177 protein-coding genes and 1 pseudogene (2 of these 178 only partly in view) are annotated in these 230,686 nt (G+C 70.8%); 92 read left to right on the top strand and 86 right to left on the bottom strand.

What is annotated here, in order from left to right; all coding sequences use genetic code 11:
• The 7 genes in view from ND450_RS14195 to ND450_RS14165 are tightly spaced (each overlapping or abutting the next) and all read left to right on the top strand, a layout consistent with a single transcriptional unit that may run on beyond the window.
• On the top strand, positions 1-2,959 hold the 3' end of the coding sequence (locus ND450_RS14195; protein ID WP_253326596.1) for a type I polyketide synthase. Its footprint begins 3,551 nt before the window's first position; the window shows 2,959 of its 6,510 coding nt (coding positions 3,552-6,510); its start codon lies beyond the left edge, outside the window; it ends in the stop codon at positions 2,957-2,959.
• Positions 2,947-6,612, top strand: a complete 3,666-nt coding sequence (locus ND450_RS14190) for a beta-ketoacyl synthase N-terminal-like domain-containing protein (RefSeq protein WP_253326595.1) — start codon at positions 2,947-2,949, stop codon at positions 6,610-6,612. Before ND450_RS14195 ends, ND450_RS14190 begins: the two co-directional genes overlap by 13 nt.
• Complete coding sequence (locus ND450_RS14185) at positions 6,612-6,872, top strand: acyl carrier protein (RefSeq protein ID WP_089910843.1); 261 nt, start codon at positions 6,612-6,614, stop codon at positions 6,870-6,872. Before ND450_RS14190 ends, ND450_RS14185 begins: the two co-directional genes overlap by 1 nt.
• Positions 6,865-7,632 carry an alpha/beta fold hydrolase gene (locus ND450_RS14180; RefSeq protein WP_253326594.1) on the top strand — a complete coding sequence of 256 codons (768 nt, stop codon included), beginning with the start codon at positions 6,865-6,867 and terminating at the stop codon, positions 7,630-7,632. Before ND450_RS14185 ends, ND450_RS14180 begins: the two co-directional genes overlap by 8 nt.
• On the top strand, positions 7,629-8,762 hold the full coding sequence (locus tag ND450_RS14175) for a glycosyltransferase (protein ID WP_253326593.1): 1,134 nt from the start codon (positions 7,629-7,631) through the stop codon (positions 8,760-8,762). Before ND450_RS14180 ends, ND450_RS14175 begins: the two co-directional genes overlap by 4 nt.
• A complete protein-coding gene (locus ND450_RS14170; protein WP_253326592.1) occupies positions 8,759-10,507 on the top strand; it encodes a class I SAM-dependent methyltransferase in 1,749 nt (582 codons plus the stop codon). Before ND450_RS14175 ends, ND450_RS14170 begins: the two co-directional genes overlap by 4 nt.
• Positions 10,504-11,265 (top strand): hypothetical protein, encoded by a 762-nt coding sequence (locus ND450_RS14165; protein ID WP_253326591.1) that lies wholly within the window; start codon positions 10,504-10,506, stop codon positions 11,263-11,265. Before ND450_RS14170 ends, ND450_RS14165 begins: the two co-directional genes overlap by 4 nt.
• Here the strand turns inward: ND450_RS14165 and ND450_RS14160 are convergent.
• The 5 genes from ND450_RS14160 to ND450_RS14140 all read right to left on the bottom strand — a co-directional run bounded on the left by ND450_RS14160 (position 11,243) and on the right by ND450_RS14140 (position 16,063).
• Positions 11,243-13,483, bottom strand: coding sequence for a glycoside hydrolase family 3 N-terminal domain-containing protein (locus ND450_RS14160; protein WP_253326590.1), 2,241 nt, complete (start codon positions 13,481-13,483; stop codon positions 11,243-11,245). The two genes, ND450_RS14165 and ND450_RS14160, sit on opposite strands and share 23 nt — an antisense overlap.
• 213 nt (positions 13,484-13,696) lie before the next feature.
• Positions 13,697-14,194, bottom strand: coding sequence for a hypothetical protein (locus tag ND450_RS14155; RefSeq protein WP_253326589.1), 498 nt, complete (start codon positions 14,192-14,194; stop codon positions 13,697-13,699).
• Positions 14,195-14,227: 33 nt separating this feature from the next.
• A complete protein-coding gene (locus tag ND450_RS14150) occupies positions 14,228-14,710 on the bottom strand; it encodes a hypothetical protein (protein WP_253326588.1) in 483 nt (160 codons plus the stop codon).
• 57 nt (positions 14,711-14,767) lie between these two features.
• Positions 14,768-15,385: a TetR/AcrR family transcriptional regulator gene (locus tag ND450_RS14145; RefSeq protein WP_253326587.1), complete on the bottom strand. Its 618-nt coding sequence runs from the start codon at positions 15,383-15,385 to the stop codon at positions 14,768-14,770.
• A gap of 90 nt (positions 15,386-15,475) precedes the next feature.
• Positions 15,476-16,063 (bottom strand): D-alanyl-D-alanine carboxypeptidase family protein, encoded by a 588-nt coding sequence (locus ND450_RS14140; RefSeq protein ID WP_253326586.1) that lies wholly within the window; start codon positions 16,061-16,063, stop codon positions 15,476-15,478.
• A gap of 279 nt (positions 16,064-16,342) precedes the next feature.
• Between ND450_RS14140 and ND450_RS14135 the strand changes: the two genes are divergently transcribed.
• From ND450_RS14135 to ND450_RS14115, 5 genes are all read left to right on the top strand, one after another.
• Positions 16,343-16,699 (top strand): SSI family serine proteinase inhibitor, encoded by a 357-nt coding sequence (locus ND450_RS14135; RefSeq protein ID WP_253326585.1) that lies wholly within the window; start codon positions 16,343-16,345, stop codon positions 16,697-16,699.
• Between the two features lie 132 nt (positions 16,700-16,831).
• Positions 16,832-17,929, top strand: coding sequence for a calcium:proton antiporter (locus ND450_RS14130; RefSeq protein ID WP_253326584.1), 1,098 nt, complete (start codon positions 16,832-16,834; stop codon positions 17,927-17,929).
• Between the two features lie 63 nt (positions 17,930-17,992).
• Complete coding sequence (locus ND450_RS14125) at positions 17,993-19,399, top strand: FAD-binding oxidoreductase (RefSeq protein ID WP_253326583.1); 1,407 nt, start codon at positions 17,993-17,995, stop codon at positions 19,397-19,399.
• 86 nt (positions 19,400-19,485) lie between these two features.
• Entirely contained in the window at positions 19,486-20,616 is a 1,131-nt protein-coding gene (locus ND450_RS14120) for a lipase family protein (RefSeq protein WP_253326582.1), read from the top strand.
• Between the two features lie 77 nt (positions 20,617-20,693).
• The gene (locus ND450_RS14115) at positions 20,694-21,395 is read left to right on the top strand and encodes a TetR/AcrR family transcriptional regulator (protein WP_253326581.1); all 702 of its coding nucleotides are present in this window, start codon (positions 20,694-20,696) and stop codon (positions 21,393-21,395) included.
• Here ND450_RS14115 and ND450_RS14110 read toward each other — a convergent pair.
• Positions 21,349-21,807: a DUF3291 domain-containing protein gene (locus ND450_RS14110; RefSeq protein ID WP_253326580.1), complete on the bottom strand. Its 459-nt coding sequence runs from the start codon at positions 21,805-21,807 to the stop codon at positions 21,349-21,351. The two genes, ND450_RS14115 and ND450_RS14110, sit on opposite strands and share 47 nt — an antisense overlap.
• Positions 21,808-21,832: 25 nt before the next feature.
• Here ND450_RS14110 and ND450_RS14105 point away from each other — a divergent pair, with 25 nt between their 5' ends.
• From ND450_RS14105 to ND450_RS14060, 10 genes are all read left to right on the top strand, one after another.
• On the top strand, positions 21,833-22,783 hold the full coding sequence (locus ND450_RS14105) for a D-2-hydroxyacid dehydrogenase family protein (RefSeq protein WP_253326579.1): 951 nt from the start codon (positions 21,833-21,835) through the stop codon (positions 22,781-22,783).
• 12 nt (positions 22,784-22,795) lie between these two features.
• A complete protein-coding gene (locus tag ND450_RS14100; RefSeq protein WP_253326578.1) occupies positions 22,796-23,251 on the top strand; it encodes an SRPBCC family protein in 456 nt (151 codons plus the stop codon).
• A gap of 252 nt (positions 23,252-23,503) precedes the next feature.
• Positions 23,504-24,592: a mandelate racemase/muconate lactonizing enzyme family protein gene (locus ND450_RS14095; protein WP_253326577.1), complete on the top strand. Its 1,089-nt coding sequence runs from the start codon at positions 23,504-23,506 to the stop codon at positions 24,590-24,592.
• 20 nt (positions 24,593-24,612) lie between these two features.
• On the top strand, positions 24,613-26,580 hold the full coding sequence (locus ND450_RS14090; protein WP_253326576.1) for a fibronectin type III domain-containing protein: 1,968 nt from the start codon (positions 24,613-24,615) through the stop codon (positions 26,578-26,580).
• A gap of 14 nt (positions 26,581-26,594) precedes the next feature.
• Positions 26,595-27,554 carry a carbohydrate ABC transporter permease gene (locus ND450_RS14085; RefSeq protein WP_253326575.1) on the top strand — a complete coding sequence of 320 codons (960 nt, stop codon included), beginning with the start codon at positions 26,595-26,597 and terminating at the stop codon, positions 27,552-27,554.
• Positions 27,555-27,563: 9 nt separating this feature from the next.
• Positions 27,564-28,445, top strand: a complete 882-nt coding sequence (locus tag ND450_RS14080) for a carbohydrate ABC transporter permease (RefSeq protein WP_253326574.1) — start codon at positions 27,564-27,566, stop codon at positions 28,443-28,445.
• The gene (locus ND450_RS14075) at positions 28,442-30,601 is read left to right on the top strand and encodes a glycoside hydrolase N-terminal domain-containing protein (protein WP_253326573.1); all 2,160 of its coding nucleotides are present in this window, start codon (positions 28,442-28,444) and stop codon (positions 30,599-30,601) included. Before ND450_RS14080 ends, ND450_RS14075 begins: the two co-directional genes overlap by 4 nt.
• The gene (locus tag ND450_RS14070) at positions 30,595-31,500 is read left to right on the top strand and encodes an acetylxylan esterase (RefSeq protein WP_253326572.1); all 906 of its coding nucleotides are present in this window, start codon (positions 30,595-30,597) and stop codon (positions 31,498-31,500) included. The genes ND450_RS14075 and ND450_RS14070 overlap by 7 nt, the downstream gene beginning before the upstream one ends.
• Positions 31,497-32,840 carry a sugar ABC transporter substrate-binding protein gene (locus ND450_RS14065; protein ID WP_253326571.1) on the top strand — a complete coding sequence of 448 codons (1,344 nt, stop codon included), beginning with the start codon at positions 31,497-31,499 and terminating at the stop codon, positions 32,838-32,840. The genes ND450_RS14070 and ND450_RS14065 overlap by 4 nt, the downstream gene beginning before the upstream one ends.
• Before the next feature lie 18 nt (positions 32,841-32,858).
• Positions 32,859-33,512: a GntR family transcriptional regulator gene (locus ND450_RS14060; RefSeq protein ID WP_253326570.1), complete on the top strand. Its 654-nt coding sequence runs from the start codon at positions 32,859-32,861 to the stop codon at positions 33,510-33,512.
• 161 nt (positions 33,513-33,673) lie between these two features.
• On the opposite strand, the gene ND450_RS14055 is transcribed toward ND450_RS14060, so the two are convergent.
• The gene (locus ND450_RS14055; protein ID WP_253326569.1) at positions 33,674-34,399 is read right to left on the bottom strand and encodes a spermidine synthase; all 726 of its coding nucleotides are present in this window, start codon (positions 34,397-34,399) and stop codon (positions 33,674-33,676) included.
• Positions 34,400-34,511: 112 nt separating this feature from the next.
• Between ND450_RS14055 and ND450_RS14050 the strand changes: the two genes are divergently transcribed.
• The 3 genes from ND450_RS14050 to ND450_RS14040 all read left to right on the top strand — a co-directional run bounded on the left by ND450_RS14050 (position 34,512) and on the right by ND450_RS14040 (position 36,723).
• Entirely contained in the window at positions 34,512-35,882 is a 1,371-nt protein-coding gene (locus tag ND450_RS14050) for a M14 family zinc carboxypeptidase (protein WP_253326568.1), read from the top strand.
• 72 nt (positions 35,883-35,954) lie between these two features.
• The gene (locus ND450_RS14045; RefSeq protein WP_253326567.1) at positions 35,955-36,359 is read left to right on the top strand and encodes a DUF6292 family protein; all 405 of its coding nucleotides are present in this window, start codon (positions 35,955-35,957) and stop codon (positions 36,357-36,359) included.
• An 88-nt stretch (positions 36,360-36,447) separates the two neighbouring features.
• Positions 36,448-36,723, top strand: coding sequence for a hypothetical protein (locus ND450_RS14040; protein ID WP_253326566.1), 276 nt, complete (start codon positions 36,448-36,450; stop codon positions 36,721-36,723).
• A gap of 71 nt (positions 36,724-36,794) precedes the next feature.
• On the opposite strand, the gene ND450_RS45725 is transcribed toward ND450_RS14040, so the two are convergent.
• Genes ND450_RS45725 through ND450_RS14030 form a run of 3 tightly spaced genes read right to left on the bottom strand, consistent with a single transcriptional unit; the run spans position 36,795 to position 40,680 of the window.
• Positions 36,795-36,929, bottom strand: coding sequence for a hypothetical protein (locus ND450_RS45725; protein WP_256557513.1), 135 nt, complete (start codon positions 36,927-36,929; stop codon positions 36,795-36,797).
• A 36-nt stretch (positions 36,930-36,965) separates the two neighbouring features.
• Positions 36,966-38,783 carry a ricin-type beta-trefoil lectin domain protein gene (locus ND450_RS14035; RefSeq protein ID WP_253326565.1) on the bottom strand — a complete coding sequence of 606 codons (1,818 nt, stop codon included), beginning with the start codon at positions 38,781-38,783 and terminating at the stop codon, positions 36,966-36,968.
• Positions 38,784-38,823: 40 nt separating this feature from the next.
• Positions 38,824-40,680, bottom strand: coding sequence for a discoidin domain-containing protein (locus tag ND450_RS14030; protein WP_253326564.1), 1,857 nt, complete (start codon positions 40,678-40,680; stop codon positions 38,824-38,826).
• Positions 40,681-40,779: 99 nt separating this feature from the next.
• Here ND450_RS14030 and ND450_RS14025 point away from each other — a divergent pair, with 99 nt between their 5' ends.
• Complete coding sequence (locus tag ND450_RS14025; protein WP_253326563.1) at positions 40,780-41,787, top strand: LacI family DNA-binding transcriptional regulator; 1,008 nt, start codon at positions 40,780-40,782, stop codon at positions 41,785-41,787.
• Here the strand turns inward: ND450_RS14025 and ND450_RS14020 are convergent.
• The 5 genes from ND450_RS14020 to ND450_RS14000 form a co-directional block, all read right to left on the bottom strand.
• Positions 41,781-42,236, bottom strand: a complete 456-nt coding sequence (locus tag ND450_RS14020) for a hypothetical protein (protein WP_253326562.1) — start codon at positions 42,234-42,236, stop codon at positions 41,781-41,783. The two genes, ND450_RS14025 and ND450_RS14020, sit on opposite strands and share 7 nt — an antisense overlap.
• A gap of 40 nt (positions 42,237-42,276) precedes the next feature.
• A complete protein-coding gene (locus tag ND450_RS14015) occupies positions 42,277-44,580 on the bottom strand; it encodes a glycoside hydrolase N-terminal domain-containing protein (RefSeq protein WP_253326561.1) in 2,304 nt (767 codons plus the stop codon).
• 19 nt (positions 44,581-44,599) lie between these two features.
• Positions 44,600-46,723 carry a glycoside hydrolase family 27 protein gene (locus ND450_RS14010; RefSeq protein ID WP_253326560.1) on the bottom strand — a complete coding sequence of 708 codons (2,124 nt, stop codon included), beginning with the start codon at positions 46,721-46,723 and terminating at the stop codon, positions 44,600-44,602.
• A 302-nt stretch (positions 46,724-47,025) separates the two neighbouring features.
• The gene (locus ND450_RS14005) at positions 47,026-47,511 is read right to left on the bottom strand and encodes a universal stress protein (protein ID WP_253326559.1); all 486 of its coding nucleotides are present in this window, start codon (positions 47,509-47,511) and stop codon (positions 47,026-47,028) included.
• A 14-nt stretch (positions 47,512-47,525) separates the two neighbouring features.
• Positions 47,526-49,049 (bottom strand): MFS transporter, encoded by a 1,524-nt coding sequence (locus tag ND450_RS14000; RefSeq protein WP_253327920.1) that lies wholly within the window; start codon positions 49,047-49,049, stop codon positions 47,526-47,528.
• 105 nt (positions 49,050-49,154) lie between these two features.
• Between ND450_RS14000 and ND450_RS13995 the strand changes: the two genes are divergently transcribed.
• On the top strand, positions 49,155-49,736 hold the full coding sequence (locus ND450_RS13995) for a TetR/AcrR family transcriptional regulator (protein WP_089910743.1): 582 nt from the start codon (positions 49,155-49,157) through the stop codon (positions 49,734-49,736).
• Here ND450_RS13995 and ND450_RS13990 read toward each other — a convergent pair.
• Entirely contained in the window at positions 49,724-50,314 is a 591-nt protein-coding gene (locus tag ND450_RS13990; protein WP_253326558.1) for a short chain dehydrogenase, read from the bottom strand. The two genes, ND450_RS13995 and ND450_RS13990, sit on opposite strands and share 13 nt — an antisense overlap.
• A gap of 69 nt (positions 50,315-50,383) precedes the next feature.
• On the opposite strand from ND450_RS13990, the gene ND450_RS13985 reads away from it, so the two are divergent.
• On the top strand, positions 50,384-51,250 hold the full coding sequence (locus ND450_RS13985) for a LysR family transcriptional regulator (RefSeq protein ID WP_253326557.1): 867 nt from the start codon (positions 50,384-50,386) through the stop codon (positions 51,248-51,250).
• Here the strand turns inward: ND450_RS13985 and ND450_RS13980 are convergent.
• Both ND450_RS13980 and ND450_RS13975 read right to left on the bottom strand, forming a co-directional pair.
• Positions 51,198-52,805, bottom strand: coding sequence for a CdaR family transcriptional regulator (locus ND450_RS13980; RefSeq protein ID WP_253326556.1), 1,608 nt, complete (start codon positions 52,803-52,805; stop codon positions 51,198-51,200). The genes ND450_RS13985 and ND450_RS13980 overlap by 53 nt on opposite strands.
• A 1,143-nt stretch (positions 52,806-53,948) precedes the next feature.
• On the bottom strand, positions 53,949-54,827 hold the full coding sequence (locus ND450_RS13975) for a LysR family transcriptional regulator (RefSeq protein WP_253326555.1): 879 nt from the start codon (positions 54,825-54,827) through the stop codon (positions 53,949-53,951).
• A gap of 293 nt (positions 54,828-55,120) precedes the next feature.
• Between ND450_RS13975 and ND450_RS13970 the strand changes: the two genes are divergently transcribed.
• Positions 55,121-55,675: a hypothetical protein gene (locus ND450_RS13970; RefSeq protein WP_253326554.1), complete on the top strand. Its 555-nt coding sequence runs from the start codon at positions 55,121-55,123 to the stop codon at positions 55,673-55,675.
• 601 nt (positions 55,676-56,276) lie between these two features.
• On the opposite strand, the gene ND450_RS13965 is transcribed toward ND450_RS13970, so the two are convergent.
• Positions 56,277-57,152: a helix-turn-helix domain-containing protein gene (locus ND450_RS13965; protein WP_253326553.1), complete on the bottom strand. Its 876-nt coding sequence runs from the start codon at positions 57,150-57,152 to the stop codon at positions 56,277-56,279.
• Between the two features lie 105 nt (positions 57,153-57,257).
• On the opposite strand from ND450_RS13965, the gene ND450_RS13960 reads away from it, so the two are divergent.
• The 3 genes from ND450_RS13960 (at position 57,258) to ND450_RS13950 (ending at position 61,253) form a co-directional block, all read left to right on the top strand.
• Positions 57,258-57,956: an SDR family NAD(P)-dependent oxidoreductase gene (locus tag ND450_RS13960; RefSeq protein ID WP_253326552.1), complete on the top strand. Its 699-nt coding sequence runs from the start codon at positions 57,258-57,260 to the stop codon at positions 57,954-57,956.
• 241 nt (positions 57,957-58,197) lie between these two features.
• Entirely contained in the window at positions 58,198-59,013 is an 816-nt protein-coding gene (locus ND450_RS13955) for an ANTAR domain-containing protein (protein WP_253326551.1), read from the top strand.
• Between the two features lie 155 nt (positions 59,014-59,168).
• Positions 59,169-61,253, top strand: coding sequence for a prolyl oligopeptidase family serine peptidase (locus ND450_RS13950; RefSeq protein ID WP_253326550.1), 2,085 nt, complete (start codon positions 59,169-59,171; stop codon positions 61,251-61,253).
• A 24-nt stretch (positions 61,254-61,277) separates the two neighbouring features.
• Here ND450_RS13950 and ND450_RS13945 read toward each other — a convergent pair whose 3' ends face one another.
• Entirely contained in the window at positions 61,278-61,880 is a 603-nt protein-coding gene (locus ND450_RS13945) for a TetR/AcrR family transcriptional regulator (RefSeq protein WP_253326549.1), read from the bottom strand.
• Positions 61,881-62,004: 124 nt separating this feature from the next.
• Here ND450_RS13945 and ND450_RS13940 point away from each other — a divergent pair, with 124 nt between their 5' ends.
• Positions 62,005-63,243 (top strand): glycosyltransferase, encoded by a 1,239-nt coding sequence (locus ND450_RS13940; RefSeq protein ID WP_253326548.1) that lies wholly within the window; start codon positions 62,005-62,007, stop codon positions 63,241-63,243.
• 35 nt (positions 63,244-63,278) lie between these two features.
• On the opposite strand, the gene ND450_RS13935 is transcribed toward ND450_RS13940, so the two are convergent.
• Positions 63,279-64,454: an epoxide hydrolase family protein gene (locus ND450_RS13935; protein ID WP_253326547.1), complete on the bottom strand. Its 1,176-nt coding sequence runs from the start codon at positions 64,452-64,454 to the stop codon at positions 63,279-63,281.
• A 103-nt stretch (positions 64,455-64,557) separates the two neighbouring features.
• Between ND450_RS13935 and ND450_RS13930 the strand changes: the two genes are divergently transcribed.
• Positions 64,558-65,190 (top strand): TetR/AcrR family transcriptional regulator, encoded by a 633-nt coding sequence (locus ND450_RS13930; RefSeq protein ID WP_253326546.1) that lies wholly within the window; start codon positions 64,558-64,560, stop codon positions 65,188-65,190.
• A gap of 10 nt (positions 65,191-65,200) precedes the next feature.
• Positions 65,201-65,593, top strand: a complete 393-nt coding sequence (locus ND450_RS13925) for a PPOX class F420-dependent oxidoreductase (protein ID WP_253326545.1) — start codon at positions 65,201-65,203, stop codon at positions 65,591-65,593.
• A 50-nt stretch (positions 65,594-65,643) separates the two neighbouring features.
• On the opposite strand, the gene menC is transcribed toward ND450_RS13925, so the two are convergent.
• The 12 genes and pseudogenes from menC to ND450_RS13865 all read right to left on the bottom strand — a co-directional run bounded on the left by menC (position 65,644) and on the right by ND450_RS13865 (position 80,274).
• Positions 65,644-66,747: an o-succinylbenzoate synthase gene (gene menC, locus ND450_RS13920; protein ID WP_253326544.1), complete on the bottom strand. Its 1,104-nt coding sequence runs from the start codon at positions 66,745-66,747 to the stop codon at positions 65,644-65,646.
• Positions 66,744-67,547 carry a GNAT family N-acetyltransferase gene (locus ND450_RS13915; RefSeq protein ID WP_089910707.1) on the bottom strand — a complete coding sequence of 268 codons (804 nt, stop codon included), beginning with the start codon at positions 67,545-67,547 and terminating at the stop codon, positions 66,744-66,746. Before ND450_RS13915 ends, menC begins: the two co-directional genes overlap by 4 nt.
• The gene (locus tag ND450_RS13910; RefSeq protein WP_253326543.1) at positions 67,544-68,608 is read right to left on the bottom strand and encodes a M20 family metallopeptidase; all 1,065 of its coding nucleotides are present in this window, start codon (positions 68,606-68,608) and stop codon (positions 67,544-67,546) included. Before ND450_RS13910 ends, ND450_RS13915 begins: the two co-directional genes overlap by 4 nt.
• Position 68,609: 1 nt before the next feature.
• Positions 68,610-71,831, bottom strand: coding sequence for a serine hydrolase (locus tag ND450_RS13905; RefSeq protein ID WP_253326542.1), 3,222 nt, complete (start codon positions 71,829-71,831; stop codon positions 68,610-68,612).
• Positions 71,828-72,859 carry a dipeptidase gene (locus ND450_RS13900; RefSeq protein WP_253326541.1) on the bottom strand — a complete coding sequence of 344 codons (1,032 nt, stop codon included), beginning with the start codon at positions 72,857-72,859 and terminating at the stop codon, positions 71,828-71,830. The genes ND450_RS13905 and ND450_RS13900 overlap by 4 nt, the downstream gene beginning before the upstream one ends.
• A gap of 8 nt (positions 72,860-72,867) precedes the next feature.
• A pseudogene (locus ND450_RS13895) lies at positions 72,868-73,563 on the bottom strand (ABC transporter ATP-binding protein); the annotation flags it as partial.
• Positions 73,560-75,386 (bottom strand): dipeptide/oligopeptide/nickel ABC transporter permease/ATP-binding protein, encoded by a 1,827-nt coding sequence (locus ND450_RS13890; RefSeq protein ID WP_253326540.1) that lies wholly within the window; start codon positions 75,384-75,386, stop codon positions 73,560-73,562. The gene ND450_RS13890 and the pseudogene ND450_RS13895, both read right to left, overlap by 4 nt.
• Positions 75,374-75,514, bottom strand: a complete 141-nt coding sequence (locus tag ND450_RS13885; RefSeq protein WP_253326539.1) for a hypothetical protein — start codon at positions 75,512-75,514, stop codon at positions 75,374-75,376. The genes ND450_RS13890 and ND450_RS13885 overlap by 13 nt, the downstream gene beginning before the upstream one ends.
• Entirely contained in the window at positions 75,511-76,482 is a 972-nt protein-coding gene (locus ND450_RS13880) for an ABC transporter permease (RefSeq protein ID WP_253326538.1), read from the bottom strand. The genes ND450_RS13885 and ND450_RS13880 overlap by 4 nt, the downstream gene beginning before the upstream one ends.
• The gene (locus tag ND450_RS13875; RefSeq protein ID WP_253326537.1) at positions 76,479-78,047 is read right to left on the bottom strand and encodes an ABC transporter substrate-binding protein; all 1,569 of its coding nucleotides are present in this window, start codon (positions 78,045-78,047) and stop codon (positions 76,479-76,481) included. The genes ND450_RS13880 and ND450_RS13875 overlap by 4 nt, the downstream gene beginning before the upstream one ends.
• Positions 78,044-78,901, bottom strand: coding sequence for a serine hydrolase (locus ND450_RS13870; protein WP_253326536.1), 858 nt, complete (start codon positions 78,899-78,901; stop codon positions 78,044-78,046). Before ND450_RS13870 ends, ND450_RS13875 begins: the two co-directional genes overlap by 4 nt.
• Positions 78,898-80,274, bottom strand: a complete 1,377-nt coding sequence (locus ND450_RS13865; RefSeq protein WP_253326535.1) for a serine hydrolase — start codon at positions 80,272-80,274, stop codon at positions 78,898-78,900. Before ND450_RS13865 ends, ND450_RS13870 begins: the two co-directional genes overlap by 4 nt.
• A gap of 232 nt (positions 80,275-80,506) precedes the next feature.
• On the opposite strand from ND450_RS13865, the gene ND450_RS13860 reads away from it, so the two are divergent.
• Entirely contained in the window at positions 80,507-81,238 is a 732-nt protein-coding gene (locus tag ND450_RS13860) for an ABC transporter ATP-binding protein (protein WP_253326534.1), read from the top strand.
• Between the two features lie 3 nt (positions 81,239-81,241).
• Positions 81,242-83,701: an FtsX-like permease family protein gene (locus ND450_RS13855; RefSeq protein ID WP_253326533.1), complete on the top strand. Its 2,460-nt coding sequence runs from the start codon at positions 81,242-81,244 to the stop codon at positions 83,699-83,701.
• A 40-nt stretch (positions 83,702-83,741) separates the two neighbouring features.
• On the opposite strand, the gene ND450_RS13850 is transcribed toward ND450_RS13855, so the two are convergent.
• Positions 83,742-85,058 carry a cytochrome P450 gene (locus ND450_RS13850; protein ID WP_253326532.1) on the bottom strand — a complete coding sequence of 439 codons (1,317 nt, stop codon included), beginning with the start codon at positions 85,056-85,058 and terminating at the stop codon, positions 83,742-83,744.
• Positions 85,059-85,257: 199 nt separating this feature from the next.
• Here ND450_RS13850 and ND450_RS13845 point away from each other — a divergent pair, with 199 nt between their 5' ends.
• A complete protein-coding gene (locus ND450_RS13845; RefSeq protein WP_253326531.1) occupies positions 85,258-85,989 on the top strand; it encodes a class I SAM-dependent methyltransferase in 732 nt (243 codons plus the stop codon).
• A 50-nt stretch (positions 85,990-86,039) separates the two neighbouring features.
• On the opposite strand, the gene ND450_RS13840 is transcribed toward ND450_RS13845, so the two are convergent.
• The 4 genes from ND450_RS13840 to ND450_RS13825 are packed head-to-tail and all read right to left on the bottom strand — an operon-like array spanning position 86,040 to position 90,901.
• Positions 86,040-86,789 (bottom strand): DUF899 family protein, encoded by a 750-nt coding sequence (locus ND450_RS13840; RefSeq protein ID WP_253326530.1) that lies wholly within the window; start codon positions 86,787-86,789, stop codon positions 86,040-86,042.
• A gap of 49 nt (positions 86,790-86,838) precedes the next feature.
• On the bottom strand, positions 86,839-87,693 hold the full coding sequence (locus tag ND450_RS13835) for a hypothetical protein (protein ID WP_253326529.1): 855 nt from the start codon (positions 87,691-87,693) through the stop codon (positions 86,839-86,841).
• A 33-nt stretch (positions 87,694-87,726) separates the two neighbouring features.
• A complete protein-coding gene (locus tag ND450_RS13830) occupies positions 87,727-89,298 on the bottom strand; it encodes an ABC-F family ATP-binding cassette domain-containing protein (protein WP_253326528.1) in 1,572 nt (523 codons plus the stop codon).
• Complete coding sequence (locus ND450_RS13825) at positions 89,291-90,901, bottom strand: ABC-F family ATP-binding cassette domain-containing protein (protein WP_253326527.1); 1,611 nt, start codon at positions 90,899-90,901, stop codon at positions 89,291-89,293. Before ND450_RS13825 ends, ND450_RS13830 begins: the two co-directional genes overlap by 8 nt.
• Before the next feature lie 221 nt (positions 90,902-91,122).
• Here ND450_RS13825 and ND450_RS13820 point away from each other — a divergent pair, with 221 nt between their 5' ends.
• The 5 genes from ND450_RS13820 (at position 91,123) to ND450_RS13800 (ending at position 96,654) form a co-directional block, all read left to right on the top strand.
• Complete coding sequence (locus ND450_RS13820; RefSeq protein ID WP_253326526.1) at positions 91,123-92,055, top strand: patatin family protein; 933 nt, start codon at positions 91,123-91,125, stop codon at positions 92,053-92,055.
• Between the two features lie 137 nt (positions 92,056-92,192).
• Positions 92,193-92,768: a TetR/AcrR family transcriptional regulator gene (locus ND450_RS13815; protein WP_253326525.1), complete on the top strand. Its 576-nt coding sequence runs from the start codon at positions 92,193-92,195 to the stop codon at positions 92,766-92,768.
• The gene (locus tag ND450_RS13810; RefSeq protein ID WP_253326524.1) at positions 92,765-94,156 is read left to right on the top strand and encodes an amidase; all 1,392 of its coding nucleotides are present in this window, start codon (positions 92,765-92,767) and stop codon (positions 94,154-94,156) included. Before ND450_RS13815 ends, ND450_RS13810 begins: the two co-directional genes overlap by 4 nt.
• Positions 94,157-94,167: 11 nt before the next feature.
• Positions 94,168-95,019: an alpha/beta fold hydrolase gene (locus ND450_RS13805; protein WP_253326523.1), complete on the top strand. Its 852-nt coding sequence runs from the start codon at positions 94,168-94,170 to the stop codon at positions 95,017-95,019.
• 162 nt (positions 95,020-95,181) lie between these two features.
• Positions 95,182-96,654 (top strand): amidase, encoded by a 1,473-nt coding sequence (locus ND450_RS13800; RefSeq protein WP_253326522.1) that lies wholly within the window; start codon positions 95,182-95,184, stop codon positions 96,652-96,654.
• Here the strand turns inward: ND450_RS13800 and ND450_RS13795 are convergent.
• The gene (locus tag ND450_RS13795; RefSeq protein WP_253326521.1) at positions 96,644-97,597 is read right to left on the bottom strand and encodes an alpha/beta fold hydrolase; all 954 of its coding nucleotides are present in this window, start codon (positions 97,595-97,597) and stop codon (positions 96,644-96,646) included. The two genes, ND450_RS13800 and ND450_RS13795, sit on opposite strands and share 11 nt — an antisense overlap.
• Positions 97,598-97,665: 68 nt before the next feature.
• Between ND450_RS13795 and ND450_RS13790 the strand changes: the two genes are divergently transcribed.
• Complete coding sequence (locus ND450_RS13790) at positions 97,666-98,253, top strand: helix-turn-helix transcriptional regulator (RefSeq protein WP_089910641.1); 588 nt, start codon at positions 97,666-97,668, stop codon at positions 98,251-98,253.
• On the opposite strand, the gene ND450_RS13785 is transcribed toward ND450_RS13790, so the two are convergent.
• Positions 98,240-99,457, bottom strand: coding sequence for an MFS transporter (locus ND450_RS13785; protein WP_253326520.1), 1,218 nt, complete (start codon positions 99,455-99,457; stop codon positions 98,240-98,242). The genes ND450_RS13790 and ND450_RS13785 overlap by 14 nt on opposite strands.
• A gap of 124 nt (positions 99,458-99,581) precedes the next feature.
• Between ND450_RS13785 and ND450_RS13780 the strand changes: the two genes are divergently transcribed.
• Complete coding sequence (locus ND450_RS13780) at positions 99,582-100,235, top strand: helix-turn-helix domain-containing protein (RefSeq protein ID WP_253326519.1); 654 nt, start codon at positions 99,582-99,584, stop codon at positions 100,233-100,235.
• Here ND450_RS13780 and ND450_RS13775 read toward each other — a convergent pair.
• Complete coding sequence (locus ND450_RS13775) at positions 100,213-100,368, bottom strand: hypothetical protein (protein ID WP_253326518.1); 156 nt, start codon at positions 100,366-100,368, stop codon at positions 100,213-100,215. The genes ND450_RS13780 and ND450_RS13775 overlap by 23 nt on opposite strands.
• A 206-nt stretch (positions 100,369-100,574) precedes the next feature.
• Complete coding sequence (locus tag ND450_RS13770; protein ID WP_253326517.1) at positions 100,575-101,555, bottom strand: NADP-dependent oxidoreductase; 981 nt, start codon at positions 101,553-101,555, stop codon at positions 100,575-100,577.
• A gap of 85 nt (positions 101,556-101,640) precedes the next feature.
• On the opposite strand from ND450_RS13770, the gene ND450_RS13765 reads away from it, so the two are divergent.
• The 7 genes from ND450_RS13765 to ND450_RS13735 all read left to right on the top strand — a co-directional run bounded on the left by ND450_RS13765 (position 101,641) and on the right by ND450_RS13735 (position 106,530).
• Positions 101,641-102,582 (top strand): AraC family transcriptional regulator, encoded by a 942-nt coding sequence (locus ND450_RS13765; protein WP_253326516.1) that lies wholly within the window; start codon positions 101,641-101,643, stop codon positions 102,580-102,582.
• Positions 102,583-102,756: 174 nt separating this feature from the next.
• The gene (locus ND450_RS13760) at positions 102,757-103,743 is read left to right on the top strand and encodes a HAMP domain-containing sensor histidine kinase (protein WP_253326515.1); all 987 of its coding nucleotides are present in this window, start codon (positions 102,757-102,759) and stop codon (positions 103,741-103,743) included.
• Complete coding sequence (locus ND450_RS13755) at positions 103,740-104,387, top strand: response regulator transcription factor (RefSeq protein WP_253326514.1); 648 nt, start codon at positions 103,740-103,742, stop codon at positions 104,385-104,387. The genes ND450_RS13760 and ND450_RS13755 overlap by 4 nt, the downstream gene beginning before the upstream one ends.
• Positions 104,388-104,396: 9 nt before the next feature.
• On the top strand, positions 104,397-104,870 hold the full coding sequence (locus ND450_RS13750) for a cation:proton antiporter regulatory subunit (protein ID WP_253326513.1): 474 nt from the start codon (positions 104,397-104,399) through the stop codon (positions 104,868-104,870).
• Between the two features lie 4 nt (positions 104,871-104,874).
• Positions 104,875-106,050, top strand: coding sequence for a cation:proton antiporter (locus ND450_RS13745; RefSeq protein WP_253326512.1), 1,176 nt, complete (start codon positions 104,875-104,877; stop codon positions 106,048-106,050).
• Positions 106,047-106,349 carry a hypothetical protein gene (locus tag ND450_RS13740; RefSeq protein WP_253326511.1) on the top strand — a complete coding sequence of 101 codons (303 nt, stop codon included), beginning with the start codon at positions 106,047-106,049 and terminating at the stop codon, positions 106,347-106,349. Before ND450_RS13745 ends, ND450_RS13740 begins: the two co-directional genes overlap by 4 nt.
• 16 nt (positions 106,350-106,365) lie before the next feature.
• Complete coding sequence (locus tag ND450_RS13735) at positions 106,366-106,530, top strand: hypothetical protein (RefSeq protein WP_253326510.1); 165 nt, start codon at positions 106,366-106,368, stop codon at positions 106,528-106,530.
• On the opposite strand, the gene ND450_RS13730 is transcribed toward ND450_RS13735, so the two are convergent.
• The 3 genes from ND450_RS13730 to ND450_RS13720 are packed head-to-tail and all read right to left on the bottom strand — an operon-like array spanning position 106,512 to position 110,650.
• Positions 106,512-107,966, bottom strand: a complete 1,455-nt coding sequence (locus tag ND450_RS13730) for a carboxyl transferase domain-containing protein (RefSeq protein ID WP_253326509.1) — start codon at positions 107,964-107,966, stop codon at positions 106,512-106,514. The genes ND450_RS13735 and ND450_RS13730 overlap by 19 nt on opposite strands.
• Positions 107,950-109,356 (bottom strand): acyl-CoA synthetase, encoded by a 1,407-nt coding sequence (locus tag ND450_RS13725; protein ID WP_253326508.1) that lies wholly within the window; start codon positions 109,354-109,356, stop codon positions 107,950-107,952. The genes ND450_RS13730 and ND450_RS13725 overlap by 17 nt, the downstream gene beginning before the upstream one ends.
• Positions 109,357-109,360: 4 nt before the next feature.
• Complete coding sequence (locus ND450_RS13720) at positions 109,361-110,650, bottom strand: SLC13 family permease (RefSeq protein ID WP_253326507.1); 1,290 nt, start codon at positions 110,648-110,650, stop codon at positions 109,361-109,363.
• Between the two features lie 124 nt (positions 110,651-110,774).
• Between ND450_RS13720 and ND450_RS13715 the strand changes: the two genes are divergently transcribed.
• Positions 110,775-111,476, top strand: a complete 702-nt coding sequence (locus ND450_RS13715; protein WP_253326506.1) for a FadR/GntR family transcriptional regulator — start codon at positions 110,775-110,777, stop codon at positions 111,474-111,476.
• Here ND450_RS13715 and ND450_RS13710 read toward each other — a convergent pair.
• Positions 111,454-114,441: a TIM-barrel domain-containing protein gene (locus ND450_RS13710; RefSeq protein ID WP_253326505.1), complete on the bottom strand. Its 2,988-nt coding sequence runs from the start codon at positions 114,439-114,441 to the stop codon at positions 111,454-111,456. The two genes, ND450_RS13715 and ND450_RS13710, sit on opposite strands and share 23 nt — an antisense overlap.
• Positions 114,442-114,622: 181 nt before the next feature.
• On the opposite strand from ND450_RS13710, the gene ND450_RS13705 reads away from it, so the two are divergent.
• Positions 114,623-115,711 (top strand): amidohydrolase family protein, encoded by a 1,089-nt coding sequence (locus tag ND450_RS13705; protein WP_253326504.1) that lies wholly within the window; start codon positions 114,623-114,625, stop codon positions 115,709-115,711.
• Positions 115,712-115,795: 84 nt separating this feature from the next.
• On the opposite strand, the gene ND450_RS13700 is transcribed toward ND450_RS13705, so the two are convergent.
• Positions 115,796-117,721, bottom strand: coding sequence for an FAD-dependent oxidoreductase (locus ND450_RS13700; protein ID WP_253326503.1), 1,926 nt, complete (start codon positions 117,719-117,721; stop codon positions 115,796-115,798).
• Positions 117,722-118,011: 290 nt separating this feature from the next.
• Between ND450_RS13700 and ND450_RS13695 the strand changes: the two genes are divergently transcribed.
• Positions 118,012-119,559, top strand: coding sequence for a GMC oxidoreductase (locus ND450_RS13695; RefSeq protein WP_253327919.1), 1,548 nt, complete (start codon positions 118,012-118,014; stop codon positions 119,557-119,559).
• Positions 119,560-119,577: 18 nt separating this feature from the next.
• Here ND450_RS13695 and ND450_RS13690 read toward each other — a convergent pair whose 3' ends face one another.
• The 5 genes from ND450_RS13690 to ND450_RS13670 all read right to left on the bottom strand — a co-directional run bounded on the left by ND450_RS13690 (position 119,578) and on the right by ND450_RS13670 (position 124,710).
• Entirely contained in the window at positions 119,578-120,057 is a 480-nt protein-coding gene (locus tag ND450_RS13690; protein WP_253326502.1) for a carboxymuconolactone decarboxylase family protein, read from the bottom strand.
• A complete protein-coding gene (locus tag ND450_RS13685) occupies positions 120,054-121,133 on the bottom strand; it encodes a dihydrodipicolinate reductase (protein ID WP_253326501.1) in 1,080 nt (359 codons plus the stop codon). The genes ND450_RS13690 and ND450_RS13685 overlap by 4 nt, the downstream gene beginning before the upstream one ends.
• A gap of 73 nt (positions 121,134-121,206) precedes the next feature.
• The gene (gene dinB / locus ND450_RS13680) at positions 121,207-122,397 is read right to left on the bottom strand and encodes a DNA polymerase IV (RefSeq protein ID WP_253326500.1); all 1,191 of its coding nucleotides are present in this window, start codon (positions 122,395-122,397) and stop codon (positions 121,207-121,209) included.
• A gap of 21 nt (positions 122,398-122,418) precedes the next feature.
• Positions 122,419-123,378 (bottom strand): serine hydrolase, encoded by a 960-nt coding sequence (locus ND450_RS13675; RefSeq protein WP_253326499.1) that lies wholly within the window; start codon positions 123,376-123,378, stop codon positions 122,419-122,421.
• 9 nt (positions 123,379-123,387) lie between these two features.
• Positions 123,388-124,710 carry an MFS transporter gene (locus ND450_RS13670; protein ID WP_253327918.1) on the bottom strand — a complete coding sequence of 441 codons (1,323 nt, stop codon included), beginning with the start codon at positions 124,708-124,710 and terminating at the stop codon, positions 123,388-123,390.
• 177 nt (positions 124,711-124,887) lie between these two features.
• Between ND450_RS13670 and ND450_RS13665 the strand changes: the two genes are divergently transcribed.
• On the top strand, positions 124,888-126,408 hold the full coding sequence (locus tag ND450_RS13665; protein ID WP_253326498.1) for a glycosyltransferase family 39 protein: 1,521 nt from the start codon (positions 124,888-124,890) through the stop codon (positions 126,406-126,408).
• 236 nt (positions 126,409-126,644) lie between these two features.
• Positions 126,645-128,447 carry a trypsin-like serine protease gene (locus ND450_RS13660; protein ID WP_253326497.1) on the top strand — a complete coding sequence of 601 codons (1,803 nt, stop codon included), beginning with the start codon at positions 126,645-126,647 and terminating at the stop codon, positions 128,445-128,447.
• 69 nt (positions 128,448-128,516) lie between these two features.
• On the opposite strand, the gene ND450_RS13655 is transcribed toward ND450_RS13660, so the two are convergent.
• Positions 128,517-130,052 carry a S8 family serine peptidase gene (locus ND450_RS13655; RefSeq protein WP_253326496.1) on the bottom strand — a complete coding sequence of 512 codons (1,536 nt, stop codon included), beginning with the start codon at positions 130,050-130,052 and terminating at the stop codon, positions 128,517-128,519.
• Positions 130,053-130,073: 21 nt separating this feature from the next.
• Complete coding sequence (locus tag ND450_RS13650) at positions 130,074-131,636, bottom strand: S8 family peptidase (protein ID WP_253326495.1); 1,563 nt, start codon at positions 131,634-131,636, stop codon at positions 130,074-130,076.
• Between the two features lie 297 nt (positions 131,637-131,933).
• Between ND450_RS13650 and ND450_RS13645 the strand changes: the two genes are divergently transcribed.
• Positions 131,934-134,831, top strand: a complete 2,898-nt coding sequence (locus ND450_RS13645) for an AAA family ATPase (RefSeq protein WP_253326494.1) — start codon at positions 131,934-131,936, stop codon at positions 134,829-134,831.
• 19 nt (positions 134,832-134,850) lie between these two features.
• On the opposite strand, the gene ND450_RS13640 is transcribed toward ND450_RS13645, so the two are convergent.
• From ND450_RS13640 to ND450_RS13630, 3 genes are all read right to left on the bottom strand, one after another.
• A complete protein-coding gene (locus ND450_RS13640; protein WP_256557508.1) occupies positions 134,851-135,510 on the bottom strand; it encodes a response regulator transcription factor in 660 nt (219 codons plus the stop codon).
• Positions 135,511-135,514: 4 nt separating this feature from the next.
• Positions 135,515-136,720, bottom strand: coding sequence for a sensor histidine kinase (locus ND450_RS13635; protein ID WP_253326493.1), 1,206 nt, complete (start codon positions 136,718-136,720; stop codon positions 135,515-135,517).
• A 126-nt stretch (positions 136,721-136,846) separates the two neighbouring features.
• The gene (locus ND450_RS13630) at positions 136,847-137,284 is read right to left on the bottom strand and encodes an Lrp/AsnC family transcriptional regulator (protein ID WP_089921476.1); all 438 of its coding nucleotides are present in this window, start codon (positions 137,282-137,284) and stop codon (positions 136,847-136,849) included.
• 81 nt (positions 137,285-137,365) lie between these two features.
• On the opposite strand from ND450_RS13630, the gene ND450_RS13625 reads away from it, so the two are divergent.
• The gene (locus ND450_RS13625) at positions 137,366-138,847 is read left to right on the top strand and encodes a pyridoxal-dependent decarboxylase (RefSeq protein WP_253326492.1); all 1,482 of its coding nucleotides are present in this window, start codon (positions 137,366-137,368) and stop codon (positions 138,845-138,847) included.
• A gap of 71 nt (positions 138,848-138,918) precedes the next feature.
• Here ND450_RS13625 and ND450_RS13620 read toward each other — a convergent pair whose 3' ends face one another.
• Together ND450_RS13620 and ND450_RS13615 are read right to left on the bottom strand one after the other, a co-directional pair.
• On the bottom strand, positions 138,919-139,527 hold the full coding sequence (locus tag ND450_RS13620) for a TetR/AcrR family transcriptional regulator (protein WP_253326491.1): 609 nt from the start codon (positions 139,525-139,527) through the stop codon (positions 138,919-138,921).
• A gap of 5 nt (positions 139,528-139,532) precedes the next feature.
• Positions 139,533-140,825 carry an MFS transporter gene (locus tag ND450_RS13615; protein WP_253326490.1) on the bottom strand — a complete coding sequence of 431 codons (1,293 nt, stop codon included), beginning with the start codon at positions 140,823-140,825 and terminating at the stop codon, positions 139,533-139,535.
• A 63-nt stretch (positions 140,826-140,888) separates the two neighbouring features.
• Between ND450_RS13615 and ND450_RS13610 the strand changes: the two genes are divergently transcribed.
• Positions 140,889-141,668 carry an SDR family oxidoreductase gene (locus tag ND450_RS13610; RefSeq protein WP_253326489.1) on the top strand — a complete coding sequence of 260 codons (780 nt, stop codon included), beginning with the start codon at positions 140,889-140,891 and terminating at the stop codon, positions 141,666-141,668.
• Here ND450_RS13610 and ND450_RS13605 read toward each other — a convergent pair.
• Both ND450_RS13605 and ND450_RS13600 read right to left on the bottom strand, forming a co-directional pair.
• Positions 141,663-142,811 carry an NAD(P)/FAD-dependent oxidoreductase gene (locus tag ND450_RS13605; protein ID WP_253326488.1) on the bottom strand — a complete coding sequence of 383 codons (1,149 nt, stop codon included), beginning with the start codon at positions 142,809-142,811 and terminating at the stop codon, positions 141,663-141,665. The two genes, ND450_RS13610 and ND450_RS13605, sit on opposite strands and share 6 nt — an antisense overlap.
• Positions 142,808-143,125, bottom strand: coding sequence for a bifunctional 3-phenylpropionate/cinnamic acid dioxygenase ferredoxin subunit (locus ND450_RS13600; protein ID WP_089921471.1), 318 nt, complete (start codon positions 143,123-143,125; stop codon positions 142,808-142,810). Before ND450_RS13600 ends, ND450_RS13605 begins: the two co-directional genes overlap by 4 nt.
• 122 nt (positions 143,126-143,247) lie before the next feature.
• Between ND450_RS13600 and ND450_RS13595 the strand changes: the two genes are divergently transcribed.
• The 7 genes from ND450_RS13595 to ND450_RS13565 all read left to right on the top strand — a co-directional run bounded on the left by ND450_RS13595 (position 143,248) and on the right by ND450_RS13565 (position 152,174).
• Positions 143,248-144,030, top strand: a complete 783-nt coding sequence (locus tag ND450_RS13595) for an IclR family transcriptional regulator (RefSeq protein ID WP_253326487.1) — start codon at positions 143,248-143,250, stop codon at positions 144,028-144,030.
• A 176-nt stretch (positions 144,031-144,206) separates the two neighbouring features.
• Entirely contained in the window at positions 144,207-145,487 is a 1,281-nt protein-coding gene (glyA, locus tag ND450_RS13590; protein WP_305885220.1) for a serine hydroxymethyltransferase, read from the top strand.
• A gap of 14 nt (positions 145,488-145,501) precedes the next feature.
• Positions 145,502-146,587, top strand: a complete 1,086-nt coding sequence (locus ND450_RS13585; protein WP_253326486.1) for an S-(hydroxymethyl)mycothiol dehydrogenase — start codon at positions 145,502-145,504, stop codon at positions 146,585-146,587.
• The gene (locus ND450_RS13580; protein ID WP_253326485.1) at positions 146,584-149,031 is read left to right on the top strand and encodes an FAD-dependent oxidoreductase; all 2,448 of its coding nucleotides are present in this window, start codon (positions 146,584-146,586) and stop codon (positions 149,029-149,031) included. Before ND450_RS13585 ends, ND450_RS13580 begins: the two co-directional genes overlap by 4 nt.
• Positions 149,028-149,321 carry a hypothetical protein gene (locus ND450_RS13575; protein WP_253326484.1) on the top strand — a complete coding sequence of 98 codons (294 nt, stop codon included), beginning with the start codon at positions 149,028-149,030 and terminating at the stop codon, positions 149,319-149,321. Before ND450_RS13580 ends, ND450_RS13575 begins: the two co-directional genes overlap by 4 nt.
• 18 nt (positions 149,322-149,339) lie before the next feature.
• Positions 149,340-150,470 (top strand): aromatic ring-hydroxylating dioxygenase subunit alpha, encoded by a 1,131-nt coding sequence (locus ND450_RS13570; protein ID WP_253326483.1) that lies wholly within the window; start codon positions 149,340-149,342, stop codon positions 150,468-150,470.
• A gap of 6 nt (positions 150,471-150,476) precedes the next feature.
• Positions 150,477-152,174 carry a BCCT family transporter gene (locus tag ND450_RS13565; protein WP_253326482.1) on the top strand — a complete coding sequence of 566 codons (1,698 nt, stop codon included), beginning with the start codon at positions 150,477-150,479 and terminating at the stop codon, positions 152,172-152,174.
• Here ND450_RS13565 and ND450_RS13560 read toward each other — a convergent pair.
• The gene (locus tag ND450_RS13560; RefSeq protein ID WP_253326481.1) at positions 152,137-152,796 is read right to left on the bottom strand and encodes a GntR family transcriptional regulator; all 660 of its coding nucleotides are present in this window, start codon (positions 152,794-152,796) and stop codon (positions 152,137-152,139) included. The two genes, ND450_RS13565 and ND450_RS13560, sit on opposite strands and share 38 nt — an antisense overlap.
• A 68-nt stretch (positions 152,797-152,864) precedes the next feature.
• Between ND450_RS13560 and ND450_RS13555 the strand changes: the two genes are divergently transcribed.
• From ND450_RS13555 to purU, 5 genes are read left to right on the top strand one after another with little or no spacing between them, the layout of a single operon-like run.
• Positions 152,865-154,094: a sarcosine oxidase subunit beta family protein gene (locus ND450_RS13555; protein WP_253326480.1), complete on the top strand. Its 1,230-nt coding sequence runs from the start codon at positions 152,865-152,867 to the stop codon at positions 154,092-154,094.
• Between the two features lie 11 nt (positions 154,095-154,105).
• Positions 154,106-154,387, top strand: coding sequence for a sarcosine oxidase subunit delta (locus tag ND450_RS13550; protein WP_089921464.1), 282 nt, complete (start codon positions 154,106-154,108; stop codon positions 154,385-154,387).
• Complete coding sequence (locus tag ND450_RS13545; protein WP_253326479.1) at positions 154,384-157,200, top strand: 2Fe-2S iron-sulfur cluster-binding protein; 2,817 nt, start codon at positions 154,384-154,386, stop codon at positions 157,198-157,200. Before ND450_RS13550 ends, ND450_RS13545 begins: the two co-directional genes overlap by 4 nt.
• Complete coding sequence (locus ND450_RS13540; RefSeq protein ID WP_253326478.1) at positions 157,190-157,768, top strand: sarcosine oxidase subunit gamma; 579 nt, start codon at positions 157,190-157,192, stop codon at positions 157,766-157,768. Before ND450_RS13545 ends, ND450_RS13540 begins: the two co-directional genes overlap by 11 nt.
• Positions 157,768-158,610: a formyltetrahydrofolate deformylase gene (gene purU, locus ND450_RS13535; RefSeq protein WP_253326477.1), complete on the top strand. Its 843-nt coding sequence runs from the start codon at positions 157,768-157,770 to the stop codon at positions 158,608-158,610. Before ND450_RS13540 ends, purU begins: the two co-directional genes overlap by 1 nt.
• A gap of 13 nt (positions 158,611-158,623) precedes the next feature.
• On the opposite strand, the gene ND450_RS13530 is transcribed toward purU, so the two are convergent.
• The gene (locus ND450_RS13530; RefSeq protein ID WP_253327915.1) at positions 158,624-159,175 is read right to left on the bottom strand and encodes a class I SAM-dependent methyltransferase; all 552 of its coding nucleotides are present in this window, start codon (positions 159,173-159,175) and stop codon (positions 158,624-158,626) included.
• A 411-nt stretch (positions 159,176-159,586) separates the two neighbouring features.
• Between ND450_RS13530 and ND450_RS13525 the strand changes: the two genes are divergently transcribed.
• The 3 genes from ND450_RS13525 to ND450_RS13515 all read left to right on the top strand — a co-directional run bounded on the left by ND450_RS13525 (position 159,587) and on the right by ND450_RS13515 (position 163,464).
• The gene (locus ND450_RS13525) at positions 159,587-160,177 is read left to right on the top strand and encodes a hypothetical protein (protein ID WP_253326476.1); all 591 of its coding nucleotides are present in this window, start codon (positions 159,587-159,589) and stop codon (positions 160,175-160,177) included.
• Positions 160,178-160,328: 151 nt separating this feature from the next.
• Positions 160,329-161,624, top strand: coding sequence for an MFS transporter (locus ND450_RS13520; RefSeq protein ID WP_253326475.1), 1,296 nt, complete (start codon positions 160,329-160,331; stop codon positions 161,622-161,624).
• Between the two features lie 79 nt (positions 161,625-161,703).
• A complete protein-coding gene (locus ND450_RS13515) occupies positions 161,704-163,464 on the top strand; it encodes a proprotein convertase P-domain-containing protein (RefSeq protein WP_253326474.1) in 1,761 nt (586 codons plus the stop codon).
• 190 nt (positions 163,465-163,654) lie between these two features.
• On the opposite strand, the gene ND450_RS13510 is transcribed toward ND450_RS13515, so the two are convergent.
• Complete coding sequence (locus tag ND450_RS13510; protein WP_253328171.1) at positions 163,655-164,524, bottom strand: helix-turn-helix domain-containing protein; 870 nt, start codon at positions 164,522-164,524, stop codon at positions 163,655-163,657.
• Positions 164,525-164,716: 192 nt separating this feature from the next.
• On the opposite strand from ND450_RS13510, the gene ND450_RS13505 reads away from it, so the two are divergent.
• Both ND450_RS13505 and ND450_RS13500 read left to right on the top strand, forming a co-directional pair.
• A complete protein-coding gene (locus ND450_RS13505) occupies positions 164,717-166,981 on the top strand; it encodes a M28 family peptidase (protein ID WP_253326473.1) in 2,265 nt (754 codons plus the stop codon).
• 76 nt (positions 166,982-167,057) lie between these two features.
• Entirely contained in the window at positions 167,058-167,498 is a 441-nt protein-coding gene (locus ND450_RS13500) for a GNAT family N-acetyltransferase (RefSeq protein ID WP_253326472.1), read from the top strand.
• Here the strand turns inward: ND450_RS13500 and ND450_RS13495 are convergent.
• The gene (locus tag ND450_RS13495; protein WP_089921459.1) at positions 167,444-168,715 is read right to left on the bottom strand and encodes a sodium:proton antiporter; all 1,272 of its coding nucleotides are present in this window, start codon (positions 168,713-168,715) and stop codon (positions 167,444-167,446) included. The two genes, ND450_RS13500 and ND450_RS13495, sit on opposite strands and share 55 nt — an antisense overlap.
• 149 nt (positions 168,716-168,864) lie before the next feature.
• Between ND450_RS13495 and ND450_RS13490 the strand changes: the two genes are divergently transcribed.
• Both ND450_RS13490 and sigC read left to right on the top strand, forming a co-directional pair.
• The gene (locus ND450_RS13490) at positions 168,865-169,767 is read left to right on the top strand and encodes a S1 family peptidase (protein ID WP_253326471.1); all 903 of its coding nucleotides are present in this window, start codon (positions 168,865-168,867) and stop codon (positions 169,765-169,767) included.
• A 119-nt stretch (positions 169,768-169,886) separates the two neighbouring features.
• Positions 169,887-170,462 (top strand): RNA polymerase sigma factor SigC, encoded by a 576-nt coding sequence (gene sigC, locus ND450_RS13485; protein ID WP_253326470.1) that lies wholly within the window; start codon positions 169,887-169,889, stop codon positions 170,460-170,462.
• A 9-nt stretch (positions 170,463-170,471) separates the two neighbouring features.
• Here sigC and ND450_RS13480 read toward each other — a convergent pair whose 3' ends face one another.
• The 8 genes from ND450_RS13480 to ND450_RS13445 form a co-directional block, all read right to left on the bottom strand.
• A complete protein-coding gene (locus tag ND450_RS13480) occupies positions 170,472-171,902 on the bottom strand; it encodes an FAD-binding oxidoreductase (RefSeq protein ID WP_253326469.1) in 1,431 nt (476 codons plus the stop codon).
• A gap of 24 nt (positions 171,903-171,926) precedes the next feature.
• Complete coding sequence (locus ND450_RS13475; protein WP_253326468.1) at positions 171,927-172,838, bottom strand: zinc-binding dehydrogenase; 912 nt, start codon at positions 172,836-172,838, stop codon at positions 171,927-171,929.
• Complete coding sequence (locus ND450_RS13470) at positions 172,823-173,689, bottom strand: dioxygenase (RefSeq protein WP_253326467.1); 867 nt, start codon at positions 173,687-173,689, stop codon at positions 172,823-172,825. The genes ND450_RS13475 and ND450_RS13470 overlap by 16 nt, the downstream gene beginning before the upstream one ends.
• Positions 173,690-173,692: 3 nt before the next feature.
• Entirely contained in the window at positions 173,693-174,472 is a 780-nt protein-coding gene (locus tag ND450_RS13465; protein WP_253326466.1) for a citryl-CoA lyase, read from the bottom strand.
• Positions 174,469-175,602 (bottom strand): CaiB/BaiF CoA-transferase family protein, encoded by a 1,134-nt coding sequence (locus ND450_RS13460; RefSeq protein WP_253326465.1) that lies wholly within the window; start codon positions 175,600-175,602, stop codon positions 174,469-174,471. The genes ND450_RS13465 and ND450_RS13460 overlap by 4 nt, the downstream gene beginning before the upstream one ends.
• Positions 175,602-177,020 carry an amidohydrolase family protein gene (locus tag ND450_RS13455; protein ID WP_253326464.1) on the bottom strand — a complete coding sequence of 473 codons (1,419 nt, stop codon included), beginning with the start codon at positions 177,018-177,020 and terminating at the stop codon, positions 175,602-175,604. The genes ND450_RS13460 and ND450_RS13455 overlap by 1 nt, the downstream gene beginning before the upstream one ends.
• A gap of 73 nt (positions 177,021-177,093) precedes the next feature.
• A complete protein-coding gene (locus ND450_RS13450; protein ID WP_253326463.1) occupies positions 177,094-177,900 on the bottom strand; it encodes an IclR family transcriptional regulator C-terminal domain-containing protein in 807 nt (268 codons plus the stop codon).
• Positions 177,901-178,051: 151 nt separating this feature from the next.
• Complete coding sequence (locus tag ND450_RS13445; RefSeq protein WP_371927703.1) at positions 178,052-179,023, bottom strand: TerC/Alx family metal homeostasis membrane protein; 972 nt, start codon at positions 179,021-179,023, stop codon at positions 178,052-178,054.
• A 208-nt stretch (positions 179,024-179,231) separates the two neighbouring features.
• Here ND450_RS13445 and ND450_RS13440 point away from each other — a divergent pair, with 208 nt between their 5' ends.
• From ND450_RS13440 to ND450_RS13420, 5 genes are all read left to right on the top strand, one after another.
• Positions 179,232-180,272 (top strand): MerR family transcriptional regulator, encoded by a 1,041-nt coding sequence (locus tag ND450_RS13440; RefSeq protein ID WP_253326461.1) that lies wholly within the window; start codon positions 179,232-179,234, stop codon positions 180,270-180,272.
• A gap of 10 nt (positions 180,273-180,282) precedes the next feature.
• Positions 180,283-181,110 carry a CPBP family intramembrane glutamic endopeptidase gene (locus tag ND450_RS13435; RefSeq protein WP_253326460.1) on the top strand — a complete coding sequence of 276 codons (828 nt, stop codon included), beginning with the start codon at positions 180,283-180,285 and terminating at the stop codon, positions 181,108-181,110.
• Positions 181,107-182,231, top strand: a complete 1,125-nt coding sequence (locus ND450_RS13430; RefSeq protein WP_253326459.1) for a sensor histidine kinase — start codon at positions 181,107-181,109, stop codon at positions 182,229-182,231. The genes ND450_RS13435 and ND450_RS13430 overlap by 4 nt, the downstream gene beginning before the upstream one ends.
• Positions 182,228-182,878, top strand: a complete 651-nt coding sequence (locus ND450_RS13425; RefSeq protein ID WP_253326458.1) for a response regulator transcription factor — start codon at positions 182,228-182,230, stop codon at positions 182,876-182,878. Before ND450_RS13430 ends, ND450_RS13425 begins: the two co-directional genes overlap by 4 nt.
• 61 nt (positions 182,879-182,939) lie before the next feature.
• Positions 182,940-184,148, top strand: coding sequence for a GDSL-type esterase/lipase family protein (locus tag ND450_RS13420; protein WP_253326457.1), 1,209 nt, complete (start codon positions 182,940-182,942; stop codon positions 184,146-184,148).
• A 1-nt stretch (position 184,149) separates the two neighbouring features.
• On the opposite strand, the gene ND450_RS13415 is transcribed toward ND450_RS13420, so the two are convergent.
• The 7 genes from ND450_RS13415 to ND450_RS13385 form a co-directional block, all read right to left on the bottom strand.
• Positions 184,150-184,713: a hypothetical protein gene (locus ND450_RS13415; RefSeq protein WP_253326456.1), complete on the bottom strand. Its 564-nt coding sequence runs from the start codon at positions 184,711-184,713 to the stop codon at positions 184,150-184,152.
• Positions 184,713-186,065 (bottom strand): hypothetical protein, encoded by a 1,353-nt coding sequence (locus ND450_RS13410; protein ID WP_253326455.1) that lies wholly within the window; start codon positions 186,063-186,065, stop codon positions 184,713-184,715. The genes ND450_RS13415 and ND450_RS13410 overlap by 1 nt, the downstream gene beginning before the upstream one ends.
• Entirely contained in the window at positions 186,062-186,811 is a 750-nt protein-coding gene (locus ND450_RS13405; protein WP_253326454.1) for an ABC transporter ATP-binding protein, read from the bottom strand. The genes ND450_RS13410 and ND450_RS13405 overlap by 4 nt, the downstream gene beginning before the upstream one ends.
• A 91-nt stretch (positions 186,812-186,902) precedes the next feature.
• A complete protein-coding gene (locus tag ND450_RS13400; protein WP_253326453.1) occupies positions 186,903-187,661 on the bottom strand; it encodes an ABC transporter ATP-binding protein in 759 nt (252 codons plus the stop codon).
• Positions 187,658-188,464, bottom strand: coding sequence for a zf-HC2 domain-containing protein (locus ND450_RS13395; RefSeq protein ID WP_253326452.1), 807 nt, complete (start codon positions 188,462-188,464; stop codon positions 187,658-187,660). Before ND450_RS13395 ends, ND450_RS13400 begins: the two co-directional genes overlap by 4 nt.
• Positions 188,461-189,009, bottom strand: coding sequence for an RNA polymerase sigma factor (locus ND450_RS13390; RefSeq protein ID WP_253327914.1), 549 nt, complete (start codon positions 189,007-189,009; stop codon positions 188,461-188,463). Before ND450_RS13390 ends, ND450_RS13395 begins: the two co-directional genes overlap by 4 nt.
• A gap of 337 nt (positions 189,010-189,346) precedes the next feature.
• Entirely contained in the window at positions 189,347-190,492 is a 1,146-nt protein-coding gene (locus ND450_RS13385) for a CdaR family transcriptional regulator (RefSeq protein WP_253326451.1), read from the bottom strand.
• An 86-nt stretch (positions 190,493-190,578) separates the two neighbouring features.
• Here ND450_RS13385 and ND450_RS13380 point away from each other — a divergent pair, with 86 nt between their 5' ends.
• The 4 genes from ND450_RS13380 to lgt all read left to right on the top strand — a co-directional run bounded on the left by ND450_RS13380 (position 190,579) and on the right by lgt (position 195,718).
• Complete coding sequence (locus ND450_RS13380; RefSeq protein ID WP_253326450.1) at positions 190,579-191,646, top strand: ferredoxin reductase; 1,068 nt, start codon at positions 190,579-190,581, stop codon at positions 191,644-191,646.
• Positions 191,647-191,718: 72 nt separating this feature from the next.
• On the top strand, positions 191,719-192,840 hold the full coding sequence (locus tag ND450_RS13375; protein ID WP_253326449.1) for an acyl-CoA desaturase: 1,122 nt from the start codon (positions 191,719-191,721) through the stop codon (positions 192,838-192,840).
• 120 nt (positions 192,841-192,960) lie between these two features.
• Positions 192,961-194,745, top strand: a complete 1,785-nt coding sequence (locus ND450_RS13370; RefSeq protein ID WP_253326448.1) for a CocE/NonD family hydrolase — start codon at positions 192,961-192,963, stop codon at positions 194,743-194,745.
• Positions 194,746-194,803: 58 nt separating this feature from the next.
• Positions 194,804-195,718 (top strand): prolipoprotein diacylglyceryl transferase, encoded by a 915-nt coding sequence (gene lgt / locus ND450_RS13365; protein WP_253326447.1) that lies wholly within the window; start codon positions 194,804-194,806, stop codon positions 195,716-195,718.
• Here the strand turns inward: lgt and ND450_RS13360 are convergent.
• Complete coding sequence (locus ND450_RS13360; protein WP_253326446.1) at positions 195,639-199,226, bottom strand: discoidin domain-containing protein; 3,588 nt, start codon at positions 199,224-199,226, stop codon at positions 195,639-195,641. The genes lgt and ND450_RS13360 overlap by 80 nt on opposite strands.
• 345 nt (positions 199,227-199,571) lie before the next feature.
• Between ND450_RS13360 and ND450_RS13355 the strand changes: the two genes are divergently transcribed.
• Complete coding sequence (locus ND450_RS13355) at positions 199,572-200,234, top strand: hypothetical protein (protein WP_253326445.1); 663 nt, start codon at positions 199,572-199,574, stop codon at positions 200,232-200,234.
• Between the two features lie 6 nt (positions 200,235-200,240).
• On the opposite strand, the gene ND450_RS13350 is transcribed toward ND450_RS13355, so the two are convergent.
• The 3 genes from ND450_RS13350 to ND450_RS13340 all read right to left on the bottom strand — a co-directional run bounded on the left by ND450_RS13350 (position 200,241) and on the right by ND450_RS13340 (position 202,187).
• Entirely contained in the window at positions 200,241-200,747 is a 507-nt protein-coding gene (locus ND450_RS13350; RefSeq protein ID WP_253326444.1) for a YceI family protein, read from the bottom strand.
• Positions 200,744-201,064, bottom strand: coding sequence for a hypothetical protein (locus tag ND450_RS13345; RefSeq protein ID WP_253326443.1), 321 nt, complete (start codon positions 201,062-201,064; stop codon positions 200,744-200,746). The genes ND450_RS13350 and ND450_RS13345 overlap by 4 nt, the downstream gene beginning before the upstream one ends.
• Before the next feature lie 220 nt (positions 201,065-201,284).
• Positions 201,285-202,187, bottom strand: coding sequence for a LysR family transcriptional regulator (locus tag ND450_RS13340; protein WP_253326442.1), 903 nt, complete (start codon positions 202,185-202,187; stop codon positions 201,285-201,287).
• Between the two features lie 109 nt (positions 202,188-202,296).
• Here ND450_RS13340 and ND450_RS13335 point away from each other — a divergent pair, with 109 nt between their 5' ends.
• The 3 genes from ND450_RS13335 (at position 202,297) to ND450_RS13325 (ending at position 205,728) form a co-directional block, all read left to right on the top strand.
• The gene (locus ND450_RS13335; RefSeq protein WP_253326441.1) at positions 202,297-203,280 is read left to right on the top strand and encodes a TDT family transporter; all 984 of its coding nucleotides are present in this window, start codon (positions 202,297-202,299) and stop codon (positions 203,278-203,280) included.
• Positions 203,281-203,503: 223 nt separating this feature from the next.
• Positions 203,504-204,367 (top strand): hypothetical protein, encoded by an 864-nt coding sequence (locus ND450_RS13330; RefSeq protein WP_177229957.1) that lies wholly within the window; start codon positions 203,504-203,506, stop codon positions 204,365-204,367.
• 152 nt (positions 204,368-204,519) lie between these two features.
• Positions 204,520-205,728, top strand: a complete 1,209-nt coding sequence (locus ND450_RS13325; protein WP_253326440.1) for an MFS transporter — start codon at positions 204,520-204,522, stop codon at positions 205,726-205,728.
• Here ND450_RS13325 and ND450_RS13320 read toward each other — a convergent pair.
• Both ND450_RS13320 and ND450_RS13315 read right to left on the bottom strand, forming a co-directional pair.
• Positions 205,712-206,557 (bottom strand): XRE family transcriptional regulator, encoded by an 846-nt coding sequence (locus tag ND450_RS13320; RefSeq protein WP_253326439.1) that lies wholly within the window; start codon positions 206,555-206,557, stop codon positions 205,712-205,714. The genes ND450_RS13325 and ND450_RS13320 overlap by 17 nt on opposite strands.
• 10 nt (positions 206,558-206,567) lie before the next feature.
• Positions 206,568-230,686, bottom strand: partial view of a hypothetical protein gene (locus tag ND450_RS13315; protein WP_253328170.1) — the 3' portion only. 6,799 nt of this gene lie beyond the right edge of the window; 24,119 of the gene's 30,918 nt are visible here — the last part of the coding sequence; its start codon lies off the right edge, out of view; the stop codon is at positions 206,568-206,570.

Here is a 230,686-nt window from a genome sequence, read left to right as displayed (position 1 = left end):
ACGCCAGCGCGCGGAGATCACCGACACCCGCAACGCCCAGCCGGCGCTCGGCATCGCGGGCCTGATGGTGACCTCGCTGCTGGAGTCCGTCGGCGTGCGGCCGGATCTGGCCGGTGGCCACAGCTACGGCGAGCTGGTCGCGCTGTCGGCGGCCGGTGCGTTCGGTTCCACCGAGCTGCTGGAACTCAGCGCGGCGCGTGCCGAGGCGATGCTGGAGGCCGTCGGCGAGGACCCCGGCACGATGGCGGCGGTGTCCGCGCCGGTGGCCGAGGTCGAGGCGCTGCTGCCGTCCGATGTCGTGGTGGCCAACCACAACGCGCCCGACCAGGTCGTGATCTCCGGACCGACCGGGGCCGTCCGCGGTGCCGTGGAGGCGTTGAGGAGCGCCGGGCTGACCGTGAAGGACATCCCGGTCGCCGCCGCGTTCCACAGTCCGCTGATGGCCGGCGCGCGGTCGCGGTTCGCCGCTCGGCTGGCGGACGTTCCGGTGGGGGAGCTGCGGTTCCCCGTGTGGTCGAACGTGTCCGCCGAGCCGCACCACGACATCGCGGACGGGCTTTCCGCGCAACTCGCGGGCCGGGTGAGGTTCGTGGAGCAGGTCGAGTCGATGTACGCGGCGGGAGCGCGGATCTTCGTCGAGGCGGGCCCCGGCGGCGTGCTGACGTCGCTCGTGGGCAAGACCCTCGGCGACCGCCCGCACCAGGCGTTGCGCTGCGACGACCACATGACGTTCCTGCGCACGCTGGCAGCACTCGCGGTCGCCGGAGTCGAGGTGGACACCGCACCGCTGTTCGAGGACAGGGCCGAACCCGCCACGGCGGTGCCGCCACGGCCGGGCTGGTACGTGGATGGAGGACTCGTGCGCGACGCGAACGGCGACGCACTGCCCGGCGGGCTGCGACCCGCGACGGAGTTCCCGACGCTGCGGGTGAGCTCGGGGCTCGGCCGGGACGAGATCGTCGAGAAGTTCCTGGACGGCATGCGGGACGCGGTGAGCGCGCAGCGCGACGTGCTGCTGAGCTACCTCGGCACCGCGCCCGCCGCAGCGCCCCCGCAGGTGATCGACCAGCCGGTGGCCGTGGCGGAACCGGTGGTGGTGGTCAAGCCGCAGGAGGACGTGGGTGCGGTCGTGCTGCGCACGATCAGCACGCGCACCGGCTACCCGGTCGAGATGTTGCAGCCGGGGCTGGACCTGGAAGCGGACCTGTCGATCGACTCGATCAAGCGCACCGAGATCGTCGGCGAGCTGGTGGCCGAACTGGGGGCCGCCGGGTCGGTGGACGAGCTGGCGCAGCTCAAGACCATCGAGGGCATCGTCGGGTGGTTCGGCTCGGCACCCGTGGCCGCGCCCGCGGCCACGGACGTGCGGGCCGTCGTGATCCAGACGATCAGCACGCGCACCGGCTACCCGGTCGAGATGCTGTTGCCGGGGCTGGACCTGGAAGCCGATCTGTCGATCGACTCGATCAAGCGCACGGAGATCGTGGGCGAGCTGGCGGCGGAGCTGGGTGCGGCGGGGTCGGTGGACGACCTGGCGCAGCTCAAGACGATCGACGCCATCGTGGGCTGGTTCGGGGAGGCTCCGGCTCTCGCCGAACCCCCGAAGTCGAAGGCGATCGAGGCGGGGACGGGCAGGTTGGTCAGGCTCGTGCCGCAGGTGGTCGCCACCGGGCCCGCCACCCCTCCCGACCTCACCGGCAAGACCGTCCTCGTCGTCGACGACAACGGCATCGGGCTCGAACTCGCCGACCTCCTCGAACGCCACACCGCCCGCCCGCGCGTCGAACCGGCGTTCCCGGCGGACCTGACCGGCATCGACGTCGTCGTCAGGCTCGGCGCCCGGCTGCCGGAGGCGTTCAGCGAGGTCAAGGCGTGCGTGACGAACGGTGTGGCGCTCGTCGTGGTCACCACGGGCGGCGGCACGTTCGGCTTCGACCACCAGCCCGACGAACTGCCCGCGGACATCGGCCTGCACGGGTTGATCCGCACGGCCGCGCTCGAGTACCCGGACCTCGTCGTGCGGTCGGTCGACGTCAACCCCAAGGAGAGTCACCGAGACATCGCCACAGCGCTGCTCGCCGAGATCGGGCCCGGCCCGGCCGTCGTCGGGTACCAGGCCGGCAAGCGTCAGCTCATCGAGGCGGTTCCCGAGGACCTCGAGGAGACCGCTTCACTCGACCTCGACGCCGACAGCGTCGTGCTGCTGACCGGTGGCGCACGCGGCATCACCGCCCTGGCGGCGCAGGAGCTCGCCGACCGGACCGGGTGTCACATCGAGCTGATCGGCCGCACGCCGATCGCGCCGGAGGACCACCGGCTCGCCCACGCCACGACCGAGCCCGCGCTCGTGAAGGCGTTGTTCGAGCTGGGGGAGACCGACGCCGTTCCGGCCAAGGCGCGCAAGGTCCTGGCGGAGCGCGAGGTGCGGGCCACGCTGGAACGGTTGCGGGCGCGGGCTTCCAGCGTGCGGTACCACCAGTGCGACGTCACCGACGCCGAGGCCGTGGGCAGGGTCGTCGACGACATCTTGGCCCGGTTCGGCCGGCTCGACGGTGTCGTCCACGGTGCGGGGGTGCTGGACGACAAGCTGATCGACGCCAAGACGCAGGAGTCGTTCGACCGGGTCTGGGCGACGAAGGTCAACGGGGCCAAGGCGTTCGGTGACGGCTTCCTCGTGCTGTTCGGCAGCGTCAGCGGCGTGTTCGGCAACCGCGGGCAGGCCGACTACTCGGCGGCCAACGACGCGCTCGACCGGATGGCGCGGTTCTGGGGCGCGCAACGCCGGGTCGTCGCCGTCGACTGGGGCCCCTGGGCGGGCGCGGGCATGGCGGTCGGGCTCGCGGACGAGTACGCGCGGCGCGGCATCCCGCTGATCGAGCCGCGCCAGGGCGTGTCGGCGCTGCTCGACGAGATCGCGAACGGCCGCGACGTGCAGGTGGTCTACCGATGGGAGGCATAGCGATCGTCGGGATCGGCGCCGTCTTCCCCGGTGCCCCCGACGCGGCGGCGTTCTGGCGCAACATCGCCGCCGGTGTCGACGCGATCGGGGAGATCCCGCCCGGCCGCTGGGACCCGGCCACCTACTACGACCAGGACAGCAGGACCGGCGACCGGTTCTACTGCCGCCGCGGCGGGTTCGTCGACGACCTCGCCGAGTTCGACCCGACCCGCTTCGGCATCATGCCGTCCACTGTGGACGGCGCGGAGCCCGACCAGCTGCTCGCCCTCGCCACGGCCGCGGAAGCGCTTGCGGACGCCGGGGGAGAGGCCGTGCTGCCGTCGCGGGACCGCGTCGGTGTCGTCGTCGGACGCGGCGGTTACCTGACACCGGGATGCGCGCGACTCGACCAGAAGGTCAGGCTCGCGGACGAGGTCGTGTCGGTGGTGAAGGACCTGTTCCCGAGCCTCGCCGGAACCGAGCTGGACACCGTTCGCCAGGCGATTCGCGAGCGCCTCGGACCCGATCAGCCCGAGGCGTCGATCGGGCTCGTGCCGAACCTCGCGGCCTCGCGCATCGCGAACCGGTTCGACCTCAAGGGCACCGCGTACACGGTCGACGCGGCCTGCGCGTCCGGGCTGGTCGCCGTCGAGCACGCCGTCCGCGAACTCCAGGAGGGCCGCGCGGACGCCATGATCGCCGGCGCCGTCCACGTCTGCCACCACCCGACGTTGTGGAGCGTGTTCACGCAGCTCAGGGCGTTGAGCGTGCAGCAGCGGATCCGGCCGTTCGACGCGGCGGCCGACGGCACCCTGCTGTCCGAGGGTGTCGGCATGGTCGTGCTGAAGCGGGTGGAGGACGTCCGGGACGAACGCGTCTACGCGGTGATCCGCGGTGTCGGCACCGCGAGCGACGGCCGCGCCACCAGCATGATGACGCCCAACCCCGAAGGCCAGCTCCTCGCCGTGCACCGGGCCTGGGCCAACGCCGGCCTCGATCCCCGGACGCAGTCGCCGGGGCTCATCGAGGCGCACGGCACCGCCACCCCCGCCGGTGACGCCGCCGAACTCCAGACGATGATCAACGCCTTCGGCGCGGACGGCGACGAGATCGGCATCGGCACGGTCAAGTCGATGATCGGCCACGCGATGCCCGCCGCCGGCATGGCCGGGCTGATCAAGGCCGCGCTCGCCCTGCACCACAACACGCTTCCGCCGACCCTGCACGTCGAGAACCCGCACGGCAGCTTGACCGGCACCAGGTTCACGCCCGTGACGAGTGCTCGCGAGTGGACCGGACGGCATCGCGCGGTCGTCAACGCGTTCGGGTTCGGCGGGATCAACGCCCACGCGGTGCTCGACGGCCACACCATCGCGCGGCCGCGCAAGCCGGTGATGACGTTCGCCGCCGACACCGCCGAGGAACTGGTCACGGCACTGAAGAACCGCCGGACGTCCACCGCGGACAGGGCGTTCCGGCTGGCCATCGGCGACCCGGACGACCGCAAGCTCAAGCTCGCCGAACGCGTGCTGGCGCAGGGCAAGGCCTGGCCCGGCCGCCACGACATCTGGTTCAGCCCGCAGCCGTTGCTGACCGGCACCGACCAGGTCGCGTTCGTGTTCCCCGGCTTCGAGCGCGAGTTCGGCGGTGAGGTCGTCGACCACGCCGTCGGACTGCTGCAGGACGGCCGGGCACGGGCCCGCGAACTGATGGCGCTCGGCATCACGCCGGGAGCGCTGGCGGGGCACAGCATGGGCGAGTGGACCGCGATGGTCGTCGGCGGCATCTACCCGACGATCGACGAGTTCGTCGGAGCGCTCGGTCCCGGCGCGGTCGCGGTGGTCGACGTCGCCTACGCCGCACTGGGGTGCTCGGCCGGCACCGCCGAGCGGTACCTGGTCGAGGGCGTGACGATCAGCCACGACAACTGCCCGCATCAGTCGGTGATCTGCGGTCCGGTCGACCGCCTCGAAGAGGTGCTGGGCACCCTGAAGGCCGACGGCGTGATGGCGCAGCTGATGCCGTTCCGCACGGGCTTCCACACCCCGGCGCTCGCTCCCCACCTGGGGCGGGCCAGGGAGATGCTGGACGCACTGCCGGTCCGCACGTCGGACATCCCCGTCTGGTCGGCCAACTCCCTCGAACCGATGGCCGCCGACGACGTCCGCGACCTGGTCCTGCGCCACCTGGTCGAGCCCGTCCGGTTCCGGCCGCTGCTCGAACGCCTGCACGGCGCGGGCTTCCGCGCGTTCGTCCAGATCGGACAGGGCAGCCTGCCGGGTTTCATCGGTGACACGCTGTCCGGCAAGCCCCACATCGCCGTCAACGCCGGCATCGCGCCCGAAGCGCTGTGGGCGTTCGGGCTCAAGCGCGGCACCGCCCACGGGGTCAAGCTCCGGCTCGGCACGCCCCGGATCGAGGTGCAGCCGCTCGGCGCCGAACCCGTGCCGGTGTCGGACGACGGCCCGATGTCCGCCGCGGTCAACAAACTCCTGGCGCACACCAACGCCGTCGCGCGCGAGGTCGTCAGCGCGCTGCGGCCGAACGAGGCCGGGTTCACCCGCGAGTTCTCCCTGCGGACCATGCCGGAACTGGCCGATCACTCGGTGTTCCCGCAGGCGCCCGGCTGGCCCGACCTCGAGGACGGGTTCCCGATCGTGCCCGCGACCGGTCTGCTGGAGGTGTTCGCGGACGCCGCGCGCCGGCTCACCGGCGGCACCGTGCACGGGTTCGCACAGGTCAGGGCCAAGCGCTGGCTCACGGCGCTGCCCGCGACGACGGTGAAGATCTCCGCCCGTGCCGAAGCAGCGGACCGCGTGGCCGTCCGGGTCGGCGACTACGCCGAGGGCGTCGTGCTGATGTCCCCGCAGGCACCGCGGCGCGTCGGCGAGGAGCTGGAAGGCGTCCGCGAGGCACCTGTGAGCGCCGCCGAGCTGTACAGCGACAACTGGATGTTCCACGGACCGGCGTTCGCGGGCGTCACGAAGATCGACTGCTTGGCGGACAACGGGATCGCGGGCGTGCTGACCCCGTTGCCCGCGCCCGGAGCGCTGCTCGACAGCGCGGGACAGCTGATCGGGCACTGGATGCAGGTCTGCCGCACGGAGGACCAGACCGTGCTGCCGACCGGGATCGAGCAGGTGACGTTCCACGGGCCGGTGCCGACCGGCGACGTCCACTGCACCGCGTGGATCCGCGAGGTCACCGGCCAGACCATGGTCGCGGACGCCGAGCTGACCGCGGACGGCGCGCTGTGGTGCCGGATCACCGGCTGGACCACCCGCCGCTTCACCACCGACGACCGGATCTGGCAGGTGAAGCTCAGGCCCGGCACCGAGATGCTGTCCGTCGTGGACGGTGAGTGGCTGCGGGTCACCGAGAACTGGTCCGACAGCGCCACCCGCGACCTGATCATGCGCCGCTACCTGAACTCGGCCGAACGCCTGCACTACGGCGGCCTGGCCGTGCCCGCCCAGCGCGACTGGCTGCTGCGCGTGATCGCGACCAAGGACGCCGTCCGGTCGTGGCTGTGGGGACGTGGCGCCGGGCCGGTCTACCCGGCCGAACTGACCGTGTCCGCCGACGGACGGGTGCGCGGGGCCTTCGCCGTCCCGCGCACCGAAGTGACCAGCGAACAAGGGCGAGCCGCGGCCCGCGTGCGAACGGAGATCTGATGGACGAGGTGCTGCAGCAGGTCGGCAAGCTGATCACCGAGGTGGTCGGGCCCGACTTCCTGCTGGGCGTGGAGATCACCCGCGACACCACGTTCAGCGACGACCTGGGCCTGGAGTCGATCGAGTTCGTCGCGCTGGCCGACAAGCTCAACGCCCACTACGGCGTCGACCTCGTGGCCTTCCTGGCGGACATGGACATCGACGAGATCATGGCGATGTCCGTCGGCCGGCTCGTCGACCACATCACGGCCCGTGTCTGAGGTCCACGCCCGAGGGCTGCGCTTCCACGTGCAGCGGCTCGGGCCGGGAGACGGGCCGACCGTGGTGTTCGTGCACGGCCTGGTGATGGACAACCTGTCGAGCTTCTACTACACGCTCGCCGCGCCGCTGGCCCAGGCCGGGTTCGGCACGGTGCTCTTCGACCTGCGCGGCCACGGCCTGTCCGAACGGCCACCCTCCGGCTACACGCCGGAGGAGAGCGCCCTCGACCTCGTCGCCGTGCTGGACGAGATCGGCGTGACCGAGCCGGTCTACCTGCTGGGCAACAGCTACGGCGGGGTCGTCGCGATGCACGCGGCCGTCCAGGCACCCGACCGCGTCGGCGGTGTCGTGCTGGTCGAGTCGGCGGTCGGCGGTGTGGTCGGCGACGCGTGGTTCGAGGACATCACCAACACGCTGACGGTCGCGGCGCTGGGGCTGGAGTTCGACCGCACGCAGGACCAGCTGATGGCGCTGGGGCAGCGCAAGATCGCGAAGCTCGCGGTGAACGCCAACGCGTTGCTCAACGGCACGACGTTGATCGACGACCTCGGCTCCGGCGCGAAGCTCGACCTGAGCGAGGTGCGGTGCCCGGTGCTCGGGGTCTACGGCGCCGAGTCCGAACTGATCGGCGCCGCCGCCGAGCTGCGCGAACGCATCCCGTCGTGCCGGCTGCACGTCGTGTCCGGCCTGGGGCACACGGTCCTGCGCGAGGCCACGGCCGAACTGCTGGACGTGCTCTTCGACTGGCTGCCGTCATGAGCCGGTTCCTGTTCGTGGTGCCGCCGCTGACCGGCCACGTCAACCCGACCGCCTCGGTGGGCGGTGAGCTGCTGGCGCGCGGGCACGACGTGGCGTGGGTCGGGCACCCCGCGACCCTGGCGCCGTTGTTGCCGGACAACGCGAGGATCCTCCCGGCGATCGACGACGACCTGGAAGCCGAGATCCGCGCGAAGCGGGAGCGTTGGCTCGCGTTGCGCGGGATGGCGGTGCTGAAGTTCTTCTGGGAGGAGTTCCTGATCCCGCTGGGGCACGCGATGGTGCCCGGGGTGGCGGACGCGGTGCGCGCCTTCCAGCCGGACGTGGTCGTCGCGGACCAGCAGGCGCTCGCGGGACCGGTGGTGGCGCGGGAGGCCGGGCTGCCGTGGGTGACGTCGGCGTCGACGTCGGCGGAGCTGGTCAATCCACTGAGGACGATGCCGAAGGTCGACGCCTGGGTGCGGGACCTGCTGCACGACTTCGCCGGTGGGGACATCAGGTTCTCGGACCGGCTGGTGCTGGTGTACAGCTCGAAGGCGTTGGTGGCGGGGGAGTTCGGCGACGAGGTGGCGTTCGTCGGGCCGGCGCTGGAGCACCGGGTGGAGCGGGGCGGGTTCCCGTGGGAGTGGCTGGTCGAGGACGAGGAACGGGGCGTCCTGGTCTCGCTCGGCACCCTCAACGGCCCCGCTGGAGAGCGCTTCCTCACGCAGGCCCTCGAAGCCGTGACCGACCTGCCCGTCCGCGCCGTCGTGGTCGGTGAGCCGCGCCCCGCGCCTCCCAACGTCCTGATCCTCCCGTCCGTGCCCCAACTCGCCCTCATGCCGCACCTGGACGCGGTCGTCACGCACGGCGGCCACAACACGGTCTGCGAGGCCCTCGCCCACGGGCTGCCGCTCGTCGTGGCACCGATCCGGGACGACCAGCCGACCGTCGCCGCCCAGGTCGTCGAGGCGGGCGCGGGCGTGCGGCTGACGTACTCGCGGGCAAGGGCGGCAGACATCCGCAGCGCACTGGAATCCGTGCTGGACGAGCCGGAGTACGCGGCCGCCGCGGAACGGGTGCGCGCATCGTTCTCCGCGGCGGGTGGCGCAGCCGCCGCGGCCGACCGACTGGAAAAGGTGGTGGCAGGGTGATCCTCACCGTGCTGGTGGTGCTCGTCGTCGTCCTCGACGTCCTGCGCCTGCGGTCCCGCGCGTCCAAGCTGCGAGTGCTCCCTTCGGGAGTGGGTGAGCACTCGCTCCTCACCGCCACCGGGGTCCATCCGGAAGGCTCGTGGGAGACCGACGCGGACCTCGTCGACCTGGTGCCGCGCGACCTGCCGACCGTGGCCGCGCTCGACCTGCTCGGCGCGGTCGACCCCGGCAGGTACCGCGACGACCAGTGGGCGCGCGGGATCAGCGCGTCGCAGGCCGTGCTGGTGCGCGAGCGGTACCGCGAGGACGTCGACCCCGACGACCCGACCGAGTTCGTCGCGTACGTGCGGCGGGTCAAGGACCACGTGCACGCGAAGGTCGACATCGCGGTCGCGCCGGGGCTGAAGGCCGGGCCGTACGACCTCGGGTACCGCGCGGCGACGTTGCGGCAGCTGGGAAAGCGGCCGTCGCTGTGGATCGCGGGCTCGGTCATCGGGTACGCGGCCGTCGCCGGCGCCCTGGTCACGGACTGGCGGTGGGGTCTCGTCGCGCTCGCCGCCTACTGGGCGCATCCGGTCCTGGTGTTCGCCGGAACGCCGCTGAAGCCGCGTGACCTCTGGGTGCCGCGCGTGCTGCGGACGCCCTACCTGTGGTTCAAGACGTCCGGGGGCAAGAAGTCCACGGCCGAGAAGCGGCAGGCCGAGCACCTGAAGCAGGCCGGACCCTGGTACGAGCAGAACCGCGACAAGAACTTCCACGAGGCACCGCGCGACACCTGCCCGTCGTGCGGGGGCACGGAACTCCGTCGCTGGGTCACCGCGACGGACCTGGTGCAGCGCAAGCCCGGCACGTTCACGATGGACCGCTGCGTCCAGTGTGGACACGTCTGGCAGAACCCGCGCCTGACCGAGGAAGGCCTCGGCTTCTACTACCGCGACTTCTACGACGGCCTCGGCGAGACGTCGGCCGAGGCGGTGTTCTCCGGCAAGACCGACCCCTACTACGGCCGGGCGCGCATGGTCGAGCCGTTCACCAGGCCCGAGCGCTGGCTGGACGTCGGCTCCGGGCACGCCCACTTCTGCCTGGGCGCCAAGGAGGTCCTGCCGCAGACGACGTTCGACGGGCTCGACCAGGGCGCGGCGATCGAGGACGCGGCCCGGCTCGGGCGGATCCAGAACGCCTACCGGGGCAGCTTCAAGGACTTCGCGGGCGAGCTCAAGGGCCAGTACGACGTGATCAGCATGCACCACTACCTGGAACACGTGCGCGACCCGTGGGAGGAACTCGACATCGCGGCGGACGTGCTGCCGCCGGGCGGGTACCTGCTGATCGAGCTGCCCGACCCGGAGTGGCGGCTCGGCCGGATGTTCGGCCGGTACTGGATGCCGTGGTTCCAGCCGCAGCACCAGCACATGATGCCGATCGGCAACCTGGAGCAGGCGCTCGCCGAACGCGGGCTGACCACGGTGGCCACCGAACGCAAGGAAGCCCACCTCTGCAACGACTTCACGCTCGCCCTCCTGCTGTGGCTCGGCGACAAGGCACCCAGGACGCCCGCGCCGTGGCGTCCGGAGGAGGTCAGGCTGCGCAGGACGAGGAGCTTCCTCGTGTGGTCGCTGGGCATCCCGGCGTTCTTCGTCGCGCTGGCGCTGGACCAGACGGTGAACAGGATCGCGGCCGCCCGCACCGGCAACGGCAACGCCTACCGGTTGCTGGCCCAGAAGGTTCCGGCGGAGCACGCATGACGGTCGACATCGCGGACCGGCCCGAACTCGCGCCCGAGCTCAGGCTGGTGCCCCACGCGTTCCGGCGCACGTTCGGACGGCCGGCCGAGGGCGTCTGGTACGCGCCGGGCGTGCTGAACCTGCTGGGCGGTGCCGTCAAGGTGCACGCCAAGTGGGGTGCGATCGTGGCGGGAGACCTGCGCGACGACGGCGTCCTCGAACTCGTGTCGGTGAACCGCCCCGCCGAACGCGCCGTGCTGCCGTCGGAGGACGTTCCGGCCTGGGCACGAGGTGTGCGGGCGCGGGGCGGTGCCACGCTGATGTGCAGCGTGGACCTGCCGCACGGCAGCGGGCTGTCCGCGAGCGAGGCCCTCGACGCGGCCGTCGGACTCGCGCTCGGCGAGATCGACCGGACCGACCCCGAACCGCTCGACCTGCCCGGTCAGCGGTTGCTGGTGGTCGACACGAGGATCAGGCGCGAGGAACCGCAGGAGCACCGCCCGCACACCCCGGGCACGAACGACCTCGGGGCGGAACTGACGGCCTACCACCGCGCCCAGAACCCGGATCCCGAGCAGGACGCGGTGGTCGAGGCCGCCCTGGAAGCCGGCGCGCGCGGCGCCAGCCTGTTGATCGACCCGCCGGGCAGGCCCGCTGTCGCACTGGTCGACGCGGACCTCGTCCCGGCGGTCAAGAAGGCGATCACGAAGGCGGTGGAGGTCCCTCCCCGCTACCTCACGATCGTGCCCGGTCCCTTCAAGGCAGCGGCTTTACGGTGAACTCCGCGCGGCGCAGGTCCTTCGAGTTCGGGCCCACCAGGAGCACGAACTCGCCGGGCTCCACCACGCGCACCCCGGCCGCGTCGACGATCGTGCAGTCCGACACCGGCAGTTCCAGGTCGACCTTGACGGTCTCGCCGGGCTCCACGTCGACCTGCTGGAACGCCTTGAGCTCCTTGTCCGCCCAGCTCACCGACGTGACGGCGTCGCTGACGTAGACCTGCACGGTCTCGCGGGAGGGCCGCGAGCCGGTGTTGGACAGGGTGATCGACGCCTTGACGGTCTCGTCCGGGCGCAGCACCGCCGTCTCCACGTGCAGGTCGCCGTACTCGACCGTCGTGTACGACAGGCCCTCGCCGAACGCGAACGCCGGCTCCTGCGTCAGGTCGGCGTAACGCGTGCCGTGCTGACCGCGGATCTGGTTGTAGTACGTCGGCTGCTGGCCGGCGTGCGCGGCGAACGAGATCGGCAGGCGTCCGCTCGGCTCGACGAGTCCGTGCAGCACCTCGGCGATCGCGCGGCCGCCCTGCATGCCGGGGTTCGCCACCCACAGCAGCGCGGCGGCGTTGCGGGCGGAGGCGGGCAGCACCAGCGGCTTCGACGCGAGCAGCACCACGACCAGCGGCTTGCCGGTCTCGGCCAGCGCGTCCAGCAGGGCGATCTGGCCGCCGATCAGGTCGAGCGTGGCGGTGGACCGGCCCTCGCCGACCAGCTCGATCTGGTCACCGACGACGGCGACGACGTAGTCGGCGTCCTGCGCCGCCGCGACGGCCTCGGCGATCAGGTCCGCGTCCGGTGCGCACGGCTTGACCACCGGCGGGCGCGGCTGGCCGTCGGGGAACGTGTCGCCCTCGGGGTCCGGCTCCAGCGTCAGGATGTCGGCGCCGCGGGCGTAGGTGACCTCACCCGCCGACAGCTCGCGCAGGCCGTCCAGGACGGTCGTGATCATCTCGCGCGGGTGGCCGTTGGGCAGCCAGTCGGCCTGGCCGGACGAACCGGCCCAGTCGCCGAGCTGCGTCTGCGCGTCGTCCGCGAGCGGGCCGACGACCGCGATCCTGCCCCTGGGCTTCCCGAACGGCAGCACGCCGTCGTTGCGCAGCAGCACCAGCGACCGGCGCGCGACCTGTAGGTTCAGCGCCACGTGGTCGTCGTGGTTGATCATCGTGCGCTGGCGCTCGGCGTCGGGCCTGCGCGGGTTCTCGAAGAGCCCGAGGTCGAACTTCAGCGTGAGGATGCGGGTGACCGCGCGGTCGAGGTCGGACTCGGCCAGCAACCCCTCCTCGACGGCCTGCAGCGCGCCGTCGAAGAACTGCGGGGTCGTCATGATCATGTCGTTGCCGGCCTTCACGGCGGCCGCGGCGGCGTGCATGTAGTCGGGCTGCAGCTTCTGCTCCCAGACCATGCGGCCGACGTTGTCCCAGTCGGTGATGAGCGTGCCCTTGTAGCCCCACTCACCGCGCAGCACCTCGTCGAGCAGCCACGAGTTGACCGTGATCGGCACACCGTCGGTGGACTGGTAGCCGAGCATGAACGTCGCGCAGCCCTCGCGGGCGACCCGCTCGAACGGCGGCAGGAACCACGAACGCAGCTTGCGGCGCGACAGGTCCGCCTCGCTCGCGTCGCGGCCGCCCTGGGTCTCCGAGTAGCCGGCGAAGTGCTTCGCGGTCGCGAGGATCGCCGTCTCGTCGGTCAGGCCGTCGCCCTGGTAACCGCGGACCATCGCGGCCGCGAGCTCACCGATCAGCACCGGGTCCTCGCCGAACGTCTCGTCCACGCGGCCCCAGCGCAGGTCGCGCGAGATGCACAGGACCGGCGAGAACGTCCAGTGCACACCGGTCGCGGCGGCCTCGACGGCGGTCACGCGGGCGACCTGCTCGACGAGCCGCGGGTCCCACGACGCCGCCATGCCGAGCTGCGTCGGGAAGATCGTGGCGCCCTCGTAGAACGAGTGGCCGTGGATGCAGTCCTCGGCGATCAGCAGCGGCACGCGCAGCCGTGTCCGCGTGGTGAGGTCTTGCGCGCGCAGCACTCGTTCGGGCGAAGTGTGCAGGATCGAGCCGACGTGCTTGCGCAGCACGTGGTCGTCCAGGTCCTCCCTCGAGTCCAGCTGCATCATCTGGCCGACCTTCTCGGCCAGCGTCATGCGGCCGAGGAGGTCGGCGACCCGCTCTGCGGTGGGCAGCGTGGCGTCGAGGTAGGGCACGTCGTCGCGATCCATGTGGTCTCCGAGAGGGCTCGTGCGGCGGCAGCGTCTATGGGAGCGCTCTCACAGTTGATACCTGAAACCGGTTCCGCGCGGAACCGGTTTCAGGATTTCCGGTACAAACGAATCGTTCGAGTAACCCGAACGCGACAAACCGGCAACCCCTCGGGGCCGCCGGTTCCAGTGGGTGGTTCGGGCGTCACGCCGTGCGGTCGCGCGCCCGGTGCCTCAGCGCGTCGCCTTGGCACCGGCCGGTGAGATGGCGAACCACCTGTCGTCCACGCCGTGCCCGGTCGTGTCGCCCGCCTGCTCGTCGTCGACGTACCGGTGGACCGGCTTGCCGGCGATCGTCACCTGCTCCAGGCCGTCCGGGCGCTTCGTGGTGCCGAGCAGGACCGGATCGAGGCCCGGTGCCTCGATCTTGCCGCCTTTGGCGAGCAACGGCGGCCACACGAGCGTGCACTCCGGTTCGAGGCACGTGGGCTTGGACGGGCCGTCCTGCGTGGTGAAGTAGAGCGTGTAGGCCTCGCGGTCGGCGACGACGGCGCCGACCGCGGGCGACTCCACGACCTGCAGTTTCGCGATGTCTCCCGGCAGGATCCGGGTGGGCCCCGCGACCGGACCGGCAGCGGCCTCCAGTTCGGCGAGCGTGGCCGTCTCCTCGTCCGGAGGGGAGGAGCAGGCACCCAGGCACACGAGCAGCGCGAGAACGGCGAATCGGCTCACAACGGGTGATACGGGCGGCGGTGTCCGGTCGGTTCACCGGGCCCCGGTCCGGCGCACGCGCGACCGCATGATCGTCGCCGCCTTCTGGAAGTCCTCGTAGGTGCTGTCGAGCGTCACGGACAGGACCCGGTTCTTGAGCTCCACGTGGTAGTCGTTGGACTCCGTCACGGGCACCTGGAACGCCGTCACGACCATGCCCTCGCGGCGGATCTCCTCGACCTCGTCCCACGTCACGACCTGCGGCACCGTCCACCCGCGCACCACGACGAACCCGCCGGTGAACAGGTAGAGGCCACCGCCGCGGCGGCGCTGGACCAGTAGCCAGGCGATCCAGATCGGCAGCGCCAGCACCACGACCGGGGCCGCGCTGAGCATCAGCAGCAGGAGCACCACCCCGGCTGCGGCGAACACGCCTAGCACGGAGAAGATCGTCACGCGCCGTCGGAACCTGTGGTCGCACGGCCCGAGGCCGCGTTCGGCCGCGAGCTGTTCGAGCGCCGCGGGGATTTCGACCATCGCAGCACCGTACGAGTGGCGCGGGGCGCGTGCGGCCGCTTTCGGTCCCGAACACCCTTACGGGCGAGTGATGGCCGCCAGCACGAGCGCGCGGATCTCGGCGGCGATCTCGTCGACGGCGAGCGCCGGCTCGTGCGCCTGCCACTCCCGCAGCAAGCCCGTGATGGCTCCCACCAGCGCGATCGCCGTCAGTCGGTACGACCGCCGCGGCGCCGCGCCCGCGTCCGCCGCTCGCAGCGCCTCGGACTCGATGAACTCCGCCCACGTGCGCACCCAGCGGACGTGCTGCTGCTCGATCTCCGCGTTCACACCCACGGCCTCGACGTAGGTGAGGCGCGGCGCACGGGGATCGGCCGTGACGCTGCCGATGAACACGTCCAGCAGCGTCGTGATCCGCGTACCGACGTCGTCGGTCGCCAGCCCGGCCAGCGCCGAGCGGACCCGGTCGAACGCCGTCGCGTTGATCAGGTCGTGCAGCTCCCGCAGCAGGTCCTCCTTCGACGCGAACTCCTCGTAGAAGTTGCGCGTGGAGACGCCGGCCTCGGTGCACAGCCCGGAGATCTTCGTCGCCGCGAAACCGGTGCTCGTGAACAGCCGCAGGCCCGCCTGGAGCAGCTTCGCGCGGCGTTCGGCCCTGCGCTGCTCGGGTGAGATGCCGCCGTAGGCACGGGCCACCGGTGTCCCCCGATCTGGTAACTGAGCTTGTCAGATTATGTCCGTGCAACCTCGCGCGCATGTCATGCGTCTAGACCTTTGCGCGGGGGTTCAGCTGCCCGTCGCGCTGGGGATCAGGGCGGGGCACCCTCCGGTGAGATAGCCGGAGCTGTACTCGAAATGCCACTGCTCGTTTTCGTAACGGCGGCACCAGCCGAGGGTGCTGCCGTTTTTCTCGACCCATTTCGCGGATTCGATCGGCTGGACGTCGACGGCGAATCCGATCACGTGCATCGAACGGTCCGGCGGATTCAGCACGTACTTCGACGCGAGTTCTTCGGTCCCGAACTTCTCGACCGCCTCGTCGAACTCCGCCCGCTGTTGCTGACGGCTGCGCTTGCCGTCGTTCAGGCAGAGCGTGATGCCCTGCTCAGAGGCCTTCTGACGCAGCTTCAGCCACGTCTGCAGCACCTCGGGCCGCAGACCTCTCGGCTCCTCGTCGAAGTAGCGGGCGTCGATCGCGCACTGCGGTCCGTCCGGCGGTCCGGGCACTTCCTCGATTATCGCGAGCTGCTTTCCCGGGTGGCGGTCGAACACGAGCGTCAATCTGCCCAGGTAACCCAGCGCGCCGCCGGTGGAAACCACGAGTGTGACGATCAGGAGCACGCCGAACACGACGCGTCTGGAGGTCTTGGACATGATTCGAATAATACGTCCACGCGCAACCTCGTCGGTCAGCAACCCGCAACAGTCCGTCGACGGCTGTGTCTCGGCGAACGTGTCGCGCGACACATCCGTTCGGCCCAACCGCGTTTTAAGGGAGGGCGAAGATGTGATCAGTGAACGAATGCTGGCCCCTTTCGCTCGCCTGATTCCGGGTGGCAACATCTGCGGCGGCCGAGAACCGGCCCGTTTTTGTGAGGTCTCAGGAGGACCGCTTTCATGTCCGGCCGCATTTGTGTGTTCGTTGCTCTGTTCGTGTCACTTTTCGCCTTTGTCGGTACCGCGCAGGCCGCTCCCGCCGCACATCGGACCACCGCGCTCGTGCTGACCGCCCAGTACTCGGAGTTCGACGGCGGCGCCTTCAGGGCGACCGTCCTGACCTGCGAACGAGGTGACCAGCACCCGCGCAGGGCCCTCGCCTGCGCGGCGCTCGCCTCCGCGGGCACGGACCTGCAGGCCCTGCGGGCCGACGACAGGGCGTGCACGTTCCACTACGCCCCGGTCGAGGTCGCGATGTTCGGCTTCTGGCGGGGTGAGCCCGTGAACGAGGTGCACACCTACCCGAACTCGTGCGTCATGCTGGCGCACACGGGTGCCCTCTTCGATTTCTAGGAATCGAACACGGCACCATCCAGGAAATGTGGAGCGGGGCGCGGCAGGGGCGCTCCGCTCCACATTTCTCGCACCCGGATTCAGTGCTGCGCCGAATGGCGGAGAACCCGCCGGGTATGCGAGGGTTGGATCATGGCCGCCGCCCCTCGCTTCCCGCTGCTCCACTGGACGACCATCACCCCCGTGCTCGGCGTGGTCCTGCTCGCCCTCTTCTGGGGCCGCGACCTCGGGGGCGTGTTCGTCGCGATCGTCGCCGTGGTCCTCGCCGCGACCGTCCTCGCCGCCGTGCACCACGCCGAGGTCGTCGCGCTCAGGGTGGGGGAGCCGTTCGGGTCGCTGGTCCTCGCGGTCGCGGTGACGGTCATCGAGGTCGCCCTGATCGTGACGCTGATCGTGTCGGGCGGTCCGGAGGCCTCGTCACTCGCGCGTGACACGGTGTTCGCCGCGGTCATGATCACGACGAACGGCATCATCGGCATCGCGTTGCTGCTCGGCGCCATCAAGCACAACACGATCCTGTTCAACGCCGAGGGCAGCGGCGGCGCGCTCGCGACGGTCATGACGCTCGCGACCTTGACCCTGGTGCTGCCGACGTTCACCACGTCCACGCCCGGCCCCGAGTTCTCCGGCCCGCAGCTCGCGTTCGCCGCGTTCGCGTCCCTCGGCCTGTACGCGATGTTCGTCTTCACCCAGACCGTCCGACACCGCGACTTCTTCCTCCCGGTCGACGAGGACGGCGTGATCGAGGCGGACGAGCACGCCGACGCGCCGTCGGGCAAGGCCGCGCTCACCTCGCTCGGGCTGCTGCTCGTCGCGCTGGTCGCCGTCGTCGGCCTCGCGAAGATCGAGTCGCCCGCGATCGAGGCGGGCGTGAAGGCCGCCGGCTTCCCGCAGTCGTTCGTCGGTGTCGTCATCGCGCTGCTCGTGCTGCTGCCCGAGACGATCGCCGCCGCCCGCGCCGCGTTGCGCGACAGGATCCAGACCAGCATCAACCTCGGCTACGGCTCGGCGATCGCGAGCATCGGCCTGACGATCCCGACCATCGCGCTGGCGACCATCTGGCTCGACGGGCCGCTGATGCTGGGCCTCGGGTCGACGCAGATGATCCTGCTGCTGCTCACGGTCCTGGTCAGCGTGCTGACCGTGGTGCCGGGACGGGCGACGCGCCTGCAGGGTGGCGTGCACCTGGTCCTGCTGGCGGCCTTCCTGTTCCTGGCTGTGAACCCGTAACGGGTTCCGGACCGGTACCCGGATCCGTTGTGCCCCGTTCCGCCCGACTCCTACGTTCGGAGCATGGTGCGACGCAGGGCACTTCTCCAATCGGCCGCGCTCGGCGCCGTGTCGGCGCTGGTCGGCCGGTCCACAGTGGACGTGCGGCTGATCAGGCCGGGTGACGCCGCCTACGGCGATGCCAAGCTCGGCTACTTCACGCAGTACGACGCCCAGCGTCCCAGCGCGATCGCGAAAGTCCTGACACCGGCGGACGTCCAGCGGTGCGTCGAGATCGCGCGTCAGGAGCGCACCCGGATCACCGCTCGCTGTGGTGGCCACAGCTATCCCGGGTACTCCACGGCGGACGGTGCGCTGGTCGTGGACGTGCGCGGGCTCGACCGGATCGACGTGCGGCCCGACGGCACGGCCGAGGTCGGCGCGGGCGTGTTGCTGATGGACCTCTACATCGCACTCGCCAACGCCGGACGCATGATGCCCGCCGGCACGTGCGCGACGGTCGGGATCTCCGGGCTGACGCTGGGCGGCGGCATCGGCATGACCGCCCGGCAGTTCGGTCTCACCTGCGACCGGCTGGTCAGCGCCCGGATCGTCACGCCAGACGGCGTGCACCGCACGGTGTCGGAGACCGAGCACGCGGACCTGTTCTGGGCGCTGCGCGGCGGCGGTGGCGGCAACTTCGGCATCGTCACGTCGTTCGTGTTCCGCACCGAACCCGCGCGCGACCTCACGACGTTCGCCCTCGCGTTCCCGTCGGCGGCACTGGCCTCGCTGCTCAGCGCGTGGCCGGACTGGCAGGGCAGGGCGCCGGACGCGCTCACGTCCACGCTCGGCGTCGGCAGCGGCGCGACCCCGCACGTCGAGGTGAGCGGCTGTTTCGCGGGCACGCAGGTGAATCTCAAGCCGGTGCTGGACGACCTCGTCCGCCGCGCCGGTGCGCAGCCGACCTCGCGCCGGGAGACCGAACAGAGCTTCCTCGCCGCGATGGAGCGGTTCGCGTGGTGCAGGGCCGGCGACGGCTCGTGCAGGCCTTCGTGGAACGGGGGCGGTGGCAGCCAGCCGCGCGGCAGCTACGTCGCCACGTCGCGGATGCTGACGAAGCCGATCACCGACCCGCAGGAGCTCGCGGACATCTTCAGGAACACCCCGAACTCCTACAACATGATCGACGGGCTGGGCGGCGCCGTCGGCCGCGGCCCGGAGACGGCGTTCCCGCACCGCGGCGCGCTGGCGAGCATCCAGGTCGAGCTGTCGTTGCAGGCGGGAGAGGCGAACGCCCGTCGCGCGATGGGCGTGGCGCGCGACGAGCTCGGGAAGATGTTCGGCGCCAACGGGTACGTCAACTACATCGACCCGCAGATGCCGGACTGGGCGCAGGCCTACTACGGCTCGTCCCTCACCCGGTTGCGCGAGGTCGCGCGCAAGTACGACCCGGACAGGGTATTCACGTTCGCCCAGGGGCTTGCTTGAATCCATCAAGCCGTACGGGCTATTGCTCCGTTGCGACGTTCGGCCCTACATTGCGGTAACGCCGGTTACCACAAAGGGGTCCAACGATGCAGCTCCGTGCCGTGCTCACCGCCGTCCTACTGTTGTTCGCCCTGGTCACACCCGCTTCGGCGGCCGCGCCGGGCGAACTGGTCAGCAGCAGGGAGGTGGCGTGGCACCCGGAGCCGCTGAGGCTGCTCCCGGCGCCCGTGAAGGCGTACGACATCCGCTACAGCTCGACCTCCGCGACGGGCACGAGCACCGTCGTGTCGGGCATGGTGCTCGTGTCGCCGCTGCCGTGGAACGACGGCCCGCGCCCGATCGTCGCGTACGCGATGGGCACGCAGGGCCTGGGCGACCAGTGCGCGCCGTCGCGGCAGCTCCAGGCCGGCACCGAGGTCGAGATCGCGTTCCTCGCGCAGGCCATGTTCAACGGCTGGGCGGTCGCCGTGACCGACTACGAAGGCCTTGGCACGCCAGGGGACCACACGTACGCGGTGGCCCGTTCGGAGGGGCGTGCGCTGCTGGACGTGGCACGGGCGGCGAGCGGGATCCCCGGTCTGTCCGCGGACGCGCCGGTCGGCGTTTTCGGCTACTCGCAAGGAGGTCAGGCCGCTTCGTCGGCCGCCGAGCAGTGGAAGTCCTACGCGCCTTCGCTGAACGTCGTCGGCGTGGCGGCCGGTGGTGTGCCGGCCGACCTCAACGCGGTCGCGAAGTTCAACGACGGCAACGCGGGATCGGGCCTGGTGTTCGCGGCGGCCGCCGGATATGCCGCCGCCTACCCGGAACTGCCGCTGTCGTCCGTTCTCAACGACCGCGGCCGGCAGGTCGTCGACCGGATTCGGGAGGCGTGCGTCGCCGAGATCGCTCTGGTGGCCCCGTTCACGCGCCTCAACTCGTTGACCACGACGCCGGACGTCATCCAGAACCCGTTGTGGCAGCAGCGTTTGAAGGAGAACACGCTCGGCTCGGTCAAGCCCGCCGCGCCCGTGTACCTCTACCACGGCACTTTGGACGAGCTGATCCCGTTCAGCGTCGGTCAGAAGCTGCGCACGCAGTGGTGCTCGCTGGGCGCCGACGTGCAGTGGACGCCGCTGCCGTTGCTCGGGCACGTCACCGCGGTCAGCGCCTGGGGCACGAACGCGTTGAACTGGCTGGGTGACCGGTTCGCCGGGAAGACGACCCGTCCCAACTGCTGAGCACCGCCGCGGCGAGAGCCGTGAAGCAGGTCCCTCCCGCGAGGAATCCGTGCAGCAGCGGGAGGGGCCTCCTCGCCGTGAAGGTGGACTCCTCGGCCGCCTGCCAGCAGGCGTTGCCGGGAGCGGTGGGATTGCGCCGCCGCCAGCCTCTCGTCAGCAAGGTGTCGCCCAGGCCGTTGCCGACGTTGAGCAGCACCCAGGCGAGCCAGGCCGGCAGGACGGGGCCCGCGGCCACGAAGCCGGTCCAGAGCCCGAGGCCGGCCACCATGACCGCGAGGTGGAAGTACGCGAGGGGCGGCATCCGTCTTCGGTTGCGCACCAACATGAACAGCCCCACGAAGCTGTTCACGACCCATCCTGAGAGAGCGGCGATCGACCTGCTCGGCACCGAGGGGCTGCGCGGCCTGACGCACGCGCGGGTGGACGACCGCGCGGACCTGCCCAAGGGCTCGACGTCCAACTACTTCCGCAGCCGGGCGGCCCTGCTCGACGGCGTCGTCGACGCGATGGTGCGCCAGGAGACCACGGAGGTGGCGGCCACGCTCAAGCCCGCCACACCGGACGATCTGGTGGACGAGCTGTGCCGGCTGTACGAGTACATGACCGGGCCGAACGTCGTCGCGACCAGGGCGCGGATGGCGCTCTGGACGGAAGCGACGACGAATCCCTGGGTGCGCCAGGCGTTGCTGCGCGCCCGAGGGGAGGCCATCGACCCGCGGCCGATGGTGGAGATCATCGTGCGGGGTGCTCTGGCGCGGGGAACCGGCGCCGGAACGTGAACGCCTCCGGTGTCGGGCCGCTCTTCACCAGTTCGAGCTTCGCCAGGCCCTCCTCGGTCGTGGGCCGGTGCCCGGCGGGAACCCACCACATGACGTCGAAGGCGCTCCCCGGCTCGAACCACTGCTCGCTGCGCTTGACGGCTTCGAGGTGCACACCGCTGAACGTGAAGGCCCACAACGACTCGACCGACTCCCACACGCTGAGGTTGTAGGCCTCGCGCATCGGGTCGAGCCCGAGCCTGACCAGGTCGTTCAGCATCCGCTCCGAGGTCGGCCGCCACACGAACCCGGGAGCCTGCCGCGCGAGGTCGTTGATCGCGTCGATCCTGCTCGCGAACCCGCGCATCCTCCAGTGGTCGAACGCCCACCGCCCGGTCGAGATGTTGGCCTGCGCCAGGTGGAAGGCTCCCATGCGCCTACTCTGACATGATCGGCTCATGCGGTGTGCGGTGCTGGACGACTACCAGGGCGTGGCGCTCGCCAACGCCGACTGGTCGGGCCTCGACGTGACGGTGTTGCGCGAGCACCTGGACGACCCGGCCGACGCGCTGGCCGAGGCCGAGTGCGTCGTGATCATGCGCGAGCGGACCCCGTTCGACGCGGCCCTGTTCGCCCGCCTGCCCCGGTTGCGGCTGCTGATCACGAGCGGCATGCGCAACGCGTCGATCGACCTGGCCGCGGCCCGCGCGCACGGCGTGACGGTCTGCGGCACCGGCAGCGCCAAGACCCCGCCGACCGAGCTGACGTGGGCGTTGATCCTCGGCCTCGCCCGCCACCTGGCCGTCGAGAACGCGGCCTTCCACGCCGGCGGCCCGTGGCAGAGCACCGTCGGCGTCGACCTCGCCGGTCGCACCCTCGGCCTGCTCGGCTTCGGCAACCTCGGCAAGGCGGTCGGCCGCGTCGGGCGGGCGTTCGGCATGGACGTCGTGGCGTGGAGTCCCAACCTGACCGCCGAGCGCGTGGAGCCCGAGGGCGTCCGGCTCGCCTCGGGCCTGCACGACCTGCTGGGGCAGAGCGACTTCGCGTCCGTCCACCTGGTGCTGAGCGACCGCACCCGCGGCCTGGTGGACGCCGCCGCGCTGGCCTGCCTGAAGCCCTCGGCGTTCCTGGTCAACACCTCGCGGGCGCCGATCGTGGACGCGGAGGCGCTGCTGGAGGTGTTGCGGGAGAAGCGGATCGCCGGTGCCGGGCTCGACGTGTTCGAGGTCGAGCCGCTGCCGCTGACAGACGAGCTGCGGACGTTGCCGAACGTCCTCGCGACCCCGCACCTCGGGTACGTGACGGAGGCGAACTACCGCACGTACTTCACCGAGGCCGTGGAGGACATCCACGCGTTCCTCGCCGGTGAACCGATCCGGCAGCTCTGGCGGTCAGTTACCTACCGGTAGTAAGTTCGGTGCATGACGCCGGACGCCACCGCGCACATCGACGTTGCCGCCTCGCCGCAGCGCGTGTTCGAGCTGGTCAGCGACCTCCGCGGGCTCAGCCGGTGTGCCGAGGAGTACTCCGGCGGCCGGTGGCTGAACGCGCCCGGTGCGCAGGTCGGCGCTCGGTTCCGCGGCGTCAACAAGCGCGGCTGGCGGGTCTGGCCCACCACGTCCACGGTGACGGACTGCTCGGACACGCGGTTCGCGTTCGAGGTGAAGTCGCTGGGGCTCGCGGTGTCGCGCTGGCAGTACGACATCGAGGAGACGGCGGACGGCTGCCGCGTCACCGAGTCGACGTGGGACCGCCGGCCTCGCTGGTACGTGCCGATCACGCGGCTGGCGACCGGCGTGAAGGACCGCGCCGTGACGAACCAGCGCAACATCGAGGCGACGCTCGAGCGGCTGAAGCGCGCCGCCGAGTCCGCTTGATCGTTCCTGTCCTCTCGGCAACACCGGACAGAACCGCTCACTTTTAAACACACCCCCACACGTCTGTCGGCGTGTGTTCTGCGCCTGTGAGCTGCAAACATCGGAGGACCGGAACGAGACCCGGTCGCGGCAACCCGTTGAAAACGCTGTCATTGGCGTGGGAACGTGGCCGAACGATCGTTGACACCGCCGTAACGCCAGCGTTCAATCCTCGTCAAATATCCTATAGGATCAAAGGTCCGAGGAGTTGGCGTGGCGAAGGTCGTGCGGGCTGAGGCGTTCCAGGTCGACGTTCCGGTCGAGACCCTGCGCATCGACGCGGTCCAGCGGTTCATCAAGCAGGAGACCGTGTTCGTCGAGGTCACGACGGACGACGGGCTCACCGGCCTCGGGTACGCCTACACGATCGGCACGGGTGGCAGCTCCGTCCTCGCCCTGCTGACCGACCACCTGCTGCCGAGGCTCGCCGGCGCCGACGCGCGCCGGATCGAGCACGTCTGGCGCGACCTGTTCGCGTACACGCGATCGACCACGGTCGGCGCCATCACCTCGCTCGCGCTGGCCGCCGTCGACACCGCGCTGTGGGACCTGCGGTGCCTGCGCGCGGGAGAACCGTTGTGGCGCATGGCGGGCGGGTTCCGCCGGGAGGTGCCGCTGTACGACACCGAGGGCGGCTGGCTGCACCTGTCCACCGAAGAGCTCGTCGCGGGCGCGAAGGACACGGCCGCGCAGGGCTGGCAGGGCATCAAGGTGAAGGTCGGCAAGCCCGACCTGACCGAGGACGTCGAACGGCTCGAAGCCGTCCGGGCGGCGGTCGGCGAGCGGTTCGCGATCATGGTCGACGCCAACCAGTCCATGACGGCGGCCGAGGCGGTCCGGCGCGCGGACGCGTTGCGGCGCACCAACCTGACCTGGCTCGAGGAACCGCTGCCCGCGGACGACGTGAGCGGGCACGCACGGCTCGCCCGGAGCACCGCCATCCCGATCGCGGTGGGGGAGTCGCTGTACTCGGTGGCGCAGTTCCGCGAGTACCTCGAACGCGGTGCGGCCTCGATCGTGCAGGTCGACGCGGCGCGGATCGGTGGCATCACGCCGTTCCTCAAGGTCGCGCACCTCGCGGAGGCGTTCAACGCCGACGTCTGCCCGCACTTCCTGATGGAGCTGCACGTCAGCCTCGCGGCGGCGCTGCCCAACGGCAGGTTCGTCGAGCACATCCCGCAGCTGCGCGGGATCACCCAGAGCGAGATGACCGTCCACAACGGACACGCACTCGCGCCGGACACACCGGGTCTCGGAATCGACTGGGACCGCGACGCGATGGAAGACCTCCGGGTCGCCTGAAAAATCACAAAGGAGTGGTCTTGAGAGCGTTAGGTGTCGTTGCCGGCCTGCTCGCGTCGCTGATCGCGGTCCCGGCGGCCCAGGCCCAAGCACCCCAGGCCCCAGCGTCCCAGCAGAACACCGCCGCCAAGGCGGAGAAGCCCTACATGGGCTGGAGCAGCTGGACGTTGCAGGCGACCAACTACCCCGGGGTGAACCCGGACGGTCCCGCCAGCTGGCTCAACGAGAAGAACGTGCTGGCACAGGCGGACGTGCTGGCGGCCAGGTTCAAGAAGCACGGCTATGACCACGTGAACGTCGACGCGGGCTGGCTCGGCTCGTTCGACGAGTACGGGCGGCCGGTGGTGGACGCGAAGAAGTTCCCGCGCGGCTTCAAGTGGCTGGGCGAGTACGTCCACGGCAAGGGGCTGAAGTTCGGTTCGTACCTCGCGGTCGGCCTGGACCTCAAGGCGTACAACGACGGCAAGACGCCGATCTACAACGCGCCCGGCTGCACCACCAAGGACATCGTCTACCCCGACCTGCGCAAGACCAACGGGTGGGACATGGCCTACAAGATGGACTTCGACAACCCGTGCTCGCAGAAGTACATCGACTCGATCGCACAGGTGCTCGCGGGCTGGGGCGTCGACTTCCTCAAGCTCGACGGCGTCGGCCCCGGCAGCTTCCGCGGCGGTGAGCGCTACGACAACACCACCGACGTGAAGGCGTGGAACTCCGCGCTCAAGAGCACCGGCCGTCCGATCGAGTTCCTCATCTCGTGGGCGCTGAGCCACCGCCACGCCGACGTGTGGAAGGCCAACACGAACGGCTGGCGCGTCGACACCGACGTCGAGTGCTACTGCGACACGCTCGTCACCTGGAACCAGTCGGTGAAGCAGCGCTGGAACGACGTCGTGCAGTGGATCGACGACGCCGGCCCCGGCCACTGGAACAACCTCGACAGCCTCGCCGTCGGCAACGGACAGATGGACGGTCTGACCGAGGCCGAGCGGCAGAGCTACATGACGCTGTGGTCGATCTCGTCCTCGCCGCTCTACATCGGGGACGACCTCACGAAGATCGACGACTTCGGCTACCAGCTGTTGACCAACAACGAGGTCATCGCGATCAACCAGGCGGGCGTTCCCGCGCGGCCCGTGGACCAGTTCGCAGACCAGCAGGTCTGGTACGCCCGCAACCGCGACGGCAGCTACACCGTCGCGCTGTTCAACCTCGGCTCCCGGCCCGCGCCGGTGACCGCGGACTTCGCCCGGCTCGGCATCCAGGGCAACGCCAAGGTCCGCGACGTGTGGGCGAAGAAGGACGTCGGCCAGAAGTCCGGTTCCATCACGGAAGAACTGCCGGTGCACGGGTCGAAGCTGTTCACGATCACGCCGCGCTCCTCGGTCGCGCCCGCTGTCGTGCAGGGCACCGCGGCCACGCCGACCAGCGTGTCGCTGAAGTGGTACGGCAAGACCGGTGTCCGTTACGACGTCTACGCGGGCAACAGGAAGGTCGCCACCACCACCGACACGAAGGCGACCGTCACCGGCCTCACCCCGGCGACCTCCTATGAGTTCACCGTCGTGCAGAACGGCGCCCGCTCGAAGCCCGTGAACTTCGTGACACCGCAGGAAAGCGTGACGTACGAGGCGGAGAAGGGCAGCGTCGGCGGCGGCGCGACCGTCTACGGCTGCGCCTGCTCGGGCGGCAGCAAGGTCGGGTACCTCGGCGGCAGCGGCATCGTCACCATGCCGACGGTCACCGTGCCGCGTGAGGGCACGTACCTCGTCGAGCTGGCCTACATCTCCGCCGACGCCAGCAGGACCGGTGTCGTCACGGTGAACGGCACCGCCTTCAAGCTGCCGGTCGCCGGGTCCAACGACGACGACTGGAACACGCCGCAGAAGGTCACCGTGCCGATCTACCTGCTCAAGGGCGGCAACACGATCCGGTTCGGCAACCCGGACGACTCCGTGTTCGACGTCGACGGCATCCGCGTCTGAGACCAGGAGGCGTCGTGGTGACCACCGTGCAGGACACAAGCGCCCAGGTCGTGCGTGGCTCCGCCACCACGGCGCCTCCGCCCCCACGCCGCCGGGGCCCCGCCTCGCGCCGCAACGACACGTGGGTCGCGTGGCTCCTCGTCGCCCCGGCCGTCCTCGGGTTCGGCGTCTTCTTCGCCTACCCGATGCTGCGCGGCGTCTACCTGAGCTTCACCGAGTTCCACATCCTCACCCCTCCGGTGTGGACGGGGCTGGACAACATCCGGCAGTTGCTGGACGACGGCCGGTTCTGGCACTCGCTCGGCGTCACGGCCTACTTCGTCGTCCTGTCCGTGGTGCTCGGCGTCGGGGTCTCGCTGATCACCGCTGTCGTGCTGCACCGGCTGGGGGTCAACACGACCGTCCGCGGGCTGATGATCCTGCCGTTCCTCATCTCCGGCGTCGTGACGGCGCTGGTGTGGACCTGGATGCTCGACCCGCAGCTCGGCATCGTGAACCAGCTCATCACCTGGATCACCGGCGAGCCGGTCATGTTCTTCAGCTCGGACGCGTGGGCGGTGCCGACACTGGCGGCGCTGAACGTGTGGAAGACCATGGGCTACAACGCCGTCCTCATCTTCGCGGGCCTGCAGACGATCCCCGCGACGATCTACGAGGCGGGGCGGATCGACGGGGCTTCGGAGCTCCAGATGTTCCGCTCGCTCACGTTGCCGTTGCTGCGGCCGATCCTGGTCATGGTCGTGGTCCTCAACGTGATCGGCGCGACCCAGATCTTCGACATCGTCCAGGTCAGCACCAAGGGCGGTCCGGCGGACGCGTCGCTCGTGCTCCAGATGTACATCTACGACAAGGCCTTCGGGCAGTTCGACTTCGGTTATGCCGCGACGATGTCGCTCGCCCTGTTCCTGATGCTCGTCGCGGTGACCTTCACGCAGATGCGGATGGCCCGGGCGAGCGAGTCCGACACCAACTGAGGAGGCGCCATGACGTTCACGATGAAACTCGGCCGCGGCGTCGCCTGGGGCTACCTGGTCGTCGTGCTGCTGATCACGATCTTCCCGTTCTACTGGATCGTGCGGACCGCGCTGTCGAACAACTTCGCGATGTCGACGGACCCGTCGTCGTTGCTGCCCGTGCACTTCACCTGGGGCCCGTTCAAACGCGCTCTGGGCCTCGCGACGCCCGCGGAGGCCGCGGCGGAGGGCGGGTCGGGAGCCAAGATCGAACTGGGACTCGCGCTGTGGAACTCCGTTGTGTACGCGGGAGTTCTGACGCTCGTCACGGTGGTGTTCTCGGCACTCGCGGCCTACGCGTTCTCCCGGCTGCGGTGGAAGGGCCGTGACGTCGTCTTCGGCGTGCTGCTGACCGCGCTGATGGTGCCGTCGGTGTTCACGCTGCTGCCGAACTTCGTGCTGATGAAGGACCTCGGGCTGCTCAACTCGTTCGCCGGCATGATCCTGCCGAGCGCGTTCTTCTCCGCGTTCAACATCTTCTTCCTGCGGCAGTTCATGCTCGGGCTCTCGCACGAGGTCGAGGAGGCCGCGATCATCGACGGCGCCGGGCCGTTGCGCGTGTGCTTCCGGATCGTGCTGCCGATGAGCGTCGCGCCGATGGCGACCCTGACGCTGCTGCAGTTCATCACCACCTGGAACGACTACTTCTGGCCGTTGCTCGTCACCAACGACGAGTCGGTCCGCCCGCTCACCCTCGCGCTCGCGGTGTTCAAGCAGTCCTCACCGCAGGCGTCGCTGGACTGGGCCGGCCTCATGGCGGCGACGCTGGTCGCGGCGCTGCCGATGTTGCTGCTGTTCGTGGTCTTCGGGCGGCGGCTGGTCAACTCCATCGGCTTCACGGGGATCAAGTGAGACTGCACTGGCCGTCGGCCGCGGCGGAGTGGACCGAGGCGCTGCCCGTGGGCAACGGCCGCCTCGGCGCGATGGTGTTCGGCGGGACCGGGCGGTCCCGCGTGCAGGTCAACGACGCCACGGTGTGGTCGGGCACCGCGGCCGGGCCTTCCCGGGCGCTGGCGGACGTGCTGGCGTCCGGGGCCGGTCCGCACCGGCTCGCGCAGGTGCGTGAAGCGATCTTCGGCGGTGACCTGGAGCGCGCCACCGACTTGCTGATGTCGTTCGAGGGCCCGTACAGCCAGACGTTCCTGCCGTACGTCGACCTGTGGATCACGTTGCCCGTCGGCGAGTCGCACGGCCGGACGCTGGACCTGGCCACGGGGGTGGTCACCGAGCGGATGACCATCGGCGGTTCGGACGTCGTGCGGCGGGTGTGGGCGTCGGAAACCACGCTGTGCGTGGAGATCACCGGGGCGGTGCCGTCGGCCGTCGAGATCTCGACGCCGTTGCGGGAGGTCTCGCGCACCGGCCTGACCCTGGTGGTGGAGATCCCGGTCGACTCGGCTCCCCGCCACGAACCGCAGGTCGAGGCGCCCGTCTACGGTGACGGGGAACGCGGCACGGTGACGGTGAAGGTGCACTCGGGTGAGCGCTGGCTGCTCACGCTCACGAGTTCGACCACGACCGAGTCGTCGTGGAGCGGCCGGCGGCACGGCGACCACATGACGTTGATGGACGCGTGCGACGTGCGGTTCGGCGACGTCCCGGACGTCGTGGACGTGCCGGACCTGCTGAGCGGCAAGGACGAGCAGCTCATCGCGTCCGTGCTGTTCGCGTACGGCCGTTACCTGCTGGTGTCGTCGTCCCGGCCGGGCGCGCCGCCCGCGAACCTGCAGGGCATCTGGAACGGCGAACTGCGACCGGCGTGGTCGTCGAACTACACGATCAACATCAACACGCAGATGAACTACTGGGCGGCCGAGGTCACCGGGCTCGCCGAGTGCCACGACCCATTGCTGGAGCTGCTGGAGAAGCTCGCGGTGACCGGTGCGGAGGTGGCGCGGTCGCTGTACGGGGCGCGGGGCTGGGTGGCGCACCACAACACGGACGCCTGGGGGTGGTCGCTGCCCGTCGGCATGGGGCACGGCGCGCCGTCGTGGGCGATCTGGCAGATGGGTGGCGCGTGGCTCGTCCAGCACGCCTGGGACCACTACGACTTCGCCCGCACCTGGTCCACTTTGGAGCGTGCGTGGCCGTTGCTGCGCGGGTGTGCCGAGTTCTGCCTCGACTGGCTGGTGGAAGGCCCTGACGGCTACCTCGACACGTGCCCGTCGACGTCACCGGAGAACTGGTTCCTCGACTCCTCCGGTGCCCCGCAAGCGTTGTCGTGGTCGGTGACGATGGACGTGGTGCTGGTCCGTGCCGTGTTCGAACGGACCTCGGCTCTGGCACTGGCGTCCGGGCGCTCGGATCCGGTGCTCGCGGAGATCTCGGCCGCCTTGCCCCGGTTGCGTCCCGTTCCGGTGGTCGACGGGCGACTGGGGGAGTGGGCAGGGGACTTCGTGGAGGAGGATCCGGCGCACCGGCACCTGTCGCACCTCGTGTCCGTCCACCCGCTCGGCCAGGTCGTGACCGGCACGCCTCTCGGGGACGCCGCCGCGGCTTCGCTGGACCGGCGCGGAACCGGCGCGATGGGCTGGTCGTGGGCCTGGAAGATGGCCCTGCGGGCGCGGCTGGGCGACGGCGAGACGGTACGTGCGCTGCTGCTGGAGGCCTCGGAGGCGTTCACCGGCGACCGGCACCGCGACGCCCCGGTCGACGGCTCGGAGTGGGGCGGGCTGCTGCCGAACCTCTTCAGCACGCACCCGCCGTTCCAGATCGACGGCAACTTCGGCTTCACAGCGGCGTTGGCCGAGGTCGTGGTGCAGAGCCACGCCGGGGTGGTGGACGTGCTGCCCGCACTGCCCGCCGGCTGGTCCCGGGGTTCCGCGCGCGGTCTGCGGTGCCGCGGCGGGCTTTCCGCGGACATCACGTGGCATGACGGCGACATCTCGGTGCGGCTGCGCAGGCTCTCGGGCGACGCCTCGGAGGTCGTGCCGGTGCGCATCGGCGGAGAGGTCACGGAGATCGTGGTGACCGACGTGGTGGAGCTGCGAGGGAGGGTGTCGTGCTGACCGATCTCGGCTTGGACGCGCTGGGGGAGTACCGCAGTTCTTACGTCCGTCCCGACGACTTCGACTCGTTCTGGGACTCGACGCTGGCGGAGGCGCGTTCGCTCGCTCTCGCGGTCGAGGCGGTGCCGGTCGCCACGCCGCTGCGGACGCTCGACGTGTACGACGTGTCGTTCGCGGGCTGCGATGGTGACCGCATCCGGGCCTGGCTGCGCACTCCCCGCGGGATGTCCGGACTTCCGGCCGTGGTCCAGTACCACGGGTACGGCGGCAACCGGGGCAGCGCGGTCGAGAACCTGACGTGGGCGAGTGCCGGGTTCGCGCACCTGCAGGTCGAGGTGAGGGACCAGCGCGGCGGCACGGGTTTCCTGACCCGCGGCATCACCGGCCGCTCCACCTACTTCTACCGCCGCGTGTTCGTGGACGCGGTGCGCGCGGTCGACGCCGTCCGCGCCCTGGGCTCTTCGGATGTCGCCATCATCGGAAACAGCCAGGGTGGCGGGATCGCGCTGGCCGTGGCGGGTCTGGTGCCCGACCTGGCCGCCGTGCACGCGCAGGCGCCGTTCCTCTGCGACCTCCGCAGGGCGCTGAACGTCTGCGGGCGGCCGCCGTACACCGAACTCACGACCTACCTCGCCGAGAACCGGCGTGCCGACGTCTTCCCGACCCTGTCCTATTTCGACGGTGTGGGGTTCGCCTCCCGGGCCACGGCACCCGCGTGGTTCTCGGTCGGCCTGATGGACGACATCGTGCCGCCGTCCACCGTGTTCGGCGCCTACCACGCCTACGCCGGACCCAAGCAGATGGCCGTCTGGGAGCACAGCGCCCACGAGGCGGGCGGCTCAGATGACCTCGACATCGCACTCGACGCGTTCCGATCCCGTCTCCTGGAGAAGCCATGAAAATCGCCGCCACTGCCCTGGTAGCAGCAACAGCCCTGCTGGTCGCCGGGTGCGGGAGCTCCGACTCCGGCTCGGGCAACACCGTGAACTGGTGGACGTGGGACGACAAACAGGCGGTCGCCTACGGCGAGTGCGAGAAGGCGTTCGAGGCCGCCAACCCCGGTGTCGACGTGAAGATCACCCGCTACAACGTCGACGACTACTTCACCAAGCTCACCGCGGGCTTCGTCGCAGGCACCGCGCCGGACGCGTTCCAGAACTCCGTGCAGTTCCTCCAGGCCTACGCCTCGCAGCACCAGCTGATGCCGTTGGACGACCTCATCACCAAGTCCTCTTTGGACACCAAGCGGTATTCCGTCGGCCTGGACACGTGGAAGTTCACCGACGGCAAGCAGTACGCGCTGCCGCTGGACTGGGCGGCCTCCGCGCTCTACTACAACGCCGACATGCTGGCCAAGGCCGGCGTGCCGGAGACCGACGTGCAGAAGCTGACCTGGAACCCCGACGACGGCGGCACGTTCGACGAAGTGGTCGCCCGCCTGACCGTCGACAAGAACGGCAGGCACGGCGACGAACCGGGCTTCGACAAGACCCAGATCGCCACCTACGGCATCGGCGCGATGGCGGGCCGCAGCTTCATCGGCGAGACCTCGTGGGCCCCGTTCGTCAACACGCTCGGCTGGCGGCTGGGCGACAAGGACCAGTGGCCCACCAGGTTCAACTACACCGATCCGCGCTTCACCAAGACGATGAAGTGGGTCCTGTCGCTCACCGACCGCGGCTTCTCCCCGAAGCTCGGCACCTTCACGACCGGCAGCCAGTCCACGATCTCCGACGTGGACCTGATCGGCTCGGGCAAGGTCGCCATGACCATGGGAGGCTCCTGGTCCGCCCCGTCGTTCGGCAAGATCCCGGGCGTGAAGGTCGGCATCGCCCCGACCGTCCTCGGCCCCGACGGCACGCGCTCGGTCCTGTCCAACTCGAATGGCAACAACATCTGGGCGGGCACCAAGAACCTGGACCTGACCTGGCGGTGGGTCAGCTACATGGGCGGCGAGGAGTGCCAGACCAGGGCGGGCGCGACCGGCACGTTCTTCCCGTCGATCCCGGCGGCCATGGACAACACCGTGACGTCCATGAAGTCACAGGGCGTGGACCTCACCGTCTTCAACCAGTACGTGAAGGACGGCGTCCTGCACCCGTCCACCGCCTACGCCAACGGCTCGGCCGTCCAGTCGGCCGAACAACCTCTCTTCGAGGCGTACTTCGCAGGCCAGCGCTCCGACGACGTGTTCGCCGAGATGGAACGCGTCTCGCAGGAGATACTGGCCAAGAACTAGACGGGAGCCTCAGGAGTGGTGTTGCGGATACCGGCCAGGCGCGTGCTGGCGGACGACGTCTACGAGCAGATCCGCGCCCTCATCATGAGCGACGGCATCGCCCCGGGCGCCCGCGTGAACATCGACGAGCTGGCAAGGCAGCTGGACGTCTCCCCGACGCCGATCCGGGAAGCCCTGGCCCGCCTCGAATCGGAAGAACTGGTCAGCAGGCTCCCGTTGCGCGGCTACAGCGTGACGGACCTGCTGAACCGCAGGCAGGTCGACGACCTCTACGCCCTCCGCCTGCTGCTGGAACCGCCGTCGGCAGCCCTGGCGGCGGCCCGCATGACCCCGGAGGCCGTGGTCCTCGTCGAGGAGGAACTCGCCACCTGCCCGGCCGCCCCCGCGGACGACGCCTACGACGACTACAAGAACCTCACCGCGCACGACCAGCGCCTGCACGAGCTGATCCTGCGGATCGCGGGGAACGACGCCGTTCTCCAGGCGTTCGCGAAGACGCACTGCCATCTGCACCTGTTCCGGCTGAACTTCCAGCAGCCGTTCGGGGTGCAGACGATCACCGAGCACCGGGCGATCGTGGACGCGCTGGTGGCGGGGGACGCGGAGGGGGCTCGCGCGGCGATGACGGCACACCTGGAGATCGCACGGGCTCGGCTGCTGGACCGGATGTAGGGGTCGGGCAGGGCGAGGCGCGGAGCCCGCGCACGGCCCAACGGCTCGGGCCCCAGGGCGTGAGGCGTACCGGGAGGTGCTCGACGTCGCGTTCGGACTGGCGGGAGGGCGCCCGGACAAGCGCGTCCACGTGGTGCACCCGCAGGTGCGTCGCGCCGCGATCAGAGTCCCACCGAGACGGCCGCGGGAAAACGGGCTTCGCGCGCCCTGGCGTCGAGCTGGGCGACGGGCAGCACCGCCTCCGTGGACACGAGGACCACGTTGCCGGGACCGGTTCCCGCCAGCACGCCCAGATCGGCGATCACCAGCGGCACACCGAACCGGGCGGTCACGACGTCGATCAGCCCGGTGGTCATGGACAGATCCGGCTGGTCGACCACGTTCACGACGTACGTGCGGGAGCCCGTCAACGCCTCGGCGACGTAGCGCTGGAACTCCGCGCTCGCGAGTTCTTCCGACAGGACAACGGCTTCGAGCACGACCAGGTCGAGATCACGCGCGGCGCGCAGGGCGTCCACTCCGTTCCCGGCCCGCACGGAGATCCCCGTGGGCACCGGGAGGTGGGCGTTGACGAGGTCGACCATGGCGTCGTCGGCGTCCACGACCAGCTGGTCGGAGCCGCGGCGGACGTGCTGGACGCAGCGCGGCAGACTGCCTGCCGCACCACCGATGTGCAGCGCGTTCAGCGGACCCGGCGGCAGCGCGTCGACCACGTCCGCGATCCTGCGCGTGACACCGAACGGCAGGTCGGCGGGGTCCAGGAGGTCCACATAGGATCGAGGCGTGCCGTCGACGCTGATGAGCCAGGCCTCACGGCGATCGCGGTCCTGTTCCACGTCGGCCATGCCGGAACGCACGCGGCGGCGTTCGACGGTCTCGAATCGCATGGTCACCATGATGGCTGTTGAGACGCTCGAGTGGTGGGCGAACGAAGTGCTTCTGTGGGAGCGTGTGCCGCGCATGCGGACATGACTGTCTCCAACAGGGGGTTCGGACAGAATGAGGCAGCGAGAGCTGAGTCTTGTGCTGGCGGGGGTTGCCAGTGCCGTGTTGCTCGTCGGCACGTCCACGGCGGAGCCACCGGCGCCCGTCGCGGCGCAGGAGGGCCCGACGTACGTCTACCGCGTTCCCGCCCCGCTCGGGCAGAAGGCCCAGGACCTGCTGGCCCGCGGGTTCGACGTGCTGGAGCAGCGCGACGGTGACGACCTGTTCGTGCTCGGGTCGAAGGACACGCACACCAGGCTCACCGAGGCCGGGTACACGGGCGCGGTCGAGTCCGTCATGGCGCCGCCATCGTCCACGGCGAAGACGCAGGGCCACGGGATCAACGAGACCTACTACGGCGGCTATCGCACGGTCAAGGCCCACCACGCCCACCTCGACCAGGTGGCGGGCCGGTACCCGCGCCTCGCGACCGTCGTCGACTACGGCGACTCGTGGCGCAAGACCCAGGGCGCCGGCGGGTACGACCTCAAGGCCGTCTGCATCACGAGGAGGGGCCCCGGCGACTGCCGGCTGAACCCGGACTCCCGCAAGCCGCGGCTGGTCGTGTCGGGGCAGATCCACGCCCGCGAGATCACCACCGGCGACATGGCGTGGCGCTGGATCGACCACCTCACGCAGGGCTACGGCAAGGACCGGGAGGTCACGTCGTTGCTCGACACGACCGAGGTGTGGGTCGTGCCGATCGCGAACCCGGACGGCGTGCAGATCGTCCAGTCCGGCGGTGACTCGCCGAAGCTGCAACGCAAGAACGCGAACCACACCAACGGTCCGCGGCAGTGCCCGACGACCGAGGATCCGAACGCCCAGATCGGCATCGACGTCAACCGGAACTTCGACGCGCAGTGGGGCGACAACGGCACGTCGTCCGACCCGTGCCACCAGGTCTACCGCGGCCCGTACCCCGACTCCGAGGTGGAGACCAGGGCGCTCGAGAAGCTCTTCCGCGGGCTCTTCCCGGACACGCGCGGCCCCGCCCTCACCGACCCGGCCGACCCGAAGACGCGCGGCATGGTCATCACCATGCACTCCGCGCTGAACGTCGTCCTGCTGCCGTGGGGCTACACGACCACGCCGTCGCCGAACGACGGGCCGTTGCGCGCGATGGCGAAGGACATGGCCCAGCTCGCCGGTGCGGACTGGGAGTACGGCCAGCCGGGTGAGCTGCTCTACACCGCGGGCGGCTCGATCGACGACTGGGTGTACGGCGAGCTCGGCGTCCCGCACTACACCTGGGAGATCGGCAACTGGCAGGGCGACTGCGCCGGGTTCCTGCCCGCGTACCCGTGCCAGGACGGGCATTGGGACAAGGTCAGGCCGATGCTCACCTACGCCGCGAAGAAGGCCGCGAACCCCTACGGCGGCTGACCTGGACTGCTCCATGCGGGTGTGGTCGGTCACGTCGTGTTTGGCCACACCCCGCAGGGGTATCCGCGCGCCATGAGCATCGAGCCCGGCATCGACATCGAGATCGACTTCGACGATTCCGCCGTGCGCGAGGTGCGGCATTACCTGACACAGGTGGTCACGGGGCTCGGCCTGCGCGGGGACAGCTCGTGCGCCGACATGGAGCCGATGGTGACCGCCTACGTGGCGCTGGACGGCCGGCTGCCCGACTTCCCCGACCACTACGTGGCGCTCGTGTGGAACGAGCTGACCGGGTGGGCGGTCGCCGTGGAGGACCGGCTCGGTGAGCTCGTCGAGGTCGCGCGGCTGGCCGGCGACCCGCGGCCGGCGCCGGACGCGGTGGTGAACTGGGTGTCCGGGCTGCTGCACGAGGAGCAGGGCCGGGCGAACCGCGACTTCGCCGCGTTCGTGCCGTCGCAGCGCGCGGTGCTGTCGTAGTTTGGCCGGGGGAAGACGCGGGTAGCCGATGCCGCGTCAAGCAGTCGGCGCACCACGTCCCCGGCTGTTTTCCGAAGGCGGCAACTCCATGCGTTCCAGCACACTCGACCGCGCCATCCGCGACGCTCTCGCCCTGATCCGCGCCACGACGGGCCATGACCTCGGCGAGCAGACCGAACGGGCGCGCAAGTGCCTCGCCCAGGCCGTGATGGACTCCCCGGACGCGCCCCAGCGGGCGTTGGCGCACGTCGCCGCCGCGGACGAGCACCTCGAGTACGGCGAGTTGATGGAGGCGCGCACGCTGCTGACGGCGGCGCGCTCGTTCCTCCCCGGTGCGCGGGCCGCGGTGCCGGCCCGCGCCTGACGGCCGGGTTGGTCCGTGTCCCGGCAGTCTCGTCGGGCGGCCTGCCACCGGACGAACTTCCGGGACACGGACTAGTCCGGCGGCTTGCTCTCGTCCTCGGTCGTCTCCTGCGGGATCTCGGGCTCGTCGACGATCTCGACGTCGAGGTCGTCGAGACTGGGCGTTCCCGGCGAATGCGGTGCTTCCGGGTTGATGGGATCAGTCATGTCGTGCGGTTACCCGCACGACACGACCTCAAAGCTCTACGCGGGCACCGTCCACCGCTGGTTGGCGCCGCCGGTGCAGGACCAGATCTGCAGCTTCGCGCCGTCCGCCGTGTTGTTGCCGATCACGTCGAGGCACTTGTTGCTGCCCACGTTGACGAGCGTGCCGCCCGAGGCCGTCCAGCGCTGGTTGGGGCCGCCGAAGCAGTCCCAGAGCTGGACCGCCGACCCGTCCGCCGTGCCGTTGCCGGTCACGTCCAGGCACTTGCCCAGGCCGCGCACGGTGCCGTCGGAGGCCAGGGTCCACGTCTGGTTCGGGCCGCTGAAGCACGACCACATCTGCGGCAGCGTGCCGTTCGCGGTCGAGCCGTCGGTGACGTCGAGGCACTTGCCGCCCAGGCCCGTGATGGCGCCGGTGCGGCCCGCCGGGGGCTGGCCAGGGTCGAGCGTGCCGGGCCACGTGAACGTCGCCATCGCGCCGGCCGGGAGGGTGTAGCCGAACGTCTGGCCGTTGTACTGCACCCGGAAGTTCTGCTGGCCGCCCGAGTTCAGCGCGACGAGCACGATCTGGCCGTTCGGGTTGCGGAACGCGACGTTCTGGATGCCGCCCTCGCCGTAGCCGGTGGAGTCGATGCGCACCGCGCCGGGCTGCACGAACTTCGACAGGTGTCCGAGCACGTAGTACTCGGCGTTGTACGTGACGTTGCCGCCGTTGGTCGTGACGACGCCGGTGCAGTTGGTGCAGCTGCCGATCACCGGGCCGTTGTTCTGGTCCAGCGCCATGTTCCAGATCGCGACGGTGCGCGCGTGGTTGCGGGTGGCGCCGATGGCGAGGTTGATGCCCTGCCAGCGCAACGTGTCGCGGAACGTCGCCGCGTCGTTCGCCGACCTCGTGCCGGAGCACTCGGTGAAGAACACGTCCTTGCCGGGCTGGTTCTGCTTCACGATCGACTGGCGGCTGGGGTCGCCGCCGTAGCAGTGCCACGCGGAGCCGATCACGTTGCCGCCGGCGCCGTTGTTGACCGTCTGCGCGTAGTCGACGTTGTCCCAGTTGTGGTCGTAGCCGAGCAGACGGGCATGCTCACCGGCGGCGCGGAGCTTCGGCACCAGCGTGTTGATGACGTTGACCTGCTGCTGCGGTGACATGTACATGCCGGGGTAGCCCGGCGGTTCGAAGAGCGGCTCGTTCTGCACGCTCATGTAGTCGATCGGAATGCCCGCGGCCTTGTACGCCTGCGCGAACTTGACGAGGTAGTCGGCGTAGACGCCGATGCGGCTGTCGTTGAGCGAACCCCGGATGAGGTTGTTGTTGTTCTTCATCCACGCCGGCGCGCTCCACGGCGTCGCCATCACGGCGAGCTGCGGGTTGAGCTGCTTGGCCTGTTGCAGCAGCGGCAGGATGTAGGCCCTGTCGTGGTCGATGGAGAACCGCGACAGCGACGGGTCCGCCGCGCCGTCGTTGTAGGTGTAGAAGCTGCGGGAGAAGTCGGTCGAGGCGATCGGCTGGCGGATGAAGCTCATGCCGATGCCGTTGTTCTTGTCGAACAGGTTGGTCATGATCTCGTTGCGGCGCGGGGAGTTGAAGATGTTCCACGCCGCCGCGTCCGTGAACGAGGCGCCGAAGCCCACCATGGACTGGTAGGTGGAGTTCGGGTTCACCGTGATCGTCGGCCCGGAGCCACCCGAGCCGAACGCCACGTCCGCTTGCCTGGTCAGCTGGGCCGACCGGTCACCCGTGGTCAGCCACACGCTCGCGTTGGTCGCCGCGGTGGCGGCGGGGGAGACCAATGTGGACCCGACCGTCACCACGGCTGCAGCTATCGCGATACCGCGCCAACGTTGTGTCGTCTTCGACATAAGCGCTCCTTGCAGGGTTTGGGCGCCCGACAGCGGTTGTTCAGTTGTAGAGCCGGAAATCGGCGATGCTCCACCAGTTGCCCGCGGCCCCGGTGGACGTGATGCGGACGTACCGCGCGCTCGTGCGGCGGACGTCGACGTTCGTCAGCTGGCCGGCGCCCTCACCGGACGCGATCGCGCGCCACGCCTTGCCGTCGTCGCTGACCGAGAGCTCCCAGGAGCGGGCGTAGTCGCCGAGGTTGCCGCCGGAGTCGATGGCCACGCGCCGGAAGTCCTCGCGGCGCCCCAGGTCGACCTGCAGGAACTGGCCGGGAGCCTGGGGACCGCCGTTGGACCACCGGGTCGAGGCGTCGTCGTCGATGGCGAGCGCGCCGTCCGGAGACGCCGTCGCACCGGCCAGGGAGACCGCGTCGAGCTTGCTCTTGTGGTGACCGGTCCACGTGAACGTCGCCAGCGCGCCGCCGGGCAGGGTGTACTCGAACGTGCGGTCGCCGACGTTGACCGCGAACGAGCGCGGGTCGTCGTTCTGGTTGTGCACCACCAGGGCGGTGGACCCGTCCGGGTTGCGGAACGCGGCGTCCATGACCTGGCCGTTCCAGCCGGTGGTGCCGAAGGACGTGCTGGCGATCCGGCGCGCGCCGGGCTTCACGAACTTCGAGAGGTGCCCGATGGTGTAGTACTCGGCGTCGGTGACGACCGATCCGTCCGGCTGCACGGTGACGAGGCCGGTGCACGTGCCGCAGCCGCCGAGGTGCGGGCCGCCGGTGCTGTCGAGCGCGATGTTCCAGTTCACCGCGCTGCGCGCCCAGTTGCGGGTGGTGCCGAGGACGACGTTGCGGGCGTGCCAGCGCAACGTGTCGCTGAAGACCTTGGCGGGCGGGTCGGTGGCGCCCTTGGAACCCGAGCACTCGGTGAACCAGATCCCCTTGTCCGGGAAGGCGTCGTGCAACGCGGTCTGCGCGCTCGGGTCGCCGTAGTAGCAGTGGTAGGCGGTGCCCGCGACCCACTTCGCGGCCTTGGACCGCAGGACCTGGTACGGGTAGTCGGCCTCCGCCGTGCCGTCGTTGGGGTGCGTGGCCCAGTTGTGGTCGAAGCCGAGGATCCTGGTGCGCGGGCTGGCGAGCCTGAGCTTCGGGCCGAGCGCCTCGATCACCCGCACCTGTGCCGCCACGGGCATGTCCGTGCCGGGGTAGGCGTCGGGCTTGCGGTTCTGCGGCTCGTTCTGCACGGACAGGAAGTCGACCGGCACACCCGTCCTCGCGTACGCCTGCACGAACTTCACGAGGTACCGCGCGTAGGCGTCGTAGATCTTCGGGTCGTCCTTGAGCCTGCCGCCGACGAGCGAGTCGTTGTCCTTCATCCACGCGGGCGGGCTCCACGGCGTGGCCATGACCTTCAGCCGCGGGTTGAGGCGTTTCGCCTCGCGCAGCAACGGAAGGATCTTCTCCTCGTCGTGGCGGATGCTGAAGTGCCTGAGCCCGAAGTCGGTCTGCCCGGCCGGCACGTCGTCGTAGGTGTAGTGCTCCGCCGCCGCGGTGAAGTCGGACGACCCGACGGGCTGGCGCAGGAAGCTGACGCCGATGCCGCTGTCCGGGTCGAAGAGCTTGCGCATGGTCTCGGTGCGCACGGAGGGGCTCAGGCCCGCCAGCAGCGCGGCGGAGGAGTCCGTGATGGAGGCGCCGAAACCGTCGAGCTCCTGGTAGCGGCGGTCGGGGTCGACCACGATCGTCGGGTGCGCCGACTCGCCCGTGCCGAACGCCACGCGCGGCCGCTCGTGCAGCAGCTCCGCGCGGTCCGGCGTGGTCACCCACGCCCTCACCTGTGGCGGACCGGACGCCTCCGCGGCCGGCACGGCGGTGAGGCCGAGGACCAGGGCCACGATCGCGGTTCGTCTCATGTAACACCCATCCATCACTGTGAAACGTCAGCTTTCAGGATGAAACACCCGGCCGTGGCGACGGTCAATGGTCTGGAGGATTTCCGGTACATTGACCTGGTGGAACGCAAGATCGAGAACGTGAAACAACGCGCGAGCCTGCGGGACATCGCGGCGGAGACGGGCGTCTCGATCGCAACGGTCTCCCGCGTGCTCAACGACCACGTCAACGTGGCCCAGCGCACCCGTGACCTGGTGCTCCAGGCCGTCGAGCGGCGCAGGCACGAGGTGACGACGAGGACCCGCACGGTCTACGTCCGCTGCCCGTACGTCCTCACCGACTACTTCGGCCTGATCGTCTCCTCGATCGCGGAGACGCTGAAGCTGCACGGTCTGCGGCTGGTGCTCGACGCCGGGGAGTCGGGCCAGGGAACCGGCGCGCTGCGCGACCTGCCCGGCACGGACGACGTCGACGCGGCGATCCTGATCCTGCCGCCCGAGGAGGGTGACGAGCTGGTCGCCCTGTCCCGAGCCGGATACCCGTTCGTCGTCGTCGACCCGCGCATCCTGCCGTTGCCGGACATCGCGTCCGTGTCGGCCGCGCACTTCGCGGGAGCGCGCGCGGTCGCGGATCACCTCATCGACCTCGGCCACCGGGACATCGCGGTGATCGCCGGGCCGGAGGAGTGGCTCGCCGGGGACGCCCGCCTGGCCGGGCACAGGGCGGCGCTCGCGCAAGCCGGGGTCCTGCTCGCGCCGGAGCGGTTGCGGCACGTGGAACCCACGACGGCGCACGGCAGGTCCGCGGCGGCGGAGTTGCTGGGCCTGGAGCCGCGGCCCTCGGCGATCGTGTGCTTCAACGACAAGGTCGCCGTCGGCACGTTGCAGGCGGCGCGGGAGCGTGGCCTGCGCGTGCCGGAGGACCTGTCCGTGGCCGGGTTCGACGACATCGACCTCGCGGAGGCGACCAGCCCGCCGCTGACGACCGTGCGGCAGCCGTTGCAGGAGATGGGGCGGATCGCCGTCACGCAGTTGATGCGGGTGCTGGACGGTCACCAGCCCGAGGCGTTGCACATCGAGCTGGCGACCACCCTGGTGGTGCGCGGTTCGACGACCGCGCGTCAGTGAACGACGGCCCAGGTGCGCGTGGCGGCGTCGAGCAGCACGGTGACCCGCTGACCCACCTCGACGGCCGTGCACTCGGGCCGGCTGCACCGGTGGCGGTCCTCGAAACCGCCGTCCCGCACCGGGATCCACAGCGTGAGCTCGTACATGACCGCGTCACTCGCGTCGAACACGGTCTTGTCGGTGACCTCGCTCTGCGCGAGCGCACCCGCCGCCCGCAACGCGTCGGTCTGGTCGGCGAACTCGGCCGCCGTCGACCACAGCGCCAGCATGCCGAACACGACCACGAGAAGACCGAACTCGCACAGCATGATCGCCCACCACGCCAGGCCGGAGAAGGCGAGCACGACGCCGGACGCGACCGACGCCGCGATGGTGACGGCGGCCAGCGCGCGCTGGACCCGCGCTGAACCGCGGTCGGTGAGGACGACTTCGACGGGGTTCGTGGTCACCGGCTGATCGTAGAACGCGGTGACCACGAACCCGGTGCCTTCACGGACGAAGCGTGACCGATTGGCCCTTCCGCAGGCTGATCTTCTTCTTCCACCGGCCGAAGCGGACCTCGGTCTCCGTGCCGCCAACGCTGCGGACGGTCGCCGTGATGACCTTGCCGTCCTTCCACGCCAGGTCGACGGTGAAGCCGGCGCGCGCACCGATCCCGGTGACCGAGCCCGTCCTCCACGCCGAGGGCAGCGCCGGCAGCAGCTCGATCACGCCCGGCCGTGCGTACAGCAGCATCTCCAGCATCGCGGCCGGAGCACCGAGGTTCGCGTCGATCTGGAAGATCGACCGGTCGCCGAAGCTGTACATGTCGAAGAAGTTCGGCGCCGTGCCGTTGGCGTGGTCGATCGACGGCCGGATGACCTTCTGGACCAGTTCGTACGACCTGTCGGCGTCCTTCAGCCGCGCCCAGCACGCCGCGCGCCACGCGAGTCCCCAGCCGAAGCTCTCCATGCCGCGCGTGATCAGGTGCTGCCGCACGCCGTCGAGGACCGCGGCGGGGGAGTCGTCGCGGTTGACGCGGTCGCCGGGGAAGAAGCCGACGAGCGGGGACAGGTGCCGGTGTGTGGTCTCGCCGAGGTCGTCGGGCGACATCCACTCCTGCAACATGCCGGTCTTCGGGCTCACGACCGGCAGGTACAGCCTGTCGCGCAACGCCGACATCTTGCGGCCGTAGGACTGGTCGCGGCGCAGCACGTCCGTCGCGATCCGGTACTTGCCGAAGAGGTGGTGCACCAGCTCCTGGTTGTACGTGTTGCCGCGGGTGTCCTGCGGTCCGTGCTCGGGTGACCAGTCGTGGTCGTCGACCAGGCCCTGCGGCGTCTCGACCAGGCGCGCCTCCCAGAACTCGCAGGCGCCCTTGAGCAGCGGGTAGATCTTGGCCAGGTAGTCGCGGTCGAGCGTGTACTCGTAGTGCTCGAAGAGCGACATGCACAACCACGCGTTGCCACCGGGGTGCCACCACCAGCCGCTGCCGCCGTAGATGTTGGTGGAGAAGGCGACCGCCCACCCGGCGACGCGGTCGTTGGTGTTGCGGAACCGGTTGCGCTCGTCCTGGTACACCGCCTGCGTGGTGTTCGTCCACACCGGGAGCTGCGCCACGCAGTAGTTCGCGAGCGCGTCGAACGTGTCCGACAGGGCGGCCCTGTCCGCGAGCCAGTAGTTCATCTGGATGTTGATGTCGGTGTGGTAGTCGCTGTACCAGTCGGGGGTGTTGTTCGACAGCCACAGGCCCTGGAGGTTGATCGGCAGGTTGTCGCGCGAGCCCGTGATGGCGAGGTACCGGCCGAACTGGAGGTAGCTCGCCTCGAGCTCCGGGTCGGGCGTGGGGCCGGACGCCCTCGCCTGGAGCCGGGTCCACGTGTCCATCGCGCGCTGGGCGTCGGTGGACCGGCCGAGGTCGACCTTCTGCCGGTCGTACTTCTTGCGGTAGTCGGCGACGTGCGTGCGCAGCAGAGCGTCCGCCTTGGCGCGCACGGCCGCCTTCTGCAGCGCGAGCTGTGCGGGCTCGACGAGCGGGTCCATGAAGCCCCTGGAGGCGTCCGGGACGTAGTTCGTGCCGCCGGAGAACACGACCACCAGGTCGGAGCAGCCGGCGAAGGTGAGCCTCGCACCGTCCACTTCGACCGTTCCATCAGGACTGAACGCGGTCACGACGCCGCTGTACGCCAGCTTGTTCGGGAACGAGCCGGTGAAGACGGCCGCGGTGTGCGGTGCGTCGCCGACGGTCGGTTCGCCGTGCGCGCCCTGGAGCGTGATCGTGCCGGACTGGTCCTGGCCGACGAGCCGGACGACCACCACGTCGTCCGGGTGGCTCGAGAAGATCTCGCGGCGGTACTGCCTGCCGCCGTGGACGTACCTCGTCGTGACGAGGCCGTTGCTCAGGTCGAGTTCGCGCCGGTAGTTCGTGGCGCCGGCGTGCGCCGGTACCTCGACGTAGAGCTTGGCGAGCATCGAGAACGTGCCGAAGTGCGTGTAGTCGTACGGGAGCTGGCCGTCGCCGTCGAGCGTGTCGTTCAGTTCGCCGGTCCACAGGGTGACGTCGGTCAGGTACAGGAAGTCCTTCTCGACGCCACCGCCGACGAGCGCGCCGAGGCGTCCGTTGCCGATCGGGAGGCCCTGCTCGATGATCTTCGCCTCGTCGGCGGGAGCGGGGTACCAGAGGGTGGTCGGGTCGGCGGCGAGCGGGTCGGTGGCCGGCCGGTGGGGATCGGCGTGGGCGGAGAACGCGGGCAGGACCACGGCTCCCAGCCCCCACGCTCCGGTGGCCTTCAGGAAAGTCCGGCGTGAGGTCATCGTTGAACTCCTCGTTCCGTCAGGGGGCCGTCAGGTTCGACACGTGCACCGCGTCGTCCGGCCCGCGCACCGCCACCCACGTCGAACCGTTCACCCCGGCCGCCCCGCCGACCGCGCCGGTCAGCGCGTTGCTGACGAACCGGTCGCGCTTGGACCACCAGGTGCCCGCGCCGCCGACGAGGTCCTGCTGCCAGAGCGTGTAGTCGCTGCCGCGCACGAACACGTTCACGCGGTCGCCGTTAGCGACCGCCGTCGGGCTGCCGCTGATCACGCCGCCCAGCGAGGTCCACGCGGACCAGCCGTTCGCGGTGCGCCCGCGGTACCAGGCGGAGTCGTCCTGCAGCCGGACCACGACGAACGTGCCGGCGGCGACCGTCGCCGCCGAGGGCCTGCCGTAGATCTGCTGGTTGCCGGGGGAGCCGACCGACGTCCAGGTGGCGTTGTTCCTGTCGCGCGTCCACACGCGACCGTCGGCGCCGCGGCCGAAGAGGCTCCAGCTGTCCGGTCCGGTGAACGCCACCGACACGGAGTCGGTGAGGCTGCCGCCCAGTGAGGTCCAGTTGCCCCACTTGCCGCCCGCGTAAGTCCGTTGGTATGCCACGTTGTCCGTGCCGCGGACGAAGAGGTCGATGCGTCCGTTCGGGCTCGCGAACGCACTCGGCTGGCCGAGGACCTGGCCGTTCTTGGGGCCACCGAGGACGACCCAGTTGCGCCATTCGCCATTGATCATCGAGCGTTGGGCGAGCCGTCCGGACTTGTCACGGGTGAACGTGGCCATGGTCCTGTCGTCCCAGCGGATCAGCGCCGGGCTGGCCGAGGTCTCGCCGCCCAGGTCGGTGCCGGGAACGGTGGTCTCGCCGCGCAGCTTGAGGAACGCGGTGCCGTGCGCGGGAACCGTGACGGTGATGGTGCCGGTCGTGGTGCCGCGGTCGGCGCGGGCCCTCAGGTCGCGGATGCTGACCGTGCCCTTGAGCCCGGCGTCGGCGACGTTGATGTCGTACTGCGCCGGCTGGTCGTTGCGGTTGAGCACCGCGACGGCCCGCTCACCCCTGCCCTGCAACACCTTGCTGTACACGTCGACGTTGTTCGACCCCGCGACCCGCACGCCCTGGATGGCCAGCGGGTCCTGGTCGACCGCGATGATCTCGGGGTTCTTCAGCGTTTCGATCATCGACGGCGGCAGCGTGCGCGGATCCGAGCCGATGATCAGCGGCGAGGCCATGACCGACCACAGGACGAGCTGCGAGGTCGACTCCTCCTCGTTGAGCTCGTACGTGCCCTGCTCGGTCTTGCGCATCGGGATCAGGTAGTCCGGGTCGTTGTAGTGACCGGGCCCCTGAGCGCCGGGCCGGTAGAGGTTGCGGTCCATGTTGCGCAGCACGTCACGCCAGATGCCCTCGTACGGCGTGCCGAACGCGACGTCGGTGGAGGTCCGCCACGAGTCGCCGACGCGCGGCCCGTACGTGTAGGCCACGTACGCGGTCTGGTCCCAGCGGTGCGGCACGCCCCACTCGTCGGTGACCGGGTTGCAGAGGTTGAGGATCATCTTCCGCCCGGCCTTCCGCACCGCCGCGGAGAACTGCGTGAAGGCGACGGCCGGGTCCATGTTCTGCGCGATGCCGCAGAGGAAGTCGATCTTGATGGCGTCGAACTCCCACCCGGCGAACTGCTTCGCGTCGGCCTCGTAGTACCCGCCACCGCTGCCGGCGGCGCAGTTCTTGCCGTCCCACGCACCCGCGTCGGTGTAGATGCCCGCCTTCAACCCCTTGGCGTGCAACGTGTCCACGAGCTTGTCGAAGCCGGACGGGAAGCGTGCCGGGTCGGGCACGAGCGCACCCTTGCCGTCCCGTGGCGGGCTGGCGTTCCAGCCGCCGTCGATCCAGACGATGTCGTAACCGGCCTTGGCGAGCCCGCTGCTGACCAGGTGGTCGGCCACGCCGAGCACCTTCTCCTCCGACGCAGCCCCGACGGCGAAGTAGGAGTTCCAGCCCATGTACGGGGTGCGGGCGAGGCCCGAGTCGTAGTAGGTGGGGGCGCCCTGGTCGAGGCCCGCGTGTTCGGGCGGCGCGGACGGGGCGGCGGCCGCCGTGGGCGCGAGGAGCAGCAGGGCGGTGGTGGCCACGGACAGCAGGGTTCTCGGCATACCCGTACCTCTCGTCGTCGAGTGGCTGAAGTGTGCGGCGGCCGGCTGGGCGCGTCAAGAATAAATACTAAATTAAGTTTAGTGATGGCTGGGTCTGGTCGTACCGTAGCAGCGATCCGATGTATGGAGATTATGTGCGGCTTGTTCCGGTACTATCTGTCCGATAGGGGTCATAGTGGTCGGATGTGTGCGGGCACGGCCTCGTCCAGGGAACGTCGCGCGTCGCGAGCAACACCACGTGAACACCACGGTGCCCGCGCTCGACGAGCGAGCGCGGGCACCAGGTGTCGGAAAGGCAGAGCTCAGGGCACGACGAGCACTGGCCAGTGACCCGACCGGATCAGCCGCGTCGCCACCGACCCGGCGAACCGGTGCCCTGCCTGCTGCGAGGCGCCGACGACCACCATGTCGGCCTGGCACTGGTCGGCCGAGTCGCGCAGCACCGTGAGCGGGTCGCCGAACGCCTTCACGAACGTGACCGGCACGTCGAGCTCCTCCGCGAACTGCCGGACCTGGTCGCGCAGTTCGGCGTACAGGTGGGCGGTCGCCTCGTGCTCGAACACCGACGCGGCGGCGGGGCTCAGTGCCGCCAGGGACGAGTGGCACGCCACGAACGTGACGACCAGCCGTGCTCCCTGGCGGCGGGCGAGACCGAACGCCGAGGCCGCCGCGCGCATCGCCGTGTCGGAGCCGTCGAGGCCGACCATGATGGTCCGCGACGACGGGCGGGGAACGGGACCGAAGCAGTCCACTGTGGACTCGAAGGCGTTGTTCAGGCCGGCGCTCATGGTTCCCCCTCTGGTTATCGCGCGACCACCGAGTCTGCGTCCTTCTTCTCGAGATCCATCGTCGTGCGCAACGTGATCGGCTTGAGCAGCAGTGCCGCGATGATGCCGATCACGCCGACGGCGGCGGAGATCATGAAGATGTGCGCGGTGGCGTCGCCGTAGACGGTGTGCACGATCGTCTGGACCTGGGGTGGCAGAGCCTGCAGGTTCAACGCGCTGGTGGTGCCGGTCGACTGGCCCGCCGGCACGTGCAGGGCGGTGGAGAGGTCGGCGGTGACGCGGTTGGCGAGCACGGCGCCGAGCACCGAGACGCCGATCGTGCCGCCCAGGGAGCGGAAGAACGTGATGGTCGCGCTGGCGACGCCGAGTTCGCTCAGCGGCACGCCGTTCTGCACGGCCAGCACGAGGTTCTGCATGCTCATGCCGACACCGGTGCCGACGACGGCCATCGCGACGCCGATCATCCACAGCGGGGTGGCGTGGTCGATGAAGCCGAGGCCGAGGAAGCCCAGCACCAGCAGGATCGTGCCGGCGACGATGTAGGGCTTGATCTTGCCGGAACGGCTGATCATGCGGCCGGAGATCGTGGACGACACCAGCACGCCCGCGAGCAGCGGGATGGTCAGCAGGCCCGCCTCGGTCGGGCTGTAGCCGCGGCCGATCTGGAAGTACTGGCCGAGGAAGACCGAGCCGCCGAACATGGCGATGCCCACGGCGAGGCTCGCGACGATCGCGAGGGCGGGGGTGCGCTGGACGACGATGTGCAGCGGCACCACGGGTTCCTTGACCCGCCGTTCCACCGCGATGGCGGCGCCGAGCAGCACCACGCCGGCGCCGACCATGGCCGCCGTCTCCCAGGAGGCCCACGCGAACGAGTTGCCGACGAACGACACCCAGATCAGCAGCACGCTCACGCCGGCGGCGATCAGGGTCGCGCCGAGGTAGTCGATCTTCACGTTCTCGCGGCGCACGGTCTCCAGCTTCAGCGTCGCCTGCAGCACCACGAACGCGATCGCGGCGAGCGGCACGGCGATCCAGAAGCACCAGCGCCAGCCGAGCCACGACACGTCGACGATGAGACCGCCGAGCAGCGGGCCGCCGACCGTCGCGACGGCCAGCACGCCGCCGAGGTAGCCGTTGTACCGGCCGCGCTCGCGTGGCGGGATGATCGCGGCGATCACGACCTGCACGAGTGCCTGCAGGCCGCCGACGCCGAGGCCCTGGAACGCGCGGGCGGCGATGAGCTGTCCGGTGTCCTGGGCGAAGCCGCTGAGCAGCGAGCCGATCACGAAGATCACGATCGCGGCCTGGACCAGCGTCTTCTTGTTGAACAGGTCGGCGAGCTTGCCCCAGATCGGGGTCGTGGCCGTCGCCGCGAGCAGGGTGGCGGTGACCACCCACGTGTACTGCGTCTGCGTGCCGTTCAACGACCCGATGATCCGCGGCAGGGCGGTGGACACCACCGTGGAACTGACGAGGGCCACGAACAGCGCGAGCAGCAGACCGGACAGCGACTCCATCACCTGCCGGTGACCCATCGCCTGACTTTCGTTCTTCAACGTCTCGCCCCTTCGTCCCCATAATTCTTGCGCGTTGTGCAAATTTGCGCAATGTGAAACTTACTCCGCCGCTAGGCTGAGTGCATGGAGACCCTCATCACGCTGCGTGAGCACAAGAAGGCGGCGACCCGGCGGTCGCTGGCCGCGGCGGCGTTGCGGCTCGCGATGGAACGCGGCCTCGACGGGGTGACGGTCGAGGAGATCGCGGACGAGGCGGGGGTGTCGCGCAGGACGTTCTCGAACTACTTCACCAGCAAGGAGGACGCGGTCGTCGACGCCGACCGCGAGCGGATCAGGGCGTTGGTCACGCTGGTCGGGGCCCGGCCGGCGGACGAGGGGCCGTGGGAGGCCCTGCGCGCGTCCACCGCCGAGCTGTACCGCGACCGGCCGATGCCGGACGTCGAGTGGATCGAGCAGTTGCGGCTGCTGCGCCGGCACCCGTCGCTGATCGCCCGGCAGGCGGGCGACCAGGTCGCGCTCGAACGCGACCTGACCGCCGTGCTGGTGCACCGCGAACCGGACGAGGAGATCGCCCGGCTGATGGCGGCGACGTTCCTCGTCACCGTGCGCACCGGCATCTCGCTGTGGCTGGAGGGCGGCGGCAAGCAGCAGCTGCCCGAGCTCGTGGACCGGTTGCTCGGCCGTGTGAGCGTTCAGGGCACGTAGACCTGCCCGGTCTGCCGTCCCTCGATCGACCGCACGTACGCCCGCACCACCTCGGCCAGCGGCACCGGCTTCATACCGGGGAAGTAGTCGCCGTACACGTCGAGCGCCTCGGTGAAGACCGTCGGGCTGACGGCGTTGATCCGCTGCGGCGCGATCTCGATCGCGGCGGCGCGCACGAACGCCTCCACCGCGCCGTTGACCAGCGACGCGGCCGCGCCGGTGACGATCGGTTCGCGTGCCAGCACGCCCGTGATCAGCGTGAACGACTCCGTCACGTGCGCGAGGCCCTCCCGGACGAGGGCGACCTGCGAGAGCACCTTGCCGGTCACGCCCGCCTGGTAGTCCTCGACCGTCAGGTCCCGCAGCGGCTTGAACGGCACGTGCCCCGCGGCCGACGCGACGGCGTCGACCTGCCCGACGGTCTGGTACATCTCCGCGACCCGCGCCGGATCGGTCACGTCGAACTGGAGGTCGCCCCCGGTGCGGGAGACGGTCACGACGTCGTGCTTGCGCTCGACCAGCTCCTGGTGCACCGCGCTGCCCAGCGTGCCGGTCGCTCCTACGAGAAGAATCTTCATGCCACCGACGCTAGGTCGGCTCCGAAGAGGAGTGAAATGCCGTTCGTGCAGCACTTATGATCGGTGGTCATGAATGTCGAGCTGCGTCACCTGCGCGCCCTGGCCGCGATCGGCGACCACCGGTCGATCACGGCGGCCGCCCTCGCGCTGCACGTCACGCAGCCCGCGCTGTCCCGCACGCTCGACCAGCTGGAACGGCGCATCGGCGTGCGGCTGGTCGAACGCACGACCCGGCACGTGGCGCTGACCGAACCCGGCCGCCGGCTGTGGGAGCACAGCCACCGCATCCTGACCTCGCTCGACTCGGCGCTGGCCGAGGCCACCCGGCCCCAGCCGATCAGGCTCACCTTCGCCTGGGCCGCGCTCGGCCGGTTCACCATCCCGTTCCTGCGCGAGTGGCGGGCCGAACACCCGGACGTGCTGGTCCGCATCCGCCGCGCCGACGACCCGGAGGCGGCGCTGCGGCGCGGTGACGCCGACATCGCGGTCCTGCGCACCAGCCCCGCGCAGGCGGGCCTCGACCACGTGGCGCTGATCGAGGAACCGCGGGTCGCCGCCGTGGCGGACGACCACCCGCTCGCCACCCGCGACGCCCTGGTGCTCGCCGACCTGGTGGGCGAGTGCGTGGCGGTGTGCGAGACCGCGGCGACGACCGGCGCCGACCTCTGGCCCTCCGGCGGACGGCCGCGCACCGTGGACGTGCCGGGCGTGGTCGAGTGGCTGACGTCGATCGCGACGGGCACGACGGTCGGGGTCACGGCGGCCGGCACGAGCCACCACCACCCGCACCCCGGCGTGACCTACCTGCCGCTGACCGACGCCGAGCCGATCGTCGTGCACCTGGCGTGGCCCGCGGCGGCGCCGCACCCGTCGACCGGGGCGTTCACCGCTCTGGCGCAGCGCCATCTGGCCGCCACAGCCGAAGCTGGAGCATAGCCGCGAACCGCGCGTTCGGGTCGCCGAGATCGATCTCCCCGACCTCCGACAACCGCCGCAGCCGGTACCGGAAGGTGTTGGGGTGCACGAAGACCGCGGCGGACGCGGCGGCCACGTCACCGAAGGCGTCGAGCCACGCGCCGAGCGTCTCGACCAGGCAGGCGTTGTGGCTGCGGTCGTACTCGATCAGCCGCGCGACCGGCCCGGTCAGCGCGTCGCCGCGTTCGGCGATCAGGTCCGAGAGCTCCAGCAGCAGTCCCTCGCTGTGCACGTCGGACACGCGCGCCACCGGCCGGGAGGAGCGCCCGGCCCGCAGCACCCGCAGCACCAGGTCGGCACCGGCGCGCGACCGCGAGAGCGTCAGGCCGTCGGACACCTCCCCGACACCGACGAGCACCTGGTTGCCGATGCGGTTGCGGAAGTCCGCGGCGATCCGCATCGCCCGGTCCTCCGACTCCGCGGGCAGGATCGCGTAGGCGACGTCCCCGATCAACGCGGCGGCGGCACGCGGGTGCACGGCCGTCAGGTGCATGGCGAACGCGTCCGCGACCTGCTGCCGTTCGGCCAGGAGACGGGCGTGCGCGGCCGGGTCGTCACCGTGCGAGTGGGCCAGGACCAACGCCAGCACGACGCACGCCTGGTCCGCCAAACCCAGGCGCCGCACCGCTTCCGCCGCTCCCGCGCCGCCTTCGACGGCGGTCGAGACGAGGTCCGCGCGCAGCCGGCGTTCGACGTCGGCGCCCGCGCGCTGCCGCATCATGTGCAACGCCACCAACTTGGCCGCGTCGCGGAAGGCGGCGGTGCTGTCGGGCGACAGCGGCGAGTGCACGGCGGCCCAGATCGAGCCGAGGAACTCGTCGCCTGCCCGCACCGCCACGGCGACCCGCGGGAGGCAGAACGTGCCGTCGCCGGCCGGCAGTTCCTCGATGGTGACGGGCTCGTCGCTGCGGTAGAGGTGCTGGAACACCCCGCGCGCCTCCAGCAGGTGCGTGTAGTGCACGGGCACCTGCCTGCCCAGGATCGTCTCGACCCGCGACGGGTCCGCCTCGTCCTGGCGTCCCGAGAACGCGAGCACGCGCGAGCTGCGGTCCTCGATCGTCACCGGGGCGCTGATCAGTGACGCCACCGCGTTGGCCAGCGCGAACAGGTCACCGGCCGGCACACCGCCGAAGGTCTCGGACGGGTCCACCTCGCCCTCGGCGAGCAGCGAGCGCAGCATCGCGGCGAGCTGCGTCCACGACGCCCCTGGCGCCAGGCCGAGCAACACGACGCCGGAGCGGTCCACGGCCGCGGCCAGCGCGTCGGTGACCACGACCGGCCCGCGCACGACGAGCGCGACCGCGCCCTCCTCGCCGAGCGCGCCGAGGACCTCCGCCGGATCCCGCACGCCGACACCGAGCACCAGCGCGGACGGCGGCAGCACCTGGTCGTCGTCCGGGTCGTGGATCACGACACCGCCGACACCGGCTGACCGGCCCGGGTCACCGCGCACGAGGTCGATCAGCGTGGTGCCCAGGTCGTCCAGGACGCGGGTGAGGCCTGTTCGCGGGCTCATCCCACCACTGTGCCAACCGTCTACAGAGGAACCCAAGCGGTCTGCGTCAATTGGAACCTGCGAGCGCGCCGGTGTGTTCCGGCTGTTCCGGTGTCTCGCAGCGGTGGTTCCGGGTGACCAAGCGTTCGCGCCTTGGGGGAGCAGTTCGGGAGCGCGAGCGACGAACAGCATTCGCGGTGCCAAGGTGATCACCATGCTTCGTCCGCTCATTCGATGGGCCCGACACCACCCGCCGTCCACCTCCCAGCGGCGCTGGAGCTGCTCGAGCATGCGACTGATCATGGCTTCGGTCACGTGCGAATACCGGTCATCGATGGAGGTGCGCTTGTGCCCCAGACGCTCCCGCCTCAGCACGCGTGGCACCTCGTTCTCGATGACCGAGGTCTCCTGAGTGTGGCGCAGGTCGTGGAAGACCACGCCTTCTTCGAGCGGATCCCAGCCGAGTGCCTGGTTGCCCGCAGAGGGCAACCAGGCGCGGAGACGGAGGTTGCACCGGCGGTGCAAGACGCCTCGCCTCGTGGTGAACAAGAACTACGAGTCGGTGTTGCGTTCGCGATGAGCACGTAGACCGTTCACGAGAAACGGCCGCAGATGGACATCGCGGGGGTCGGGGAGGCCCGAGGACGGTCTTGTGGCCCGTCTCATGAAGCGCTTTCCCAGATCCGGAGCCACCGTGATGCGCGGATTCGAATCCAGGTGAGTCCTGATCCGCTGCAGCTCGGTCGATTCGCGCCAACGCCTCCCTCAAGTCTTGGTGGCGATCGACGTGACTGCGGACCACACGACGTAGAACACCCGATGAGAAGATCACGTCGATTCGGCCGGGCGAGCCGAGTCCGCGCCGGTGCGCGAACTCGGCTCGCCGCGACCTCGTCAGAACCAGCCGAGCGCATGCATTCGGGTCGGGCTGCTCAGCGGACTCGCTGGGAGCCGAGATCCTGCTCTCGCATGGTCGAGGTCAGATCTCGAGCGAGCGGTCGACGTCTCCGAGCGGTGGAGGAGCGGGCGGCCGTCGACGGCGGGGAGCAGGCCGGTCGCCGGTAGCGGGCGACGGCGTTCGTGGGTGCAGCCTCCAGAGGTGCTGCTCCGGTGACTGAACCGGGCGACCAGGATCGGTCCGCCGGCGCAGCGTCGATTGCTCCGCTAGTCGCTCACCTTCTTCAATCTCGATTCGTAGATCGAACAGATTGTCTTCGACAGCTCTTCGGTAAATCCTTCTACTCCTCGCAGGGGGTGATAGATGATCTCCCAGGAAATTTCTGACGCGTTTCGGTATCGCACTGTCGTCACGCTCTCGTTCAGGTGCGGCACTGCGCTCGAGAAGCAGACCGCGGCGCCGCAGCCAACCAGGTCGAGATAGCGGCCGTGATCCGTTGTTGTGCATGCGATGATCGGATCGAAACCAAAGCGTCGGCACTCCTCTGCGGTTGTGGGCAACTCTGGCCTGACTATCCACCCGATGTCGCTGAGCGAGGGAAGATCGATTTCTTCTTCGGTGCTCGCTCGACTGGATTTGGCCACCATGACCCGCATTTCCTCGGTCAGGATTGTTTTCCTGTGCAGGTCGCCCAGGTCAAAGTCCACATGAGGCCAATGTATGCAGAAGAACAGGTCGGCGAATCCTCGCTTTACCATGGATATGGCCTCGTTTTCCGACGCTGCGTGCGTCGACACCCGTTCGATCTGTTGGCTGCCGCTCATCTTGTTTATGATCGGTTCGATGGATGGGCCGTTCGTGGCGACGACCAGATTTGTTGGATGTCGTTCAGGTTTGGGTTGATCGATGGAGTTGAGGAGATGAATTATCTCTCGTATCTTCCTGATCACTGTCTGACCGAAACTCGTTGCCACGACACCTGAGTCGGAGCGCTCGAAAATGCGTTGCCCCAATTCGCCTTCGATGCGCTTGAGTTGACGGCTCAGATTGGGTTGATCGATCCCGATCTCCGTCGCGGCGGCTGAAATGCTTCCCAGTTCGGATATCGTCGAGATGATGTGAAGATGTCTCACTTCGAGCTGCATCGAGGCGATCCTTCGAGTTGTGAGCTGATGCCATGTTTCTCAAAGCATACCCTCGGGGTCATGAGTTGACATGCCCGGAAGCAAGGTGGTTCTGCGATCCTCTCTTGTGTCGGAGCGAGATTCCCGGTGCATGTGCTTGAAAGCGGGTGATCACCCGATTCGCGATATTTCATCCATGTGCACGGGGCTTCGATCGTGGCGAGTGGCGCGACAGTGCATGCGGTTGGTTGAGCAGGTACGCGCCATCGGTCAGTCGCAGGTCAAAGTGCAAATGGTCCACAGGAGGAATCGTCGTGCGAGCACGTGCTGCAGTACTGCTCTCATCCGTCTTCGCGGGGTTGTTGATCCTCGGTAGCGGCGGTGCCGCGTCCGCCAGCTTCACTCAGGCGAACTGCTACACCGACGAGGCGACCGGCTTGGAACGGTGCGCCCGCGGCTATCAGATTCCCCCGACTTCGGTGCAGCTGGGTTCGGGGCGGATCAGTGGCAAGGTCGAGGCGGTCGTCAACTACCCGAAATCCATCGGCTACCAGGGCATCACCTATCTCAGCGGAACCGCGTACGGGTACACCACCAACGTGTGTGCCACTCCCAAGTTCGAGATCCGGCACGAGTTCAAGATCAATGGATTCAGCGGATCTGTCTCCTGGCAGGGGGCCGGCCTCAACGTCGGTGGCAGTGGAAACTCCACCGGTGTTCTGATCGTGAATTCGCAGAATCAGAACTGGAGTCTGTCCGTCAGGGCCAACTACCCGAGCTCGGTGACCCACAACTACACCATCGCTGTCACCTGCAACGGCCAGACGGCGATTTCCGGTGGTTCCGAGGAGATTCCGCTCAACGCCTGATCGGGAATCGCACCACCAGAACGTCCGGACTTCTCGTCCGCTTTGGCGAGTGGTGGAGCGGACAGGTGGATTCTGAGATGTGACAAGGTGCACACCCCGGTGCTCGGCGTTGGGGATCATGTCGCACATGTTCAGGATTTATCCCGCGCGGGTTCGAGGACTCGTGAACAGAGTGTCTGATCATTGCCTGCTCGTGCTCCGGAACTGCGCGACCCAACGGCCACGTGGCTGAACTGGGAGCATGTTCCGGGACCAAGGGGGAGCGGAACGGCGCGTTGAACGTGCCGGTACGTGCCCAACGAGATCGAACTGGGCCGCACTGTCCTGCGGGAGTGGTATTTCCGCAGGGCAGTGCGGCTATTGCGTCAGAGGAACCCAAGTGGTGTGCGCCAATTGGAACCTGCGAGCGCGCCGGCGTGTTCGAGTGTCGTGCAACGGGTGTCAGGCGGGTCCTGAACCACTGAGGCCCGGCCTGTTCACCCCGGCGCAGACCGCGGCGGCAGCGGCGGCAGCGTGTTCACCGCTCCCGCCCGGCGCGAAGCCGGCCGACTGCCGCATTCCGGGCACACCTGATCGGCCGGTCCCCGCCGCGGCGCCTCGCTCACAGGTGCGCCGCGGCCGGTGCTCCGGCGACAGCGGCGAGCCGCAGCCTGGTCTCGTCCTCGCTGCCGGGGGCCGCGGTCATGATCACGATCTTGAGCTCCGAGTCGCCGTCGCCCAGCACGTCGCAGTCCACCGCGACCGGTCCCACCTGCGGGTGGTGGATCGTCTTGTGGTCCTCGCGGTGCGCGGACACCTCACCGGTCGCCCACAACCGCGCGAACCTCTCGTTGCCCGCGGTCAGCTCCCGGACGAGCGCGGCCAGCCGGCGGTCGTGCGGGAAGCGGCCCGTGGCGCGGCGCAGGTCGGAGACGACGGCGTGATCGGTGGCGTCGCGGTCCTGCTCGTCCACGGGCCAGCGCGCGAGGTGGGGCGCGCCGCCGCCGACCGGGAACCTGTCCCTCGCGAAGTTGCGCAGCCGCTCCGGTGAGGCCCCCGGGTCGCCCAGCAGTGCAGACCAGCTCCGGTTCCACCACACCAGCTGCCAGTCCGCGGCGAACACGGCGACCGCCACGTCGCCGAGCCGTGCGATCACCCGTTGCACGCCGGGTGGCACGTGGTCGGAGATCGCACCGTTCGACGGCGGCACGAGCTGCGCCAGCCGGTACAGGTGGTCCCGTTCGGGGGTGGACAGCTGCAGGGCGCGTGCGAGCGACGCCACCACCGACGCCGACGGCGTCGTGGCCCGCCCCTGCTCCAGGCGCACGACGTAGTCGACCGACACACCCGCGAGGTCGGCGAGCTCCTCGCGGCGCAGCCCGGCGGCCCGGCGTCCGCGGGCGGTGCGCAGTCCGGCGGCTGAAGGCGGCAGGCGGTCCCGCCAGGTGCGGATCATCGCACCGAGCCCGCTCGCGGGTGTCGTCGTCACGACGTCCATCCTCCTTCCCGGGGCACCGGTTGTCCCGCCGCGAAGGTGGTACTGCCCTTCCTACCGTCGAAGCGTTCCTGGTTCGGGTCCGCGGCCGGGGACACGATCGGACACATGACGATCACCTTCATCACCGGGGCCAACAAGGGCCTCGGCCGCGAGACCGCCCGGCGCCTCACCGAGCTCGGCCACACCGTCCTGATCGGAGCCCGCGACCAGAAGAGGGGAGAGGAGGCCGCGGCCGCGCTCGGTGCGCGCTTCGTCCCCATCGACGTGACGGACGACGAGTCGGTCGCCGCGGCGGCGGCCGACGTCCTCGGCCACGAGGGCAGGATCGACGTCCTGATCAACAACGCCGGTGTGCACGGCACCGCCGCCGACCCGGCGGACCTCGTCGGCGAGGACGCCCTGGCGGTGTTCCAGACCAACGTCGTCGGTGTCGTGCGCACCACGAACGCGTTCCTGCCCCTGCTGCGCCGCTCGGACGACCCCGTGATCGTCAACGTCAGCAGCGGCATGGGCTCGCTCGCCCTCACCCACGACCCGGAGCGGCCGGAGTCGAAGGTGGTCGTGCCGCTGTACACCGCGTCGAAGGCGGCTCTGACGATGCTGACCACGCAGTACGCGAAGGGTTTGGCGGGCATCAGGGTCAACGCGGCCGATCCCGGCTACACCGCGACCGACCTGAACGGCCACAGCGGCTTCCAGACCGTCACCGAGGGCACGGACGCGATCGTCGCGCTCGCCACCGAGGGCCCCGGAGCCGGCACCGGCAGGTTCGTGTCGCGTGAGGGCGAGGTCGCCTGGTCCTGACGCGCTCCCGCCGGTCGGGGCGCGCGGTGGCCGCCTCGACCGGCTGTTCCACGCTGACGCGGGTGAGGATGTTCGAGACGCCGCAGAAGGGGTACCAGCATAGTTGCTCAACGCCTCCGCCGAGCGTCGCGGAGGCCGGGACGGCACCGGTCGGGCTGCTGCGGACGAGAGCGAGGAGACCGGCACGCCCGACTCCCGTGCGTTCCGCCCCCGAAACTCGCCCACTGGAAGAGGCGACAGCATGAACACCGCACTGCTGGCCGGAATCGGAGCCGATCCGGCATTCCAGACCACCGCCGCGCCCTACCTGGTCCTGGACACCGAACTGCGGATCCACGCCGCCAACACCGCGTACACGACGGCCACGCTCACCACGGCCGACGACCTCGTGGGCATCGGCCTGTTCGACGCCCTCCCGGACAACCCCGCCGACCCCGATGCCGACGGGGTCGCCACCCTGTCCGGCTCGCTCGAGCAGGTGCTGCACCGCGGCGGACGTCACGCCATGGGGCTGCAGCGCTACGACGTGCTCGCTCCCGGCGACCGGAACCGGTTCGTCCGGAAGGTCTGGGCGCCGGTCAACGCTCCACTGCGCGACGCCGACGGCCGGATCGCGGGCATCCTGCACCACGTCGAGGACGTCACCGAGGTCGATCGGCTCCTGCGCGACGAACCCGAGCACCAGGCCCGCACCGCGGACTGGTGGCATGCGCAACCGGAGCGGTTCACCCGCGCCCTGGTCGCGATGTCCCGTCTGGGGCAGGCCCACCGCGCGGTGCTGCGCGAGAACCAGGACCTGCGCGAAGCCCTGCACACCCGCGGGATCATCGAACAGGCCAAGGGCATTCTGATCGGGCAACGGGGCTGCGGCCCCGGCGACGCCTTCGCCATCCTGGTCGAGTTGTCCCAGCACACCAACACCAAACTCCACGACGTCGCCCGCGCCCTCGTCCGGGACGCCCTCCAGCACGACCCCGGGCACCCGGCGTTCGAACCGCGACTCCTGGCCTCGTCCGCACCGTCACGGCATGAGCAGGACGGCATCCGTTTCTCCTGAAGGACGGGTGAGGTCACAGGACGGCGCCGCGCCGGCCCTGCCGCGTGTGCCGGTTCCGCCTGCGTCGTCGAACGCGACACCCGTCGTCTCCCCAGGCGGATTCGCACACCACTTGTCGATCGTCGTTCCTGCCGCCACCGGGACAGAATCCAACGATGACGACCGGCGAACGGCTCACCTATCCGGCGGCGCGCACCGTGGACGCCCGGGACACCGTCCTGGGCATCAGCTTCCCCGACCCCTACCGGTGGCTGGAGGACGACACCACCGAAACGGCGTCGTGGCAGGAAGAGCAGAACTCGCTCACCGACGCGTTCACCGGGGGGTGGGCGCACCTGGACGCCCTGCGCGCCGCGGTCGACCAGCACGTCGCGGACGGCAACGGGTCGTCCAGCTGGATGGTCGACCAGGCGCCGCGCCACGCCGGCGGGCGCTGGTTCCGCCTCGACCGGGGCGCTGGCCCGGATTTCTCGGACCGTGCCGTCCTCGTGGTCTCGGAGGAAGCCGCAGGTCCGGGACGTGTGCTGTACGACCCCAACAACGACGGGGCCAGGAGCGTCTCGTGGTTCAGCCCGTCGCCGGACGGCGGCACCGTCGCGCTCGGGGTGTGCGAGGACGGCTCCGAGCTCGCCGAGATCTGGTTGCTGGACACCGGGTCCGGCGAGCGCAGGCCTGACCGGATCCCGCAGCCGACGATGGGACCGATGGTCCTGCCGCAGTGGCTGCCGGACAGTTCCGGGTTCTTCTACACGGCGGGTGACCTCACCTCGGCGTCGTTCGCCTTCCGGCCGTACTTCCACTCCGTCGGCGGTGAGCCCCCGACCGAGCCCGAACCCGTCGACGTCCCCCTCGGCGCCACCGTCCAGGTCGCCGCGGACGGCAGGCACGCCGTCGTGACCGCGGTCTGGCCGCTGCCGCAGTTCGTGTGCGACCTGCCGCAGCGCACCTGGCGACCGTTCGTCCGGGGACTCGACGTGTCGGTCGCCGGCGCCATCGACGGTGACCGGTACGTCGCGGTCACCAACCACGAAGCGCCACGCGGGCGGATCGTGGCGATCCCGTTCGACGGATCCGACCCCTCCGACCCGGCCACCTGGCAGGAACTGGTGCCGCAGTCCGGCCGCGTGCTCAGCCACGTCCGGCTGATCGGCGGCCACCTGGTGGTGACCGGCTCGGTGGACACCGAGGCACGCGCCTGGGTCTTCGACCGGGACGGGCGGGAGGTCGAGGAGGTGCCCCTGCCCGGCAGGGGAGCACTGCCGCTCGACGCCATGCCGACCGCGGCGCTGGCCCCGGACGGCCACCCCGACGAGTTCGTGTTCCTGTTCTCCACGCCCACCACCTCACCGGGCCTGTACCGCTACCGCCCCGGCTCCCGCCGGGTGGACGTCCTGCGGGCGCCGCGCGCGGAGCTGCCGGGCGCGGAGGTCTCCCTGCGCTGGGCGAAGTCCGCCGACGGCACCGAGGTCCCCTACCACCTCGTGCTGCCCGACGGCGAGGACGGCACCCGTCCACTCCCGACGCTCATCACCGGTTACGGCGGCGGCCGGGTCGCGTGGCCCGCCCAGTGGCCCGGTCCGGTGGCGGCCTTCGTCGCGGCCGGCGGCGCACTGGCCATCTCCCACCAGCGCGGCGGCAGCGACCTCGGCTCCGACTGGGCCGACGCCGGGCGCGTCGGGAACAAGCAGAACAGCTACGACGACGTCTACGCGATCGCCGAGCACCTCACCACGACCGGGGTGACGACACCGGACCTCCTCGCGGTCACCGGCTGGAGCAACGGCGGCATCATGGCCGCGGTCGCGTTCACCCAGCGGCCGGACCTGTGGTCGGCGGTGGTGGCCCAGTGCCCGATCCTCGATGTCATCGCGTGCCACCGGTACCCCTACGGCCGCTTCGCCGCCAAGGCGGAGTACGGCGACCTGGACGATCCGGATGACATCGCCCGCCTGGTGACGATGTCGCCGTACCACCTGTTGCGCGACGACGTGAAGTACCCCGCGCTGTACGTCCACGCCGGCAACGCCGACGTGGCCTGCCCGCCGCAACCGATCCGCAAGTTCATCGCACGCCTGCAGGCGATCGCGGCGGAACCCGCGTTGCTGCGGGTCTGGGACGGTGTCGGGCACGGCACGGCCAGCAGCCGGTCGGAAGGCGTCGCCCACGCGACGCACTGGCTCGCATTCCTGTTGCAGCGCTTCAAGATGGTTCCAGGCGCTTCTCGGTCGGGCACCGTCTGACCCAGGTCACGGACTCGAGGCCGGTCAACTCGTGGCGACGCCGCGGTGCACGAGGTCGATCAAGGAGTCCAGCCACGGGCCCGTGGGGTCGTCGTGTTCCAGGAGCACTCGGTGCAGGAGGGCGCCGACCAGCGTGAAGACGACCTGTTGGGGGTCGGCGTCCTCGCGCCACTCACCGCGCTCGCGAGCTCGTTCGACCAACGTGAGCACCTGTGTCGTCTGCCCGGAGAGCCGGTGTGCGGCGAGAGCGGCGATGTCGCTCGCCGCGCCGGAGCTGATCGCGGCTCGCGCCAGTGCGGTGCCTCCGGCCTGGGACAGGAGTTCGGCGATGGGGGTGACGAGGGCGTGGAGGTCGCCGCGCAGGCTGCCGGTGTCGGGGCTGTCCGCGAAGTCGGTGCGCAGCCCGTCCATGGCGGCGGCCACCAGTGCCTCCTTGGTGGGCCAGCGCCGGTAGACGCTGGTCTTGTTCACCTCGGCGCGCCGTGCCACCCGGTCGACGCTCAGCCCTTCGAACCCGGTCTCCGCGAGTTCGGCGCGCACGGCCGTGAGGATCGCCGCCACCACGGCCGCACCACGCGGGCGGCCGGCGTCACGCCGTCGCGGTGTGCCGGGATCGCCGCTGCTCATGTCGTGCTCCGATTCGGCCGTGCTGCCCGTTGCTGATCAGTCAGTATCCCGCGGCCGCCCGCATTGCAACTCGCAGTTGCGACCGAGGTGACGTCCATGCCTATTATTGCAACACTAAGTTGCAATGGAGGATGTCGTGCAGATCTGCGTCGTCGCCGTCGACACCCGAGGCGGTGTCCAGCCCTACGCGGCTCTCGCGCTCGGGTTGACCCGAGCGGGCCACGGGGTGCGGGTCGTGGCACCCGAGAACTTCACGGACTGGCTGACCGGCATGGGACTCGACGCCGCGCCGTTGACCGGACGGATGGACGAGGCCGCGCGGGCCGCGGCCGAAGCGGGATTCTCCGGTGGCGTGGTGCCCAGGGGGATGCGCGCTCGACTCGTCGAGCAGTCGGTGGTGCAGGCCCGCGAGCTGCTCGGTCACGCCGAGGGCAGTGACGTCGTCATGGGCGGGATCGGAGGAGCCGTGCTGGGGCAGGACGTGGCCGAGCGGCTCGGTGTGCCTTTCGTGCACGCGCACCTGCACCCGGTGGGGCTGGTGTCCTCCGCGCTGCCCGGCGTGCTGACGCCGTGGATGCCCGCCTGGACGGGCAGAGCGGGCAACCTGGTCGGGTCGGCGATCACCGAGGCCGCGCTCACCATGCCGTTCCGCGCTGTGTCCCGCGCCGTGCGCACCGAGGTCCTCGGACTTCCCCGGCGCCGGCCTCGCCCACGGCCCGGTTCGCCCTCGCTCTACGGGTTCAGCCGGCACCTGGTGTCCGCGCCCGCGGACTGGAACGTCACCGGCTACTGGTTCCTGCCCGAGGACCCCGGCTGGACCCCGCCGGAGGAGCTCGAACGGTTCCTGGCCGCAGGCGAGCCCGCCGTGTGCATCGGCTTCGGCAGCATGGTGGGCGCGGACCCCGCGGCGACCGCCCGCCTGGTGACCGGGGCGGTCCGCCGGGCGGGGGTGCGTGCCGTCCTGCTCACCGGATGGGGCGGCATGCGGGAGATCGCTGACGGCGACGACGTGCTCGTCGTCGACCAGGTACCGCACTCGTGGCTGTTCCCGAGAGTCGCGGCGGTGGTGCACCACGGCGGTGCGGGCACGACGGCAGCAGCCGCACGCGCTGGCGTCCCCTCCGTCGTGGTGCCACACGGAGTCGACCAGCCGTTCTGGGGCAACAGGATCGCCGCGCTCGGCGTCGGTCCGCGTCCACTGCCGCGGTCGGCGCTGTCCGTGCAGTCGCTGGCCACCGCACTGCAGACCGCCCTCACGGATCAGGGCATGCGCGAGCGCGCCGCCGCGTTGTGTGGCCGGATCGCCGCCGAGGACGGCATCGCCACCGCGGTCGAGCTCGTCGGACGAGCGTCCGGGCGGTGAGCCCGTGCAGGCCGGTCATGTCCTGTGTGGACATCTCACGATCGGGAACTCCGCAGTGAGCGAAAGGTCTTCCGGATCTCCTCGGTGAGGACCTCCGGTTGTTCGAGCGCGGCGAAGTGGCCGCCGCGGTCGAGCTTGGCGTGGTGCAGGACTGTCTCGTAGCGGCGTTCCACCCAACGCCGGGAGGCCTGCACGGCCTCGCCGGGGAAGATGCTGAACCCGGCGGGCACGGGGTTCAGCTGTTCGATCGGCATGGCGCCGCCGAAGTCCTCCTCCCAGTACAGCCTTGCGGAGGACGCCGCGGCGTTGGGCAACCAGTAGAGCATCACGTCGTCGAGGATGTCGTCGCGGTCGAGGACGGTCTCGGGGTCGCCACCGCTGTCGGTGACGTCCTGGAAGAGCGTGTAGATCCAGGCGGCGAGCCCGGCCGGCGAGTCCGCGAGCGAGTACCCGATCGTCTGCGGCCGGGTCGCCTGCTCGCGGGCGTACGCGCTCTGCCGGTCCTGGTAGTGCTGGGCGCGAGCGATCATCCGGCGCTCCTCCTCGGTCGCCTCGTCCCGTTCCTGCGCGGTGGGGAACACCAGCGGCAGGGTGAAGTGCGCGCCCAGGCACGACTCGGGCGCTTTGCGGGTGATCTGCTCCACGACGGCGGCGCCCCAGTCGCCGCCCTGGGCGAAGAAGCCGCCGTAGCCGAGGCGCCGCATGAGGGTGATCCACGCGTCGGCGATGCGCGCGGTGTTCCAGCCGGTCGAGGCCGGCTTGCCGGAGAAACCGAAGCCCGGCATCGAGGGGATCACCACGTGGAACGCGTCGCGGGCGTCGCCGCCGTGCGCGGCCGGATCGGTCAGCGGTCCCGCGAGGCGGCGGAACTCGAGGATCGAGCCGGGCCAGCCGTGGCACAGCAGCAGGGGAACCGCGTGCGGCTCGGCGGACCTGACGTGCAGGAAGTGGATGTCGATCCCGTCGATCGCGGTGCGGAACGAGCCGAGGCCGTTGATGTCCCGCTCGGCGCGCCGCCAGTCGTACCCGGTGGCCCAGTGGTCGCACAGGTCCCGGATCCGGTCGAGGCGCGGCCCCTGGCGGCCGTCGGGGACGGTCTCGCGGTCCGGCCACCGGGTCGCGGCCAGGCGGGTGTGCAGGTCCACCAGATCGGCGTCGGGCACGGAGATCGGGAACGGTTCCACCGCGTCGTGGGCAGGCGTGAAGGACACAGGAGTGCTCCGTGGGATCAGGGGAGGGACGGCATGATCGTAAGCAGAAGTGGAATAGTTCTTCAACTTGGAATTTCTCTTCCACTTGGCTACGGTCGTGTCCGTGACGGACGCCTCTCCTCCTCTGCGCCGCGACGCCGAGCGCAACCGCCAGTTGTTGCTGCGGACCGCCGGTGAGCTCATGGCCGCACAAGGGCTGGACGTCTCCTACGAGGACATCGCTCGAGCCGCCGGCACCGGGATGGGCACGGTGTACCGCCGCTTCCCCGAGCGGCAGGACCTGCTGAACGCCCTGTTCAGCGAGCACATCGACACCGTCACAGACCTCGCCGTGCGGGCCTCGCGGTACGACGACGCGTGGGCCGGGCTCGCCTGGTTCCTCGAACGACAGCTCGAGATCGAGGCGCAGAGCCGCGGGCTGGGGGAGTTGCTCCGAAGCCGCCATCAGGCCAGCGAACTGGTGCAACGGGCGCACGAGCAGATGACGCCACTGGTCGCCGGCCTCGTCGACCGCGCGGTCCGGGCAGGACAGCTGCCGGCCGGGGCGACGCCCTCGGACTTCGCCGCGGTGCACGTGATGGTGGGCAGCGTCATGGACGCCTCCCGCGAGCACGCTCCGCAGCTGTGGCGCCGTGCCCTGCGGATCGCCCTGACGGGCCTGCGCCACGCCGAGCTGTCCGGCGACGAGCCGGACGAGACGGTCATCGACCACCTGTACAACGACCACACGAAGTGAAGGACCACCCATGACGGCTCTGTCCGACGACCTGATCGACGTCCTCAACGCCAAGGCCATCTGCTTCGTGTCCACGCTCATGCCGGACGGGTCGCCGCAGATCTCCCAGACCTGGGCGGGCACCGACGGCGTGCACGTGCTCGTCAACACGGTCGACACCCACCAGAAGACCCGCAACGTCCGCCGCGACCAGCGGGTCGCCCTCGGCATCGCCGACCCCGCCGCTCCCTCCCGCTACTGGGCCCTGCGCGGCAGCGTCGTGGACATCACCGAGGACGGCGCCCGTGAGCACATCGACGAGTTGTCCGAGAAGTACCTCGGCCGGCCCTACCCCGGGTTCGGCGGTGGCGCGCAGCAGCGGGTCGTGCTCACCATCAAGGTCGACCGCGTGCACACGCCTTGACGCGAACGGAGCGGCGCCGACCTGCGGAAGTCCGCAGGCCGGCGCGGCTGTCATGCCAGCGGGATCCACTCCGTCTTCACCGTGACCTCCTCCAACGCCTCCGGCAGCGGCGTCACGCCGAGTCCGGGGCCTGTCGGCACGGTCAGGTGGCCGTCGTCGAGCACGAACGGCTCGGTGACGTCGAGCTTGTAGTAGCGGTCGGACGCCGATGTGTCACCGGGCAGCGTGCAGCCGGGCAACGCCGCCAGCGCCACGTTCGCCGCCCTGCCGATGCCGGTCTCGAGCATCCCGCCGCACCACGCCGCGATGTTGTTCGCGGCGCAGACGTCGTGGATGCGTCGCGCCTCCAGGTACCCGCCGACCCTGCCTGGCTTGATGTTGACGATCTGGCACGCGCCGAGCCTGATCGCGTCCGCTGCCGAGGACGCCGAGGTGATCGACTCGTCCAGGCAGATCGGCGTCCTGACGACCTTCGCGAGTTCGGCGTGGGCGAGCAGTTCCTCCTCGTCCAGCGGCTGTTCGATCAGCAGCAGGTCGAACGGGTCGAGCCTCGCCAGGTGCCGCGCGTCGGCGAGCGTGTAGGCGGTGTTCGCGTCGACCTGCAGCAGCACGTCGTCACCGAACCGCTCGCGCACGGCCCGCACGGGCTCGACGTCCCAGCCCGGCTCGATCTTCAGCTTGATCCGCACGTACCCCTCGCCGAGGTAACCGCCGACCGCGTCCAGCAGCTCCGGGATCGAGTTCATGATCCCGACCGACACCCCGCACGGCACCCGGTCGCGCGTGGCGCCGAGCTCACGGCCGAACGACACGCCACGCGCGCGCAGTTCGGCGTCGAGCACCGCCATCTCCAGTGCCGCCTTGGCCATCCGGTGGCCGTAGTACTTCTTCAGCCGCGGTCCCACTGAGATGCCGTCGACCTCACCCGTCAGCGCGGGCACGAGGTAGCGCCGCAGCACGTCCGCGCAGCCCTCCAGGTACTCCGAGGAGTACACCGGCTCGGACATCGCGACGCACTCGCCCCAGCCCTCGCCCTCGTCCGTGACCGCGCGCAGCAGCAACAGCTGCCGCACGGTCTGGGTGCCGAAGGAGGTGCGGAACGGCGACCTCAGCGGCATCTCGACCCAGCGGAGCTCGACCCCGTCCAGTTTCACGAACCGTTCCTCTCCACGACGTACCAGCCCGACCTGTCGAACCCGGTGATGCGGGCGCCCTCGGCGAGCAGCCCGCCGAGCACGTCCCGCACCGCGTGACGCCATTCGTGCGCCGCGGCCGGGTTCGTGGCCCGCAGCGTCTCGACGTCCGGTGGAACGGCGACCAGCACCGTGCCGCCCGACGACGTCCCGCGCACCGGCAGGCCGTCGTCGGAGATCCCGAGCCCGACCACGCCCGTCGCGCTGACGGTCCGCGGCCGCCCGGCGCACGCGGCGACGACCTCCGGGGCGTCGACGCGCCAGCTGACCAGCAGCCGGTCGGTCTCACCGCCGCCGTTGATGTCGTCGTGCATGGAGCCGTAGAAGTCGGGCAGGTACTCGGTCGCGCCGGCGGCGAGCTTGACCAGGTTGAAGTAGGCGTTGCGGCGCACCAGCGGGTCGAACGTCCAGGTGACCTCGGTGAGACCGCGTTCGAGCGCCCACGTCCGCTGGTCGAGCTTCAGCGCGTAGCCGACGTTGCGCCCGCGCATGCCCGCGGCCACCCCGGCGATGTGGCTGTGCAGCGCGCCGGCGGCGGGCGGTGAGCAGAACCCGATGCAGGCGCCCACCAGCTCGTCGCCGTCGAACGCGCCCGCCACGTAGCTGCCCGCCTTGGTCATCGCGCGCAGCAGCTCGGCGGTGACCGGGGGAGTGCCGCCGTCCGTCGGCCGCCAGATCGACTCGTACAACCGTTGCGTGGCCAGCAGTTCCGAGATCTCGGTGAGCTGCCGGACCACCACGTTCTGCGCCACCAGCGTCATGTCAGCTCCCTCACGAGCGCCGCGAGCAGTTCGGTGCGCGGGACGAGTTCCGACACCAGCACGTGCTCGCTCTCGGCGTGCGCTCCTCCGCCGACGGCACCGAGGCCGTCGAGCGTCGGAACGCCGACGCCCGCGGTGAAGTTGCCGTCCGACGCCCCGCCGACCGCCGCCTGCGTGAGCCCCGGCAGCAGCCGGGAGGCCAGGTCGAACAGCGCGCTGGAGGCGGACGGCTCCAGCGGCGCCCGGTTGGGGCCGCCGGTCACCTCGACCTTCGACCCGTCCAGCACGGGCCGCAGGGCCTTGATGTCCTCGTCGACGCGGAGCTGTTCAGCGGTGGTCCGCACGCGCACGTCCACCATGAACTTCCCTTGCGCGGGAACGGTGTTCGTCGTCGTGCCGGAGGAGAGCACGGTCGGCACCACGGTGGTCCCGGTGCCGGCGTCGGCCAGTCGCGCGACGGCGAGGACCTGGTGCGCGGCCTCGATCGTGGCGTTCACCCCGCGTTCGGGTTCCAGACCGGCGTGCGAGGCGCGGCCGTGCAGCGTCACCTCGTACATCGACGTGCCCTTGCGCTCGGTCTTCAGCGCGCCCCCGTCGGCCGAGCCCTCGGTGACGAGGACGGCCGCGTGCTCCACGGCCTCGGACTCGATCAGCCCGCGCGACGACGGCGAACCGATCTCCTCGTCGCCGGTGATCAGAACCGTGACGCCGTCGGGAGAACCGAGCGCCGCGACGGCGTGGAAGATCATCGCGACGCCGGTCTTCATGTCGAAGCAGCCCGGCCCGCGCACCACGCCGTCCTCGACGCCGAACGGGATGCGTTCCAGCGTCCCGATCGGCCACACCGTGTCGTGGTGGCCGAGCAGCAACACCTTGCGGGGTCCGGATCCCAGCCGCCACCGCAGGTGCGTGCGGCCGTCGAGCACGATCCGCTCGGGTTCCGCGCCGAGCAACGCGGACCCCACCTCGGCGGTGACCTCGGCGCTGCGGGCGACCGCGGCCAGGTCGGTGGACGGCGACTCGCAGGACACGAGCCGCCCGATGTCGTCGATCAGGTTCATCTCAGGAGACCTTCGGCGTGGCGCGGACACCCATGTGCACGTACTGCTCCCCGGTGGGCAGCGCGTAGAACACGAGCGACGACCAGCTCCTGTCCCCGGACTCCCGGAACAGGAACGTGGAGTCGTCGACCGGGATCAGCGAGACCTGCGGCGGCTTGGGGAAGAGACCGGCCAGCGGACCCGTGGGCGTCACGTCGAGCACCAGCCCGGTCTCGCCCTCGGAGACGTCGAGGGTGATCGAGGCCCGCTCGTACCTGCCGACGTACCGCGAGCCGTCCACGGCCGGGGGCTCGGTGGCCGGCACCAGGGGGCGGGGCATCACGACGTCCGCCAGTTCGGCGAAGATCTCGCGGTACAGCTCCAGGTACAGCTCGCGGGCGCCCTCGCCGTTGGTGAGCAGCGTGACCGCGAGGTCCTGCTCTGGCAGCAGCCGCAGGAACGCGGACTGCCCGATCGTGTTGCCGTCGTGGCCGATCAGCCGGTGGCCGTCCCAGTCGAACCGGATCCAGCCGACGCCCCACGAGTCGCCCAACGCGTTCTTGTCGGGCACGTCGGTCTGCTTCTCGGTCATCACGGCCGCCGACTTCTCGGACAGCACGCGCGTGCCGTCCGCCGCCAGGCCGCCTTCGAGGTGCATCCGGGCGAACGCGAGCACGTCCTCGGTGGTCGAGAAGATCGTTCCCGCCGGGCCGACCGAGCGCGGGAGTGCCCACACGGGAGCGACTTCCAGCTTGCCCTCGTTCTTGACGTGGCCGACGGCGGCGCGGTGCAGCAGCGCCTCCTCCGGCAGCGTGCCGGTCCGGGTGAGCCCGAGCGGCGCGAAGAGCTTCTCCCGCATCGCGACGTCCCACGTCTTGCCGGTGAGCTTCTCGATCACCCTGCCCGCCAGCACGAAACCGGCGTTGCTGTAGGAGAAGGTCGCGCCGAGCGGGTGGTTCTGCGCGGCGTCGGCGAGCAGTTCGGTGTACTTCTCGAGGCAGTCGTCGCCGCGGCCGGTGTCGGTGAAGTTGTCGCCGTCGATGCCGCTGGTGTGCGTGAGGAGGTGCCGCATGGTCACCTTCTGGCCCACCACCGGGTCGGAGAGCCTCAGCTCGGGCAGCACGTCGGTGATCGGCGCGTCGAGGTCGAGCAGGCCCTCGTCGACGAGCCGCATCACGACCGTCGTCGTCCAGACCTTGCCGATCGAGCCGATCTGGAAGATCGTGTCGTCGGTGACCTCCACCCCGGTGGCCGTGTTCAGCACGCCGTGGTGCGCCTGGACCGTCTGTCCCTTGTAGAGGATCCCGAGCGCCGTGCCCGGCACGCCGTGCTTCTCCGCGATCGCGGAAAGCCTGCGCTGCCAGTGCTTCGCGTCGAGGGGCCTGCGGTGCTCCGCGTGCTCGCGCACCCAGTCGGCCACGCGGCGGTTGAAGTCCGCGCGGTGGGAGGGCTTGCCGTTGAGGATGAACAGGTGCGACTCGTCCGGGTAGAGCACGAGCTCGGCCGGCACGCCGTTCTGGCGCAGGGCGGTGAACCACTGCTCGGCCTGGCCCGCGGGACACCGGTCGTCGGCCGCGCCCTGGTAGACCAGCGTGGGCGTGCGGACGTCACCGACGCGCGTCAGCGGCGACATCTCCGCGAGGTGGTCACCGGCACCGCCCAGTTCCAGCGCGGTCAGGTAGTGGCCGCCGTCGGACGTGCCCGCCATGCTCGTCAGGTCGCTCACCACACCGCCCGCGACGGCGGCGGCGAAGCGGGTGTCGCGGCTGGTCAGGTAGCAGGTCATGTAGCCGCCGTAGCTGTAGCCGGTGACGGCGAGCTTCGCCGGGTCCGCGAGACCCTCCTCGACGAGCTGGTCGATCGGCTCCAGGAAGTCCTTCGCGTCGGCCGTGCCCCACGCGCCGAGCGCCGCCCGGTAGAACGCCTCGCCGTAGCCGTCGCTGCCGCGCGGGTTGAGCAGCAGCACCGCCCAGCCCTGCTCCGCCAGCACCTGGTGGTAGAGGTGCACCGGGTCGGCGGTGCCGTTCCACGCGTTGTGCGGGCCGCCGTGGACGTCGAGCAGCAGAGGCGCCGGGCCGGTGGTCTCCGGGGCGCGGACCAGCCAGCCGTGCACGACCGTGCCGTCCGAGATCGTGAACTCCCGCTCCTCGCGGACGATCGGCTCCACCTCGGTGTGTCCGGTGTGGACGGTCACCTCGCCGGTCGTCAGGTCGACGGTCGCGACCTCGCCGAACGAGGTGGGGGTGCTCAGGACGACCGCGGCCCTGTCGCCCACCACGGAAAGCCCTGCCACGGAACGGGATTCACCGCCGAGGACCAGACGCGGTGCCGCGCCGCCGTCGAGGTCGGCGGAGTAGAGCTGGGTGCAGCCCCGGTCGCGGGCGCAGAAGAGCACCGCGTCACCGTGCCGGACAGGCAGTCCGCCGGGGTAGCCCGGCGCACCGGGCATGAGGTTGCGGTCCAGCGAGCCCGACAGGCTGCGCACCTCGCCGTCCAGCGCGAGGTGCAGGAGGTCGAGGTGGCCGGAGTCGGACGAGGTGCGTCCGACGACCAGCAGGCCCTCCCCGGTCCACGTGACGGTCGCGGCCTGCCCTTCCGCGAGCCCGACGACCTCGGGGTCGGAGTGGCCGTCGACCTCGACGACGTGCACCGGCGTGCGGAACGTCAGGTCGGCGTCGTCGTCGCGGGCTGCCGTGAAGGCGATCTTCGTGCCGTCCGGTGACCACGCGGGGCTGCTCGCGTGCCAGTCACCGCTGGTCAGCTGCCGCACCTCGCGGGTGTCCAGGTCGAGGACGTGCACGTGGGCGCGGACGCTGCGCAGGTAGCCCGCGCCGTCGGCCTTGTGGTACAGGCGGCGCGTGACGATCGGCGCGGAGGCGTCGGCGATGTCGACGGGCGCGGTGAACGCGAGCTTCGTGCCGTCCGCGCTCCACACGGGTGCGCCCGCGCCGAGCGGGAGCGTCGTGAGCTGCTCCGGTTCGCCGTCGAGCAGCCAGATCTGGGCCGGGCCGTCCTGGGCGCGCAGGAACGCGAGCCTGCCATCGGGCGAGAAGGCCGGTGACGTGTCGGAGCGGCCCCTGGTGAACTGCTTCGCGGTGCCGTCCACGACCCGCCAGAGCGCGCGTTCGTCGCGGTCGTTCTCGCGGTTCGTGGTGCGCAGGACGTAGACGACCTCGGATCCGTCGGGGGAGAGGGCCGGCTGCTCGGGCAGCGCGTAGCCGTACAGGTCCTCGATGGTGGTCACGATGCGGATCCCCTCAGCTCGGTTCGGAACAGGTCGAGCACGTTCTGGCCCAGGACGCGGACGACGTCCTCCTCGGGCCAGCCGCGCTTCTGCAGTGCCTCGGTGACCAGCGGCAACCCCGCCGGGCCCTCCAGCCCGGGCAGGAACCGGTCGGTCGGGACGCCCTCGATCTCCCCGACCTCGCAGCACGGCGGCGTGACGTCCTGGAGGACCTCCTTGACGAAGTCCGGCCCGAGACCGACGTGCTCGACGCCCATGACGCCTGCGATGTGCTCGATGTGGTCGACCAGGCGGTCGATCGTGAAGTCGGACTCGTGCAGGAACGGCGCGAAGAAGTTCACGCACACCACGCCACCGGTGTCCGCGATGCCCCTGAGCTGGGCGTCGGTCAGGTTGCGGTGGTGGTCGCGCAACGCCCGCGCGGACGAGTGGGTGGCCATCACCGGACGGGTCGAGAGCTCCAGCACGTGCTCCACGCCCGCCGCGCCCAGGTGGCTGACGTCGAAGATCATGCCGAGGCGTTCCATCTCGGCGTGCGCGGCGACCCCGGCCCTGGTCAGCCTGCTGCCGGTGCCGTCCTCGCCGCTGCCGTCGGCCAGCGCGGTGCGGCCGAAGTGCGCGAGCGACGCGATCCGCACGCCCAGCCGGTACAGGGTTTCGAGCAGCTCCACGTCCTCGCCGACGCCCGGTGCGCTCTCCAGCGCGAGCACGAGCGCGATCTGGTCGTGCGCGAGGGCTTCGTCGATGTCGGCGCCGGTGGAGCAGAGCCTCGTCTCCGGGCTCGCCGCGGCGATGCGGTGGGCGGCCTCGATCATGCGCAACGTCTGGCGCAGCGCGCCCTCGGGGCGGAACACGTCGTCCACGAACACCGGCAGGACCTGGAGGTTCACCCCGCCCTGCTGCAACTGCGGCAGCCACCGCTCGCGGAAGTGCGGCACCCACCGCTCGACCGGTCGGTGCGCGATCGCGTCGAGCAGGTCGTTGTGGGTGTCGGCGACGACGCTGCGCCCGTGCAGATCGTCGATCATGAAACCTCCAGCCTGGTGTGGCGCCTCGGCGCGGCCGCGAGCAGCTCGCGCGTGTACTCGTGCTGCGGGTCCCCGAGCACCTGGGCCGCCGGTCCCTCCTCCACGATCCTGCCCGCCTTCATCACCGCGATGCGGTCGCTCACGTACCGCACGACCGCGAGGTTGTGCGAGATGAACAGCATGGACAGTCCGAGCTGTCGTTGCAGGTCGCGCACGAGGTTGAGCACGGCGCCCTGCACGGACACGTCGAGCGCGGAGGTGATCTCGTCGGCGATGACCACCTTCGGGTTCCCGGCGAGCGCCCTGGCGAGGGCGACCCGCTGGCGCTGGCCGCCCGAGAGCCTCGCCGGCAGCGCGGTCGCCCGGCCGGGGTCGAGGTTCACCAGTTCGAGCAGCCTCGCGACCTCGGCCTTCCTGTCGGTGCCCCGCGGCATGGCCTCGGCGATGGAGTTGCCGATGCTCATTCTCGGGTCGAGCGACGAGTACGGGTCCTGAAAGACCATCTGGACCTTGCCGTCGGCCCGCACGTGGCCCGCGGTGGGCTCGACGAGGCCGACCGCGGTGGCGGCGAGCGTCGACTTGCCCGACCCGGACTCGCCGACCAGGCCGACGACCTGACCCGCCGGCACCGTGAGGCTGACGTCGTCGACCGCCGTGTGGTGCCCGAATCGGACGGTGACGTCCGTGAAGTTCAACTCGCTCATCGCACACCCACCAGTTCGCTCTCGGACTTCCAGCACGCGACCCGGTGGCCCTCGGCGAACGTCGTCAGCTCGGGCTCCTCGGTCCGGCACTGGTCGTCGGCGAGCGGGCAGCGCGGCGCGAACGGGCAGCCCTGGCGGATCTCACCGGGTTCCGGCGGCCGTCCGGGGATGACGGCGAGCGGCGCGTCCCGGTCCGTGTCGAGGTCGGGGACCGCCTCGAGCAGCGCCGTCGTGTACGGGTGCCGCGCGGCCGTGAACAGCTCGTCGGTCGGCAGCTCCTCGACGATCCGGCCCGCGTACATCACGAGCACCCGGTCGCAGGTCTGCGCGACGACGGTGATGTCATGGCTGATCAGCAACACCGCCGCGTCCCTGTCCTTCCGGATCCGCGCGAGGAGCCTGAGCACCTCCTTCTGCACGGTGACGTCGAGCGCGGTGGTGGGTTCGTCGGCGATGACCAGCTGCGGTTCGCCCATCAGCCCCATCGCGATCATCGCCCGCTGCCGCATGCCGCCGGAGAACTCGTGCGGGTACTGCCTGGCCCTGCGGTCCGGCTCCGGGATCCGCACGGCCTCCAGCCGGTCGACCGCCTTGGCGAGCGCGGCCCTGCGCGTGAGCCCCTGGTGCACCTCGGACACCTCGGCGAGCTGGCTGCCGATGCGCCGGGTGGGGTTGAACGACGTCATCGGGTCCTGGAACACCATCGCCATCCGCGTGCCGAGCTCCCGGTCCGGCGTGGCGGTGACGGGCCTGCCGTTGAACTCCAGCCGGTCCGCCGCGACCCTGCCGGGGTGCTCGATCAGGCGCGACACGGCCAGGGCGGTGAGGCTCTTGCCGGAGCCGGACTCGCCGACCACGCCGATCATCTCGCCGTGGTGGACGGTGAACGACACCCCGCGCACCGGCCGGACGTCGCCGGGGAAGGTGACGTGCAGGTTCCGGACGGTCAGCAGCCCACCCTCCGACCGGTCGACGACGGGCGCGTGCGGCGGGGTGGCCGCGCCCCGCTGCTGGTTGCGGTGCACGGACGCGGCGGCCTCACCGAACAGGTTGAACGCGAGCCCGGCGACCACCACCGCGACCGCCGGCCCCAACGCGGGCGCGGGCGTGATGTAGATCCGGTTGAGCCCTTCGCCGAGCAGCCGCCCCCAGTCGTAGGAGGGCGCCTGCACACCGATCCCGAGGAACGACAACCCGGCGAACGCCGTCAGCGCCGACCCCGCCGCCAGCGTCGCGTTGATGACCAGCGGCTCCGCGATGTTGGGCAGGACGTGCCGGGTGAGCAGCCGGAACCGCCCCACCCCGCACACCCGAGCGGCCTTGATGAAGTCGCGCCCGCTGATGGACGCCGTGAGGGTCTGCGTGAGGCGCGCGAACGACGGCGTGATCGCGAACGCGATGGCGAGCACCGCCCCGATCGTGCCGGTGCCGAAGATGACGGCGAAGAACAGGGCGAGGAGGAGCCCGGGGAACGCGACGGCGATGTTCACCGCGGACGTGACGGTCCTCGCCGCCCACCTCGGGAGCACGGACGGGATCGAGCCGAGGAACAGGCCCGTCACCACGCCGATGACCGTGGCGAGCAGGGCCAGGCCGATCGTCAGCCGGGTGGCCACCAGGACGCGGAAGAAGATGTCGCGGCCCAGCTGGTCGGTGCCGAGCAGGTGCTCCCCGGACGGACCCTGCTGCAGGGCGTCGGTGTCGATGGCGGCGGCGCGGTCGCCCCAGAGGATCGGGGCGAGGACCGCGAGCGCGACGAGGATCGCGAGGAGGACGGCGGAGGACGCGCCGACGGGGGAGCGGAGGACGGCTAGGCGGCGCATGCGACCTCCTCGGTGGGGGACAGCGGAACGGCCGGCAGGCGCGCGGCCGGGTGGTGGGCGCCGGGTGGCGAGCCGCATGCGCTGTGGCTGTCGCGCACGGCGGACGTGCCGAAGGCCTGGGCCATCACGCCTCCCTGATCGTCGAACGCGGGTCGAGCACGGCCAGCACCACGTCCACCACCAGGTTCACCAGCAGCACCCCGGCCCCGTACACCAGCACGATCCCCTGCACCGCCGGGTAGTCCTTCTGCTGGATCGAGCCCACGATGGTCGACCCCAGACCCGGCCACGCGAACACGTTCTCCACCAGCACGGTCCCGGCCACCAGGGCGGCGAGCATCATGCCGCCCATCGTCAGGGTCGCGGTGACGGCGTTGGGCAGCGCGTGCCGCAGGTACACGAGCCTCGCGGGGAGGCGCTTGGCGCGGGCGGTGCGCACGAAGTCGTTGCCCAGCACCGCGAGCAGCTCCACCCGCACGATCCGGGCGAGGATCGCGGTGGGGCCGATCGCCAGCGCGAGCACCGGCAGCACCCACGAGCCCGCGGCGTCGTTGCCCGCCACCGGGAACAGGTTGAGCTGCACGGCGAACAGGCTCACCAGGCCGACGGCGAGCAGGAACTCCGGGATCGCTGCCAGCACCACGCTCCCCGACGTGAACGCGAGCTCGCCACCCCGGCGGCGGCCGCCCTTGGTGAGCACCGCCATCACCACGCCGACCGGCACGGCGACGACGACCACGACCAGGAAGGCGAGCACCGCCAGCTGCACGGTGGCGGGCAGGCGGTCGCCGATCAGGTCGGCGACCGGGGTGCCGCTGATCAGCGAGGTGCCGAACTCGCCGCGGAACAGGCCGCTGACGTAGTGCCAGTACTGCACTGGCAACGGGTCGTCGAGGCCGAGCGCGGCGCGGCGGGCGGCGACGACCTCCGGGGTCGCCGTGAGGCCCAGGGACTCGCGGACCGGGTCGCCCGGGATCAGGTGGATCATCAGGAACGCCGCGGTCACCAGCGCCCACAGCGAGGTCAGGAACCGCAGGGCCCGCCGCCGGGCGAAGGGCAGCCAGCTGCTGCCCCGCACCCGTTCCAGCGTGGTCATGAGGAGAACATCCTGATCGAGGTCGGGTCGACGCTGTCGCTCATCGTGAACTTCGCGCCCTTGACGAACGTCGGCACGACCGAGTCGTAGTACGGCACGAAACTGGCGTCCTTGACCAGGGCCGCCTCGGCCCTGTTCCAGTTGTCGCAGCCGTCCGCGCCGGTCTTGGACGCCGCCTGCTTCGACTCCGACTCGTACTCCGCGTTCTTGATGTGGCCGAAGTTGACGCCCTGCGGCGGCACCGGGCCGGACACGAACGACACCAGCTGGCTCGGCAGCGACAACGACAGCGGCACCATCGACACGTCCCACGCGCCGGTGCCGAACAGCGTCTGGTTCACGCCGGCCGCGTCGACCGGGGCGATCTCGACCTTCACGCCGATGCCCTGCCACGACTGCTGGACCAGCTCGGCGGTGGCGGTGAACGTCGGGCCGGCGACGGTGGGCTGGAGCAGCTTCACCGCCAGAGGCTGACCGTCCTTGGCGCGCGTGCCGTCGGCTCCGGCGCGCCATCCCGCGGCGTCGAGCGCGGTCGTCGCGGCCGCCTTGTCGAACTTCGGCAGGTGCGGGGTGACGTTGTCGCCGGTGCACGGCCGGGGTTCGACCGTCACCGCGCTCTGCGACGGCCTGCCCTTGCCGTTCGTGAGCACCTTGCCCACCTGCGCGAGGTCGAGGCCCTGCAGGAGCGCGCGGCGCACGGCCGGGTCGGCGCCCGGATGACCGGCGGCCTGGTTGAACGACAGCGTGCCCAGCGGCGAGGCGAGGTCGACGTGCTCGTACTTCTGCGCCAGCAGGCGTTCCTGGTCGGGACCCGCGACCGTCGCGGCGGTGAGCTGGCCGGACATCAGCAGGTTCACGGCGGTCGTCTCGTTCGGGATCACCCTGACCACGACCTTGTCCGGCAGGCCCTGCTGGTCGGCCTTCCAGTCACCGGGGCCCCAGACGAAGTCCTTGCGCCGCTCCAGGGTGTAGTGGTCGTTGGCCACGATCTCGGAGATCTTGAACATGCCGGTGCCCTGCTCGCCCTTCGCGAGCAGCGCGCGGTCGGTCATGCCCTTGCCGCACACGATCGGCAGGGTGCCGACGTTGGTCAGCAGGAACGCGTCCGGCGCACCGCTCGTCACGGTGACGGTGCGGGTCGCGTCGTCGGCCGTGGCCTTGGTGCCGGGCGCGACCTGGATGCCCGCCAGCGGCGACTTGTTCGCGGGGTCGCCGACGAACGTGATGTTCGCGGCGACGTCCGTGGCCGTCAGCGGGGCGCCGTCGGAGCACGTGACGCCTTGGCGCAGCGTGAAGGTCGCGGACGTGACGTCGGCGTCCCACTTCTCGGCGAGGCCCGAGACGATCGTGCCGTCCGCCGTGCGGTCGATCAGCCTGCCGTAGAGGAACCGGCCTACGGTCCGCGCCACGGACAGGACCGTCAGCGCGGGATCGAGCGAACCGGGGTCCCCGCCGACGGACATCGTGAAGGTCCCGCCCTGGGCCAGGTTCTGGCTCCCGGTCGTCGCGGACGTGCCGCACCCGGTCAGGACGACGGCTGTGAGCAGGGCTACCGCGCGTTTCATGAGGTCCTCCGGAGGTGGTCGACGGCGAGACGCCCGGCGCGACCGATCACCGCGTCGGCGGCGGGGTCGCGGAGGTCGGGCGAGGAGGAGCGGGTGAACACGGCGACGGCGTAGGAACGGCCGTCGGGGTAGGTGACGACGCCGGCCTCGTTGCGCACCGTCGGCAGCGTGCCGGTCTTGGCGGCGACCCGGACGTCGGAGGGGAAGCCCGAGCTGAGCCGGTGCGGCCAGACCTGCCGGCCCATGACCTCCCGGACCTCCTCGCACGCCTGGGGCGCCGCCACGCGGTCGGTCCAGATCGCGTCGAGCAACGTCGTGATCTCCCTCGGCGTCGAGGAGGTCGTGCGCTCGGGGTCCACAATGGACAGCTTCGGCACGAGGGCCGGATCGGTGAAGGCGCCCTCCACGTCCTCGGTGCCGAGGTCCGCGACGACCGAGGCGAACAGGTCCTCGCAGCAGCCCAGGATCCGGGTGCGTGCCAGACCGGCCTTCGCGAGCACGGCGTCGACCGCGGCCTGGCCGACGCGGTGGAAGAGGACGTCGGTCGCGGCGTTGTCGCTCATCGTCATCATGAACGACGCCAGGTCGCGCCAGCTCATCTCGACGTCGTCGGCACATCCCGCGGTGCCGATCCCGCCGATGCGGTAGCGGGACGTGACGCGCGTGCGTTCGCTCGCGTCGAGCCGTCCCGCCGCCACCTCGTCCGCGAACGCGACGGCCACCGCGATCTTGAACACCGACGCGAGCACCACCTGGTCGTCCGCGCCGTGGCAGAACTCCCGGCCACCCACCCCGATCTCGCGGGCGTGGACGAAACCCTCCACGCCCGCGTCGGCGAAGGCCTCGGCGATCACGGGGCCACCCGGCGGTCCGCGCGTCCGGTGTGCAGGAACAGGGCCCGCCCGTCCCCGTCGTCGCCGACGAACGCGTGCGGCATGTGGATGCCGTGCACCGGTTCCGCCGCGACGAGCGTGTCGTCGCGCCACGCCACCAGCTCGGTCCTGCCCGCCGACTCGGGGCTCAGCTCGGCCATGATCCCCTTCGGCACGAGCTCCATCCAGATGCGGCCGTCCTCGTCCTGCGTGACCACCCGCTCGCCGACCGAGGAGACGTACACGCCGGTGAAGCGCTTGCCGTCGAGGGGCGCGGGTTCCGCGGCGGGTTCGGGCATCTCGGGGAGCTCGACACCGGTGAGCTCGCGCAGCACGTGCCGGAAGACCGCCTCGTACAGGTCGATCGTCTTGCCGCCGTTGGTCAGCAACGCGATCGCGACGCCGTGCTCGGGAACGAGGCGCAGGAAGGCGTTCTGGCCGATCGTGCCGCCGTCGTGGCCGATGACCGTCCCCTGTGGATAGTGGAACAGCTCCCAGCCCAGGCCCCAGGCGTCGCCCATCAGCGCGAGGTCGGGCACCTTCACCTGGACCTGCTTCATCGCCTCGGCGCCGGCCTCCGACAGCACGCCGTCACCGTTCTTCAGGTGCATCCGCGCGAACTTCAGCAGGTCGCGGGCGCTCATGGCGAGAACCGAACCGGCCGGGGCGTTGGAGCGGACGAGCGCCCAGACCGGCGCGACCTGCGGCCCGGTCTCCTCGTCGTGCGTGAGGTGGCCGACGGCGGCGCGGTGCATGATCGCCTCGTAGGCGTCCGCGGCGGCGTGCGTCAGGCCCAGCGGGGCGAACAGGTGCTCGCGCAGGCAGTCGTCGTAGGGCTTGCGGCGCAACACCTCCACGACCCGGCCGAGCACGACGTACCCGGCGTTGTTGTAGCTGAACATCTCGCCAGGCCCGAAGAGCTGGGGCGTGTCGTGCAGCGTGGCGACGTACTTCTCCACGCAGTCGTCGCCGCGGCCGGTGTCGGTGAAGAGGTCGCCCTCGAAGCCCGCCGTGTGGTTCAGCAACTGCCGCACGGTGATCCGCGCGGCGGCGTCCTCGTCGGCGATCCGGAACTCGGGCAGGTAGGTCCGCACGGGCGAGTCGAGGTCGAGCAGGCCCTCGTCGACGAGCTGCATCGCGAGCGTCGCCGTCCAGACCTTGGTGATCGACCCGATCTGGAACACCGAGTCGGTGGTCGTCTCGACCCCGGTGTTCTTGTTCAGCACGCCGGCCGCGGCTTCGGCCACGTCGTCGCCGACGGTGACCGCCACCGCCGCTCCGGGCACCCCGTGCTCGGCCACCAGCCGGGGCAGGTTCTCCTGCAGCCACCCGTTGATCTCGTTGAGCTTGGACATCGCGCCCCATCCAGGTCGACGTGACTCCGGTCACCGGCAAACCTAGGTTCGGGCCCCCTGCCGACTCTTCGTCGCGGCCGACGAATCTGGTCTCGGTGATCTGTTCTGGCGGACGAACCCACTCGGGGGTAGAGCCTGCTCCACCTGGTTCCGGGCAGCCTGCGTGATCGATCGCCGCGCCCCGCGAAATTACGTTCTCGGTCAGAAGTCGTTGCGAGCCAAGGAGAACGTGATGAGGGCAGACGCGCTGTCGCTGCAGGCGGTGCGGAAGGTGTACGGCTCAGGGGGTGGCGCCGTCACCGCGTTGGACGAGATCACCGTCGCCGTCCGGCGGGGCACGTTCACCGCCGTGATGGGACCGTCCGGCTCGGGCAAGAGCACCTTCCTGCACTGCGCGTCGGGCATGGACCGGCCGACGTCCGGCCACGTGCTGCTCGGCGACACCGACCTCGGCGGCCTGAAGGAGGCCGCGCTGACGCAGGTGCGGCGCGACCGCATCGGGTTCGTCTTCCAGGCCTACAACCTGCTGCCGTCGCTGACCGTCGAGCAGAACATCACCCTGCCGCTGCGCCTCGCCGGGCGTGCGACCGACCAGGCGTGGCTGCGCGAGGTGGTCGGCAGGGTCGGCCTCGACGGACGGCTCGACCGGCTGCCCGCCGAACTCTCCGGCGGCCAGCAGCAACGCGTCGCGATCGCCCGCGCGCTGGTCGCGAGGCCCGAGGTCGTGCTGGCGGACGAACCGACCGGCGCACTCGACTCGCGCACGGCACAACAGGTGCTGGGGCTGCTGCGGTCCATCGTGGACGAGATGGGCCAGACGGTCCTGATGGTCACGCACGACCCGGTGGCCGCCTCGGCCGCGCACAGCGTGCTGTTCCTGGCCGACGGACGACTGGCGGGCGAACTGGTCGCGCCGACGCCCGAGAAGGTCGCCGAGCGCATGACGCACCTCGGGGAGTGGTGAGCCGTGCTGACCCTCGCCTGGCAGACCGTCAAGGCCCGCACCAGCGGGTTCATCGGGGCGTTCGTCGCGATCCTCTGCGGCACCGCGATCGTCGCGGCCTGCGGGATCCTGATGGAGTCCGGCTTCCGCGGCGGCGTGCCCACGCAGCGCTACGCGGCCGCCGACGTGGTCGTCACGGGTGACCGGACCGTCCGGCCGCCCGGTGCCGACGTCCTCGCGTTCGAGCACACCGCCGAACAGCCGTCGATTCCCGCGTCGCTGGTCGCCAAGATCGCCGCGGTGCCGGGTGCGCGGGCGGTCGCCGAGCAGACGTTCCCGGCTGTGGTGGTCGGGCCGGACGGGCAGCGCCTCGCGGGCAAGCCGTCCTTCGGCCACAACTGGGACTCCGCCGCGCTGGCGCCGTTCAGCCTGAAGGAGGGCGGTGCGCCGGAGGACGGCGAGGTGGTGCTGGACGCAGAGCTCGCGGCCCAGGCCGGGGTCGCGGTGGGGGGCCAGGTCTCGGTGATGGTGCGGTCGGCCCCGGTGACCTACCGCGTGGCCGGTGTCGCCGAGGCTTCCGGCACCGGACGGCAGGCGTCGCTCTTCTTCAGCGAGGCCGTGGCCGGCGAGCTCGCCGGCCACCCTGACCGCGTGAGCGCGATCGGTGTGCTCGGTGCCGACGCCGGCCGCGTCGAAGCCGCCCTCGCCGGAGACCACGTCACCGTGTCGTCGGGTGCCGACCGCAGCGCCGCCGAGTTCGACGACGTCAGCCAGACCAAGTCGATCCTCGCGATCCTGGCCGGCTCGTTCGGCGGGTACGCGGTCCTGGTCGCGATCTTCGTCGTGGCCAGCACGCTCGCCCTGACCGTCGAGCAACGCCGCCGCGAGTTCGCCCTGCTGCGGGCCGTGGGCGCGACGCCACGGCAGGTGCGCAGGCTGATCGGCGTGGAGACCGCGGTCGTCTCGGTGGTGGCGGGCGTGCTCGGCAGCCTGCTCGGCATCGCGGTCAGCCTGGGACTGCGCGCGGCGTTCGCGAGGATCGGCGTGGTCCCGGACGACTTCGCGTTGTCGATCTCCCCGATCCCGCTGGCCGCGGCGCTGCTGATCGGGGTCGGGGCGGCACGCGTGGCGGCGTGGAGCGCGGCGCGCAGGCCGTCGTCGATCAGCCCCGTCGAGGCGCTGGGCGAGGCCGCGGTGCAGAAGCGGGACGTCGGCCGGGTCCGGCTGGCGATCGGCTGGGCGCTGGTCGCGCTCGGCCTCGGCGCGACGGCGGTGCCGTTGTTCCTCGGCGGGCAGCTCGGCGCGGCGATGTCGGTCATGGCGGCGCTCGTGCTGATCATCGGCCTGGCGCTGACCGGGCCGCGGGTGGTCGGCGCGGCGGTGCGGGTGGTCGCGCCGGTGCTCGCCAGGTCGTCCGCCGCGAACGTGCGGAAGAACTCGCGCCGGCTCGCGGCCGCGGTGACGCCGTTGATGCTCGCCATCGGGTTCGCGGTGGTCAACTTCTACAGCCAGACGACGCTCACGGCCGCCGTGCAGCAGCAGAACGAGCGGTCGATCACCGCCGACCACGTGATCACCGGTGTCGCGGGCGTGCCGGCCGAGGTCGTCGGGCAGGTCTCCGGCGGGACGGCCACGTCGCTGGTGCGCACCCAGGTGATCACCGCGAGCAGGACCGGCGACTCCGTCGAGGTGCAGAGCCGTGCGGCCAACGGTCTCGACCCGACGGCGAGCGGCATGGTCGACCTCGGTGTCGTCTCCGGCAGCATCGACGACCTCCGGCCGGGCACGGTCGCGTTGAGCGCGGGGCACGCGTCGTGGGAGAACAAGAACGTCGGCGACACCGTGGAGTTCTGGTTCGCGGACGGCCAGCAGGCGAAGCTGCGCGTCGTCGCGACCTACGAGCACGACCTCGCGTTCGGCGACTACGTGCTGTCTGCCGCCGACGCCCGTGCGCACACCAACGCGGGCATGGACAGCGCGGTGCTCGTGAAGGGCTCCGACGCCACCGCTCTCCAGGCGCTGACCAGCCGTTATCCGGGGCTCCGGGTGACCGAGGGGGTGGCGGCGCAGGACCGCGGCGCCGAGCGGACCCAGTTCCTGCTCAACCTGGTGGCGGTCGGTGTGATCCTCGGGTACGTCGCGATCTCGGTGTCGAACACGCTCGTCATGTCGACGGCCGCGCGGCGCCGTGAGTTCGCCCTGCTGCGCCTGGTCGGCACCGGACGCCGGCAGGTCGTCCGGATGATGCGCACCGAGGCGCTGCTCACGGTCGGGCTGGCGGCGGTGCTCGGGTCGCTGGTCGCCGCGGTGCCACTGGTCGTCCTCGCGATCGGCCTGACCGGAACGCCGGTGCCCGCCGGTCCGATCGGCGTCTACCTGGGCGCGCTCGCCGGGGCGGCGCTGCTCGGCCTGGTGTCGATCGCGGTGTCCACGCGGGTGTCGCTGCGCGCCAAACCCGTCGACGCCATCGGCGTCCGGGAGTGAACGGGCCGGGGGCCGCTCGCGCGAGCGGCCCCCGGCCGCGTCAGAGGACCTGCTGGATCGGGCTGGGCTGCACGCCGAGGTGCATCGGCATCGAGTGCAGCCCGTAGACGATCGAGAGCTTGCGGAACGACAGCTCGCCCGGCGGCACCGCGAGCCGCATCTCCGGGAACCTGCGCACGAGCGCCGGGTAGGCGATCCGCAGCTCCATCTTCGCGAGCTCCGCGCCGATGCAGCGGTGCGCGCCGTAGCCGAACGCGAGGTGCTGGCTCGCGGGACGCTCCGGGAGGATCACGTCCGGGGTGTCGTAGACGCCGCGGTCGCGGTTCGCCTGCGACAGCGAGCATGCCACGATGTCGCCCGCCTTGACCTTGACCCCGGCGATCTCGACGTCGCGGCGGGCGATGCGCAGGAACGCCACCGACACGACGCTGAGGTGCCGCAGCAGCTCGTCGACCAGCCCGTTCACGGCCTTGTCGTCGCCCAGCGCCTGTTCGCGGAGCGCGGGGTCGCGCAGCATCGCGAGCGTGCCGAGCGAGATCATGCTGGCCGTCGTCTCGAACCCGCCGGTGAGCAGCCCGTCCGCGAGACCCGCCAGCTCGTCGTCGTCGAGGTCGTCGCCGTGCTTGCGGACGAGCTCGCCGAGCAGCCCGTCGGTCGGGTTCGCGCGCTGGGAACGCACCAGTTCCCGGAAGTAGACGATGGACTCGGACACGGCCGACAGCGACGTCGTGGCCGCCCCGCCGAGGTCGAACCGCGAGACGCTGCGCCGCTGGAACTCCTCGCGCTCCTCGGCGGGCACGCCCAGCAGCTCGCAGATCGTGAGCGCCGGCACGGTCATCGCGAAGTGCTCGACGAGGTCGACCGGGCCGTCCTTCATGGACATCAGGTCGAGCTGGTCCGCGACGATCTGCTCGATCCGCGGCACGAGCCGGGAGAGCCGCCGCATGGTGAACTCGGGCGTCAGCACCTTGCGCAGCCGCGTGTGCTCCGGCGGGTCGCTGAACCCGAGCCCGCCCGGCGCCTCGTCCGAGAAGAGCCCCAGCTCGCGCAGGTGGCCGAAGTCGTTGCTGAACGCCTCGGAGTCCACGAGCACCTGCTTGGACGCCTCGTAGCCCGTCACCAGCCACACCGTGACCGGCAGCGGCAGGCGCGTCAGCGGTGCCTGGGCCTGCATCCGCGCCATCTCCGGCACGGGGTCGAGCCCGTTGCGCCGCAGCGGGGCGAGCACGCGCGAGGGCACGAACCAGGACGACTCGAGGTCGAACCCGGTCTTGCTGAGGTGTGCGAGGAACCGCTTCCCCATCCACTCGGTCACGCGCGACCGGACGTCGGTCGCTGACTGCAGAACTTCCCACATGACGCGGCTGCCCTTCGGCGGAAAGGGGTTACGAGCTGATGATGTCCATCGGAACGGACAATAACGACGTCGCCGCTCGCGCGTCGTCATACCTGGGATTAACTCGCCGTCATACTTTGGTCCAGGTGTTGATCTGTGCGGAGTGCGTCCGGCCGGGGACGGAGCGTGGTTCCCGCCGCCGTCTGGCAGGGTCTTGATCGTGACGAGCGCTGAGGACTTCGACCGCTGGTACGCCGACCGGACCGCGTCGAAGCGGGCCGACGACCTGGTCCGGCAGGTCCTCGGTCTCCCCGACGGTCTCGAGTCGACCAGCCTGCTCGGCGGCGCCGGCCTCGACGAGGTCGCGGGCTCCCTCGGCCTCGCGCCGGGCAGGGTGCTGCTCGACCTGGCGTGCGGCCGAGGCGGCTACGGCCTGGAGATCGCCCGGCGCACCGGCTGCCGCCTGGTGGGCGTGGACTTCTCGAGGGTCGCCGTCGAGCAGGCCAGGTCGCGCAGCGGCGGCGACTTCCGCGTGGGCACTCTCACAGCCACGGGTCTCAACGCGAACTCGGTCGACGCCGTGCTCGTCGTGGACTCGCTGCAGTTCGCGGAGTCCAAGCCGGACGCGCTGCGCGAGTGCCTGCGGGTGCTGCGCCCCGGCGGACGCCTGGCCGTCACCTGCTGGCAGGCGGCCGACCCCGGCGACGAGCGGGTCTGGGGCCGGATCCGCGAGCTGGACCTGGAACGGCAGCTGCCCGAGGCGGGGTTCGCAGACGTCGAGGTGGCCGACAGGCCCGCGTGGCGGACGGACGAGCGGTGCCTGTGGGAGGCGGCGCTCGCCGTCGAGGAGCCCGACCCCGCGATGGCGTCGATGCAGGAGGAGGCGCGGCGCGTCCTGGCCGGGTTCGACCGGAAGCGCCGCGTCCTCGCCACGGCGGCCAAGCCGCGCTGAGCCCAGGGTGCGCCCTTCGAGGACAGCGCACCCGCCTCGGCCGGCTTGGGTCAGTGGCAGTGGCCCTGCCTGCCGAGCGTCCGCACCGCCACCGCACCGGGCCGCGTCCACTGCGGCACGGGCCTGGTGTCCTCACCCCAGCCGGGCTCACCGGCGGCGTTCGACCGCCAGAACCACCCCGCCTGCCGGGCCTCCGGCCACCCCTCCGGGTGCCGCTCCCACGCCTCGCCACGCCCGCGCACGGTCATGTCGAGCAGCGCCAGCGACCCGTTGACCCGCTCACACCCGCGCCCGGTCGTCGAGTACGTGAGGAACGTGCGGTCCCCATCGCGCAGAAAGCTGGTGAGGTGGCCCATCTCGCCACCGACGGGCTCGTCCAGCCCGCGCACCGAGTACCACGGCTGCGCGTACCCCATGAACTGCACGAACGGCGCCACCTCCTCCCACGCGCCCACCGTCAGCACGGCGAACGAGACCCCGCGCGCGTTGAGGTACGAGGCGTCGTCGAAGTGCCACGGCACGTGCGTGCAGCCCTCGCACTGCCCCTGGTGCGGGGCGCCGTCCCACCACATGTGCTTGTAGACGACGAGCTCGTCGCGCCCCTGGAACAGGTCGAGGAACGGCACCGGGCCGTTCCCGCCGACCACCTGCACCGTGCCGTCGAACTCGACCATCGGCAGCCTGCGGCGCTCCGCGGCGATCGCGTCGCCCTCGCGGGTGTGGGCCTTCTCGCGGACCAGGAGCTCGTCGCGGGCCTTCTGCCAGGTGGCGAGGTCGGTGACGGGCGGTCGTCCGGTCATGATCAGTCCTCCACGTGTGTGCGGTACTTGCACACCTGTGTCGAAGCCGTCAGGGCCGTCTCGACATCTCGCTCCGGGACACCCAGCGGTCGAGCGCGATGCGCTCGGGACGCCGGGGCAGCGGGTCGTCGTCCAGGAAAGGCCACCGACCACCGGTCGCGGGGACGCAGGGCTGCTGGTCGGGGTTGGCCAGCCAGCGCCACAGCTCCGCGGAGATCGGCACCGCCGTCCCCTCCACCGGCCACGGCTCACCGGACTCCGGATGCCTCGGCACGAGCAGGAGGTCCGCCTCCGCCCGGAGACCGGGGCCTGCGAGTGCGAGGGTCTTCACCTCGGGCGCGGGTGGGAGCAGTTCGTCGAGGTGGCTCCGGAACACCTCGGCGACAGGCCCGTCCGGCACGGCCACCGTCGCGTCCCCGGCCGCGATCACGATGCGGGCGAGCGCGACACCCGCCGCGATCGCCACCCGGTCATGCCACCACACGTCCGCGCCGTCGAGCAGGGCGGTGTCCCACTCGAACGCTTCCCAACCCGCCACCGGTTCCGCCTCACCCACCGGCCGCACGGCGGCGTCGTCGAGCTGCACCCCCTGCCACGCCGAGCAGTCGTCGACCCGCGACCCGACCGGCTGTCCGCACGCGCACCACAGGTTCGGGGCGTCGTAGCCGGCGAGTCCGCAACAGGAGGTGGTGTCGAACAGGTCAGTGGCCCATGAGACACCCCGCACGTCTCCAGGTGCGATTTCCACCACTTGCGAATTGGTGGCATAGGTGCCGGCCTCCATCAGGACCGGCATCTCCGTCACACCGTTCCCGACCGTGCGCCCCGCGTGGTCGGGCCAGTCGACCCGGCTCAGCGGAACCGTCAGCTCCGCACCGCAGGCCACGCACTCGAACACCACCACCGGACCATCATCGGCGGGCCGTCAACCGAATTCTCACAACCCGATCTCCGCACCACGCCACCTCTTCCGCAGCCACCGGTCGTGGCTCGCCACCACGATCGCGCCCGGCCCCGGCCCCAGCGCGTCCTCCAGCTCGTCGCACAACGTCGGCGACAGGTGGTTCGTCGGCTCGTCGAGGAGCAGCAGGTGCGGTGGGTTCGCGACCAGCAGCGCCAGGGCGAGGCGGCGCCGCTGGCCCACGGACAACGTGCCGACCGCCTTGCCGAGGTCCCACCTGTGCAGCAGGCCCAACGACTCCAGCGGCACCTGCGCGATCCGCTCGGCACCCAGGGCGCGGCCGTAGGTGGCCCGCGCGGTGAGGCGGGGGTTCGCGAAGGTCGTGTCCTGGTCCAGCAACCCGACGCGGACGCCCGGATGTCGTTGCACACCAGGCACTTCGTGCCGGCCGGCCAGCACGTGCAGGAGGGTGGACTTGCCCGCGCCGTTCGGGCCGGTCACCAGCAGCCGGTCGCCGTCGCGGACGTCGAGGAGGTCGAGCGCGAGCCGTCCGGGGACCCGGACCTCCCGCAGCGACACCAGGTCCTCACCCTGCAGCGCCACGACGTCCGGTGCGAACCGCAGCGGGCGCGGGGGAGCGGGCACGGCGGCGCGTTCCAGTTCCCCGAGGCGGCGGGTGGCGTTGCGGACGCGGCGGGAGATCTGGCTCTGCACGCGGTTCGCCCGCACGCCGTAGCCCATCTTCTCGTTGTCGCGCATGAGCCTGTTCGGGGCGACGCGGCCCGCGATCAGGCCGAGGGAGTCGCGGACCTCGGCGATCTCCTCCTGCTCCTCGGCGTGACGGCGTTCCCAGCGCTCGCGTTCGGCGCGCTTGAGGCCCAGGTACTCGCTGTAGGTGCCGCCGAACCGCACCGGCCCGTCCACCGCCGGGTCGAGGTCGACCAGGTCCGTGCACACCGCGTCGAGGAACGCCCTGTCGTGGCTCGCCAGCACGACGATGCCCGGCAACGACCGCAGCTGCTCCTCCAGGAACGCCGCCGCGTCGTCGTCCAGGTGGTTGGTCGGCTCGTCGAGCAGCAACGCCGTCGGGCGGCGGATCACCAGCGCGGCCAGGTGCAGCCGGCGCCGCTGCCCGCCGGACAGCGACCCGAGAGCGCGTTCCCGGGCCACGTCGCCGAGACCGAGTCCACTGAGGACGATGTCGGCGCGGCGGTCGGCGTCCCAGGCCTCGTGCCGTTGCGCCAGTTCCAGTCGTTCGGCGTACTCCGCCTCCACGTCCTGCGCACCGAGCAACGCGCCCAGCCGTTCCAGCTCGGCCAGGTCCTCCCGCGCCTCGGCCAGCGCGTCGTCCACCACCTCCGCCACGGTGGCCGAGTCCGGGAACGGCATCTCCTGGTGCAGGAAACCCAGGTCCGGCGGCCGCTGCACGACACCGCCGTCCGGCTGGTCGGCGCCCGCGAGCAGGCGCAGCAACGTCGACTTGCCCGCGCCGTTCTCGCCGATCAGCCCGATGCGCCTGCCGGGTGCCGCCGTGAGCGACACGCCGTCGAGCACGCGCCTGCCGCCGAACCCGCGCACCAGCTCGGTGGCGACCAGTGCGTCAGCCATGCGCGGCCTCCAGCAGCCTGCCGCCGTCGAGGCGCAGCCAGCGGTCGATCTTCACCTCGCTCAGGAACCGCTCGTCGTGGCTGACGACGACGAACGCGCCCCGGTACGCGTTGAGCGCGCTCTCCAGCTGTCCGGCGCTGACCAGGTCGAGGTTGTTCGTCGGTTCGTCGAGCAGCAGCAGCTGGGGCGCGGGTTCGGCGAACAGGACGCACGCGAGCGTCGCCCGCAGCCGTTCACCACCGGACAGCGCCCCGACCGGCAGGTGCGCGCGGGCACCGCGGAACAGGAAGCGCGCCAACAGGTTCATCCGCTCGGCGGGCGGCATGGCCGGGGCCGCGTCGGCCAGGTTCTCCGCGACCGTGCGGGAGTCGTCGAGCAGGTCGAGCCGCTGCGACAGGTACGCGATCCGGCCGTCGGCCCGCCTCACCTCACCACTGTCCGGTTCCAGCGAGCCGTCGACCACCCGCAGCAACGTCGACTTGCCGGCCCCGTTCGGCGCGGACAGGGCGATCCGCTCCGGCCCGCGGATGGCGAAGTCCAGGCCCGAGAACAGGTCCCGCACCCGGATGTCCGAACCGAGGAACAGCGTGCGCCCGGCCGGGACCGCGGTCTGCGGCAGCTCCAGGCTGATCTTCTGCTCGTCCTTCAGCGCCCGCTCGGCCTGGTCCAGTTTGGACCTGGCCGCACCGAGCCGTGCCGCGTGCGTGCCGTCGGCCTTGGCCGCCGACACCTCGGCGTTGCGCTTCATGTTGCCCGCGAAGATCCTCGGCAGCCCGGCGTTCGACAGGTTCCGCTGCGCGTTGGAGGCACGGCGTGCGGCACGTTCGCGGGCCTGCTGCATCTCCCGCTTCTCGCGCTTGACCTCCTGCTCGGCGCTGCGGACGTTCTTCTCGGCCACCTCGCGCTCGGCGGCCACCGCCTCCTCGTAGGCGCTGAAGTCGCCGCCGTAGAACCGCACCTCGCCACCGTCGAGCTCGGCGATCCGGTCCATCCTGTCGAGCAACGCCCGGTCGTGGCTCACCACGAGCAGGCACCCGCGCCAGTCGTCCAGCACGTCGTACAGCCGGTGCCGCGCGTCGAGGTCGAGGTTGTTGGTCGGTTCGTCGAGCAGCAGCACGTCGGGTTGCTTCAGCAACTGCGCCGCGAGCCCGAGCGAGACGACCTGCCCGCCGCTCAGGGTGCCGAGCACCCGGTCGAGCGCCAGGTCACCGAGCCCGAGCCGGTCGAGCTGGGCCCGCGTGCGCTCCTCCAGGTCCCAGTCGGTGCCGATGGTGCTGAAGTGCTCCTCGGCGACGTCACCGGACTCGACGGCCGCGATGGCGCGCAGCACGTCCGCGACCCCGAGCACCTCGGCCACGGTCAGCCCGGCGGTGAGCGGCAGGTCCTGCGGCAGGTAGCCGAGCACGCCCTCGACGGACACGGTGCCGCCGGACGGCGTGAGCGCGCCCGCGATCAGCTTGAGCAGCGTCGACTTGCCGGCGCCGTTCGGGGCGACGAGACCGGTGCGCCCGCCGGGCACCGAGACGGACAGGCCGTCGAACACGGGGGTGTCGTCCGGCCAGGAGAAGGACAGGGAGGACACGACGATGAATGCGTCGGACATGGCTGTGAGACCTCAGGATGTGCCGCGCGCGGACCACTGCCGCGCGTGTGGGAGAAAAGGGGACGACGAAAAGGCCATCTCTCGCGATGGCCTGTCACATCCAGGGCTCACCCTGAGATGTCGTCTTCACCCACCAGCACGCCGGGCTCCTCGATCGAGCGGATTGATCTCGCCGTCCACAGTAGCAGCGTCCCCGCGCCTCCGCAGATAGGGTTTTCGGCATGACCGTTCTCGAGTTGCTGCGCGAGCGCAGGCACCAGCAAAGCGTTCCAGGACAACGGAACGACGACGCCCGCCTGGTCCTGCTCGTCGAAGGCGGCAGCTCGCGCGGCGTCTACTCGAGCGGCATGACCGTCGCGATCGAACGACTGGGCCTGCTGCCCCTGTTCGACGCCGTCTACGGCAGCTCGGCCGGCTCGCTGAACGCCGCGTGGCTGCTCTGCGGCCGCGCCGACCACAGCAAGCACGCGTGGTGGGACCCGGCCGTCATGCGCACGACGATCAACCCGAGGCGCGCCTTCACCCGCCGCCCCGTCGTCGACACGCACCACCTCGTCCACACGGTCTACACGCAGGTCGTGCCCATGGGTTTCCAGGAGGTCCTCGACAACCCCGTCGAGTTCCACCCGATGGCCACCGACGGCCTCACCGGCGAGGCGGCCGACCTGCACGGGTACGTCCGCGACACGCTGAGCCTGCAGACCGCGCTGCGCGCGTCGGCCGCCATGCCGTTCCTCGCGGGCGACCCGGTGGTGATCGACGGCCGCCCGTACGTCGACGCGGGCCTGAGCGAGACGATCCCCGTCGGCACGGCCCTGGACCAGAAGGCCACGCACGTCGTCGCCCTGCGCACGAGGCGCGAGGACGAGTTCCTGGGCGTGCCGCCGTCGCGCGGGGAGCGGATGGTGCTGTCGCGCTGGTTCGCCCGGCACGCGCCGGGGGTCGTGGCGAACTGGCTGGGGCGGGAGGCGATCCGGGCGCAGGACGAGGAGCTGCTCGCCTCGCACCCGGCGTGCCTGCAGATCCGGCCGCCGCTCGGGAGTGCGGTGATCGGGCGGACGGAGAGGCGGCCGCGGGTGATGCAGGAGGCGCTGGACGTGGGGGTGGAGGCGGCGATGCGCGACCTGGGCGGGGTCGTGGAGGTGGGTCGCTGAGGCCGGCGGAGGTGGGCCGCTGACGTCGCGTGGCGCGGCCGCGAGCCGTTGCCCACCTCTTCAGCAGCCCTCTTGTGCGCGCCCGCCCGGCCCCCTACGTTATTCGCAACAACCTGTTGCGAATTGGAGGGCCGCCGGTGGCGGGGCGTCCGCGGGATCCCGAGCTCGAACAGCGCCTGCTGGCGACGGCGTGGTCGCTGCTGACCTCGCACGGCTACGACGCGCTGACGCTCACGCAGGTCGCGGCCCAGTCGGGCGCGCACCGGACCGACGTCTACCGGCGCTGGCGCAGCAAGGTGCGGCTGGTGGCGGACGTGCTCGACGCGTACCTGCCGCCGGTGCCCGACCCGGACACGGGCACGCTGCTCGGTGACCTCCGGGCGTTCGCACGGGACCTGGCCGGGGCCTGGGACGAGCCGTGGAACGACGGGCTGGTCGGGTTCCTCGCGGACCTGCGCGGGGACGACGAGGCCGGGCGCGTGTTCCGGGCGCTGGTGTCGCGGCGGTCGCAGCCGCTGGTCGACGCGATCGCGCGGGCGGTGCGCCGCGGGGAGATCGCCGAGGTGCCGGAGCTGCCGTTCGTCGGCAACCTGCTCGAAGGGCCGCTGATGCACCGGCGGATGTTCGGCGGCGGGCCGTTGACGTCCGACGAGCTCGACGTGGTGACGGGGTCGGTGCACCGGCTGCTGACCGGAACCCCGGTGACGCCGTGAAGCCGCACGAGCTCACGGCCGCTCAGCAGCTGGAAGCCCTCAACGACAACGAGATCAGTTCGAGAGAGCTGACCGAGCACTACCTCGACCGGATCGAACGGCACGAAGAGCTCGGCGCGTTCGTGGCGATCAACGAGAACGCGCTTGAGGAGGCCGCGAAAGCCGACCGACAGCGAGCGTCAGGCGACCGGGCGGCGTTGCTCGGGCTGCCGCTGGGTGTCAAGGACCTCGCCGCCACGGCGGGGATCCGCACGACGTTCGGGTCGGCGGCGCTGAAGGACTTCGTGCCGCTCGAAGACTCCTGGACGGTCGGGCTGCTGCGGCAGGCGGGCGCGGTGGTGCTGGGCAAGACGAACACGTCGGAGTTCGGCGCCACCTGCTACACCGAGAACGACGTGACCGAGAAGCCGGCCGTGACGCCTTACGCTCCGACGCGGTACTCCAGCGGGTCCAGCGGGGGCGCGGCCACGGCGGTCGCGGCGGGGCTGTCGCCGGTCGCGCACGCCAGCGACGGGGCGGGGTCGATCCGCACGCCCGCGGCGACCTGTCACCTCGTGGGGATGAAGCCGAGCCGCGGGCTGGTCAGCCCGGCGCCCGCCACGTCGTTCCTGTCGGCGAGCATCGAGGGCCCGATCGCGCGAACCGTGGCGGACGCGGCACTCCTGCTCGACGTCATGGCGTCACCGGCGCCCGGCGACCTGTACGGCTGGCACCCCGGCAAGCCGCTCCACGACACGCTCGACCGGAAGCTCACCATCGCGCTGTGGACCGACACCGGGCTCGACCAGGCCGTCGACCCCGAGGCGGAACTGGCCGTGCGGCGCACCGCGGACGTGCTCGCCGACTTGGGCCACGAGGTGCGGGAGATCCCGCTGCCCGCCCGCTACGACGAGTCCGTGAGCCGCGCGATCCTGACCTGGTTCGCCTACCAGGTGGGCGCCGTGGCGCGGATGGTGGTGCCGGCGGAAAAGACCCACCTGCTGCGGCCGTACACCCGGCACCTGCTCGACATCAACGACACGTTGTCCGCCAACGAAATCGTGTCCTCCCAAGCCGTCCTCGCCCGTTACGCCAGCACGTTCCTGGGCAAGGTTCACGACTACGACGTGGTGCTCACACCGACGACGAACGGCGCCCCGGTCCCGATCGGTCACTACACCGGCGACGAAGCCGACCTGATGCTCAAGTGGTCGTGCCACACGCCATGGGCCAACCTCGCCGGAGTCCCGGCTATCTCGCTTCCGTCGCATGTGGACGACGACGGACTGCCGCACGGCGTGCACCTCGTGGGCCGCCACCGCCACGACGCCGAACTGCTCGCACTCGCCGCACAGCTGGAGAGCGCACAACTCTGGAACGACCTCCACCCGCCGAGCTGGCACGGGTGAGGGGCGCGCCGATGCTGGAGAAGAGCGTCACCCTGCCGGACGGGCGGGCGATCCGCGCGGTGACCGCGGGCGACGGACCGGGGCCGCTGGTCGTCTTCGAGGCCGGGATGAGCGCGCCCGGCTCGTCCTGGATCCACACCCAGCGCGAGGTCGGCGCCCGCTGCCGCACGCTGTCCTACGACCGCGCGGGGTACGGCGGCAGCGACGTCGACCCGCACGACCGCACGCTCGACCGCATCGCCGGCGACCTGACCGCGCTGCTCGACGCGCTCGGCGAGACCGGCCCGGTGGTGCTCGTCGGGCACAGCTGGGGCGGGCCGATCATCCGCGTCTTCGCCGACCGGCACCCGCACCGCGTGGCGGGCGTGGTGTTCGTGGACGCGTCCCTCGCCGAGATCATGTCGACGCGCAACGCGAAGGTCGCCGCGAGGTTCTTCACCCTGATGGCGCTCGTGGCGCGCATGGGCGGCAAGGGGCTGATCAAGCGGCAGACGTTCCGCAACGGCCTCTCACCGGAGATCTCCGCGGCCGACGTGGAGGTCATGACACGCGACTACGCCACCGCACGTGCCATGAAGGCCGCCGGCCGCGAAGCACTGCAGATCGAGGCGTCCCTGCCGCTGCTGCGCCGGGTGCAGGAGAAGGGCACACCGGACGTTCCGGTGGTCTACCTGCAGGCGGGCCTGGTCGAACGCGGCATGACCGAGTGGCGCCCGCTGTTCAACCGGTACGCGGCGGCCCTGGCGGACGCGGCACCGCGAGGCGAGCTGGTCGTCGTCGAGGACGCGGGGCACCTCATCCCGCAGGAATCACCGGAGGTGGTGCGGGACACCATCTTCCGGGTCATGGAGCTAGTGGCGTGACACAGGACGTTGGCGGCGTATCCGCGCTCAGCAGGATCCGTCGCGGCACCGCCCCCACGCCCCCGTACAACCAGTACGAGGCCGTGGGGGCGGCACCACGACACACCCGTCTGACCGCGAATACACCGGCAACGTACTGAGCCACACCACTAGTTTGAGCGCGTGGACTTCGACGAGTACCGGAAGTACGACGCCACCGGGCTTGCCCGGCTCGTCGCGGACAAGCAGGTGTCCGCGGCCGAACTGCTAGCCGTGGCACGGGAACGCGCCGCCGAGGTGAACCCGCGCCTGAACGCGATCGTGCGCGACGTCCCGGCCGAGCCGACGGACGACCTCACGGGTCCGTTCGCCGGCGTGCCGTTCCTGATCAAGGACCTCGGCCAGGACTACGCGGGACTGCCGACCTCGAACGGCTCGCGGTCGCTCAAGGGGTACAACGCGACCGCGCACTCGACCGTCGTGCAGCGCTGGATCGACGCCGGCCTGGTGATCTTCGGCAAGACCAACCTGCCGGAGTTCGGCGCGAAGGCGATCAGCGAGCCCGTCACCTGGGGTCCCGCGCGCAACCCGTGGGACCTGACGCGCACACCCGGCGGCTCGTCGGGCGGGTCGGCCGCCGCGGTCGCCGCCGGGATCGTGCCGTGCGCGGGTGCCAACGACGGTGGCGGCTCGACCCGGATCCCGGCCGCGTGCTGCGGGCTCGTCGGGCTGAAGCCGGGCCGCGGGCTCACGCCGTTCGGCCCCGACGCCGCCGAGACGATGCACGGCGCGGCGGTGCAGGGCGTCGTCTCGCGCACGGTCCGCGACACGGCCGCGATGCTCGACGTCATCTGCGGCGGGGAGCCCGCCGGGCCGTTCTCGCCCGCGCTGCCCCCGGAGCCGTTCGCGTCCTTCGTCGGGCAGGACCCGGGCAGGCTGCGGATCGGCGTGCGCGTGCCGTCGGCTATCAACCCGAACCCGCACCCCGAGGCGGTCGCGGCCGTCGCGTCGGCCGTCCGCGTGCTCACCGGCCTCGGTCACCACGTCGAGGAACTGCCGCAGGCGCCGTTCGACGACGCGGCCCTGGCCAAGGACTTCCTGCTGACGTGGTTCGTGAACCTCGCCTGGCGGGTCGCCGAAGCCAAGCGCCTCACCGGGGCGCCGGACATCGCGTTCGAACGCGACACGCTGCTCATGGCCGCCCTCGGACGGGCCACGAGCAGCGTCGACTACGTGGACGCGGTGCAGCGGCGCCACGAGCACACCAGCCGTCTGACCACGTACTTCGAGTCGTACGACCTGCTGCTCACGCCGACGCTCGCGACCCCGCCGCCCAAGGTGGGCCAGTTCGAGCTGCCGGTGTCGCTGCAACGGGCAACCGACGCGTTGCTCAAGACCGGCACGGCCCGGTTCCTCAAGCACACCAAGATCGTCGACGACATGATCAGGGACAACCTGGGCTGGGTGCCGTACACGCAGCTCGCGAACCTGACCGGACGGCCCGCGCTGTCGTTGCCGCTGCACTGGACGGCGGACGGGCTGCCGCTCGGCGTGCAGTTCGTGGCGCCGCTGGCGGGCGAGGCGGTGCTGATCAAGCTCGCGGCGCAGCTCGAGCAGGCGGCGCCGTGGGCCGACCGGTTCCCGGTCATGAGCTGAGGAAGCGCAGCAGCTCCGCGGTGACGAACTCCGGGTTCTCCTCGACGAGCCAATGGCCCGCCTTCGGGACGTCGAGCGCCCGCACGATGTTCGTCATCCGCGGGGCCGCCGTGCCCTTGATCGCCTCGGCCTGACCCTCCGCGGCCATGACCAGCGTGGGCGCCCGCACGGGCTTCGCGGCCTCGGTGTCGCGGACGTCCTGGTCGAGGGCGCGGTACAGGTCGAAGCCGTTCTTCAGCGTCTTGCCGTAGGTGCGCGCGTACTCGGTGATCTCGTCGTCGGTGAACGGGGACTTCGTCGACGTGCCGCCGAAAGCGCTGCCCTGGTAGGAGACCTGCGGGTAGAACAGCTCGAGGTAGTCGCGGACGTCGTTGCGCACCACGGCTTCCGGCACCCGCGGCTGCGAGTGGAACGCGATGTGCCAGCTGAGCGCGCGGTAGGTGCGGGCGTCGATCGCCGGGCCGGGCAGCGGCAGGTCGAGGTAGCCCAGCCGGGCCGTGTCCTGCGGGAACTGGCTGGCGTACTGGAACGCGACGGCGGCGCCGAGGTCGTGGCCGACGATCGAGGCGTTCCGCAGGCCGAGCTCGCTGGTCAGAGCGTGGACGTACCGGGCGAGCGTGGCCTTGTCGTACCCGGTCGGCGTGCCGGTGCTGTCACCGAGGCCGGGCAGGTCGAGCGCGTAGACGGTGTGGCGTTCGGCGAGCTCGGGCATGATCGGCCACCAGCCGTACCAGGTCTGCGGCCAGCCGTGCAGCAGCACGACGGGGCTGCCCGTGCCGCCCTTCACGTAGTGCATCCGCACGCCGTCGACGTCCGCGAACTCGTGGCTGAAGGTCTTCTGGAACGCCGGGTCGTTGCGGGTGAGCGCGGTGTGCGGTTCGGGCTCGGGCGGAGCGGAGCAGGCCGTGATCAGGAGCAGCAGGGCGAGCACTAGGCGTTTCATGGTCACGAGCTTGCGGCGCGGTTGCTGATCATGGCACGAAAACTTGCCGATGTGGCAAGCTCGGGGTCATGAACCGCGACACCGACGAGGTCCTCGACGGGGTGGGAGCGCGGCTGCGGACGTTGCGGCGGCACCGCGGCATCACCCTCGCCGACCTCGCGACGACCACCGGCATCTCCGAGAGCACGCTGTCGCGGCTGGAGAGCGGGCAGCGCCGGGCGACGCTGGAACTGCTGCTGCCGTTGTCGCGCGTCTACGACGTGCCGCTGGACGACCTCGTCGGCGCCCCGCGGACCGGTGACCCGCGCATCCACCTCAAGCCGATCCACAGGTACGGCATGACGTTCGTGCCGTTGTCACGGCGGCCGGGTGGCGTGCAGTCGTTCAAGATGCTGATCCCGGCCGTGTCGCCGCCGCTGGAACCCGCCTTGAAGACGCACGACGGGTTCGAGTGGCTCTACGTCCTCAACGGACGGTTGCGGCTGGTGCTCGACGACCTCGACCTGACGTTGCCGCCGGGTGAGGCCGCCGAGTTCGACACCGCGAAGCCGCACTGGCTGGGGAGCGCGGACGGCGGCGCGGTCGAGCTGCTGATCCTGTTCGACCCGCAGGGCGTGCGCACGCACGTTCACGCGGACCGGATCACGTCCGGTTGAACCGCGCGATCGCGATCAGGCCGATCAGCGTCACGACGGCGTTGAACACCCCGAACCCGACGGCCGTGGCCGCCGCGCCGGCGACGCCGATGAAGATCCCGGCGACGATCGCCGACGTGCCCATCGCGAGGTAGCCGACGAAGAAGATCGCGGTGAAGAGCCCGGCGCGTTCGTGCGGCGCTACCTCGGGCACGAGCCCGCGCGTGGCGCCGGCGAACGAGGCGCCGATGCCCGCGCCGCCCACGACCGCGGCCGCCCACAGCAGCGGCAGCGAGGTGGCGCCGATGCTGCCGACGAACAGGACCGCGCCGGCGACCATTGCGCTCGTCCCGGCGAACCGGAGCCGGGGTGCCTTGACACCGCTGGAGAACGCGGAGGCCGCGGTGCCCGCTCCGAGCGCGACGAACGCCAGCAGCGACCCGACGATCGGGCTCCGCACGCCGAACACGGCGACCAGCAGCGCGGGCACGAGTCCCATGAACAACGTCATCGTCGTGAACCCGCCGACGATGCCGGGCACCGTCGTCCAGTAGAGCCTGCGCACCTGGCGGGGCAACGAGATGCGCGGGTTCAGCGCCTTCACGGCTCCGGGCTTGCGCGTCGCCGTCTCCGGCGTGAACACCGCGAAGACCGTCCCGGCCGCCATGACCACGGCGAGCGCGAACCACACCTCGAACGCGGCGTTCGCCGCGAACTCGGCCAGCAGCCCGGCGAACAACGCGCCGATCGCGAGCCCGCCGAGCGGCGCCATGCTGGTCATCTGCGCGCCGAGCTTCTTGAACCGCTCGGGCGCCAGTTCGACCACGGCCGCGCTCAGCGCACTCGACGCGGCCCCGGTGGCGACACCCTGCACGATCCGCGCCACGATGATCCAGCCGACGTCGGGCGCCGCGAGGAAGATCAGCATCGCGACGAGGTCGAGCCCCAGCGCCGCGATCATGAGCGGCCGCCGTCCCACGTGGTCGGACAACGACCCGAACACGAGGATCGAGACGAGCAGCGCGAACGCGTAGATGCCGAACGCGAGCGTCAGCACCCACGGCGCGAACCCCCACTGGTGCTGGTAGATCGGCAGCAACGGCGTCGGCGCGCCGGCCGCCACGAGGATCGCGACCATCGCGGCCGAGATGCCCGCGAAGCCGACGCCGCGTGACACATACGGCCGGCGCACGGCCGTGTCGGTGCGATCGAGCAGTGCGGTCATCGCACGTCCTTCAAGTCCGGGGTAGTGGGTCGCGACGACCGTAGGCGGGTTCGCTTGCTTTTTGCAAGTGCGCTTTCCGTCACGCAGCTAGATGCGCTCAGGCAAGCTTGCTACTGTCAGTGGTGTGAAGCGACGCGATTTCGGCCAGTACTGCGGCCTCGCCCGGGCCCTGGAGCTCGTCGGCGAGCGCTGGGCGTTGCTGATCGTCCGCAACCTGATCGTGCGCCCGCGCCGGTACACCGAACTGCAGACCGGACTGGCGGGAATCCCGACGAACGTGCTGGCCACGCGCCTGAAGGAGCTCGAGCAGTCGGGCATCGTGGAGCGCCAGGTGGCCCCCGCGCCCGGCCGTGGCGTCCTCTACGCGCTGACCCCGGTCGGCCAGTCGCTGGAGCCGGTGCTGCTGGCGCTGGCCCGCTGGGGCGCGCCGCAACTGGGCGAGCCGCAGCGGGGCGACGTCGTCACGCCGGAAGGTCTCGTGCTCAACCTGCGCGCGGTCTTCCAGGCCGACCAGGCGGCCGGCCTGACCGCCTCGTGGGAGATCCACGTGCGCGACGTGGTCGTGCACGCCGTGATCACCGACGGCTCCCTGGTCACCGGCCTGGGCCCCGCCCCGGTGGAGCCGGACCTGATCATCATCACCACGTTCGCCGACGACGAGCTGGCGTCCTACCGCGCGATCATCACGCAGGCGAGGGACGGCGCGCTGGAGCTCAAGGGCCGCCGTGAGCTGCTCGCCACGTTCCTGCGCGTGTTCACCGTGCCGAAGAAGGCCTGAGCGCCACTGAGCCGGCCAGGATGAGGCCGGCCGCCACCAGCAGTGCGTGGGGTGTGAGCAGGCCGGCGATCACCAGGGCCGCGGCCAGGGCGTGGAAGGGCCAGGTCCGCGTGCGGCGGGTCGTGGGTGGCACGGGGCGCCTCCTGGGGGTCGAGGGCGTCTCGCGTTCCAGGATGCGCCGGATTTGTCTGGTTTGACGATCGGGCGCAGCCCCCAACCTGCCGGTGCCGTGCAGGGGTGACGGACACCCGGCGTGGGTGTTGGCCCTCGTGCGGCACGCGCGACGGAGCCGGCCTGCGACCTCGTGCCGGTGGCTGTCGCTCACCGCGGTCTCGCTGCTCACATGGTCACGACGACCTTGCCGAGCGGGTGCCGGCGGGCGTAGTGGACCGCCGCTTCGACGCCGTCGTCGAGTGAGTAGCGGCGGGCGATCGGCGTGGAGAGCCGGCCCGCGAGCGCGGCCTCGGCGACGGCCTGGGCCCCGTGCGCCCCGTTGCCCGGGTTCATCACGAAGCCCAGCTCCACGTCGTCGCGTCCCAGCTGCTCCAGCCTCGGTTCCGGGAAGATGATGGAGATCAGCCGGCCGCCGGGACGCAGGCTGCGTGCCGCCGCGTTCAGGCCGTCGGGGAAGAGCGCCAGGTTGAGGACGACGTCGACCCCAGCGGGGTAGTCGTCGTAGCCGACCGCGCGGTGCGCGCCGAGGCCGCGCAGCAGCTCGGCGGCCTCCTCGGTCCGGGCGGTCGCCGTGATCTCGGCTCCGGCGGCGTTCAGGACCGGGACCAGCGTGAGGCCGACCGGCCCGGTCGCGCCGATGACGAGGACCGACTCGCCGGGCTGGATCTTCGCGGCGTCCACGACCGCCAGCGTGGTGCCACCCGCGATCACCAGCGACGCGGCCCGCTCCGCGTCGAGGGCGGCGGGGCGGTGGTGCAGCGCCGGCGTGTCCGCCTCGAAGACCGCGTAGTCGGCGAGCGCACCGGTGCTCAGGGAGGGGCGGACGGGGTCGGCGGCGGCGCGCAGCTGGCGGGGGAGGGCCTGGCCGAAGATCTCGTCACCGGCGCGGAAGCGGGTGACGCCCGGTCCGGCCTCGGTGACGGTGCCCGCGAACTCGTTGCCGAGCGTGTAGGGGAACTGAAGGTCGACCAGGTCGCGGTAGCCACCGGTGGTGACGCGCAGGTCGGTGGGGTTGATCGTCGAGGCGGCGACCTTCACCAGTACCTGGCCGGGGCCGGGGCGGGGGACGGGCAGTTCGGCGATCGTGAGTTGCTCGGGATCGCCGTAGCCGGTCGCGACGAGCGCTCGCATGGTGTCGGTTGTCATGAATTCACCGTATGGATCAGCTGATGAGCAGTCGATGCCTGAAACACTCATCTTCTTGCTCGTTTGCGTCATCTAGCATGGCTGCATGGACCTCGTCGCGGACGTGCTCGAGATCTCCGGCGTGCGGGGCACGATCGGCGCCCGCATGGAGGCGAGCGGGACCTGGTCGGTCCCGGTGGCGGCCTGCACCACGGCGGTCCTGCACGTGGTCACCGCCGGCGGCGCCTGGCTCGGTCTCGGGGACTCGTGGCTCGAGCTGGCGGCGGGGGACGTGGTGCTCCTGCCGGCGGGGCCGTCGCACGTGCTCGGCAGTGCGCCGGGGACGGCCGGCCCGGCGGTCGATCCGGCGGTGGTGGCCCGGGCGTTCGAGGCGGGCGAGGTGATCCGCTTCGGGGCGCAGCCCGCCCGCACCCGCGTTCTGACCATCCGCTACGACTGCGACCACACCGTGCACACCCAGATCCTCGGCACGCTGCCGGAGGTGGTGCACATCCGCGGGGACCAGGGTGAGGCCGGTTTCGACGACACCGTCCGGATGCTCGGGCGAGAACTGAGCCACCCGCGGCTGGCGGGAAGGGCGGTGCTGAACAGCCTGGTCGACGTCCTGCTCGTCCAGCTCGTGCGGGCCTGGCTGCCCACCCGGGCCGGACATCGGGGCACCTGGCTCGGGGTGCTCGGGGACCCGCTCGTGCACAGCGCGATGGAACACCTGCACGCCGAGCCCGCACGGCAGTGGACCACGGCGACGCTGGCCTCCGCTCTCGACGTGTCCCGGGCGACGCTGTCCCGCCGGTTCGCGGCGGCCACCGGGCAGAGCCCCGCCGCCTACTTGACGCAGTGGCGCATGGACCTGGCCGCCGTGCGCCTGAGCAAGACCTGGGACCCGGTCGAGTCCGTGGCCGTGGCGGTCGGGTACCAGTCGGTCCCCGCCTTCAGCAGAGCCTTCGCCCGTTCTCACGGTGCGACGCCCGGCCGGTATCGCGCCGCGCGGCGCGACGACGGCCGCCGGTCGGTCTCGATTCCCTGACGCATCCTTCCGCGATCCCGCCCAGGGCGAGACCCACCTCACTCACCCCGCCGTGACCATCCCCACCCCGGCACCCACCCCCACGCCGCCGACCGGCACACCCGCCTGCTCGCCGCCAACATGGGTGTTGCCACGGATGGACAGGTGGCGCCTTCGCCCGTCAGCCTCGCAGGCGTGGCGGGAAGTGATCACGGAGAGGCGGCGCGCGTGTCGTTGTTCGGGCGGATCTTCCTGCTGAACGCCCTGGTCCTGGTGGTGGCGGCCGCGCTGCTCGTGTTCGGGCCGGCGACGGTGTCGACGCCCGCGCTGTCGCGCGAGGTGCTGGTGCTCGCGTCGGGGCTGGTGGTGATGCTGATCGCGAACGCCGTGCTGATCAGGGTGGGGCTGGCGCCGCTCGGGCGGCTGACGCGGGCGATGACCACGATCGACCTGCTCAAGCCGGGCCCGCGGTTGCAGGCGACGGGACACGGGGAGATCGCGGAGCTGATCACGACGTTCAACAGCATGATCGACCGGCTGGAGGCCGAGCGGGGGTACAGCTCGGCCATCGCGCTGTCGGCGCAGGAGTCGGAGCGGCGCAGGGTGGCGCAGGAACTGCACGACGAGGTGGGGCAGTCGCTGACCGCGGTGCTGCTGAGCCTCAAGCGGGTCGCGGACCAGTCGCCGCAGGAGACGCGCGAGGAACTGCTGCAGGTGCAGGAGACCACGCGCAGCACCCTCGACGAGATCCGCCGCATCGCGCGCAGACTGCGACCCGGCGTGCTGGAGGAACTGGGGCTGGTCAGCGCGCTCAAGGCCCTCACGAACGAGATCTCCGAACCGACCGGGCTCGCGATCCGGCGGCAGTTCGACAAGAACCTCCCCCCGCTCGACGCCGAGACCGAGCTGGTCGTCTACCGCGTCGCGCAGGAGGGGCTCACCAACACCGTCCGCCACTCCGGGGCCGACGAGGCCGAGCTGAGCCTGAAGGCGCGACCGTCCCAGGTGGAGCTCAGGATTCGGGACAACGGCCGGGGGATCGGCACCAGCCAGGAGGGCGCGGGCATCCGGGGCATGCGGGAACGCGCCCTGCTCGTGGGCGCCGACCTGGCAGTCGGCGGGGCGCCCGGCAGGGGCACCGAGGTCCGGCTCACCGTCAAGGCGAAGGGGGCGGGCGAATGACCGTGCGCATCCTGCTCGCGGACGACCACGCGCTCGTCCGCCGGGGCGTCCGGATGATCCTCGACAACGAGCCCGACCTCGAGGTCATCGGCGAGGCGGGCGACGGCGCCGAGGCGATCAGCAAGGCGCGCCAGGACCAGCCGGACCTCGCGATCCTCGACATCGCCATGCCGCGCCTCACCGGACTCCAGGCGGCGCGCGAGCTGTCGCGGCTCCAGCCCGACCTGAGGATCCTCATCCTCACCATGTACGACAACGAGCAGTACTTCTTCGAGGCCCTGAAGGCGGGTGCCTCGGGGTACGTGCTCAAGTCCGTCGCCGACCGCGACCTGGTCGAGGCGTGCCGGTCCGCCATGCGCGGCGAGCCGTTCCTCTACCCCGGTGCGGTGAACTCGCTGATCCGCAACTACCTCGACCGCGCCAGGGAGGGGAGCGGCTTCCCGGCCAAGGCGATCACCGATCGCGAGGAGGAGATCCTCAAGCTGGTCGCGGAGGGCCACTCCTCCAAGGAGATCGCGGACATGCTCGTGATCAGCGTCAAGACCGTCGAGCGGCACCGGGCCAACCTGCTGCAGAAACTCGGGCTCAAGGACCGCCTCGAACTCACCCGGTACGCGATCCGCGCCGGGCTCATCGAACCCTAGGAAACTCGAGTGAACGTCGAAGTGACGCCCCTGCCCGGCATAGGGGTCAGGCAGGACTTCTCCATCCGCTCCGGCCGCCGGATCGGCGTGATCTCCTACCGCGACGGCAAGTTCGAGCTCATCCTGTCCAAACAGGACGATCCCGACGCCACCGCCGCGTCGATCCCGCTCGCGCCGGAGGAGGCGGGCACGCTCGCCGGGCTGCTCGGGGCGCCGCAGCTCGTGTCCCACCTGGACAAGCAGCACCGCGACATCGCCGGGATCAGCACCCGCCAGCTGGCGGTCACGGCGTTCTCCGGCCGCACGCTCGGCGACACCGCCCTGCGCACGCGCACCGGGGCCTCCATAGTGGCTGTGGTGCGGGCGGGCAACGCGCACCCGTCGCCGGGCCCCGACTTCCTCTTCGAGAACGGCGATCTCGCGGTCGTCGTCGGCACCGCGGACGGTCTCGACACCGCCGCGGACATCCTGACGGGCGGCTGAACCTGTGCACGACACCACGATCGCGCTGATCCAACTGGGTGCGGTCTTCTTCGGACTGGGCCTGCTCGGCCGCCTCGCCTGGAGATTCGGCATCTCGCCGATCCCGCTCTACCTCGTCGGCGGACTCGCGTTCGGCTCCGGCGGCCTGGTCCCGCTGCACGGCATCGAGGAGTTCACCCACCTCGCCAGCGAGATCGGCGTGGTGCTGCTGCTCCTGCTGCTGGGCCTCGAGTACTCGGCGTCGGAACTCACGACCGGCCTCAAGAAGTCGTGGATGGCCGGTGTCCTCGACATCGTCCTCAACGCGGCACCCGGCGCGATCGTCGCGCTGCTGCTCGGCTGGGGACCGGTCGGGGCGCTCGCGATGGCGGGCGTCACGTACATCTCGTCGTCCGGCATCATCGCGAAGGTCCTCGGCGACCTCGGCCGGCTGGGCAACCGCGAGACACCCGTGATCCTCTCGGTGCTGGTGTTCGAGGACCTGGCGATGGCCGTCTACCTGCCGGTGCTCACCGCCGTGCTGGCGGGCGTGAGCTTCCTCGGGGGCCTCACCTCGGTCGGCATCTCGCTGCTCGCGATCACCGTCGTCCTGGTGGTGGCGCTCAAGTACGGCCGGGTCATCTCGGCCGTCGTCGACAGCCCCGACCACGAAGTGTTCCTGCTCAAGCTCCTCGGCTCCGCGCTGCTCGTCGCGGGCATCGCCTCCGAGCTGCAGGTGTCCGCCGCCGTCGGCGCGTTCCTCCTCGGCATCGCGATCTCGGGCTCCACCGCCGAGAACGCCACGCGCCTGCTGGAACCGCTGCGGGACCTGTTCGCCGCGATGTTCTTCGTGGTGTTCGGTCTCAACACCGACCCGCGCACGATCCCGCCGGTGCTCGGCATGGCGGTGCTGCTGGCCGTGATCACCACGCTGACGAAGGTCGCGACGGGCTGGTGGGCCGCACGACGGCAGGGCATCGGGCCGATGGGCCGGGCCCGCACCGGCGCCGCGCTGGTCGCGAGAGGTGAGTTCTCGATCGTCATCGCCGGTCTGGCGGTGGCGTCCGGGCACGTGAGCGAGCAACTCGCCGCCCTCGCCACCGCGTACGTGCTGCTGATGGCGATCATCGGCCCGATCGCGGCCCGGTACGTGGAGCCGGTCGGCGAGTTCTTCCTGCGGAGGAGGGCCGCGACGCGGTGAGGTGGCCGGCGCTCCTGCTGGCCCTGCTGCTGGCGTTCGTCGGCACGAGCACGCGCGACACCGCGGCCGACCAGCCGGGATCGGGGCTCAACGCCCCGGTCTCGGCCGTTCACGTGCACGCGACCGGGTCACCCGACGCCTACTGGGCGTTGCCCGGTGCCGCGACGGCCCCGCGCCCACCGCAGGAACGAGCGGCGGTCGTGGTGGCCACCGCCGGCAGCTTCGAGGCGACGACCTCGGGTCATCGGTCGAGCCGGGCGCCGCCGCACGCGGCCGCTCCCGACTCCACGTACCCCTGACCTTTGAGGACCTTCCATGTCTTATGTCGTTCTTCTGCTGCTCATCGCGTCCGTCGGCGTCGGAATCGGCGCCATGGTCGCGATGGTGCGCAAGAAGGAACCGTTCTACGGCGTGATCGGGATCGTGACGATCTGCGTCCCGAGCTCGCTGCTGGCGTTCCTCTACATCGCGGTCGCCTGACCGGGGGACCGGCCGAGCTGGGCGATGCCCGCGGCGATGCCCAGCTCGACCAGGTCCTGCGGCCGCAGCCGCAGCTGGTCCGCCGTCTGCCTGGCCTGCGCCGGTTCCCGCTTGAGGATCGCGGCCGCCAGCTCCGGTGAGATCACCGCGAGGTAGCTGTCCGGCGTCACCCACAGCCGGTCGGGCGCGGCGAACGCCAGCGCGCCACCCGAGCCGCCCTCCCCGATCAGCAACGTCGTCACCGGCACGCGCGCCGCGGCGATCGCGGTGAACAGCCCGGCGATCGCCGCACCCACCCCGGCCTCCTCGGCGGCCGCGTCGTTGGCCGCGCCCGGCGTGTCGACGAGCGTCAGCACCGGGACGCCGAGCCGGTCCGCCAGCGCGACCAGCCGTGCCGCGGTCCGGAACCCGGCGGGCCGCGTGGCCGTGCCGCACTGCGCCGCGTAGGCGATCGTCCGGCCGTCCCGGTGCCCGAACCCGCACAGCACACCGGGATCCACGCCACCGGCGCGGTCGCCGCTGATCGGCTCGTACCAGTCGAAGTAGGCGGCGAGGTAGTCCCGCGCACGCGGCCGGCTCGCCGCGCGGGCCCGCAGCACCGCGTCCCACCCGGTCGTCGGCACCGTCGTGGCACCGAGCGCCTCGGGCACGGGAGCCGGCCCGGGAGCGGGAGTGGTCAGCAGACGCAGCCAGCACTCCAGCCGCGCGCGCAGCTCGCCGGGCGTGACGAGCTGGTCGACCAGCCCGGCCTCGAACTGCTGCGCCACCGCGTACCCCGGCGGCCGCACCCGCGAGCCGGCGAACCCGACCTGGGCACCGCGCAGCCCCAGCACGACGTCGGCACCCGCACCGAGGGTCGCCCAGCCGCCACCGGTGGTGGGGTCGCGCAGCACCGAGATGTGCGGCAACCCGGCCTCGCGGGTCAGCGTCAGCTGGCGGGCGATCCGGGGCAGCTGCATCAACGCGAGCGTGCCCTCCTGCATGCGGCTGCCGCCGGTCGCGACCAGCGACACGACCGGCACGCGCAGCTCGCGGGCGTGGACGAAGGCCTGCTCGATGCGGGCTCCGGTGCGGGTGCCGAGCGAACCGCCCAGGAACCCGAACTCGAACGCGACGACCACCGCCGTGACGCCACCGATGTCGGCGACGCCGCAGACGACGGACTCGCGCTCGCCGGTGGACGCAGTGTCGCGGGAGAGCTGGTCGCCGTAGCCGGGCCAGGCGAGCGGGCCGTCGGGGCCGGTGTGGCTGGGGCCGTCGGTGGGGGTGTGGCCGGGTTCGCCGGGTGGACCGTTGGTGCCGACACGGCTGGGCTCACCTGCGCCGCCGCCCTCCTCGCCGCCCCCAGGCCACGCCGGCAACCCGTCCGGCAGCTCCCGGAACGCCGACGCCACCCGCGCGATCACCTCACGAGCGGGCTCACGTCCCGAGGGCACGCTTCATCACCTTGCCCATGTCGTTGCGCGGCAACGACTCCACGAACCGCACCACCCGAGGCCGCTTGTGCGGCGTGAGCAGGCGCGCCACGTGGTCGGCCAGGTCTCCGGCGGCGGGTTCGGCCCCGGCGGGCACCACCCACGCGACGATGCGCTCGCCCAGGTCGTCGTCCGGCTCGCCGGTGACCGCCACCTCCTTCACCGAGGGGTGCTCCAGCAGGGCGTTCTCGATCTCGCCCGCGCCGATCTTGTAGCCGCCGCTCTTGATGATGTCCGTGGCCTTGCGGCCGACGATGCGGAAGTAGCCGTCCTCGTCGCGCGTTCCGACGTCGCCGGTGCGGAACCAGCCGTCCGCGAACGCCTCCGCGGTGGCGTCGGGGCGGTTCAGGTACTCGGTGAACAGGTTCGGGCCGCGCACCTGGATCTCGCCGATCGCGCCCACGTCGTCCAGCGTCGCGCCGGCGTCGTCGACGAGCCTCACCTCGACGCCCGGCAGCGGCACGCCGACGGCGCCCGGCCTGCGGTCGCCGTCCGCGCGGACGCTCGTGTTCATGAGCGTCTCGGTCATGCCGTACCGCTCGACCACGCGCTGCCCGGTCGCCGCCGCGATCCGCTCGTGGTCGCGCACCGGCAACGCCGCCGAGCCGGACACGAGCAGCCGCGCCTTGCCGAGTGCCGCCGCGAGCGCGGGCTCGGAGCCGACTTCCTCGGCGATGCGGTGGTACATCGTCGGGACGCCGAACATCATCGTGCCGTCGCCGTCCAGGGCCTCCACCACCTGCGCGGTCGAGAACTTGCCGAGGTGGTGCAGCGTGCCGCCGCGCCGCAACGGGCCGAGCACGCCGAGGATGAGGCCGTGCACGTGGAACAACGGCAGCGCGTGCACCAGCACGTCCTGCGAGGTCCACTCCCACGCCTCGGCCACCGCGTCCAAAGTGGACACGATCGACCGGCGCGGCAGCACGACGCCCTTCGGTGAGCCGGTGGTGCCCGAGGTGTAGACGACCAACGCGGGCGCCTCGTCGCCGGGATCCGTGAACGCCGCGTCGGAGCTGCCGTCCAGCGTCACGTCGAGGCGGGGCACCGAGGCCAGTCCCGGCGGCAGTTCGACCCCAGGGGCCACGAGCACCAGGGCGGGCGCGCTGTCCGCCACGATGTGCGCGAGCTCCCGTTCGCCGACCTTCGGGTTGAGCGGCACGGCGGGCACCCCGGCGAGCAGGGCCGCGACCACCGCCACGCAGGTCTCGATGGTCGGGGTGGCCCAGACGGCGACGCGGGGCAGCCCCGACAGCCGCTGGGCCAGGGCTCCCGCGCACCCGGCGAGCTCGGCGTGGGTGAGGGCGCGGTCGCCGAAGCGGAGGGCGACGCGGTCCGACTGCAAGGCAAACATCAACTCACCAGATTCCCGGGACGACGAGGGCGAGCCACACCAGCGGCGGCGCCGCCGCGACCATGATCCCGCCGTAGACCATCAACTGCTTGAAGAACTTGTCGCGGTCGACGTCCTGCGCACCCGCCAGCACCAGGGCGCCGTTGGTGGAGAACGGACTCACGTCGACCACGGTCGCCGACACCGCCAGCGCCGCGATCAGCCCGACCGCGCTCACCTCGCCCTGCAGCAGGAACGGCACGGCCAGCGGGATGAGCGCGCCCATGATGCCGACCGACGAGGCGAACGCCGACACGATCGCGCCGATGTAGCAGATCAGCAGCGCGGCGAGCAGCGGAGCGCCGACACCCGCGACCGAGTCGCCCGCCCACTTGATCGTGCCCATGCTCTGCAGGACGGCGACGTAGGTCAGGATGCCGCAGATCAGCAGCACGGTGGGCCAGGTGATCTGGGTGATGGCCTGCTTGGAGGTCTCCGGCCACACGACGCTGAGCAGCACGGCCACGGTGATCGCCGCGAGGCCGACGTCGAGGTCGAACCCGAGGGCGGCGACCACGAGCGCCACGAGGCCGAGCAGGGTGGCGATGCGGGGCGCGGTCAGGGTGACGCGCTCCTCCGCGGGCTCGCCGTCGTCGGGGCCCGTGCCGCCGCCACCGGTGCGGACCAGCGCCGGTGCGTCCAGCGGCTGCCGGGCGAGCTTCATGCCGCCGCACACCACGAACACCGCGACGGCGATCAGCAGGTTCACCACGAGGCTCGCCAGGAACAGCACGATCTCGTTGCCCGGCAGGCCTTCCTTGTCCACGATCTCGTTGACGATCGTGCCGTAGATGCTGATGGGGGAGAACCCGCCGGCCTGCGCGCCGTGCACGACCATCACGCCCATCAGGAGCGGGCTGATCTTGTACTTGGCCGCGAAGCCCATCGCGATCGGCGCCACGATCGCCACCGCGGCCGGGCTCACCGCGCCGATCGCCGTCAGCACGCCGGTGATCGCGAACATCACCCACGGCATCAGCGCGATCCGCCCGCCGACCAGCCGGATCGCCCGGTGCACCAGCCAGTCCGTGGTGCCGTTGGCGCGGGCGATGGCGAACAGGAACGTCACCCCGACCAGCACGACGAACAACGAGCCGGGGAAGCCTTTGAAGATGTCGTCGGTCTTCATGTCCGCGACCAGCGTGCCGACACCGAAGGCGGCGGCGAAGGCCAGCGCTCCCATGTTGATCGATCGCGTCGTGGCGATGACGAAGACCACGACCAGCACGAGTATCGAGATCAGTTCGGCGGACATGGGCAGGGCTCCCGTCGTTGGGTTGTCCCAGTGGCTGAGTGGATGAGCCACTTTCCGCCCGTTGTCCAGCGGCTGTCAAGAGGTGGCCTAGTGGCTCAGCCACTTGGACGGTTATCCTGACGAAATGTCCGAAGCGCTCCGGCCGATGGTGAAGTCCCGCCTGTACGAGCAGGTGCTCGAACGGCTGCGCGCGTACGTCACCGAGGCGGGGCTGAGCGCGGGCGACAGGCTGCCCGCCGAGCGCGACCTGGCGGCGAGCCTGGGCGTGAGCAGGGCGTCGGTCAAGCAGGCGATCGTGGTCCTGGAGGTCCAGGGCCTGGTCGAGGCCCGGCACGGCGGCGGCACGTACCTGGTGCGCGACACCCTCGACGTCGAGCCGGTCGAGCAGCTCGTCGAACGCCGCAAGCGCCTCCCCGAGGTGCTGGAGGCCCGTGAGGCCCTGGAGACCAAGCTGGCCGAACTGGCCGCCGAACGCCGCACCGACGCCGAGCTGGAGACGATCCGCGAGGCGCTCGACTACATGCGTGACGAGATCGCAGACGGGGAGAACGGCGTGGAAGGGGATCGCCGCTTCCACGCCGCCGTCACCGCCGCCGCCCACAGCTCGCTGCTGGCCGACTTCATGAAGACCATCGCCCGGCAGATCACCGAGAGCCGCACCGAGTCACTGCGCCAGCCGGGGCGCCCGTCCCGGTCACTGGCGCAGCACACGGCGATCTACGAGGCCATCGCCGCGGGCGACCCGAAGAAGGCCGCCGCGGCGATGCGCAAGCACGTCCGGACCGTCGCGAAGGTCCGGCTGCTCACCTGGGTGCCCGAAGACTGATCACCGGCCTCCCCGAGCTCTGCACGGTCCGGGTCGAGCCGTCGGGTTCGTGCACGACCACGGTCCACTTCTTCTTGGAGAACGCGGGCGACTGCACGGTCAGCACGTCACCGGACTGCCTGATCCGGGTGCGCTTCCCCTTGTCCTCGTACAGGGTGAACTCGCCCTTGGCGCCCGCCGTCACGTGCACGGTGAGCTCGTTGGCCGGGTTCTTGGCGTCGTTGGCGACGTTGTTCGTGCGCTCGACCAGGATCCCGCCGGACCGCAGGAACACCGGCATGGTGTCCCAGCCCGCGCTGACCGTGCCCCAGGTGCCGCCCTGGTACACGCGGCCGGTGAAGTAGTCCGTCCACTGGCTGCCGGGCGGGAACCAGACCCGCGTCTCACCGACGTCACCGGGCGTGGTGATCGGCGCGACGAGCACGTCCTGCCCCAGCAGGAACTGGCTGTCCACAGTGGAGTACGCCTCGGGGCTGCCGGGGTACTCGAGCCACGCCGGCCGCACCATGGGCACACCGGTGCGGTTCGCCTGCTCCGCCAACGTGTAGATGTACGGCACGAGCCGTTCGCGCAGGTTCAGGAACTTCGTCGCCGACGCCTGCGCGGCCGGTCCGTACTGCCACGGCAACCGGTCGCCGTGGTTGCTGTGCAGTCGCGTGATCGGCTGGAACGCGCCGAGCTGCACCCACCGCGCGTACATGTCGTCCGGCATCTTGGTGGTGTAGCGGAGCTGGCCGTTGTCGAGGTACTGCTCCGACCCGCGCAGCCCGGTGGTGTCGTTGTGGCCGCCGATGTCGTGGCTGATGTTCGACATGCCCGTCGAGACGCCCTCGGCCGAGGTGTAGCCGATGGTGCCCTTCAGCACGCCCCACGTCGAGGACGTGTCGCCGGTGAAGTGCAGCGTCGTGCGCTTCTCCGCCCACGGCCCGGTCGCCAGCGGACCCGCGCCGCTGTAGCCGCCCGCCTGCAACGACCCGAAGCCGCGCGAGAACGCGAACGAGCCCATCTTCGAGTACTGCTCGTTGATCCACGTGTCGGGCGTGACGCCGCGCAACGACGAACCGGAGCCGTCGCAGCACCAGTCGAGCCACCAGAAGTCGGTCGGCATCTTGCTGTGCAGCTCCACGTACGCGCGCAGCTGGTCCGGGTCGCCCCAGTCGAACAGGTAGCAGTTCGCGCAGTTGCCCTTGGCCAGCTTGCCCTTCGCGGTGGCCTGCGCCTGCGCGAAGTCCGGGTCGTCGCCCTGGATGCTCGGGTGGATGTTGAGGGTGCTGCGCAGTCCCTCGCCGTGCGCCCAGTCCAGGAACCCCTGGGGATCCGGGAACTTGGACGAGTCCATCCGCCAGCCGTTCCACAGGTTGTGGCCCTTGAAGTCGGTGTCGACCACCAGGACGTCCAGCGGCACGCCGTGCTGGCGGAACGCGGGCAGGATCCGGTCGCGGAAGTCGGCCGCGGTCCTGTCGATGTACTCGGAGTACCAGACGCCGTAGGCCCAGCGCGGCAACAGTTTCGGCCCGCCGGTCAGCGTCGCGAGGTCGCCCAGGGCGGTCTTGTGGTCCTGGCCGTAGCCGAACACGTAGCCGTCCTGGTACGGCTGCGCGCCCCGGTCCGCGCGCGGGGTCCCGTTGCGCAGGGCGGACGACGTGTCGTCCAGCGTGTACCAGCCGTCGCGGTACATCAGGCCGGGGTACAGCTTCGGGTCGCCGTTGGTGCCGGTGTACCCGTCGAGCGACCGCCGGTACCCGCCGAGCGCGATGTGCTGCGCCGAGTTGTTCACCCCGACGGTGTCGAGGTTGACGTGGCAGCCGCTGTCCGGGCACGTGACGTTCAGGTCGGAGGTGCCGGCGGGCAACGGGACCTGCGCGGTCGCCGTGGCCCACGTGGCCCAGTTCGCCGTGGTGGGCAACGTGATCGCCTGGCCGTTGAGGAACACGGTCCGCGGTTCGTGCTTGCCGTCGCCACCGACGCCGTTGGCGTAGCGCAGGACCACCGGGTACGTGCCCGCGGCCGGGACGCTGCTCACGCGCTGGGTCAGCAGCGTGCCGCCGCGCAGTTCGGCGACGAACCCGGTGCCCGCGTAGCCGGCGTGCTCGTCGGCGATCTCGGCCGGGCCGCCGATCACCCCGTTCTCGGCCTCGCAGCTGGTGCCGAACCGGCAGTCGTCGACCGCTCTGGTCGTGGGATAGGCCTGTCCGGCCGCGAGCAGGGCGAGGCTGTCAACGTTGACGTTGCCCGAGTCGCCGGCGCCGCGCGTGAGGGAGACGCGGTGCTCACCGGCCGAGAGGTCGACCTCGGTGGCCACCTGCTGCCAGTCGTCCCAGTTCGCCGTCCTCGGCAGCGTGATCTGCCGCGGTGCCTGCCCGTCGACGCTGAGGCCGAGCGTGCGGTTCTCGTGCTTGCCGTCGCCGCCCTGCCCGTTCGCGTACCGCACGACGACCCGGTGCCTGCCCGCATTGGTCGCGCGCACGGTGGCCGTCACGTCGTTGTTGACGTAGGAGAACCCGGCGACGAAGCCCCAGCCGGTGTGGCCCGCGTGGTCCGCCGCGACGAGCATGCCCTCGCGGTGCTGGTCCTCGGCCTCGCACAGCTGCCCGGTCGCACAGACCACCCGCCGCCACGGGGACGCGGTCGTGCTCCCGGTCTTCAGCTCGATGTTGTCCGCGCGGAACGGCCCGGACCCGACGCGGTAGCGCAGGGTCATCGCCGAGGTGGTGATGACCAGCCAGCCGTTCTCGGTCCGGGTGTTGTAGGCCGTGCGGGGGAACGTTCTGTTTACAACGTTGTAAGTCGCCTGGTTCTCGAAGGCGCGGTCCCCGGCGAACTCGGACCGGATCAGGGTGGGGGAGAGGATCTGGAACCTGGCCTGTCCCGACGTGACCGTGCCGTTCGGCTGGGCGATCGCGGGTGCGGGGAGGACCAGGCCCAGAAGGGCTAGCAGAGGGACGATCGTCGTGCGTTTCCGCATTCGTGCTCCTCGTCTGACGCCGTCGGCTTCCGAGGTGTTCAGGTAGCTGAACCTTCCTCACCTTGGCGTGCGCGTGTTGAGCGATCAAGAGGCCACTTGGCTCACCGTCTCAACTGGCGAACGGCTCAGCGGTTTGCCCGGTGATCATCCGGGCATTCAGGCCGTGACGACGGGAGAGCGGATGTACGCGGACGATCTGGTGAGGCCCTGGTGGGACGCGTTAGGCGTCGAAGACCCGCTCTTCGACGTCCACACGCACGTCGGCACGAACGACCCGAGCGGGTTCTCCGCCACCGTGCCGCAGCTGCGCGCCGCCTTGTCCACTCTGGACGCCCGCGCGGCGGTGTTCCCGCTGACCGAACCGGACGGGTACCGCGCCGCCAACGACGCCGTGCTCGCCGAGGCCGACGACGTGCTGGTCGCCTTCTGCCGCGTCACGCCGGACGATCCGGGGGAGGCGGCGCGCTGCGTGGAGGCCGGTGCGGCGGGGATCAAGCTCCACCCGGCGAGCGACGGGTTCGACCTCGGCGACGACCGGCTCGACGACGTCCTCGGGCTCGCCCACGAACTCCGCCTGCCGGTGGTGCTCCACGCGGGACCGGAGGTGAACCCTTACGGCGACACCCTGCTCGCGGTCCTCGAACGGTTCCCCGGTGCGCGGATCGTCCTGGCGCACGCCGGACTGACCGACCTCGCGTGGCTGTCCGGCCACCCCAGGCGGAACCTGTTCTTCGACACGTCGTGGTGGAGTCCCACCGACCTCGTCACGGCGCTCGGCACGATCCCGCCGGGCCAGGTGTTGTTCGGCAGCGACGTCCCGTACTCGACGCCGACGTGGGGCGCGCACGCGACGGCCCGGTGCGCGCAGTACGCCGGCCTCACGGCGCAGGAGGTCGCGAGTGTCCTCGGTGGACAGACGCGGAGGTTGATCGCCCGCGACGACCTCGCCGACCTCGGGCCCGCGCCGATGCGCGTCCCGCGACTGGACCCGTTGCTGGAAAGGCTTTACGTCTACCTGGCCGCGGGCGTCGAAGCCACGAAGCGCGGCGAGTCCCCCGGCCAGACGCTGGACCTCGCCCGGCACTGCTGCCACGTCCCGTCCGGCCACCCGCACAAGGCGGTCTTCGACTCCGTGTGGGAGCTGCTCGACCGCTACGAGAAGCACGCCCCGCACATGAGCACCGGCAACCAGTACGCACCCGGCTGGGACCTGATCGCCACGGCCGCGATCGTCGCGCGCACCCCGGGACCGCCGCTGCCCCTCACCTGATGACGCACGCCGTCGACCAGACCCGCCGCCAGGCACTGGTCCACGGTGGAAGTCCCGGCGTCGCCACCACCCTGACGGGGGCGCTCAGCACTCGGCCGCGGAGGTGAGGTTCACGGCGGGACCGCCACCGGTCAACCGGATCGTCGATCCCAGCACCGTTTCCAGTTGCTCCCACCGCGTCACCAGGTCCGAGAGCATCAGCATCATCACCTCTGGGAACGCGTGGAGGAAGCTCTGGTAGCGGTAGTGGTCGAGGTAGAACACCACCACGTCGTCCGTCACCGCCGTCGCCGACGTGGTGCGGGCGTTGAAGAACATGTCGTAGTGCCCGAGCAGGCCGCCGCGGCCCAGAACCGAGCGGTCGTAGATGCCGCCGAAGTCGATCTCGACCCGGCCTGCGGCGACCAGGAACACGCCGTGCGCCTCGTCGTCCTCGCGGAAGAGCGCGTCTCCCGCGCTGTAGGGGATCTCGTCGAACATCGAGGCGAGCGTCTCGAGCTCGGAGTCCGCGAGCGCGGCGAAGAGGCGGACGCCGTGCGGGTCGACGCTGTCGCGCAGGCACGCCACCCGTTCGGAGAGCTCGGACGAGGTGAGGTGGTTCATCCGCATCCTGACGAACCGCAGCATCCTGTCGGTGTTGCGCGACTGCGCGCGGGACCTGCCGGCGCTCGGCGGGGTGTAGAGGTCGTGGTCGCCGCTGATCCGCGCCGCCTCGCGCAGACCGGACTCGTAGGCGCTGTGCACGCAGCCCCAGTGGTACGGGTTCGTGCCCTCGCCGGCGAAGAAGAGGCTGTCGCCCACCGGTTCGGCGAGTGTCGCGATGTCCTTGGCCGACGAGTCGACGCCGATGCAGGTGTAGGAGCCCAGCGCGTACGGGTCCGAGGACCAGGTGGTGCGGGAGACGCTGCGGGGGGCGGGCGCGTTCTCGCCGAAGAGGTCTTGGACGACATCGGCCGCGTACGCCGAGACCTCGTCCTCGGACCAGGTCTCCACCTCGCGGCCGAGGGAGGCGCCGAGCAGCATCACCAGGACCGGTTTGCCGTGCGACTTCCACATGCTGATGACGACGGTGGGGTAGCGGTCGGTGTCCCGGCACAGGTAGCCGAAGACGTACTGTTCCGTGGGCCAGAAAGGCGCGTCGTAGTGCAACGCGATCTTGTTGAGCGTGCCGTAGCCGAGCCGGGCGATCGCCGACCGCTTGGCCTCGGGCAGGGGCGGCACGAACTCGACGGCCGACGCCTTCAGCACCCCCAACGGCAGCGTGACGAGCACCTTGTCGGCCTCGAACACGCCCCGGTCCGTCGTCACGCGGCCGTGTTCGACGCGCGTGACCACGTGCCCCAGCCTGATGTCGAGACCCTCGGCCAGAGCGTCCACAACGGACCGGTACCCCTGGTGCAGCGTGCTGTCGCCGTAGCCGTAGACGAGGTAGCCCTCCTCCCAGTGCTTCAGCGAGAGCTTGTCCGGGTCCTCCGCCGCGTCCTCGCGCAGGATGACGTTCAGGTGGTACCGCACGGCCTGTTCGTCCTCTGAGGACAGGCCGAGCCCGGCGAGGACCTGCCGCACCGCCTCACCCAGCGGTGTGTCCGGTTGGTCCTCCTTGCGCGCCAACGCCGCCCGGTGTTCCAGCTCGTGCAGCACCTCGTCGGCCAGCGCGAGCGTGCGGCTCTTGTAGCGGTGGTTCACCGCCCGCCGGTCGGCCCCGAAGAGGTCGAGGCTGTCGAACCCGCCGGTGTAGGCGCTGTCCCCGCCCACGTAGCTGTACGGGATCCCCAGTTCCTCGACCAGGTCGGTGATCGGGTTGCCGTCCGTGCCGTGGATCCAGTGCGCGCCGAGGTCCACCCCGTGCTCGTCGGTCCAGATCCGGCCGCCGACCCGGTCGCGGGCCTCCAGGACCGTGACGGGATGACCCCGTTCGCGCAGCGCACGCGCCGCTGCGAGGCCGGACGTCCCCGCACCCACCACCACGACGCTCGCTCTCGCGTCCTCACCACCGGATACCTCTGGCATCGCTCGATTGTCGGGCGACCATGCGTGTCCGAACATTCCCGGATCGTGTGTTCGCGCTGGGCCGTCCGGGTTGTCCGCGGTGACCCCGGATCTCGGGCCCGGGACCTCGACCTGCGCTGCGCTCCCCGAGCGAACCGGGACTACCAGGTAGTGACTTGATCTACAACCGCCGGTATAACTTGTTCTCATGCGCCCACAGTGAGGAAGATCACATGACCCACACAATGAAGTGTGACAACGGTTTAGAGGGTCCTTCACGACGTTCGTTCATTGCTGGAACAGGTTCTATTATTGGGGCTGTGGCTCTCGGTGGCGTCGCTCCGGTGGCACGGGCGGCGACGTCGATCGCGGACGCGGCGGTCGTGCCCGCCCTGGTGATCGGCACCGGGTACGGCGGTTCGGTGACGGCCCTGCGCCTCGCCCAGGCCGGTGTCGACGTCCACATGGTCGAGATGGGCATGGCGTGGGACACCCCCGGCGCGGACGGGAAGATCTTCGCCAACACCACCACGCCGGACCAGCGGTCCTTCTGGTTGCGGACCAGGACGAAGCAGCCGCTGAGCAACTTCCTCGGCTTCCCGATCGACAAGACGATCCCGAAGTACACCGGGATCCTCGACGCCGAGGAGTTCGCCGGCATCACCGTCTACCAGGGACGCGGTGTCGGCGGTGGATCGCTCGTGAACGGCGGCATGGCCGTGACGCCGAAGCGGGAGAACTTCGCCGACGTCCTGCCCACGGTGAACCCCGACGAGATGTACAACACCTACTACCCGCGCGCCAACGCGGAGCTCGGGGTCGGCCTGATCCGGCCGGCGTGGTTCGACACCACGGACGCCTACCAGTACGCGCGGGTCGGCCGGAAGCACGCCCAGCGGTCGAACTTCCCGTACGTCTTCGTGCCCACCGTGTACGACTGGAACTACATGGAACAGGAGGCCGCCGGGACGGTGCCGAAGTCGGCGCTGGCGGGGGAGATCCTCTACGGCAACAACTACGGCAAGAAGTCCCTGCAGAAGAGCTACATCTCCAAGATCAGGGCGACCGGCCGCGTCACCATCTCACCGCTGCACCGCGTCGTGTCGGTCGTACCCGCGACGGGCGGCTACAAGGTCACCATCGAGCAGCTCAACACCACCGGTGACCCGATCGCCGTCAAGGAGGTGACCGCGGCGAAGGTGTTCTTCGCGGCGGGCAGCGTCGGCACCAGCAAGCTCCTGGTCAAGCTCAAGGCCACGGGCGCGCTGCCGAACCTGAACGGCGAGGTCGGCAAGGGCTGGGGCGACAACGGCAACGTGATGTGCGGCCGCGCCAACCACCTGTGGGACCCGACCGGCGCGCTGCAGTCGTCGATCCCGACCCTGGGCATCGACAACTGGGCGGCGGGCGGCGCCTTCGCCGAGGTGGCACCGCTCCCGACCGGCATCGAGACCTACGCGTCGTTCTACCTGTCGATCACGAGGACCCCCAACCGCGCCCAGTTCACCTGGAACGCCGCCGCGGGCAAGGTCGACCTGAACTGGCAGACCGCCTGGAAGAGCGTCTCGATCAACGCCGCCAAGACCATCTTCGACAAGATCAACTCAAAGGAGGGGACGATCTACCGGACCGACCTCTTCGGCGTCTACAAGATCTGGGGCGACCACCTGACGTACCACCCGCTCGGCGGCGCCGTGCTGAACAAGGCGACCGACAACTACGGACGCCTGCAGGGTTATCCGGGCCTGTACGTCACGGACGGGTCGCTGATTCCCGGCTGCACCGTGGTGAACCCGTTCGTCACGATCACGGCGCTCGCCGAGAGGAACATCGAGAAGATCATCGCCACCGACTTCTGACCTGTCGCGTGTGGACTGTCAGAACTTCGGCAGCACGCACATCGCGTCGAGGCCGAACACCCGGTTCAACCGGCCGAAGACCAGCCAGGCCCCGATGCTCATCGTGAGTTCCACGATCTCCACCTGCGTGTAGTGCCGGGCCATCCGGGCCCAGAAGTCCTCGTCGAGACCGTGGTGGTCCAGTGCGTACCGCTCGGCGTACTCCGCGGCCAGCCTCGCCCGGTCGTCGAAGGCGTCGGTGGTGCGCCACTGGGTCACCGCGTCGGCGAAGTCGTCCTCGACCTTGACGCCGTCGCGTTCGGTCCGCCAGTCGAGGCAGAACATGCACCCGTTGATCTGCGCGATCCGCAGCCGCGCCGCCTCGAACTCGCGCAGCCCCAATGTCGTGTGCTGGTACACGGCGAGCGAGAGGTTGGCCGCGGCCATGCCGATGCCGGGCACCAGTTCGCCCCACACGTACCCGATGGGGTCCTTGCCCTCGGGGATGTCGATGTTCACGGCCTGCTCCTTCCGAGCTTGCCCGCGACGGGCCGCAGCGGGACGTCGAGCGCGTCGTACAGCCCGGGCTCCGCGGCGGCGAGCCAGTCGATGGCGTTGACGATCCGCCCGACCGCCGTGGCGTTCCCGCCGGCAGACCGGTTCTCGCCCTCGTCCACGGCCTCGACCGACACCTCGATCCTCGGCCGCCCCTCGATGATCACCTTGTGCGCCCCGTCCCCGGACGGCGGCACGGGCCAGTCCGTCGCGCACGAGGCGTGGATGCGCGTCACGTGTTCGATCACGATCAACGGCTCACCGCCGACGATGCCCTGCACCTCGAACCGGATGGCGCCCTGCGTCCCCTTCTCGAACTCGCCCATGGTCCGGGTGGTCACGGTCTCGTCGAGCGCACGCCGGTCGACGGTCTCCCGGATCTCGTCCAGCTCCACCCCGAGAGCCCGCGCCAGCAACCGGATCTGCCCGCCCCACACCATCGTCGGCACGGTGGGCATCAGCATGGGCGCCTGGTAGTCGAGCGGCTGCCCGAACCCGATCAGCCACCGCACGGCGTCGGGCTGGTCGTAGGTGGAGTAGTCGAAGATCTCCTGACACCGCACCGCGTCGATCGTGCTGCCGAGCCCGCTGACCATCAACGGCAGCACGTCGTTGCCCCACCCGGGATCGACCCCGGAGACGAACAGCGACCCGCCCCCGTCCGCGATCGCGGCTAGAACCGGTTCTCGCAACTCGGGCGGCGCGCTGCGATGGTCGTAGAGCGCGTACAGCGAGGGGGTCACGACGACGGCGCCCGCCCTGATCGCCCTGGTGATGTCGGCCAGCGCGTCGTCCGGCCTGATGTCGCCCGACGCCGCGTACACGACGGCCCGCGGGCTGGTGGCCAGCACGGCGTCGATGTCGGCGGTGGCCGCGACTCCCAGCTCGTGATCCAGTCCGGCGAGGTCGCCCGCGTCCCGGCCGACCTTGTCCGGGTTGTGGACGACGACGGCCGTCAGCTTGAGTGCCGGATGGGCCTCGACGGCGCGAATCGCGGCACGACCTACGTTCCCGGTGCCCCACACCACTGTGGCGATCATGCCGGTAGACTAACTAGAACACGTTTCAGTTTACAAGGGTCCATCGGGTGTAAAGCGGGGTCGCGGACCCTCCTCAGTCCGGCAGCAGCGGCACGGACACGCCGGGATCCCGTCCCAGCAACACGGCCCTGGTGACCGACCGGGCCCCGAACCGCTCCCGCACCCCGTCCAGGGCGGCGTCCAGCGCGGCGGGCTTCTGCTCCTCGAACGGCAACACCAGCTGCACGGGCGAGTCGTCCTGCAGGTTCGTGAACGACACCCCGAGCAGGGAGATCCCCCGCCCGCGCACGAGCGGCATCGCGGCACCCAGCAACTCCCGGGCCACGGCCAGCAGCACCGAGGTCTCCGTGGTGGGACTCCGCAACGTGTGGGACCGGGTGGCGCGCGAGAAGTCGGCGAACCGCAGCCGCACCACCACCGTCCGGCAGGCGCGGTCGCCCGAACGCAGCCGGCGGGAGACGCCGTCGACCAGTGAGGCCAGCACCGCGTCCAGGTCCGAGCGCGACCGCTCCCGCCGCCCCAGGGCGCGCTGGGACCCGATCGACCGCCGCCGTCGCCCGGTCTGGACGGGCCGCGGATCCTCGTTGTGCGCCAACGCGAACAGGTGTCGTCCGGCCGCCCGTCCCAGCATCGACACCAGGGCGGCCTCGCCGAGCGCGGCCACCTCACCGACCGTCCGCAGCCCCAGTCCGTGCAGCTTTCCGGCCGTCACCTCGCCGACGCCCCACAGCCGTTCGACGGGCAGCGGGTGCAGGAACTCCAGTTCGCGGCCGGCCGGCACGACCAGCAACCCGTCCGGCTTGGCGACCCCGCTGGCCACCTTGGCGAGGAACTTGGTGCGCGCCACGCCGACCGTGATCGGCAGGCCGACCCGCGACAGCACGTCCGCCCGCAGGCGTGCGGCGATCACCTCGGGCGGGCCCGCGATCCGGTGCAGGCCGCCCACGTCGAGGAAAGCCTCGTCGATCGAGAGGCCCTCGACCAGCGGTGTCGTGTCGCGGAAGACCTCGAACACCGCCTTGCTCGCCGCCGAGTAGGCCGACATCCGCGGGGGCACGACGACGGCGTGCGGGCACAGGTGCCTGGCTCGCGCGCCGCCCATCGCGGTGCGCACGCCGTACGCCTTGGCCTCGTAGCTCGCGGCCAGGACGACCCCGCCGCCCACGATCACCGGGCGGCCCCGCAGCCGGGGGTCGTCCCGTTGCTCGACGGACGCGTAGAACGCGTCGAGGTCGGCGTGCAGGATCGGGGTGCTCACGAACACATGTTCGCATCCATCACCCGTTCAGAACAGTGCGGCGATCGGCCAGGCGCCGGATGAGGTGTTCGACAGGACCGTCTTCGTGGTGCCGGTGTGCGGGTCGTGCACGGATTTGAAGGACGCGCCCGCGTCGTACCCGGCGAGGATCACGGTGTCGTCGGTCTCGTGCAGCCAGAAGCCGAGCCCGTACCGCATCGACTCCTCGGGGACGTCGTGGCGCGGCCTCGTGACGAACTCGGCTTCGTCGCCCGCGAAGAGCGTGCGCCAGAACTTCGACATGTCGCCCGCGGTGGTGTGGATGCCGCCGTCGCCGTTCGCCAGGACGGGCAGGTGGAAGACGTTGGTCCGGTCGAGGCCCTCCAGGTAGCCGACGGCCGCGTCACCGGGCAGCTCGTCCGAGCGCAGGAAGTCGGTCCTCGTCATCGACGCCGGGGCGAGCACCCGGGAACGGACCAGGTCGTGGTAACCCTGCCCGCCGGCGCGTTCGGCGAGCAGCGCGAGGACCACGTAGCCGCCGTTGCAGTAGCAGAACCGCTCGCCCGCCTTGAACTTCGCGGGATGCCCGTCGAGCAGCGGCAGGAACGCCTCCGTCGTGGTGAGCAGGTGCACCGCGCCGGACACGTAGTCGTCCACCGCCCAGTCGCCCTCCTCGTCGAGGTAGTCGCCGATGCCGGACGTGTGCGTGAGCAGGTGCTCGACCGTCACGTCGTCGGCGATCAGCGGGAGGTCGTCCCCGAGCAGCGAGCGGGCGGTGGTGTCGAGCGCGAGCCCGCCCTCGCGGACCAGGGACAGCACGGCCAGTGCGGTGAACCCCTTGCCACCGCTGGCGATGCCGAACCGGGTGTCGACGGTGTTGGGCACGCCGTGCGCGCGGTTCGCCAGGCCGTAGGCGGCGGCGAACTCGACTTCCCCGGCGCGGTCGACCTGGACCACGCCGGAGAAGCCGGTCTCGAGAGCGATCTCGTCCAGGTCTGCCAACGACATTGACGCAGGCTAGCCCCGCGCCACCGCGTCGCTGAAACGGATTTTCCGCTGCACGGCCAGCGGCACCAGCGCGACGGCCGCCGCGAGGAGGAACCCGAGCTGGAACACGCCGGTCCCGGCCGATCCCGTGAGCAACGCCGCCGCGAGCTGGACCCCCACGGCCGCGCCGATCGCCCGCGCGATGCCGCACGCCGCCGTGGCGACACCGGTGTCCTGCTCGCCGACGGACGCGATCGCGCCGGTGTAGAGGGCGGTGGACGCCGAGCCGACACCGATGCCGAGCGCCACCAGCACACCCACGGCGATCTGCCACGGGGAGTGCCAGAAGGCCACGAACGAGGTTCCGGCGAACACGAGCACGAGGCCTGCGACCGCGACCGCACGGGCTCCGGCGCGACGCACCAACAGTCCGGACAACGGCCCCACCACCAGGGCCACCAGCACGGCGGGGAACAGGAGCAGGCTGATCTCGCTCGCCGAGGCGCCGGATCCGGCGAGCAGTTGGGGCACCAGGAAATAGGTCGCCGAGTAACTCGCGCCGAGCGCCCCTGCCGTGATGCTCGCCGTCCACACCCCGCGCGTGCGCAGGATGCCGAGGTCGACCAACGGGTGCGCGGCGCGCCGCTCGACCACGACCCATCCGGCACCGAGTGCGGCGGTGAACGCCAGGAGCGCCAGCGCCGTGGAAAGCGCTTGCGGCGCAAGGTAAAGCGCCAGCATGAGCGTCGCCAGCGCCAACGCCAGCAGTGTCGCGCCCGGCCAGTCCAGCCGCGCCCGCCGCACGTTCTCCGGTCCGGGCAACGCGAACGGCGCCACGAGCGCGACGGCGGCGACCACGAGCGCCGGGAGCAGGAACATCCACTGCCGCGACAGGGCGTCCGCGAGAGGTCCGGCGACGAGCACGCCGACGCCGGTGCCGACGGTGAACAGGCCGGTGAGCACGCCGACCGCGACCGGTGTGGAGTCGCGGAAGACCTGCCGCGCCACGACGAACGACACGGGCAGCACGCCACCGCCGAGCCCCTGCAGGAACTGCCCGAGCAGGATCGCCGGGAACGTCGTCGCGAACGCCGACAGCACGGCCCCGGCGACGATGCACCAGGTCAGCGCGAGCAGGGTCCGGCGCCCGCCGCGGTCGTCGGCGATCTTCGCGACGACCGGCATGGTGATGGCGGACGTGATGATCAGCGTCGTCGACAGCAGGCCGGCCTGGGCGGGGTCGAGGCCGAGCTCGCGTTGCAGCAACGGCAGTGCGGGGAACGGGATGCTCTCGAGCGCGCCGATCGTGACGGCCAGTGCCGCCAGGACGACCGTCGAGCGGGTGGTGTTCATCGTGGTCACGGCTGGTCTCCCTCGTCCAGGGGCCAGTAAAGCTACAAGGTGTAGCTCAATTGCGGTAGAGGCTTCCGCGACGAGTTGTAGCGAAATATGCAGGCAACCCCTCCGCCCGGCATCGGCGTTCAGGGAAGTGTCGGGTTCGTCCATCCCACTCGAGAGGACCGAGCGGTCTTGTCGCTCGCCACCATCCAGCGCCCCGCCGGGGTGCCCCTGCCGCCGGCGCGGGTCACAGCACCTCGGCGGTGGCCGTTCGTGCTGGTGGCGGTGGTGCTCCTGGCCCAGATGGCGATCACGATGACCACCACGGCCGTGCAGCAGACGCCGACCGTCGACGAGCCGGTGTACATCGGCGCCGCGGTCGTCCAGGCGCAGCAGCACAGCCTGCGCTACAACCCGGAACACCCGCCGCTCGGCAAACTCGTCATGGCGACCGGTCTCGCGTTCGCCGGCGTGCGGCTGGACCCGGACTTCCGGGGCGACCAGACCGAACTCGGCCGGCACGTGCTCTACGAGTCGGGCAACGACCCCGGCACGCTCCTGCTGGCCGCCAGACTGCCGATGATCGTGCTCACGCTGCTGTTCGGCGTGGTCGTCCTCCTGTTCGCCACCGACATCTCGAAGAGCCGGGCCGGCGGCATCGCGGCCCTGGCGCTGTACTCGTTCTCACCCGACCTCATCGCGCACGGCTCACTGGCCACATTGGACGTTCCTGCCTCCGGTTTCCTGCTGACGGCGGCCTGGTTGCTGTGGCGGGCGCGCACCGACCCGGTGCCGCACCTGCCGCTGGCCGGACTGGCGCTCGGCGCGGCCCTCGCGACGAAGACGAACACCCTGGCGGCGCTCCCCGTCCTGCTGGCGCTCGTGTGGTGGCAGTCGCGGTGGCGGGCCGCGCTCGGCGTGCTGCTGACCGCGATCGCCGTCGTCTGGATCTCGCACGCGGCCGTGGACCCGTCGGTGTCGTTCCCGCGGGCCTACCTCGACGGGATCCGGGCCCAGCTGGGCTTCGAGGACCGCGTCTGGGGCGGCTACCTCTTCGGCACGCACTACGAGGGCTCGCACTGGTACTACCTGCCGGCCGCACTGCTGGTGAAGACACCGCTGGGCGCCCTGCTGCTCTGGGTCGCCGGAACCACCGCCCTGGTCAAGCACCCGGCGGCCGCGTACGTCCTCGCCCCGGCCGCCGCGCTGCTGGCCGTGGCCATGACGGGAAACCGCGACCTGGGCGTCCGCTACGCGATCTTCGTGCCGATGTTCCTCGCCGTCGCCGCCGCGGTGGTCGCGCACCGCCGGTACGCGAAGATCGCCGTCGCACTGGCCGCCGTCAGTTCACTGTGGACGTTCCCGTACTACCTGCCGTACTCCAACGAGGTGTTCGGCGGCCCGTCCAAGACCGCTCTGCACCTGCACGACTCGAACGTCGACTGGGGCCAGGACCTCGGCAGGCTCGCCGAACGGCTGAAGCGCTACCCGGCCGAGCGGAAGTGGCTCGTCTACAAGGGCGCCGGCGTGCCGGAGCACTACGGGATCCACGCCTCCGACCCGCGCGAGGCGCCGCCGGACGAGGTCCGGGGACTGCTGATCGTGTCCAACACGGCCATCGCCAAAGCCGACGGGGCGCTGCGGGCGTTGGTGGACAGGAGCACGCCGATCGACGTCGTCGGCCACTCCATCACGATCTTCCGCAGGCCGTAGGCCGTGTCCCGGGAGTCTCGTCGGGCGGCAGTGGCGGGCGAGGGCCGCCTCCGGGTCTCTCGCCCGCGCCTGCCACCGGACGAACTCCCGGGACACGACCCGGGGAGAAAGTGCAGTACCCCTACGGATGCGGTCCCTGATTGTTCCGCACGTGCTCCACTCCGACAGTGATCGCAGCGAACGGCCGCCATCCCTGCCCTGAGGTGGGCGTTCCTGAGATCCGGAGAGGAACCAACGTGACGAGAACACGGTCATGGGGCCTGGTGGCCCTGGTCGCGGCCTCGGTGCTGACGCCCGTCAGCGCCGCGAACGCCGCGCCGCCGAACGCCCCTGCGGCGAACTACCTGGGGGACACCGTCCCCGCGAACCTCGGTGACGCCTCGCCCTTCTTCGCGGGCGGGCAGAACGCCACCGTCAGCGAGTTCCCCGGCATCATCGCCGGCATCCGCGCCGGCGGCACGCGGCCGGAGGGCCAGACGTGCTCCGGCACGGTCGTGGCACCGCGCAAGATCCTGATCGCGGCCCACTGCGCGGACGCCCAGGGTGAGAAGAGGTTCGTCTACGGCCTCGACGACCTGAAGGACTTCAACGGCGGCAACGGGACCGGGTTCGCCGTCAACGTCGTCAGCTACAAGAAGCACCCGAAGTACGTCAACTTCGACCAGGGCTTCGACGTCGCCGTCGTGACCGTGGACCGCGACATCGCCCTGAAGGGCGGCGCCGCGTACCCGAAGTTCGCCACCTCGGCCGACTCCGGCGGCGCGGCACCCGGCAAGACCGGTGTCGGGTTCGGCTACGGCAAGAAGGACTTCAACGACACGTCGGCGGACGTCACCCTCGACAAGGCGAGCCTGCCGATCGTCAACGGCGACAGCGTCTGCCAGGGCGTGGGCGCGGGGTTCAAGTCGGCGACCATGATCTGCGCGGGCTACTCCGACGGCCGGATCACCATCCTGCCCGGTGACAGCGGCGGCCCGCTGGTGGTCGACGGCAAGATCTACGGCGTCGCGTCGTGGAGCCGGTCCGACTTCAAGTGGTACTCGATCTACGGCCGCCTCGACAACGAGATGGGCGACTGGGTCAAGAACGAGGTCGGCGAGCAGCCCCCGGTCGGCGACTTCGGTCTGACCGTCGCGCCCGGCAGCGGTTCCGTGGCGGCGGGCAAGACGCTGTCCGCCGGCATCACGACCACCGCCGGTTCCGGTGGCGCGGAGAACGCCACGCTGTCGGCGAGCGGCCTGCCCAGCGGCGTGAAGGCGGTGTTCCAGCCGACGTCGGTCACCACCGGCAACTCGGCCAAGGTCACGTTCGAGGCCACCACCTCGGCGCCGAACGGCACCTACGAGGTCACCGTCACGGGCACCACGTCGAGCGGCAAGACGGCGTCCGGCAAGTACTCGCTGACCGTCACCGGTGGTGGCGACCCGCAGCCGGGCGACTTCACGCTGGGTGCCTCGCCGAGCAGCGTCAAGGCGGCCAAGGGCAAGTACGTCTCCACCACCGTGTCGAGCAACGGTGACGGCCAGACGATCACCCTGTCCGCGAGCGGTGTGCCGAACGGCGTGAAGGCGACGTTCCAGCCCACCTCGATCGGTGCGGGGAGCTCGTCCAAGCTGACGCTGGACGTGTCGTCCACGGCCACCGCCGGCACCTCGACGATCACGGTCACCGGCACCGACGCGGGCGGCAAGACGGCCACCACGACGGTCTCGCTCACGGTGGAAGGCAGCGAACCGCCGACCGGTGAGGTCACCGTGACCGCGACGCCGTCGTCCGCGAGCGTCAAGCAGGGCCTGCTGGCCCAGACGTCGGTGAAGGCCGGTGGCGGCACCGGGAACCTGACGCTGACCGCGTCCGGCGTGCCCACGGGGGCGCAGCTCTCGTTCAACCCGGCCACGATCGGCCAGAACGGCACCAGCACCGTCTGGATCTTCACCAACTTCTCCACCCCGCCCGGCACCTACCCGATCACCATCAAGGCCACCTCGGCCGACGGGAAGACCGGCACGACGACGTTCACGCTGACCGTCACCCGCTAGGACCCCCTTCGGGGACAGGGGAAGAGCCCCGGAGCCTGATGGCTCCGGGGCTCTTCGCGTGGTGCGTTCCTAGACCGTCAGGGTCCAGGAGTCGATGTTGCCGGTGTCGTAGGTGTAGACGTCCTTCACCTGGAGCTTCCAGGTGCCGTTGCGCGCTTCGGAGGACAGGTCGACGGTGTAGGTCTCGTGGACCCCCGCCGAGGACGAGGCGCCGCCCGCCTTCTTCAGCACGTAGGACTTGCCGGACGGGCTGACCAGGTCGATGGCCAGATCGCCGGTGTAGGTGTGGTTGATGTCGACCTTGACCGTCGCCGACGCCGTGGAGTTGCCCGTGCAGCCCGAGATCGTCACCGACGACGAGACCGCGGTGCCGGTGTCCGGAATGGACACGTCGTCGCCGTTCGTGCCGGGACCGCACTGCGGCGGGTTGGGGTCACCGCCGATGAAACCGCTGTAGAGCAGCTTGTTCGGCGAACCGGAGCCCGGGTTGGTGACCTTGCCGTCGGTGGCGTTGTTCACCAGCGCGTCGCGCAGGGCCTGGGGGCTCGCGGACGGGTTGGCCGACAGGTACAGGGCCGCGACCCCCGCGACGTGCGGGGTGGCCATGGACGTGCCGGACATGTTCGTGCTGCCGCCGTTGAGCCCGAGCGAGGTGATGTTGTCACCCGGCGCGAAGATGTCCGTGCAGGTGCCGTAGTTCGAGAACGAGGCGCGTGCGTCGTTGGACGAGGTCGCGTTGACCGTGATCAGGGACGCGATCTTGGCGGGACCGGTGGAGCAGGCGTTCGTCGAGCTGTTGCCCGACGCCACCGCCATCTGGACGCCGGAGGCGACCATGCCCGCGATGGCGTCGTTGCCGATGTCGGCGGTGTCGAAGGTCCAGGACGCGTTGACCACGGCGGGCTTCTGGGCGTTCGCCGTGATCCACTCGATGGCCTTGACACCGGCCGAGTCCGGTCCGTTCATCGAGCAGTTCGTGCCGAGCATGCGGACCGAGACCAGCTTGGCCTTCTTCGCCACGCCCCAGGTCTTGGAGCCGACCGTGCCCGCCACGTGCGTGCCGTGACCGGAGCAGTCCTGTCCGTTCTGGCCGTCCTCGATGAAGTCGGCGCCCACGGACGCGCGTCCCTCGAAGTCGGCGATGTTCGTCTTCACGCCCGTGTCGGTGATGTAGACCGTCACGTTCGACGCGCCACCGCTGGGGTAGGTGAACTTCTTGTCCAGCGGGAGACTCGCCTGGTCCACGCGGTCCAGGCCCCACGTCGGGTTGGTCTGCACGTCCGACGCCTTCGCGGTGCCGTCCTGGTAGACGGCCTTGACGGCCGGGTCGGCCGCCAGCCTCCGCGCGGCGGCCTCGCTCAGGTTCGTGACCTGGAAGCCGTTCATGGCACGGGAGAACACGGCGTCGAGGTTCCCGCCGTACTTCTGGGTGAGCGCGGTGGACGACGCCTGGACGGCGGCGCCCGGTTTCAACGACACGATGAAGCTGCCGCCGGCCGCGGGGTTCTTGGCCTTGACGAAGTCGGCCTCAGCCGCCTGTGCCGGGGTGACCAGCAGGGCGGAGGCGGCGAGGAGAACGGCGAGCCCGCAGGTGGTGCGGTGCATGGGGAGTCCTTCCGGTGCTCGTCAGAACGTCAGGGTCCAGGTGTCGATGTTCCCGGCGTCGTAGGTCCAGACGTCGGTCACCTGCAACTTCCACGTGCCGTTGCGGTTCTCCGCCGAGGCGTCGACCGTGTAGGTCTCGTGCACGCCACCGGTCGAGGTCGCGCCCTTCGCCTTCTTGAGGCTGTAGGTCGCACCGGACGGACCGACCAGGTCGATCGCGAGGTCCGCGGTGTAGGGGTGGTTGATGTCGACCTTCACCTTGGTGGTGGTCGAGGCCTTGCCCGTGCAGCCGGTCACGCTGACGGACGAGGACACGGCGGTGTTGTTGTCCGGAATGGACACGTCGTCACCGTTGGTGGCCGCGGCACACGGCTCGGGGTCGGGGCCACCGCCGCCGATGAAGCTGATGTTGAGCAGCTTGTTCGGCGAGCCCTGGACGTCCGAGATCTTGTTCGGCGTCGAGTTGTTCACCAGCGCGTCGCGAACCTGGGCAGGGGTGGCGGACGGGTTCGCGGACACGTACAGCGCGGCGGCGCCGACGACGTGCGGGGTGGCCATCGAGGTGCCGCCCATGGACGTGGTGCCGCCGCCGTTCTTGGTGGAGGTGATGTTCGAGCCGGGGCCGAAGATGTCGACGCACGAGCCCCAGTTCGACGCCTGCCCGCCGGTGTAGATCGAGCGCTTGTCGGCCGAGTCGCTGGCGGCCACCGTGATGGCCTCCGGCACGCGGGCGGGGGAGGTCTGGCAGGCGTCGCCGTTGTTGTTGCCGGCCGCGAGGCCGAACGTCACCCCCGCCGCGATCGCGCGCTTCACCGCGTTGTCCACAGTGGAGTCCGCGCCGCCGCCGAGGCTCATGTTCGCCACGGCGGGCTTCTTCGCGTTCTGCGCGACCCAGTCGATGCCCTTGATGATCTGCGAGTACTGGCCGTTGCCCGAGCAGTCGAGCACGCGGACAGCGACCAGGTTGACCTTCTTCGCCACGCCGTACGTCTTCGAGCCGACCGTGCCGGCGACGTGCGTGCCGTGGCCCTGGCAGTCCGAGGCGTCCGGGTCGTTGTCGATGAAGTCGTAGCCGTCCTTGGCCCGGCCCTCGAACTCGGTGTGCGCCTTGTAGATCCCCGTGTCCAGGATGTACGCGGTCACGTTCGACGCGGTGTTCGGGTAGGTGTACTTCGCGTCGACGGGCAGGTTCGCCTGGTCGATCCGGTCGAGGCCCCACGTCGGGTTCGTCTGGGTGTCCGACATTCGCGCCCAGCCGTCCTGCTGCACGTAGGCGACCGACGGGTCGGCCGCGAGGCGCTTCGCCGCCGCCTCGTCGAGCTTCACCGCGAACCCGCGCACCGACGCGACGTAGGTGTTGCTGACCTTGCCGCCGTGCTTGCGGGCCAGGTCGAGCGCCTTCGCGTTGGTGGTGGGAGCGTCGCTCGCGCCGTCCTTGAACACGACGATGTAGCTTCCCGCGACGGGGTCGGAGGTCTTCTGGATCGACCCCGTCTGAGCGGACACGGGGCTGCTCACCGCCGCCGCGACGGCCAGGCCGAGCCCGGTCGCCGCCAGCACGCGTGTTGTGCGATCAAGTCGCATCTCTGGTTCTCCGTTCTCCGGCCGCCTCGGCAGGGGTGGGCGACCACGTGCCGATCACCATCGGGCGACCTCGAACGACGAACAATCCGGATATCTCTACGTAGGGATACGCGTCTTTAACCCGACTTCCGTTCGTCGGAAAATCGTGCGCGCCTGAACCGCTGTCGCGCACGCCAGAACCGGATCCGGAAGCGGGTGCAGGCCAAAAGACTTCCTCTGCGCACCGGACGCGGCACTCGCGGCGGCCGGCGAGCTCGTTCCTCCAGGGGAGGAGTTCATGACCTACCATCGGTGCGGATGAGCCGGACACCGAAGTCCAGGGCGCGGCGGTGCGACCTGGGCGGACTGATGCGCACGAGCTCGCCGGTGCTGGTGGGCCGAGGTGACCAGCTCGGCGCGCTGCGGGCCGCCGTGCCGAGCCAGCCCGCGGTGGTCATGGTCGAGGGCGAGGCTGGCGTCGGGAAGTCACGGCTCGTGCGCGAGCTGCTGGACGCCGACCTGGGGCCGATCGCCGTCCTCATGGGGCACTGCCAGCCGGTGGGGGAGCCGTTCCCGTACGGCGCGGTGCTGGAGGCGTTGCGCGACTGCACAGAACGCCTGGCGCGCAACCACTCCCGGTTGAGCCCGGTGTCCGGTGTGCTCGGTGCGCTGCTGCCGGAACTCGCGGAGTACCTGCCCGATCCGCCGCCCCCGACCGGTGATCCGCGCGCGGACCGGCACCGGCTGTTCCGGGCGATGCGCGAACTGGTCGGCGTGCTCGGGCCGGTGCTGCTCGTCGTCGAGGACCTGCACTGGGCCGACGACGGGTCGCGGCAGCTGCTGCGGTTCCTGATGGGCGATCCGCCGGCGAACCTGTCGATCGTGGTCACCTACCGGCGCGAGGACGTGCCGGGCGGGGTGCCGCTGGGGTCGGCGTACCGGCCGCCGACCGGGATCACCAGCGCGTTGCTGGAGCTGGAGCCCCTGGACGTGGCCGAGGTGCGGGCGCTGACGTCCGCGATCCTCGACGGCGAGCCCGTGTCGGCGGAGTTCGCGGCGAAGCTGCACGAACGCACGGCGGGCATCCCGTTCGTGGTCGAGGAGACGTTGCGGGCGTTGCGGAATCCCGCCGGCGCCGTGCACGCGGACGGCGCCACGGCCCGCCGGCTGCTCGACAACGTGGACGTGCCGGTCCTGTTGCGCGACGCCATCGCCGAACGCCTGGCCGCGCTGCCCGCCGACGCCACCCGGCTGGTCGAGGCCGCCGCGGTGCTGGGCGCGCCCGCGTCCGTCGAACTGCTCGGCGAGGTGGCCGGGATAAGCGGAAGCCGTGAGGCGTTGACGCACGCGTTGACGGGCCATGTCCTGCACGAGGTCGACGCACGGCGGTACGGCTTCCGGCACGCGCTGGCCCAGCAGGCCGTCTACGACACCCTGAGCGGTCCCGACCGCCAGGCGTTGCACCACCGCGCCGCCGAGGTGCTCGACCAGGTCGAGCCCCGCCCGCTGGTGCAGCTCGCCGAACACAGCGAACGCGCCGGTCGGACGTCCGCGTGGCTGCGCTACGGCGAGGCGGCGGCGGACCGTGCCGTCGAGAACGGCGACGCGGGAACCGCCACGGCCCTGCTGCAACGGCTGCTGCTCGATCCGGCAGTGCCCACCACCGACGTGGACCGGCTCGCGATCAAGCTCGGCCAGATCGCCCACCAGGGCCTCGACCAGCTCGACCCGACCGAGGCCCTCGAACGCCTGCTGTCCGACCGGCGGCTGTCCACGGCGGCGCGCGGGCAGGTCCGCCACTACCGCGGTGTGCTGCTGATCCGGCAGGCGGGCGGCATCGAGGAGGCCCGCTCCGAGCTCGAACGGGCCGTCGCCGACCTGACCGAACGCCCGGACCTGGCCGCACGGGGTGAAGCCGTGCTGGCGTTGTCGTACCTCGGCACGACCCCGATGGGCGAGGTCCAGCCGTGGCTCGACCGCATCGCCCGCGCCCGCTCGGAGTTCGACGACCCCGAGTTGAAGATGTCCCTGTACGCCAACGAGATCGGCTCACGGATGCACACCGGCGACCCGGCCGTGCTGGCGGAGCTCGAGTTCCTGCCCGCCTCCACACCCGGCGAACTGCGCCAGGTCGCCCGCGCGCACTGCAACCTCGCCGACGCGCTGACCACCACCGGCCACCTCGACCTCTGCGCCGACCTGCTGCGCGACGGCCTGCGCTACGCCTCCGAGTGCGGCGCGCCGTTCGTGGCCAGCACCGCGCACGCGACGAGAGCGCGCCTGGACTGGCTGACCGGCGGGTGGGACGGCCTGGCCGAACGGGCGATGGCGCTGCTGGACGAGTACCGAGACCTGTTCCCGCTGGCGAGCGAGCTGTGCCTGATCCTCGGCTCACTCGCCACGGCCCGCGGCGAGTGGGCGGAGGCGACCAGCTACCTCACCGAGACCGGCGCGTTCGCCCCCGAGGAGTCGATCACCCCGGTCGCCATCGCGGGCTGCGCCGCCCTGGCCCGCACCATGCTGGCGCAGGACGAGGTCACCCGTGCCTGCGTGGACGTCGACCGGGGCCTCGCGATCGTGCGGGGCAAGGGCGTGTGGGTGTGGGCGACGGAACTCGGCCCGATCGCCGTGGCCACGTTCCTCGCGGCCGGCCGGGAGACCGACGCCGAGACGTTCATCGAGGAGTTCGCCTCGGGCGTGGAGGGCCGTGACGCGCCGATGGCGTTCGCCTCGGTGGCCTGGTGCCGCGCCCTGCTCGCCGAGGCACGCGGTCAGACCGACGCCGCCGTGACGCTCTACCGCGAGGCCGCCGACAGGTACTCGGCGCTGCCCGCGCCGTACCTCACCGCGCTGGTCGCCGAACGCGAGGCCGCGTGCCTGCTGCCCACCGACCAGGAGAAGGCGGCGGAGATCCTGTCGGCGCTGGTCGACACGTTCGACGGCCTGGGCGCCACCCGCGACGCGGCCCGGTGCCGGCACCAGCTGCGCAGCATCGGCGGCGGCAAACCGTCGCGCCGGGGCAGGCGCGGCTACGGCGACGAGCTCTCGCCGCGCGAGCAGGAGGTCGCCCGGCTCCTCGTGGCCGGGCACACGAACCGCAAGATCGCGGACGTGCTGTTCCTGTCGCCGCGGACCGTCGAGCAGCACGCGGCGCGGGTGCTGCGCAAGCTCGGGGTGTCGTCGCGGGCGGAGCTGCAGGCCGAGGACCTGGCCTGACCGACCGCGCGGAAACGCCCTAGTTCTCGCCCGGCACGACGAGGCCCATCTCGTAGGCCGCGACGATCGCCTGCGCCCGGTCGCGCACCCCGAGCTTGGCGAACACGCGACTGACGTGCGTCTTCGCCGTCTGCTCGACGATCACGAGCGTTGCCGCGATCTCGGTGTTCGACAGGCCGCGCGCGACCAGGCGCAGCACCTTGAGCTCCTGCGCGGTGAGGCGGTGAGCGCGTTCGGGCCTGACCGGCAGGCGCGCGGCGAACTCCGCCACCAGGCGACGGGTGACCGCCGGCGCGAACAGGGCGTTGCCCGCAGCGACCACGCGCACGGCGTTGACCAGGTCGTCCAGCGGCGCGTCCTTGAGCAGGAAGCCGCTGGCGCCCGCCCGCAGAGCGCCGTAGACGTACTCGTCGATGTCGAACGTGGTCAGCATCAGGACCCGCACGTCCGCCAGGTCCGGGTGGCCGAGGATCGCACCGGTGGCCTCCAGCCCGTCCATGACCGGCATGCGGACGTCCATCAGCACGACGTCCGGCCGGTCGCGGATGGCGGCGTGCACGGCGTCGGCGCCGTTGCCGGCCTCGCCCACGACGGTGATGTCCGGCTGTGCGTCGAGCACGGCGTGGAAGCTCTGCCGGACCATCGTCTGGTCGTCGACGATCAGCACCTCGATGCCCACCCGGTCATCCTCCGTTCAACGGCAACGTCACCGCCACGACGAACCCGCCTCCGTCCGGCCCTGCCCGGAACGCGCCGCCCAGCGCCGTGACCCGTTCGCGCATCCCGAGCAGCCCGTGCCGTGTCCTGCCGTCGGAGGCCGGCACGGGTGCGGTCGGGGCGCCGTTGGCCACCACGAGCCGCAGTTCCCCCGGCGTTGCGGAGATCTCGACGTCCACAGTGGAGCCCGGCGCGTGGCGGACGGCGTTGCTCAGGGCCTCCTGGGCGATGCGGTACGCCGACAGCGCCACGCCCGCGGGCACGTCCCGCACGTTCCCCTCGACCTCCAGGGACACGGCGACTCCCGCGCCGCGCAGCCGGTCGACCAGGTCGGCGATCTCCTCCACGCGCGGTTGCGGTGCGGTCGCCAGCTCGCCGTTCTCGTTGCGCAGGACGCCCAGCAGCCGTCGCATCTCGGTGAGGCCCTCACGTGCCGTGGACTGCATCTCGTCGAACTCGGTGACCACTTCCGATGGCAGGCCGTCGAACCGGTAGCGCGCGCTCCCGGCGCGGAGAGCCAGCACGGACATGTGGTGCGCCACCACGTCGTGCAGTTCGCGCGCGATGACCGCGCGTTCCTCCAGCTTGGTGGCCCGTGCGTGGTGTTCGGCGCTGTCCGCCTCGGCGATGCGGCGCAACCGCATGGCGTTGCCGAGGACCAGCGCTCCGCCGACGACGGCACCGGCCATGAGCGTGAACTGCAGGTAGTTCCCGGACCAGACCCACGCGGACGCCACGGTGAAGAGGAACACCCACGCCAGCACCACCTGGCGGTAGTTCTGGCCGACGACCAGCGCCATCGCCGTGGTCGCGACCACCAGGCCTGGCGACCAGGGCCAGAGCCAGTCGTCGCTCCAGAGCCAGTTGATCATCGGGGTGACGGCCAGCAGCAGCGCACACCCGCGCCACGCCCACAGCGGGTTCCTGAGCGACACCACCACCGACGCCGCGGCGATCCCCGTGAACCACCAGCCCGGGACCGGGTAGTCCCAGCCGTAGCGGCCGGGCGGGACGGCCACGTCCAGGGCCACCACCAGCGCGGCCAGGCCGAGCGTGAGCACCAGCCGGACGTGCCGCCACCGGGCCGGAGGGGGTGTCCTGACGAGCCGGCTCGCGGCGAAGAGCGTGGCGGCACCGGTGAGGAGGAACTGCTTGACCTCGGCGAACTTCACGGACCCCCACCGCCCCCACGGAACCTCCGTCGAACTTACATCAGCGACCGAAGTGGTTCTGGGCATGCGAGAACGGTCGCAGGACCGCACCGCCGGGTCGTCGTACTCCGGCGCACTCTTCGCGTGCTACCGCGGTAGCACGGTCTTCATCGGGAACTGCGAGTTCGTGCGCGCCACGCCCGGCAGCCTCGTCAGCGCCGACATGTAGAGCTGCTCGTACGCGGCGATGTCGGCGACCGCGATCCACAGGTGGTAGTCGGGCTGCCCGAACATCCGCACGCAGGACTCGACGGCGTCGATCTCCGCGATCCGCGCCTCGAACGCCTCGATGGTGCCGAGGTCCTGCGCGTGGAGGTCGATGTGCAGCAGCACGCGAAAGCCCCGGCCGAGCGCCACGGGGTCGACGGCCGCGTGGTAGCCGGTGATCACCCCGGCCTCCTCCAGCGCCCGGACCCGCCGCAGGCACGGCGACGGCGTGAGGCCCACCTTGTCGGCCAGTTCGGTGTTCGTGAGCCGGCCGTCCTCCTGGAGGTGGCGGATGATTGCGCGATCGATGCGGTCCACTGGCAGAGTGTGCCACGAAGCGGCTTCTGGAGGGTTGAAGTGGCAATCGTGTGCCAGCCCATCCGGCCTAATCTGCTCCTCGTGAACGAACTGCTGCTGACCGACGAAGAACGTGACAGGGCAGGCGCGAGGCTGGTGGCGCTGCTGGACTCCTACGAGCGAGGCCTGGCCAAGTCCGAGATCCTGCCGGCGCCCGACCGGGACGCGCTGTCGTCGTTGCTCGCCACGCCGATGCCCGAGCACGGCGTCGGTGTGGACGGGCTGTTCGACGCCTGGGAGAGCACGATTCTGCCCAACTCGACGACGGTCGCGCACCCGAGGTTCCTCGCCTACGTCCTCGGCCCGCCCAACGGCATCGCCCCGTACGCCGAGGCGATGGCCGCCGCCATCAACCAGAACTGCAACTTCTGGCAGCTGTCACCGGCGGCCAGCGTGGTCGAGCGATCCGTGCTGGAGTGGCTGGCCTCGGTCGTCGGATTTCCTTCTGGCGCCATGGGAATCCTCACCGGTGGCGGTTCGCTCGCCACCCTGCAGGCGCTGGCCACGGCGATGCACGACCGCGTGCCCGACTTCCACGCCACCGGTCTGCAACGGGACGCGGCACCGCTGGTCGTCTACACGTCCGTCGAGGCGCACCGCAGTGTCGACAAGGCCGCCGCGGTCCTCGGCATCGGCCTGGACAACGTGCGTCACATCGCCACGGATCCGTTGCACCGCATGGATGTGCACGCACTCCGGGCGGCCGTGGAGGAAGATCGCGCCGCCGGACTGCGGCCGTGGTGCGTGGTCGGCACCTGCGGCACGGTGTCGACGGGCTCGGTGGACCCGCTGGACGAGATCGCCGACCTGTGCGCCGCGGAGGACCTGTGGCTGCACGTCGACGGTGCCTACGGCGCGCTCTTCCTGCTGTCGGAGGAGATGCGCGGCCTGATGGGCGGCTGCGCCCGCGCCGACTCGATCACGCTCGACCCGCACAAGCTGCTGTACGCGCCGCTGGAGGCGGGCTGCCTGCTCGTCCGCGACGACGCGAAGCTGCGGGCCGCGTTCGCGTTCGACTCCTCGTACCTGACGGTCGCCGAGGACCCGCTGATGACCGACTACATGGACTACGGGCTGCAGCTCTCCCGCAACTTCAAGGCCTTCAAGGTGTGGAGCGCGCTGCAGACGTTCGGTGTCTCGGCGTTCCGCGACGCGAACGCGCGCACCCTGGCGCTGGCGCGGCGGCTGGGCGACGGCATCGAGGCCACGCCCGGACTCACGTTGCTGGCGCCGGTGACCCTGACGGCGGTGTGCTTCGCCTTGGACGGTGCCTCGGACGACGAGCACAGCGCGTTGCTGGAGCGGTTGATCGCGGAGAACGTGGCGCTGCTCGGACCCGTGGTGGTGGCGGGCAGGCGCGGCATCCGCGCCTGCGTCACCAACCACCGCACGTCCGAGGCCGACATCGACCTGGTCCTGCGCCGACTCCGTCAGGCCGTGTCCCGGAGGCCTCGTCGGGCGGCGGTAGCGGGTGAGGGCCCTGGAGGCGGCACCGCCGCGACGCCCGAACACAACCCGGTATGAGGACGTCGCGGCGGCACCGCCTCCAGGTCTCTCGCCCGCGCCTGCCACCGGACGAACCTCCGGGACACGACCTAGCGCCAGACGTCCGCGAGGTTCCGGTCGAACATCGTCGCGATCGACACCAGCGCGGCGTCCAGGTCGACGTTCTCCGGGTCGACCAGCGCCTGCAGGTGGATGCCGAGGAGCGCGCCGTTCAACGCCACGGCGGCGGTGCGCTCCCGCTCGGCCGCCTGCTCGGGGTCGAGCCCCGCCGGGCGCTTGAAGCGCAGCAGTTCCTCGATGCCCGCCCGCCGGCGCGAGAAGAACTCCCGGTACTGGTCGTGCACCACGCCCCGGTCGCCGAGCGCCTCGACCAGGATCATGAACACCAGCGCGGAGTTGCCGGTCCTGAGCAGTTCGGCGGTCTCGGAGAACACCTCGGTGATCGACGGCACCGACTCGTAGCGCTCGACGGGCCAGATGCGTGCGACGGCCCGTTCGACGACGGCCATCACGAGGCCGTCCTTGTTCTTGAAGTGCCACGGGATCGAGCCCCGGCTGATGCCCGACCGCTTCGCGATGTCCACGAAGGACGTGCGGTCGAACCCGCGTTCGGCGAACAGCTCCTCGGCGGCGTCGAGGATGCGGCGGCGGCTCTCGTCGCCGATCTCGTCGATCCGGCGCTGCCCGGGGGAGGTCACGACGATCATCGTACGACCCGGTCGACGTCCCGCCGCACGTGCCGGACGGTCGCGGCCAGCACCACACCGGCGACGACCGAGGCGGCCGGGGCGACGACGGCCACCGCGGCCTGCACGCCCCACAGCTCCTCCGCCGCGCCCGTGAGCACCGCGCCGCCCAGCCCGCCGATCAGCGCGGTGAAGACGCCGACCAGCGCGAACGCCGTCGCACGGGACTCCGCGGGTGTCACCGCGGCGACGACCACGCTGAGCGGGACGATGCCCGCGAACGTCATCGCCTGGATGACGATCCCGATGACCACGTAGGTCGTCACGTCGGGCGCGTACGCCTGCACCGCGAACCCGATCCCCATCATCGACAGCGTGACGGCCGCGAAGTACAGGCATGCTCCTGGGCTGCGCCGGAACAACCAGTCGCTCATCGCCCCGCCCGCGACGGCGCCGAGGAGTCCTCCCGCCGCGCACACGGACGTGATCACGCCCCTGGCCGCGGCGCCCTGCCCGAGCTGTTCCTCGAGCACGACGTTCAGGTAGATCGGCACCGTCGTCACGCTGATGCCGAACGTGCCGAGCGCGATCACCACCCCGACCAGCGTGGGGATCTTCCGCAGGCTCGCGAACACACCGCGGGACGAGGCGCTCGAGTGCTGCCTGGCCGGTTCCGGCAGGCGCAGGGCGGCGAACCCCAGCACCAGCGCCGGTACGGCGAGGAACGCGAACGCCCACCGCCAGGGCTCGTGCTCCTCCGGGATCAGCGCCGCGAACGCGGCCGCCACCAACGGCCCGGCCACGATGCCCAGCGGTTGCCCGCCCCGGTGCAGCCCGAGCACCCGGCCGCGCACGGCCGGGGGATAGGCGTCGACCAGCAGCGCCGACTGGATCGGACCCTCGTTGGCCTTGCCGATGCCCGCGACGACGCGGGCCGCCGAGGCCTGCCAGAGGTTCTGAACCAGGCCGAGGAGTCCAGCTGCGGCGGCCCACACGAGCGTGGCGACGCCGGCGATCGTCGTGCGGCGGTACCGGTCTCCCAGCAGGCCGAGCGGGAGGGCCGCGAGGGCGACCATCACCCCGGTCAGGGCTCCGACGACGCCGACGGCCGCCGTGCTGATGCCGAGCGACTCGCGGATCTCCGGCGCGAACACCACGAACATCACGCCGTCGACGCTGTCCAGCACCTGCAGGCCCGCCAGCACCCCGACGGTGGCCCCGCCGCCCGTGGCGAGGACCGCGCGCAGGGATCCGGGGTCCTGACGGGCGTCCGTTGCGGCTGCCGAAGGTCGATCTGCTCTCGAAGGCATGTTGAGCAGGCTACTGTGTTAGTCAACATAGTGTCGTCAGATCAGCACAGAAAGGCTTCCGACATGGAGTGGACGGGATCGGTCGCGTTCGTCACCGGCGGCGCGCAGGGCATCGGCCTGGGCATCGCGAGGTCGCTGGCCCGGCGGGGTGTGCGCCTCGCGCTGGCCGACGTCGACGGTCCGGCGCTGGAACGGGCGGTCGCGGAACTGGCCCGCGTGACGGACGTGCGGACCTACGAGCTCGACGTGCGCGACCGCGCGAGGTTCGCCGAGGTCGCCGACGTGGCCGAACGGGAGCTGGGTCCGGTGGGCCTGCTGTTCAACAACGCGGGCGTGGTGCCGTACGCCACCGCGGCGGACCTGACCTACGAGACGTGGGACCTGGTGCTCGCCGTGAACCTGACAGGCGTGGTCAACGGGATCCAGACGTTCCTGCCGCGCATGATCGGCCGCCGGTCCGGCCACGTCGTGAACACGGCGTCGGGCGCTGGGCTCGTGGCCGACCCGAACGTGCCGTACGTGACGTCGAAGTTCGCCGTGGTCGGGCTCTCGGAGTCGCTGCGCCTGTCCGCGGAGAGGCACGGGGTCGGGGTCAGCGTGCTGTGCCCCGGTCCGGTCGACACGGGCATCGTCGCGAACACCGGTGCCCTGCACCGGAGTCTCGCGATCAGGGACGAACTCGTGCCGGTCGTCCAGGAGTTCCTGCGCAGCGGGCCGGGTGTCGACGAGGTGGGGGAGATGGTGCTGGCGGCGATGGAGGCCGGCAAGCCGTGGATCTTCACCGGTGACGACGCCGGTCCACACCTGCGAGCTAGGACGGACGCCCTGCTCGAATGCCTATGAGACGGCGGTGAGCCCGCGGCGCAGGCGGCCGAAGAGCTTGGCGTCGTTCATCGCGAGCACGCCGACCGGGTGGCCCGCGCGGCGGAACTCCGCGGCGAACCTGCGGTCGTCCGGCGAGCCGTCGACCACGACGACCTCGTCGGCGCCGCCGGTCTCGCCCGCGAGCTGGAGGTGGACGCCGTACTGGTCGGACCAGACGTACCCGGACGGCCGGTAGGTCTCGGCCGTCGTGCCGGCGAGGAGGTTGCGGACGGCCACGACCGGCTGTTCGGAGGCGTTCGTCCAGTGCTCGTGGCGGACGTGGCGACCGCCGTGCTGATAGCGGGCCACGTCGCCGACGGCGACCACGGACGGGATGGACGTGACGCAGCCGTGGTCGCACAGCACGCCGTTGTCCACCGCGAGGCCGGAGCCGGCGAGCCAGTCGGTGGCGGGCACCATGCCGATACCGGCCACCACGACGTCGGCCGGGAGGTGCGTGCCGTCGCGCAGGACGACGCCGGTGACACGCTTCCCGTTGTGCGCGAACGACTCCACTCCGACGCCGAGGCGCAGGTCGACGCCGTGGTCGGTGTGCAGGTCGGCGCAGAGGGCACCGAGGACGGGGCCCAGGAAGCGTTCCATCGGGATCGCGGCGGCCTCGACGACCGTCACGTCCAGGCCGAGCGCGCGGCACGTGGACGCGACCTCGGCGCCGATCCAGCCCGCGCCGACGACCACGACACGAGCGCCGGGCACCAGTTCTCCTTGCAACGCAACGGCGTCGTCGAGCGTGCGGAGGGTGTGGACACCGCGCAACGAGGCCGTGCCAGGCAGCGTGCGAGGGCGGCCACCGGTCGCGATCACCACGCCGTCCGCCCGCACGACCTCGTCCGTGGACAGGAAGACCGAGCCCGTGGACGGGTCGAGCCGGGACGCGCGCACACCGAGCCGCCACTCCGCGCCGAAGTCCTCGTCGGAGAGCGTCAGATCGGCGGCGGTCCGGGTGCCGAGCAGGAAGGCCTTGGACAGCGGGGGACGGTCGTAGGGCGCGTGAGGCTCCTCGCCGACCACCACGATCCGGCCGTCGAAGCCCTGCGAGCGCAGTTCTTCCACGGACCGCAGCCCGGCGAGCGACGCGCCGACGACCGCGACCGTTCTCATGCCACGGCCTCCTGGCCGCCCGTGTCCACGTAGATCACGCCGTCCCGCACGACGACCGGGTAGGTGCGCACCGCCCTCTTGGCCGGCAGGCAGGTCGGCAGGCCGGTGCGGAGGTCGAAACTCGCGGCGTGCAACGGACATTCGACGAGACAGCCCTCCAGCCACCCCTCCGACAGCGAGGCGTCCTGGTGGGTGCAGGTGTCGTCGATCGCGTAGAACTCGCCGTCCGCGTTGAAGACGGCGATCGCCACGTCGCCGGTCACGACCACGGATTCGCCCACCGGCAGGTCGTCCACGGCGCATGCGGTGATCATCAGGTGAACCTCCGTTGCGTATTACGGAACACGGTGTGCGATACGCAACAGCGAGGATGAACCAGGATCATGAACGGCGTCAAGAACCCGAGTGGGTTGCGTCAATCGGATACCGTTGCGTCATGAGCAACAGCGAGGTTGCGCGCGACAAGGCGCTGGTGCAATCGGTCGATCGGGCGGTGGCGGTGCTCGAGCTGCTGGCCCGCAACGGGGAGGCGGGGATCACCGAGATCGCCGCCGAGCTCGGTGTGCACAAGTCCTCCGCGTCCAGACTCGTTCACACGCTCCAGGCCCGCGAACTCGTGGAGCAGGAAGGCGAACGCGGCCCGTTCCGCATCGGCATCGGCATGCTCCGGTTCGCGGGTGCGGTGACCGGCCAGCTCGACTACGTCCGGGTCGGCGGCCCGGTGTGCACGGAGCTCGCCGACCGGCTCGGCGAGACCGTCAACATCGCGGTCCTCGACGGCGACGTGGCGCTCAACGTGAGCCAGGCGCGGGGGAGTTCCGCGGTCGCCGCGCAGAACTGGGTCGGGCAGCGCACGCCGTTGCACGCGACGTCGAGCGGCAAGGTCCTGCTCGCCGCCGCGCCGGCCGACGAGCAGGAACGCCTGCTGTCGGGTGAACTGGAGTCCTGCGCGCCGCGCACGATCACCGATCCCGTCAAGCTGCGGTACGTCCTGCGCCGCACGGCCGAGGACGGGTTCGCCACGTGCATGGAGGAGCTCGAGGCCGGCCTGCACGCCGTCGCGGTGCCGGTGTTCGGCTCGCGCGGTGACGTCGTGGCGGCGATCAGCGCCGCCGGTCCCGCCTACCGGCTCTCGCAGAAGCGCATGCCCGAAATTGTGGAGGAACTGCGCGTGGCGTCGCGAGATCTCTCCGTGCGCATGGGGCATCCCGTGCTGTGAAACGGATTCACGAACGAGGAGCCTCCGGCCGCAGCCGGAGGCTCCTCGTCTTTTCGGATGCCTCCGTCCGTGCGACAAGGCCTTGACAACGGCTCGAACGAGTCGCACCGTGATGCGCAGTTGCATAATGCGAACCAGGTTGCGTATTACGGAACTCGCTCGGAAGGGTCGGCCCGTTGTCACTCTCCGTTCCCACCACCACAGTTCTGGACCAGGACCTCGGCGAGCTGGATCCCGAGGTCGCCGCCGAGATCCGCGCCGAGTTGCACCGCCAGCAGTCGACGCTCGAGATGATCGCCTCCGAGAACTTCGCGCCGGTCGGCGTGCTGCAGGCGCAGGGATCGGTGCTGACCAACAAGTACGCCGAGGGCTACCCGGGCCGCCGCTACTACGGCGGGTGCGAGCACGTCGACGTGATCGAGGCGCTGGCGATCGAGCGGGTGAAGGCGTTGTTCGGCGCCGAGCACGCGAACGTCCAGCCGCACTCGGGCGCGCAGGCCAACGCGGCGGCGATGGCGGCGGTGCTCCAGCCCGGTGACACGATCATGGGCCTCGACCTCGCGCACGGCGGTCACCTGACGCACGGCATGCGGATCAACTTCTCCGGCCGCCTCTACGACGTCGTGGCGTACCACGTCGACCGCGAGTCCGGGCGCGTGGACATGGCCGAGGTCGAACGGCTCGCGCTCGAGTCGAGGCCGAAGCTCGTCATCGCGGGCTGGTCGGCCTACCCGCGGCAGCTCGACTTCGCCGAGTTCCGCCGCATCGCCGATCTCGTGGGCGCCAAGCTCATGGTCGACATGGCCCACTTCGCCGGGCTCGTCGCCGCGGGCCTGCACCCGAGCCCCGTGCCGTTCGCCGACCTCGTCACGACCACCACCCACAAGACCCTCGGCGGTCCGCGGGGTGGCGTGATCCTCTCCACCGGGGAGCTGGCGAAGAAGGTCGACTCCACGGTGTTCCCCGGTCAGCAGGGCGGACCGCTGCAGCACGTCATCGCCGCCAAGGCCGTCGCGTTCAAGGTCGCGGCGGGGGAGGAGTTCCGCGAACGGCAGCAGCGCGTCCTCGAAGGCGCGGCGATCCTCGCGGAGCGGCTGTCCCGGCCGGACTGCCGGGACGCCGGGGTCAAGGTGCTCTCCGGCGGCACCGACGTGCACCTCGTCCTGGTGGACCTGGTCGAGTCCTCGTTGGACGGCAAACAGGCCGAGGACCGGTTGCACCGCATCGGCATCACCGTCAACCGCAACGCGGTCCCGTTCGACCCGCGACCGCCGATGGTCACCTCCGGCCTGCGGATCGGCACGCCCGCCCTGGCCACCCGCGGCTTCACCGCCGACGACTTCACCGAGGTCGCCGACGTCATCGCCGCGGCCCTCCAGCCCGACTTCGACGAGGCGGACCTGTCCGCCCGCGTCGCGGCGCTGGCCGGAAAGAACCCCCTCTACCCCCACCTCTGACGGGAGCGACTCGAGTGGCACAAGCGGTGAACGGCGTGGTGGCTGCGGGACGTGGGGCGAAGGTCTCGGTCGAGACCGTCCTCGTGCCGGATCCCGGTCCCGGCGAAGCGGTGGTCGAGGTGCAGGCGTGCGGCGTGTGCCACACGGACCTGCACTACCGGGAGGGCGGGATCAACGACGAGTTCCCGTTCCTGCTGGGGCACGAGGCGGCGGGCGTCGTGGAGTCGGTCGGTGCCGGCGTCACGGACCTGGAGCCCGGCGACTTCGTGGTCCTCAACTGGCGTGCGGTGTGCGGGTCGTGCCGGGCGTGCCTGCGCGGCCGTCCGCAGTACTGCTTCAACACCTACAACGCGTCACAGCCGATGACTTTGCAGGACGGCACTCCGCTGTCGCCCGCGCTGGGCATCGGCGCGTTCGCGGAGAAGACGCTCGTCCACTCCGGACAGTGCACGAAGGTGAACCCGAAGGCACCGGCGGAGGTCGCCGGCCTGCTCGGGTGCGGGGTGATGGCGGGCATCGGCGCCGCGATCAACACCGGGGGCGTGACCCGCGGCGACAGCGTGGCCGTGCTGGGCTGCGGCGGTGTCGGGGACGCGGCCATCGCGGGAGCCCGGCTGGCGGGTGCGCGCACGATCATCGCCGTCGACCTCGACGACACGAAACTCCGGTGGGCGGAACGGTTCGGCGCCACGCACACCGTCAACGCCCGCGAGCAGGACGTCGTCGAGGCCATCCGCGAGCTGACCGAGGGCAACGGCGCCGACGTGGTGATCGACGCCGTCGGCCGGCCGGAGACGTTCCAGCAGGCGTTCTACGCCCGCGACCTCGCCGGACTGGCGGTCCTCGTCGGTGTGCCGACACCGGACATGACGCTGGAACTGCCGCTGATCGACGTGTTCTCCCGCGGTGGCGCGGTGAAGTCGTCCTGGTACGGCGACTGCCTGCCCAGCCGCGACTTCCCGCTGCTCATCGACCTGTACCTGCAGGGCAGGCTGGACCTGGGGGCGTTCGTGACCGAGACGATCGGCCTGGAGGACGTCGAGAAGGCGTTCGACGACATGCACCACGGCCGGGTCCTGCGTTCGGTGGTGGTCCTGTGACGCAGCCGCGAGTCGTGCTGATCGGCGCGGGCATCGTCGGATGCGCACTCGCCGACGAACTGACCGCCCGCGGGTGGACCAACGTCACCGTGCTCGAACAGGGACCGCTGTTCGCCACGGGCGGGTCGAGCTCCCACGCACCGGGTCTGGTCTTCCAGACCACCGGCTGCAAGACCATGACGTCGTTCGCCAAGTACACCGTCGAGAAGTACACGGCGCTGACGCTGGACGACCGGTGGTGCTTCCAGCAGGTCGGCGGCCTGGAGGTCGCCACCACACCGGAACGCTGGACCGACATCCAGCGCCGCCACGGCTGGGCCACGTCGTGGGGCGTCGAGAGCTTCCTGCGCGATCCCGACGAGGTCGCGCGGCTGTACCCGTTGCTGGATCCCTCGAAGATCCTCGGTGGCTTCCACATCCCCACCGACGGCATCGCGAAGCCGCTCAGGGCGGCCGAGGCCCAGGCGCGCCGGGCGATGGAACGCGGGGCGAAGTTCCTGTCGCACCACGAGGTCACCGGCATCGAACGCACCGGGCGTCGCGTCAAGGCCGTCGTCACCGAGCACGACACGTTCCCGGCCGACGTCGTCGTGTCGTGCGTCGGCATGTGGGGCCCGCGGATCGGCCGGATGGTCGACCTCGACATCCCGCTCGTCCCGATGGCCCACCAGTACGCGAAAACGGCTCCGCTGCCGTCGTTGCAGGGCGTCAACACCGAGCTGTCCGAGATGTCGAGGCCGTTGCTGCGCCACCAGGACGCCGACCTGTACTTCCGCGAGCACGTCGACCGGATCGGCATCGGCGCGTACGGGCACCGGCCCATGCCGATCTCGGCGGACGACATCCTCGACTTCGACGTGGCGCCGACCATGCCGTCCGAGATCGCGTTCACCCCGGAGGACTTCGAGACCTCCTGGGACGCCGCCGTCGACCTGCTGCCCGCGCTCGGCGACTCCAAGGTCGAGGAGGGGATCAACGGCCTGTTCTCCTTCACCCCGGACGGCAACCCGCTGCTCGGCGAACACCCCGGCCTGGAGGGCTTCTGGGTCGCCGAGGCCGTGTGGATCACGCACTCCGCCGGTGTCGCGAAGGCGGTGGCCGAGTGGCTGGTCGACGGCCAGCCGGGCGTCGACCTGCACGGCTGCGACCTCAACCGGTTCGAGGACGTCCAGCGCGCCCCCGGCTACGTGCACGAACGCAGCTGCCGGGCGTTCGTCGAGGTCTACGACGTGCTGCACCCGTTGCAGCCCGCCGAGAACCCGCGCCCGCTGCGCACGAGCCCGTTCTACGAGCGGCAGGAGGAACTCGGCGCGGTGTTCCTGGAGGCGTCGGGCTGGGAACGGCCGCACTGGTACGAGGCCAATGCCTCACTGCCCGAGGTCGCGGAGATCCCCGAGCGCAACGAATGGGCGTCCCGGTTCTGGTCGCCTATCGCCGGTGCGGAGGCGCTGGTCGCCCGCAAGCGCGTCGCGATGTTCGACATGACGTCGTTGAAGCGACTGGAGGTCAGCGGTCCGGAGGCGTTGACGTTCCTGCAGACCATGACCACCAACCAGCTCGACCGCAAGCCGGGCGCGGTGGTCTACACGTTGCTGCTCAACGAGGACGGGGGAGTGCGCAGCGACCTGACGATCGCGAGGCTCGGCGAGGACCGGTTCCAGGTCGGCGCCAACGGCCCGCTCGACCTCGACTGGCTGCGCCGGCGCCTGCCTCCCAACGGTGGTGTGCACATCAGCGACATCACGCCCGGCACGTGCTGCATCGGCCTGTGGGGACCGGAAGCGCGCAATCTGTTGCAGCCGCTGACGAAGACCGACTTCTCGCACGAGGCCATGGGCTACTTCAAGGCGCAGCAGGCGTTCATCGGCGAGGTGCCGGTGACCGCGATGCGCCTGTCGTACGTCGGCGAGCTGGGCTGGGAGCTCTACACCACCGCGGACATGGGCCGCAGGCTGTGGGACACGCTGTGGGAGGCCGGTCAGGAGCACGGTGTCATCGCCGCGGGCCGCAGCGCGTTCACCAGCATGCGGCTGGAGAAGGGCTACCGCTCGTGGGGCACCGACGTGACCACCGAGCACGACCCGTTCGAGGCGGGGCTGGGCTTCGCGGTCCGCATGAACAAGGGCTACTTCCACGGTCGCAAGGCGCTGGAGGGCAGGTCGGAGGAGACGGTCACCCGCAAGCTCACGTGCCTGCTCATCGAGGACGACCACCAGGTCGTCATGGGGTCGGAGCCGGTGTTCGCGGGCGGGGTGGCGGTCGGGTACGTCACGAGCGCGGCCCGCGGGTACTCGATCGGCAGGAACATCGCCTACGCCTGGCTGCCCGCTCACGTCGCGACGGAGGGCAACCGGGTCGAGATCGAGTACTTCGGCGACCGGGTCGCCGCGGTGGTGGCGGCGGAACCGCTGTTCGACCCGAAGATGCTGCGGATCCGGTCATGAGCCACGACGTGATCGTCATAGGGCTCGGCGACTTGGGCGGGGCGGCCGCACACCGCCTCGCCGCGCGGGGGCTGCGCGTGCTCGGGCTGGACAGCCGGTCGCAGGCCGAACTGCCCGGCTCGGACGACGCCTTCCTCGCCGGCGCCGACCTGCGCTTCGAGGAGACGGTGATCGACTTCCACGTCGAGCCGTCCGGAACGGGTGCCCGTGTGCTGACGCGGTCGAGCACCCACACCGCCCCGCTGCTGGTGATCTGCGCCGGCTCGGACGCGCGTTCCCTTCTTCTCTGACACCACCACGGAGTGATCATGACCGCGACCGAGCTCCCGGGAAGCCTGATCCCGACCCTGCCGGGCAGCACCTACACCGACCCGGCGATCTTCGAGCTGGAGCAGCGGAACATCTTCGAGCGGATGTGGTTCTGCGCGGTCCACAGCGCCGACCTCCCCGACGCCGGCAACTTCCGGACCGTCCAGATCGGGCGTGAGAGCGTGCTCGTCACGCGCTCCCGCGACGGCTCGCTGCGCGCGTTCCTCAACATCTGCCGGCACCGCGGCGCGAAGCTCTGCGTCGAGGAGACCGGCACGGTCAAGCGCAACTTCCAGTGCCCGTACCACGCCTGGACCTACGGCCTCGACGGCAGGCTCGTCGCCGCGCCGAACCTCACGTCCATGCCGGACGTCGACCGCGTCGAGTACGGCCTGAAGAAGGTGCACCTGCGCGAGTGGCTCGGGTACGCGTGGCTGTCGCTGGCCGACGAACCCGCGTCGTTCGAGGAAACCGTGCAGCAGGACGTGCGCGAACGGCTGGGCAACCTCGACGCGATCGGCAACTACCAGGTCAGCGAGCTGGAGCTGGGGCGCCGGATCACCTACGACGTGAAGGCCAACTGGAAGCTCATCATCGAGAACTTCATGGAGTGCTACCACTGCGCGACCATCCACCCCGAGCTGACGGAGGTCCTGCCGGAGTTCGCGGACGGGTACGCGGCGCAGTACTACGTCGGGCACGGCGCGGTGTTCGGCGAGGAGATCAAGGGCTTCACCATCGACGGGAGCGAGGGCTTCGCGAACCTGTCCGGTGTCGCCTCCGACCAGGAACGCCGGTACTACGCGATCACCGTGCGGCCGCAGGTGTTCATCAACCTCGTGCCCGACCACGTGATCATCCACCGGATGTTCCCGCTGGCCGCCGACCGCACCGTCGTGGAGTGCGACTGGCTCTACGCCAAGGACGTCGTCGCGACCGGCAAGGACGTCTCGCGGTCCGTCGAGCTCTTCCACCGCGTCAACGAGCAGGACTTCGAGGCCTGCGAACGGTGTCAGCCCGCGATGTCGTCGCGGGCCTACGCGCAAGGGGGTGTGCTGGTTCCCTCCGAACACCACATCGGGGAGTTCCACCGCTGGGTCCAGGAAGCCACAGCAACCAAGAGGTGGTAGAAGGCCATGCCCGAACCGGAAACGTTCTTACCCACCAGCAGAACACACACCGACAAGGTCGTCTTCGTCGTCTCCGCGGCCGTCGCCTCGGCGTTCCTCGCCTGGGGGATCATCGGCACGGACAGCCTGAGCAGCGTCTCGACCGCGGTGCTCGGCTGGGTCATCCGCAACACCGGCTGGGCGTTCCTGACCGCGGCGACCGGGTTCGTGGTCTTCGCGCTGTGGCTCGCGTTCAGCCGCTACGGCCGGATCCCGCTCGGGCACGACGGCGAGCGGCCGGAGTTCCGGACGGTCTCGTGGGTCGCGATGATGTTCAGCGCGGGCATGGGCATCGGGCTGATGTTCTACGGCGTCGCGGAACCGTTGTCGCACTTCGTGAAGCCGCCGCCGGGCACGGTGGAGGGCGGCACGGACGCGGCGGTCGAGACGGCGATGGCCACGTCGCTCTTCCACTGGGCGATCCACCCGTGGTCGATCTACGCGGTCGTCGGCCTCGCCATCGCGTACGGCACGTTCCGGCGCGGCCGCCGGCAGCTGATCAGCGCCGCGTTCGCGCCGCTGTTCGGTGACCGGGTGTCGGAGGGCCCGCTGGGCCGGTTGATCGACATCCTGGCGATCTTCGCGACGCTGTTCGGGTCGGCGGCCTCACTCGGGCTCGGCGCACTGCAGATCGGCAGTGGGCTGAAGGCGGGCGGGTTCGTGTCCGAGAACCCCGGTGTGGGCGTGCTGATCGGCATCATCGCGGTGCTCACGGTGGCGTTCGTGGCGTCGGCCGTGTCCGGTGTGGCCAAGGGCATCCAGTGGCTGTCGAACATCAACATGGTGCTGGCGACCGTGCTGGCGGTGTTCGTGTTCCTGGTCGGGCCGACCGTGCTGATCCTGAACCTGGTGCCGGCGGCGATCGGCGACTACTTCCGCGAGATGGGCGAGATGGTGTCCCGTTCCGGCGCCTCCGGCGGTGCCGCGATGGAGAGCTGGCTGTCGTCGTGGACGATCTTCTACTGGGCCTGGTGGATCTCGTGGACCCCGTTCGTCGGCATGTTCATCGCGCGGATCAGCCGCGGCCGCACGATCAAGCAGTTCGTCAGCGGCGTGATCCTGGTGCCGTCGGTGGTCAGCCTGATCTGGTTCACGATCATGGGCGGCACCGCGATCACCCTGCAGCGCGGTGGAACCGACCTGGCCGGGGCGGCGAACCCCGAGTCGCAGCTCTTCGGCGTGCTCGACCAGTTCCCGCTCGCCGCGGTCGCCGGTCTCGTCGTGATGGTCCTGGTGGCGATCTTCTTCGTCTCCGGTGCCGACGCGGCCTCGCTGGTGATGGGCACGCTGTCGCAGCGCGGCGCCATCGAACCGCACCGCCGGCTGGTGGTGTTCTGGGGCGTGGCGACCGGTGGTGTGGCGGCCGTGATGCTGCTCGTCGGCGGAGGTGGTGCGACCGCGCTGACCGGGTTGCAGAACCTCACGATCATCGCCGCGGCGCCGTTCGGACTCGTCATGGTCGTGCTCTGCGTGGCGCTGGCGAAGGACCTGCGCAGCGACCCGATGGTGGTGCGGGAGAAGCACTGCGCCGAGATCGTCGAGCAGGCGGTGGCGACCGGCAACGAGGAGTTCGACGGCGACTTCCGCCTGCAGGTGGAGGCCGCGCCCGTCAAGAACGACGACCAGGTCAGATCAACGCCCGAATCGCCTGCTCGAACCCGATGACGTGCTGGGAGGCGAGCTCGCTCGCCTTCTTGGCATCGCCCTCGACGACCGCGGTCAGCAGGGGCACGTGCTCGTCGACGTGACCGGCCATCCCGGACAGTCGGGGCAGGAAGACGCACCAGATCCGGGTGGCCAGGTTGTCGTAGGAGATCAGGGTGTCCTCGAGGAACGGGTTGTGCACGCACCGGTAGATCGCCCGGTGCACGCCGACGTCGTCGCGGAGCAGTCCGGTGTTGTCGCCCGGCCGTGCGGCGGTCTCCAGCTGGGACCGCAGCGCGGTCAGGGCGGCGCGGTCGTCCTCCGTGGCGCGGTCGGCGGCTGCCGCCGCGGCGAGGGGTTCGAGCGTCCGGCGCACCTCGGAGATGTGGGAGAGGTCGGAGATGTTCACGTCGGTGGCGAACGTGCCGCGGCGCGGGAAGGCGACGACGAGCCGTTCCTGCTCCAGGCGCTTGAGGGCCTCGCGGATCGGCGTGCGGCCGACGCCGAGCTCGGTGCGCAGCCTGTCCTCGTTGATGGGCTCGCCCGGCTTGATCGCCAGCATGACCAGGCGGTCCCGCAGGACCGCGTACGCCTGCTCGGTGAGTGAGACGGAGGCGGGCTCGTCGTTGACCCGTGCGTTCATGTGACCTACCGTAACGCACAGACTGATATACCAATAGTCGACCAGATGGATTCGCTGGAGGCGACGGAATGACCAGCCCGCCCGGAGCACATCTGCCCGAGCACCCGGACTTCCTCTGGGACGACCCGGAACCGAAGTCCTCCTACGACGTCGTGGTCGTCGGCGGTGGCGGGCACGGCCTCGCGACCGCGTACTACCTCGCGAAGGTGCACGGCATCACGAACGTCGCGGTGCTCGAGAAGGGCTGGCTCGCGGGCGGCAACATGGCCCGCAACACGACGATCATCCGGTCGAACTACCTGTGGGACGAGAGCTCCGGCATCTACGAGCACTCGCTGAAGCTGTGGGAGGGCCTGGAGGAGGACCTCGGCTACCCGATCCTGTTCGACCAGCGCGGGGTGCTGAACCTGGCGCACAGCCTGCAGGACGTGCGGGACAGCGTCCGCCGGGTCAACGCCAACCGGCTCAACGGCATCGACGCGGAGTGGGTGGATCCGGCCGGGGTCAAGGAGATCTGCCCGATCGTCAACACCTCGCCGGACGTGCGCTACCCCGTGCTGGGCGCGACCTACCAGCCGCGCGCGGGCATCGCGAAGCACGACTACGTGGCCTGGGGCTACGCGCGGGCGGCGCACGAGATGGGCGTCGACCTGATCCAGAACTGCGAGGTCACCGGACTGGAGACCGCGGGCGGCAGGATCACCGCGGTGCGGACGTCGCGCGGCCGGATCGCGGCGGGCAAGGTCGCGTTGTGCGCGGCCGGGCACAGCTCGGTGCTCGCGAAGATGGCCGGGATCCCGCTGCCCCTCGCCTCGCACCCGTTGCAGGCACTGGTGTCCGAGCTGCTGGAGCCCGTGCACCCGACCGTCGTGATGTCGAACGCCGTGCACGTCTACGTCTCCCAGGCGCACAAGGGGGAACTGGTGATGGGCGCCGGCATCGACAGCTACAACGGCTACGGCCAGCGGGGTTCCTTCCACATCATCGAGCAGCAGATGGCGGCGGCGCTGGAGCTCTTCCCCGTCTTCGCGCGGGCGCACCTGCTGCGGACGTGGGCGGGCATCGTCGACGTCAGCCCGGACGCGTCCCCGATCGTCGGCCTCACGCCCGTCGGCGGGCTGTACCTCAACTGCGGCTGGGGCACCGGCGGTTTCAAGGCCACGCCCGGTGTCGGCGACTGCTTCGCGCACACCATCGCCCACGACAAGCCGCACCCGTTCAACGAGCCGTTCACCCTCGAGCGCTTCACCACGGGCGCTCTCGTCGACGAGCACGGCGCCGCCGCCGTGGCCCACTAGGAGCGCTGACGATGCAACTCATCCCGTGTCCGTGGTGCGGCCCGCGCGAGGAGGCCGAGTTCCACTACGGCGGCCAGGCCCACGTCGCGTACCCCGAGGACCCGTCGGCGCTCACCGACGAGGAGTGGGCCCGGTACGTGTTCTTCCGCGAGAACCCGAGCGGCCCGTTCGCCGAGCGCTGGAGCCACAACGCCGGGTGCCGGCGGTGGTTCAACGCCGTCCGCGACACCCGCACCCACGACCTGCTGGCCGTCTACCGCGTGGGCGAGCCCATGCCCGAGGTGACCGCATGAACCTCCGCACTCCCACCGGTGGCGCAGTCGACCGGAACACCGTGCTGCACTTCACCTTCAACGGCACCGAGTACACCGGGCACCCCGGCGACACGCTCGCGTCGGCGTTGCTGGCCCACGGCGTGCACGAGATCGGCAGCAGCGTGAAGCTCGGCCGTCCGCGCGGCATCGTCGCGGCGGGCTCCGAGGACCCGACGTCGCTGGTGCAGGTCGAGGCGCCGTTCTCGGAGCCGATGCTGCTCGCCACGACCGTCGAGCTGTACGACGGCCTGGTGGCGCGCGGCCTGGCGGGCCAGGGGAGGCTGTCGGCCGAACCGGACCCGGCGCGGTACGACGCGAAGCACGAGCACTGCGACGTTCTCGTCGTCGGCGCCGGTCCCGCCGGACTGGTGGCGGCGCTGACGGCGGCTCGTGCCGGTGCCCGCGTGGTGCTCGTGGACGAGCAGAACCAGGCGGGCGGCGCGTTGCTCGGCGTCGACGAGTACCTCGACGACCGGCCGTCCGCCGAGTGGGTCGCGGACGTCGTCGCCGAGCTGAGGTCGACGCCCGGCGTGCTGGTGCTGGAGCGCACCACGGCGTTCGGCATGTACCAGGACGGGTTCGTGCTCGCCCTGCAGAAGCGCACCGACCACCTGGGCTTCGCTGCGCCCGCTTCCGTGGCGCGGCACCGGGTCTGGCGGATCCGGACGCGGCAGACCGTGCTCGCCACGGGTGCGCACGAACGCCCTGTGGTGTTCGCGGACAACGACCGGCCCGGGATCATGCTGGCGTCCTCCGCGCGCACGTTCCTGCACCGCTACGGCGTGCTGCCCGGTTCGCGGGCGGTGGTGTTCACGACGAACGACTCCGCGTACTGCGCGGCGATCGACCTCGCGGAGTCCGGTGTGGACATCGCGGTGGTCGTGGACGCACGCGAGAACGCTCCGGCTCGGCTCGCGACGGAGTGCGCCGCGCGGGGGATCGAGGTGCGCGCCGGGCAGGTCGTCACCGGCACCGACGGACCCGGCCGCATCACGGCGGCGCACGTCGGCGACGAGCCGATCGCCTGCGACGTGCTTCTCGTCTCCGGCGGCTGGAACCCGGTCGTGAGCCTGTTCAGCCAGGCCCGCGGCACGCTGCGCTACGACGCCGAGCTCGGTGCCTTCGTGCCGGGCGAGGAGCTGTCCTCCGTCCGCGTCGCGGGATCGGCCACCGGCGAACTCGACCTCACCGCATGCGCCCGCCAGGGCCGTGACGCCGGCGCCGAAGCCGCCCGGGCCGCCGGGTTCACCGCGGGCGGCCAGGTCCCGCTGCCCGCCTCCGACTCCCGGTGCACCGCCCGCTCCGGCCTGGTCCTGTGGCGCGTGCCGGGCTCCGACGACACCGGCTTCGTCGACCTGCAACGCGACTCGACGGTCGCGGACGTGCTGCGGGCGACCGGCGCGGGCCTGCGGTCGTTGGAGCACATCAAGCGCTACACGACCATCGGCACCGCGCACGACCAGGGCAAGACGTCCGGCATGATCGCGGCCGGCATCGTGGCCGAGGCGCTCGGCGTGGAGCTGGCCGAGCAGCGGCCGACGACGTTCCGCCCGCCCTACACCTCGGTCTCGTTCGCCGCGCTCGCCGGACGTGACCGCGGCGAGCTGCACGACCCGGTGCGCGTCACGTCGATCCACCCGTGGCACGTCGAGCACGGGGCGTTGTTCGAGGACGTCGGCCAGTGGAAGCGGCCCTGGTACTACCCGAGGCCGGGCGAGGACCTGCACACCGCCGTGCTGCGCGAGTGCAAGGCGACGCGCGAGGGTGTCGGCATGATGGACGGTTCGACGCTCGGCAAGATCGACGTCCAGGGCCGGGACGCCGGCAGGTTCCTCGACATGCTCTACACGAACATGATGAGCACGCTGAAGGTCGGCAGGATCCGCTACGGCGTGATGTGCGGCGTCGACGGCATGGTGATCGACGACGGCACGGTGATCCGCGTCGGCGAGCAGCGCTACCTCGTCACCACGACCACCGGCAACGCCGCGAAGATCCTCGACTGGATGGAGGAGTGGCTGCAGACGGAGTGGCCGCACCTCGACGTGCACTGCACCTCCGTCACCGAGCACTGGGCGACGATCCCGTTGGTGGGTCCGCGATCCCGGGACGTGCTCGCGGCCGTGGCACCGGGCCTCGACGTGTCGAACGAGGCCTTCGAGTTCATGACCTGGCACGACGCCGAGGTCGCCGGGGTGCCGGCGCGGGTGTGCCGGATCAGCTTCTCCGGCGAGCTCGCGTACGAGATCAACGTGACCGCCTGGCACGGCATCACCGTGTGGGAGGCGCTGATGGCGGCGGGGGAGCGGTACGGGATCACGCCGTACGGCACCGAGACCATGCACGTGCTGCGCGCCGAGAAGGGCTACCCGATCATCGGGCAGGAGACCGACGCGACGGTCACGCCGCACGACCTCGGCATGTCGTGGGCGGTGTCGAAGAAGAAGCCGGACTTCATCGGCAAGAGGTCGTTCGCTCGCGCCGAGAACACCCGCACGGACCGCAAGCAGCTCGTCGGCCTGCTGCCCGCCGACCCGTCCGTGCTGCTGCCGGAGGGCTCACAGATCGTCGAGACCGACCGGCTGCCCCAACCGCCCGTCCGGATGCTCGGCCACGTCACCTCCAGCTACCCGAGCGCCGCTCTCGGGCGGACCTTCGCGCTGGCCCTGGTGCGCTCGGGCCACGAACGCATCGGCGAGACGCTGTACGTGCCCGTCGAGGACTCGCTGGTGCCGGTCACCGTCACCGAATCCGTGCTCTACGACAAGGAAGGAGCCCGCCGTGACGGTTAGTCCACTCGCCGCCTGGAGCGACCGGCTGGCGGCGCTGGCGCCCGTGCTGGACGCCACCGAGGTGCCGTTCCGCTCGCAGCTCACCGTCCGCGTGTCCGATCCGGACGCCATCGCGGCGATGGGCTCTACCCTCGGTGTCGGTTTTCCCTCCGCTGCTTGCACTTTCACCTCGGGCACCGGACCATGCGGGGACGTCGAGGTGCTCTGGCTCGGACCGGACGAGTTCCTCGTCACGGCCCCGCCCGGCCAGCAGGTCACGATCGAGGAGGTGTTGCGTGGCGCGCTCGGCACCGCCCGGGGGTCCGTTGTGGACACTTCGGCTCAACGCACGACGGTGGTCCTCCAGGGGCCGCGCGTCCGGGACGTGCTGGCTCACGGATGTTCCGTGGACCTGCACCCGGCTTCGGCTCCCCGCGGCACTTGCGTGCAGACACTCCTCGCCAGGACGGGAATCGTCCTGCAGGTGACCGGCGACGACAGCGTCACGGTCCTGGTGCGCTCGTCGTTCGCCGGATACCTCGCCGCCTGGCTCGTGGACGCCTGCACCGAGTACCTGGCGGTGCCGTGATGGCCCAGTTCACCCTGACCCTGCACTGCCCCGAGCGGGCGGGCATCGTCCACGCCGTGACGTCGTTCCTCGTCGACCACGGCTGTGACATCGTGCAGCACCAGCAGTTCGACGACGACGTGCGCGGCAAGCTGTTCCTGCGCACGGCCTTCTCCTGCGCCGGCGCGACGGTGGACTCGCTGGCGGGCGAGTTCGCCGCGGTGGCCGCGGAGTTCCAGATGGAGTTCGAGCTGCACGACGAGCGGGCACCGCGCGTCCTCGTGATGGTGTCGAAGGCCGGCCACTGCCTGAACGACCTGCTCTTCCGCTGGCGCGCGGGCGGTCTCGGCGGCGAGATCGCGGCCGTCGTGTCGAACCACGAGGACCTGCGCCCGATGGCGGAGGCGGCCGGGCTCGACTTCGTGCACGTGCCGAACACGGCCGAGACGAAGCACGCCGCCGAGCAGCGGCTGGTCGAACTGGTCGAGGAGTACCAGGCGGACCTGGTGGTGCTGGCGCGGTACATGCAGGTGCTGTCGAACGACCTGTGCGCGAAGCTCGAGGGCCGCGTGATCAACATCCACCACTCGTTCCTGCCCGGCTTCAAGGGCGCCAAGCCGTACCACCAGGCCTACGACCGGGGCGTGAAGTACGTGGGCGCGACGGCCCACTACGTGACGCCCGACCTGGACGAGGGCCCGATCATCGAGCAGGAGGTCCTGCGCGTCGACCACTCCTTCGACCCGCGCGCCCTCACCGCCGCCGGCCGTGACGCGGAGGCGCTCGCTCTCTCGCGGGCGGTGCGCTGGCACTGCGAGCACCGGGTGCTGCTCAACGGCAACAGCACAGTGGTGTTCCGCTGACGTCCTGCGGGGTTCAGCCGTGCCGGTCCTTGCGTGCCAGCAGCTGCGCTTGGAGGAACCGCTCGCCGTCGATCGGTTCGCGCACCAGCCGCCCGACCTCCGCGAAACCGGCCTGCCGCACCAGTTCCCCCATTCCGGAGGGCGACCAGCGGTAGGCCGGCGTCACCTTGTGGTCGAACTCCACCGGTTCCGGGTCGTCGCCCGCGAAGAACCCGAGCATCAGGTGACCACCCGGTGCCAGCACGCGGAAGAACTCGGCGAAGACGGAGGGGAGCTCGGCCGGCGGCAGGTGGATGACGGAGTAGAACGCCAGGATGCCGCCCAGAGCACCGTTTCCGAGGTCGAGCTCGGCCATCGAGCCCACCTCGAACCGGAGGTGCGGATGGGCCGCGCGCGCCAGTTCGACCATCGCGGGGGAGAGGTCGAGGCCGAACACGTCCAGGCCCAGCCCGTGGAGGTGTGCGGTGAGGTGGCCGGGGCCGCAGCCGAGGTCGGCGACCGGGCCGTCGGTGAGCTCGACGAAGGCCGCCAGCATCGCGCGTTCGAACGGCCTGGTGTCGAGCATGTCGCTGAAGAGTTCGGCGTAAAGGGGTGCGACCGAGTCGTAAGGAGTCACGGCCGGAACCCTAGTCCGGGGCTTTTCACGCGAGCGGAGGTCCGGCGGCATGCCGTGACAGGAGAACGGTGTTCTGAGCTGCGGTGACACGGCTTGTCGAAGGCGGTGTCGGTCGAGGGCCCAGGAGCACCGTTCAGGAGGGCGGATGTGAGTCGCCCTGCCACGCTGCGCGCCGAACCGCGGGTACCCGAATCGCGGCACCGATGCCGCGTCTCCGGACCGGGCTCGGTGTTGTCGTCGGCGGCGAAGGCATGACTGCCCCTGATGCCGCGACAACGGCGATCTGCTGGTGGCAGGCGCTCCGGGGCACAGGTCGCGAAACCCTCACTGCTGGAGCCGTCTTCGCCTGGGCTGCCCTTCGTGCCTGGACAGACGTGGTCTCCTGATCCTGAGACGCCCGTCATCGAATACCGGTCCGGCCGTTGGGCGTTCATCGGCGGGCTGGCCTTGGTCGTCGTCTTCGGGTTGGCCGCCTTCTTCCCCGACGTCGGGGAACCGTCCACTTCGTCGAAGGTGAAGAACCTTCCTCCGGCCGCCGCGTCGGTCCTCTTCGGCTCGCTCGTGCTGACCGGACTGATGATCATGATCGGCTCCGTCCCCCGCACGCATCGCTTCGCCGTCGATCGACGTGGCCTGTGCTGGCAAGCCGGTCGCAAATCCGATCTGATCGCGTGGGAGGAGTTGCGCGCCGTGCGCGGACGGGAACCGCGCCCGCCGGTCCAGGGCGGCCCGAACCCGAAGCCCGTGGTGCCTGCCCTGGTGTTCACCCCTGTGGACGGACTTTTCTCGACTCGCCACAGCGCGCTGGTGACACCCTCGCCGGACGCCAATCCGGAAGTGGAACTGAGACTGCCGAACTTCGCCACGGTCCGGCAGCTCACCCAGGAGATAGCCAGAGTCCGGCCGGACCTGCTCTCGAGTTCACCGCCCGGCCCCGGAATCTCGCCCTGACCGACCACGGCTCTCCACCGACACGGCCACCACAACGACCTCCAAACCGAAAGGAGGACTCACACCCGAATTGTTGGAAAAGAATGGCTGTTGCCAGTGAGCGGCTGTTGCACCGTCGACGCAAACCTGTTCGTGTGCTTATAGTTCCGCCGTGATTTCCGTTCTGCGCGATCCGGCCTACCGGAATCTGTTCGGTGCCCAGGTCGTCGCGCTGACCGGGACGGGACTGGCGACCGTCGCGCTCGGGCTGCTGGCGCACGACCTCGCCGGACCGCGGGCGGGAACGGTGCTCGGCACCGCGCTGGCGATCAAGATGGTCGCGTACGTGGCGGTGGCGCCGATCGCCACGGCGTTGCTCGGGTCGCTGCCCCGCCGCGCCGTGCTCGTGACGTTGGACGTCGTGCGGGTCCTGGCGGCCGCGTCGCTGCCGTGGGTCAGCGAGGTGTGGCAGGTCTACGTGCTGATCTTCGTGCTGCAGGCGGGATCCGCCGCGTTCACGCCGTTGTTCCAGGCGACCATCCCGGACGTGCTGCCGCGCGAACGCGACTACACGCGCGCGATCACGTTGTCGCGCACGGCCTACGACCTGGAGAGCCTGCTCAGTCCGGCCCTCGCCGCGGCCGCGCTGGCGTGGGTGGGCTTCCCGCAGCTCTTCCTCGGCACCGCGCTCGGGTTCGCGGCGTCGGCCCTGCTCGTGCTCTCGGCCGCGCTCCCGCGCCCGAAACCGTTGCCCCGCAACGGAAGCTGGTACGACGTCACGACGCGCGGCATCCGCATCTACCTCGCCACACCGCGTCTGCGCGGGCTGCTCGCCGTTCACCTCACCGCCGCGGCGGCGGGGTCGATGGTGTTCGTGAACACCGTGGCGCACGTGCGGGACGGGCTGGGGCTGGACGCCTCGGCCGTCGCGATCGCGTTGGCGGCCAACGGATCGGGCTCGCTGGTGGCGGCCTTGGCTTTGCCCCGGCTGCTCGACCGGTTCCCGGATCGCGTGGTGGTGATGCGCGCGGCGTTCACGCTCGTGGTGGTGCTGTCGGCCGGGACGGTGTTCGCCGGGCACTGGCTCACGTTGCTGGTGCTGTGGGCGTTGATCGGCGCCGGGTGCGCGCTCGCCCTGACCCCCGGTGCCCGCCTGCTGCGCCGCTCCGCCGACCCGGCCGACCGGCCCGCGCTGTTCGCGGCGGACTTCGCGCTGTCCCACGCCTGCTGGCTGCTCTGCTACCCGCTCGCCGGCTGGGTGGCGACGACGTTCGGCATCGCGACGGCTTTCGTCGTGCTCGGTGTTCTGACCGCCGCGGGCGCGGTCGTGGCGTTGGGGCTCTGGCCGACGCACGACCCGGAGGTCGTCGAACATGAGCATCGCGACCCCGAAGGCGGTGTGTGGACGCATTCGCACGAGTTCCACATCAACTCCGACCACCTGCGCTGGCCTGAATTGAAGAGGTGAAACCGAAAAGTTAAATTCGCGGGCGGCGGGATTTGCGGAATACCGTTCCGGCATCCCTGCCTGCGAAGGAGTTCCACTCATGCGAGTGCGCAGCAAAATCATCGCTGCCGCGTGCGGATCGGTTCTGGCGATCGGCGCGTTCGGCACCACCCAGAGCGCGGCCCAGCCCGACGCGGCGACCCTGCAAGCCGAGGCGCACCAGCGGTTCGACGGCCTGTCGCAGGACCTGCGCGGCCAGCTCGCCGGCCACTGGTTCGACGCGGCCGCCGGTCGCCTGACCGTCGCCGTCCCGACCGAGAAGGTCGCACGCCAAGCACGTTCCGAAGGCGTCAACGCCGTTGTGGTGCAACGCAGTGCCACTCAGCTGGAGAAGCTCCTCGGCGACGTCAGGTCGTTGATCGGCGACGGCGTGCCGGGCGTGTTCAGCTGGGGTGTCGACGTGCGGGACAACGAGGTCGACGTCACGGTCAACACGTCGTCGAGGACCGAGGCCACCGACCGATTCCTCTCGAAGGTGCGCGGCCTCGACGGCGTGCACGTCGTGGAGACCAAGTCGCAGCAACGCCAGCAGGCCGGCACCGTCCAGGCGGGCAGCCCGTGGTGGCCGGGTTCGGAGTCGAACTGCTCGATCGGCTTCGCCGCGACGGACGCCTCCGGCGGCAAGCACTTCCTCACCGCCGGCCACTGCACGAACGACGCGAACCAGGCGGCCTACGGCCAGTCCGGCCAGCAGAACAGGCTCGGCACCTCGAACACGGGCGGCACCCGCAGCGTGAACGCGCGCGAAGGCGACATGGGCGTCGTCGCGGTGACCGAACCGGGCTGGACCCTCTCCGCGTCCGTGAACACGTGGGGCCAGCCCGCCGTCACCGTGACGGGCTCGGCCGAGGCCATGGTCGGCGACCGCGTCTGCCACTCCGGCAACACCTCGAAGTGGCAGTGCGGCGAGGTCAAGTACACGAACAAGGCCGTGGACTACGGCGGCGGCCTCGTGATCGAGGGTCTGACCTGGACCACCGCGTGCTCCAAGGGCGGCGACTCCGGCGGCGCCTGGCTGCTCGGCGACAAGGCCGTGGGCCTGCACGACGGCGGCCCGTCCCAGTGCGTGCAGAACCCGTCGGACGACGAGCTCTCGCTCTTCCAGCCGGTCAACGAGGCCCTCCGCAAGTGGAACCTCACCCTCGTGACGGGCACCGGCTCCGGCGACACGACCGCCCCCACCACCCCCGGCACCCTCCGGTCGACCGGCGTGAGCGCGTCCAGCGCCTCCCTCACCTGGGACGCCTCGACGGACAACGTCGGCGTGACGGCCTACGAGGTGCTCAACGGCACCGCGGTCGCGACGACGGTCACCGGCACCACCGCCACCGTCACCGGCCTGACCGCGGACACCGCCTACACGTTCGCGGTCCGAGCGGTGGACGCGGCGGGCAACCGTTCGGCGCCGTCCTCTTCGCTTGGTGTTCGCACTTCTGCGGGAGGGTCAGGGCGGACGTTCAGCAGCGACACGGATTACGCGATCCGCGACTACCAGGTGGTGGCCAGTCCGGTGCGTTCCACTGCTGCCGGTGCCGCCGGCAACCCGATGACGGTCAAGGTGGATGCCACGCACACCTGCTTGGAGGACCTCAACGTCACGCTTGTGGCGCCTAGCGGGCGGACTTACCCGTTGATGCGCACGCCTGGTGGCGGGTATGCGTGCCACCCGTTTGTGGCTGGTAGGACGTTCTCCGTGGTGCCTGGTGCGGGGGAGGCCGCGAGCGGCACCTGGACGCTTCGGGTCGGGGACAACGGTCCTGGGGACATGGGCGTTCTGAGTGGGTGGTCGCTCACGGTCTAGTGGGAGCGGTGTGGGTGTGGTCGCGTTGGTGCGGCCGCACCCACACCCGTGTGCGGCTGTCGCGCGCACGGTGGTGCCTGCACACGCGACCTTGCACGCGGGGCAGCTTTCGCGTGCCTCGCCATACGTGCGCGCACGGCGCCCAACGCGCCCACGCGTTCCCCACCACCCCAGCCCGCCCCACCACCCCTCACCAAGTCCACTCGAACCCATAACACCCAGGCCCGAACCTCAACGCCACCCCCAGCACCGACCCACCCTCGTCCACCCGCACCCCCACCGACCGCCGACCCCCGTCCGCCTCCTGCACCACCCGCCGGCAACTACGAGGCACCACCCCGAAGGTCACCTCCAGCACGTACTCGTGCACAGGCCGCCGGAACTTCCGCGAGTAGTTGGTGGCCAACGGATAGGGCGCGGAGTTCACCAACTCGTGCTCGGTGATCACGGTCTGCCCGCGCCGCAACGGCGCCCGGAACAACAACTCCGCCACCAGCAACCCGTCCGAAGGACGAGTCACCACCCGCCCGAGCCGGCAGTTGTGCAACGGCCTGATCGAAGGCAACGGCCTGTCGTGCTCATCGAGGTGCAGGATCACGACCCACCGGTCGGGGCCGTCCTCCTCCGCGCGGAGCACCTGCCGCGACACGTACGACCGCTCGCCGCGGTCCGGGCCCACGGCCACGCGGTCGTGCTGGCTGATGCGGGTCAGGCGCGCGTCCCAGCGGGTGTCGACGCCGCCGACCACGTCGTCGATCACCGACGGTGTCGGCCACAGTTCGCTGAGGCCGGTCTGGCGGCGGCTTCCGCGCACTGCCGGTCCGAGCAGTGAGGACAACGCGCCGGGCGCCAGGGACAGCACCTCCTCCAGGCACGAGACGGCGGCCATGGAGGCGCGGCGTTCCGGGCGGCTTCGGCCCGTCTGCCAGTAGCTGAGGGTGGCGAGGCTGACCGACACGCCTCGGCGGGCCAGGTGGTCGCGGATGCGTTCCAAGGACAACCCGCGCGCTGTCACGGCTTCTCGCAGCACCGCGGCGAAGTCGGGCGCCGGGACCGACATCGTTGTCTCCTTCCGGGAGGTCTGCCGACGCTATCCCTCTTATGGCGCAACGGAAGCCCGGACTTAAAAGTGAAAACGGACATCGCCGGGCCGCCGCACGTCAACGAGCGCCACAACCCTCCGAACGACCGGATGTCGGGCGCGGTCCCGGCGGCTACCGTCGCGTCACCCTGCGAACCAAGGAGCCCGAAGGTGCGAAGAAGAAGACCCCTGCTCGTCGCCGCACTCCTGGCGCTGACGGCGACCCTGCCCGCCGCCCCCGCCCAGGCCGCCGGGTGCTCCGGCACCAACGACGGCGACTTCGCGATCGGTGACAACACCACCGTCGAGTCGCCCATCGCCATCAGCGAGTGCGGGTCGGCGCCGTCGGCCACCGCCACGGTGCCGGTGAAGATCGTGCACACCTACATCGGCGACCTCCAGGTCAGCCTGATCGCCCCGGACGGCTCCGCCTACGTCCTGCACAACCGGAGCGGTGGGTCCGCGGACGACATCGACCAGACCTACACCGTCGACCTGTCGGGCGAGACGTCCAACGGCACGTGGAAGCTCCGCGTCAACGACAACGCGAACAACGACACCGGCCGGATCGACACCTGGTCGCTGAACCTCGGCGGATCGACGCCCGCCAACGACTTCTCCGTCGCCGTCTCGCCGACGTCCGGTTCGGTCGCCGCGGGCAGCACGGCCACGACGACCGTCCAGACCCAGACGACGGCCGGTCAGGCGCAGACCGTCGCGCTGACCGCCTCCGGTCTTCCCTCCGGCGCGACGGCGTCGTTCAGCCCGGCCTCGGTCACGTCCGGGGCCGGCTCCACGCTGTCGATCAGCACGGCGACGTCGATCTCGTCCGGCACGTACCCGATCACGGTGCGGGCGGCGGGCACGACGACCAAGACCGCGACCTACACCCTGACGGTCACGGGCGGCACCGGGCCGCAGATCCCGGACATCGACATCGCCAACGTCAAGGCGCACCTGGCGCAGTTCGGCACGATCGCCTCGCAGAACGGCGGCAACCGGCGCTCGACGTCGGCGGGTTACCGCGCGTCGGTGGCGTACGTGAAGGACAAGCTCGCCGCGGCCGGGTACTCGGTCACCGAGCAGGCCTGCACCTCCGGCTGCACCACCGGCGCCGGCCCGAACGTCATCGCGGAGTGGCCCGGCGGTGACGCGAACAACGTCTACATGTTCGGCGCCCACCTCGACGGCGTGTCCGCGGGACCGGGCATCAACGACAACGGCTCGGGCTCGGCCGCGTTGCTGGAGACCGCGCTCGTGCTCGCCCAGCGCAACCCGTCGATGACCAACAAGGTCCGCTTCGGCTGGTGGACCGACGAGGAGCAGGGCCTCAACGGCTCGCGCTTCTACGTCTCGCAGCTGCCGTCCACCGAACGCTCGAAGATCAAGACCTACCACAACTTCGACATGGTCGGCTCGACCAACGGCGGCTACTTCATCAACAACATCAGCTCCGCGCAGTCCACGCACATGAAGGCATACTGGGACTCCCTCGGCCTGCAGCCGGAGGAGAACACCGAGGGCCGCAACCGGTCCGACGACGCGTCGTTCACCAACGCGGGCATCCCGGCGTCCGGGTACGCGATGGGCGCGAGCGCCCGCAAGACCGCGGCCCAGGCGACGAAGTGGGGCGGCACGTCGGGCAGCGCGTTCGACCCCTGCTACCACGCGTCCTGCGACACCACCGCGAACATCAGCGACACCCACCTCAACCGCGCGGTCGACGGCATCGCCTACACCCTGTGGAAGTCCGCCGTCGGCACGGGAACGCCTGGCGCGGACTTCTCCGTGTCGGTGTCGCCGGCGTCCGGTTCGGTGGCGGCGGGATCGTCGGTCTCGGCCACGGCCGGCACCGCCACGGTGAGCGGCAACGCGCAGACGGTGCAGCTGTCGGCGTCCGGACTCCCCTCCGGCGCAACGGCTTCGTTCAGTCCGGCGTCCGTCCAAACAGGAGCGAGCTCGACGCTGACGATCAGCACCGCGGCGTCCACCCCCGCGGGCACCTACCCGGTGACGATCACCGCGACCGGCACGGCGACCCGCACGGCCACCTACGCGCTGACCGTCACGGGCGGCGGTGGCGGCAGCTGCACCGGCACCAACCCGAACGACGTCGCCATCCCGGACGCGGGCGCCGCGGTCGACAGCGACGTCGTGATCTCCGGGTGCTCGTCCACGCCGTCCGCCAGCTCGGTGGTGACGGTCCGGATCGTCCACCCGTACATCGGTGACCTGACGGTGGCCCTCATCGCGCCGGACGGCACGGCGTACACGCTGCACAACCGCACGGGCGGCAGCGCGGACAACATCGACCGCACCTACACGGTCAACGTGTCCGGAGAAGGTGCCAACGGCACGTGGAAGCTCCGCGTCCGCGACCTGGCGGCGTCCGACGTCGGCACGATCGACACGTGGGGCGTCAACCTGGCTCCGTAAGACGTGAAGTGGCCTCTCAGAACACCGCTCAACTGGGTATTCTGGGAGGCCACTTCTCCACGGCAACATCGTCGTCGTGACCACTCAGCACACCATCAAGATCGAAGAACTCGGCGGCGCGGACACGGCCCTGGCGTTCGACGTGATGCGCGAGCTCCGCCCACACCTCACCGACGCCGACGAGTTCGTGGAACTCGTCCGCACCCAACGGCGTGAGGGCTACCGTCTCGTCGTCTCCTACGACGAGACGGGCCTCCTGGTCTCACTCGCCGGATTCCGGCACCAGACCAGCCTCTACGCCGGATCGCACCTCTACATCGACGACCTGAGCACACTGCCCTCCGCACGCGGCAAGGGGCACGCGGGCGCCCTGCTGCGGTGGGTCGACGAGGAGGCCCGCCGCCTCGGCTGCGCGGGCGTGCACCTCGACTCCGGGACGCAGCGGCACGACGCGCACCGCCTCTACCTGGCCTCCGGCTTCGTCATCCCGGCGTTCCACTTCGCCAAGAGCCTCTGAAACGGCGTCGCGCCCACGCCGTGCAGGGCGACGCTGCCGAGCACGCACACGACCGTGATCGTCAGGATCGTGTCGGCGGCGGGTCCCTCCGGCAGCCGGTTGAACGCGAGCAACCCGAACACGATCGTCGTCGTGCCCCGCGGCCCCAGCGCGCCGACGAGCAGGCGTTCACGCCGGCGCATCCGCGACCCGGTGAGGGCGAGGAGCACGGGCCCGAGCCGCACCACGGTGAGCACGGCCGCGCAGAACAGCAGCACCTGCCACGACACGCCCAGGTAGAACGTCAGCACGGCGGCGATGCCGACCACGAACCACATGGTCATCGTCAGCAGCCCGGTGACGTCCTCCAGCAGGTGCAGGTCGGAGTTCAGCGCGTCCGTGCGCGCCTCGGCCCGTCCGGTGCGCACCCGGCGGGCCTTGAGCAACCGGTGCACGTACCGGAACGTGATGCCGCAGACGAACGAGGCGACGAAGCCGTTGCCGTCGATCGCGACCGTCGCGGTGAAGGTCAGCAACGGCGTGAGCAGCACCGCGACGCGGGCGGACTGGTCGCTCACCCAGTCCGCCTGGTGGGCGAGGTCCATCAGCCAGCCGAGCAGCGCGCCGATCACCACCCCGGCCAGCAACGCCTTCACCGCGAACGGCAGCACCGTGCCGAGCGCCTCCAACGGCGTGCGCTCCTGTGTGTCGTCACCGGCCAGGACCAGTGCGAACAGGAACAGCGGCGTCACGATGCCGTCGTTGTAGCCGCCTTCGACGTTCAGCGTGCTCCGCACCCGCGCCGACAGCCCCTTGTCGCGCACCACGCGCTCGGCCGGGGCGAAGTCGATCGGCACCGTCACGCACGCGATCAGCAGCAGCACCTCCCACGGCAGGCGCGGGAACAGCAACCAGCCCAGCAGCGCCGCCACGGCGATGCTGATCGGCATCGCGACGAGCAGCACCCGTGCCACCAGTCCCGGATAGGGACCCCACAACCGGCCCGCGCGCACTTCCGTCGCGTCGACGAACAGCAGCACCGCGAGGATGATCTCGGCCGCGTGCTGCACCGACTCGGTGTTGAGGCCGTCGGCGATGCCGCTCGGCTCGAACCACCCCACCACGACCCCGGCCAGCACCATCACGAGCGGAGCGCCGAGCAGCCAGCGGTCCAGGCGGTTCGCCGCGAGCGACCGGACGACCATCGCGAACGCGGCGGCGAGCAACAGCGAGTTCATGGGCCCATCTTGGCCCGCACGTCCACAAAGGACATCCGCAGGCACTGCTCCGGACGGACCGATTCCGACCATTCACCTAAACCGGGACGCCGCATCGTACGTACTCCTGGACATGAGCGGATCTCAGTCCGGTAACGAGAGGACGCCACATGGGCAAGCACCACGATGACCACCGCCGCGGAAAGGTGATCGCGGGCGCCATCGGTCTCGTCGCCCTGGCGATCACAGGCGCGACGTTCACCGCCAGCCAGGCGGCGCCACAGGTGCGCACGTCACCGGAGAAGGCCACCGAGACGTTGCGGGAGAAGGCCTCCGTGACGGGAACCGCGTGGGCCGTCGACCCGGCGACGAACGAGGTGCTCGTGACCGCCGACAGCACCGTGACCGGCGCGAAGTGGGACAACCTGGTGTCCACGGTCGACGCCATGGGCGCCGGGGTGAAGCTGCAACGGACCTCCGGCGAGTTCCGGCTGTTCGCCGAGGGCGGTGACGCGATCTTCGCCGGCGGCAGCCGCTGCTCGCTCGGCTTCAACGTGGTCACCGGCAACGGCAGCCCCGCCATCCTGACCGCGGGCCACTGCACGGCCGCGGGCAGGCAGTTCTCCCTGACACCGGGCGGACGCGCCGCCGCCGCGGTCGCGCGCTCGACGTTCCCCGGCGCCGGAGACTTCGCCCTGCTCACCTACAACAACCGCAACACCGACGCGCCCAGCGAGGTCGACACCGGCAACGGCCGCAGGGTGCGGATCGAGCGCGCCGCCGAGGCACGCGTCGGTCTGCAGGTCCAGCGCATGGGCAGCACGACAGGTCTGCGCTCCGGCCGCGTCACCGGCCTCAACGCCACGGTCAACTACCCGGAGGGCCGCGTCACCGGCCTGATCCAGACCACCGTGTGCGCCGAGGGCGGCGACAGCGGCGGCCCGATGTTCACGAACAACGGCAACGCGATCGGCATCACCTCCGGGGGCAGCGGCAACTGCCGCACCGGCGGAGTGACGTTCTTCCAGCCCGTCACCAGGGCGCTCGCCGCGGTGGGTGCGCGCATCGGGTAGCGGTCGGGCGGCGGTGCCCCCGTGCCACTCCCGGCAGGACGCGCGGCTTTCGAGGTGCGCGTCCTGCCGGCCCTTCGCGGTTCCCGGCGGTCTCGGACGGTGGGTTACCCTGCCGAGTCGTGGCGACTTCGAGGAGTGACGACGAGGCGGTGACAGCGTGCGCGCTGGCCGCCGGCGCGGGTGATCGCGAGGCGCTGGAGCGGTTCATCCGCCTCACGCAGCGCGACGTCTGGCGGCTGGTCGCGCACCTCGGCGGCATCGGCGTCGCCGACGACCTCACCCAGGACGTCTACCTGCGCGCCCTGCGGTCGCTGCCGGGCTTCGAGGCCCGTTCGTCGGCCCGCACCTGGCTGCTCTCGATCGCCCGCCGCACCGTCGTCGACCACATCCGGGCCGCCGTCGCGCGCCCGTCGATCGCCTGGTCGGCCGACTACCAGGTGGCCTCGGACGCGGACCGCTACACCGAGCACGCGCGCTCGGCCGGGTTCGAGGACGTGGTCGAGCTGACCGTGATGCTCGCGGGCCTCACGCCCGAACGCCGCGAGGCCCTGCTGCTGACCCAGGTGTTCGGCCTGTCGTACGCGGAGGCCGCCGAGGTGGCGGGGTGTCCGATCGGGACGGTGCGCTCGCGGGTGGCGCGGGCCCGGGAGGACCTGATCAGCGGTCAGGGGAACGAAGACGCCGGAGCCGTGTAGGACCGGGCGTCACCCCTGGACCGACTGCGCGAACTCGAACACGTGGTCCGGGTCGTACTTCGCCGCGACCTCCTTCAGCCGGGCGAGGTTGCCGCCGTAGTAGGCCTGTGCCCACTGGGGCATCTGCGGGTCGATGTAGTTGACGTATCCGGTCTCGCCGACCAGCGCCCCGAGCCCGTCGCGGATGGTGGCGAGGTTCGCACGGGCCTGGGCTGCGTTGTCCGGTGGTGTCTTCAGGTAGATCTGGACGTTCGCGAGTGCCGTGCGGTGCGGGAACGCGGTGGTGTCGGGCGCGATGTCGGCCACCGCGCCGCGCAGGCCGTCGAAGATCAGGTACGTCTCGTCGGACTGGCCCGCCAGCAGCGCCACGGCCTTGCTGGGGTCGCTGATCGGGTCGCGCACGACCCGTGAGGACGCCACGGCCGACTCGCGGGCGATGGGGCCTCCGGCGAAGTACCGCGTGGCCTCGGCGTAGGTCTGTGCCTGGACGAACCGCTCGGCCGCGGGAGGCAGCTGCGCCAGCAGGGCGTTGAGGCCGCTCACCGAACCGACGAAGCAGCCGCCGATCTTGCAGCTCGGCTGCGCTCCGCCGCGCACCACGACGTTGGACCACATCTCGTTCGGCGCGCCGGCGATCCACCTCTGCCACGCGCCGAGCGCGTCCGCCGCGGCACCGGCCGGGTACGACAGCGAGAAGACCGCCACCTCCGGGGCGGGCAAGGTGGAGAACACGAATTCGGTGACGATGCCGAAGTTGCCGCCCCCGCCGCCGCGCAACGCCCAGAACAGGTCGGGTTCCTGCTCGGCGGACGCGGTGAGGAGCTTGCCGTCAGCCGTCACGACCGTGGCCGACACGAGGTGGTCGCACGTCAGCCCGTACTTGCGGGACAGGACGCCGATGCCGCCACCGAGCGTGAGCCCCGCGACGCCGACGGACGGGCACGTGCCGGTCGGCAGGCAGCGGCCGGATGCCACCAGGGCCCGGGAGACGTCACCGAGGGCGGCGCCGGAGCCGATGCGGACCCGGTCGCCGGGCAGCACCTCGACGTCGGCCAGGCCGCGCACGTCGACCTGCAGGCCACCGGCCGGCGACGAGTACCCGGCGTAGCTGTGGCCTCCGCTGCGGGCGGCGATCGCGACGCGTCCGCGGGCGGCCTCGACGCAGGCCTGCACGTCTGCCGCCGAGCTGACCTTGGCGACCGCGGCCGGTTTCTGGCCGTCCCACACGGGGTTGAAGCCCTGGTAGGCGAACCCGTCGTCACCGGCGAGCACGAGCTGGCCGGACAGCTTCGACCGCAGGCCGGTCCAGTCGGGCGGTCCACTCGGAACGGACGAACTGGACGGTGGCGTCACCGGAACGGGAGCGGGGGAGGTGCAGGCCGCGAGGGCGGCACCGGCACCGGCGAGCCCGGCGACCTTCAGAAACCTGCGTCGATCCACCTGATCGATCTTGGCACGCCGTGATCACCCGCGCACTGCGAGCACGACCCTGCCCCGGCCTTTGCGTTGCCACGCATCCGTGACGTCGTCCAGCGGCACGACCTCGTGATCGACGGTGAGCAGGCCCTGAGCCGCGTACCGGGCGACGACGGAGATGGCGTCGGCCCGTTGCTGCGCGGTCAGCTCGTTGTTCGTGTACCCGGACAACCGCAACGACTTGCTGCGCAGCGTGGACGAGGTGATCGGGCAGGTCTCGCCCGCGGAGCCGCCGAGGTTCACCCAGCGGCCGCCGGGCCGCAACGCCTGCGCGGCCGCCGCGGCGGGTGGCCCGTACAACGGGTCGAGCAGCAGGTCCGCGCCCTGGGCGGCCTCCGCCACGTCCTCCAGCGCGACCACGACGTCCGCTCCCGACCGCACCGCGCGGTCGCGGGCCTCGGCGGAACGCGCGGCGACCACGACCCGTCCGGCACCGGCGAGGCGCGCGAGCTGAATCGCGGCCTGCCCGACCGCACCGCAGCCGAGCACGACGACGGTCTCCCCGGCCACGAGCTCACCGCGCCACGTCATCGCCATGTGCGCGGCGACGGCCGACAACCCGAGTGCCGCCAGCGCGACCGGGTCGACGTCCGGCAGGAACACCAGGTCTTCCTGTCGTGCCAACGCCTTCTCGGCCATGCTGCCGTCCCCCGGGGCCATCCCGGCACGGGTGGGGAACCACACCGGGCGCCCGTCGACCGTCCCGACCCCCTGCACACCGGGAACATAAGGCGTCTCGGGCACGCCGAAGTACGAGGTACCGCTGGCGCACAACAGGTCCAGCGGTGTGACCGGCGCGGCGAGGACGTCGACGACGACCTCGCCCGGGGCGGCGGAAGGCTCGCCCCGGTCAGCGAGCGACGGCGGCTGACCGGGACGAACGACTACTGCGGCGCGCACGGCTGCAACACGAAGTCGTACTCGGCGAGCACCCACGGCACGTCGGAGACGTTGCCGTCCGGGGTCACGCCGGGCTCGCGCGGCACGAACCGCACCACGAGCTCCTGCTTGGTGCCGAACACGACGTCGCTGTCGAGGTACTCGGCGCCCTCCTCGAACAGGTGCGTGATCAGCGGCTCGAACCCCTCGGCGGTGAGCAGGAAGTGCACGTGCGCGGGCCGGAAGTGGCTGATCTCCGTCTGCTCGATCAACGCGCCGACCGGCCCGTCCATCGGGATCGAGTACCCCTTGGGCGTGATCGTGCGCACGCAGTAGGAGCCGTCCGGTTCGGCCCGGTACTTCGCGCGCAGCCGCGCCTCGTCCACGTCGAGCTGGGCCTCGTACGCACCCTCGGCGTCGGCCTGCCAGACGTCCAGCACGGCACCGGCGACCGGCGTGCCGTCCAGCGAGCGCACCGTTCCGGTGAGGTAGAGCGGAGTTCCGTCCACGTCGTCGGACATGTCCCCGCCGAACCCGAGCTCGGGGGAGCCGTCGATGTGGAACGGCCCGAGCACGGTGGCGGGCGTCGCGCCCACGTCGAAGCGGTGGTTCATCTGCACCACGAGCATGCTCAGGCCGAGCACGTCCGAGGCGAGGATGAACTCCTCGCGCTTGGCGTCGCTGATCTGCCCGGTCGCGGTGAGCCACCGCACGGCCGCCATCCACTCGGCCTCGGTGAGCCGCACCTCGCGGGCGAAGTCGTGCAGGTGCCGGACCAGCGCGGTCATCAGCTGCGCTGTCCGCGGGTCCTTCGCGGTGGCCCAGCGCTGCTCGGCGAGCGCGGTGATGTTGTCCTCGGTGACGAGCTGCATTGCTCACTCCTCGACGGGTGCGACGGACCTGGTGTTCGTGTCGACGGACAGGAAGATGTCGTTGGCGACGGGGTCGCGCAGCTCCTCGGCGAGCTGCCCGATCAACCCCGCGGTGCGGGCCAGCAACGCGAAGCCCCGCAACAGCTCCAGCGGCAGGCCGAGGTCGGCGAGCACCGCGCCGCACGTGCCGGCTCCGTTGAGCGGCAACGTCTTGCCGAGCACCTGCGGGTGCACCCGGCCGATCGCGGCGAACAGCGACAGGTGCGGTCCGGCGAGGCCCTCCTCCTCGGCGATCTCGAACAGCCGCGGAGTGCGGGGGTCGCCGTTCTTGTGCACGTGGTGGCCGAGGCCGGGGATGCGCGCTTTGCCCTGTGCTTTCACGGTGTCCAGCGCGAGCGCGTCCCAGTCGTCCGGTTCCGGGTTGGCCCGCACGACGGCGTTGAGGAACCGGCCGCAGTCCTCGGTGACGCCGAGGAACCGCGAACCGCCGCCCAGCAACCCCGCCGCGAGCGCGCCCTGCACGGAGTCGGGCGCGGACAGGAACGTGAGGCGGCTGACGATCGCGGTCGGCGTGAACCCGTGGTCCGCCAGTGCCGCGAGCACCGCTTCGAACAACCGCGTCTCGCCGGGGCTCGGCCGGCGCTGGGTGGCGAGCCAGAACGCGAGCTCGCCGAACCCGACGGTGCCCATCACGTCGCGCGCGAGGTCCTTGCCCAGCAACGTGATCGTGTCGGGGGTGGACGCGCCGAGCGCTGTCTCGTAGACCGGTCGTTCGGCCGTCACGCCTGGTCCTCCTTCAGCCACTGCCGCAGTTCGTCACCGTGCTCGTCCAGCCCCGGCGGCGGCAACCGGTACACCGCCGGGGTCTCGGAGAACCGGATCGGGTGCCGCGTCGTCGGGACGTCCCCGACCACGACGACCGGGTCGAGGCCGAACCGCTCGGCCATCGCGAAACCGCCGTCGATCGTGTTGATCGGCCCGCACGGCACGCCGGCCGCCACGAGCAGGTCGAACCACTCGACGGCGCCCCTGGTTCGCAGCCGCTCCTCCAGCACGGGCCGGAGTTCCTCGCGGTTGCGAGTGCGGTCGGCGTTGCGGGCGAACCGCGGGTCGTCCGGCACCTCGGGCAGCCCGAGCACCTCGCACAGCCTGCGGAACTGGCCGTCGTTCGCCGCCGCGACGATCAGGTCGTTGTCGGCGGTCGGCAGCGGCTCGTAGGGGAACACGCTGGGATGCGCGTTGCCCATCCGGAACGGCACGACCCCGCCGGCCGCGTACGCCGAGCTGTGGTTCACCAGACCCGTGAGCGCGGACGACAGCAGGTTCACCTCGACGAGCTGGCCCTGTCCCGTGGCGTCGCGGTGCCGCAGCGCCGCGAGGATGCCGATCACGGCGTGGTTGCCCGCCATCACGTCGAACACCGAGATGCCCGCGCGGTACGGCGGCCCGTCCGGATCGCCGGTGAGGCTCATCAATCCGGAGATCGCCTGCACCATCAGGTCGTAGCCCGGGACGTGCTTTCCCTCGCCGGAGCCGAAACCCGTGATCGACGCGTACACCACGCGGGGGTTGCCCGCGCTGACCGAGGCGTGGTCGAGCCCGTACTTGGCGAGGCCGCCGGGCTTGAAGTTCTCGATCACCACGTCCGCGCGGCGGGCGAGTTCGCGTCCCAGCGCGGCGTCCTCCTCGGAGCGCAGGTCGAGCGCGATCGACCGCTTGCCCCGGTTGACGCCGAGGTAGTAGGTCGACACGTCCTCCCGCACGGGCGGCATCCACGTGCGGGTCTCGTCGCCGCCCGGGCCCTCGACCTTGACGACGGTGGCGCCCATGTCGGCCAGCAGCATGGTCGCGTACGGACCCGCCAGCACGCGCGAGAAGTCGGCGACCAGCAGGCCTTCGAGTGGACCACCCATCAGACGGACGTCCGGGTGTCGCCGCGGTACTCGGTGTACGTGTAGGGGTTGTCCAGCACCTTCGACTCCGGGATGTCGGGGTTCATGCCCTTGGCCCACGCCTCCTCGCCGAGCTCCGACCGCAGGTGGTCGACGGTGTTCTGGACCTGCGTGCGGATCGAGTCCAGGTCGACGCCGACGAGCCTGTGGTCGCGCTTCACGATGCGGCCGTTCACGATCACCGTGTCCACATCGGACCGTTGCGCCTGGAACGCCACGTGTCCGTACGGGTTGAGGATCGGGAACATGGCGGGGGAGTTCTCGTTGCGCAGCAACACGACGTCCGCCTTCTTGCCGACCTCGAGGCTGCCCAGGTCCGAGGAGCGTCCCAACGCGCGTGCGCCACCCATCGTCGCCCACTCCACGACCTGCTCGGCCCGCAGAGCCGCGTGCGTGACGGTGTCGTTCTTGGCGTGCGCGGCCATGTGCTCCCGAGCCCGGTCGGCGCCCAGCGTCGTGCGCATCGCGGAGAACAGGTCTCCGCTCCACCAGACCGACGTGTCCATCGACAGCGACACCGGGATGCCGTGCTCGCGGATCGCCCAGGTGGGCGGGTAGCCCTGGCCCGCGCTCTGCTCGCTCTCGGTCGACACGGAGATCGACCCGCCGGTCGCCGCGATGCGGTGGTAGGAGTCGGCGGACAGCGTCGCCGCGTGCACGTAGATCGACTCGGGCGTCATGAACCCGTTGTCGTACATCAGCCTGATGCCGTCGTCGTTCGTCGCGCCCCACACGCCCGCATGGGTCGTGACGGGCACGCCGAGCTCGCGCGCGACCTCGAAGGCGGGCTTCTCGGGGAACGACGGGTCGCCCGTCACGTCGAACGCGAGCTGGAAGCCCAGCAGGTCGTCGCCGGTGATGCGGCGGGAGACGAAGTCGCGGAACTCGGGCTTGGCCGTCCAGGACGCGGGGCTGTCCTGGATGTTGCCGTACGCCAGCACGAACCGGCCGGGGACCGCCTGCAGCGCGTCGACGGCGGCGTCGGCGTGGTCGGTGGTCTGCAGGCCGTGCGACCAGTCGACGGTCGTGGTGACACCGGCGTCGAGCGCCTCGGCGGCACCCAGCAGGTTGCCGGCGTGGACGTCCTCGGGCCGGAAGACCTTGCCCCACTCCAGGTAGTACCAGACGAAGTACTGCGTGAGCGTCCAGTCGGCGCCGTAGCCGCGCATCGCCGTCTGCCACAGGTGCCGGTGCGTGTCGATCATGCCCGGCATGACGATGCCGCCGGTCGCGTCGACCTCCTCGGTGCCCTCCGGCACCTCCAGCCGCGGCCCGATCGCGGCGATGCGGTCACCGGTGACCAGGACGTCGTGGTCGACGAGGGGCTGGCGGCCGTCCATGGTCAGGACGGTGCCGTTTCTGAGGACGACGGAACTCATGGGGAACTCCTTGACCGTCAGGCGGACAGGTGTCCGTTGAATCCTCAACCTTCTTCCGCGCCGGGTCAACCCCTCAGGACGCGACGACCTCGTGCGGCACCGTGCCGAGCCGGGCGAAGTCGGCGCTGATGTCGCCCGCGACCTGCAGCAGCAACGGCAGGTGGTGCTCGAGCATCCGCTCCACCGACGTCTCCGACGCGTGGCAGTTGACGTTGATCCCGGCCACCACGGCGCCTGTCCCGTCCCGCAGCGGTGCCGCGACCGACCGGATCCCGAGCGCGAGCTGCTCGTCGGTCATCGCCCACCCGCGCGCCCGCACGTCGCGCAGCTCGGCGTCGCGCTCCGCCGCGTCCGGCTGCCACCGCGACGTCAGCCCGGACCGCGTCGGCTGCGCGAGCACGGCCTCCAGCTCGTCCGGCGGCAGCGCCGCGAGCTGCACCTTCCCGAGGGACGTCGGCAGAGCCGGGAACCGCGTCCCGATCTGCACGGACAGCGTGACGATCTTCGGCACCGCCACCCGCGCCACGTAGACGATGTCCGAGCCGTCGAGCTGCGCGATGGACACGGACTCGTTCGTGCGGGCGCAGAGCCGTTCCATGTGCGGCCGGGCCACGTCCCACAACCCCATCGACCGCACGTACGCGACACCCAGGTCGAGCACCCGCGGCGTGAGCGCGAACCCGGTCTCGCCCTGCCGCACGTACCCGAGCTCGACCAGCGTCAGCAGGATCCGACGGGTGGTCGGCCTGGCCAGGTCCGTGGCGGCGGCGACCTCGCTGAGCGTCATCACCGGACGCAGCGGCCGGAACGCGCGGATCACGTCCAGGCCGCGGGCGAGCGCCTCGATGAAGTCGGGGCCGGTGTCAGGGCGAGCAGGCATGCTCCCACGATAACGGACACATGTCCGTTGTCGTGGGAGCGTCAGGGCCTGGAGGCCAGCACCGTGCAGGCCACCACCAGTGCGGCCAGCACGAGCAGAGTCACGCTGACGTCGACGAGAAAATCGATGAGGCGCGCGGTGGCCATGGCGATCAGTCCAAACTGACAGGTTCCTCGCGGCGGGAGCGGAGGCTGGTGAAGGTCACGACGGCCAGGGTCACCACGATGACGCCCAGCGAGACCGGGGTCGGGATCGTCGGCACGGCCGGCCACACGCCGTGGGCCCAGTGCAGCACGAGCTTCAGGCCGATGAACGCCAGGATGATCGCGAGACCGTGGTTGAGGTGCACCAGCTTCGCCAGCACGGACTGGAGCACGAAGTACAGCGCGCGCAGGCCGAGCAGCGCGAACGCGTTGGTGGTGAACACGAGGTACGGGTCCTCGGTGATGCCGTAGACGGCGGGCACCGAGTCGATCGCGAACACGACGTCCGTCGCGAAGATCGCCACCACCACGATCGCGAGCGGGGTGAGGGCGCGGCGGCCGTTCTCGCGGACAAGCATCTTCGTACCGCGGTAGTCGTCGGTGACCGGCATCAGCCTGCGCAGCAGCCGCACCGACCGCATCTTCGACGTGTCCTTCTCGGCGGGCTCGCCGGACAGGGCCGACTGCAGGATCTTCACGGCCGAGGCGAAGAGGACCAGGCCGAACACGAGGAACGCCCAGGTGCCCGCGGACAGCATGGCCGCGCCGGCCGCGATGAACACGCCGCGCAGCACCAGTGCGCCGACGATGCCGTAGAGCAGGACGCGCTGCTGGATCTCCGACGGCACGCTGAACGCGGCCAGCAGCAGCATGAAGACGAACAGGTTGTCGACCGAGAGCGACTTCTCGACGACGAAACCGGTCACGAACTCCAGGGACTGACCGCTGCCGAACTCGTACCAGAGCCAGAGGCCGAACACGAACGGCAGAGCCAGGTAGAAGACGGACCAGCCGGTCGCTTCCTTGATCGACACCTCGTGCGGGCGCCGCGTCACCAGGAAGTCGACGACCAGCAGACCGAGCAGCACCGCGATGCTGATGAACCACAGTGCGGGCGATGCCACGGATTCCACGGGCACAGGACCTCCTCGAACAACGATCGTTCGAGGTCTCCTTCACCCGAGGTCGGGTGGCCTCCCGGGGACACCTTCCGGATGTCCGTACTGACCGGGCAGACGCTTGGGAAGTACTCCCCTCGCCGGACAGCATAGGTAAAGAAATGGTAATGCTCAAGTAAGCCGACCGTGGCTTGCATCTCAAGCGGCTTGAGGTTTGATCGTAGGCGCCATGGACGACAACAGGCTGTACGCGATCGGTGAGGTGGCGCGCCGCACCGGGCTGAGCGTCAGCGCCATCCGCTTCTACTCCGACGAAGGCGTCGTGGCGCCCGCGCGCGTCACGGCGGCCGGGCACCGGCTCTACGACGTGCACGCGATCGCCCGGCTGGAGTTCGTGAGCACGTTGCGCGACCTCGACGCGGGGCTCGAGGACATCCGGCGGCTCCTCGACGGCAGCGTGACGCTGACCGACCTGGCGACGGCACATCTGTCGCGTTTGGACGACCAGGCCCGCCGCATCCGGTCGCGGCAGGCCGTGCTGCGGACGATCGCCCGCCAGCACACCGAGGCCGAGCAGGTGGTCCTGCTGCACAAGCTCGCCGGGATGTCCGACGAGGAACGCGAGCGGCTGATCGACGACTTCTGGAGCGAGATCAGCGACGGGCTCGCGGCCACGCCCGCCTTCCTGGACCTGCTGCGCAGCGAACGGCCGGTCCTGCCGGAGGAGCCGGGCACCGAGCAACTGGAGGCGTGGATCGAGCTGGCGAACCTGCTGCAGGACGCGGACTTCCGCCGCGCGGTGCACGAGCAGTTGCACGAGACCGTGTCCACGCCCGGTGCCCAGGTGATGATGTCGCCGGAGGTGCTGGGCTCGTTCGACCGCGGCGGCGCGATCTTCCAGCGGGCGGACCAGGCGCGCAGGGACGGGGTGCCGGCGGACTCGCCGCAGGGGCGTGAGATCGCGGACGCCTACACGGACCACCTGCGCGAGCTCATGGGGGAGCCGGACAGCACCGAGCTGCGGCGGCGGCTGGCCGCGGACGTCCTGCGCGTCGAGGAGCTGCACCTGGAGTCGATCGCGGAGGCCGCAGGGCCGCGGGACCCGCACACCCGGTACCAGTCGCTGGTGGGGATCATCAACGGAACCTCGCAGGACGCGGCCGACTTCATGCCGTTCGCCTGGTTGTCCGCGGCGTTGGAGATGTCCCCCGCGAGAGCTACAAGCGGATGTCCACCGCGCGGGGACGTTCCGGACGCCGGAAATCCCTAGCTTTTCGGCCATGCGATTTCTGAAGCAGTTGGTCGTCGTGGTGGTCGTGTCGTTCGCGGGCGGAACCGGTGTGCAGGCCCTGGGCTGGAACTGGCCGCTCACCCTGGTCGCCGGGTTCCTCGCGGCGGCGCTGGCACTGGCCGCCTACGCCTGGATCGTCCGCAGGACCGAACACCGCGAGCCCACCGAGGTCTCCCTGAAGACCGCGCCGGGCGCGCTCGGCCGCGGTGTCCTCGTCGGACTCGCGATGTTCGGTGCGGTGATCGTCAACATCGCGTTCCTCGGCGGGTACGAGGTGCGCGGCATCGGGTCGGTCACCGGCATGATCGCGATCTTCGGGTTCATGGTGGCGGTCGCGGTGACCGAGGAGCTGCTGTACCGCGGCGTGCTGTTCCGGATCGTCGAGGAGAAGATCGGGACGTGGCTCGCGCTGATGGTGAGCGGGCTGGTGTTCGGGTTCGCGCACCTGCCGAACCCCGGCGCCACGGTGTGGAGCTCGCTCGCCATCGCGATCGAGGCCGGGCTGATGCTCGGCGCCGCCTACGTGGCCACCCGCAACCTGTGGGTGCCGATCGGCGTGCACTTCGCGTGGAACTTCGCGCAGGGCGGCATCTTCAGCACCAGCGTGTCCGGCAAGGACGCTCCGCAGGGACTGCTGGACGGCGTCACGTCCGGCCCGGCGATCCTCACCGGTGGCGAGTTCGGGCCCGAGGCCAGCGCGTACTCGGTGCTGGCGGGCGTGGTCGTGACGGCGGCGTTCCTGTGGCTGGCCAAGAGGCGGGGCACCCTCGTGCCGCGCCGGGGCCGTGCCGCGTCGGCCGCTACGCTCGACGCGTGATCAGCCTCCAGCGGTGGCGCGGCTGGGACGTCCGCGTCCAGGACGCGCCACTCGCGCTGTTGCTCGCGCTGGGGTCGGTCGTGCCCGCGCTGCACGACAAGGGCACCCAGCTCGGCGGGCTGCCGAACCGGCCGTTCGACCTGCTCGCGATCGCGGTCATCACCTTCGAGTGCCTGCCGCTGGTCGTGCGCCGCAAGTGGCCGTTGCTCTGCCTCGCCGTCGTGTCGATCGCGTTCGCCGTCGACCAGTTGCGCGGCTACCACACCGTCGCCGGGACGGCGCTGCCGATCGCGTTGATCAGCGGGGGCCTGCACGTGTCGCGTCACCGGCGCGCCACCGTGATCGCGCTGACCGCCGGCTACGCGGGACTGGCCGTCGCGTTGCAGCTCCGCGGGGCGACCGAGGGCGTGGCCGGGTTCGTGACCTTCTACCTGGCGATCGCCGCCGCGTGGGGCATCGGCGCGTGGCTGCGGCTCTCCCGCGAGGCCGAGGCAGAACGCCGCCGGCACGTCGCCGCGGCCACGCGGGTCGCGGAACGCACGACGATCGCCCGCGAGCTGCACGACGTGGTCACCCACCACGTCACGGCGATGGTGGTGCAGGCGGAGGCCGCGCGGTACCTGACGGCGGCGCCGGAGCGGCTCGACCAGACGCTGCGGACGATCACCGACACCGGACGCCGGTCGCTGACCGACCTGCGGCACCTGCTCGACCTGCTCAACCCCGACCACAGCACCGAGTCGGTCGGTGACCTGCGCACGCTCGTCGAGCAGACGCGGCTGGCCGGGCAGCCCGTCGAGTTCGCGGAGGAAGGCGAGTCGACGCGGGACGCGGGCAGTGCGGAGGCCGTCGCGTACCGGGTCGTGCAGGAGGCGTTGACGAACGCGCTGAAGTACGCGCACGGCAACCCGACGAACGTGTACGTCCGTTACGGCGAAAGGGACATCACCGTGGAGGTCGGCACCGAGGGCGTGAAGTCGTCCGCGCCGGTCGGCGGCAGCGGGCGCGGCCTGGCCGGGCTGCGCGAGCGCGTCGACGTGCTGGGCGGCGAGTTCTCGGCGGGGCGGCGGGACGGGGGCTTCGTGGTGAAGGCCCGCATCCCCGCGGGGAGCCCGGCGTGACCGTGCGCGTCCTGGTGTGCGACGACCAGGCGCTGATCCGCACCGGGTTCGCCACCATCATCGACTCCCAGCCGGACCTCGAGGTCGTGGGGGAGTGCGGGGACGGGCGCGCGGCGGTCGAGCTGGCCGGGCGGCTGAGGCCGGACGTCGTCGTGATGGACGTGCGGATGCCGGTGCTCGACGGCATCGGGGCGACCCGGTTGCTCGCGGGCGCCGGCGTGCCCGATCCCGTCAAGGTCCTCGTGGTCACGACGTTCAACCTGGACGAGTACGTCTACGAGGCGCTGCGGGCCGGTGCCAGCGGGTTCCTGCTCAAGGACGCGCCCCCGTCGCAGCTGCTGCAGGGCATCAGGACGGTCGCGAGCGGCGCCGCCCTGCTCGCGCCGGAGGTCACCCGGCAGCTGGTCGGGAGGTTCGCCGCGCGCATCCGGCCGGCGGAGGAGGTCGCGGAGACCCAGCTGGCGCCCCGGGAGCTCGAGGTGCTCAAGCTGATCGCGGAGGGCCTGTCCAACAGCGAGATCGCCGCCGCCCTGGTGATCAGCCAGGAGACGGTGAAGACGTACGTGTCGCGCATCCTCACCAAGCTCGACCTGCGCGACCGCGTGCAGGCCGTCGTCTACGCGTACCGCCGCGGACTGGTGACCTGATCCCTCACCGGGGAATCACAAGACGTGACGTGATCGTCACGAAGCGGTAAGAACCAGGACCATGAGAATCCCTGTGGTCCTGTCGATCGTTCTCGCCGCCGGTGCGCTGCTGACGCCGTCGGCCGCGGCCCAGCGTCCCGTCTGGTTCACCTCGTGGGCCGCGTCCCAGCAGCACCTCGCGCCCGTCACGCTGCACGACCAGTCCCTGCGCATGATCACGCACCTCAGCCAGGGCGGCAGCGCGGTCCGGATCCGGGTGCAGAACACGTTCGGCACCCGGCCGTTGACGGTCGACCGCACCACCGCCGGCCTGAGCACCGGCGGCGCGACCGTGGCGGGGACGCGCGACGTGACGTTCGGGGGCCGCCGGTCGGTCACGATCCCCGCCGGGGGAGAGGTGTGGAGCGACAGGACGTCGCTGACCACCGGGCCGGACACCGATCTCGCGGTCAGCATGTACGTCTCCGGCGACGTCGTGCCCGGCCGGCACGAGGCCGCGTTCCGCGAGAACTACCTGACCCCGCCCGGTTCCGGCTCGCACACCACCGACCAGGGCGCCGCGTACACGGAGAAGGTCCAGTCGACCTATCTGGTCAGCGCGGTCGACGTCCTGAACCCCCGCCTGAAGGGCACGGCCGTGTCGTTCGGCAGCTCCGTCGTCGACGGCGTGGGCAGCACCAACTGCGGGCCGGGCTGCACCGAGCTCGGCACCAACAAGCGCTGGAGCGACCTGCTGGCCCGCCGGGTCGTGGCCTCCTCGCGGCCCCAGATCGCCGTCGCCAACGCCGGGATCAACGGCACGACCAGCTCGGTCTGCCCCAACAGTCCGGCGGGTGTCGCCGGGCTGGATGCGTTGTCACGCCTGGAAAGGGACGTTCTCGCGCTGCACGGCGTCACCGACGTCATCTACTACTACGGCACGAACGACCTCGCGAACGGCTGCACCGCCGAGAGCATCCTCACCAGCTACCGCACGGTGTTCCAGCGGCTGCGCCAGGCCGGGATCGCGGTGCACGTCACCCCGATCACGCCCCGGCCCGGCTACAGCGACCAGAACAACCGCGACCGCAACACCGTCAACGAGTTCGTGCGGCGCGGCGGCGACTGCTCGGACACCTGCGCGTCGGTGCAGGACTTCGACCAGGTGCTCAAGGACCCGGTCAAGCCGAACAGCATCGACCCGCGCTACGACACCGGTGACGGCGTGCACGTGAACATCGCGGGCCAGCAGGCGATCGCCGAGTACATCGCCCTGGAGGACCTCTCGTAGGTCAGCGACGCCCGCCCCGCGCGCTGTAGGCGGCGATCCCGGTCACGAACAGCACAGCGGCCGTCCACGTCGTCAGCACGTCGTCCGGGGAGCCCAGCGGCCAGGTGGCGATCCGGCCGGTCACCGACCCGGCGGGGGGCATGATCGCCGCCACCGCCCACCACAGCACCGGCGCGACGGGCGCGAACCGGGCTCCGGCCACCGCGGCCGCGAGCCCGGCCAGGCCGATCATCCCCGCCGTGTCGCGCACGACGAACGCGGCGGGGAACGGCTCCTGCCCGAGCTGCTGCACGGCCAGCACCGAGGCCGTGGCCAGCACGGCGGCCACGAGCAGGTGCGCGCACCGCCACAGCGGCCAGGGGAACGCGGTCGACCGGTCGAGCTCCGGGTCCTGGCCGGTGAGGCCGGTCGTGGCGACCAGGACAGCGGCCAGGCTCGTCAGCGACGCACTGAGCGATGTCCACGGTGAGTGCAGCGCCGACCAGGCGACCAGCACCACGACGGGCAGCGCCACCAGTGCCGCGGGCACCCCGCGCGACCGGGTGTACAGCGCGAGCGGCCTCATCACCGGGTCCCCGTCAGCGCGTCGAGGACGAGTGCGGAGTCCTGGCACGTCAGCAACATCTGCCGGGCCTGGGCGACGCCGTCGAGCTGCTCGCGTGCCGATCGAGCGCGGAACCGCTGCCAGGCCTGGTCGATCTCCGCTCGCAGCCGGTCGTTGTTCCACATGAAGGGGTCGGAGGCCAGCTCGGCCAGCCCTCCGTTGAAGTAGCTGGCCGTGACGTATCGGACGACGCCCTCGTCGGTGTTGAACGAGTTGGGGGCGGCGCAGCCCGCGACGCCCGCTCCCGCCAGCAGCTCGAGCCGCACCTGGTCCTCCGTCATGGTCAGCGGCGGCGGGTAGCCCTGCGACGACACGTACACGACCCGTGGATCACGTTGCGGCGCGGTGAGATGAGCCATCGCCGACGTGTCCTCGCGGACCTCCTCCGGCGCGTCGGGCAGCACCGCGAGCTTCGCCAGCGCCGCCCGTCCCGCCGCGGCCACCACCGGGAGCCTGTCCTCGTGGACCTGACCCACGCAGACCTCGCCGTCGCAGACGAGCCTGCTCGCGATGGAGTCGTTGACCAGCACGTCGGAGTACCTGGCCGGCAGAACCGACACCGCGAGGGCGAGGGCGAGCCCGGCCGGGACGAGTGCTGCCAGGCGGGTGAGGGCGGATCGGGAGACGAGCAGCAGGAACGCCGTCACACCGAGGCCGGTGAACCACAGGACCTGGCCGAGGTCCACGGAGGTGGAGGTCGTGACGAGGTCGGAGTTCGGCGGGGCGAGCACGGGTGTGAGCAGTGCGAGCCGGGAGATCTCGTCGCCGGGGGACCGCGCCTCGACGGCCCGCCCGGCCGCCGTGGCGAGCATGAACGTGCCGACCAGCGCCACCGGCACGGTCAGCGGGTGCGGCAGGAGCCTGCCGATCGCGAGTCCCAGGAGGACACTCGACGACAGGGCGAGCACGACCGTCAGCATGAGCGGGAGGAACCCGATCGACACGAACCCGCCGCCGAAAGCGACCCTCGCCACCAGACCGGCGCACAGCAGGGCCGTGGCGACCGCGACGACGCCCGACACCGCCGTGGCAAGGGTGCCCAGCCTGACCCAGCCGGGACGCGAGGTGGCGGTGAACAACTCCGTGACGCGGGAGCGGCTGTCGCGCATGCCCTGGAAGGCGGCGAACCCGACCACGAGTGCCCAGACGTAGGCCAGCGGCAGGCGGAGTTCGAGCACCGCGGACGTCGAGTTGGCCTGCCACCTGCCACTCTCGGACGTGACCAGCCACAGCATCCCCGTGCCGGAGACCAGCACGAGCAGCCCCGCCCAGAGCGCGGTGGAGCGCCGCAGTTCGATGCGCAGTCCGGTCACCAGGCACCTCCGGCGTTCGCGCTGATCAGCGCCGAGTAGCCGCGTTCGATGGGGCTGTCGCCGACGTGCTCGGCCGTGCCCGCGGTGGCGAGGTCGGCCGGAGTCCCCCGGAACACCAGCGATCCCTCGCTGACGAGCACCACGTCCGTGCAGGCCGCCGCGACGTCCTCGACCAGGTGGGTGGAGATCAGCACGCAGGAGCTGCGGCCCAGTTCGGCGACGAGTTCGCGGAACCGCAGGCGTTGCGCGGGATCCAGCCCGACCGTGGGTTCGTCGAGCAGCAGCACGTCGGGGGAGTTGACGATGGCCTGCGCGATGCCGACCCTGCGGACCATGCCGCCGGACAACGACTTCATGCGGTCCTCGGCGCGGTCGGTGAGCCCGACCCGTTCGAGCGCCGTCTTCACGGCCCCGGGGATGCGTGCGGACGGCATCTCCTTGAGCCATGCCAGGTATTCGACGAACTCACGCACCTTGAACCGCTTGTAGTAGCCGAAGTTCTGCGGCAGGTAGCCGAGCCTGCGCCGCACGGGCCTGAGTCTCCCGTTCGCCGGATTCCCCAGCAACGACAGCGTTCCCGACGTCGGGGACTGCACCGTGGCCAGCGTGCGGATCAGCGTCGTCTTGCCCGCGCCGTTGGGGCCGAGCAGGCCGTGCACGCCCTGGCCGAGCCTGAGGCTCAAGCCGTTCACCGCGTTGCGCTTGCCCAGCCGCACCACCAGGCCGTCGGCTTCGATCGCCTGCATCCCGTTCTCCCTCAAGTGGTTTGCCGCTTCCACCCGGCTAGACGGTGGCGTGGCTCCCGCGGTTCTCGGTGTGGTGTGATCCGGGTCTCGCTCACCAGGTTCCGGGGCGGTCGGGGAGGCCGAGGACGGCGCTGTAGCCGCGTTCGATGGGGCTGTCACCGGCGTGCTGCCCGGTGCCCTTCGCCGCGAGCTGGTCCGGGGTGCCCTGGAAGACGATTTTCCCCTGGGAGAGCAGCAGAACGTCCGTGCACGCGGCCGCGACGTCCTCCACCAGGTGGGTCGAGACGAGCACGCACGTGTCGGTGCCGATCTCCGCGAGCAGCTCGCGGAACCTGAGGCGCTGCGCGGGATCGAGGCCCGCGGTGGGTTCGTCCAGGAGCAGCACCTCGGGGTCGTTGACGATGGCCTGTGCGATGCCGACCCTGCGGATCATGCCGCCGGACAACGTCTTCATCCTGTCGTCGGCCCGGTCGGCGAGCCCGACCCGTTCGACGGCGCGTTGCACGGCCGCCGGGATGTCGCGCATCTCCTTGAGCCACGCCACGTACGCGACGAACTCGCGGACTGTGAACCGGCGGTAGTGCCCGAACTCCTGCGGCAGGTAGCCGACCCGGCGGCGCAGCTCGCGCAACTCCATGCCGCCCAACAGGTTCAGCTCACCGTCGGCTGGCCTCAGGACGGTGGCGAGCGCGCGGATGAGCGTCGTCTTGCCGGCACCGTTGGGTCCGAGGAGCCCGTGCACGCCCCGCCCCAGCGCGAGCGTGACGCCGTCGACGGCCATCTTCCGGCCGGCCTTGACCCGCAGGTCCCTGGTCTCGACCTCCCAGGCGTAGGTGGTGGGCGCGGTCATCGGTTCCCCTCCAGGCGAGTGAACGTCATCCGCCGCAACGCCGTCACGACAAGACCGGCGACGAGCAGTCCGGCCCACACCGGCGTGGCGGCCTGGTCGAACGCCAAGGCGGTGCGGCTGAACGCGATCGTCGGCGCCACGATCACCACGGCCCACGCCGCGACGAGCACGACCGCGGCCCGCGTGACACCGATGACCGTGCCGAGGGCGAGCGTGCCGACCGTGAACGCCAGGCACGGCAACAACCACCGCACGACACCGATGCCGGTGAGCAGTCCGGCGGCCGCCAGCCCGGGCACCGTGACGGCGAGCACCGCGGCCGTCCGCCGCAACACCAGCGGCAACCCCGCCCGAGGGGTGGCGGCGGTCAACTCGTGCGCCGGATCGAGCGACCGCCCCCACGACGCCGCCACCCCGAGCACCGGCAGCACCGGCGCCACGAGCACGACCAGCGACACCCGATCACCCACCACGACCCCGACCCGGTCGAGCGCCACGGCCGCCGCCGTGACCAGCAGGATCATCGCGAGCCACGGCCCCGCCGCCGGCGACACCCACGCGTGCACCCGCCGCCACGCCCTCGTGCGCGGCATCTGGGGTGTGACGTCGAGCAACGGCTCGAGCCCCGCCCACACGGCCTCGGCGATCGGTTCGGGGGCGAGCCTGCCGCGGCACGGTCCGCACGACTCCAGGTGCGACTCGACGGCCCACAGCTGGTCGGCGGGAACGTCCTGGTCGTGCGAGTAGCGGTGCAACAGCTGGTCGCTCGGATGAGCGGTCCCGCCGCGTGGTCCCCGGTTCATGCCAGCGCCTCCCTCATAGCGATCCGGGCCCGCCGGGCACGGGTCTTGACCGTCCCCTCCGGCACCCCGAGCAGCACCGACGTCTCCCGCACCGACAACCCGTCGAGCACCATCGCCTGCAACACCTGCCGCAACTCGGGCGCCAACCGCCGCAACGCGTCCCCGACCTCGTCCCCGACCACCCCGTCGAGCACCGCCTCGTCGGCGGGCGCCACGGTCCCCGGCGCCGCAGCGGCAGGCGGCGCGGCGTGATGTGCCCGCCGCCGGAACGCGTCGATCAACCGCCGCGCCGCGATCGTCCACAACCACCCGACCGCACTCCCACCGGCAGCCGCCCCGGCGAACGCGTCCGCCGCCCGCCACACCGCGAGGTAGGTCTCCTGGAGCACCTCGGCCACGATCTGGTCGTCCGCGCACCGCCGGCGCAGCCTGACGGTCAGCCACGGCGACGTGCGGCGGTACAGCTCCTCGAACGCACGCCGATCACCCCGTGCGACTCGGCGCACGAGCTGCTCCTCGTCGAGGTCGGCCGGCTCACCCCGGATGGCTCTCACACTCCGCAAGACGGTGGGATCGCGGGTCAGGTTCTCGCGGCGGTGTGGTGTGCGTCACGACGGCACGCCGGGTAGCGGCTGAGGTGAGGAGCGGCTGGGAACGGCTGGGGCCGCCGTGGCGTGGTGTCTGGAGTGCAGAGGTCGCCAGGGTGCGGGTGCGGTCGGGTGGCGTGGAAGTGGGTGGGGAGGTGGCTGAGCCGCAGCGGAGGCCGGGCGGCTGCTGAAGGGTCGGGGAGCGGCGCGAACACCGACCGCCAGGGAGTGGCGGAGGTGCCGTGACGCCACCCTCCAGTAATGCTCGCCTCTATAACTTCAGTGCAGACCGAGGCTAATCCCGGGCCAAAGGCAGCCCCACCGCCAGCGTCAACTCCAAGACCCGCTGCGGAGACCCCAAATCCGGAAACAGGTCCCGAAGCTGCCCCATCCGGTACCGAACGGTCTGCGGGTGCACGAACAACGCCGCCGCCACCTCCTCCCGCCGCCCGTGGTGCAACAACCAGGCCCGCAACGTCTCCTCCAACCGCCGCGCGGACGTGGCAGGCAGCTCCAGCAACGGAGCCAACGCACGAGCCCGCAGATCGGCGTAAGCGTCAGGATCAGCGCTCAGCACCAGAGAGGCGAGGTGCTCCTCGGTGTCGCGGATGTCAGCAGAGAGCGACCGAGCACGCACGGCCCGTTCGTACGACGCGTGCGCACGCATCCAAGGACGAGCGGGTCCGACGACGGCGTTACGGCCGATGAGCTGCCGCAAGAGATGAGACCGGTCGGCGTCCGGTACCAGCAGCACGCCCATGGAGTCCGGGAGGTCGTCCAGCACCAGGGTGCCGGGGTCGAGCAGCCGGTAGGCGGGTCTGGCCTGGAAGGCGGGCAGCAACACCACGGTCAGCGCTGCGGGCGGTTGCCAGCCGGCGCGTCCCGCCGAGGTCAGCAGGACTTCGGTGCTCGCGCCGGCGAGCAGGTCGCGGGCCAGTTGTTCGAGGTGTCGCTCGTGGGCGAGGCCTCGGGCGGCCAGTTCGTCGGCGTGGCCCGCGGCCGAGGCCGCGGACAGCTCGTCGATGTAGGCGAAGGTCAGTTCGGCGAACTTCGCGACCTCGGCGGCGGGTAGACCTGCTGGTACGGCTCCTGCGGCCAGGCCTCGCCAGGCCACGCGGGCACCTACCCGGTAGGCGCTCAGCAGGGCGTCCATCGAGCGGCCGTCGCGGACCTCGCCCCGGCCCAGTTCGTAGGCCGCGTCGCTCGCGTCGCCTCCTCCGCCTGTGCCTCCAGCGAGGTCCAAGTAGTGTCCTAGCGCCGTTCGAACCGCACGGCGGATAGTGCTGCCCATGCGTCCGGAGAGGGCGTTCGCGTACGACGGCACCTCGGCGATGATGGCGCGGACCACCTCGTCCGCTGTTGGTCGCAACACCGCCCGAAGTGCGGTGACGGTCTTCTCGTCGAGGGCGAGTTCGGTGGCTCTCCTCATTGCGTGCGTCATGATTTGTTCCCTGCGAACAATCTGAAGGTTCAAATTCACGTCCTGCGGACAGGACTTTACGCCCTGAGGCGCATCAAGCTGGAGTCATGACGAGTGCCGCCCTCCGCAGCAGGGCGTGGAAGATCCTTGAGCTGGTCACGACGCCACTGCTGCCGTCCGACTACCTCGACCTGGTGAGCCCCCTCCGGGCGGGTGCTGACCTGCGCGGCCGCATCGAGGCCGTACACCGCGAGACAGATGATGCCGCGACCATCGTGATCCGGCCCGGCAAGGGCTGGCGCGGTCACGTCGCCGGCCAGTACGTCCGGATCGGGATCGACGTCGACGGCGTGCGCCTGTGGCGCGCGTACTCGGTGACGTCGCCGACCGGCCGCACCGACGGCCGCATCACGATCACCGTGAAGGCCATCCCCGGCGGCAAGGTGAGCAACCACCTGGTCCGCAAGGCCAAGCCCGGCACGATCATTCAGCTCGACCAGGCCACCGGCGAGTTCGTGCTGCCGAGGCAGGCCCCGGCCAAGGTGCTCTACCTGACGGCCGGCAGCGGCATCACGCCCGCGATGGGCATGCTGCGCGACGCCAGGCTCGCCGACGTCGTGATGGTGCACTCCGCGCCGCGCAAGGAAGACGTGATCTTCCGCAACGACCTGCACGACCTGGTCGCGGACAAGGCCCTCACGCTCAAAGAGCTGCACACCGACACCGACGGCATGCTCGACGTCGCGAAGTTGCACGAGCTGGTGCCCGACTGGGCCGAGCGCGAGACGTGGGCCTGCGGTCCGGCCGGTCTGCTCGACGCCGCCGAGGCGCACTGGGCCGAGCACGGCATCGCCGAGAAGCTCCACACCGAGCGGTTCCGCCCCACGGTCGTCGTGGCGGGCGAGGGTGGCGAGGTCACGTTCGGCAAGACCGGCAAGACGGTCGCGGCCGACGGTGCCACGCCGCTGCTCAACGTCGGCGAGGAAGCCGGTGTGCTGATGCCGTCGGGCTGCCGCATGGGCATCTGCTTCGGCTGCGTGACGCCGCTGAAGTCCGGCGCGGTGAGAGACCTGCGCACCGGCGAGATCACCGAGGCCGACGACGGCCCCACCGCCCACGTGCTGGTCCAGACCTGCGTGTCCGCGGCCGCCGGGCCCTGCGAACTCGAACGCTAGCCCCACCACAGACCTTCTTCCCCCGCGAAGTGGCCCACCCCCCAGCCACTGCTCCCCCCGAAAGCGAGCTTCATGACCGCCATCGACCCCACCGCCCACCTGACCGACGAGCAGATCGAGGAGCTCGGCCGCGAACTCGACGCGATCCGCGACGAGATCATCGCGAGCCGCGGCGAGAAGGACGCGGCCTACATCCGCAAGGTCATCTCGGCGCAGCGCAAGCTGGAGCTGACGAGCCGCGGCATCCTGCTGTTCTCGTTCTTCCCGCCCGCGTGGATCATCGGCACCGCCGGCCTGTCCGTGGCGAAGATCATGGACAACATGGAGATCGGTCACAACATCCTGCACGGCCAGTGGGACTGGATGCGCGACCCGAAGATCCACTCCACCACCTGGGAGTGGGACCACGTGTCCCCGGCCGACCAGTGGAAGCACTCGCACAACGAGCTGCACCACACGTACACCAACGTGATCGGCAAGGACAACGACCTCGGCTACGGCATCATGCGCGTTGACGAGGACCAGAAGTGGCACCCGATGCACCTCGGGCAGCCGGTGTGGAACTTCATCAACGCCTGCTTCTTCGAGTACGGCATCGCCGCGTACGACCTGGAGCTCGGCAAGAACCTGCACAAGCGCCGCCGCAAGAACCCCGAGTTCCGCGCGCGGGCGAAGGCCGTGGGCCGCAAGATCCGCAAGCAGGTGCTCAAGGACTACGTGATCCACCCGCTGCTGTCGGGCCCGTCGTTCCTCACCACGCTCGCCGCGACCTTCACCGCGAACCTGATCCGCAACCTGTGGTCGCACTCGGTGATCATGTGCGGTCACTTCCCCGAGGGCGTGCAGACCTTCGAGCGCCGCTCGATCAGGGGCGAGACGCGCGGCCAGTGGTACCTGCGCCAGATGATGGGTTCCGCGAACATCAGCGGCAGCAAGGCCATGCACTTCATGACGGGCAACCTGTCGCACCAGATCGAGCACCACCTGTTCCCCGACCTGCCGAGCAACCGGTACGCCGAGGTCGCGGTGAAGGTCAAGGCGCTGTTCGAGAAGTACGAGCTCGACTACGTGACCGGCCCGCTGCCCAAGCAGGTCTTCTCGGCGTGGCACAAGGTCTTCCGCCTGTCGCTGCCGAACCGCAAGCCGAAGGTCAAGAAGACCGCGGACCGGGACAAGGAACTGGTCGCGGCCTGAGACAAGCAATGGTTTAGATCTTTCGGCCGTACCGGCGACACCGCCGAGTTCGGTGAGATTCCTTCGTAGGGCCCGAGCGACACCCCTGCTGCTTCATCGGGCCCTCCGACGGAGGAACCTATGCGAAGGGTCTACCTCGTCGCGGCCACCCTGCTCACGGCCGCGACGATCCACACGCCTGCCACGAACGCGGCCCCCGCCGCCGCGGCGGCGATCACGGAAACCGTCTACGTCGAGTCCACGATCGACAGTGACTCCGACGGCAAGCTCGACCGCATCGCGGCCGACGTCATGCGGCCCGACACGGCCGAACGCGTGCCGATCGTGATGGAGGCCAGCCCCTACTACGGACTGGGCGCCGCGGCCGCGTCGTCCATGACCGTGCCGCGCGGCTTCGGCCGCTGGTACGACGAGTACTTCGTGCCGCGCGGGTACGCCGTCGTCGAGATGGAGATGCAAGGCACCTCCCGCTCGACCGGCTGCCCGACGACGGGCGGTCCCGAGGACACGGCGAGCGTCCGCGCGGTCGTCGACTGGCTGAACGGCCGCGCGAAGGCGTTCTACGCGGACGGCCGGGCAGCGGTCGCCAGCTGGAGCACCGGCAACGTCGGCATGCTCGGCGTCTCCTACAACGGCACGCTGCCCAACGCGGCGGCCGCGGCGAACATCCCCGGCGTCAAGACGATCGTGCCGATCGCGGCGATCTCCAGCTGGTACGAGTACGCGCGTGACCAGGGGATCGGCTACAAGGGCTGGGAGTCGAACTACCCGACGTACCTCGCCAACTACGTCGTGAGCGCGGCGCAGAAGTCCAAGTGCAAGCCGGTGTTCGACAAGCTGTCCGCCGACGACGGCGACGAGTCGTGGGACTACACGTCGTTCTGGAAGGCCCGCGACTACCGGCCAGGCGCGCAGAACACGACCGCGTCGGTGTTCGTCGTGCACGGCCAGGCCGACTGGAACGTCAAGCCGTCGCAGTTCGGCCGCTGGTGGAAGGAGCTCGAGAGCCACGACGTGCCGCGCAAGATCTGGCTGCACCGCGGTGGTCACCTCGACCCGATCTCGTTCCGCCAGGCCGAGTGGCAGCGCGTGATGGGCCTGTGGATGGACCACTGGCTCAAGGGCGCCGACAACGGGATCATGTCCGAGCCCATGGCCGACGTGCAGAAGCCGGACGGCAGCTGGGAGCAGGCCGCCTCGTGGCCGCGCCCGGACACCCGCGACACCACGCTGTACTTCGGTCCCGCGTCCGGCGGCATGTCCGGCTCGCTGACCACCACTCCGGTCACGAGCGGCACGCACCGCCTCGCGGCGAACGCGAACATCAGCGAGGCCAGCATGATGGCCGGCCCGGAGACCGCGAACACCAACCGGCTCGCCTACGTGACCCCGCCGCTGACCAAGGACACGCGGTTGTCCGGTGAGGTCAGCCTGACCGTCCGGGTCGCCTCGAACCGGGCGTCGACGCCGCTCACGGCGTTGCTGGTGGACTACGGCCCGGGCACGCAGGCCGTGCTGAGCGAACGCAGCCCGTTGCAGCTCTCGACCGAGGTGTGCGGCAAGAACGACCTGCGGGACAAGACCGGCTGCGCCCGGCCGCCGGACGTCTCGGTCCAGGCCGTCACCGCGACGATGCTGACCAAGGGTGCCGTCGACGCCAAGAACCGGCTGTCGCTGGAGACCCCGACCCCGTTGCCCACCAACGGGACCACCGCGGACGTCACCTGGAAGCTGCACGCCCGCGACGCGCTGATCCCGGCAGGGCACCGGATCGGCATCGTGCTCGTCACCAACCACAACGCCTACCTGGCCACGGACTCGGCGGCGAGTGGCGTCTCGCTGAACGTGTCGCTGGGCGCCAGCAAGGTGGTGCTGCCGATCGTCGGGGGAGTGGTGCCCCGCTGACGAACCGGGGCCTGCGGACTTCACAGTGCGCAGGCCCCGGTCTCACTAGCCTGGCGCGATGCTGCTCGCGGCCATCCCGAGTCCGACCCAGGGCGTCTGGCACCTCGGCCCGGTGCCGATCCGCGCCTACGCGTTCTGCATCATCGCCGGCGTCCTCGTCGCCGCCTGGCTGACCGAACGCCGCTACGTCCAGCGCGGCGGCCGGCCCGGTGTGGTCAACCAGATCGCCACCTGGGGCGTGCCGTTCGGCATCGTCGGCGCCCGGCTCTACCACGTGGCCACGTCCTGGCAGCCGTACTTCGGTCCTGGCGGGAACCCCGTGAAGGCCCTGTACATCTGGGAAGGCGGGATGGGCGTCTGGGGCGCGATCGCGTTCGGCGCCCTCGGGGCGTGGATCGGGGCGAAGCGGGCCGGCGTCGCACTACCTCCGCTGGCCGACGCGGCGGCGCCGGGAATCCTGCTGGCGCAGGGGATCGGCCGTCTCGGGAACTGGTTCAACAACGAGGTCTACGGCGCTCCGACCGACCTGCCGTGGGCTCTGACGATCCACGAGTGGGACCAGGCCGCCGGTCGTGCGGTGACCGGGCCGGACGGGCTCGCGGTGGTGCTGGGCACGTTCCACCCGGCGTTCCTGTACGAACTGCTGTGGACCTTCGCCGCGGCCGCCGTGGTGATCTGGGCCGACCGCCGGTTCACCCTCGGGCACGGCCGGGCGTTCGGCCTGTACGTCGTGCTCTACACGCTGGGCAGGCTGTGGATCGAGGCGGTGCGGATCGACGAGGCGAACACGATCCTCGGCCTGCGCCTGAACATCTGGACGTCGGCGCTGGTGTGCCTGGGTGCCGCCGCGCTGACCGCGTGGTCGGCGCGGCGGCATCCGGGCAGGGAGGACCTCAGGTCAGCTTCGGCGCCGAGTTGTACGCCTCCGCCAGCAGCCGCGGGTTCCGGACCGACCTCTGCGGATCGATCGTGACCGTGCGGACCTCACCGGGCAGCAACCAGAAGTAGTTGTCGCTGTACAGGGTCGGCAGCACGCGGTCGGTGCCGTTGCGCTCGCGCAGCGACAGCCGGACCATCGCGGCCACTGTCCTGCCGGTGTTGCGGATGATCGCGGTGTAGCCGTTCTTGGTGGTGCTCAACGTGGTCTGCAGCTGCGTGTAGGCCAACTGGTTGAGCGCGTGCATCGACTCCGGTGTGCGGTAACGCCAGTAGACGTTCTCGGACAGCTGCTTGCCGGTGGCGTCGGTGAGCGTGAGGCGCAGCAGGTGAAACGCGGGCAGCGCGTCGTCGAACGGCACGGTGAACAGCTTGCTCGCCGAGGTGGCGGCCACGTCGAGCTTCTGCTGCTGCGCTTGGCCGATCGCCTTGCCGTCCAGGCCGAGCAGCTGCGCCTTGACGGTGGCGCCGGTCAGCGCGGACGCGGTGTGGTTGACGGCGGTGACCTGCCAGGTCGTCGGGTCGGCCTGGACGTGCCGCTGCTCGCAACCCTTGCGGGAGCCGTAGTAGCTGCCGTTGACGTCCATGTCGTAGTCGTAGGTCTGCCACACCGTGCTGTGCCACGCGGGGTGCGACATCCACAGCAGCACGCCCGTGGCGTCGTTCCACAGCCGCGAGTTCCACGCCTCGAAGATCGCGCGCATGTTCTCGTAGTTGACGAACTGCGCCTTGCGGGTGAACTCCTCCAGGCTGCTCGACGGCGCGAGACGGGCGTCGATCGCGGCCTTGTAGCCGTTCGGCTGCTGGTTGCTGTTCTCCGACCAGTCGTGGTGGTACCAGGCCTCCCCGATCGGCCAGCCCGCGTTGCCCTGCCCGACGAGGTTGCGCATGCTCTCGGCCACGGACACCGTCGGCAGGCCGATCTCGCTCCAGAACCCGAACTTCCCGCCCGTGGCCTCGCCCGTGCCGTACGAGCGCGGGTCGACCCACCGGTACGTGCCGTCACCGGTGATCACGCCGCTCGCCGAGTTCGGCTGGTACATCAGGTCGGTGTTGGTGTGGACGATCTCCCGCAGCACCCTGTCGACGGAGGAGGGCGGGCTGCCCTCGTTGCAGCCGAACCACACCACGCAGCACGGGTGGGAGCGGTAGCGCAACACGGTGTCCTTGGCCTGCGCGAAGAACTGCTCGTGGTTCGCGGGGTCGGACGACCAGCCGAGCCAGAACTCGTTCCACAGCAGGATGCCGTACCGGTCACAGGCGTCGAACAGCTCCTCGCGGTACGACGAGCCGACCCAGTTGCGGATCATCGTGAAGTTCATGTCCTTGTGCAGCGCGACGGCCGCGTCCGCGCGCGAGGCGGGCATGCGGCGCAGCAGCTCGTCCCAGCCCCAGCTGCCGCCGCGGGCGAAGATCTTGACGCCGTTGACGAGGATGACCAGGGGTTTGGGGGAGTTGTCCTTCGACGCCACGTCGGTCCAGGAGTCGCCGTCCTGCGAGACCTGGATCTTGTACGTGGCGGCGTAGGCCGTCTCCCAGCGCAGGACCACGCGGTCGAACGAGGTGGTGGCGCCGAGGTCGACCTGCACCCACTCGTTGTCGTTGTAGTTCGAGGTCCAGCGCGACTTCGGGTCGCCGTCGGTGACGGCACCGGGTGAGGTCCAGTCGGCGGCCGACGACGCCGTGGCGGTCTTGCCGCGCGCCAGGTCGGTGTCCGGAGCCCCGCTGTCCACCACGGACATCGTGAAGACCGAGAAACCCCAGTTGGTGGCCCGCTTCAGGCCCTGCATCCGGACGTAGCGCGCCTGCTGGAAGGGGAACTCGACGGTCTGCTCGGCGGCACCGTCGACGATCGTGATCGGCAGGTCGTACTGGTAGGTGACCTGGCGGATGCCGAACTTGCGCTTCTTGCGGTCGCTGACCGCGCCACCGACGGTCGCCGTGAGCGTGAGGTCGTGCAGGACGGGGTCGCCGTACCCGTTGGGCCACCACAGCTTCGGGTTCCCGATGCGCAACTGGGGGTAGGTGGACGGGGCGAACACGACGTCCAACTCGGCGTTCGGCGGCACGGTGACCGCCTTGCTGACCTTGACGCCGTCGAACTCGGCGGTGACGGTGACGTTCTTCGCGGTGGCCTCGACGTTGCGGACGGGCACGGTGAACGTGACCTCGGCCGTGGTCTTGTCCGGCAGCACGGTGTCGATGCGCGGGTCGCCGACCACGACGGCACCGGTCGAGCGCAGCCGGACGTGGTTCCAGATGCCGGAGGCGCGGTCGCGGACGGCGGGCATCCAGTCCCAGCCCGACACCGCGAGGTAGGTGGGGGAGTTCTTGAACATCGTGCTGTTCGCGCCGACCCACGCCTCACCGCGCGGCCCCTTGTCGCCGGGGCTGCCGGGGAACGGCATCGGCGTGATCCGCACGGCCAGGTTCTGGTCGCCGGACCGCTTCAGGGCCGCGGTCACGTCGATCACGGCCCGGCCGAACGGGTTGCTCTGCGCGCCGATCTTGGCGCCGTTGAGCCAGAACTCGGCCTCGTGGTTGATGCCGTCGAACTCGAGCCAGACGTGCCGGCCGGCCGAGGTGTCGAGGCCGCGCGGCAGGCCGAACGTGCGCCGGTACCACCACACGTGCCGCGACAGGGCCTCCGGGATCTGGAGGTTGTTCATGCCCAGCACCGGATCGGGCAGGTGGCCCTGCTCGACGAGCGACGCGAGCACCGTGCCGGGAACGGTCGCGGGCACCCAGCCGCGGGTGTCGACGCCCGGACCCGACAACGCGGCGCCGTCCTGGACCGGTGCGAGGTCCGCCATGGTGAGCACCCAGCCGGACTCGAGCGGCACCGAGCCGTCGGCGGCCACGGTCAGCGCGGGGTTCTCGTGGTTCTGGACCGGCCAGTTGGTCCAGCCCCGGACGGCGGGCCGCGTGTCACTGCTGGTGCCGAAGACCTGGAGACCGTTGAGCCCCAACGGGTTCGTCGTCGATCTGCGCGTGGCCGAGAACCGGAACCAGCGCCCCTTGACCGCCGGCGCCAACGGGACGGTGACCACGCCACCGGTGCCGGACTCGGTGTGGTGGACCGTCCTCCACGTCCGGCCGTCGTCGGACACGTCGAGGTCGAACGCCACCGCGTAGCTGGACAGGACCTCCGTGCCGAGGGTCTCGGCCCGTGACGCGTTCGCGTCGAACGCCGGGTCACCGGGCCTCGCCTCGAACGTCAGCACCACCGAACTGATCTCGCACCGCCCCTGCAGGTCGACGACCAGCCACTGGCCGTCGCCCTGCCCGGCCCGCCAGCCGGAACCCCGCACCCCGACCTGCGCCAGACCGTCCACGGCGAACTGCCCCGGCGTGGCCGCGTAGTCCGTCGACGACACCGACACGGGCCGGAACAACGCGAGGTCGATCTCTTTCCGCTGTGCCACCTCCGGCGCGGCCGACGCGGTCCCCGCCAGGAGGCCGCTCACGCCGAACCCGGCGAGCAGCCCGCCTCCCACGCCCAGCGCCTGCCGCCGCGACACGCCGCTGCCGAAGTCCTGCGCCATTGCGAGCTCCGATCCCTGTCCTGACAACGTTGCCAGGAAGCTTCGGTCTCGTTACCTGGCTGGTCAACAAGACAAGCGAGACAGGAATTGGCGACACAGACATCGATGTCAGCGGCCGGCGAGCGGGCAGGTGCGGTGGCCAGGGAGAACGGTACTGCGTGTCGTCTGTTCCGGTCGCGACCGTGCGAAAGACCGGTACGAGCGGTGGGCCGGTTTCTCGTGGATACCCAGGGCGGCGTGGCGACCGGTGAGTTCGCCTTCTTCCCAGACGAACACGCGCACCACGGAAGCGCCGAACTCCCTGTTCCGCATCCTCCGAGCGGAGCAACCCTTTACGCTGCGCGCGTGAACCGTTTGATCGTGGCCGCTCTATGCCTGTTCGTCGCGGCGTGCGGCACCTCCGCGCCGACAACCACCACCACCACCGCACCCCAGGTGGACGACGCGCAGGCCGTTGCCGAAACCTTCGAGACCTACGCGAAGGCCGTGCAGGCCAAGGACGGCGCCACCGCCGTCGGGGTGGTGACGGACAAGACCGTCGCCGAATACGACAACCTCCGGAAGCTCGCTCTCACCGCCACCGAGCAGGAGCTCGCCGCGCTGGTGCCGAGCGCCCGCGTCCTCGTCTACGCGATGCGCGGTGAGCTCGAAGCGTCGACGGTGCGCACGGCCACGCCGGAGGACCTGGTGAAGGCCGCGGTCGAACGGGACCTCGTCAGCGCGGGGAGCATCGCCGACGTCACCCTCGACAAGCCGGCGGTCAACAAGGACACGTCCATGGCCAGGGTGCTCCTCGACGGGGAGCAGGCGGGCGCGATCTTCGTGTTCGCGCGCGAGGACGGGAAGTGGAAGTTCGACTCGCCGGGGGTCTTCGACCTGGCCGACCGCGAGCTGAACGGGGTGCGCGACCAGAAGAACCTGTCCAAGGAGCAGCTCTTCGAAGAGGTGCTGGTGGCGAAGTACGGCGCCGCGAAGGCCGCCGAGGTCCGCAAGCCCCTCGGCGGCTGACGCGGGTCACGTCGGCCGGACCACCGCCGTGACGGTGATGTCCACGTACCGGCCGATCAGCAACCGCGGCGCCCGGACACCCAGGGTCCGGCGGTCGAGCCGGGTGGTCGCGGTCAGCACCGCCTCCGCCCCCTCCGCGGAGGACACGGTGACCACACCGTCCAGTTCGGTCGCCGCACCCCGCGCGGACAACGTGCCGGTGACGTGCCAGCCGGACCCGTCCGCCCGCGTGGACGTCGAGTGGAACGTCATCGTGGGGTGCCGGTCCAGGTCGAGCAGGTTCGGTTTGCGCAGGTCCAGGTCGCGGCGCGCGTTCCCCGTGGCGATCGAGCCCAGGTCGAGGGTGCCGTGGACGGCCAGCAGCGCGCCGTCCACGCCGATCTCGACGGTGCCCGCGGTGACGGGCACCGTGCCGTGGACGCCGCGCCCGAGGTTGCCGACCTCGAACGACGCGGTGCTGCGGCGCACGTCCGCCTGCCAGACGCCGGCGGTGAGGGTGCTCGTGGCGGTCATGACCGCGCTCCGGTGTGCTCGACGACGGTCAGCACCGGGTAGACCTCGATCCGGTCGGCGCCCGGCAGCAGCGCCGCGTCCTCGCCGGGCAGCAGGTGGGTGCCCATGATCGCGGTCTGGACGTCCGCGAGCGCCTGTTCGGACTCGGCGATCGTCAGCACGATCTCCGCGCCGTCGGACTTCCGCAGCACGTAGGTCCTGATGGTGCCCGGCACCGACCGGGCCACGGGCTCGATCCGTTCCCTGGCCGCGAAGTCCGCGGCGGCGAGCAGTTCGGCGCCGCGGGGGCCGTCGAAGTAGGTGAGCTGTGCGTACATGGTCGCCTCCTCGGGTTGGTGCACCGAGTCTCACCACCGGGGCGCCCGCGCGGATCCGTGCCAGCACGGAGGTCACGCGCCGGGCGTGACGAGGCCCGTCTCGTAGGCGACAGCGGCGGCCGAGGGCCCGGAGACGGCACCGCCGGCACACGCTCGGTGTGAGGGCATCGCGGCGCCACCGCCTCCGCGCCTTTCACCGGACGGACTCCCGGGACACGGCCTACCGCGTCGCGATCGCCAGCAGGTCGGCAGCGGGTCCCCGCGGCGCCCGCCCGGCCGGCCACACCGCCCGCAGCGCCCGGTGCAGGTCCACGTCACCGACCTGGACCCGCACCAGCGTGCGGGCGGCGACGTCCGCGGCCACCGTGTGCAGGCTCAGCACCGCCGGGCCGATGCCGCCGATCGCCGCCGCCTTGATCGCCGTCGTCGACGACATCTCCAGCAGTGGCCCGGCGGACTCGGTGATGCCGGCGGCCGCCAGCGCGTGCTCCCAGGCCTGGCGCGTGCCCGAACCGGGTTCCCTGCTGACCAGCGGTGTCGCGGCGGCCCTGGTGGCGGTGACCCTGCGGCGCCTGGCCCAGGGATGTCCGGGAGCCACGACGAGCACCAGTTCGTCGTGCGCCACCACGCGCGATGCCAGGCCCGCCGGGACGTCGGTGCTCTCGATGAACCCCAGGTCGGCCTTGTCGGCCAGCACCTGCTCGGCCACGTGCACCGAGTTGCCCGCCGTCAGCACCGTGGCGGTGTCCGGGCTGGTGGACCGCAGCGCGATCAGCCACGCGGGCAGCAGGTACTCGGCGACGGTGAGGCTCGCGGCGATCCTGAGGTGGCTCTGGCGGTCCGCGCGCAGGCTGGTGATGCCGGCGTCGAGGTCGGCCGCGCGCGCCAGGACCTGGGCGGCCCAGCCGGCCACGAGCTGGCCCGCCGTGGTGAGGCGGGCGCCGCGCGGGGTGCGTTCGAGCAGCGTGACGCCGACGCGGCCCTCGAGGGTGCGGAGGCGTTCGCTGGCGCTGGGCTGGGACATGCCGTGCGCCTGGGCCGCGCGGCCGATGCTGCCCAGCTCGGCGACGCTCAGCAGGAGGTCGAAGCTGGACAGGTCGGCGACCCTGGACGGCAGAGGCATAGGGACAGCCTATGTGCACATCGGTGATTGCCGCCTACCGGAGGAGTGCGGGCACGAGGATTGTCATGTCGTGACCGCTCTCGCACCTCGACCACACCGTGCCCCAGAGGTGCGACGAGCGGCGCCCTTCGGCCCGAACCTCTTCGCGTCCGTGATGGGGACGGGGATCGTCGCCACGGCCGGGGCGTCCCTGCCCGGTCTGCGCACCGCCGCCACGGTGGTGTGGGCCCTGGACGCCGCGCTGCTCGTCCTCCTCGTGACCGCCGCGCTGCGGCGCTGGACGTGGACGACGGTCCGCGCGCAGTTCGCCGACCCGGTGATGGCGCAGTTCTGGGGTGCGCCACCGATGGCGCTCATGACCGTCGGCACCGGCGCGTTGCTGCTCGGCGTGGACTGGATCGGGCTGCCCGCGGCCCTCGTGCTCGACTGGACACTGTGGACGGTCGGCACGCTGCTCGGGTTGGTGACGTCGGTGCTGGTGCCGTTGCGGATGATCGGCAGCGGAGAACGCGCCTTCGCCGGGTGGCTGATGCCCGTGGTGCCGCCGATGGTGTCCGCCGCCTCCGGCGCGGTGCTGGCGCGGCACGTGGCGGAAGGTCCGGCCCGGCAGGCATTGGTGCTCGGGTGTTACGCGCTGTTCGGCGTCAGTCTGTTCGCGACGATGGTGATCGTGCCGCAGATCTGGCAGGGGCTGGTGCGGCACGGACTCGGCGCCGCCTCGACCGTGCCGACGCTGTGGATCGTGCTCGGGCCGCTGGGTCAGTCGATCACCGCGGCGAACCTGCTGGCCGGTGTGCCCGTGCTGCCCGGCCAGACCGCGTTCGGCGTGCTGTACGGGACGATCACGTGGGGGTTCGCGCTGCTGTGGGTGGCGCTCGCGGCGGCCGTGACCGTGCGGACCGCACGGCGCGGACTGCCGTTCGCGTTGACGTGGTGGAGCTTCGTCTTCCCGCTCGGCACGCTGGTGACCGGGACCAGCGCGCTCGCGGCGCGGGTGCCGTCGGTGATGTTCTCCGTCGTCGCCGTGGTGCTGTACGGCGCGCTCGTGGCCGCGTGGATCACCGTGGCCGTCCGGACGCTGCTGACCCGCTGACCTCAGCGAGAAGTGGCCGATCGACATGACCACCGATTCCACCGGTATCACCGGCGATTTCCGCCGCACCCGTGGAAAAGCGCTTCTGACCAGCAAGATCACCATCACCCCGAAAACCTTAAAACCATTTAAAACCAACAACATCGACTCCTCTTTGAACCCGCTCCGTGACCTCCCCGTAGTCATCGGTACAACACCGCCCGACCCCCCGAGGAGACACAGAATGGGCGCTCGACACCGCAAGCCCGCCATGATCGGCGCGGGCGCCGTGCTGGCGGTCGCTGCTGTCGCCGGTGGCATCTTCGCCTTCAGCGGCACCAACTCGAACGCGGCTGAGGACTGCGGCGGACTGGACACCGCCCTGCAGAACAACCTGAACTTCATCGCGGGCCAGCAGGCCAACCCCGACGCCCAGTCGGACGCGCGCATCCAGAACCGCCAGCAGGTGGTCAACCTCATCAACCAGCGCCGCGCGGCGGCCGGGTGCGGCAACAACGTGCAGGCCAAGCCCGAAGCCGGGCAGGCCGCGACGTCCGGTGAGGACTGCGGCGGGCTCGACAAGGCGTTGCAGAACAACCTGAACTTCATCGCCGGGCAGAAGGCCGCCCCGGACTCCCAGTCCGAGGCCCGCATCGCGAACCGGCAGGCCGTGGTCGACCTCATCCAGCAGCGGCGCAAGGCGGCGGGCTGCGCGGGTGACGGCGGCGCGGGCAACGCGAACGCCGGCCAGGGCAACGCGAACCAGGGCAACGCCGGCAACAACGGTGGCAACCAGGCCCAGCCCACGCAGCAGCCCCAGCAGCCCGACGCGAACCAGGGTGCGGGCGACGGCGCCACCGGCCAGCAGGTCTGCAACGGTTCCACCGTCACGCTCTCCGGTGAGGGTGGCGCGCCGGCCGCGTCCAGCGGCACGTTCCCGATCGGCACCACGCTGAAGGTCACCAACCTGGACAACAACAAGTCCACGACCGTCAAGGTCGCGTCGGTGTCCGGCAGCTGCGCGCTGCTGAACAACGCGGCCTTCGAACAGGTCCGCGAGCCCGGCAAGTTCCTCATCCGCAACGCGCGCATCGAGAAGATCGGCTGATCTGTCCGCAAAGGACGGTCAGCGCAGCACGGCGGACGGGTGTTCCCTTCAAGGCGCGGGGGAACAGCCGTCCGCCGTGCTTTTTCGCGCCCACCGGGAATAACGATCTCAGGTGTGGCCAGCGACCCGTCCGGAGTGAGACTTTAAAAGCCGTGACGGACAAAGCGACGGCGCCATCTGTCCTGCGGAACACCGCGTTCCTGCGGCTGTGGACCGGCACCACCGCGTCGGGGCTCGCGATGTGGGCGCTGCCGTTCGTGCTGGGCCTCGCCGTCCTCGAACGCTCGATCACCGCGGTGGAGCTCGGCGTCGTGCTCGCCACCAGAACCGTCGGCTTCCTCGTGGCGGTTCCCGTCGCAGGGGTGCTCGCCGACCGGCACTCGCGGCGCGGCGTCGTCTTCTGGTCGTGCCTCACGGGTGCGGTCATGACACCGGTGATCGCGCTCGGCATGGGCCGGTCGCTGCTCCTCATGGCGGTCGCGGCCGCGGTCGTCGGCGCGGGTCAGGGCGGCTGCCGGCCCGCGTTCCAGGCGCTGGTGGCCGAGGTGGTGCCGGAGCCGCAACGGCAGCAGGCCAACGCCGCCACGACGCTCGCCATCAGGGTCACGACGCTGGTCGCGCCGAGCCTCACCGCCCTCGCGGCCCTCGTCACCGACGCGAAGGTGCTGCTGGTCGTCACGGCCGTGCTCTGGCTGGTCGCGGCGCTCGTACCGCCCAAGGGCGGCGACGCACCACCCCGGACGACCGGGAGGACGAGCTTCGCGGCGGACTTCCTCGACGGTCTGACCGAAGCCCGCCGGCACCCGTGGCTGCTCGCCGGCCTCGGCGCGTTGACCTCCATGGTCGCCCTCGGCTACTCCGCCACGGCCGTGCTGCTGCCGGTGGTGAGCCGCGACCGCTACGGCACGGAGGCGGTGCTGGCGGCCGCCACGACCGCGTACACGATCGGCGCGCTGGCGGGAGCCGCGCTGATGGCCCGCTGGCGCCCGAGGACACCGGGCTGGGCCGCGCTGGCCGGCATGGCCTGCTACGGCCTGGTCCCGCTCGCCCTGCTCCTGCCGGTGCACCCGTTCGTGCTGATCGCCGTGTACGTGGTGGGCGGCATCGGGATGGAGCTGTTCAACGTCCCCTGGTTCACCGCTGTGCAGCGCGAGGTCGAACCGGGCAAGCTCGCCCGCGTCTCCTCACTCGACTTCCTGCTGTCCTTCGGCCTCGCCCCGGTCGGCCTCGCCTTCATGGCCCCGGCCGTCGACCAGTTCGGCAGCGGTGTCGTGCTCGGCGCCTGCGCCGTCGTCTGCTTCGCCGCCCCCGCGGCCGCCGCGCTGGTGCCGTCCTCGAAGGGGTTCACCAGGTCCAGCTGAAGCCGCGCACTCCGGGCCGCACGTCCAGCGCCACGTCCAGCAGGGTGCGGCCGGGAGCGACGGACGACCCGTCCGCGAGCTGCAGGACGGAGGTGGGGGCGTCGCCCTCGAACGTCACCTCCAGCACGTACTCCCGCGTGGGCAGCCGGAACTTGCGCTCGTAGTTCGACGCGGGCGGGCACGGGTCCTGGTTCACGAGCTCGTGCTCGATCACGACGCTCTCACCCTTGCGCAACGGCCGTTCGAACAGCAGCTCCGCGACCAGCAGTCCTTCGGCCGGCTCCCGCACGACCTGCCCGACCGTGCAGTTCTTCAACGCGTTGACCTGCGGCAACGGCCGGTCGTGGTCGTCGAGGTGCATGATCACGACCCACCGGTCGGGCCCGCTCATGGACGCCGACAGGACCTGCCGCGACCGGAAGACCCGCTCGGTGCGGTCGGCCCCGATCGTCACGAAGTCCTGCTGGCTCACCCGCAGCAGCTGGTCGTCCCACTGGGTGTCGAGGTCGTGCAACGCGTGCTCCACGGGGGAGGGGAACGGCCAGAACGCCGACATGGGCGCCGGTGCACCGCGCAGCCAGCGGCCACGCGGCCGGGGCGGCCCGAGGAGCTCCGAGAGGTGACCAGGCGGCACCTGCAGGATGTGCTCCAGGTGGACGACGGCCTGCAGCGACTTCTGCCGCTCCGGTCGGCTGCGGCCGGTCTGCCAGTAGCTCAGCGTCGCCATGGAGACGGAGACGCCGTTCTGCGAGAGGTGTTCGCGCAGGCGCTCCAGACCGAGACCGCGATTGGTGATCGCCGTCCGGAGAGCCTGCGCGAACTCGTCCACGCTGGTCACGCTAATGCATCTGCACGTCCTGCTGCACCCCTCCCGGAGGCTGGTACCGCCGGTAGGTGACCTGGCCGCCGTCGAGCACCAGCTCGACCTCGACGGTGTCGGGGAAGGGCGGTCCCATCGGGCGCAGCAGCTCCGGCTCGCGGCCTGCCTGGTGGATCCGGATGTTGACGCCCTGCTCCGTCGCGATCAGGTGTCCGAGCAGGTCACGGGCGTTGTAGAAGCCGTTGTTCTCGGCCGGGTCGCTGTGCATCCGCCAGTTGAGGTTCTCCACCAGCGCCCCGTACAGGTGCCCCTGGTGCATCGGGCGGCCGACGGAGTAGTCCGCGACGGCCTTCGTCACGGCCTGGTGGGTCGCCGCCAGGCTCACCACCTGCCGGCGCAACGCCACCGGGTCGACGCCGCGGGCCTCGCCGATGACGGCGTACAGACCGTTGCTCGTCACCGGCGGCACGGGCTGGCGCACCAGCACGCTCTCGTTGAGGTACCGCAACTGCCGCTGCGTGGTGCTGACGTGGTCGGACGACACCAGCCCGTGCGCCGCGACGACCTTGTGCTCCTTCTGGATGCCCGCCTGCACCTGGTCGAACGGCGCGGGCATCGGCGCGGACACCGCCGGGTTCATCCGGTTCTTCTGCGGTGCGCCGAGCTGGGTCTCCACCTTCTTCGGCGGGCTCCACGTGTTCGTCGTCTGGCCCTCGGCGGGCGGCAGGAACGGCTCGACGACGGCGTGGTCACCGGTGCCGAGGCGTTCGCGCTCCTCGGCGAACTTCGTGCCCGCCTTGGAGGACTTGCCGTCGAGGAACCGCTCCGACACGTTCGGCAGCGCGGTGTGCGACTGCGGCAGCTTGCCGTCCTTGATCAGCCCGTAGGCGATCCGGGACAGGTCGGTGCCGGTGTCGCCCCCGACGAAGTCCGTCGTGAACGCCTCGCCGCGCACCGGGTGCCGGTTGTTCTGGACGTCCACCTTGGCCAGTTCCAGCGCCGCGTCCATGCCCGCGGCGTCGGCCGGGGTGTGCAGCTTCACGATCTCCGTGGCGTAGAACCGGTTGAGCGACTGGCCGAGCTGCCCGAACTCCGCCTGGCCCTCGCCGAACCGCACCTTCGGCTCCACGAGCGGCACCAGGCCGTCGACGAACAGGTTGGGCTCCGGCGTGTAGGGCAGCAGCGGGTGGATGCCCTGCTGCGTCCGGCGCGCCTGCATGTCCGCGTCGATCGCCTGGACGAACTTCTCGTAGAAGCCCTCCTCGGCGAGCTTGTCCCGCAGCGCCTCCTTCTGCGCGTCCGACGTCTTCGAGTCGCCGTTGATGCGGTCGAGGACGTCGGCGTGCAGCTTCTCCGGGGTGACGGCGACCCGGTAACCGCCGCCGATCAGCAGCGGCCGCGACGGGTCGCCCGCGTCGTCGCCGACGCGACCGTCGATCAGCTGGGTGACGTGGTCGAAGACGTGCCCGCCCTGGCGGGTCGTGCGGTCGCCCGCGTCGAAGTCCATGACCGACACGTACGGGTGCGTCCCGTTGGCGGCCAGCGCCGTCACCGCGAACTCGTGGGCGTTGCTGTCCAGCGTGGCGTTGCGCGTCTCGCCGAACTTGAAGCCCTTGCGCCCGTGGGGAACGCTCACCAGCGCGACGGGCTCGGTGCGCCCGTTCACCGTCGGTGCGTGGGCCGCCATCGCGGCGTCGATCTCCGCCTGCGTCGAGGCGTTCACGCCGAGCACGAACGCCACGCGGCCGTCCACGTCCTGCGTTCCGGCCATGACGCCGTCGATCACGCTGTCGAGCTGGTCGAGCTCGCTCGCCCGCACGATCATGCTCACCACGAACGACGGCTTCTCGTTGTTCGCGATGCCGTCCCGCGTCCGCTGCAGGTAGTTCGCGGCGGTGATCGGCGTCAGGACCTGTCCGTTCGCGAGGTTCTCGAACGCCGCGTTCTGCACGCCGTTCTCGTTGTCCAGCACCACCTGCTGGTCGGTCATCTCGACGTCGGTGTCCTCGATGGACATCTCGGCGAGGTCCTCGCGGGCGCGCTTGACGGCCTCACCCGCCGGGTCGGCCGGCAGGTGCTCGTTGCCGCGCTTCGGCATGTTGGGCGCCGGAAGGTCCGACCGCTCCGCGACCTCGGGCTGCGGCCTGTTGTGCGACTGCAGCGCCTTCATCCGGTCCTCGACCAGCTCCAGGTGCCGCGGCTTGAGCCTGGCGTCCGCCTTGTCGATGCCCTGGGTCATCGGGGTGTTGTCGTTGACGACGTGACCCCTGCCGTCCTGGTGCTGGAAGATCGGCTTCACGTCGCCGGGCTCGAGGTACTCGTCGCGCAACCCGACGAAGTGCCCGACCTCGTGAGCCAGGCGCCGCGCGTCGGTGTGCGCGGGCCAGGTGAGCTGGTTGGCCCGCCCCTGCGGGTCGTTCGTGACGTCGATCGTGGCGTGCGCGTCAGCGGGGTCGTTCGTGAACTCGACCGTGACGTGGAACTGCTCGCCGCTGGGCAGCCGGTAACCCTGGTTGTACATCTCCTCGACGCCCGCGAGCGTGCGCTGCCGCACGTCGGCGTCGCCGCCGTTCAGGTGCAGCCGGACGGTGAAGTCCCGCACCGGCACGCCGTCGACGTCCAGGACGCGGTTGTCGTAGGCGATCGGGCCGCGCCAGGCCTTCATGGAGATGCCGTGCGGGCCGACCTTCGTGGAGTCGAGGACACCGCCGTCCTCACCGCGGACCCAGCTGGTGGCCGGGGTCGTGGCGCGGGCGTCGGCGATGGCCTGCGAGGACACCGGGTTCCGCGGGTCGAACCACGGCGCGCTGGAGTCGGTGCTGTGCAACGAGTTCGGGTCCGCGGGCGGCTGGTGCGACACGGGCGCGTCGACCGGCGGCGCGGACGGTTCCGCGTCCGGGTCGTCGTCGACCATGCCGTACGACTGCAGGTGCTCCTTCAGCTCGGTGACCAGCTCCGGCGTCAGGTCGACGTCGAGCTTCGCGCCCAGTTCGGCCCGGTTGTCGGTCACGGCCCGGGTGAACACCTCGGGGTCGACCAGGCCGTCCGGCACGAGCTTCGACTTGGCGAGCACCTCGTGCACCCACAGCGCCTGGTGGGACGACTCCGTGCCCTGGAGCGCGACCTTGTTCATGGAGTCCGCCAGCGGCGGGGCGCCCATGATGTCGACGAGGGCGGTCTCCTGCGCCATGTTGAAGGCGCGGTTGTAGCCCTTCTCGTGGTTGAAGACCTCGGACGCGATCCTCGCGGGATCGGACGAGTAGGTGTCGCTGCCCTCGAGCGTGCTCCACAGCTGGCGCGACCAGTCGCCGAACCTGCCGGGGTCCTCGGCGAACGCCGTGAGCTGCTGGCTCTCGATGATCGGCCGCTTGAACTGGTCGTTGAACGCCTTCGTGACGGCGTCGAGGCCGTGCTCGTCGATCAACGCCGAGATCTCGTCGGAGCGGGTGTGCAGGACCACCGACGCGCGGAGCAGGTGCAGGCCGGCCTCGTGGTCGAGGTAGGTCCGGGGTTTGCCCTCGAGCTCGGCCTTCACCTGGTTCATCAGCGGGGTGGCCGTGTTCATGGCCTCGTCGGTGAGAGCGAGGAGCCTGGCCTCGGCCTCGGGAAGCGGGGCCGGGGCGGACGGGGGGAGGAGGTCGGAGCGGTCGGTGGTGCCGCTGTCCTGGTACGTGGTCCCGGACTCGGCGGTCGTGTCCACTTCGGACACCGCCGACGCCACCGGCACCTCGGCCTCGACCTCGGCCGCCGCGTCCACGTCATCGGCCACCATGCCGTCACCCTGCAGGTGCACCTTGAGCTCGGTGACCAGCTCCGGCGTCAGCTCGACGCCGAGCGCCGCCTCCAGCTCGGCACGGTTGCCGTCGACCGCCTGCGTGAACGCCTCCGGGCTCACGATCGCGTCGGACGGGATGACCTCCGCGTCGCCCAGCACCTTCTGCACCCAGAGGGCCTGGCTGTAGGTGTCGGTGCCGTACTGCGGGGTGCTCGCGATGGCGTCGGCCAGCGGCGGGGCGCCCACCAGGTCCGCGAACGCCGCGTCCTGCGCGAAGTTCGTGCCGCGGTTGTAGCCCTTGTCGTGGTTGAAGACGTCGGCGGCGAGCTTGTCCGCGTTCGAGGTGTAGGACGGCGTGTGGTTGACGGTCTCCCACATCCGGTGCGCCCAGCCGTCGAACGCGGCCCTGCTCTCCGGCGTGCTCAGGTCACCGAACTGCGCGAGCTGCGCGGTCTCGATGATCGGGCGGCCGAACTCGGAGTTGAACGCCCGCGCGACCTGCTCGACGCCGTGGCGCTGGATCATCGTGGCGATGTCGTCGGCCCTGGTGTCGAGCACGACCGACGCCCGCAGCAGGTCGAGGCCCGCCGCGGCCTGCACGAAGCGGCCGGGGTTCGCGGTGAGCGTCGCCTGGACCTGGAGGGCCAGGGGAGAGGCGGTCGTCATCGCGTCGGCGGTGAGGGCCTGGAGGTGGCTGCGCACGACCACGTCCGGGACGCGCGTGGGCGCCTGGTCGTCGGCGTTGGCGGACGTGGTGCCGTCGGCCGAGGGGGAGTTGGTCGAGGGGGCGTTGGGCGGCTGGGGCGCTGAACGCGTGTCCGCGTCCGGCGTCTTCACCATGCCCTGCTCCTCCAGCTCCCTGCGGAGCTCCGCGATCTTCGCGTCGGTCAGCGGGAAGCCGAGCGCGTCCCCGAGAACACCTCGGTTGGCTGCGGCGGCCTGCGTGAACACCTCCGGGGTGACGGCCTTGTTCGCCGGGATGACCTTCGCCTGACCGAGCACGGTCTGCACCCACATGGCCTGGTCGTCGAGGTCGGTGCCCCACGGAGGGGTGGCACCGACGGCCTCGGCCAGCTCCGGCGCGGGCATGATCTCGGCGAGGGCGGCGTCCTGGGCCATGTTGAAGCCGCGGTTGTAGCCCTTGTCGTGGTTGAAGAGGTCCGCCACCTTGTCGGCGTCGGAGCTCAGCGCGTCGGACTCCCGGACCGTGTTCCACAGCTGGTGCGCCCACTCGTCGAACCTGGCCCGGTTGTCCGGGTCGTCCAGGTCGGCGAACTGCTCCAGCTGCGCGCCCTCGACGTACGGCCGCTCGAACGCCTTGTTGAACGACGCCGCGACCTCCTGCACGCCGTGCGTCCTGATGAGCTCGGCGATCTCGTCGGTCCTGGTGTCGAGCACGACCGAGGCCTTCAGCAGGTGCAGGCCCGCCTCGGACTGCACGAACCTGCCGGGGTCGCCCTCCAGCTTCGCCTTCACGGACTTCGCGAAGTCCGAGGCGTTCGCCTCGGCGTCCGCGGTCAGCGCCGCGAGCCGGACGTCGGTCTCGGTCGGTGCGGGAGCCTCCTGCGTGGAGTCCGCAGTCGAGTCCACAGTGGAGTCCACGGCGGACGACGACGCGGGAGGCGGCGGTGCCGGACGCGTCCGGGCGTCCTGGCTCGTCGAGGCCTCGGCCGACTCCTCGGCGGGCGGCGCGGACCGCGACCCCTCAGGCGCCGAGTGCAGCGCCGGGGGAGGCGGCGGGGGCGCAGGAGTGGACGACGACGTCGTCGTGTCCGGCGGGTTGTTGTACTCGGCGATCTTCTGGTCGACCGCCTCCTTCTTCTTCCACCACTCCTGCTGCCGCGTGTCGGCCGTGCGCCGGGCGTTGTCGAGGTTGGTCTCGGCGGTCCGGACCAGGGCCTCCTGCGCGGCGCGGTCGGCGGCCAGCTGGGCCGCGGCCTGGTCGTGCCGGGCCATCGCCGCGACGCGCGCGGCATCGAAGCGGGCGACCTTCTGCTGCTGCGTGAGGAGATCCGCCCGCCGGTCACCGGCCTCCGTGCGCAGGTCGCCGATCGCCGCGTTGGCCGCGTCGAGCTGCTTCTGCGTGTCCTGCATGGACTTCTGAGTGTTGGCGAACGTGGTCTCCGCGTTCTCCAACGCCGTCCGCGCGTCGGCGTGCGCCTGGCGTGCGAGGTCGACCTGGCCCTGCAGGCCGGGGTTGCCCGCCAGCTGCTCCTGCAGCGACCGCAGCGTCTCCGCCTTGGTCTCGACGTCGGCCTTCGCGTCGTCCACCTCGAACTGCGCCGTCATGGCCAGCGCGCCGAGGCCGCCGACCTTCTGGGACAGCTCGGAGATCGACTGCAGCGTCCGGGCGACCTCCTGCCGGGCGCTGTCGGCCCTGGCCTCGAGCTCCGGGAGCTTCGCCTGCTGCTCCTCGAGCTTCCCGATCGTGCTGTTGTAGTCGATCTGGACCGAGGTGAACGCCGAGTCGTTCTTCGCGAGCACGGCGGCCGAGGTGTTGATCACCTGCTGGGCCTCGTGGCGCCGGTTGTCGACCTCGACCTCGGCGGCGCGCCAGGCGTCCGCGGCGGCCTTGACCTCGGCCTGGGCGGACGTCAGTTCGGCGCTGAAGTCCTTGCGCAGCACGACCTGCGCGTCGGACGTGGGCATCCGGACCGCGGCCGAGTTCGGCACGGACAGGTCGACCACGGCGGTCCTGCCGCCGATCGTCGCCACCACGCGGTACTCGACGCCGAACTGCACCAGACCGGTCGTGGCCTTCGGCTTGAGGTTGTTGACCTTGTTGTCGGTCTGGCCGCCCGAGTTCGCGGTGGCGTCCTCGCCGGCGTGGCGGACCTCGAGGCCGCTCGTGGCGAAGTTGACGTTGTCCTTCGGGTCGGTGTTCTGCTTGATCCCGGCGCCACCGGTCGCGAGACCGGCGGACAGGTCACCGGTCTCGGTGACCTTCGAGTCCGTGCTGGTCGCGGTGATCTGCGTCTTCGGGTTCTCGAGCGCCACGCCGTCGCTGAGCGCGCCCAGCGTCGGGTCGACCAGCTTGGCGTACACCTTGACGTCGGCGTCCTGGCCGAACGTCAGCGCCGCCTCGTGCAGGCCCGGCACCGACAACGGGCCGGACAGCATCGATGGCAGGTGCGGCTGCAGGTTCTCCGGGCTGAGCGTGGCCAGCAGGCTGTTGAGCGAGCCCGTGCCCTTGCCGGTCAGGCCCTTCTTCGCGCCCGCGTCCTGCAACGCCTGGATCGCCGCGGCCCGCAGGTCCTTGGCGCCGCGCAGGTTCTCCACCGACGCGCCCGGCGGCAGCGCGGAGGGGCTGCCCTCCTGCCGCCAGTCGTCGATGGCCTGCGCGTTGCCCTGGTCGGCGGTCCGGGAGTGCTGTTCCCTGCTGTACGGCTGCGGTGCCGCGCCACCGTGGACCTTCTGGTTGTCCGCGTGCAGGCGGACGGTCATCTCCCGCACGCCGCTGGGCGCGGTCGCGATGACCTTGTCGCCCTTCTCCACCACGAGCTCGAACTCGATCGGCACGGTGTAGCGCGCCGCCGGCCCGCTGCCCGCGCGGAAGCTCGCCTGCTGGTCGGTCGTCGAGGTGGTGACCGAGCTGCTCGTCGACTGGCCGATGTTCGCGGCCGCCATCACGCCCGCGGTGCCGGAGACGTTCGGGTTCGCGCTGCCCGGCGAGGCGAGGCCCGGTGCCTTGAGCCCGATGCCCCAGCCGGTGGCACGGCCCTGGCCGTCGGTCACCTTGTGCGAGCCGGCGATCGTCGACTCCATCTCGACGCCGTCGTTCACCACGTTCTCGAACTTCGGCGTGTCCGCCTTGGCCCGCAACGTGACCTGGAACGAGTCCTTGCCGAACGTGCCGGGCTGGTGCACCAGCAGCGGAACACCGCCGTCCAGGGCGCTGTCGATCATCGCCTTGACGCTGGCGGGCGAGCTGAAGTCGACCAGGCGCTGCAGGTTGCTCATCGAGTCCTTGAGCACCGAGTCCGGCAGCAGCGGGTCGCCGAAGCGCTTCGCCGTCTTCTCGTTGACCTTCGTGGAGAGGTCCGCGACCACGTCCGACAGGTCGGGCACGCTCTCCACCACGGACAGACCCAGCGCGCCGGGCTCGTCCTTCGCCACCGTCGCCGGCGGCGCCATCTCCGGGAAGTCCGGCTTGGGCACGTTCGGCTGCACGTCGGGCAGCAGACCCATGTCCCGCGCCACGTCCTCGGTCACCCGCACGAAGACCGACTTCGGCAGGGTGATCGTCGCGCCCTCGGACCTCGGCGTGGTGCCGGCGATGAAGTTCGCCGCCCGGCTCTCGCCGACCACGGTGACGTCCGCGTCGAGCTGCACCAGCACGGTGCGGGCACCCGCGGGCGTCACGTAGTTGCGGTCGTGGCTGCCGCCGACCTCCTTGCCCGTGGTCTTCGAGTCCGACCACGGCGTGACCTTGCCCGCCACCGCGAAGCCACCGGCGCCGCTGGTGGGCGTGGGCTCCCCGGCGGGCGGCGCGGGGTCGTTCGGCTTGATCGGCACGTTGATGCCGCCGGTGATGTCGACGGCCCTGTTCGTCGTCGACGTCTGGCCCGCCTTGTACCCACCGGTGCTGGCGTTCTCGGTACCGGTGTTGTCCGAGATGGACACGATCTTCGGGTTGCTCAGCCCGAACTTCACACCGATGGCGCCGGTGCGGTCGATGACGCGGCGGTCGTACTTGAGGCCCTGCTCCTGGATGCCCGTCTCGGTCAGCGTGCGCAGGTTCGCCTTGATGTTCTCCGGGGAGAACATCTTGTCGATCTGCGCGCGGGACGCGGTGCCCGGCACCGTGAGTGCCGAGTCGCCCCCTGCGGCGCGGTTGAGGGCGTCGATGGCCTGGTCGCGCAGCGCCGTCGTGTTCGCGACGGCCTCCACGTGCAGGAACTCCGGCGCCTTCTCCTTCGGCTTAGTGCTGAGGAGCTTCTTGACGGACGGGGCGTCCGCCAGCGTGCCGACCTCCGGCTTGCCCGGCTCGAAGCCCTTGCCGGGGTCGTCGTCCAGGGTGGAGCTGTCCGACACCCAGAGGTTGACCTCGCCCTTGATGGGCGCGAGCTTGCCGTCGCCGGTCTTCGCGACCGTGGTCTGCTCCGGCGAGTGGAAACCGGGTGCGCCGGGCACGACCCGCCGCACCCAGGCCCGCGGCCGGGTGAACGTCGTGATCTCGACCTCGAACTCGACGTCACCGCGGAACACCTGGGCGTTCGGGCTGCCGACGCTGAGCGACGTGCTGTTGACCGTCGGCCCGGCGGTGGTCTTGTCCGTCCAGGAGTGGTTGTACTTGACGCCCACCTGCGGGGCCGGGCTCAGCTTCGCGGCCTTGGTCTCACCGGGGATCACGACCTTGCCCTCGACACCGCCGCTCCAGCCCTTGGTGGTGCTGGAGGAGCTGTCGAGCTTCGGGCCGGTGGACGACGCGTCGCGGACGTTGCGCGCGTCGGCCTGCCCGAGGTGCTTCGGGTCGCTGACCTTCGCCTTGACCGTGATGTTGACGTAGGTGTTGGTCGACGTGCCGCTGTTCTTCAGCTGCACCTGGACGCCGGGACCCATGAGGCTGTCCATGTTGGTCCGCAGCGCCGCGGGGGAGAGCTGCGAGGTCAGCTTGCGCTGGTTCGCGAGCTGCTCGGCGACGTCGGCGAAGCCCTTGCCCTTGCCGCTGCGCGGGTTCACGGACGGGTCGTTCCACGTCGGCAGGAACTTGGCGAACCCGGGGATGTCCCGCAGCGCGCCCTCGACCTGCGTCTGGACCTCCGAGGCGACCGCGAACTCGCCGACCTTGGCGTTGCCGGTGGCGATCGCGTCGCCCATGTACGGCGGCGGGAACTTCTTGCCCTTGTTGGACTCGTCGACGAGGGAGCGGCGGGTGCCGTCCGGCGTCGGCAGTCCGGCGTGGGCCGCTTCGGGCAGGCCCACGCGCAGGTAGGTCGTGACGGGGATCGTCACGACGCCCTTGGGCGTGCGGACCTGGACGTCGGCCGTCACCTCGTACAGACCGGTGTCGCCCTTGAGCTGGATGCCGCTCTTGTGGGCGGTGTTGATGCCCGCGTTGACGTTCTCCGCGGTGCGCGCGGCGTAGCCGACCGTGGCGCCGGCCTGGCCGCCCACCACGTTCGGCAGGCCGGCGTTGAAGCCGAGACCGGCGGTGACGTCACCACCGGACTTGCTCGTCGACGAGACACCACTGCTGTGCGCGGTGGTCTCGTGCAGGCGGAGCTGACCGGTGTCGAGCGTGCCGACGAGCCGCGCGTCCTTCAGCGTCGCGGTCATCTGCACCGCGGTGCCCTTGCTGGCGTGCGGGCTGATCAGGTCCGGCGACGTCACGTAGGCGCCGCCGAGCATCGCGCCGAGGTTGTTGCGGATCTCGGTGGGGCTCAGGAAGTTCTGCAGCGCCTCACGGCCCGGCGAGCCGATCTTGACGATCGACGGGTGCAGGTCGCGCGCGACGTCGGCGAACGCCTTGTACGGGTCGCCGACCGTCACCGCCTCCGGGGCGGGGTGCTCGAGCTTGGTGCCCCAGTTCGGGTCCGCCGGGGGAGCGGACACCGTCGAGTTGCCGGAGGCCGTGATCTTCGCGAGGTCGTTCGGGATCTGCAGCGTCACGTCGGTGCCGGTGTCGACCGTCGCGACGGGCCTGAGCCCACCGTTGGGGTCGGCCAGCGTGATCTCGTAGGCCACCTTGACGGTGGCCTGCGTCGACCCCTCGCCGGCGCGGATGATCCGCTGGTCGGTGAGTGACGTGGACGTGCTCTGCGACTGCGCGGGCGTGGCGAACTGAGCCTTGCCGCCGAGCGAGCCGTACGCGCCGAACCCGGCGCTGGCCGAGGCCGAGCCGCCGATGTCGTTGGCCGTGGCGACGGTGTGCGCGGTCGAGGACGAGTTGCCCGACTGCGCGGTCGCGTCGACCTTGACGCCGGGCGCCGCCTCGGGGGCGATCTCGGTCTGCGCCTGCATGGTGGCGCGGATGTTCGCCTCGTACCAGGTGTTGCCGATCTTGACCTGGAAGTTGCGGCCCTTGTCGAGGAACGACTCGAAGTCGCCCTTGATCGCCTGCTGGATGCGGGCGGCGTCGGCCGGTTTGAGGTTGTCGATCGCGTTCGTGACGTTCTCGGCGCCGCGCACGTCCGTCGGCGCGATCGTGCCCAGTGCCTTGTTGCTCTGGAAGAAGCCCGGCAGCGTCTGCGCGGCCGGCATGACCTGACCGACCGGCTGCGGGGCCAGCACGGTCATCGGGATGACGGGGTTCGGCGGTGCCGGCCGCGTCGGGGCGTCGGTCTCCGGTGCGGTCCACGCCGGGGGCGCCGAGCGGGTCGACGGACCCTCGCCCCGGTCGTCGTGCGCGCTGAAGGTCGACTTGCCGTCGGGGTTGGTCTGCCGGTCGATGTGCAGCTCGGTCCCGAAGTTCGGTGCCTTCCACTTCTTGGCCCTGTCCTTGTCGGCCTTGGTGGAGTGCTCCTGGACCTCCGGCTCGAGGTCGTGCAGCGGTGCGAACGTGTCGACCGTCCCGTCCGCGTTGTGCACGACGATCGGCCGGTTCAGCTCGGTCGCGAGCAGCTGGACGGTGAGGTCCTCGGCCCTCTCGGACTTCTCGATCTCGGCGGCATCGGGCTCGTACGCGTTCTCGGGGGGTGGTGCCTGCGTGTGGCCGGGGAGCGGCGTCGTGGGCCTGGGCTCGATGAACGAGTTGACCAGGTGGCCGTTCTCCAGGTCGTGCTGCTGGCGGAACCGCGAGATCTGCGTCGTCACGCTCGTCGACGCGAGCGAACCCTTCTGGATCGTGCTCGTGCGCAGATCCGTGGGGCTGGGAACCGCGACGCCGCCGGCCTCGTTGGTCAACACCTCGTGCACGGCGCTGTACACGCCGTTGCTGCGCGGCGGGGCGACGTTCGGTGCGATGCCGTGTTCGAGCATGCCGAACGTGCGGGCCACGTTGCTGTTGTTGTCCGACAGCGCCATGTTCAGCACTGTCGCCATCTTCTGCTGCTTGGCCGTGGGAACGATGTGGCCGAGATCGGCCTCGGTCCGGGGTGCGAGCGGCTTGCCGCCGGCGGGCTTCTGCCGGGGCGGCGGGTACTGCGTGCTCGCATCGGTCTGCGGGTCGACCCCCATGTGGCCGTGGCCCGGGATCTCCTTGGAGATGCCGTAGTTGAGGGTGTTCTTGTCCTCCCAGCCGAGCTTGAGCGAGTCGACCTTCGACGGGTTCCAGCCACCGGTCCTGGTGTCGATGATCTTGCCGGTCTCCGCGTCGCGGACGTACCGGTGGTCGATCCGCGTCTGGGACTCCCGCTGGGCGTGCGACTTGCCCTGGAACCCGTTGCGGATGTCTGCGGCGCTGATCTCGCCCTTGGCCGCCTTCGACGCCTGACCCGGCTCGCCGCCGAAGGTCCGGTTCGGCACGGTCTTCAGGTCGACGTGCGACTGCGCCCACGACTTGCCGTCGTTCATGGCGAAGTCGAGCGCGATGCGGGACAGGTCGGTGCCGACCGCGCCCCCCACGAAGTCGGTCGAGAAGGTCTGGCCGCGATAGGGGTTGCGGTTGGTCTGCAGGTCGACCTCGATGCCGGACTCGACCGCGACCGCGGTGACCGCGGCCTCGAACTCGGCGTTGCCCCGGACGAACTTCTCGTTCGCCTCGATCTCCCTGTTCACCTGTTCCAGGACCCTGGCCTGCCCCGCGCTCGCCCGGCCGCCCTGCTCGGCGATGTCGGCCTCGACCTGGGCCTTGGTGTCCAGCAGGTCGGCGTTGAGCTCGGGCCTCGGCAGCTTGTTCGTGTGGATCTCGACGATCTCGTTGCCGGCGAACTCGTTCATCGACTTGCCCAGGCCGTTGAACTCGGCCTCGGCGTCGCTGAACCGCACCGACGGGTCGACCATCGGCACGTTCGCGTCGATGAACAGGTTGGGCTCCGGCAGGTACGGCAGCAACGGCGCCGAAGCACCCTGCCGCACGCGCGCGTCCATGTCGTCGCGCATGGCCTGTTCGAACTTCTCGACGAACGCGGCCCGGTTCTCCGGCTTGAGGTGGTCCGCCACCAGGTCCAGCTGCCGCTGCTTCTCCGCCTTCTGCTTGGCGGTCAGCTTCTTGTCGGCGTTGAGCTTCGCCTGCTCCTTGACGCGGCGGGCCTCGACGTCCCGGACGAGCGCGTCGGCGTCGCCGACCCGGTACCCACCCGCGTACATGAGCGGGCGGATCGGGCCGGTCTCCGGAGAGTGCAGGGTCTGGTTGAAGTGGTTGAAGACGTCCGTGCCGGACGGCACCCTCCGCGACCCGGAGTCGAAGTCCTGAATGGACAGGTACGGGTGCGTGCCCTTGCCGTTCAGCGCGCTCACCGCGAACTTGGTGGCGGAGCTGTGCATCGTGCCGTTGCGCATCTGGCCGTAGGGGAACGCCCCCTGCTCGGGCAGCTTGCCCAGCGGCACCAGCGCGATCGGCTCCGTGCGGTTCGCGACGGCGTTGTTCGCCGCGGTGATGTTGGCGTCCATGTCGACGCCGCTGGCACCTTCGCGGCCGTTCACGCCGACGACGAACACCATGTTGTTCTTCAGGTCGCCGGCGTCGGCGGTGATCGCGTCGATGACGCTGTCGATGTCGGCCAGCTGGTCGTGGCTGACGATCATGTTGACGACGAACGACGGCGGGGCGTCGTTCTCGACGTTGCTCTTGAGCTTGTCGAGGTACGTGGCCTTGTCCGGCACCTCGAGGTTGCCGCTCGCGAGGTCCTCGAACGCCTTGTTGTACTGGAAGTCGACGTTGCCCAGCGACAGGCCGCCGAACGCCTCGGTCAGGTCGGCGAACTGGCCCTCGTTGCTGGCATCGACCTCGCTGTCCGAGTCGACTTCCATCGCGTCGGTGTCGGCGTTGCTCGGACCGGCCTCGGTGTTGGTCCACCGGTCCGCTTCGGGCTTCTTCTTGGTGGTGCGGTCGTCGGCCCGGCTCCCGTTGTCGCTCTCCGGGCTGCGGTCGCGCTTCACCGGCCGGGTGTCGCCCTCGACGTCCGGCTTGGCGGTGGCGGGGGCCGGGTCGGCCGTGGCCGTGGCGGGCTTCGGCGTCCAGCCCGCGGGCGGCGGCACGGTGGCCGGGCCCGCCGGGTTGATCGTGGTGTCGGGCACCATGACCTGGCTGTTGGCCGTGCGCTCGACCAGCCACAGGTGCCGCGGGCGCAGACCGGGCTCCTTGCCGTGGACGTCGGCGCCCATCATGCCGCCGTCGTCCTTGTGCACGCCCGAGTTCGTGTCGTGCTGCTGGAAGACGCGCGACGAGTCGCTGTACTCGTCCGGGACACCGAGATAGTGCAGCGTCTCGTGGGCGAGGACCTCGGGACTGGTGTTCGGGTTCCAGTGCGTCTGGTCGGCGTTCGGGTTGTTCGGGTCGACCTTGACCGCGGTGTGCGCGTCGGCCTTGTTGTCGACGAACTCCAGGTTCAGGTGGAACTGGTCACCGCTGGGCAGCCGGTAACCCTGGTTCAGCAACGAGTCGACGCCCCGGGAGGCGTTCTCCTTCACCTGCGCCACGAGCGCGGGGTCGGTGTTCGCGGCAGGGTCGACGTACACCTTGACGGTGTACTCCTGCACGAAGTTGCCGGGGCTCGTCTCGATGCGGCGCAGATCGTAGTTGATGAGGCCCTGATAGGACTTGATGTTCGACGGCGTGCTGTCCGTGCGGACGTCGTGCACGACGACGTCGACGGTGCGCACGTCCTTGTCGTTGCGGCGGTCGGCCCACGTGCTGCGGTCGGCGGGCTTCTCCGGCGCGAACCAGTCGGCGGTCTTCGCCGGGTCGTGCCGCCACGACTCGTCGGTCAGGACGTCCTTGCCCTGGTGCGACTCCGGGGTCGGGGGAGTCATGGCGGGCGGCGCACCGCCCGCGCGGACGTTCTTCGGCTGCGCGTCAGCGCTCGCGGGAGCGGGACGCGACGAGCTCGCCTCGGCACCGCTCCTGCTCGACTCCGCGACGGAGGAGTCCTGCGGAGGCAGGGCCGGCAGCGGCTTCTGGTTCGCGTCCGGCGTGGTGTTCGTCGTCGGCGTGGTGCCGGTGTTCGCCGGCGTCGTGCCGTCCTTCGGCGGCACGGGCGGCGGCGTGGTGTTGAAGGTGGTGATCTCGCCGTCGACCTTGGCCTTGGCGTCCCACCACTTCTGCTGCTTGGCGTCGGCCTCGCGGCGGGCGGTGTCGAGCTTGGTCTCCGCGTCCTTGATCGCCTTCTCAGCGGCGGACTGCTCGTCGACGAGCTTCTGGCGCGCGGCCTCGGCCTCCGCTCGGGCGGAGGCCTTCTCGGCGGCGATCGCCTCGTGCGCCTTGATCTCGGTGCGGGTGTCCGTCGCGGTCCGGCGCTGGGAGTCGAGTTCCGCACGCGCGTCGGCGACCTGCTGCTGCGCGTCGGTCAACGCGGTGTGCGCCGCGTCGGCCTCCTGCGTGAGGCGGTCGATCACGGCCTGCGGCGCGCCGTTCGCCTTCGCGTCGGTGACCGCGTTGTCGGCCACCTGCGCGTCCTGGCTCAGCGACACGACCTGCGCGTTGAGGTCCCTGATCGTGGTGCGCGTCTGCGCCGCGTCCCTGATCGTGTTGTCGAACCGCGTCTGCCGCGACTCGACGTCGGCCTCGGCGGCCTTGTGGTTCTCGATCGCCGCGTTCGCCTCGACCGAGGCCTTGCCGAGAGGCTGGTCGGTCCGCGCCATCACGGCCGCGGCCTCGTTGATCTTGTCCTGGCCGTCGTGCCGGGCGTCCTCGACGGCCTTCTCGGCGGTCCGCCAGTCGTCGGCCGCCTTCTTGACGTCGGCCTGCGCGTCCTTGAGAGAGTCGCTGAACTGGTGGTTCAGCACGGTCTCGGCGTCGGCGGCGGGCATGCGCACCCCGGCGGAGCCGGGCACCGTCAGGTCGACGACACCGGTCTTGCCGCCGATCGTCGCCACCACGCGGTACTCGACGTCGAACTGCACGAGACCGCTGCGGGACGCGTCCTTCGGCTTGACCGCGCCGGACGCGGACTGCGTGGGGTTGCCGGACACCGCGGAGGAGTCCTCTGCGCCGTGCCGCAGCTCCACGCCGCCGGTGCCGAAGTTGACGGTGTCGGCCGGGGCACCCTGCTTGATCGCCGCGCTGCCCTGGGCGAGACCGACCGACACGTCGGCGGTCTCGGAGACCTTGGCCTCGCTGGAGGTCTCGGTAGACCTCGAGTCGAGCGGCTTCTCGATCTTGACGTCGTCACTGAGCGACCCGAGCTGCGGGTTGACGAGCTTCGCGTAGACCTTGACGTCGGCGTCCTGCCCGAACGTCAGCGCCGCCTCCTTCAGGCCCGGCACGTCGAGCGGGCCGGACAGCATCGACGGCAGGTGCGGCTGCAGGTTCTCCGGGCTGAGCGTCGAGAACAGGGCGTTGAGCGAGCCCGTTCCCTTGCCGGTCAGGCCCTTGCCCGCGCCCGCCTCCGTCATGGCCCGCACGGCGGCGTCACGCAGGTCCTTGGCACCGCGCAGGTTCTCCACCGACGCGGCCGGCGGCAACTGCGAGGCACGGGGGTCCTGCTGGAACGCGGCCGCCGCCTCCGGCGTGCCCTGGTCGCTGCCGCGCTTGCTGGCCGCGGACATGTACGGCTGCGGGTTCGCGCCACCGGCGATCTTCTGGTTGTCCGCGTGCGTGCGGACCTTCATCTCCTGCGGGCCGCTCTCGGCCCGCGCGATCTCCTTGGAGCCCTTCTCGACGACGAGCTCGAACTCGACCGGCACGGTGTACTGCGCCGCCGGTCCGCTCGCGGTGCGGTTGGCACCGAAGCCCTCGGTGACCGAGGTCGAGACCGAGGTTCCCTTGCTACCACCGATGTTCGCGCCCGCCGCGACACCGGCGGTGCCCGAGACGTTCGGGTTCGCGCTGCCCGGCGAGGCGAGGCCGGGCGCGCGCAGACCGGCACCCCAGCCGGTGCCGCGACCGGAGCCGTCGGTCGTCTTGCTGGAGCCGGCGACGTTGTGCGACATGTCCACGCCGTCGTTGACGACCTGGTCGAACTGCGGCGTGCCCGCCTTGGCGCGCAACGTGACCTGGTAGCTGTCCTTGCCGAACGTGCCGGGCTGGTGCACCAGCAGCGGCACGCCGCCGTCCATGGCGCTGTCGATCATCGCCTTGACGCTGGCCGGCGAGTTGAGGTCGACGATGCGCTGCAGGTTGCTCATCGAGTCCTTGAGGACCGAGTCCGGGATCAGCGCGTCGCTGCCGAACTTCTTGGTCTTCGTCGAGAGCTCCGCCGTGAGGTTGTTGACGACACCGGACAGGTCCGGCACCGACTCCACGTTGGACAGGCCCAGCGCGCCCGGCTCGTTGGTCGCCACCGTCGACGGCGGCGCCATCTTCGGGAAGTCCGGCTTCGGCACGCTCGACTCGACCTTGGGCAGCGCGCCCAGGTCGCGCGCGACGTCCTCGGACACCCGCACGAACACCGACTTCGGCATGTTCACCGTGACGCCCTCGGCGTTCGGCGTGCCGCCGTGCAGGAAGTTCCCGGCACGGCTCTCACCGACGATGGTGAACTCGGCGTCGATCTGGACCAGCACGGTCCGCGCCTCGCCGGAGGTGCTCTTGCCGCGGTCGACGTTGCCGCCGATCTCGTTCGACGTCGTCTTGCTGTCCGACCACGGCGTGAACTTCGCCGTCGCGGCGACACCACCGGACCCGCTCGGGTTCGTCGGCGTGCCGGCGGGCGGCGGGGTCACGTTCGGGCGCACCGGCACGTTGATGCCGGCGGTGAGGTCGACGGACCGGCTCGTCGTGGACGACTCACCGGCCTTGTAGCCACCGCTGACCGAGTTGTCCGTGCCCGTGGTGTCCGAGATGGCCACCAGCTTGGCCTCGCCCAGCTTCACCGACATGCCGATGGCGCCGGACCGGTCGGTGACGCGCCGGTCGTACTTGAGGCCCTGCTCCTGCACACCGGTCTCGATGAGCCGCTGCAGGTTCGCCTTGATGTTCTCCGGGGCGAACATCTTGTCGATCTGCGCGCGGGACGCGGTGCCCGGCGTGGTGAGCGCCGAGTCGCCCTTCGCCGCGCGGTTCAGGGCGTCGATCGCCTGGTCGCGCAGCTCGGCCGTGTTCGCGACGGCCTCGACGTTGAGGAACTCCGGCGACTTCGGCCGGGCCTCCTTCGGGCTCAGCAGGTCCTTGATGGACGGCGAGTCGTCGAGCTTGGTCGACTGCGGGTCACCCGGCTTGAAGCCGTCGCCGGGGTTGTCCTTGAGCGTCGCGCCGTCCTGCACCCACAGGGTGACCTTGCCGTCGATCTTGTCCAGGCCCGCGCCGGTCTTGGCGACCGTCTTCACCTCGGGCGACTGGAACCCCGGTGCGCCAGGGGTCACCGAGCGCACCCACGTCCGCGGCCGCTCGAAGGTCGTGATCTCGATCTCGAACTCGACGTCGTTCGAGAACACCTGGGAGTCCGGGCTGCCCGACTGCGACTGCGTGGCCGAGACCGCCGGTCCTGCCGAGGTCTTGTCCGTCCACGAGTGGCTGTAGGACACACCGGCCTGCGGCGACGGGTTGAGCGCGGCGACACCGGTCTTCACCGGGATGTTCGCGCGGCCCTGCACGCCGCCGGTCCAGCCCTTGGTGGTGCTGGTGTTGGCGTCGAGCTTCGGGCCGGTCGTCGTCGAGTCGCTGACGGTGTGCGCGTCGGCCTGGCCGAGGTGCTTCGGGTTGCTGAGCTTGGCCTTGACCGTGACGTTGACGTAGGTGTTCTTCGTCGTGCCGGAGTTCTTCAGCTGCACCGAGACGCCCGGACCGAGCAGGCTGTCCATGTTGGCCTTGAGCGCGGCGGGGGAGAGCGTCGCCGTGATCTTGCGCTGGTTCGCGAGCTGCTCGGCGACGTCCGAGAAGCTCTGGCCCTTGCTGCTGCGCGGGTTCGCGTCCGGGTTGTTCCACTTCGGCAGGAACTTCTCGAAGCCGGGGAGTTCCTTGAGCTTGTTCTCGACCTGGCTCTGCACCTGGTTGGCGGGCGTGAACTCGCCGACCTTCGCGTTGCCGGCGGCGAGCGTGTCGGCGACGAACGGCGGCAGGTACTTCTTGTCCGCCGTGGCCGGGTCGGTGATCGAGTTCCTGGTGCCGTCCGGGGTCGGCAGACCCACCGCACCGGCCTCGCCCAGGCCCATGCGCTGGTAGGTCGTGACCTCCATCTTCACGCTCTCACCGGAGGGCGTGCGGACCTCGACCTCGGCCGTGACCTCGTACAGGCCGGTCTCGGACTTCACGCCGATGCCGGTCTTGTGGTTGCTGCTCGACCCCGCGTTCACGCCCTCGGCGGTGCGCGTGGAGTAGCTGCCGGTGGCGCCGACGGTGCCGCCGACCTGGCCGGGCACGCCGATGTTGGCGCCGACGCCCGCGGTGATGTCGAACCCGGTCTTGGTGGACGCGGACACACTGCTGCCGAAGGCGGAGGTGTCCTTCAGGTCCAGCGCGGCCTTGTCGCTCGTGCCGACGAGCTTCGCGTCCTTCAGCGTCGCGGTCATCTGCACCGCGCCGCCCTTGCTCGCGTGCGGGCTGAGCAGGTCGGGCGAGGTGACGAAGCCGCCGAGCATCGCGGGCAGGTTGTTGCGGATCGAGGTGGGGCTGAGGAAGTTCTGCAGCGCCTCGCGGCCGGGCGAGCCGACCTTCGTGATCGACGGGTGCAGCTTCGCGGCGACGTCGGTGAACGCCTTGCCGGAGTCCTTGACCACCACGGCTTCCGGCACCGCGTTCTCGACCTTGGCGCCCCACTGCGCGTCGGGCGGAGTGACGGAGGCCGAGGTCTTGCCGGAGTCCACGATCGAGCTGAGGTCCTGCGGGATCTGCAGCGTGACGTCCGTGCCCGTGCTCAGCGTCGAGAACTGCTTGACCTCGCCGCTCGCGTCGGTGAGCGTGATCTCGTACGAGACCGGGACGGTCGCCTTCTTCGAGCCGTCGTCCGATCCCTTGATCGCGCGGGCCTCGGTGACGGAGTTGCTGGTGGACTGCGAGACCGCGGGCGTCGCGAGCGCGGCCTTGCCGCCCAGCGAGCCGTACGGGCCCGCCGCGACACCGGCCGTCACCGAACCGCCGACGTCGTTGGACGTCGAGATGGTGTTCGTGGTGCCCGTGGACGCGCCGGCCTGGTAGCTCTTGTCCACCTTGGTGTCGGCGTTGGCCTGGACGTCCGTGGAGGCGTCCGCGTGCATCTCCGCGCGGACGTTCGCCTCGAACCAGGCGTTGCCGATCTTCACCTGGAAGTTGCGGCCACCGTCGAGGAACGACTCGAAGTCGTTCTCCAGCGCGTTCTTGATGCGTGCCTGGTCGTTCGGCTTGAGACCGGGGATCTCGGCGACGACGGCGTCGGCGCCCTTCACGTCGGTCGCCGTGATCGAGCCGAGCGCCTTGTTGTCCTGGAAGAAGCCCGGCAGGTTCGTGCCGGGGACCTGGCCGACGGGCTGCGGCGCCATGGTGGTCATCGGGATGACCGGGTTCGGCGTCGGCTTCGGCGGCGCGGGCCGGGTCTCGACCTCGGTGTTCGCGTCGGGGGCGGGCGGTGCGGGGCGCGTGTCCGCGTCCTGCCGCGCCTGCTGGACCTCCTGCGTGAAGTCCCGGAACGCCTCGAGGTGGCTGGTGTTGTGCCCGCCCTCCCGCGCGTCCTGGATCTGCTGGTCGACGTGCGCCTGCACGGCCGCGACGTCGGCATCGCTGAACTGGCGCCACGCCGGCGCGTTCGGGTCGGCCGGCAGTTGCAACGCGTGGGCGGTGAGCGACGCGTCGCGGTTGGCCGTGAGCTGGTCGACCTGGTTCTGCCGCCACTGGACGTCGCGGCCTGCCCGCTCCCGGCGGGCCGCCTGGTCGTCCAGCATCGACTGGGTCTTGAGGGCGTCGGGCACCATGTCGGCGGCGTTCCACCGGGTGCTGTCGGCCTTGGCCTTGGCGAGACCCTGCTCGGCGATCTGCGTGCGCTGGTCGTAGATGTGCGGCGGACCGGCGTTGCGGGAGATGTCGAGCGCGTTCTGGATCGCGGCCGCGCGGTCGGGATTGTTGGTGTACGCCGGGTTCTGCTGCATCTCGCGCAGCGCCGCGGAGTCGAGGCCGTACAGCGACGCCGCGAACGACCGCGGCGAGGTGCCCTCCTGCACGGGGCCGAAGCCGCCGGGGACGACGAGGTCCACGTCCGGGTTCGCGGGCCGCGCCGCCGGGTCCTGCATGAACGGGCGCGGTTCGGGTTGGGGGGCGGGCGCCGGTGCGGGCTGGGCCTGCTGGTCCGCGTCCGCCGCCGCGGTGTCCCGGACGTCGCCGGCCGGCTGCGCCGGGGCGTCGTCGTCCGACCGGACCGACGAGGCGTCGTCCACGTCCGCCGGAGGCGTCTCCGGCCGGTAGGGCGCCGCCGCGTCGGTGAGCTTGATGTCCTGGAGCTGACTGTAGAGCTGGTCCAGTTCCGGGGTCGGCCGGCCGCCCACGCGCGCGTCGTGGATCAGGTCGGTGACGTGGTCCATGAGGACTTCCACGTCCTGCGGCGTCACCGACTGCCAGCCGGGGGCGTCCAGGTCCGCGGGCAGGCTCAGCGCGTACGTCGTGAGCGCGTCCTTGCGGTCGTACTGCAGCGTGAGCAGCTCGTTGGAGAGCTGCTGCTGGTGCTGCTTGAGGTTCTGCACCTCGGCTTCGCGCTGGGCCTGGTCCGTGCGCTGCAACTCGGACTTGAACATGTCCGGAAGCGCGTCGGCGAAGTGCTTCAGGTCCTTCGCCTTGCCGTGCGAGCTGTTGATCTCACTCTGGAGGTCGCTCAGGTGCTGCTGGATGCCACCGGGCTTCTGGGCGATCTCCAGGTTGCGGGACATCTGGTCGATCTCTTGCAGGTGGAACGGGTCGTTGCGGTGCTGCGTCCTGAGATCGGCGAGCTCGGCCGGGGTCTTGCCGAAGAGCTCGGCCCGGAACGCCGCGAACTCCTGCCGCGGGCTCAGCTCACGGCCGTCCGCCCGCGTGTCCACATCGGACTGCGCGTCCGACTGCGAGTCGACGTCCGACCGCACGTCGGAATCGGGGCCGTTGACGGCGGCCTCATTCGCCCTCTCCTGCCGGATCTGCTCCAGCTGCAGCTCGAACTGGCGGTTGTTGAACTCCCGGGTCCTGGCGTCGAGGTCCCGCAGGCGTTCCGCGCGCGCCTCGGTGTCCGCGTTCATCTTCGCGATCCGCTCCTGGACGGACACGATGTTCGCGTGCGCGTCAGCGGCCTTGGCGAAGCGGTTGGCGTAGTCGGGATTGTTGACGAACGACAGGTTGCGTTCCGCCTGCGCCTTGAGTCCCTCGATCTCGGCGATCTTCTGGTCGAAGTCGGTCGACGTGTCGACCCCGCCGCCGAACACGTAGTTCCAGGCGCCGGTGAGCCCGGTGTTCGCCGCCTTGCCGGCGCGCGTGTTCTCCAGCGCGACCGTCAGGTCCTCCACCTGGGTGGCCAACCCGTCCACGCCGCGCGTCGAGGCGTGGCCGAGCACCGTGCGGACGTCCGCCTCGTTCTGCACCCGCTGCTGCAGGTCCCTGAGGTTCTGGGCGTCGAACCCGGCGTTCTCCGCCGCCGCGATCTGCTGGGTCAGGTAGGCGTCGAGCTGGGGGAGCACGTCCGGCTTGATGTCCGCGAGGCCGTCCGCGTTCGGACCCGCGACCTGGGTGTCGAGGATGTGCGTGACGCCCACCCTCGGGCCCTGGGCGTTCAGGGTGTTGATCTGGCTGTCGGTGTTGTTCTTCAGGTCGGTGAGGGTCGCGACCTGTTCCTTGATCGCGGCCGTCTGCGCGAGCTCCTGCGGCGACTGCATCATCTCGGGCTTGCGGGAGCCCTGGGACTTCGCCTCGTCGATCCGGCTCTGCAGGTCCGCCGAGCGCTGCATCAGGTCGTTCATGAAGACCTGGGGGCCACCGGGGTGCGCGGCCGCGCGCTTGATCAGCTGGGTGTTCTGCGCCGCGGTGTAGAGGCCCTCGTCCTGGCGTCCCTTGTACAGGTCGCCGATGGTCTGGTTGACCTCCGCGGAGGACTTGCCGCCGAGCCAGGCCTCCATGCCGGCCCGGACCTCCTGCGGCGTCGGGCCGCCCAGAGCGCCGAACGTGCCGTTCTGCGTGTTGATCTGCACCTGCGGCGCGCCATCGGGGCCGTGCAAGGTCGGCACGCCGTTGTTGTCGACGACGAGCTGCACGCCCAGCGACTGCGCGATCGAGTCGGGCAGGTGCGAGCCGACGTGCGAGTCGGCCCACGACGGCGTGTGCAGGGCGTGGTCCACGAGGTCGGCGGACGAAGGCAGCGCGCCGTTCGCCTTCACCTCCTGCGTGACGTGGTTGATCATGTCCACGTCACCGGGCTTCATGCCGTCGGTGTTCAGGCCCGCGTTCACGACGTCCCAGCGCCTGCCGGACCCGTTCGCGAGGTCGTTCGCGACGTTCGCCCGCCACTGCTCGACCTTGGCGTCGCCCGTGAGGCCGGGCACGTTCGGTTCGAGGTCGGGGTGGAACTTCGCGAGCGAGGCGGGGTCGACCTGGCTCGCGACCCAGTTCGACAGCGCGGGCGGGTTCAGCCCGGGGTGGTTGTGGTTCTGCGGGTTCTGCTGGACGTCGGCACGGACGTTGTCCACAGTGGACTGGACATCGCTGATGCCCACCAGCGGCGAGGAGTTCGGGACCTGCACGCCCTGGAACGCGGCGCTGCGCAGCACCGACTCGACCAGACCGACCCTGTCGAGGTTCGGCAGGTGCGTCTGGTTGTTGGGCCGGACGTCCACGTCGGCGTCGACATCGGAGTCGACGTCGAAGCTGCCGGGCAGGCCGGGCGTGTCCGTGGGCATCGGCCGCGTCTGCACGTCGGGACCGACGTCCGGGCCCGACTTGACGTCCTGAGTGGACGGTGCGCTTTCCGGTGCGGGCTTGGGATTCCAGTCCGCGGGCGGCGGCACGGTGGCCGGGCCGGCCGGGTTGATCGTGGTGTCGGGCACCATGACCTGGCTGTTGGCGGTGCGCTCGATCAGCCACAGGTGGCGCGGCCGGATGCCGGGGTCGGGCAGGTGGACGTCGGCACCCATCAGGCCGCCGTCGTTCTGGTGGACGCCCGAGTTGGTGTCGTGCTGCTGGAAGACGCGGGTCGAGTCCTTGTACTCGTCCGGAATTCCGAGGTAGTGCAGCGTCTCGTGCGCGAGTACCTCGGGGCTCGTCTCCGCGCCCCAGTGCGTCTGGTCGGGGTTGGTGGTGTTCTTGTCGACCTTGATGCTGGTGTGCGCGTCGGCCTTGTTGTCGGTGAACTCGAGGTTCAGGTGGAACTGGTCACCGCTGGGCAGCCGGAAGCCCTGGTTCAGCAGGTTGTTGACGCCGTTGGCGGCGTTCTCCTTGACCTGCGCGATGGTCTCGGGCGTCATGT

The sequence above is a fragment of the Lentzea sp. HUAS12 genome, from assembly GCF_024125735.1.
In the GTDB taxonomy this organism is placed as follows: domain Bacteria; phylum Actinomycetota; class Actinomycetes; order Mycobacteriales; family Pseudonocardiaceae; genus Lentzea; species Lentzea albida.
This window is presented reverse-complemented; position numbering and strand designations above follow the sequence as displayed.

Coding starts and splice junctions, on each gene's coding strand:
- ND450_RS13700 (WP_253326503.1), bottom strand. CDS start 117,721: ATGCCAGAGGTATCCGGTGGTGAGGACGCGAGAGCGAGCGTCGTGGTG.
- ND450_RS13455 (WP_253326464.1), bottom strand. CDS start 177,020: ATGAGTTCCGTCGTCCTCAGAAACGGCACCGTCCTGACCATGGACGGC.
- ND450_RS13865 (WP_253326535.1), bottom strand. CDS start 80,274: ATGTCCAAGCTCAACGAGATCAACGGGTGGCTGCAGGAGAACCTGCCC.
- ND450_RS13510 (WP_253328171.1), bottom strand. CDS start 164,524: ATGTCGGTCCCGGCGCCCGACTTCGCCGCGGTGCTGCGAGAAGCCGTG.
- ND450_RS13915 (WP_089910707.1), bottom strand. CDS start 67,547: ATGACGCTGGTGGCGCAGAACGTGGTGGTCCGGCAGCTCACCGAGATC.
- ND450_RS13950 (WP_253326550.1), top strand. CDS start 59,169: ATGACGACCGGCGAACGGCTCACCTATCCGGCGGCGCGCACCGTGGAC.
- ND450_RS13825 (WP_253326527.1), bottom strand. CDS start 90,901: ATGTCCGACGCATTCATCGTCGTGTCCTCCCTGTCCTTCTCCTGGCCG.
- ND450_RS14100 (WP_253326578.1), top strand. CDS start 22,796: ATGACGCCGGACGCCACCGCGCACATCGACGTTGCCGCCTCGCCGCAG.
- ND450_RS13450 (WP_253326463.1), bottom strand. CDS start 177,900: ATGCCTGCTCGCCCTGACACCGGCCCCGACTTCATCGAGGCGCTCGCC.
- ND450_RS13415 (WP_253326456.1), bottom strand. CDS start 184,713: ATGAGGCCGCTCGCGCTGTACACCCGGTCGCGCGGGGTGCCCGCGGCA.
- ND450_RS13990 (WP_253326558.1), bottom strand. CDS start 50,314: ATGAAGATTCTTCTCGTAGGAGCGACCGGCACGCTGGGCAGCGCGGTG.
- ND450_RS13790 (WP_089910641.1), top strand. CDS start 97,666: ATGAACCGCGACACCGACGAGGTCCTCGACGGGGTGGGAGCGCGGCTG.
- ND450_RS14185 (WP_089910843.1), top strand. CDS start 6,612: ATGGACGAGGTGCTGCAGCAGGTCGGCAAGCTGATCACCGAGGTGGTC.
- ND450_RS13600 (WP_089921471.1), bottom strand. CDS start 143,125: ATGATCACCGCATGCGCCGTGGACGACCTGCCGGTGGGCGAATCCGTG.
- ND450_RS13840 (WP_253326530.1), bottom strand. CDS start 86,789: ATGACCGGACGACCGCCCGTCACCGACCTCGCCACCTGGCAGAAGGCC.
- ND450_RS14010 (WP_253326560.1), bottom strand. CDS start 46,723: ATGCCGAGAACCCTGCTGTCCGTGGCCACCACCGCCCTGCTGCTCCTC.
- ND450_RS13575 (WP_253326484.1), top strand. CDS start 149,028: ATGAGCCACGACGTGATCGTCATAGGGCTCGGCGACTTGGGCGGGGCG.
- ND450_RS14190 (WP_253326595.1), top strand. CDS start 2,947: ATGGGAGGCATAGCGATCGTCGGGATCGGCGCCGTCTTCCCCGGTGCC.
- ND450_RS13715 (WP_253326506.1), top strand. CDS start 110,775: ATGTCCGAAGCGCTCCGGCCGATGGTGAAGTCCCGCCTGTACGAGCAG.
- lgt (WP_253326447.1), top strand. CDS start 194,804: ATGCTGCTCGCGGCCATCCCGAGTCCGACCCAGGGCGTCTGGCACCTC.
- ND450_RS14110 (WP_253326580.1), bottom strand. CDS start 21,807: ATGGGAGCCTTCCACCTGGCGCAGGCCAACATCTCGACCGGGCGGTGG.
- ND450_RS13375 (WP_253326449.1), top strand. CDS start 191,719: ATGACCGCCATCGACCCCACCGCCCACCTGACCGACGAGCAGATCGAG.
- ND450_RS13530 (WP_253327915.1), bottom strand. CDS start 159,175: ATGCTCGACACCAGGCCGTTCGAACGCGCGATGCTGGCGGCCTTCGTC.
- ND450_RS14015 (WP_253326561.1), bottom strand. CDS start 44,580: ATGACCTCACGCCGGACTTTCCTGAAGGCCACCGGAGCGTGGGGGCTG.
- ND450_RS13655 (WP_253326496.1), bottom strand. CDS start 130,052: ATGCACCGCACCACCTGCGGGCTCGCCGTTCTCCTCGCCGCCTCCGCC.
- ND450_RS13545 (WP_253326479.1), top strand. CDS start 154,384: ATGAACCTCCGCACTCCCACCGGTGGCGCAGTCGACCGGAACACCGTG.
- ND450_RS14140 (WP_253326586.1), bottom strand. CDS start 16,063: ATGTCCAAGACCTCCAGACGCGTCGTGTTCGGCGTGCTCCTGATCGTC.
- ND450_RS13875 (WP_253326537.1), bottom strand. CDS start 78,047: ATGAAACGCGCGGTAGCCCTGCTCACAGCCGTCGTCCTGACCGGGTGC.
- ND450_RS13380 (WP_253326450.1), top strand. CDS start 190,579: ATGACGAGTGCCGCCCTCCGCAGCAGGGCGTGGAAGATCCTTGAGCTG.
- ND450_RS13490 (WP_253326471.1), top strand. CDS start 168,865: ATGGGCAAGCACCACGATGACCACCGCCGCGGAAAGGTGATCGCGGGC.
- ND450_RS13570 (WP_253326483.1), top strand. CDS start 149,340: ATGACCGCGACCGAGCTCCCGGGAAGCCTGATCCCGACCCTGCCGGGC.
- ND450_RS13820 (WP_253326526.1), top strand. CDS start 91,123: ATGACCGTTCTCGAGTTGCTGCGCGAGCGCAGGCACCAGCAAAGCGTT.
- ND450_RS13495 (WP_089921459.1), bottom strand. CDS start 168,715: ATGAACTCGCTGTTGCTCGCCGCCGCGTTCGCGATGGTCGTCCGGTCG.
- ND450_RS13975 (WP_253326555.1), bottom strand. CDS start 54,827: ATGCAGCTCGAAGTGAGACATCTTCACATCATCTCGACGATATCCGAA.
- ND450_RS13925 (WP_253326545.1), top strand. CDS start 65,201: ATGACGGCTCTGTCCGACGACCTGATCGACGTCCTCAACGCCAAGGCC.
- purU (WP_253326477.1), top strand. CDS start 157,768: ATGGCCCAGTTCACCCTGACCCTGCACTGCCCCGAGCGGGCGGGCATC.
- ND450_RS13360 (WP_253326446.1), bottom strand. CDS start 199,226: ATGGCGCAGGACTTCGGCAGCGGCGTGTCGCGGCGGCAGGCGCTGGGC.
- ND450_RS14030 (WP_253326564.1), bottom strand. CDS start 40,680: ATGAGACGAACCGCGATCGTGGCCCTGGTCCTCGGCCTCACCGCCGTG.
- ND450_RS13405 (WP_253326454.1), bottom strand. CDS start 186,811: ATGCAGGCGATCGAAGCCGACGGCCTGGTGGTGCGGCTGGGCAAGCGC.
- ND450_RS13850 (WP_253326532.1), bottom strand. CDS start 85,058: ATGTGGGAAGTTCTGCAGTCAGCGACCGACGTCCGGTCGCGCGTGACC.
- ND450_RS13615 (WP_253326490.1), bottom strand. CDS start 140,825: ATGCCTTCGAGAGCAGATCGACCTTCGGCAGCCGCAACGGACGCCCGT.
- ND450_RS45725 (WP_256557513.1), bottom strand. CDS start 36,929: ATGACTGATCCCATCAACCCGGAAGCACCGCATTCGCCGGGAACGCCC.
- ND450_RS13890 (WP_253326540.1), bottom strand. CDS start 75,386: ATGCGCCGCCTAGCCGTCCTCCGCTCCCCCGTCGGCGCGTCCTCCGCC.
- ND450_RS14160 (WP_253326590.1), bottom strand. CDS start 13,483: ATGGATCGCGACGACGTGCCCTACCTCGACGCCACGCTGCCCACCGCA.
- ND450_RS13560 (WP_253326481.1), bottom strand. CDS start 152,796: ATGAACGCACGGGTCAACGACGAGCCCGCCTCCGTCTCACTCACCGAG.
- ND450_RS13720 (WP_253326507.1), bottom strand. CDS start 110,650: ATGTCCGCCGAACTGATCTCGATACTCGTGCTGGTCGTGGTCTTCGTC.
- ND450_RS13770 (WP_253326517.1), bottom strand. CDS start 101,555: ATGACAACCGACACCATGCGAGCGCTCGTCGCGACCGGCTACGGCGAT.
- ND450_RS14040 (WP_253326566.1), top strand. CDS start 36,448: ATGCGTTCCAGCACACTCGACCGCGCCATCCGCGACGCTCTCGCCCTG.
- ND450_RS13805 (WP_253326523.1), top strand. CDS start 94,168: ATGCTGGAGAAGAGCGTCACCCTGCCGGACGGGCGGGCGATCCGCGCG.
- ND450_RS13395 (WP_253326452.1), bottom strand. CDS start 188,464: ATGAACCGGGGACCACGCGGCGGGACCGCTCATCCGAGCGACCAGCTG.
- ND450_RS13385 (WP_253326451.1), bottom strand. CDS start 190,492: ATGACGCACGCAATGAGGAGAGCCACCGAACTCGCCCTCGACGAGAAG.
- ND450_RS14130 (WP_253326584.1), top strand. CDS start 16,832: ATGGCCGCCGCCCCTCGCTTCCCGCTGCTCCACTGGACGACCATCACC.
- ND450_RS13470 (WP_253326467.1), bottom strand. CDS start 173,689: ATGCAGCTCGTCACCGAGGACAACATCACCGCGCTCGCCGAGCAGCGC.
- ND450_RS13880 (WP_253326538.1), bottom strand. CDS start 76,482: ATGACCACGCTGGAACGGGTGCGGGGCAGCAGCTGGCTGCCCTTCGCC.
- ND450_RS14120 (WP_253326582.1), top strand. CDS start 19,486: ATGCAGCTCCGTGCCGTGCTCACCGCCGTCCTACTGTTGTTCGCCCTG.
- ND450_RS13795 (WP_253326521.1), bottom strand. CDS start 97,597: ATGAAACGCCTAGTGCTCGCCCTGCTGCTCCTGATCACGGCCTGCTCC.
- ND450_RS13940 (WP_253326548.1), top strand. CDS start 62,005: ATGGAGGATGTCGTGCAGATCTGCGTCGTCGCCGTCGACACCCGAGGC.
- ND450_RS13995 (WP_089910743.1), top strand. CDS start 49,155: ATGGAGACCCTCATCACGCTGCGTGAGCACAAGAAGGCGGCGACCCGG.
- ND450_RS13440 (WP_253326461.1), top strand. CDS start 179,232: ATGGACGACAACAGGCTGTACGCGATCGGTGAGGTGGCGCGCCGCACC.
- ND450_RS13565 (WP_253326482.1), top strand. CDS start 150,477: ATGCCCGAACCGGAAACGTTCTTACCCACCAGCAGAACACACACCGAC.
- ND450_RS13340 (WP_253326442.1), bottom strand. CDS start 202,187: ATGCCTCTGCCGTCCAGGGTCGCCGACCTGTCCAGCTTCGACCTCCTG.
- ND450_RS13435 (WP_253326460.1), top strand. CDS start 180,283: ATGCGATTTCTGAAGCAGTTGGTCGTCGTGGTGGTCGTGTCGTTCGCG.
- ND450_RS13710 (WP_253326505.1), bottom strand. CDS start 114,441: ATGCGGAAACGCACGACGATCGTCCCTCTGCTAGCCCTTCTGGGCCTG.
- ND450_RS13985 (WP_253326557.1), top strand. CDS start 50,384: ATGAATGTCGAGCTGCGTCACCTGCGCGCCCTGGCCGCGATCGGCGAC.
- ND450_RS13420 (WP_253326457.1), top strand. CDS start 182,940: ATGAGAATCCCTGTGGTCCTGTCGATCGTTCTCGCCGCCGGTGCGCTG.
- ND450_RS14000 (WP_253327920.1), bottom strand. CDS start 49,049: ATGGGTCACCGGCAGGTGATGGAGTCGCTGTCCGGTCTGCTGCTCGCG.
- ND450_RS13735 (WP_253326510.1), top strand. CDS start 106,366: ATGTCTTATGTCGTTCTTCTGCTGCTCATCGCGTCCGTCGGCGTCGGA.
- ND450_RS14150 (WP_253326588.1), bottom strand. CDS start 14,710: ATGGTCGAAATCCCCGCGGCGCTCGAACAGCTCGCGGCCGAACGCGGC.
- ND450_RS13980 (WP_253326556.1), bottom strand. CDS start 52,805: ATGAGCCCGCGAACAGGCCTCACCCGCGTCCTGGACGACCTGGGCACC.
- ND450_RS13965 (WP_253326553.1), bottom strand. CDS start 57,152: ATGGACGTCGTGACGACGACACCCGCGAGCGGGCTCGGTGCGATGATC.
- ND450_RS13705 (WP_253326504.1), top strand. CDS start 114,623: ATGTACGCGGACGATCTGGTGAGGCCCTGGTGGGACGCGTTAGGCGTC.
- ND450_RS13910 (WP_253326543.1), bottom strand. CDS start 68,608: ATGAACCTGATCGACGACATCGGGCGGCTCGTGTCCTGCGAGTCGCCG.
- ND450_RS13350 (WP_253326444.1), bottom strand. CDS start 200,747: ATGACCGCCACGAGCACCCTCACCGCCGGCGTCTGGCAGGCGGACGTG.
- ND450_RS13670 (WP_253327918.1), bottom strand. CDS start 124,710: ATGAACACCACCCGCTCGACGGTCGTCCTGGCGGCACTGGCCGTCACG.
- ND450_RS14005 (WP_253326559.1), bottom strand. CDS start 47,511: ATGAGCGCCGGCCTGAACAACGCCTTCGAGTCCACAGTGGACTGCTTC.
- ND450_RS13765 (WP_253326516.1), top strand. CDS start 101,641: ATGGACCTCGTCGCGGACGTGCTCGAGATCTCCGGCGTGCGGGGCACG.
- ND450_RS13330 (WP_177229957.1), top strand. CDS start 203,504: ATGGGCGCTCGACACCGCAAGCCCGCCATGATCGGCGCGGGCGCCGTG.
- ND450_RS13460 (WP_253326465.1), bottom strand. CDS start 175,602: ATGGGTGGTCCACTCGAAGGCCTGCTGGTCGCCGACTTCTCGCGCGTG.
- ND450_RS13755 (WP_253326514.1), top strand. CDS start 103,740: ATGACCGTGCGCATCCTGCTCGCGGACGACCACGCGCTCGTCCGCCGG.
- ND450_RS14050 (WP_253326568.1), top strand. CDS start 34,512: ATGAGGCAGCGAGAGCTGAGTCTTGTGCTGGCGGGGGTTGCCAGTGCC.
- ND450_RS14105 (WP_253326579.1), top strand. CDS start 21,833: ATGCGGTGTGCGGTGCTGGACGACTACCAGGGCGTGGCGCTCGCCAAC.
- ND450_RS13785 (WP_253326520.1), bottom strand. CDS start 99,457: ATGACCGCACTGCTCGATCGCACCGACACGGCCGTGCGCCGGCCGTAT.
- ND450_RS14165 (WP_253326591.1), top strand. CDS start 10,504: ATGACGGTCGACATCGCGGACCGGCCCGAACTCGCGCCCGAGCTCAGG.
- ND450_RS13725 (WP_253326508.1), bottom strand. CDS start 109,356: ATGTTTGCCTTGCAGTCGGACCGCGTCGCCCTCCGCTTCGGCGACCGC.
- ND450_RS13345 (WP_253326443.1), bottom strand. CDS start 201,064: ATGTACGCACAGCTCACCTACTTCGACGGCCCCCGCGGCGCCGAACTG.
- ND450_RS13685 (WP_253326501.1), bottom strand. CDS start 121,133: ATGATCGCCACAGTGGTGTGGGGCACCGGGAACGTAGGTCGTGCCGCG.
- ND450_RS13960 (WP_253326552.1), top strand. CDS start 57,258: ATGACGATCACCTTCATCACCGGGGCCAACAAGGGCCTCGGCCGCGAG.
- ND450_RS13610 (WP_253326489.1), top strand. CDS start 140,889: ATGGAGTGGACGGGATCGGTCGCGTTCGTCACCGGCGGCGCGCAGGGC.
- ND450_RS14125 (WP_253326583.1), top strand. CDS start 17,993: ATGGTGCGACGCAGGGCACTTCTCCAATCGGCCGCGCTCGGCGCCGTG.
- ND450_RS14080 (WP_253326574.1), top strand. CDS start 27,564: ATGACGTTCACGATGAAACTCGGCCGCGGCGTCGCCTGGGGCTACCTG.
- ND450_RS13550 (WP_089921464.1), top strand. CDS start 154,106: ATGCAACTCATCCCGTGTCCGTGGTGCGGCCCGCGCGAGGAGGCCGAG.
- ND450_RS13945 (WP_253326549.1), bottom strand. CDS start 61,880: ATGAGCAGCGGCGATCCCGGCACACCGCGACGGCGTGACGCCGGCCGC.
- ND450_RS13650 (WP_253326495.1), bottom strand. CDS start 131,636: ATGCGACTTGATCGCACAACACGCGTGCTGGCGGCGACCGGGCTCGGC.
- ND450_RS13370 (WP_253326448.1), top strand. CDS start 192,961: ATGCGAAGGGTCTACCTCGTCGCGGCCACCCTGCTCACGGCCGCGACG.
- ND450_RS14175 (WP_253326593.1), top strand. CDS start 7,629: ATGAGCCGGTTCCTGTTCGTGGTGCCGCCGCTGACCGGCCACGTCAAC.
- ND450_RS13645 (WP_253326494.1), top strand. CDS start 131,934: ATGAGCCGGACACCGAAGTCCAGGGCGCGGCGGTGCGACCTGGGCGGA.
- ND450_RS13955 (WP_253326551.1), top strand. CDS start 58,198: ATGAACACCGCACTGCTGGCCGGAATCGGAGCCGATCCGGCATTCCAG.
- ND450_RS13400 (WP_253326453.1), bottom strand. CDS start 187,661: ATGACCGCGCCCACCACCTACGCCTGGGAGGTCGAGACCAGGGACCTG.
- ND450_RS14045 (WP_253326567.1), top strand. CDS start 35,955: ATGAGCATCGAGCCCGGCATCGACATCGAGATCGACTTCGACGATTCC.
- ND450_RS13605 (WP_253326488.1), bottom strand. CDS start 142,811: ATGAGAACGGTCGCGGTCGTCGGCGCGTCGCTCGCCGGGCTGCGGTCC.
- ND450_RS13555 (WP_253326480.1), top strand. CDS start 152,865: ATGACCAGCCCGCCCGGAGCACATCTGCCCGAGCACCCGGACTTCCTC.
- ND450_RS13830 (WP_253326528.1), bottom strand. CDS start 89,298: ATGGCTGACGCACTGGTCGCCACCGAGCTGGTGCGCGGGTTCGGCGGC.
- ND450_RS14065 (WP_253326571.1), top strand. CDS start 31,497: ATGAAAATCGCCGCCACTGCCCTGGTAGCAGCAACAGCCCTGCTGGTC.
- ND450_RS13860 (WP_253326534.1), top strand. CDS start 80,507: ATGAGGGCAGACGCGCTGTCGCTGCAGGCGGTGCGGAAGGTGTACGGC.
- ND450_RS13515 (WP_253326474.1), top strand. CDS start 161,704: ATGCGAGTGCGCAGCAAAATCATCGCTGCCGCGTGCGGATCGGTTCTG.
- ND450_RS13900 (WP_253326541.1), bottom strand. CDS start 72,859: ATGATCGACGATCTGCACGGGCGCAGCGTCGTCGCCGACACCCACAAC.
- ND450_RS13675 (WP_253326499.1), bottom strand. CDS start 123,378: ATGTCGTTGGCAGACCTGGACGAGATCGCTCTCGAGACCGGCTTCTCC.
- ND450_RS13595 (WP_253326487.1), top strand. CDS start 143,248: ATGAGCAACAGCGAGGTTGCGCGCGACAAGGCGCTGGTGCAATCGGTC.
- ND450_RS14035 (WP_253326565.1), bottom strand. CDS start 38,783: ATGTCGAAGACGACACAACGTTGGCGCGGTATCGCGATAGCTGCAGCC.
- ND450_RS14055 (WP_253326569.1), bottom strand. CDS start 34,399: ATGCGATTCGAGACCGTCGAACGCCGCCGCGTGCGTTCCGGCATGGCC.